Source organism: Terrabacter sp. P2_E3, assembly GCF_056403915.1.
Genome location: NZ_JBFUEN010000005.1, coordinates 1 through 225426, shown reverse-complemented (window position 1 = coordinate 225426; position 225426 = coordinate 1). Strand labels below are relative to the sequence as shown.

The 225426-nt window shown below is 71.2% G+C and carries 214 protein-coding genes and 1 riboswitch (1 of these 215 only partly in view); of the genes, 112 read left to right on the top strand and 102 right to left on the bottom strand.

What is annotated here, in order from left to right; translation table 11 throughout:
- Positions 1-325: the 5' end (the start) of an SDR family NAD(P)-dependent oxidoreductase gene (locus AC1DW8_RS08835; RefSeq protein ID WP_478093361.1), read on the bottom strand. It extends 428 nt beyond the left edge of the window; only the first 325 of its 753 coding nucleotides appear in the window; the start codon lies at positions 323-325; its stop codon lies off the left edge, out of view.
- A gap of 300 nt (positions 326-625) precedes the next feature.
- On the opposite strand from AC1DW8_RS08835, the gene AC1DW8_RS08830 reads away from it, so the two are divergent.
- Positions 626-991: an antitoxin gene (locus AC1DW8_RS08830; protein ID WP_478093359.1), complete on the top strand. Its 366-nt coding sequence runs from the start codon at positions 626-628 to the stop codon at positions 989-991.
- An 84-nt stretch (positions 992-1075) separates the two neighbouring features.
- On the opposite strand, the gene AC1DW8_RS08825 is transcribed toward AC1DW8_RS08830, so the two are convergent.
- Genes AC1DW8_RS08825 through AC1DW8_RS08815 form a run of 3 tightly spaced genes read right to left on the bottom strand, consistent with a single transcriptional unit; the run spans position 1076 to position 3895 of the window.
- Entirely contained in the window at positions 1076-2008 is a 933-nt protein-coding gene (locus AC1DW8_RS08825; RefSeq protein ID WP_478093357.1) for a DUF4097 family beta strand repeat-containing protein, read from the bottom strand.
- 10 nt (positions 2009-2018) lie between these two features.
- On the bottom strand, positions 2019-2660 hold the full coding sequence (locus AC1DW8_RS08820) for a response regulator transcription factor (RefSeq protein ID WP_056779137.1): 642 nt from the start codon (positions 2658-2660) through the stop codon (positions 2019-2021).
- On the bottom strand, positions 2648-3895 hold the full coding sequence (locus tag AC1DW8_RS08815) for a sensor histidine kinase (protein ID WP_478093354.1): 1248 nt from the start codon (positions 3893-3895) through the stop codon (positions 2648-2650). The genes AC1DW8_RS08820 and AC1DW8_RS08815 overlap by 13 nt, the downstream gene beginning before the upstream one ends.
- A 174-nt stretch (positions 3896-4069) precedes the next feature.
- Here AC1DW8_RS08815 and AC1DW8_RS08810 point away from each other — a divergent pair, with 174 nt between their 5' ends.
- The 6 genes from AC1DW8_RS08810 to AC1DW8_RS08785 all read left to right on the top strand — a co-directional run bounded on the left by AC1DW8_RS08810 (position 4070) and on the right by AC1DW8_RS08785 (position 7631).
- Positions 4070-4504, top strand: a complete 435-nt coding sequence (locus AC1DW8_RS08810; RefSeq protein WP_082619963.1) for an NINE protein — start codon at positions 4070-4072, stop codon at positions 4502-4504.
- A gap of 185 nt (positions 4505-4689) precedes the next feature.
- On the top strand, positions 4690-5241 hold the full coding sequence (locus AC1DW8_RS08805) for a DoxX family membrane protein (RefSeq protein ID WP_442276684.1): 552 nt from the start codon (positions 4690-4692) through the stop codon (positions 5239-5241).
- Between the two features lie 84 nt (positions 5242-5325).
- Entirely contained in the window at positions 5326-5781 is a 456-nt protein-coding gene (locus tag AC1DW8_RS08800; protein WP_478093351.1) for a hypothetical protein, read from the top strand.
- 32 nt (positions 5782-5813) lie between these two features.
- A complete protein-coding gene (locus tag AC1DW8_RS08795; RefSeq protein ID WP_056779149.1) occupies positions 5814-6524 on the top strand; it encodes a dienelactone hydrolase family protein in 711 nt (236 codons plus the stop codon).
- Between the two features lie 125 nt (positions 6525-6649).
- The gene (locus AC1DW8_RS08790; protein ID WP_478093349.1) at positions 6650-6997 is read left to right on the top strand and encodes a YciI family protein; all 348 of its coding nucleotides are present in this window, start codon (positions 6650-6652) and stop codon (positions 6995-6997) included.
- 187 nt (positions 6998-7184) lie between these two features.
- On the top strand, positions 7185-7631 hold the full coding sequence (locus AC1DW8_RS08785; protein ID WP_478093347.1) for a hypothetical protein: 447 nt from the start codon (positions 7185-7187) through the stop codon (positions 7629-7631).
- 77 nt (positions 7632-7708) lie between these two features.
- Here the strand turns inward: AC1DW8_RS08785 and AC1DW8_RS08780 are convergent, their stop codons facing one another.
- The 5 genes from AC1DW8_RS08780 to AC1DW8_RS08760 all read right to left on the bottom strand — a co-directional run bounded on the left by AC1DW8_RS08780 (position 7709) and on the right by AC1DW8_RS08760 (position 11854).
- Positions 7709-8404, bottom strand: a complete 696-nt coding sequence (locus tag AC1DW8_RS08780) for a phosphodiesterase (RefSeq protein WP_478093345.1) — start codon at positions 8402-8404, stop codon at positions 7709-7711.
- 74 nt (positions 8405-8478) lie between these two features.
- Positions 8479-9111: an isopentenyl-diphosphate Delta-isomerase gene (idi, locus tag AC1DW8_RS08775; protein WP_478093343.1), complete on the bottom strand. Its 633-nt coding sequence runs from the start codon at positions 9109-9111 to the stop codon at positions 8479-8481.
- The gene (locus AC1DW8_RS08770) at positions 9108-10223 is read right to left on the bottom strand and encodes an NAD(P)/FAD-dependent oxidoreductase (RefSeq protein WP_478093341.1); all 1116 of its coding nucleotides are present in this window, start codon (positions 10221-10223) and stop codon (positions 9108-9110) included. Before AC1DW8_RS08770 ends, idi begins: the two co-directional genes overlap by 4 nt.
- Positions 10220-10771, bottom strand: a complete 552-nt coding sequence (locus tag AC1DW8_RS08765) for an isoprenylcysteine carboxyl methyltransferase family protein (protein ID WP_478093339.1) — start codon at positions 10769-10771, stop codon at positions 10220-10222. Before AC1DW8_RS08765 ends, AC1DW8_RS08770 begins: the two co-directional genes overlap by 4 nt.
- Before the next feature lie 12 nt (positions 10772-10783).
- Entirely contained in the window at positions 10784-11854 is a 1071-nt protein-coding gene (locus tag AC1DW8_RS08760) for a type III polyketide synthase (protein WP_478093337.1), read from the bottom strand.
- A 93-nt stretch (positions 11855-11947) separates the two neighbouring features.
- Between AC1DW8_RS08760 and AC1DW8_RS08755 the strand changes: the two genes are divergently transcribed.
- Complete coding sequence (locus tag AC1DW8_RS08755) at positions 11948-12754, top strand: UbiA family prenyltransferase (protein ID WP_478093335.1); 807 nt, start codon at positions 11948-11950, stop codon at positions 12752-12754.
- A 12-nt stretch (positions 12755-12766) separates the two neighbouring features.
- Here the strand turns inward: AC1DW8_RS08755 and AC1DW8_RS08750 are convergent, their stop codons facing one another.
- Both AC1DW8_RS08750 and AC1DW8_RS08745 read right to left on the bottom strand, forming a co-directional pair.
- Positions 12767-13168 carry a PPOX class F420-dependent oxidoreductase gene (locus tag AC1DW8_RS08750; protein WP_478093333.1) on the bottom strand — a complete coding sequence of 134 codons (402 nt, stop codon included), beginning with the start codon at positions 13166-13168 and terminating at the stop codon, positions 12767-12769.
- A gap of 169 nt (positions 13169-13337) precedes the next feature.
- Positions 13338-14006, bottom strand: coding sequence for a hypothetical protein (locus AC1DW8_RS08745; RefSeq protein WP_157623308.1), 669 nt, complete (start codon positions 14004-14006; stop codon positions 13338-13340).
- A 130-nt stretch (positions 14007-14136) separates the two neighbouring features.
- Here AC1DW8_RS08745 and AC1DW8_RS08740 point away from each other — a divergent pair, with 130 nt between their 5' ends.
- Positions 14137-16338: an ATP-dependent DNA ligase gene (locus tag AC1DW8_RS08740; RefSeq protein WP_478093331.1), complete on the top strand. Its 2202-nt coding sequence runs from the start codon at positions 14137-14139 to the stop codon at positions 16336-16338.
- A 56-nt stretch (positions 16339-16394) separates the two neighbouring features.
- Here the strand turns inward: AC1DW8_RS08740 and AC1DW8_RS08735 are convergent, their stop codons facing one another.
- On the bottom strand, positions 16395-16736 hold the full coding sequence (locus tag AC1DW8_RS08735; protein WP_478093329.1) for a hypothetical protein: 342 nt from the start codon (positions 16734-16736) through the stop codon (positions 16395-16397).
- A gap of 210 nt (positions 16737-16946) precedes the next feature.
- Here AC1DW8_RS08735 and AC1DW8_RS08730 point away from each other — a divergent pair, with 210 nt between their 5' ends.
- The 3 genes from AC1DW8_RS08730 (at position 16947) to AC1DW8_RS08720 (ending at position 20161) form a co-directional block, all read left to right on the top strand.
- Entirely contained in the window at positions 16947-17948 is a 1002-nt protein-coding gene (locus tag AC1DW8_RS08730) for a methyltransferase (RefSeq protein WP_478093327.1), read from the top strand.
- A 290-nt stretch (positions 17949-18238) separates the two neighbouring features.
- Entirely contained in the window at positions 18239-19678 is a 1440-nt protein-coding gene (locus tag AC1DW8_RS08725; RefSeq protein WP_478093325.1) for a hypothetical protein, read from the top strand.
- Positions 19679-19750: 72 nt separating this feature from the next.
- The gene (locus AC1DW8_RS08720) at positions 19751-20161 is read left to right on the top strand and encodes an SRPBCC family protein (RefSeq protein WP_478093323.1); all 411 of its coding nucleotides are present in this window, start codon (positions 19751-19753) and stop codon (positions 20159-20161) included.
- Between the two features lie 39 nt (positions 20162-20200).
- Here AC1DW8_RS08720 and ptsP read toward each other — a convergent pair whose 3' ends face one another.
- The 5 genes from ptsP to AC1DW8_RS08695 all read right to left on the bottom strand — a co-directional run bounded on the left by ptsP (position 20201) and on the right by AC1DW8_RS08695 (position 26120).
- Positions 20201-21907, bottom strand: a complete 1707-nt coding sequence (gene ptsP / locus AC1DW8_RS08715; protein WP_056823025.1) for a phosphoenolpyruvate--protein phosphotransferase — start codon at positions 21905-21907, stop codon at positions 20201-20203.
- A 5-nt stretch (positions 21908-21912) separates the two neighbouring features.
- Positions 21913-22182, bottom strand: coding sequence for an HPr family phosphocarrier protein (locus AC1DW8_RS08710; RefSeq protein WP_020141825.1), 270 nt, complete (start codon positions 22180-22182; stop codon positions 21913-21915).
- 75 nt (positions 22183-22257) lie between these two features.
- Positions 22258-24348: a PTS fructose transporter subunit IIABC gene (locus AC1DW8_RS08705; RefSeq protein ID WP_478093319.1), complete on the bottom strand. Its 2091-nt coding sequence runs from the start codon at positions 24346-24348 to the stop codon at positions 22258-22260.
- Between the two features lie 69 nt (positions 24349-24417).
- Positions 24418-25362, bottom strand: a complete 945-nt coding sequence (gene pfkB / locus AC1DW8_RS08700; RefSeq protein ID WP_478093317.1) for a 1-phosphofructokinase — start codon at positions 25360-25362, stop codon at positions 24418-24420.
- Entirely contained in the window at positions 25359-26120 is a 762-nt protein-coding gene (locus AC1DW8_RS08695) for a DeoR/GlpR family DNA-binding transcription regulator (protein WP_056779207.1), read from the bottom strand. The genes pfkB and AC1DW8_RS08695 overlap by 4 nt, the downstream gene beginning before the upstream one ends.
- Positions 26121-26388: 268 nt before the next feature.
- Here AC1DW8_RS08695 and AC1DW8_RS08690 point away from each other — a divergent pair, with 268 nt between their 5' ends.
- A complete protein-coding gene (locus AC1DW8_RS08690; RefSeq protein ID WP_478093315.1) occupies positions 26389-27315 on the top strand; it encodes a lysophospholipase in 927 nt (308 codons plus the stop codon).
- Positions 27316-27384: 69 nt separating this feature from the next.
- Here AC1DW8_RS08690 and AC1DW8_RS08685 read toward each other — a convergent pair whose 3' ends face one another.
- A complete protein-coding gene (locus AC1DW8_RS08685) occupies positions 27385-29169 on the bottom strand; it encodes an alkaline phosphatase D family protein (protein ID WP_478093313.1) in 1785 nt (594 codons plus the stop codon).
- A 182-nt stretch (positions 29170-29351) separates the two neighbouring features.
- On the opposite strand from AC1DW8_RS08685, the gene AC1DW8_RS08680 reads away from it, so the two are divergent.
- Entirely contained in the window at positions 29352-29540 is a 189-nt protein-coding gene (locus AC1DW8_RS08680) for a hypothetical protein (protein ID WP_020141819.1), read from the top strand.
- Positions 29541-29576: 36 nt separating this feature from the next.
- On the opposite strand, the gene AC1DW8_RS08675 is transcribed toward AC1DW8_RS08680, so the two are convergent.
- The 3 genes from AC1DW8_RS08675 to AC1DW8_RS08665 are packed head-to-tail and all read right to left on the bottom strand — an operon-like array spanning position 29577 to position 33105.
- A complete protein-coding gene (locus AC1DW8_RS08675; RefSeq protein ID WP_478093311.1) occupies positions 29577-31193 on the bottom strand; it encodes a DUF4389 domain-containing protein in 1617 nt (538 codons plus the stop codon).
- Between the two features lie 5 nt (positions 31194-31198).
- Entirely contained in the window at positions 31199-31684 is a 486-nt protein-coding gene (locus AC1DW8_RS08670; protein WP_478093309.1) for a hypothetical protein, read from the bottom strand.
- Positions 31681-33105 carry a cyclic 2,3-diphosphoglycerate synthase gene (locus AC1DW8_RS08665; protein ID WP_478093307.1) on the bottom strand — a complete coding sequence of 475 codons (1425 nt, stop codon included), beginning with the start codon at positions 33103-33105 and terminating at the stop codon, positions 31681-31683. The genes AC1DW8_RS08670 and AC1DW8_RS08665 overlap by 4 nt, the downstream gene beginning before the upstream one ends.
- Before the next feature lie 186 nt (positions 33106-33291).
- Here AC1DW8_RS08665 and rocD point away from each other — a divergent pair, with 186 nt between their 5' ends.
- A complete protein-coding gene (gene rocD, locus AC1DW8_RS08660; RefSeq protein ID WP_478093305.1) occupies positions 33292-34512 on the top strand; it encodes an ornithine--oxo-acid transaminase in 1221 nt (406 codons plus the stop codon).
- A 71-nt stretch (positions 34513-34583) separates the two neighbouring features.
- Entirely contained in the window at positions 34584-34823 is a 240-nt protein-coding gene (locus AC1DW8_RS08655) for a PLDc N-terminal domain-containing protein (RefSeq protein WP_478093303.1), read from the top strand.
- A gap of 31 nt (positions 34824-34854) precedes the next feature.
- On the opposite strand, the gene AC1DW8_RS08650 is transcribed toward AC1DW8_RS08655, so the two are convergent.
- The 3 genes from AC1DW8_RS08650 to AC1DW8_RS08640 form a co-directional block, all read right to left on the bottom strand.
- Entirely contained in the window at positions 34855-35487 is a 633-nt protein-coding gene (locus AC1DW8_RS08650) for an SRPBCC family protein (protein WP_478093301.1), read from the bottom strand.
- Positions 35488-35808: 321 nt separating this feature from the next.
- On the bottom strand, positions 35809-36957 hold the full coding sequence (locus tag AC1DW8_RS08645) for a hypothetical protein (protein WP_478093299.1): 1149 nt from the start codon (positions 36955-36957) through the stop codon (positions 35809-35811).
- 92 nt (positions 36958-37049) lie between these two features.
- Positions 37050-37574 (bottom strand): 2'-5' RNA ligase family protein, encoded by a 525-nt coding sequence (locus AC1DW8_RS08640; RefSeq protein WP_478093297.1) that lies wholly within the window; start codon positions 37572-37574, stop codon positions 37050-37052.
- 120 nt (positions 37575-37694) lie between these two features.
- Between AC1DW8_RS08640 and AC1DW8_RS08635 the strand changes: the two genes are divergently transcribed.
- The 5 genes from AC1DW8_RS08635 to AC1DW8_RS08615 all read left to right on the top strand — a co-directional run bounded on the left by AC1DW8_RS08635 (position 37695) and on the right by AC1DW8_RS08615 (position 41876).
- Positions 37695-38339 (top strand): hypothetical protein, encoded by a 645-nt coding sequence (locus tag AC1DW8_RS08635; RefSeq protein ID WP_478093295.1) that lies wholly within the window; start codon positions 37695-37697, stop codon positions 38337-38339.
- On the top strand, positions 38336-39688 hold the full coding sequence (locus tag AC1DW8_RS08630) for a hypothetical protein (RefSeq protein ID WP_478093293.1): 1353 nt from the start codon (positions 38336-38338) through the stop codon (positions 39686-39688). Before AC1DW8_RS08635 ends, AC1DW8_RS08630 begins: the two co-directional genes overlap by 4 nt.
- 72 nt (positions 39689-39760) lie before the next feature.
- Positions 39761-40156: a PPOX class F420-dependent oxidoreductase gene (locus AC1DW8_RS08625; RefSeq protein WP_478093428.1), complete on the top strand. Its 396-nt coding sequence runs from the start codon at positions 39761-39763 to the stop codon at positions 40154-40156.
- A gap of 62 nt (positions 40157-40218) precedes the next feature.
- A complete protein-coding gene (locus AC1DW8_RS08620; RefSeq protein WP_478093291.1) occupies positions 40219-41175 on the top strand; it encodes an oxygenase MpaB family protein in 957 nt (318 codons plus the stop codon).
- Between the two features lie 182 nt (positions 41176-41357).
- Positions 41358-41876, top strand: coding sequence for a glycine cleavage system transcriptional repressor (locus AC1DW8_RS08615; protein ID WP_056823052.1), 519 nt, complete (start codon positions 41358-41360; stop codon positions 41874-41876).
- A 298-nt stretch (positions 41877-42174) separates the two neighbouring features.
- Here the strand turns inward: AC1DW8_RS08615 and AC1DW8_RS08610 are convergent, their stop codons facing one another.
- From AC1DW8_RS08610 to AC1DW8_RS08600, 3 genes are read right to left on the bottom strand one after another with little or no spacing between them, the layout of a single operon-like run.
- On the bottom strand, positions 42175-42603 hold the full coding sequence (locus AC1DW8_RS08610; protein ID WP_056823054.1) for a type II toxin-antitoxin system VapC family toxin: 429 nt from the start codon (positions 42601-42603) through the stop codon (positions 42175-42177).
- Positions 42600-42881, bottom strand: a complete 282-nt coding sequence (locus AC1DW8_RS08605) for a type II toxin-antitoxin system Phd/YefM family antitoxin (RefSeq protein WP_200958966.1) — start codon at positions 42879-42881, stop codon at positions 42600-42602. The genes AC1DW8_RS08610 and AC1DW8_RS08605 overlap by 4 nt, the downstream gene beginning before the upstream one ends.
- 14 nt (positions 42882-42895) lie before the next feature.
- Positions 42896-43402, bottom strand: coding sequence for a hypothetical protein (locus AC1DW8_RS08600; protein ID WP_056779247.1), 507 nt, complete (start codon positions 43400-43402; stop codon positions 42896-42898).
- A gap of 166 nt (positions 43403-43568) precedes the next feature.
- On the opposite strand from AC1DW8_RS08600, the gene AC1DW8_RS08595 reads away from it, so the two are divergent.
- Positions 43569-44057, top strand: coding sequence for a hypothetical protein (locus tag AC1DW8_RS08595; protein WP_056779249.1), 489 nt, complete (start codon positions 43569-43571; stop codon positions 44055-44057).
- 30 nt (positions 44058-44087) lie between these two features.
- Here the strand turns inward: AC1DW8_RS08595 and AC1DW8_RS08590 are convergent, their stop codons facing one another.
- Positions 44088-45410 (bottom strand): hypothetical protein, encoded by a 1323-nt coding sequence (locus AC1DW8_RS08590; protein ID WP_478093287.1) that lies wholly within the window; start codon positions 45408-45410, stop codon positions 44088-44090.
- Between the two features lie 76 nt (positions 45411-45486).
- Between AC1DW8_RS08590 and AC1DW8_RS08585 the strand changes: the two genes are divergently transcribed.
- From AC1DW8_RS08585 to AC1DW8_RS08550, 8 genes are all read left to right on the top strand, one after another.
- On the top strand, positions 45487-47415 hold the full coding sequence (locus AC1DW8_RS08585; protein ID WP_478093285.1) for a glycoside hydrolase family 15 protein: 1929 nt from the start codon (positions 45487-45489) through the stop codon (positions 47413-47415).
- A gap of 66 nt (positions 47416-47481) precedes the next feature.
- The gene (locus AC1DW8_RS08580) at positions 47482-48036 is read left to right on the top strand and encodes an RNA polymerase sigma factor (protein ID WP_478093283.1); all 555 of its coding nucleotides are present in this window, start codon (positions 47482-47484) and stop codon (positions 48034-48036) included.
- Positions 48033-48962 (top strand): hypothetical protein, encoded by a 930-nt coding sequence (locus tag AC1DW8_RS08575; protein WP_478093281.1) that lies wholly within the window; start codon positions 48033-48035, stop codon positions 48960-48962. The genes AC1DW8_RS08580 and AC1DW8_RS08575 overlap by 4 nt, the downstream gene beginning before the upstream one ends.
- Entirely contained in the window at positions 48959-49858 is a 900-nt protein-coding gene (locus tag AC1DW8_RS08570; protein ID WP_478093279.1) for an ATP-binding cassette domain-containing protein, read from the top strand. The genes AC1DW8_RS08575 and AC1DW8_RS08570 overlap by 4 nt, the downstream gene beginning before the upstream one ends.
- The gene (locus AC1DW8_RS08565) at positions 49858-50808 is read left to right on the top strand and encodes a hypothetical protein (protein ID WP_478093277.1); all 951 of its coding nucleotides are present in this window, start codon (positions 49858-49860) and stop codon (positions 50806-50808) included. The genes AC1DW8_RS08570 and AC1DW8_RS08565 overlap by 1 nt, the downstream gene beginning before the upstream one ends.
- On the top strand, positions 50805-51407 hold the full coding sequence (locus AC1DW8_RS08560; protein WP_478093275.1) for a hypothetical protein: 603 nt from the start codon (positions 50805-50807) through the stop codon (positions 51405-51407). Before AC1DW8_RS08565 ends, AC1DW8_RS08560 begins: the two co-directional genes overlap by 4 nt.
- Before the next feature lie 99 nt (positions 51408-51506).
- Positions 51507-52118, top strand: a complete 612-nt coding sequence (locus AC1DW8_RS08555) for an isochorismatase family protein (RefSeq protein ID WP_478093273.1) — start codon at positions 51507-51509, stop codon at positions 52116-52118.
- A 97-nt stretch (positions 52119-52215) separates the two neighbouring features.
- Positions 52216-52770, top strand: coding sequence for a hypothetical protein (locus AC1DW8_RS08550; protein WP_056823075.1), 555 nt, complete (start codon positions 52216-52218; stop codon positions 52768-52770).
- A gap of 69 nt (positions 52771-52839) precedes the next feature.
- Here the strand turns inward: AC1DW8_RS08550 and AC1DW8_RS08545 are convergent, their stop codons facing one another.
- From AC1DW8_RS08545 to AC1DW8_RS08535, 3 genes are all read right to left on the bottom strand, one after another.
- Positions 52840-53550: a DUF6308 family protein gene (locus tag AC1DW8_RS08545; RefSeq protein ID WP_478093270.1), complete on the bottom strand. Its 711-nt coding sequence runs from the start codon at positions 53548-53550 to the stop codon at positions 52840-52842.
- A 107-nt stretch (positions 53551-53657) separates the two neighbouring features.
- Positions 53658-54329: a DUF4352 domain-containing protein gene (locus tag AC1DW8_RS08540; RefSeq protein WP_478093268.1), complete on the bottom strand. Its 672-nt coding sequence runs from the start codon at positions 54327-54329 to the stop codon at positions 53658-53660.
- Between the two features lie 159 nt (positions 54330-54488).
- A complete protein-coding gene (locus AC1DW8_RS08535) occupies positions 54489-55124 on the bottom strand; it encodes a DUF4352 domain-containing protein (RefSeq protein WP_478093266.1) in 636 nt (211 codons plus the stop codon).
- A gap of 173 nt (positions 55125-55297) precedes the next feature.
- Between AC1DW8_RS08535 and AC1DW8_RS08530 the strand changes: the two genes are divergently transcribed.
- Together AC1DW8_RS08530 and AC1DW8_RS08525 are read left to right on the top strand one after the other, a co-directional pair.
- Complete coding sequence (locus tag AC1DW8_RS08530) at positions 55298-56647, top strand: sensor histidine kinase (protein WP_478093264.1); 1350 nt, start codon at positions 55298-55300, stop codon at positions 56645-56647.
- Positions 56638-57324, top strand: a complete 687-nt coding sequence (locus AC1DW8_RS08525; RefSeq protein WP_478093262.1) for a response regulator — start codon at positions 56638-56640, stop codon at positions 57322-57324. The genes AC1DW8_RS08530 and AC1DW8_RS08525 overlap by 10 nt, the downstream gene beginning before the upstream one ends.
- A gap of 105 nt (positions 57325-57429) precedes the next feature.
- On the opposite strand, the gene AC1DW8_RS08520 is transcribed toward AC1DW8_RS08525, so the two are convergent.
- Genes AC1DW8_RS08520 through AC1DW8_RS08505 form a run of 4 tightly spaced genes read right to left on the bottom strand, consistent with a single transcriptional unit; the run spans position 57430 to position 66208 of the window.
- Complete coding sequence (locus AC1DW8_RS08520) at positions 57430-59934, bottom strand: N-6 DNA methylase (RefSeq protein ID WP_478093260.1); 2505 nt, start codon at positions 59932-59934, stop codon at positions 57430-57432.
- A 19-nt stretch (positions 59935-59953) separates the two neighbouring features.
- Entirely contained in the window at positions 59954-62968 is a 3015-nt protein-coding gene (locus tag AC1DW8_RS08515; RefSeq protein ID WP_478093258.1) for a type I restriction endonuclease subunit R, read from the bottom strand.
- Positions 62969-62975: 7 nt separating this feature from the next.
- The gene (locus tag AC1DW8_RS08510; protein WP_478093256.1) at positions 62976-64235 is read right to left on the bottom strand and encodes a restriction endonuclease subunit S; all 1260 of its coding nucleotides are present in this window, start codon (positions 64233-64235) and stop codon (positions 62976-62978) included.
- A gap of 20 nt (positions 64236-64255) precedes the next feature.
- Positions 64256-66208, bottom strand: coding sequence for a type I restriction-modification system subunit M (locus tag AC1DW8_RS08505; protein ID WP_478093254.1), 1953 nt, complete (start codon positions 66206-66208; stop codon positions 64256-64258).
- A gap of 212 nt (positions 66209-66420) precedes the next feature.
- Here AC1DW8_RS08505 and AC1DW8_RS08500 point away from each other — a divergent pair, with 212 nt between their 5' ends.
- The 3 genes from AC1DW8_RS08500 (at position 66421) to AC1DW8_RS08490 (ending at position 74153) form a co-directional block, all read left to right on the top strand.
- The gene (locus AC1DW8_RS08500; protein WP_478093252.1) at positions 66421-67629 is read left to right on the top strand and encodes a hypothetical protein; all 1209 of its coding nucleotides are present in this window, start codon (positions 66421-66423) and stop codon (positions 67627-67629) included.
- A gap of 196 nt (positions 67630-67825) precedes the next feature.
- A complete protein-coding gene (locus tag AC1DW8_RS08495) occupies positions 67826-73273 on the top strand; it encodes a DUF3320 domain-containing protein (protein ID WP_478093250.1) in 5448 nt (1815 codons plus the stop codon).
- Positions 73266-74153: a protein NO VEIN domain-containing protein gene (locus AC1DW8_RS08490; RefSeq protein ID WP_478093248.1), complete on the top strand. Its 888-nt coding sequence runs from the start codon at positions 73266-73268 to the stop codon at positions 74151-74153. The genes AC1DW8_RS08495 and AC1DW8_RS08490 overlap by 8 nt, the downstream gene beginning before the upstream one ends.
- A 45-nt stretch (positions 74154-74198) precedes the next feature.
- On the opposite strand, the gene AC1DW8_RS08485 is transcribed toward AC1DW8_RS08490, so the two are convergent.
- The 5 genes from AC1DW8_RS08485 to AC1DW8_RS08465 all read right to left on the bottom strand — a co-directional run bounded on the left by AC1DW8_RS08485 (position 74199) and on the right by AC1DW8_RS08465 (position 79663).
- Entirely contained in the window at positions 74199-75305 is a 1107-nt protein-coding gene (locus AC1DW8_RS08485) for an endonuclease NucS domain-containing protein (protein ID WP_478093246.1), read from the bottom strand.
- Between the two features lie 135 nt (positions 75306-75440).
- Positions 75441-76475 (bottom strand): glycosyl hydrolase family 32, encoded by a 1035-nt coding sequence (locus tag AC1DW8_RS08480; protein ID WP_478093244.1) that lies wholly within the window; start codon positions 76473-76475, stop codon positions 75441-75443.
- A 3-nt stretch (positions 76476-76478) separates the two neighbouring features.
- Positions 76479-77423: a carbohydrate ABC transporter permease gene (locus AC1DW8_RS08475; protein ID WP_442276635.1), complete on the bottom strand. Its 945-nt coding sequence runs from the start codon at positions 77421-77423 to the stop codon at positions 76479-76481.
- Positions 77420-78358, bottom strand: a complete 939-nt coding sequence (locus tag AC1DW8_RS08470; RefSeq protein WP_028785260.1) for a carbohydrate ABC transporter permease — start codon at positions 78356-78358, stop codon at positions 77420-77422. Before AC1DW8_RS08470 ends, AC1DW8_RS08475 begins: the two co-directional genes overlap by 4 nt.
- A 9-nt stretch (positions 78359-78367) precedes the next feature.
- Positions 78368-79663, bottom strand: coding sequence for an ABC transporter substrate-binding protein (locus AC1DW8_RS08465; protein ID WP_478093241.1), 1296 nt, complete (start codon positions 79661-79663; stop codon positions 78368-78370).
- Positions 79664-79878: 215 nt separating this feature from the next.
- Here AC1DW8_RS08465 and AC1DW8_RS08460 point away from each other — a divergent pair, with 215 nt between their 5' ends.
- Positions 79879-80922 (top strand): LacI family DNA-binding transcriptional regulator, encoded by a 1044-nt coding sequence (locus tag AC1DW8_RS08460; protein ID WP_478093239.1) that lies wholly within the window; start codon positions 79879-79881, stop codon positions 80920-80922.
- Positions 80923-81079: 157 nt separating this feature from the next.
- Positions 81080-82642, top strand: a complete 1563-nt coding sequence (locus tag AC1DW8_RS08455) for an HNH endonuclease signature motif containing protein (RefSeq protein ID WP_478093237.1) — start codon at positions 81080-81082, stop codon at positions 82640-82642.
- 124 nt (positions 82643-82766) lie between these two features.
- Here the strand turns inward: AC1DW8_RS08455 and AC1DW8_RS08450 are convergent, their stop codons facing one another.
- The 5 genes from AC1DW8_RS08450 to AC1DW8_RS08430 form a co-directional block, all read right to left on the bottom strand.
- The gene (locus AC1DW8_RS08450) at positions 82767-83141 is read right to left on the bottom strand and encodes a hypothetical protein (protein ID WP_235508536.1); all 375 of its coding nucleotides are present in this window, start codon (positions 83139-83141) and stop codon (positions 82767-82769) included.
- On the bottom strand, positions 83138-83446 hold the full coding sequence (locus AC1DW8_RS08445) for a PadR family transcriptional regulator (RefSeq protein ID WP_056779310.1): 309 nt from the start codon (positions 83444-83446) through the stop codon (positions 83138-83140). Before AC1DW8_RS08445 ends, AC1DW8_RS08450 begins: the two co-directional genes overlap by 4 nt.
- 108 nt (positions 83447-83554) lie before the next feature.
- Complete coding sequence (locus AC1DW8_RS08440) at positions 83555-84523, bottom strand: cation diffusion facilitator family transporter (protein ID WP_056779313.1); 969 nt, start codon at positions 84521-84523, stop codon at positions 83555-83557.
- A 139-nt stretch (positions 84524-84662) separates the two neighbouring features.
- Positions 84663-86999: a glycoside hydrolase family 31 protein gene (locus tag AC1DW8_RS08435; RefSeq protein ID WP_478093233.1), complete on the bottom strand. Its 2337-nt coding sequence runs from the start codon at positions 86997-86999 to the stop codon at positions 84663-84665.
- Between the two features lie 63 nt (positions 87000-87062).
- Complete coding sequence (locus tag AC1DW8_RS08430) at positions 87063-88427, bottom strand: NAD(P)/FAD-dependent oxidoreductase (protein ID WP_478093231.1); 1365 nt, start codon at positions 88425-88427, stop codon at positions 87063-87065.
- 85 nt (positions 88428-88512) lie between these two features.
- Between AC1DW8_RS08430 and AC1DW8_RS08425 the strand changes: the two genes are divergently transcribed.
- Positions 88513-88989, top strand: coding sequence for a cupin domain-containing protein (locus AC1DW8_RS08425; protein WP_478093229.1), 477 nt, complete (start codon positions 88513-88515; stop codon positions 88987-88989).
- Between the two features lie 3 nt (positions 88990-88992).
- The gene (locus AC1DW8_RS08420) at positions 88993-89382 is read left to right on the top strand and encodes an SRPBCC family protein (protein ID WP_478093227.1); all 390 of its coding nucleotides are present in this window, start codon (positions 88993-88995) and stop codon (positions 89380-89382) included.
- Between the two features lie 107 nt (positions 89383-89489).
- Here AC1DW8_RS08420 and AC1DW8_RS08415 read toward each other — a convergent pair whose 3' ends face one another.
- The 3 genes from AC1DW8_RS08415 to AC1DW8_RS08405 form a co-directional block, all read right to left on the bottom strand.
- On the bottom strand, positions 89490-91325 hold the full coding sequence (locus AC1DW8_RS08415; protein ID WP_478093225.1) for a hypothetical protein: 1836 nt from the start codon (positions 91323-91325) through the stop codon (positions 89490-89492).
- A gap of 246 nt (positions 91326-91571) precedes the next feature.
- Entirely contained in the window at positions 91572-92672 is a 1101-nt protein-coding gene (locus tag AC1DW8_RS08410) for a hypothetical protein (RefSeq protein ID WP_478093223.1), read from the bottom strand.
- Position 92673: 1 nt separating this feature from the next.
- Positions 92674-92991 carry a hypothetical protein gene (locus AC1DW8_RS08405; RefSeq protein ID WP_478093221.1) on the bottom strand — a complete coding sequence of 106 codons (318 nt, stop codon included), beginning with the start codon at positions 92989-92991 and terminating at the stop codon, positions 92674-92676.
- 274 nt (positions 92992-93265) lie between these two features.
- On the opposite strand from AC1DW8_RS08405, the gene AC1DW8_RS08400 reads away from it, so the two are divergent.
- Positions 93266-94021: a hypothetical protein gene (locus tag AC1DW8_RS08400; RefSeq protein ID WP_478093219.1), complete on the top strand. Its 756-nt coding sequence runs from the start codon at positions 93266-93268 to the stop codon at positions 94019-94021.
- A 161-nt stretch (positions 94022-94182) separates the two neighbouring features.
- The gene (locus AC1DW8_RS08395; protein WP_478093217.1) at positions 94183-95727 is read left to right on the top strand and encodes a S8 family peptidase; all 1545 of its coding nucleotides are present in this window, start codon (positions 94183-94185) and stop codon (positions 95725-95727) included.
- A 197-nt stretch (positions 95728-95924) separates the two neighbouring features.
- Here the strand turns inward: AC1DW8_RS08395 and AC1DW8_RS08390 are convergent, their stop codons facing one another.
- Positions 95925-97253 carry an MFS transporter gene (locus tag AC1DW8_RS08390; RefSeq protein WP_478093215.1) on the bottom strand — a complete coding sequence of 443 codons (1329 nt, stop codon included), beginning with the start codon at positions 97251-97253 and terminating at the stop codon, positions 95925-95927.
- Between the two features lie 60 nt (positions 97254-97313).
- Between AC1DW8_RS08390 and AC1DW8_RS08385 the strand changes: the two genes are divergently transcribed.
- From AC1DW8_RS08385 to AC1DW8_RS08370, 4 genes are all read left to right on the top strand, one after another.
- Entirely contained in the window at positions 97314-98312 is a 999-nt protein-coding gene (locus tag AC1DW8_RS08385) for a pirin family protein (protein WP_056823125.1), read from the top strand.
- Positions 98313-98423: 111 nt separating this feature from the next.
- Positions 98424-99440: a zinc-dependent alcohol dehydrogenase family protein gene (locus tag AC1DW8_RS08380; RefSeq protein WP_478093212.1), complete on the top strand. Its 1017-nt coding sequence runs from the start codon at positions 98424-98426 to the stop codon at positions 99438-99440.
- A gap of 99 nt (positions 99441-99539) precedes the next feature.
- Entirely contained in the window at positions 99540-100268 is a 729-nt protein-coding gene (locus tag AC1DW8_RS08375) for an alpha/beta hydrolase (protein WP_478093210.1), read from the top strand.
- Positions 100269-100552: 284 nt separating this feature from the next.
- On the top strand, positions 100553-100927 hold the full coding sequence (locus AC1DW8_RS08370; RefSeq protein ID WP_056823129.1) for an iron chaperone: 375 nt from the start codon (positions 100553-100555) through the stop codon (positions 100925-100927).
- An 18-nt stretch (positions 100928-100945) separates the two neighbouring features.
- Here the strand turns inward: AC1DW8_RS08370 and AC1DW8_RS08365 are convergent, their stop codons facing one another.
- Positions 100946-101341 (bottom strand): VOC family protein, encoded by a 396-nt coding sequence (locus tag AC1DW8_RS08365; protein WP_056823130.1) that lies wholly within the window; start codon positions 101339-101341, stop codon positions 100946-100948.
- A 228-nt stretch (positions 101342-101569) separates the two neighbouring features.
- Between AC1DW8_RS08365 and AC1DW8_RS08360 the strand changes: the two genes are divergently transcribed.
- The 4 genes from AC1DW8_RS08360 to AC1DW8_RS08345 all read left to right on the top strand — a co-directional run bounded on the left by AC1DW8_RS08360 (position 101570) and on the right by AC1DW8_RS08345 (position 106021).
- Positions 101570-102349, top strand: a complete 780-nt coding sequence (locus AC1DW8_RS08360; protein WP_478093208.1) for a hypothetical protein — start codon at positions 101570-101572, stop codon at positions 102347-102349.
- A 111-nt stretch (positions 102350-102460) separates the two neighbouring features.
- On the top strand, positions 102461-103252 hold the full coding sequence (locus AC1DW8_RS08355; protein WP_478093206.1) for a sortase domain-containing protein: 792 nt from the start codon (positions 102461-102463) through the stop codon (positions 103250-103252).
- Between the two features lie 339 nt (positions 103253-103591).
- Positions 103592-103779, top strand: a riboswitch (cyclic di-AMP (ydaO/yuaA leader).
- Positions 103780-103783: 4 nt separating this feature from the next.
- Positions 103784-104671 carry a CHAP domain-containing protein gene (locus AC1DW8_RS08350; protein WP_056823138.1) on the top strand — a complete coding sequence of 296 codons (888 nt, stop codon included), beginning with the start codon at positions 103784-103786 and terminating at the stop codon, positions 104669-104671.
- Positions 104672-104950: 279 nt separating this feature from the next.
- The gene (locus AC1DW8_RS08345; RefSeq protein WP_442295787.1) at positions 104951-106021 is read left to right on the top strand and encodes an alkene reductase; all 1071 of its coding nucleotides are present in this window, start codon (positions 104951-104953) and stop codon (positions 106019-106021) included.
- A 163-nt stretch (positions 106022-106184) separates the two neighbouring features.
- Here AC1DW8_RS08345 and AC1DW8_RS08340 read toward each other — a convergent pair whose 3' ends face one another.
- Both AC1DW8_RS08340 and AC1DW8_RS08335 read right to left on the bottom strand, forming a co-directional pair.
- Positions 106185-106823, bottom strand: coding sequence for an N-acetyltransferase family protein (locus AC1DW8_RS08340; protein WP_478093203.1), 639 nt, complete (start codon positions 106821-106823; stop codon positions 106185-106187).
- 9 nt (positions 106824-106832) lie between these two features.
- Complete coding sequence (locus AC1DW8_RS08335) at positions 106833-107843, bottom strand: potassium channel family protein (protein WP_056823141.1); 1011 nt, start codon at positions 107841-107843, stop codon at positions 106833-106835.
- A gap of 380 nt (positions 107844-108223) precedes the next feature.
- Here AC1DW8_RS08335 and AC1DW8_RS08330 point away from each other — a divergent pair, with 380 nt between their 5' ends.
- The 4 genes from AC1DW8_RS08330 (at position 108224) to AC1DW8_RS08315 (ending at position 111786) form a co-directional block, all read left to right on the top strand.
- Positions 108224-108550: a hypothetical protein gene (locus AC1DW8_RS08330; RefSeq protein ID WP_156415660.1), complete on the top strand. Its 327-nt coding sequence runs from the start codon at positions 108224-108226 to the stop codon at positions 108548-108550.
- Between the two features lie 81 nt (positions 108551-108631).
- Positions 108632-109459 carry a membrane protein insertase YidC gene (yidC, locus tag AC1DW8_RS08325; protein ID WP_478093200.1) on the top strand — a complete coding sequence of 276 codons (828 nt, stop codon included), beginning with the start codon at positions 108632-108634 and terminating at the stop codon, positions 109457-109459.
- 81 nt (positions 109460-109540) lie between these two features.
- Complete coding sequence (locus AC1DW8_RS08320) at positions 109541-110263, top strand: DinB family protein (RefSeq protein WP_478093198.1); 723 nt, start codon at positions 109541-109543, stop codon at positions 110261-110263.
- A complete protein-coding gene (locus tag AC1DW8_RS08315; RefSeq protein ID WP_478093196.1) occupies positions 110260-111786 on the top strand; it encodes a sulfatase family protein in 1527 nt (508 codons plus the stop codon). Before AC1DW8_RS08320 ends, AC1DW8_RS08315 begins: the two co-directional genes overlap by 4 nt.
- Positions 111787-111806: 20 nt before the next feature.
- Here AC1DW8_RS08315 and AC1DW8_RS08310 read toward each other — a convergent pair whose 3' ends face one another.
- Positions 111807-112703 (bottom strand): CHAD domain-containing protein, encoded by an 897-nt coding sequence (locus tag AC1DW8_RS08310; RefSeq protein WP_478093194.1) that lies wholly within the window; start codon positions 112701-112703, stop codon positions 111807-111809.
- Between the two features lie 106 nt (positions 112704-112809).
- Between AC1DW8_RS08310 and AC1DW8_RS08305 the strand changes: the two genes are divergently transcribed.
- The 9 genes from AC1DW8_RS08305 (at position 112810) to AC1DW8_RS08265 (ending at position 123741) form a co-directional block, all read left to right on the top strand.
- Entirely contained in the window at positions 112810-113739 is a 930-nt protein-coding gene (locus tag AC1DW8_RS08305) for a S1C family serine protease (protein WP_478093192.1), read from the top strand.
- Positions 113740-113919: 180 nt separating this feature from the next.
- Positions 113920-115035, top strand: a complete 1116-nt coding sequence (locus AC1DW8_RS08300; protein WP_478093190.1) for an AAA family ATPase — start codon at positions 113920-113922, stop codon at positions 115033-115035.
- A complete protein-coding gene (locus AC1DW8_RS08295) occupies positions 115014-116024 on the top strand; it encodes a DUF58 domain-containing protein (protein ID WP_478093188.1) in 1011 nt (336 codons plus the stop codon). Before AC1DW8_RS08300 ends, AC1DW8_RS08295 begins: the two co-directional genes overlap by 22 nt.
- A 10-nt stretch (positions 116025-116034) precedes the next feature.
- Positions 116035-117027, top strand: coding sequence for a VWA domain-containing protein (locus AC1DW8_RS08290; protein ID WP_478093187.1), 993 nt, complete (start codon positions 116035-116037; stop codon positions 117025-117027).
- Position 117028: 1 nt separating this feature from the next.
- A complete protein-coding gene (locus AC1DW8_RS08285; protein WP_478093186.1) occupies positions 117029-118147 on the top strand; it encodes a VWA domain-containing protein in 1119 nt (372 codons plus the stop codon).
- A gap of 168 nt (positions 118148-118315) precedes the next feature.
- A complete protein-coding gene (locus AC1DW8_RS08280; RefSeq protein WP_478093183.1) occupies positions 118316-119953 on the top strand; it encodes an MFS transporter in 1638 nt (545 codons plus the stop codon).
- Entirely contained in the window at positions 119950-121683 is a 1734-nt protein-coding gene (locus tag AC1DW8_RS08275; RefSeq protein WP_478093181.1) for a SulP family inorganic anion transporter, read from the top strand. Before AC1DW8_RS08280 ends, AC1DW8_RS08275 begins: the two co-directional genes overlap by 4 nt.
- Positions 121684-121691: 8 nt before the next feature.
- Positions 121692-123158, top strand: coding sequence for a DUF2252 domain-containing protein (locus tag AC1DW8_RS08270; RefSeq protein ID WP_478093179.1), 1467 nt, complete (start codon positions 121692-121694; stop codon positions 123156-123158).
- Positions 123159-123207: 49 nt separating this feature from the next.
- Entirely contained in the window at positions 123208-123741 is a 534-nt protein-coding gene (locus AC1DW8_RS08265) for a potassium channel family protein (protein WP_056779403.1), read from the top strand.
- A 126-nt stretch (positions 123742-123867) separates the two neighbouring features.
- Here the strand turns inward: AC1DW8_RS08265 and AC1DW8_RS08260 are convergent, their stop codons facing one another.
- The 4 genes from AC1DW8_RS08260 to AC1DW8_RS08245 all read right to left on the bottom strand — a co-directional run bounded on the left by AC1DW8_RS08260 (position 123868) and on the right by AC1DW8_RS08245 (position 127535).
- A complete protein-coding gene (locus tag AC1DW8_RS08260) occupies positions 123868-125700 on the bottom strand; it encodes a GMC family oxidoreductase (RefSeq protein WP_478093177.1) in 1833 nt (610 codons plus the stop codon).
- A 116-nt stretch (positions 125701-125816) separates the two neighbouring features.
- The gene (locus AC1DW8_RS08255) at positions 125817-126410 is read right to left on the bottom strand and encodes a YdeI/OmpD-associated family protein (protein ID WP_478093175.1); all 594 of its coding nucleotides are present in this window, start codon (positions 126408-126410) and stop codon (positions 125817-125819) included.
- A gap of 12 nt (positions 126411-126422) precedes the next feature.
- Positions 126423-127106 (bottom strand): MBL fold metallo-hydrolase, encoded by a 684-nt coding sequence (locus AC1DW8_RS08250; protein ID WP_478093174.1) that lies wholly within the window; start codon positions 127104-127106, stop codon positions 126423-126425.
- A gap of 81 nt (positions 127107-127187) precedes the next feature.
- Positions 127188-127535, bottom strand: coding sequence for a YciI family protein (locus AC1DW8_RS08245; RefSeq protein ID WP_478093426.1), 348 nt, complete (start codon positions 127533-127535; stop codon positions 127188-127190).
- 248 nt (positions 127536-127783) lie between these two features.
- Between AC1DW8_RS08245 and AC1DW8_RS08240 the strand changes: the two genes are divergently transcribed.
- The 5 genes from AC1DW8_RS08240 to AC1DW8_RS08220 all read left to right on the top strand — a co-directional run bounded on the left by AC1DW8_RS08240 (position 127784) and on the right by AC1DW8_RS08220 (position 131479).
- On the top strand, positions 127784-128416 hold the full coding sequence (locus tag AC1DW8_RS08240) for a dihydrofolate reductase family protein (protein WP_056823174.1): 633 nt from the start codon (positions 127784-127786) through the stop codon (positions 128414-128416).
- Positions 128417-128501: 85 nt separating this feature from the next.
- A complete protein-coding gene (locus AC1DW8_RS08235) occupies positions 128502-129011 on the top strand; it encodes a putative immunity protein (RefSeq protein WP_056779418.1) in 510 nt (169 codons plus the stop codon).
- A gap of 93 nt (positions 129012-129104) precedes the next feature.
- The gene (locus AC1DW8_RS08230) at positions 129105-129566 is read left to right on the top strand and encodes a DUF4440 domain-containing protein (RefSeq protein ID WP_478093171.1); all 462 of its coding nucleotides are present in this window, start codon (positions 129105-129107) and stop codon (positions 129564-129566) included.
- A gap of 45 nt (positions 129567-129611) precedes the next feature.
- Positions 129612-130631 (top strand): alpha/beta fold hydrolase, encoded by a 1020-nt coding sequence (locus tag AC1DW8_RS08225; RefSeq protein ID WP_478093169.1) that lies wholly within the window; start codon positions 129612-129614, stop codon positions 130629-130631.
- Positions 130632-130699: 68 nt separating this feature from the next.
- A complete protein-coding gene (locus AC1DW8_RS08220; protein WP_478093167.1) occupies positions 130700-131479 on the top strand; it encodes a methyltransferase family protein in 780 nt (259 codons plus the stop codon).
- A 23-nt stretch (positions 131480-131502) separates the two neighbouring features.
- Here AC1DW8_RS08220 and AC1DW8_RS08215 read toward each other — a convergent pair whose 3' ends face one another.
- A complete protein-coding gene (locus AC1DW8_RS08215; RefSeq protein WP_056779426.1) occupies positions 131503-131706 on the bottom strand; it encodes a hypothetical protein in 204 nt (67 codons plus the stop codon).
- 86 nt (positions 131707-131792) lie between these two features.
- On the opposite strand from AC1DW8_RS08215, the gene AC1DW8_RS08210 reads away from it, so the two are divergent.
- Both AC1DW8_RS08210 and AC1DW8_RS08205 read left to right on the top strand, forming a co-directional pair.
- Positions 131793-132893, top strand: coding sequence for a DNA glycosylase AlkZ-like family protein (locus AC1DW8_RS08210; RefSeq protein ID WP_478093165.1), 1101 nt, complete (start codon positions 131793-131795; stop codon positions 132891-132893).
- 33 nt (positions 132894-132926) lie between these two features.
- Positions 132927-133508, top strand: a complete 582-nt coding sequence (locus AC1DW8_RS08205; RefSeq protein WP_056823183.1) for a dihydrofolate reductase family protein — start codon at positions 132927-132929, stop codon at positions 133506-133508.
- On the opposite strand, the gene AC1DW8_RS08200 is transcribed toward AC1DW8_RS08205, so the two are convergent.
- Positions 133481-133807 (bottom strand): hypothetical protein, encoded by a 327-nt coding sequence (locus AC1DW8_RS08200; protein WP_478093163.1) that lies wholly within the window; start codon positions 133805-133807, stop codon positions 133481-133483. The genes AC1DW8_RS08205 and AC1DW8_RS08200 overlap by 28 nt on opposite strands.
- Before the next feature lie 149 nt (positions 133808-133956).
- On the opposite strand from AC1DW8_RS08200, the gene AC1DW8_RS08195 reads away from it, so the two are divergent.
- From AC1DW8_RS08195 to AC1DW8_RS08175, 5 genes are all read left to right on the top strand, one after another.
- A complete protein-coding gene (locus AC1DW8_RS08195; RefSeq protein WP_478093161.1) occupies positions 133957-135033 on the top strand; it encodes a saccharopine dehydrogenase NADP-binding domain-containing protein in 1077 nt (358 codons plus the stop codon).
- Positions 135030-136397, top strand: a complete 1368-nt coding sequence (locus tag AC1DW8_RS08190) for an NAD(P)/FAD-dependent oxidoreductase (RefSeq protein ID WP_478093159.1) — start codon at positions 135030-135032, stop codon at positions 136395-136397. Before AC1DW8_RS08195 ends, AC1DW8_RS08190 begins: the two co-directional genes overlap by 4 nt.
- Before the next feature lie 103 nt (positions 136398-136500).
- A complete protein-coding gene (locus tag AC1DW8_RS08185) occupies positions 136501-136755 on the top strand; it encodes a DUF4287 domain-containing protein (RefSeq protein WP_056823190.1) in 255 nt (84 codons plus the stop codon).
- Positions 136752-137447, top strand: coding sequence for a class I SAM-dependent DNA methyltransferase (locus AC1DW8_RS08180; RefSeq protein ID WP_478093156.1), 696 nt, complete (start codon positions 136752-136754; stop codon positions 137445-137447). The genes AC1DW8_RS08185 and AC1DW8_RS08180 overlap by 4 nt, the downstream gene beginning before the upstream one ends.
- A 104-nt stretch (positions 137448-137551) precedes the next feature.
- Positions 137552-137833 (top strand): DUF427 domain-containing protein, encoded by a 282-nt coding sequence (locus AC1DW8_RS08175; protein WP_442274575.1) that lies wholly within the window; start codon positions 137552-137554, stop codon positions 137831-137833.
- Between the two features lie 15 nt (positions 137834-137848).
- Here AC1DW8_RS08175 and AC1DW8_RS08170 read toward each other — a convergent pair whose 3' ends face one another.
- The gene (locus tag AC1DW8_RS08170) at positions 137849-138271 is read right to left on the bottom strand and encodes an iron chaperone (RefSeq protein ID WP_478093154.1); all 423 of its coding nucleotides are present in this window, start codon (positions 138269-138271) and stop codon (positions 137849-137851) included.
- A gap of 144 nt (positions 138272-138415) precedes the next feature.
- Here AC1DW8_RS08170 and AC1DW8_RS08165 point away from each other — a divergent pair, with 144 nt between their 5' ends.
- Positions 138416-139396: a thermonuclease family protein gene (locus AC1DW8_RS08165; RefSeq protein WP_478093152.1), complete on the top strand. Its 981-nt coding sequence runs from the start codon at positions 138416-138418 to the stop codon at positions 139394-139396.
- Between the two features lie 115 nt (positions 139397-139511).
- Here AC1DW8_RS08165 and AC1DW8_RS08160 read toward each other — a convergent pair whose 3' ends face one another.
- The 5 genes from AC1DW8_RS08160 to AC1DW8_RS08140 all read right to left on the bottom strand — a co-directional run bounded on the left by AC1DW8_RS08160 (position 139512) and on the right by AC1DW8_RS08140 (position 144417).
- Positions 139512-140276: a GNAT family N-acetyltransferase gene (locus tag AC1DW8_RS08160; protein WP_478093150.1), complete on the bottom strand. Its 765-nt coding sequence runs from the start codon at positions 140274-140276 to the stop codon at positions 139512-139514.
- Positions 140277-140325: 49 nt separating this feature from the next.
- On the bottom strand, positions 140326-140916 hold the full coding sequence (locus tag AC1DW8_RS08155; protein WP_478093148.1) for a dihydrofolate reductase family protein: 591 nt from the start codon (positions 140914-140916) through the stop codon (positions 140326-140328).
- 49 nt (positions 140917-140965) lie between these two features.
- A complete protein-coding gene (locus AC1DW8_RS08150) occupies positions 140966-142957 on the bottom strand; it encodes a vWA domain-containing protein (RefSeq protein ID WP_478093146.1) in 1992 nt (663 codons plus the stop codon).
- Positions 142958-143035: 78 nt separating this feature from the next.
- Positions 143036-143908, bottom strand: coding sequence for a CopD family protein (locus AC1DW8_RS08145; protein ID WP_478093144.1), 873 nt, complete (start codon positions 143906-143908; stop codon positions 143036-143038).
- Positions 143908-144417: a hypothetical protein gene (locus AC1DW8_RS08140; protein WP_478093142.1), complete on the bottom strand. Its 510-nt coding sequence runs from the start codon at positions 144415-144417 to the stop codon at positions 143908-143910. The genes AC1DW8_RS08145 and AC1DW8_RS08140 overlap by 1 nt, the downstream gene beginning before the upstream one ends.
- A 497-nt stretch (positions 144418-144914) precedes the next feature.
- On the opposite strand from AC1DW8_RS08140, the gene AC1DW8_RS08135 reads away from it, so the two are divergent.
- On the top strand, positions 144915-145679 hold the full coding sequence (locus AC1DW8_RS08135) for a DUF4397 domain-containing protein (protein ID WP_478093140.1): 765 nt from the start codon (positions 144915-144917) through the stop codon (positions 145677-145679).
- A gap of 95 nt (positions 145680-145774) precedes the next feature.
- Positions 145775-146344, top strand: coding sequence for a class F sortase (locus AC1DW8_RS08130; protein ID WP_478093138.1), 570 nt, complete (start codon positions 145775-145777; stop codon positions 146342-146344).
- Between the two features lie 39 nt (positions 146345-146383).
- Here AC1DW8_RS08130 and AC1DW8_RS08125 read toward each other — a convergent pair whose 3' ends face one another.
- Positions 146384-147781, bottom strand: a complete 1398-nt coding sequence (locus tag AC1DW8_RS08125; protein ID WP_478093136.1) for a sigma 54-interacting transcriptional regulator — start codon at positions 147779-147781, stop codon at positions 146384-146386.
- Positions 147782-148005: 224 nt separating this feature from the next.
- Entirely contained in the window at positions 148006-149457 is a 1452-nt protein-coding gene (gene gndA, locus AC1DW8_RS08120) for an NADP-dependent phosphogluconate dehydrogenase (RefSeq protein ID WP_478093134.1), read from the bottom strand.
- A gap of 91 nt (positions 149458-149548) precedes the next feature.
- On the opposite strand from gndA, the gene AC1DW8_RS08115 reads away from it, so the two are divergent.
- Positions 149549-150433 carry a DUF429 domain-containing protein gene (locus AC1DW8_RS08115; RefSeq protein WP_478093132.1) on the top strand — a complete coding sequence of 295 codons (885 nt, stop codon included), beginning with the start codon at positions 149549-149551 and terminating at the stop codon, positions 150431-150433.
- Positions 150434-150692: 259 nt separating this feature from the next.
- Here the strand turns inward: AC1DW8_RS08115 and AC1DW8_RS08110 are convergent, their stop codons facing one another.
- Entirely contained in the window at positions 150693-152150 is a 1458-nt protein-coding gene (locus tag AC1DW8_RS08110; RefSeq protein ID WP_478093130.1) for an MFS transporter, read from the bottom strand.
- A gap of 102 nt (positions 152151-152252) precedes the next feature.
- On the opposite strand from AC1DW8_RS08110, the gene AC1DW8_RS08105 reads away from it, so the two are divergent.
- Positions 152253-152852, top strand: coding sequence for a TetR family transcriptional regulator (locus tag AC1DW8_RS08105; protein ID WP_056779476.1), 600 nt, complete (start codon positions 152253-152255; stop codon positions 152850-152852).
- Between the two features lie 114 nt (positions 152853-152966).
- Here AC1DW8_RS08105 and AC1DW8_RS08100 read toward each other — a convergent pair whose 3' ends face one another.
- The 5 genes from AC1DW8_RS08100 to AC1DW8_RS08080 all read right to left on the bottom strand — a co-directional run bounded on the left by AC1DW8_RS08100 (position 152967) and on the right by AC1DW8_RS08080 (position 157790).
- Positions 152967-154133 (bottom strand): SGNH/GDSL hydrolase family protein, encoded by a 1167-nt coding sequence (locus tag AC1DW8_RS08100; protein ID WP_478093128.1) that lies wholly within the window; start codon positions 154131-154133, stop codon positions 152967-152969.
- A 150-nt stretch (positions 154134-154283) separates the two neighbouring features.
- Entirely contained in the window at positions 154284-155108 is an 825-nt protein-coding gene (locus AC1DW8_RS08095) for an SDR family oxidoreductase (RefSeq protein ID WP_056779480.1), read from the bottom strand.
- A gap of 129 nt (positions 155109-155237) precedes the next feature.
- Complete coding sequence (locus AC1DW8_RS08090) at positions 155238-156146, bottom strand: alpha/beta fold hydrolase (protein WP_056779483.1); 909 nt, start codon at positions 156144-156146, stop codon at positions 155238-155240.
- On the bottom strand, positions 156143-157381 hold the full coding sequence (locus AC1DW8_RS08085) for an RNA polymerase sigma factor (RefSeq protein WP_478093126.1): 1239 nt from the start codon (positions 157379-157381) through the stop codon (positions 156143-156145). The genes AC1DW8_RS08090 and AC1DW8_RS08085 overlap by 4 nt, the downstream gene beginning before the upstream one ends.
- Positions 157382-157394: 13 nt before the next feature.
- Positions 157395-157790: a YciI family protein gene (locus AC1DW8_RS08080; RefSeq protein WP_056779489.1), complete on the bottom strand. Its 396-nt coding sequence runs from the start codon at positions 157788-157790 to the stop codon at positions 157395-157397.
- 138 nt (positions 157791-157928) lie between these two features.
- On the opposite strand from AC1DW8_RS08080, the gene AC1DW8_RS08075 reads away from it, so the two are divergent.
- Positions 157929-159062: a glycoside hydrolase family 76 protein gene (locus AC1DW8_RS08075; protein ID WP_478093124.1), complete on the top strand. Its 1134-nt coding sequence runs from the start codon at positions 157929-157931 to the stop codon at positions 159060-159062.
- Between the two features lie 81 nt (positions 159063-159143).
- Complete coding sequence (locus AC1DW8_RS08070) at positions 159144-160232, top strand: alpha/beta hydrolase family protein (protein WP_478093122.1); 1089 nt, start codon at positions 159144-159146, stop codon at positions 160230-160232.
- Between the two features lie 22 nt (positions 160233-160254).
- Here the strand turns inward: AC1DW8_RS08070 and AC1DW8_RS08065 are convergent, their stop codons facing one another.
- The 4 genes from AC1DW8_RS08065 to AC1DW8_RS08050 all read right to left on the bottom strand — a co-directional run bounded on the left by AC1DW8_RS08065 (position 160255) and on the right by AC1DW8_RS08050 (position 164311).
- Positions 160255-161172, bottom strand: coding sequence for an amidohydrolase family protein (locus AC1DW8_RS08065; RefSeq protein ID WP_478093120.1), 918 nt, complete (start codon positions 161170-161172; stop codon positions 160255-160257).
- 129 nt (positions 161173-161301) lie between these two features.
- On the bottom strand, positions 161302-162636 hold the full coding sequence (locus AC1DW8_RS08060) for a C1 family peptidase (protein ID WP_478093118.1): 1335 nt from the start codon (positions 162634-162636) through the stop codon (positions 161302-161304).
- Positions 162637-162771: 135 nt separating this feature from the next.
- The gene (locus AC1DW8_RS08055) at positions 162772-163371 is read right to left on the bottom strand and encodes an ATP-binding protein (protein ID WP_478093116.1); all 600 of its coding nucleotides are present in this window, start codon (positions 163369-163371) and stop codon (positions 162772-162774) included.
- 19 nt (positions 163372-163390) lie between these two features.
- Positions 163391-164311: an NAD(P)/FAD-dependent oxidoreductase gene (locus tag AC1DW8_RS08050; RefSeq protein ID WP_478093114.1), complete on the bottom strand. Its 921-nt coding sequence runs from the start codon at positions 164309-164311 to the stop codon at positions 163391-163393.
- An 81-nt stretch (positions 164312-164392) separates the two neighbouring features.
- Between AC1DW8_RS08050 and AC1DW8_RS08045 the strand changes: the two genes are divergently transcribed.
- A complete protein-coding gene (locus tag AC1DW8_RS08045) occupies positions 164393-164830 on the top strand; it encodes a MerR family transcriptional regulator (RefSeq protein WP_056823231.1) in 438 nt (145 codons plus the stop codon).
- An 88-nt stretch (positions 164831-164918) separates the two neighbouring features.
- Positions 164919-165917, top strand: coding sequence for an NAD-dependent epimerase/dehydratase family protein (locus AC1DW8_RS08040; protein ID WP_056779511.1), 999 nt, complete (start codon positions 164919-164921; stop codon positions 165915-165917).
- A gap of 41 nt (positions 165918-165958) precedes the next feature.
- Here AC1DW8_RS08040 and AC1DW8_RS08035 read toward each other — a convergent pair whose 3' ends face one another.
- Positions 165959-166525, bottom strand: a complete 567-nt coding sequence (locus AC1DW8_RS08035; protein WP_056779515.1) for a CGNR zinc finger domain-containing protein — start codon at positions 166523-166525, stop codon at positions 165959-165961.
- Positions 166526-166593: 68 nt separating this feature from the next.
- Here AC1DW8_RS08035 and AC1DW8_RS08030 point away from each other — a divergent pair, with 68 nt between their 5' ends.
- Together AC1DW8_RS08030 and AC1DW8_RS08025 are read left to right on the top strand one after the other, a co-directional pair.
- Entirely contained in the window at positions 166594-167856 is a 1263-nt protein-coding gene (locus tag AC1DW8_RS08030; protein WP_056823233.1) for an MFS transporter, read from the top strand.
- 185 nt (positions 167857-168041) lie between these two features.
- Positions 168042-168242, top strand: coding sequence for a hypothetical protein (locus AC1DW8_RS08025; RefSeq protein WP_056823236.1), 201 nt, complete (start codon positions 168042-168044; stop codon positions 168240-168242).
- A 49-nt stretch (positions 168243-168291) separates the two neighbouring features.
- Here the strand turns inward: AC1DW8_RS08025 and AC1DW8_RS08020 are convergent, their stop codons facing one another.
- The gene (locus AC1DW8_RS08020) at positions 168292-168768 is read right to left on the bottom strand and encodes an ATP-dependent zinc protease family protein (RefSeq protein ID WP_082619985.1); all 477 of its coding nucleotides are present in this window, start codon (positions 168766-168768) and stop codon (positions 168292-168294) included.
- 24 nt (positions 168769-168792) lie between these two features.
- Here AC1DW8_RS08020 and AC1DW8_RS08015 point away from each other — a divergent pair, with 24 nt between their 5' ends.
- The gene (locus tag AC1DW8_RS08015; protein WP_056779527.1) at positions 168793-169986 is read left to right on the top strand and encodes a RimK family alpha-L-glutamate ligase; all 1194 of its coding nucleotides are present in this window, start codon (positions 168793-168795) and stop codon (positions 169984-169986) included.
- Positions 169987-170026: 40 nt separating this feature from the next.
- Here the strand turns inward: AC1DW8_RS08015 and AC1DW8_RS08010 are convergent, their stop codons facing one another.
- The 6 genes from AC1DW8_RS08010 to AC1DW8_RS07985 form a co-directional block, all read right to left on the bottom strand.
- Positions 170027-170449: a cupin domain-containing protein gene (locus AC1DW8_RS08010; RefSeq protein ID WP_478093110.1), complete on the bottom strand. Its 423-nt coding sequence runs from the start codon at positions 170447-170449 to the stop codon at positions 170027-170029.
- Positions 170450-170458: 9 nt separating this feature from the next.
- Positions 170459-170761, bottom strand: coding sequence for a Sec-independent protein translocase subunit TatA (locus AC1DW8_RS08005; protein WP_478093108.1), 303 nt, complete (start codon positions 170759-170761; stop codon positions 170459-170461).
- A 143-nt stretch (positions 170762-170904) separates the two neighbouring features.
- A complete protein-coding gene (locus tag AC1DW8_RS08000) occupies positions 170905-171777 on the bottom strand; it encodes a DinB family protein (protein WP_235508543.1) in 873 nt (290 codons plus the stop codon).
- 82 nt (positions 171778-171859) lie between these two features.
- On the bottom strand, positions 171860-172426 hold the full coding sequence (locus AC1DW8_RS07995) for a TMEM165/GDT1 family protein (protein ID WP_056823239.1): 567 nt from the start codon (positions 172424-172426) through the stop codon (positions 171860-171862).
- A 247-nt stretch (positions 172427-172673) separates the two neighbouring features.
- A complete protein-coding gene (locus AC1DW8_RS07990) occupies positions 172674-173456 on the bottom strand; it encodes a metal-dependent transcriptional regulator (protein ID WP_478093106.1) in 783 nt (260 codons plus the stop codon).
- Positions 173457-173618: 162 nt separating this feature from the next.
- Positions 173619-174263 carry a DUF4396 domain-containing protein gene (locus AC1DW8_RS07985; RefSeq protein ID WP_200958974.1) on the bottom strand — a complete coding sequence of 215 codons (645 nt, stop codon included), beginning with the start codon at positions 174261-174263 and terminating at the stop codon, positions 173619-173621.
- 173 nt (positions 174264-174436) lie between these two features.
- On the opposite strand from AC1DW8_RS07985, the gene AC1DW8_RS07980 reads away from it, so the two are divergent.
- From AC1DW8_RS07980 to AC1DW8_RS07955, 6 genes are all read left to right on the top strand, one after another.
- A complete protein-coding gene (locus AC1DW8_RS07980; protein WP_478093105.1) occupies positions 174437-175333 on the top strand; it encodes a hypothetical protein in 897 nt (298 codons plus the stop codon).
- Positions 175334-175411: 78 nt separating this feature from the next.
- Positions 175412-176194: an ABC transporter ATP-binding protein gene (locus AC1DW8_RS07975; RefSeq protein ID WP_478093103.1), complete on the top strand. Its 783-nt coding sequence runs from the start codon at positions 175412-175414 to the stop codon at positions 176192-176194.
- The gene (locus AC1DW8_RS07970; RefSeq protein ID WP_056779544.1) at positions 176191-176952 is read left to right on the top strand and encodes an ABC transporter permease; all 762 of its coding nucleotides are present in this window, start codon (positions 176191-176193) and stop codon (positions 176950-176952) included. Before AC1DW8_RS07975 ends, AC1DW8_RS07970 begins: the two co-directional genes overlap by 4 nt.
- Before the next feature lie 37 nt (positions 176953-176989).
- Positions 176990-177340: a DUF1048 domain-containing protein gene (locus AC1DW8_RS07965; protein WP_478093101.1), complete on the top strand. Its 351-nt coding sequence runs from the start codon at positions 176990-176992 to the stop codon at positions 177338-177340.
- 4 nt (positions 177341-177344) lie between these two features.
- On the top strand, positions 177345-178118 hold the full coding sequence (locus AC1DW8_RS07960; RefSeq protein WP_056779550.1) for a MerR family transcriptional regulator: 774 nt from the start codon (positions 177345-177347) through the stop codon (positions 178116-178118).
- Positions 178119-178193: 75 nt separating this feature from the next.
- Positions 178194-178430 (top strand): DUF1059 domain-containing protein, encoded by a 237-nt coding sequence (locus AC1DW8_RS07955; protein WP_056779553.1) that lies wholly within the window; start codon positions 178194-178196, stop codon positions 178428-178430.
- A 61-nt stretch (positions 178431-178491) separates the two neighbouring features.
- On the opposite strand, the gene AC1DW8_RS07950 is transcribed toward AC1DW8_RS07955, so the two are convergent.
- Positions 178492-178926, bottom strand: a complete 435-nt coding sequence (locus tag AC1DW8_RS07950; RefSeq protein WP_056779556.1) for a VOC family protein — start codon at positions 178924-178926, stop codon at positions 178492-178494.
- A gap of 145 nt (positions 178927-179071) precedes the next feature.
- Here AC1DW8_RS07950 and AC1DW8_RS07945 point away from each other — a divergent pair, with 145 nt between their 5' ends.
- Complete coding sequence (locus AC1DW8_RS07945; RefSeq protein WP_156415664.1) at positions 179072-179473, top strand: hypothetical protein; 402 nt, start codon at positions 179072-179074, stop codon at positions 179471-179473.
- A 100-nt stretch (positions 179474-179573) separates the two neighbouring features.
- On the opposite strand, the gene dnaB is transcribed toward AC1DW8_RS07945, so the two are convergent.
- From dnaB to AC1DW8_RS07905, 8 genes are all read right to left on the bottom strand, one after another.
- The gene (gene dnaB / locus AC1DW8_RS07940; protein ID WP_478093099.1) at positions 179574-182159 is read right to left on the bottom strand and encodes a replicative DNA helicase; all 2586 of its coding nucleotides are present in this window, start codon (positions 182157-182159) and stop codon (positions 179574-179576) included.
- A 437-nt stretch (positions 182160-182596) separates the two neighbouring features.
- Positions 182597-183376, bottom strand: a complete 780-nt coding sequence (locus tag AC1DW8_RS07935; RefSeq protein WP_056823248.1) for a glucosamine-6-phosphate deaminase — start codon at positions 183374-183376, stop codon at positions 182597-182599.
- Positions 183376-184470 carry an ROK family protein gene (locus AC1DW8_RS07930; protein WP_056823249.1) on the bottom strand — a complete coding sequence of 365 codons (1095 nt, stop codon included), beginning with the start codon at positions 184468-184470 and terminating at the stop codon, positions 183376-183378. The genes AC1DW8_RS07935 and AC1DW8_RS07930 overlap by 1 nt, the downstream gene beginning before the upstream one ends.
- The gene (gene nagZ / locus AC1DW8_RS07925) at positions 184467-185897 is read right to left on the bottom strand and encodes a beta-N-acetylhexosaminidase (protein WP_478093098.1); all 1431 of its coding nucleotides are present in this window, start codon (positions 185895-185897) and stop codon (positions 184467-184469) included. Before nagZ ends, AC1DW8_RS07930 begins: the two co-directional genes overlap by 4 nt.
- Position 185898: 1 nt before the next feature.
- Complete coding sequence (locus tag AC1DW8_RS07920) at positions 185899-186774, bottom strand: carbohydrate ABC transporter permease (RefSeq protein ID WP_056823256.1); 876 nt, start codon at positions 186772-186774, stop codon at positions 185899-185901.
- A complete protein-coding gene (locus AC1DW8_RS07915; RefSeq protein WP_478093096.1) occupies positions 186771-187718 on the bottom strand; it encodes a carbohydrate ABC transporter permease in 948 nt (315 codons plus the stop codon). The genes AC1DW8_RS07920 and AC1DW8_RS07915 overlap by 4 nt, the downstream gene beginning before the upstream one ends.
- Positions 187719-187802: 84 nt before the next feature.
- Positions 187803-189161 (bottom strand): extracellular solute-binding protein, encoded by a 1359-nt coding sequence (locus AC1DW8_RS07910; protein ID WP_056779579.1) that lies wholly within the window; start codon positions 189159-189161, stop codon positions 187803-187805.
- A gap of 165 nt (positions 189162-189326) precedes the next feature.
- Positions 189327-190463, bottom strand: coding sequence for an ROK family transcriptional regulator (locus tag AC1DW8_RS07905; RefSeq protein ID WP_478093093.1), 1137 nt, complete (start codon positions 190461-190463; stop codon positions 189327-189329).
- Positions 190464-190634: 171 nt separating this feature from the next.
- Between AC1DW8_RS07905 and AC1DW8_RS07900 the strand changes: the two genes are divergently transcribed.
- The 6 genes from AC1DW8_RS07900 (at position 190635) to AC1DW8_RS07875 (ending at position 194997) form a co-directional block, all read left to right on the top strand.
- Complete coding sequence (locus AC1DW8_RS07900; protein ID WP_056823265.1) at positions 190635-190910, top strand: DUF2277 domain-containing protein; 276 nt, start codon at positions 190635-190637, stop codon at positions 190908-190910.
- A gap of 18 nt (positions 190911-190928) precedes the next feature.
- On the top strand, positions 190929-191336 hold the full coding sequence (locus tag AC1DW8_RS07895) for a hypothetical protein (RefSeq protein WP_478093091.1): 408 nt from the start codon (positions 190929-190931) through the stop codon (positions 191334-191336).
- A gap of 6 nt (positions 191337-191342) precedes the next feature.
- Entirely contained in the window at positions 191343-192107 is a 765-nt protein-coding gene (locus tag AC1DW8_RS07890) for a metallophosphoesterase (RefSeq protein WP_478093424.1), read from the top strand.
- 21 nt (positions 192108-192128) lie between these two features.
- Positions 192129-192755, top strand: coding sequence for a class I SAM-dependent methyltransferase (locus AC1DW8_RS07885; RefSeq protein ID WP_478093089.1), 627 nt, complete (start codon positions 192129-192131; stop codon positions 192753-192755).
- A 183-nt stretch (positions 192756-192938) separates the two neighbouring features.
- Positions 192939-193649 carry a DNA alkylation repair protein gene (locus tag AC1DW8_RS07880; protein WP_478093088.1) on the top strand — a complete coding sequence of 237 codons (711 nt, stop codon included), beginning with the start codon at positions 192939-192941 and terminating at the stop codon, positions 193647-193649.
- A gap of 7 nt (positions 193650-193656) precedes the next feature.
- Complete coding sequence (locus tag AC1DW8_RS07875; RefSeq protein ID WP_478093086.1) at positions 193657-194997, top strand: MATE family efflux transporter; 1341 nt, start codon at positions 193657-193659, stop codon at positions 194995-194997.
- Between the two features lie 3 nt (positions 194998-195000).
- On the opposite strand, the gene AC1DW8_RS07870 is transcribed toward AC1DW8_RS07875, so the two are convergent.
- Positions 195001-195483 carry an anthrone oxygenase family protein gene (locus AC1DW8_RS07870; protein ID WP_478093084.1) on the bottom strand — a complete coding sequence of 161 codons (483 nt, stop codon included), beginning with the start codon at positions 195481-195483 and terminating at the stop codon, positions 195001-195003.
- Positions 195484-195572: 89 nt separating this feature from the next.
- Here AC1DW8_RS07870 and AC1DW8_RS07865 point away from each other — a divergent pair, with 89 nt between their 5' ends.
- A complete protein-coding gene (locus tag AC1DW8_RS07865) occupies positions 195573-196544 on the top strand; it encodes an AraC family transcriptional regulator (RefSeq protein ID WP_478093082.1) in 972 nt (323 codons plus the stop codon).
- 313 nt (positions 196545-196857) lie between these two features.
- On the opposite strand, the gene iolC is transcribed toward AC1DW8_RS07865, so the two are convergent.
- On the bottom strand, positions 196858-197823 hold the full coding sequence (iolC, locus tag AC1DW8_RS07860) for a 5-dehydro-2-deoxygluconokinase (protein WP_478093080.1): 966 nt from the start codon (positions 197821-197823) through the stop codon (positions 196858-196860).
- 200 nt (positions 197824-198023) lie between these two features.
- On the opposite strand from iolC, the gene AC1DW8_RS07855 reads away from it, so the two are divergent.
- The 6 genes from AC1DW8_RS07855 (at position 198024) to AC1DW8_RS07830 (ending at position 204474) form a co-directional block, all read left to right on the top strand.
- Positions 198024-199349 (top strand): ABC transporter substrate-binding protein, encoded by a 1326-nt coding sequence (locus AC1DW8_RS07855; RefSeq protein ID WP_478093078.1) that lies wholly within the window; start codon positions 198024-198026, stop codon positions 199347-199349.
- Positions 199350-199471: 122 nt separating this feature from the next.
- Positions 199472-200467 (top strand): carbohydrate ABC transporter permease, encoded by a 996-nt coding sequence (locus AC1DW8_RS07850; RefSeq protein WP_478093076.1) that lies wholly within the window; start codon positions 199472-199474, stop codon positions 200465-200467.
- Positions 200464-201345, top strand: a complete 882-nt coding sequence (locus AC1DW8_RS07845) for a carbohydrate ABC transporter permease (protein WP_056779603.1) — start codon at positions 200464-200466, stop codon at positions 201343-201345. Before AC1DW8_RS07850 ends, AC1DW8_RS07845 begins: the two co-directional genes overlap by 4 nt.
- Positions 201342-202883 carry a GH1 family beta-glucosidase gene (locus AC1DW8_RS07840; RefSeq protein ID WP_478093074.1) on the top strand — a complete coding sequence of 514 codons (1542 nt, stop codon included), beginning with the start codon at positions 201342-201344 and terminating at the stop codon, positions 202881-202883. Before AC1DW8_RS07845 ends, AC1DW8_RS07840 begins: the two co-directional genes overlap by 4 nt.
- Positions 202880-203908 (top strand): LacI family DNA-binding transcriptional regulator, encoded by a 1029-nt coding sequence (locus AC1DW8_RS07835; protein WP_056779605.1) that lies wholly within the window; start codon positions 202880-202882, stop codon positions 203906-203908. Before AC1DW8_RS07840 ends, AC1DW8_RS07835 begins: the two co-directional genes overlap by 4 nt.
- Positions 203909-204024: 116 nt before the next feature.
- Complete coding sequence (locus tag AC1DW8_RS07830; RefSeq protein WP_478093072.1) at positions 204025-204474, top strand: DUF6299 family protein; 450 nt, start codon at positions 204025-204027, stop codon at positions 204472-204474.
- Between the two features lie 183 nt (positions 204475-204657).
- On the opposite strand, the gene rplI is transcribed toward AC1DW8_RS07830, so the two are convergent.
- The 6 genes from rplI to AC1DW8_RS07800 form a co-directional block, all read right to left on the bottom strand.
- Positions 204658-205104, bottom strand: a complete 447-nt coding sequence (gene rplI / locus AC1DW8_RS07825) for a 50S ribosomal protein L9 (protein WP_056750292.1) — start codon at positions 205102-205104, stop codon at positions 204658-204660.
- Between the two features lie 27 nt (positions 205105-205131).
- On the bottom strand, positions 205132-205368 hold the full coding sequence (rpsR, locus tag AC1DW8_RS07820; protein ID WP_056779614.1) for a 30S ribosomal protein S18: 237 nt from the start codon (positions 205366-205368) through the stop codon (positions 205132-205134).
- Positions 205369-205483: 115 nt separating this feature from the next.
- On the bottom strand, positions 205484-206107 hold the full coding sequence (locus AC1DW8_RS07815; protein ID WP_056779617.1) for a single-stranded DNA-binding protein: 624 nt from the start codon (positions 206105-206107) through the stop codon (positions 205484-205486).
- 48 nt (positions 206108-206155) lie between these two features.
- Positions 206156-206443, bottom strand: coding sequence for a 30S ribosomal protein S6 (rpsF, locus tag AC1DW8_RS07810; protein WP_028785248.1), 288 nt, complete (start codon positions 206441-206443; stop codon positions 206156-206158).
- A gap of 238 nt (positions 206444-206681) precedes the next feature.
- Complete coding sequence (locus AC1DW8_RS07805) at positions 206682-208025, bottom strand: glycosyltransferase 87 family protein (protein ID WP_056779620.1); 1344 nt, start codon at positions 208023-208025, stop codon at positions 206682-206684.
- Between the two features lie 48 nt (positions 208026-208073).
- Positions 208074-210320 carry a transglycosylase domain-containing protein gene (locus tag AC1DW8_RS07800; protein WP_478093068.1) on the bottom strand — a complete coding sequence of 749 codons (2247 nt, stop codon included), beginning with the start codon at positions 210318-210320 and terminating at the stop codon, positions 208074-208076.
- A gap of 491 nt (positions 210321-210811) precedes the next feature.
- On the opposite strand from AC1DW8_RS07800, the gene AC1DW8_RS07795 reads away from it, so the two are divergent.
- From AC1DW8_RS07795 to AC1DW8_RS07770, 6 genes are all read left to right on the top strand, one after another.
- Positions 210812-216886, top strand: a complete 6075-nt coding sequence (locus AC1DW8_RS07795; RefSeq protein WP_478093067.1) for a hypothetical protein — start codon at positions 210812-210814, stop codon at positions 216884-216886.
- A gap of 62 nt (positions 216887-216948) precedes the next feature.
- Positions 216949-218379: a multicopper oxidase domain-containing protein gene (locus AC1DW8_RS07790; RefSeq protein ID WP_478093065.1), complete on the top strand. Its 1431-nt coding sequence runs from the start codon at positions 216949-216951 to the stop codon at positions 218377-218379.
- 3 nt (positions 218380-218382) lie between these two features.
- Positions 218383-219735, top strand: a complete 1353-nt coding sequence (locus AC1DW8_RS07785) for a multicopper oxidase domain-containing protein (protein ID WP_478093063.1) — start codon at positions 218383-218385, stop codon at positions 219733-219735.
- A gap of 15 nt (positions 219736-219750) precedes the next feature.
- Positions 219751-222693, top strand: a complete 2943-nt coding sequence (locus AC1DW8_RS07780) for a multicopper oxidase domain-containing protein (RefSeq protein WP_478093061.1) — start codon at positions 219751-219753, stop codon at positions 222691-222693.
- Between the two features lie 54 nt (positions 222694-222747).
- Complete coding sequence (locus tag AC1DW8_RS07775) at positions 222748-223257, top strand: hypothetical protein (RefSeq protein WP_478093059.1); 510 nt, start codon at positions 222748-222750, stop codon at positions 223255-223257.
- Entirely contained in the window at positions 223254-225323 is a 2070-nt protein-coding gene (locus AC1DW8_RS07770) for a copper resistance CopC/CopD family protein (RefSeq protein ID WP_478093057.1), read from the top strand. The genes AC1DW8_RS07775 and AC1DW8_RS07770 overlap by 4 nt, the downstream gene beginning before the upstream one ends.
- Positions 225324-225426: the final 103 nt, after the last annotated feature.

Below are 225426 nucleotides of genomic sequence, written 5' to 3'. Positions count from 1 at the left end.
GCTCCCAGTCGGGGAGGCTCGTCTCCTCGATGGGGGCGAGGTCACCCATCCCGGCGTTGTTGACGAGGATGTCGAGCGACCCGAACGCCTCGACCGCCCGGGCGACGGCGGCCTCCCAGTCCGCCTCGCTCGTGACGTCGTGCCGGAGGAACTCGGCCCTGGCACCGGAGGTCGTGAGCTCCTCGGTCGTCGTGGCCCCGAGCGCCTCGTTGACGTCGGTCAGCAGGACCGCTGCGCCCTCGTCGGCGAGCCGCCGCGCCGTGGCCTTGCCGATGCCGCTCGCCGCGCCCGTCACCAGTGCCACGCGTCCGTCGAGTCGCTTCATGGTGATCACTCCAGTTCAGTTGTGGGGCAGGCTCTCCGCCTGCCCCTCCAGTCTCTGCCGGTGGCGCGGGGGACGCAGTTCCCCACGTCACAGATCGGCCCACGTGACCGACGAGACACGGGCCTGGGGACGATCCCGACCAATGCCGACATGTCGGTCAGAGGGATCGGGAGGCCGCCGAATCAGGGTCGATCGGGGTCGATTTCGGGGTCGACCCCGGTTGCGGGAGACGGGCGCCGGGTATGACTGTGGATGCAGTGAGCCGACGAGGGTCGGACCAGTGCGAGATGAGGAGACACCGTGTCATTCGGTGAGCAGCTGAAGAGCAAGGCGGACGAGGTCCACCTGCAGGAGAAGGCCAAGGACTTCGGCGACGCAGTCGTCGAGATGGCCAAGGCCGCGATGTCGGTTGCCGCGAGCTACGCGCACGACAACCGGGGCAAGGTCGACGGGGCCCTCGACAAGGCCGAGGCCAAGATCGACGAGAAGACCGGCGGCAAGCACGCCGACACCGTGACCAAGGTCCGTGCCTCGGTCGACAAGGGCATCGACAAGATCGTCGAGCATCACGACCAGGCGGCTCCTCCCTCCCCCGCCGCCTCCGCCGTGCCCGACGACAAGCACAGCGCCTTCGACGAGGACACCCCCGCCGGCAACCCCACCTGAGCCGGCACCTCCCAGGGCCGTATGCCGCCGAAACCCCCTCGGCGGCATACGGCTTCGTCGTGTGCGGGTGCCGTGCCGGCCGCGTCAGCGTTGGTCGACGGCGATGTCGCCGGACCCGGTCCTGATTCGCAGCGTCGAGGTGCTGCCCGGGTTGGTCGGGACGCTCACCTCCGCGTCGCCGGACCCCGTCTCGGTGTCCACGGCATAGACGGTGTCCTGCGGCAGGCGCACCGAGACCTCGCCCGAGCCCGTCCTGACCGACACCGGCGAGGCCGCGGTCGCGAGCTCGACGTCGATGTCGCCGCTGCCCGCCTCGGCCGTGACCTGGTCGGCGCTCAGGTTTGCCGTCGCGATGTCCCCGGAGCCCGCCTTGAGCGTGACGTCGCCGAGGGAACCGGTCAGCGTGATGTCGCCGGACCCGGTGTCGACCGTGACGTCGGCCGCGTCAGGGACGATGACGACGTAGTCCACCGAGCACCAGGCGACGAAGCCGTGGCACTCCGCGTCGACGGTGAGCGTCGACCCGGTCCACTCCTCTCGCGGCGTCGGTTCGCTCGATCCCGGACCCCACGACACGTGCCGGCTGACCTGCACCGTGCCCGCCCTGCCGCCGCCCTGGACCTCGATGTCGCCCGCCTCACCCTTGATCGTCAGGGCGCCGGCGGGTCGCTCGTAGGTCTGGTGCTGGTCTGCGCTGCGCCAGAGACCGCCGGTGGCCGCGCCCCACGTCGTGGCACCGGCGGCACTCGCGAGGACGAGGGTCGCCCCGAGCCCGGCGAGCAGCCACCAGGGGCGTGCCGTCGGGGTGGCGGGTCCGTCACCGCTGCCGTGCGACCCGGCGGGCGGACCGACGGACGGCTCGGTCGTCAGGGTCGGGCGCAGCCAGGAGTCGCCGTAGGGCTCGGCGCCGCGCAGCGAGTCGCCGTGCACACGGTCGTCGGGGACGGACGTCGGCTGGCTCGTCGGCCGGTTCGGCGGCGGGTTCGTCGGCGGGTTCGTCGGTTCGTGCATGGACATGGTGGATCCCCTATTCCGAGAGGTACTGGAGCACGGCCAGGACGCGGCGGTGGTCGCCCGCCGTCGTCGGCATGTCGAGCTTGGTGAAGATGGCGTTGACGTGCTTGGCGATCGCGCTCTCGCTGACCTGCAGGGCGCGGGCGATGCCGGTGTTGGAGCGGCCCTCGGCCATGAGCGAGAGCGTCTCGCGCTCCCGGTCGGTGAGTCGCTGCAAGGGACTCTTGTCGCGTCGCAGCAGCAGCTGGGCGACGACCTCGGGGTCGAGCGCGGTGCCGCCGTCCGCGACGCGGCGCAGCGAGTCGACGAACTCGTCGACGTCGGCGACGCGGTCCTTGAGGAGGTAGCCGACGGCGGAGGTGGTGCTGGCGAGGAGGTCGGCGGCATACCGCTCCTCGACGTACTGGCTGAGGATGAGCAGCGCGACCTCCGGCCACTGCGCGCGGATGACGAGCGCTGCGCGCAGCCCCTCGTCGGTGTGGCTCGGCGGCATCCGCACGTCGAGCAGGGCGAGGTCGGGCCGGTGCCGCTCCACGGCGGCGAGGGCCGCCTCGGCGTCACCGACGGCCTCGACGACCTCGATGCCGTTGGCGGCGAGCAGCCGGATCAGCCCGTCCCGCAGCAGGATCGAATCCTCGGCGATCACGACCCGCATGGCATCTCCGCCCTGAGCACGGTGGGACCGCCCGCCGGGCTGGTCACGGTGAGGGTGCCGTCGACTGACGCGACCCGGTGGGACAGCCCCGTCAGCCCGGAGCCCGCGCCGGTGGCGGCGCCACCCTGGCCGTCATCGCCGACCTCGACGACGAGACGGTGGGCGTCCGAGGTGACCCGGACCGTGGCCCGCGTGGCACCGGAGTGCTTCGCGACGTTGGTCAGGGCCTCCGACACGACGAAGTAGGCGACGGCCTCGAGGGTGCGCGGCGGACGCTGGGCCAGGAGCACGTGCAGGCTCGTCGGCACCGGCGCGCGGGCGACGATCCCCGACAGGGCCGCGTCGAGCCCTCGCTCGTCGAGCACCGCGGGGTGCAGGCCGCGGACGAAGCCGCGCAGCTCGGCCAGCGCCTGCTTCGCCTCGTCGTGCGCCTCCTCGATGGCCCGTCGCGTCTCGGGCGGCGCGTCGGGCCCCAGCGCCGAACGGGCCATCCCGAGGTTGAGGGCGAGCGAGGTGAGGCGCTGCTGGGCGCCGTCGTGGAGGTCGCGCTCGATCCGGCGGCGCTCGGCATCGGCGGCGTCGATGACCCCGGCACGCGTCTGCTCGAGCGCGGTGACCCGCGGCGAGAGCTGCTCGCCCCGCGTCTCGCCGAGCATCGGCCGGAGGATCGCGAGGTCGAGCGCGCAGAGCCTGCGGGCCGCGTGCGGGGCGAGGACGATGAGACCGAAGCCGACGGCGGTCGAGACCCAGATGCGGCCGACCCCCTGGAGGAGGCCACCGGAGAGGGCGAGCACCTCGGGGCTGATCCGGGCCCAGAGCGGCGACGTCACGAGGACGAGGCCGCCGCCCCAGCAGGACGCGACGACCGCGGCCGAGGCCGCGAGCAGCGTGGGACCGACGAACGCGTGGTACGCCAGCTGCCGCCACGTCGACGCACGCCCCAGCCGGGCCAGCCAGCCGCGCCATCCCGGTTCGACGGGGTCGGCCGGCGCGTGGACGACGACACCGAGCAGCGCCGCGGCCCGCGCGCGGTGCCAGCGGCTCAGCCCCTCCGACACGAGCAGGAGGAGGGCGACGAACGCGACGCCGACGACGACGACGAGCAGTCCCGTCGCGAGGCCCGCGAGCGTCCACACCACCGGAGCCGCCAGGGCACCGACGACCCCGCCGAGCACGACGTATGCCGTGTGGCGGGGTGCGAGGCGCCGCTCGACGCGGGCACGGATCGTGGTCACGCGACCACGGTAGGGGTCGGCGGGCGCGCCGGACCATGACGTTGATGACCGACCTGGGGTGGAGAAAAGTACAGGGCGGTCCGGTGTCGTAGGGGCTGCCACGGGGAAGCGGTGTCCACCATGCTGGGAGTGAGGCCGGGTCCGCCCGACGTCCACCCACCCTCGGAGGCCACCATGACGCAGCAACCCGACCAGCCGATCCCGCCGGCACCGCGCGAGATCCCGGCCGGCTGGTATCCCGACCCGGAGGGCAAGCCCCAGTCGCGCTACTGGGACGGCGATTCGTGGACCGACCAGCTCGGCCCGCTGCTGCCGCCCGCCCCGGCTCAGCCCGTCCAGGCCGCACCGTCCCTCGCGGCGGCCTTCGCGCCCGTGGCTCTCGACGCGGAGGGCCTGCCCGTCAGCGACCGGTCGCGGCTCGCGGCGGCGCTGCTCTGCTTCTTCGTCGGCGTCCTCGGCGTGCACCGCTTCTACGTCGGCAAGGTCGGCACCGGCATCCTCCAGCTCGTCACCTTCGGTGGGCTCGGCATCTGGGCGCTCATCGACCTCATCCTCATCCTCGTGGGAACCTTCCGCGACAAGCAGGAGCGGCTGCTCGTCAACTGGTGACCGCGCGACATTCCACCAATGTGCCTCTGCGTCAATCGAATTGAAGGCCCCGCTCAACGTCCGTTTTGCCCGCGTCAGCCCGGGTTTGGTCTAGGTAGATCGACTCAACCCGGCCATCCGGCGTATCTTCCGGCGGTCCTGCTCCTTCTGAGGTCTCGACAGTTCGACCTCAAGGAGCAACCACCATGTCGCAGTTCGTCCTCGACCGTCCCGGAGAGCCCGGGGCCCACCGATCCATCTCGTCCGGCCGCCTCGGATCCCTCCGAGGGACCGTCACCGGCGCAGCCACCACGGCCGTGGACCGCCTCCAGGCGTTCCTCGTGGCCTACAGCCTCCAGGCCCTGCGGATCAGCCTCGGGCTGGTCTTCCTCGGCTTCGGTGTCATCAAGTTCGTCCCGGGCCTCAGCCCGGCCGAGGCCATCGCCTCGGCGACGATCGACCGTCTGACGTTCGGCCTCGTCTCCGGCCACACCGCGGTGCTGCTCACCGCCGTGACCGAGACCGTCATCGGGCTGACGCTCGTCACCGGCAAGTTCCTGCGCGTCGGCATCGTCGTCCTCGGCGGAGCGCTCATCGGGATCATGTCGCCGCTCGCCCTCTTCACGGCCGAGCTCTTCCCGCACGGCCCGACGCTCATGGGCCAGTACGTCCTCAAGGACATCGTCCTGGCCGCCTCGGCCCTCGTCGTCGCCGCCTACGCCCTCGGGGCCCGGCTGCACGCCGGCACGGACGACTGACCGGAACCGCGATCACGCAGCCGCCGCTGGGTGCACCCCGATGGTGATGGGGTGCACCCAGCGGCCGAGTGAAGGAGCCCACCGATGACCGCACTGACCACGAACCCCGCGCCGGCCCTCGGCGCACCCCGACCCCACCTCGTCGACGTCCCCACGGACCACCGGCTGCAGGCGCGCGGTCGCCGCCGCGACACGCACCGTTTCCCGGCCGCGACCTACCTGTGCCGCAGCGTCGCCCGCGAGGAGCGTGCCGTCGCCCAGCAGGCACTCGAGACGACGGACCGGTCCGCGTCGCGCCGGATCGGCGGCCTCGGGGGCGTCGTCGCCCTGCTCTTCACCGCCGCCCTCGTGGTGCTCGCGACCGGTCGTGCCGACACGCGGCCCGGCGTCCTGGCGCTCGTCGCCCTCGGCGGACTCCTCGTCGCCGCCATCGTGGCCCTCGTCGCGGTGCTGCGCAGCCACGAGCGCGAGCACGACGTCCTCGCCGAGCGGGTGCGGATGTACGACGCCCGCCTGCTGGAGCTGCGACCCCGACGCTGACCGTGGGGACGGACGGTCGACATACTGACGGCATGACCGAACACGTGACCATCACGACCGACGCCGGCGAGATGCCCGCGCACCTCTGGCTCCCGCCGACCGGGCAGGGCCCGGGCATCGTCGTGCTGCAGGAGATCTTCGGCGTCAGCGACTACATCCAGCGCCGGGCCGCCCAGCTCGCCGAGCAGGGCTACGTCGTCGTGGCACCCGAGATCTTCTGGCGCCTCGGCGTCACCTCGCCCGTCGAGGGCGAGGACGCGCTGCAGCAGGGCATGGGTCTCGTGCAGCGCCTCGACTGGCCGGCGGCCGTCTCCGACGCCGCCGCGACGGTCGAGTGGCTGCGCGACCGTGACGAGGTCACGGCCGGTGTCGGCGCGGTCGGCTTCTGCTTCGGCGGCGGGCTCGGCTTCAACGTCGCCGGCCACCTCGAGTCCGACGGCTCGGCTCCGCTCGACGCGCTCGTCAGCTACTACGGCTCGGCCCTGCCGGGACTGCACGACGTCGTGACCGTGACCGCGCCGAGCCTGCACCACTTCGGCCTCGCCGACTCGTTCATCGACACCGAGACGGTGCGCCGGATCGAGGCGTCCGTGACCGAGCAGCCCGCCACCGTCTTCGAGACGTATGCCGGCGCCGACCACGCGTTCGACAACGACGACATGCCGTGGCACGACCCGGCGTCCTCGGCCCTCGCCTGGGCGACGACGAGCGAGTTCCTCCGCGAACGGCTGCCCGTCGACTGAGCATCTCCCTCCCTCCCGGAACGTCCTCGTCGAGCCGTGTCGAGGCCGCGCCGCGCCGATCGACGTGGGGGTGAGCCGGCAGCGAGCCGGGACCAGCCCCACCATCGACCCCAGGAGCACCTCCCGTGACGCAGTTCCTTCTCTCCGTCCACCACCGCGAGGGCGACGCCATGCCGTCCGAGGACGAGATCCAGCACATGTACGCCTCCGTCGACGCCTTCAACCGGAGGCTCCAGGAGACCGGGGCGTGGGTCCACGCCGGCGGTCTCACCGACGTGAGCCAGGCCAAGGTCGTCGACGCGTCGGCCGGGGCGGGGTCGATCACCGACGGGCCGTTCAGCGAGGCCCGCGAGTGGCTCGGTGGCTTCTGGATCGTCGAGGCCGTCGACCTCGACACCGCACTGGCCCTGGCCCAGGAGGGCTCGGCCGCGTGTCATGGTCCGGTGGAGGTCCGGGCCCTCCAGGGCGAGTGACCTCGCACCGCCCCGATGCGGACGACCCCGGGCACTGGGTGCCGCCGGGGCCGTTTGCGTGTGTTCGTGGTGGTCCGGCACGTGATCTCCCGGGCGGACGTCCGCACACCGGGTGGGCGGGTGCCGGAGCGGGTATGGCCCCGTGGGCTGTTGCTGCAGCCCTGCCCGTGACCGTCGAGGAGTACCCGTGAAGCTGCACCCGGTCGAGGCGGTGGCTCCCGGCCTCGCCGCGCGCATCGCGGGCGCCGAGCGCGGGGACGCCCGACGGTTCGCCTTCCGCGTCGCTCGCCTCGCGTGCGCGGTCGCGGGGGTGCACGACCGCAACGCGCTCGAGGTCGCCCGCGGGGGTCTCGAGCACTACCCGGAGGTCGAGGACCTCGTGGCGCTCTGGAACCTGGAGCGCGACCTCGACTCCGCCTGCGAGGCCCATCTCGGCACGCACCCCGACACGTGCAACCTCGACCAGCTCCGGCTGCACGACGAGTGCGTCGAGGCCCGTGCCGTCGCTGCCGTCATCGCCGCCCTCAAGCCCGACGCGCTCGTCGCCGCCCGGCAGGCCACCCACGAGGCATTCGCCGCCGGGTGCGAGGCCGCTGCCCTCGAAGCCCTCGCCGACCAGCTTCTCGTCAACTGACCCGACTCTCACTCGAGTGAGCGCCCCGCCCCACTCGAGTGAGCGCCCCGCCCCACGGGGGCACCACGGGGGCAGTGTCAGGCGTGCCGCCGACCCAGCCGTCGCGCCCACCGGTAGGCGGGCTCGCGCACGGCGACGACCCAGGCCGGCGGGGAGGTGCCGGCGAGCTCGTTGACGATCGGGTCGAACCGCGTGGCGGCGTCAGCCTGCTCGAGGCCCAGCTGCAGGAGCCCCACCGCGCGCCAGGGGCCACCGTCGAGCGATGCCGCCAGCTCGTACTCCCGCGGCACGACCTCGTCGCCACTGGGCCTCGCGAGCAGGGCGAGCGAGTGCTCCCCGGCCCTCGTGGGCAGCAGCGTCGTCAGCGACCGGCTTGCGGCCCACCGGACAGGGCGCAGGACGTAGCGGCTGACCCGGCCCGTCCCCGTCGTGGCGAGGAGGAGGTCGGCGGGCCCACCGGACGTGCCGGCCGCCGGCAGACGCACGGCGAGGCCACCGACGTCCCACCAACCGGGCTCGGTGCTCATGGCGCGCGAGACGCGGACCGTGCACGGGTGCACACCACGGTCGACGAGCAGCGGGACCTCCAGGTGCGCGGCCGGCGCGTCGATGCGCAGCTCGGCGTCCCAGGTCCTCCCGACGGCATGGAGCGGCTTGCGTCCGGAGGCCCATGCGACGAGCCCGAGTCCCGCGGCGAGCACGACGCCGGCAGCGCGCTCGGGAGGGGTGGGCACACGAGGCGAAGCGGGTCTCGCGATGGAGGTGGTGGTCACGAGGTCCACCTACCCAGCCGGAGGCGACTGCGCCGCCCCTGGGGCGGAGCGCTCACTCGAGTGGGACGGGGTGCTCACTCGAGTGGGGGTTGCGTCGTGTGGGAGGACATCGCGGGTGGGAGGTCGGCGGCGTCGGCGGTCGGCCAGGCCGCCGGATCGGGGCCGAGCGCGGCGAGCTCGGTCACCTGCTCGCGGCACCACGTCGAGACCTCACGTCGCCCGGACAGGACGTCGGCGGCGAACTCGCGCCACGGCACCCACTCGGCCGCCTCGACCTCGGCGGGGTCGGGGCCTGGCTGGGGTGCGACCCCGCTGACCCGGCCGACGAGGACCGGGCACAGCTCCCACTCGACGACTCCGTCCATCTCGGCGCGGTAGGCGAAGCGGGGCAGCACGAGGCGCAGGTCGTCCACGTCGAGGCCGAGCTCGTCGCGCGCACGCCGGCCGACGGCGTCCTCGACCGGCTCACCGGGTGCCGGGTGACCGCACGCAGAGTTGGTCCAGACGCCCGGGAAGGTCGCCTTGGCGAGGGCGCGCTGGGTCACGAGGAGCGAGCCGGCGTCGTCGAGGAGGTAGACGGAGAAGGCGAGGTGGAGCGGGGTGTCGGCGTGGTGGACCGTCGCCTTGGGCGCTGTGCCGATCGCCTCACCGTCCGGGGAGACGAGGACGACGAGCTCTTCGTCGGCGTCCGGCGTCACGACGGTCACCGGCCGGGCCTCGCGAGCTCGTTGACCGCGCCGCGGAAGACCGGGGGCAGCGTCGCGGCGGCGGGGACGAGCAGCCGCCGGGTCCAGGCCGGTCGCGTGACCTGGACGAGCGCGTGGGTGAGCAGCGTGTAGCGCCGGGTGGCCGCACGCCACGACCGCTCGTAGGACTGCGGGTCATCGGCGACGACCGCCGCGACCGCCGCCCGCGCGTGGGCGAGGCCGAGCGAGATGCCTTCTCCCGTCAGGGCGTCGACGTAGCCGCTCGCGTCTCCGGCGAGCAGGACGCGGCCCTCGACGCGGTGTGTCGTGCGCTGGCGCAGCGGCCCCGCGCCGCGCACCGACGTCACGACCGGCGCCCCGTCGAGGCGGTCGCGCAGCTCCGGGAACTCGGCGAGGCTCTCGGACAGGGGGTTTCGCTGCTTGCTGAGCACAGCCACCCCGACGAGGTCGTCGGCGACGGGCGTCACGTACGCCTCCCCGTGCGCGCCCCAGTGCACCTCGACGTGGTCTCCCCAAGGGCGTATGCCGTAGTGCTGGCGCAGCCCGTAGCGGCGGAGCGGGCGCGTGTCGGCGGTCCGAGCGACGCCTCCGCTCCCGCTCGACAGGCGGCGGACGGTGGTGTGGTCGCGGTCGAGCCCGAGGGAGCGGCGGGTCGGCGAGTGCAGCCCGTCGGCGGCGATGACCCACGGCGCGGTGAGTGTCGGCCCCTCACCACCCGAGTCGTCGGTGCGCACGGTCACGGCGGTGTCGTCCTGCGTCACCTCGGTCGCGCCGAACGGGAGCACCTCGACGCTGGCGGTGGCGACGGCCTCGCTCAGGGCGGCGTGCAGGGTGGTGCGCCGGATGCCACGGCCGGGGCCGGCCGTGAAGTCCGCCTCGGCGACCCGGCCCCGGGCGACGTAGCGGATGCCGCGGAGGTCGTGTCCGTCCGGGTCGACCCCCAGGCCGGCGAGCGCCTGGAGACCGCCCGGCATCAGACCCTCGCCGCAGGCCTTGTCGATGGAGCCGGCCCGCGGCTCGAGGACGACGGGAGACAGACCGGAGCGGACGGCATACAACGCCGTGGCGAGACCGACGGGTCCGCCGCCGATGACGATGACGTCGATACTCACGTTGCCGCCCCGCTGGGGGCGTCTGCGGGAGAGGCGATCTCGCGGAGGGCGGCGTTCTCGACACGGATGCGGACGGTGAGCAGGGCCGCATTCGCGACGGTGAAGACGAGCGCCGTCACCCAGGCGGTGTGCACGAGCGGTAGGGCGAAGCCCTCGACGACGACGGCGACGTAGTTCGGGTGCGGGATGACGCCGTAGGGGCCGCGGCGGACGAGAGGGAGGCCGGGCACGACGATGACCCGGGTGTTCCACTGGTTGCCGAGGGTCGTGATGCACCACCAGCGCAGGGCCTGGCTGGCCACGACGAGCGCGAGCATGACCCAGGCGAGGGCCGGGACGAACGGGCGGTCGGCGAGCCACACCTCCGCGACGGCACCGACGAGCAGCCCGGTGTGGAGCACGACCATGACGGGGTAGTGCGACTGGCCCCGCTCGACGCCGCCACGCGAGAACGCCCACGCCGCATGGCGTTTCGACACGACGAGCTCGGCGAGACGCTCGAGCCCGACGAGCAGGACGAGGCCGGTGAAGAGCCACTGGGAGGTCATCGGCGCCTCCTGTCAGTCGGCCGCGCGGAGCAGGACGAGCTCGAGGCAGAAGCCGGGGCCCATCGCCATGAGCACGCCCCACGAGCCGGGCTCGGGGGTGTGGTCGGCGAGGGTGTCGGCGAGCACGTGGAGCACGGATGCGGAGCTGAGGTTGCCGATGCGGTCGAGCGAGCTCCACGTGACGCCGAGCGCCTCGCGGTCCACCTCGAGGGCCTCCTGCATCGCCTCGAGGACCTTGGGGCCGCCGGGGTGGGCGACCCACCAGCCGATGTCGGCGCGGGTCAGGCCCTCGCCCGCGAGGAAGCGGTCGACGTCGTCGCGGACGTTCTCGCGCACGAGGTCGGGGACCTCGGCGCCGAGGACGATGCGCAGCCCTGTCGCGCCGACGTCCCAGCCCATGGCGCGCTCGGTCCCGGGGTAGAGGCGGCTGCGGGTGGCGACGACGCGCGGCTGGCCGGGCGCGAGCGCGGCGGCGCGGTCGGCCCCCACCATGACGACCGCGGCGGCCCCGTCGCCGAAGAGGCCGCTGGCGACGAGGTTCGCGGTCGACCGGTCGTCGCGCTGGACCGTCAGGCTGCACAGCTCGACCGAGAGGAGCACCGCGACGTCGGCGGGGTGGCCGAGGAGGTAGTCGTGGACGCGGGCAACACCGGCGGCACCGGCGACGCACCCGAGACCGACGAGCGGGACGCGCTTCACGTCGTCGCGCAGCCCGATCTCGGCGGCGACCCGGGCCTCGATCGACGGGACGGCGAGGCCGGTGATCGTCGTCGACACGATGAGATCGACGTCCCGCGGGGTGAGACCGCACGCCGCGAGCGCCTTGGTGACGGCATGCGAGCCGAGCTCGGTGGCGACCCGGATGAACTCGTCGTTGGCCGCGCCGAAGTCCGCGAGCTGCCAGTAGCGCTCGAGCGGCAGGGCGAGGTGGCGCTGGGTCACCCCGGCGTTGGCGTGGAATCGCTCGAGGAGCGCTCGGTCGGACCCCGTCGATCCGAGCACGTCGGCAAAGGCCGCCGTGACCTCGGCCTGCGCGTAGCTGTGCTCGGGCAGGACGCCGCGGACGGCCGCTAGGTGGCTCACCCGGCCAGCCTAGGCGTCGCCGACGCACCCGGGGGGCGACGTTGGACAGCGGCCGTCGGGGCGCTCGGCCTCGGGGACACCTAGGCTCGGCGCGTGGCGGTGCGGCGGACGGTGCGAGGACTGGCGCTCGCCTGCCATCCGGGCCCGACCGTGGCCGTCACCGTGCTCACGGCGCTGCTCGCCTGGTCGGCCGGACACACGCTGGGTCGCGGCGCCCTCGTGACCACGGCCGTGCTCACCGGACAGCTGTCGATCGGGTGGTCCAACGACCTCGTCGACGCGCGCCGGGACCGCGCCGTGGGGCGCACCGACAAGCCCCTGGCCGCCGGCGCCGTGACCGAGCGGGTCGTCCGGGCCGCCTGCGCGGCCGCCCTGGCCGCGTGCGTCGTGCTGTCGCTCGCGTGCGGCTGGGCCTCGGGCCTCGTCCACCTGCTCCTCGGCGTCGCGTCCGGCTGGGCCTACAACCTGTGGTTCAAGCGCACCGCGCTCTCCCCGCTGCCGTATGCCGTCGCGTTCGCCGCGCTGCCGGCCGTCGTCACGCTCGCCCTCCCCCACCCCGTCTGGCCGCCGGCGTGGGTGCTCGTGACCGGGGCCCTGCTCGGGGTGGGCGCCCACCTGCTCAACGCCCTGCCCGACCTCGCCGACGACGAGGCGACCGGGGTGCGCGGGCTGCCGCACCGGCTCGGGGAGCCGGTCGTGCGGTGGCTGGCACCCGCGGTGCTGCTCGCGGGGTCGGTCGTGGCGGCATTCGGCCCCGGTCTCGACGCCACGGGGCTGGGACTGCTCGCGGCGTGCGTGGCCCTCGCGGTCGTGGCCGTCGTGGGGCGCGGGCGGCTGCCGTTCGCCGCGGCGGTGCTCATCGCCCTCGCGAACGTCGTCAGCCTCGTCGCGCGCAGCTGACCCTCGTCGCGCTCAGTCGGTCGGGGTGATCCGGACGACGACGCGGGTGCTGTTGCCGCGACGCACGACCCACTCGATGGCCATGAAGATCCGGAACTCGACGCCGTACTTGCGGCTGAGCCTGCGGTTCACGGCCTCGGAGGCGGCGGAGTCGCGGATGATCTCGGCGCGGCCCTCGACGACGGGCGCGTCGGGCTTAGCGTTGCCCCGGCGGTCGCACGGTTGCAGCGTGACGCGCGGGTCGTGGCGCAGGCGCTTGAGCTTGCCGGCGCCCTCGGGGGTGCTGACGATCGCGGCGCCGGCGTCGGGCAGCACCCACACGGGGGTCGGGACCGGCTCGCCGTTGCGGCGGTAGGTCGTCAGCAGCACGAAGCGTTCGCCACCGAGGTTGTGGAGCGTGGGCGCCTGGGTCATGGGCAGGACGTACCCGCTCCGGGCGTGCCGCGAGCAGGGTGCCCGGTCGGCACCCTGTGCATTGGGTCACCCCGTGACTCACGGCCGGTTCGTCCGGCTCCCGCAGACCTGAGTCACCCCCTGACCCAATGCACAGCGCAGCCGACGGCATGAGGCGCCGCGGGGGCCTCTACCCGGCGAGCTCCACGTCCGCCACGTAGGCGTCATGGTCGGAGAGGTGGCGACCGCCCGACTGCATCGACAGGCGCCGTGCCTCGCGCGTCAGGAGCCTGCCGCTGGGGACTGCGATGTGGTCGATCGAGAACAGGCCCTGGAGCCGGTGCGGCTGGGACGCGGTCAACAGCTCGGCTCCGAGCAGGGTCAGCCCGGCACGGATCTCCTCTCGACCGGCCAGGCTGCCAGCCGCCTCCGTGCCGTCGAAGGCGTGGTTCCAGTCACCACCCCAGACCGTCGAGGCGGCTGGCAGGGCAGCGACCAACCGGCCCACTGCATGCTTCGTGCGGCTCGCCGTGTCGTCGCCCTGCCACGGGTCCCCACCGCCGCAGGAGCGCCACGGCAGGACCGAGCTGCAGAACGTCAGTCCTCCGACGTCGGCACAGGCGCTGGCCGGGTGCGGGTCCTTCTTCCATGGCTTCGCACTGAGGGCCGTTCGCACGGCGACCGCTGCCCAGGCGCGCTCAGGAGCCATTCGGGCTCTCGTCGCGTGGATAGTGAAGCCCGGAAGGGTGGTCCTGGTCGGCATCTCCGTGAGAAGCCAGATGTCGCAGGCGGCGTCGGTCATCAGGGGCGCGTGCGCGTCGGACCACTTGCCCTCGAGATTCCACGTTCCCAGCCTCATGTGGCCGACGCTAACCATGATCACCAGGGACGGTGGCCGTTCGTCGTGAAGCAGCACGCTGAAGGAGGCCGACACGAACTCGCCGCGGCGGAGCCCGGGCGCTGTCGTGGTGCGTGGCTACGATCGGCGGGTGAGCGCCAAGCCCGTCGTCGTCGAAGCGCCCAGTCCGTCGAGCCCGTCGGGCGTGCGGGAGGTCCGCGTCTCGAGCCCCGACCGGGTGCTGTGGCCGGCGTCCGGGATGGCCGACGGCCAGCCGGTGACGAAGCTCGACATGGCGCACTACCTCGTCGCCGTCGCCGACCCGATGCTCCGGGCGCTCGGCGACCGGCCGGTGACGCTCCAGCGCTTCCCGGAGGGCATCGAGGGCGAGGAGTTCTTCTCCAAGAACCCGCCCAAGGGCGTGCCCGACGGCACGCGCACCGTCATGTGCACCTATCCGTCGGGCCGCAAGCACCCGCAGCTCGTCATCGACGAGATCGCCGACGCCGTGTGGGCCGCGCAGATGAACACCATCACCTTCCACCCGTGGCCGGTCCGCACGGCCGACGTCGACAAGCCCGACGAGCTGCGCATCGACCTCGACCCGCAGCCGGGGCGCGGCTTCAAGGACGCCGTCGAAGCCGCGGTCGCGCTGCGCGAGGTGATGGCCGAGATCGGGCTGACCGCGTGGGCCAAGACGTCCGGCAACCGCGGCGTGCACGTCTACGCGCGGGTCGCGCCGACGCACGAGTTCCTCGACGTGCGCCACGGCGTCATCGGCATCGCGCGCGAGCTCGAGCGGCGGCTCCCCGACCTCGTGACGACCTCGTGGTGGAAGGAGGAGCGCGGCGAGAAGATCTTCGTCGACTTCAACCAGGCCTGCCGCGACCGCACCATCGCCTCCGCCTACTCGCCCCGACCGCTCCCGGGCGCGCCGGTCTCGACGCCGGTGACGTGGGACGAGCTCGGGTCCGTCGACCCCAAGGAGCTGACGGTGCGCACCGTGCCGCAGCTCGTCGCCGACCGCGGCGACGCGTGGGCCGGCATCGACGACGAGCTGGGCGACGTCGCGGCCGCGATCGCCTTGTGGGACAAGGACGTCAGTGAGCGCGGGCTCGGCGAGCTGAACTTCCCGCCCGACTACCCGAAGATGCCCGGCGAGCCGCCGCGCGTCCAGCCGAGCAAGCGCCGCCAGGACAAGGCGGATACGGAGTACATGGCTCCCAAGGCGGAGCGTGACGCCGACCTGCGCACGACGTGGGGCATGCCGGTCGTCCCTCCCGTGTCCCCGATGCTCGCCAAGCCGGTCAAGGACTTCACGGCGGTCAAGGTCGACGTGCTCTACGAGCCGAAGTGGGACGGCTTCCGGTCGATCATCTTCCGCTCCGGCGACCTCGTCGAGATCGGGTCGCGCAACGAGAAGCCGATGACGCGCTACTTCCCCGACGTCGTCGAGGCGGTGCTCGCCAACTTCCCCGACAAGTGCGTCATCGACGGCGAGATCGTCCTCGTCTCGCCCGAGTCCGGCGACCGGCTCGACTTCGACCTGCTCCAGCAGCGCATCCACCCGGCGGCCTCACGCGTCAAGAAGCTCGCCGCCGAGACACCGGCGTCCTTCATCGCCTTCGACCTGCTCGCACTCGGTGAGGAGTCCTACCTCGACAAGCCCTTCGCCGAGCGCCGGGCCGCGCTCGAGGAAGCCCTCGCCACGGCCGAGGCCCCGGTCCACCTGACCGCCGCAACCGCCGACCGCGACGTCGCCCAGGGCTGGTTCACCCAGTTCGAGGGCGCCGGGCTCGACGGGGTCATCGCCAAGCCGGTCGACATCGCCTACGAGCCCGACAAGCGCCTCATGTTCAAGATCAAGCACGAGCGCACCGCCGACTGCGTCGTCGCCGGCTACCGGGTCCACAAGAGCGGACCCGACGCCATCGGCTCGCTCCTGCTCGGGCTCTACGGCGAGGACGGGCAGCTCGCCTCGGTCGGTGTCATCGGCGCCTTCCCCATGGCGCGCCGCAAGGAGCTCTTCGAGGAGCTCCAGCCGCTCGTCGCCGAGTGGGACGAGCACCCGTGGAACTGGGCTGCTCCCGCGGAGGACACCGGTGGCGTACGCACTCCGCGGTCGTCGGAGTACTCCCGCTGGAACAACCAGAAGGACCTCTCCTTCGTGCCGCTGCGGCCCGAGCGGGTCGTCGAGGTGCGCTACGACCACATGGAGGGCACGCGCTTCCGGCACACGGCGCAGTTCGTCCGGTGGCGTGAGGACCGCACCCCCGAGTCGTGCACCTTCGACCAGCTCGACGAGCCCGTCAGCTACGACCTCGCCGACGTCCTCTCCGCCGGATCCGACTGAGCGACAGCGCGTCTCGGCCGAGTCAGGTGCCGCGTCAGTGCCGCTTCGGTGCCGCGTCAGTGGCGCGGCTGGCGAGGGCGGCGGTCGTGGTGTCGGTCGGCGGCCTCGCGCAGCTGGGCCACGACCTTCGTCTCGGCGTCGTTGAGGGCGGCCTTGGTGTCGGTGAGGTGGGAGACGCCGATCACCGTCGGCAGACCGCTGATGCAGACCTCGACGGAGGTGTGCATGCCCGGTTGGCCGCGGTCCTTGACCCGCAGCCCGATGTGGACCATCGACGGGTCGAAGCGCTCCAGCTGGCTGAACAGCTGGCTCAGCGCGTGCTCGATGAAGGGAAGGTCGTCCTCGTGGTACCCGTCCTCGAGACGGACCCGATCCATGAAGAGGCTGGACGTGCTCATGCCGAGCTCCTTTGCCGCGTGGGCGCCGGTGTCGACGTCCACCTCGATTCTATCGAGCCGCCTTGGCGTCCAACTGTCCCGGACCTATGAGGGTGGTCACCACGAAGATGCGACACCGCCTCTCCGTGCCCCCAGCGCCTGACACGGCAGCGGACGTATCGGGCCATGCCGACTCCGTCCGCCGCCCCCTTTCCGGAGGACGATGGCGAGATGGACGCGACCCCTGACCTCAGATCGATGATCATCGGCTTCCGGACGTCGGCGGCCGTCAGCACGGCCGCCGAGCTCGGGCTCAGCGACGAGCTGGCGTCCGGGTCGATGTCCCTGGCACAGCTCGCCGCACGCGTGGGGGCGGACGAGGACACTCTCAGCCGGCTCATGCGGGTGCTCGTCGCACTGGGTTTGTATGCCGTGTCGACCAAGGGCACCTACACCGCAACGTCGCTCGGGGCCGGGTTGCGCACCGATGCCCCCGGCTCGCTGCGCCCCCTGGCCCGCACGCTCCAGGACCCGGCGACGTGGGCGGCCTGGGGTCACCTCACCCACAGCGTCCGGACGGGCGACACCGCCTTCTCGGCCCTGCACGGTGAGGACGTCTGGACCTACCGGGCCTCCCACGCGCGGGCCAACGCGGTCTTCAACGACAACATGGCGGCTCTGACGTCGAGGGTGGCCACGGCGGTGGCGAGCTCATACGACTTCACGGGGCTGACCTCGGTCGTCGACGTCGGCGGCGGGCTCGGGGCGCTGCTCGAGGCCGTCCTGGCCGGCCACGAGCACCTCGACGGCACGGTGTTCGACCTTCCCCAGGCGCTACCAGCCGGGCCGCCCTCGACGGCGAGCGAGTCGGTCGCGTCCCGGTGGTCGGTCGCGGCAGGCAGCTTCTTCGACGCGGTCCCGCCTGCCGATGCATACCTGCTCAAGAAGGTGCTGCACGACTGGTCCGACACGAAGTGTGTCGAGATCCTGCGCACCTGCCGCCGCTCGCTCGCACCGGGCGGGGTGGTGCTCGTCGTTGAGCTCGTGCTCGACCGACCGGGCCACAAGCTCGAGTCGGCCCTGTCCGACCTCAACATGCTCGTGCTGCCGGGTGGGCGCGAGCGCACGGCGGCGGAGTTCGACGCGTTGTTCGTCGCCGCCGGCTTCGAGCCCGCGCGACTGGTGGAGACCGACGCCGACGTCGTGATCCTCGAGGCACGCACTGACCGCTGAGCGCACTGGCCGGGAGCGGATCCCAGCCAATGTCCTGCGGACGCGTGGCGTGAGCGGTTCCATGGGGTGATGACGCAGGTGGGACTTCGCACCCGGCTGGGAGACGGCTTCCGGGCGAGAGCGCTCCGGGTGGGCACGTCCAACCTCGAGCGCGCCGTCAGGGTCGTGGTGCTCCTGGGTCATGCCTGGGCAGCACTGCTGTGCCTCATGATCGCCACCGGTTGGCGCGGACGCGCCGTGCTCAACGAGATCAGGGGGACACGTACTGGCCGTGGCAGTCGATCGTCACCGTGGTTGCCCTGGGCGTGGTCATGGTGACGATCAGCATCGGTGCCGTACGCTCTGCCCCACGTCAGCGCGTCGTGCTGAGTGGCGCCGCACTGATCATCGCCCTCTTCACCATGGACGCCCTGTCCCTGGGGTCGGCGCGGCTGTGGCTCGTCGCACTCGGACTCGCTTGCACTGCAGCGGCGCTCACGCTGCCAGCGGGGGGGCGCAACCACGAGGCCGCGCGCTGCTCCCTGGCGTCCGCGCCTGCGGTCATGGCACTCGTCGCCACGGTCCGGAGCTCGGACGTCGACCAGGCGCTCGCCGCGATCCGAGGCCGCAGCCTCGCTCCGGCGGCGTCAATCCTCCTGTCGCTGCTGACGATCTTCGCCCTGGCTACCTCGGTCGAGGGGCAGCGGGAGCGCACCGGCCGTTTGCTGCGCTGGCGCGTCACCCGGCAGGCGGTGATCGCGGCGGTGGTCCTCAAGCTCCTGCTCCTCGCAGGGCTCTACCTCCACGTGACGGGTGGATTCCTCGGCGGAGAGGTCTTCTGGCGACCTCGCGTCGACCAGCCCCTGTCCTGGTTGCATGCCGCGCTCGTTGCCGGGTTGATGGTGTCCGTCGCCGCATGGAGTGCGCGTCGCCCCTTGGCTGCGGGCGGTTTCCCGCCGCGGCTCGCCGCTGTCTCGCTCGGCGTCGGCATCATGGAGGTGGCGGCCCTCGCGACGCTCGTCGCGATCACCGTGGTGGGGACCGTCGTGCCCTCGGCCGACACCAGCTCCTTCTTCGGCCTGCCCAACTGGGTGATCGACCACGTCGAGCGGGTGCAGGTCGTCATCGCGGGCGTCGTCCTTCTCGCGGCCCTGGCCGAGCTGCTCGTTCGACGCGCTCTGAGCGCAGGCCTCTACCTCTGGCTCGCGGCGGGGCTCTGGCTGGTCCCCGCCCTGATCGGGATCGCCTTCGCGTCCGACACCTCTCCCACGGCCTGGGCGGCTCCGGGCCAGGTGGAGGCCGTCGTGACCGTCGCCGTGCTCGCGATGGTCGTGACCGGCCGGACGGCGGGTCTCCAGCCTCGAGCCCTGATGGTGCTCGTCGTGGTCCCCTTCGTCGTGCTGCACCTGGACAGCTTCTGGCCGGACGCGTGGATGGACCACGTGACCCAGATCGCGGTCGTTGCGGCGGTCGTCATCGCCCTGTGGCTCAACCCGCCGCCCGCCTACGCCGACCAGCGCCGCAACGAACGCAGTCGCTCGTTGCTCGTGGCCGGGCAGGTCGGGCTGCTCACGCTCTACCTCTACCTCTTCAACGATGCTCAGCTGAGCGGCGTCCTGGGGTCATCGACGACGATCGCCTGGCTCTGGCTCGGCATCCCGATCACGGCCGTCCTCACGGCACGCGTCGCCGGCCGGATGGGGGCCGGCCCCGAACCGACAGCCACGGCCTCCGAGCCGGGTCACGCGTGACGCTTCGACCCGCGTGACGGGCCGCGGCAGTACGGTTCGCGCATGGAGTTCACCTAGGAGGTCGTCGTCCAGGTGCCGCGGGCGCGGTTCATCGAGCTCTTCGACGACCCGGACAACCTGCCGAAGTGGCAGGAGGGCCTCGTCTCGTTCGAGCCGATCCACGGCGAGCCGGGCCACCCGGGGGCCCAGTCGCGGCTGACCTTCCGGCGTGGGCGCGGCACCCTCGAGATGGTCGAGACCGTGACGCGCCGGGACCTGCCGTATGCGTTCGAGGGCACCTACGACGCCAAGGGCGTCCACTCGACGACGCGCAACGAGTTCCACGAGGCCGGTCCCGACGCCACGCGCTGGGTGACCCACAACGACTTCGAGTTCCACGGCATCATGAAGGTCGTCGGCCTCGTGCTCGCCAAGAGCTTCCCGAAGCAGAGCCTGTCGATGATGGAGGCGTTCAAGACCTTCGCCGAGTCGCAGCCGCGCTAGCGGCCACGACCCGGCCCAGGTCGTCTCAGGGCAACGGGCTCAGAGCAGGTCGGTGAGCTCCGTCCGCGCGGCCTCGCGCACGGCCGTGAGGGCGTCGATGGCGGTGCGCGCCCCGCGAGCCGCGGCCGCGAGGTCCTGACACTCGGCCACGGAGTGGAGCGACAGGGCCAGGCGCACGACCGGCACCTTGCTCGGCGCCATCGACAGCGACGAGACCCCGAGGCCGACGAGGACGAGGGCGAGCAGGGGGTCACCGGCTGACTCGCCGCAGACCCCGATGGGGCGGCCGGCTCGGGCGGCCCCCTCGCACGCGAGCCCGACGACGTCGAGGACGCCCGGCTGCCACGGGTCGAGCAGGTCGGACAGCGCGCCCTGCATGCGGTCGGCGGCCATCGTGTACTGAGCGAGGTCGTTGGTGCCGAGCGAGCCGAAGTCGACCTCGCCGAGCACGTCGTGGGCCCGCAGCGCTGCGCCGGGCACCTCGATCATGACGCCGGCCTTGGGCAGCCCGTTCTCGCGGACGCGGCGCGCGAACCACGCCGCCTCCTCCGCCGTCGCGACCATCGGGGCCATGACGCGCACGTCGGCCCCGGTCTCGCGGGCGGCGATGGCGAGCGCCTCGAGCTGGGCGTCGAGCAGGTCGGGCCGCTCGGCCGAGAGCCGCAGGCCGCGACGCCCGAGCGCGGGGTTCTCCTCCGGCCCGAGGTCGGCGAACTTGAGCGGCTTGTCGGCGCCGGCGTCGAGGGTGCGCACGACGACGCGCCGGCCCTCGAAGGGCGCGAAGACCCCGCGGTAGATCTCGGTCTGCTCCTCGACCGTCGGGGCCTTCGTCGCCGAGAGGTAGACGAACTCGGTGCGGAAGAGCCCGACGCCCTCGAGGTCCTGCGCGCCGGCAGCGACGGCGTCCTCCACGCCACCGATGTTGGCGAGCAGCGCGATCTCGGCGCCGTCGGAGGTCCGCCCGGCCCCGGAGAGGTGCGAGAGCGCCTCGGCGCGACGCGCCGCCCGCTCCCGCTGGGCGGTGACGAGCTCCATGTCGGGGTCGATCGTCACTTCACCGGTGTCGCCGTCGAGCGCGACGGGCGTGCCCGGGGCGATCTCGGTGGCCCCGGCGAGCTGGACGACGGCGGGGATGCCCATCTGCGCGGCGAGGATCGCCGTGTGGCTCGTCCGGCCGCCGGCCTCGGTGATGATCCCGACGACGAGCCGCCGGTCGAGCGTCGCCGTCTCGGCGGGCGCGAGGTCCTCGGCGACGATGACGCTGGGCTCGGTGAAGGAGGGTACGCCGGGGGCCGGGACCCCGAGCACCGCGGCGACCGCGCGTGACCCGACGTCACGCAGGTCGGCGACCCGCTCGGCGAAGTAGCCGCCGAGTGCCTCGAACTGGGCGGCATACGTCTCGACGGCGTTCTCGATGGAGTGCGCCCGACCGTGCCCGGCGGCGAGCTCCTTGGCCGCGGCCTTGACGAGGCCCTTGTCGCGGGCGATGAGGGCGGTCGCCTTGAGGATCTGCTGGGCCGTGTCGTCGACCCGGGTCGCCCGCTCCTCGAGCGAGACGGCGACCGACTCGAAGGCCGCGCGCACGTCGGCGAGCGCCGCCTCCTGGTCGTCGACCGCCGTCTCGTCGGCCGGCGGCCGGACCGGAGGTGCGACCTGCACCACCGGTCCGTACGCCGTGCCCGGACTGACACCGATGCCGTGCCTGGTCTCCGAAGGAGTCTCCGAACGGGTCTCCGACTCGGCCATGCTCGTTACTCCGCGTCGAGGTCGCGCGAGAGGAGCTCGACGAGCGAGTCGAGCGTCTCGTCGGCGCCGTCGCCCTCGGCCGTCAGGACGACCTCCTCGCCGTGCCTGGCCCCGAGGGCCATGACGCCGAGGATGCTCGTCGCGTCGACGGGGTCCTCGCCGGGCTTGGCGATCTCGACGTCGAGCCCGGAGGCGCTCGCGGCCTCGACGAAGAGGGCGGCCGGGCGGGCGTGGAGGCCCACCGAGGAGGCGATGGTGACGGTGCGGGTAGCCATGGACGTGCTCCTTCTATGGATTCAGGTGGTCGTGCTGTCGATGTGGATCAGACGGCGATCGAGCTCACGCCCTGGTCAGACCGTAGCGCTCGCGTCGACCTCTGCAAGGTGCGTGTCGCGGGACTTCAGTGCGACGACGATCGCGGTCATGACGAGGACGCCGATGACCAGGGCGAGCAGGAAGAGGAGGAAGTTGCCGATGAGCGGCAGCACCCAGATGCCTCCGTGCGGGGCCCGGAGCGTCGCGCCGAACATCATCACGAGGCCACCGGTGACGGCGGAGCCGATCACGGAGGAGGTGATGATGCGCACCGGGTCGGCCGCCGCGAACGGGATGGCTCCCTCGGAGATGAACGAGGCGCCGAGCAGCCAGGCGGCCTTGCCGTTCTCACGCTCCGGCTCGGAGAAGAGGTGCGGGCGGACCGTCGTGGCGAGGGCCATGGCGAGCGGCGCGACCATGCCGGCCGCCATGACGGCGGCCATGATCTTCAGCTGGGGAGCGTCGGACACCGTGCCGGCCGTGGCGAGGCCCGCGGTGGCGAAGAAGTAGGCCGCCTTGTTGACCGGGCCACCGAGGTCGAAGCCCATCATGGCGCCGAGCACGATGCCGAGCAGCAGCGCGCTCGAGCCGCTCATGTTGTTGAGGCCGCTCGTCAACGCGTCGCTCAGGGCCTTGATCGGACGGCCGAGGACGGTGATGAAGAGCCCGGCGGTGATGAGGGTCGACAGGAGCGGGATGACGACGACCGGCATGACGCCCCGGACCCCCTTGGCCACCTTCCAGTGGGCGATCCAGCGGGCGACGAAGCCGGCGAGGAAGCCGGTGGCGAGGCCGCCGAGGAAGCCGGCGCCCATCGTGGCGGCGATGGAGCCGCCGACGATGCCGGGCACGAGGCCGGGACGGTCGGCGATCGCGAAGGCGATGAAGCCGGAGAGGATCGGCACGAGGAAGCCGAACGAGGCGCCGCCGATGACGAAGAGCAGGCCGGCCCACGACTCGAGGCTGAAGGCGCTGAAGCTCTGCGTGATGTTGTACTTCCCCTCGGCCGTCAGGCCGTACTTGACGATCTCGATCGGCCCCTGCTCACCGAGGGCGACCTGGGCGAGCATGAACGACAGGGCGATGAGGATGCCGCCGGCTGCGACGAACGGGATCATGTAGGAGACACCGGTCATGAGCCACTGGCGGATCTTCGTACCGGTGCTCGCGCCGCTCTCGACCTTCGAGGTCAGACCGCCCGAGGGACCGCCGGCAGCGGCGGCCGCGACGGCGGCTGCGCGCTTGCTCGGGTCGGCGTCCCACTCGGTGACGAGCTGCTCGGCCTGGGAGACGAGCGCCGGGCCGTCGGAGATGCCCTTCTTGACGCCGACGTCGACGAGGGGCTTGCCGGCGAAGCGGCCGGCGTCCTTGACGGGCAGGTCGTGGGCGAAGATGACGGCGTCGGCCGCCGCGATCTCGGTCGCGCTGAGCGGCGTCGAGCCGGCGGAGCCCTGGGTCTCGACCTTGATCGTGTGACCCGCGGCCTTCGCGGCGTTCTCGAGGCCCTCGGCCGCCATGTAGGTGTGGGCGATGCCGGTCGGGCACGAGGTGACCCCGACGAGGTTGAGCACGCGCTTGGCGGCCGGTGCTGCTGCAGCGCCCGTGGTGTCCGTGCCTGCGGCACCAGCACCGGCACCGGCGGTTCCCGCGGCCCCGGCGGCCGCGGCGGCCATGACCGGCTGGTCGAGCTCGACCTCGGCGCTGACGATGCGGACGACCTCGGCCTCGGTCGTCGCGGCGGCGAGCGCCGCCTTGAAGTCCTTCTTCATGAGGGCGCGGGCGAGCTTGGGCAGCATCTGCATGTGCGCGTCGCCGCCGCCCTCGGGGGCCGCGATGAGGAAGACGAGCGTCGCGGGACCGTCCTTGGCGCCCCAGTCGATGCCGTCCGTGCGGCCGAACACGAGCGACGGCTCGGTGATGGCGGCGCTGCGGGCGTGCGGGATGCCGATGCCGCCGGGCAGCCCGGTCGCCATGGTCTCCTCGCGCTTGCGCACGTCGCCCAGGAAGGCGTCGAGGTCGGTGCACCGGCCGGAGGCGACGAGGCGCTCGCCGAGCGTCCGGGTCGCCTCGTGGCGATCGGCACCGGTGAGGTCGAGGACGACCTGGTCTTCGGTGATCAGGGACATGGTGTTTCCTTTCGGACGATCAGGACGATCGGTGCTTGTCGTTCCGGGTGTTCGGCGTCTCGTGGCGCGTCAGGAGAGGACGCGGTCGAAGTCGGGCTCGCGGGTCAGCTCGGCGCGTATGCCGTCGAGGTCGTCAGGTGAGGGCACGCGGCTTCCGGGGAGGGTGACCGCCGCGGCGCCCCACGTCACCCCCGTCATGAGGGCGTCCGCCGGGGTGAGCCCGGTGGACAGGCCGTGGAGCAGGCCGGCGAGCATGCAGTCGCCGGCGCCCACGGTGGACAGGGGGGCCGTGATCGTCGCGCGTGCGTGGGCGCACTCGTCGGCGGTCACGAGCAGGGCGCCGTCGCCGCCGAGGCTGACGGCCACGACGTCGATGCCACCGGCGACGAGCTCACGGGCGGCGTCGCGGACGTGGCCCAGGGTGGGCAGGTCGTGGCCGACGAGCTCGGCGAGCTCCTCGTGGTTGGGCTTGATGAGGTGCGGCTTCGCGGCGACGGCGGCGGCGAACGGCGCGCCGGACGAGTCGATGGCGACCCGCAGCCCGCGCTCGCGCACCCGGCCGACGAGGCCGGCATACAGGTCGGTGGGCGCTCCGGGAGGGAGGCTGCCGCAGCCGACGACCCACTGGGCGCCGTCGGCGTGCTCGAGCGTCGTCGCGAGGAGGGACTCGACCTCGTCGGCCGAGAGGTCGGGGCCGGGCTCGTTGAGCTTGGTCGTCGTGCCGTCGGGCTCGAGGACGCTGATGTTCATCCGGACCGACCCGCACACCGGCACGGAGACGTGGCCGACCCCGGCCGCGTCGAGCAGCTCCTCGAGGAGGTGCCCCTCGGGTCCTCCGCTCGGCAGGACGGCGACGGTCGAGCCGCCCTGGGCCGCGAGGGCGCGAGAGACGTTGACGCCCTTGCCCCCCGGGTCGATGCGGCTGCTCGTGGCGCGGTGCACCTCGCCCCGGCGGAGCGCGTCGATGAGGACGGCCCGGTCGATGCTCGGGTTGGGCGTGAGCGTGACGATCATGCGGTCACCACTTCCGGTCCGGCCGCGCGGATCTCGGCGGCGACGTCGTCGTCGAGGTCGGTGTCGGTGATGACGACGTCGACGTCGGCGAGCTGGGCGAATCGGTGGAGGTGGTCGTCGCCGGCCTTGCTCGAGTCGGTGAGGACCACGCACTTGCGGGCGGCGCCGACCATGGCGCGCTTGACGAGCGACTCGGACTGGTCGGGCGTCGTCAGGCCGCGGGCGACGGACAGCCCGTTGGTGCCGATGACGGCGACGTCGACGACGACGTCGGCGAGAGCGCCGGTGGCCCAGTCGCCGACGGCGGCGCCGGTCGTGCCGCGGACGCGTCCACCGAGGAGGTAGAGCTTGATGCCGGGGTGGGTCGACAGGACGGTCGCCGCGGCGAGGCTGTTGGTGAGGACGGTGAGGTCGAGGTCGGGCGGGAGCATCTCGGCGACGGCCAGGGTCGTCGACCCACCGTCGAGGATGATGCTGCCGCCGCTGGGCAGCTCGTCGAGGGCGCGGGCCGCGATGCGGCGCTTGACGTCGGCGAGGCGGCCGGAGCGGGTGGCGAGGGTCGGCTCGACCTCGAGGCGCTCGACGGGGATCGCACCGCCGTGGACCCGGCGCAGGGAGCCACGACGCTCGAGGGCGGTGAGGTCGCGGCGCACGGTCTCGGCGGCGACACCCAGGGAGTCGGCGAGGGCGGTGACCTCGACCCGGCCGGCACGACGTGCCTCAGCGATGATCCGCTGCTGCCGCTCCGCTGCGTACATCGGACTCCCTCGTCCTGTGTGGTTCCCATCGTGCCCTCTGGGGCCCGTGACACAAGGAAACCACCGGCTCGGCGTGAAGTAAATAGATTCGGGCACCCGTTTCTGTTGGTTTCTTCGAGAGGAGCGGGCTAAACGGGCATACCGGGCGGGCCGCGCCCGTGCCCGAGCCACGACCGAGCCACCTCGTGAGCAGACGCTCCCCCGAGACGCGGCGGACGGCATACGCTGCCGCTCGACGGCCAGTCACCGAGCAGATCGAGGACGATCCATGCAGAGCAGCACGTTCACGCTGACCACGCCCGACGGCACCGACGTCTTCGTCAACCGGTGGCTCCCCGACGGCGACGCGAGGGCGGTCGTCCAGATCGCGCACGGCCTCGCCGAGCACTCGACCCGCTACGCCCGGTTCGCGCAGCGCCTCACCGACCACGGGTATGCCGTCTACGGCTCCGACCACCGCGGGCACGGCAAGACGTCGAGCCCACGCGGCTCCTTCGCCGAGCGGGACGGCTGGCAGACGGTCATCGAGGACCTGCACGCCGTCACCGACAAGGCCCGCGAGGAGCAGCCGGGGCTGCCCGTCGTCCTCGTCGGCCACAGCATGGGCTCGTTCATCTCGAGGGGGTATGCCGCCCAGTACGGTCCCGAGCTCGCCGGCCTCGTGCTCACGGGCACCGCCGGCGGAGCCGGCGCCATCGGCAAGGTCGGCGTCTTCCTCGCCTCGACCCAGGCCCGGCTCCGCGGGCACGAGCACGCGAGCGGCCTGATGAACACGCTGAGCTTCGGGCAGTACAACTCGGCGTTCAAGCCGACCCGCACCGACTTCGACTGGCTCTCGAGGGACCCGGCCGAGGTCGACAAGTACATCAACGACCCCGACTGCGGATTCGTCTTCAGCGCAGGCGGATTCGCCGACCTGCTGCGCGGGCTCGAGTCGGTCAACACCGACCGCGTGGCCTCGCGCATCCCCAAGGACCTGCCGGTCCACCTCGCCTCGGGCGACCAGGACCCGGTCGGCGCCAACGGCAAGGGCGTGCAGCAGGTCGCCGACCAGCTGCGACGGCTCGGCGTGCAGGACGTCACGGTGAAGCTGTGGCCGCAGGCCCGCCACGAGATCCTCAACGAGACGAACCGCGACGAGGTCGAGGTCGAGATCGTCGACTGGATCGACGCGCACCTCGCCGCTCAGGGCTGACCCACATCGCGAGCGCACGGCAGCGCCCACTCGACCACGAACGTCGAGCGGGCGCTGCCGTTCTGGTGGTCAGCCGCCGCGCGGCAGGTCCGAGCGCGGGCCGACCGGCCCGGTCGCGGGCGAGAGGCGGCGTGTGCCCGCGAGCGTCTGGAGGCTGCGCGTGTAGGTGGGCACGATCGTCGGGACGACGCGCGGGTCGGGCTGGGCGCTCGTCGGCACCGGGGTGTGGTGGTAGTCGGCCTGCACGCGCTCGGGCGTCACGTCGATGACGACGTAGCCGTGGCTGACCCCGTCGATGTAGCGCAGCCACGGGTTGAGCTGCTGCGCCGCGCCGATGGCCTGCCGGGTCACGGCCACGACGACCTCGGGCGGCTGTCCGGCGAGCTGCGGCGTGCGCCCGAGCACCTCGAAGAAGCCGTCGCTCGTCACCGACGGGCAGACGAACTCGACCCCCGCGGAGGCGTAGGCCGTCTGGCCGGGTGACGACCTGACGGGAAGGTCGCACGAGAACGACGCGTGGATGTCGCCGGTCAGCACGACCGCGTCACCGGCGGCCGGCGGCTGCGCGGCGAGGTGGTCGAGCAGGCTCGTGCGATCGGCGGTGTAGCCGTCCCACTGGTCGGCGTTGACGAAGGTCATCCCGGCGGCGCCGAGCGCGGCACCCGGGTAGAGGACCGGCGCGACCATGACCTGGTTGCCGAGCAGGTGCCACTGGCGACCCTGCTCGGCGAGGCCCTCCTTGAGCCAGGCCAGCTGCTCCGGCTCGGGCAGGTGCCGGGCCGTCGAGGCGATGGCCCCGTCGATCGCCGGGCTGACCCCGATCGGTACGAACCCGTCGAACGGCACGTCGGGCACGGTCACCTGGGCGCTGCGGTTCTGCCTCGTCTCGAGGATCGAGAGGTCGCCGAGGGCGCCGAACGTGAACCGCTTGAAGAAGCGCGTGCCCCGGTGCGGCACGGACTGGTCGGGCATCCGGAACGGCATCCACTCGAGGTAGGCCTGCATGGCCTGGGCCCGGCGCGCGAGGTAGTCGCCCTCGCCCGCCTGGTGGTTCTGGGCGCCACCGGCCCACGCGTTGTTGGCGACCTCGTGGTCGTCGAAGATCGTGATCCACGGCAGCTTCTGGTGCGCGGCCTGCGCGTCGGGGTCGGCCTTGTGCAGCGCGTGGCGCAGCCGGTAGCCGGTCAGGTCGATGGTCTCGGTCGCGGGCTGGCCGTCGCGGACGCCGACGAGCGCGGCGGGGCCGTAGCGGTCGGCGCCGTTGCCGTACTCGTAGATGTAGTCGCCGACGTGGAGCACGAAGTCGAGGTCGTCGCGGGCGGCGATGGCGCGGTAGGCCGTGAAGAAGCCGCCCGTGTAGTTGCTGCAGCTGACGAGGGCCATCCGCAGCGCGTGGGTCTCGCCCGCGATGTCGCCTGCGGTCTGGGTGCGCCCGACGTCGCTGAACTCACCGAGCGACTGGAAGCGGTAGAAGTAGCGCGTGTAGGGGTCGAGCCCGGTGACGTCGACCTTGACCGTGTGGTCGCGGTCGGGCGTGGTCATGACGGTGCCGTGGGCGGCGATCCGCGTGAAGCGCTGGTCGCGGGCGACCTGCCAGCGCACCGGGATCGACCGACCCAGGCCGCTGCCCGGAGTGGCGACGGGCTCTCCGGGTCGAGCCGGTGGCGTGGCGCGGGTCCAGATGATGACGGAGTCGGCGGTGGGGTCGCCGCTGGCGACCCCGTAGCCGAAGATGCCCCGACTCGCCGGCGCCGCAGCGGCGGCCGGGTCGAAGACGCGAGGGACGGCGAGGGCTGCGGTGGCCGCGGCCACACCCTTGAGGAGGGTGCGCCGGTCGAGGGACGGCGTTGTCATGCTCCGGAGGCTATGCCCGCCCGGTGACCGACAGGGGCGTACGCGTCGACCGGCATCGGGCGACCGCGTGACCGACCGTGGTCGGCGACGGCATACGGCCTCGGGGGCGCCGGCGCGTGGGGTGACGTGGCGGGTCCGGCGACGTAGCGTCGGCACATGAGCACCTACCTGCGGGTCCGGTCATGACCCGCCCGGTCCGCGTCATCGTCGGCGTCCTCGTGCTGCTCGTCGGAGCGCTGTGGACGCTGCAGGGTCTCGGCTACGTCGGCGGCAGCGCGATGTCGGGCAACACGCTGTGGGCCGTCATCGGGCCGATCGTCGCCGTCGCGGGTCTCGGGCTCGCGCTGTCGCGACCTCGCCGCCGCCCCTGACCGAGGCGGCAGGAGCCCTGCGGCGAGGTCAGCCGGTCAGCCGACGCGGGTCGGGCCGGTCGGGCGGACGGCGTCGTCGGCCACCGGCGGCGGGAGCGTCGGGGGTGGCGGCGGTCCCGGCAGTCCCGGGGGCACCTCGGCACCACCCTCGTCGAGCTGGAACGGCGGGTAGACGTCCGTCATGAGCGCGGCGTAGGCGATGACGCGGTAGACCCACCGGTTGAGGCCGGCGACGAGGTCGAAGAGCGCTCGCGGGTAGTGGCCGGCGAAGAGGAGCGACAGCCCCGCGACGAGGACGAGCAGTCCGAGCAGGCCTCCGCTCAGGATGTTGAGGCGACCGTTCCCGTCGGTGTCCCTCGCCCAGGTCCATGCCCACGAGCCGCCACCGACGAGCAGGCCGACGATGAGGTAGTGCGGGATCGCGAGCAGCCACCACTTGACGAGGACGAGCCCCCGGGAGAGCCGCCCCGGGTAGGCGATGTCGAGCCGCGCCGGATAGTCGGGCTCGTCGTCCAGGCTGAACGGCGGGTAGCGGTCGGTGCCGAGGCCGCCGCTGCTCGCGTAGTAGGACACGCGCCAGGTCCACCGGAGCACCCCGAGGTTGAAGTCGAAGAGCCCGCGGGGGTAGCGACCGGTGAAGAGGATCGCGAAGAACGCGAAGACACTGACGACCGAGAACGCGATCCACAGGAAGCCGAGCACGATGACGTGCGGGATCGCGAGGAACCACTTGACGAGCCACAGCCACCGCGAGAGCGGCTCGTCGAGGCGCGCATCGAGCGCGACCGGACTCACGGCTCGGGGGTGCGTCGACAGCGACGTCGGTGCGGCGACGGGGGACGCCTCGACGGTCGAGGCGGGCCGGACGCCGTCCGGCGGCGCGATGCCGCCGGGCTGGGGCGGCCTGGTGCCGTTCGCGCCGCGGACGATCAGGGCCACGGCGACCCCAGTCAGCACGAGACCGATTCCGAGCATGACGAGAGCGAGGGGCAGGAGGAAGCCGGCCCGCACCCCGACGGTGGCGGCGACGGCGACTCCCGCGCTCCCGTCGGCGTTCATGATGACGGCGGCCCACTGGCCCCCGGTGACGCGCCAGGACAGCTGCTGCTGGCCGGCACCCGTGGCCGAGGTGGTCCAGAAGGTCTGCGTCGTCGGGGCGGCCACGGTCGAGGCGCCCGGAGTCGCCCGCAGCACCGCGGCGCTCGCGCTCCCGTCGCGGGCCCGCGCGATGCCGACGACCTGCTCGTGGGCGACGCCCTGGAGGTATGCCGTGAGGTCGCCCGCCGGTGCCACGCCGAGGAACACGTCCGTCCCGGACGCGAGCGGACGTGCCGTGAGCCGGAGGTCGAGGTCGAGCCGGTCGAGCACCCAGGCGGGCACGTCGGGACCCGTCTCGACGACGATGTCCTCGGCGGTGATGGCCGGCGACTGGCTCGTGAGAGCAGGGAGCGTCAGGGAGAGGTAGCCGGCGTCGTCCCGACCCACGGCATACGTGATGGCGAGGCCGGCGCCGCCGAGGAGCAGACCGAGCCCGGGCAGGATGAGCAGGCAGCCGATGACGAGGGCCGCGATGTGGCGCCCAGCGGGATGGAACCCACCCGTCGGGCCCGGAGGGGCGATGGGGCCAACGGGGTTGGGACTGGTGGTGGTCACGACGATCACATCCTCGGGAAGCGGCCCGTGACGAGCCGCACGATGGCCTCGACGATCCCGACGACGCTGCCGACGACGCCGATCGCGAGCAGCACGCGCGCGACGACCTCCCAGCCGGTGCCGATGACGTCGAGCGGGAAGACCTGCCACATCTGCACCAGGGCGATGAGGCCGAAGCCGATGGAGATGATGTCGCCGAAGGCCCGCGGACGGGGCTGGTCGACGACGACGTTGACGAGGTCGGCGATGGCTCTCGCGATGATCGAGGCGTTGATCGCGCCGATGACGAGGACCGTGCGCGGGGTGAGGAACGGCACGACCTGCCAGCCGGGCCAGACGTTGATGAGCAGGAGCATGACGAGGCTGGTGAGGAGCGACCCGGCGTAGCCCGCACGCCGGCCTCGCTGGGGTACGGGCGCACGGGGGTCGAGCTCGTGGCCGGTCCGGTGGTCTCGCGAGTCGGAGGGCAGGTGTCCGGTCGGCGTGGTCATGACGCGCTCCCGGCGAACGTGGAACCCGCATGGGTGCCGAGGACGTCCTGGACGTCGAGGGGTAGCGCGGTCCGGAGCGCGGCCGCGAGGCCACCGGGCACGATCTCGCGCAGCTCGTAGCGAGCCCGCACGAGGGGTGCGGGCACCGTCAGCACCCGGGTGAGGTCGATGGGCGTGCCGCTGACGACGGCTTCGCACTCACCCGCGACGACGGCCGACCGGATCGTCGCCTCGAGGTCGCGCACCTGGCCGCCGCCGTAGCCCATGGCCGGCAGGACGCCTCGCGCGTTCGGGTACTTCGCGTAGGTCGCGGCGATGGACCCCACGGCATACGGGGTCGGGTCGACGATCAGGGCGGCACCGGCCGCGCGCGCGCCGACGACGCCGGCGCCGTAGGTCATCGAGCCGTGCGTCAGGGTCGGTCCGTCCTCGACGACGATGACTCGGCGGCCGTGGACGGCGGCGGGATCGTCGACGGTGACCGGGCTGTCGGCGCGCAGCACCGTGGCACGGGGGTTGAGGGCGCGCACCGATGCCTCGACGGCCTCGACGTCGGCGGTGCGGGCCGAGTCGCACTTGGCGATGACGACGACGTCAGCCATCCGGACGTTGGCCTCGCCCGGGTGGTAGGCCGCCTCGTCGCCGGGTCGCAGCGGGTCGGCGAGGACGACGTGGAGGTCGGGGACGTAGAAGGGGAGGTCGTTGTTGCCGCCGTCCCAGAGGATCACGTCGGCCTCCTGCTCGGCCTCGCGGAGGATCCGCTCGTAGTCGACGCCGGCGTAGACGACGACGCCCGCGTCGAGGTGCGGCTCGTACTCCTCGCGCTCCTCGATCGTGCAGTCGTGGCGGTCGAGGTCGGCGTAGGTCGCGAAGCGCTGGCACGCCTGGGCGGCGAGGTCGCCGTAGGGCATCGGGTGCCGGACCGCGACGACGCGCTGGCCGAGATCGAGGAGCAGCCGGGCGAGGTAGCGCGTCGTCTGGCTCTTGCCGACGCCCGTGCGCACGGCGGTCACGGCCACCACGGGCTTCGTGCTGCGCAGCATCGTGCGCCGGGCGCTGTGGAGACGGAAGTCGGCTCCGGCAGCGATGCAGCGTGATGCGAGGTGCATGACCTGTTCGTGCCGCACGTCGGAGTAGGCGAAGACGACGACGTCGACGTGCTCCCGCTCGACGAGGTCGGACAGCTCGGACTCCGCGACGATCGGAATGCCTTGCGGATAGAGCGATCCCGCGAGCTCGGGCGGATAACGGCGGCCGTCGATGTCGGGGATCTGCGTCGCGGTGAAGGCGACGACCTCGGAGGCAGGGTCGTCGCGGAAGACGACGTTGAAGTCGTGGAAGTCCCGGCCGGCCGCGCCGAGGATGACGACGCGAGTCCGGGCTGCACGGTGAGTGTCGGTGCTGGGGCTGGTGGTGCTCATGGCCATCTCCACGGCTGGGTCACCGACGTGACCGACACACCTCACCACGGGTAGTCCTGGCTGCGGGACCCGCCTCTTCGAGTGTGCCACCGGGGCGTCGGGGCGGCGATGGTCCGAGAGCGGGATCACCCCGGTTTCGAGTCACATTCGGCGGCCGCCGGAGCGGGCCGGTGCCACGATCGAGGGGTGAGCGACACGGCGGCACGAACCGGGACCACGCACGAGCACATCTCCTTGGCGCAGAGCTGGATCGCCAACAACTACAGCCCGTTGCCCGTCGTCATCGCGTCCGCCGAGGGCGCCTGGGTGACCGACGTCGACGGTCGCCGCTACCTCGACGCGCTGGCCGGCTACTCGGCCCTCAACTTCGGTCACCTCCACCCGACGCTCGTCGCCGCGGCCCGGTCGCAGCTCGACCGGCTGACGCTGACGAGCCGCGCCTTCCACAGCGACCGGCTCGGACCCTTCTGCCGGGACCTCGCGACCCTCGCCGGCAAGGAGCTCGTGCTGCCGATGAACACCGGCGCCGAGGCCGTCGAGACGGCGATCAAGACGGCGCGACGGTGGGGCTACGAGGTCAAGGGCGTGCCGGACGGACGGGCCCGCATCGTCGTCATGGCCGGCAACTTCCACGGCCGCACGACGACGATCGTCAGCTTCTCCGACGACCCGCTCGCGCACGACCACTACGGCCCCTACACACCCGGCTTCGACATGGTGCCCTTCGGCGACCTCGAGGCGCTCGAGGCCGCGATCACCGACGAGACCGTCGCCGTGCTCCTCGAGCCGATCCAGGGCGAGGGCGGCGTCATCCTCCCGCCCGACGGGTGGCTGCGCGACGTGCGCCGGCTGACCCGGGACCGGAACGTGCTCATGGTCGCCGACGAGATCCAGTCGGGGCTCGGCCGCACCGGCACGACCTTCGCCTGCGACGTCGAGGGCGTCGTGCCCGACATCTACGTCCTCGGCAAGGCACTCGGCGGCGGCATCGTCCCGGTGTCGGCGGTCGTCGCGGACCGTGACGTGCTCGGCGTCTTCACGCCCGGCAGCCACGGGTCGACCTTCGGCGGCAACCCGCTCGGGGCGGCGGTCGGGCAGGCGGTCGTCGGGCTGCTCTCGACCGGCGAGTTCCAGCAGCGGGCGCGGCACCTCGGCGCGCTGCTCGACGACGGGCTGCGCGACCTGATCGGGCACGGCGTCGACGCGGTGCGCTGTCGCGGCCTCTGGGCCGGTGTCGACCTCGACCCGGGCCTCATGACCGGGCGCGAGGCGTCGCACCGACTTCTCGAGCACGGCGTCCTCGTCAAGGACACGCACGGCTCGACGGTGCGCATCGCTCCCCCGCTCGTCGTCGGCGAGATGGAGCTCGAGATCCTCCTCGACGCCTTCCGGGCGATCCTGCGCTGAGGGTCGGTCCTGCATCCGTCTTGCGACCCGCGTTCCAGCACCGAGAGCTCCACCGTCCCTGAGGAGGGGTCATGGCACAGAAGAAGTGGTCGGACCTGACGAGCGGCCAGCAGCGGGCGATCCTCGTCGCGGGCTGCGTGCAGCTGTCGCTGGCGGCGACGGCATGGGCCGACCTGGCCCGACGGCCGGCGAGCGAGATCGTGGGGAGCAAGGGGAAGTGGGCCGCGATCATCGCGATCAACTTCGTCGGACCGCTCGCCTACTTCGCGAGGGGACGGCGGGTGGTCGCCCCGGAGGCGTCAGCCGCCTGAGTCGCGATGTCACGCGTACGGAGTGCGCGGCCTACGCCATGGCCGCGCGCTCGGCGCGGTCGCGGATGCCGCGGAGCATCTTCTGGCTCATGAGGGAGCTCGCGGCCGAGACCGGCTCGACGAGGAGCGGCGACCAGCGGTGGGTGTAGGCGAAGCGCTCGCGGGTGATGAGCCGTGTCGCGCGGTGCGGGTGGCGGCGCAGGACGAACGACCACGTGAAGTCGTACGGCGCGGCCTCCGGGTCGCCGGGCACGGCCGGCGCGGCGTGCAGCACGAGTGAGCGCGCGGGTGCGACCGAGGCGACGGCCAGAGCGACCTGAGGGTGAAGGCGCACGAGGTCACCGACGGTGAGCTGCTGCCATTCGGGGGCGATGGCGTCGGCGCTGTGCAGTCGGCAGCCGGCGAGGTTCTCGAGCCGGTCGTAGCTGTAGAAGCCGCCCCGATCGGCACCGAGCTGCACGACCCACGGCCAGACGTCCTCGGGCGGCGCCTCGATGGTGATGGCGCGCGTCGCGACGAGGCCGGCGACCGGGAGGATCTCGTCGCCCGGGAGGTGCTCGCGCGTCTCCTCGGTCGTCGCGCCCCAGTGCAGCGCAGACCAGCGCAAGGTCACCACGGACAGGACCGCGGCGCCGGCGACCAACGGTGCGACGAGGCGCCTCATGATCTTCACGGTAGTCCGGAAACCGTTGGCGGTCGGCGAGATCCGCGTCACCGTCGGGTCGGGCGCCGGGGCGGTGTCGAGGCGGCGTCGACACGAAGCACCCCGGAAAGTGTTGGAGCCCGGCTCGCGTTCGCGAGTCCGGGCTACCAGTGACGGTTCACGTACCACAACGGGCCAACCGTCGAAGTCTTGGTCTTCCTGGGAACGAGTGTCCCGCTCCAGGGCGACCGCGACAGAGTGACACGCCGGTGTCGGCGCAGTTCGTGGAAATGGCGCAAGATGGCACAAACGGACCAGAAGTGACTAGTCCCCTATGCCTTCTCAGCTGATCGGCGACCCCGTTGCGAGACCGGTGAGAGCGCCGTCGGGGACGACGCGGACGCAGCCCCACTCGAGGCCGAGGCGGTCCATGACGGCCTGGCTCGTGACGTGACGCAGGCGGCCGCCGTCGACGAGCCACACCGGGTCGGCGGACCGCTCGCGCAGCAGGGTTCGGTCGAGCGGCATCTGGCGCAGGCCACTGAGGGACCCATGCGGGATCTCGCGGACCTTGCCCCAGTCGAGGCCGAGACCCTCGAAGACCTCGGGCGACGGGATCCAGAAGGCCTTGGCGCCGTAGACGACGTGGATCGGGTCGGTGCCGCGCTCGCGGACGAGCGTGCCGTTGCCGGGGTGGGTCGCAACGTGGGCCATCGACCCGGGCTTGGCCGACACGACGGCGTCCCAGCGCAGCCCGCACGCGTCGAACTCCGCGGGTGACGGCACCCAGAACTGGCCCCCACCGCGGATCACCATGATGCGCGGGTCGGTCGAGTCGTGGATGACGCGGCCGTCGGCGAGGTAGCCCGGCACCTTGCGGGTGTAGCTCTCGACGAAGAGCCCTCGCCACGTCTTGCCGTTGCTGCCGGTGATGGCGCGCTCGGCCGGGTCGTCGACGGTGGTGAGCTTGAGCCGGACCTCCTGGCCCGGGTTGTTGTTGTCGTAGACGAGGACGTAGGTGTAGCGGCTGTCCTGCTCCCAGCCGTACGCGACGACCTGGTGGTCGTTGCCGAGCTCGGTGACCGAGCGGGCCTGGGTGAGGCCGAGCAGGACCGGCTGGCCGGAGTTGAGCCTCGCCTTGAGCTTGGGTAGCTCGTCCTCGCGGGTCATCCGGGCGACGCCCTTGCCGCGCAGCCAGGTCGGGTGGTCGAGGCTCGTCGCATACTGGACGAACGTCAGGCCGTTGTCGACGAACGTGTCCATGAGCCGGGAGTAGACGTAGTCGCCGACGAGCGAGCCGTCCTGCGGCAGAGTGCCGTTCGTCGACATGGCGAGGCCGGCGTACCAGTAGTCCATGGCGGCGGCCGCCATGCCGCCGCAGCGGCCGCGGGTCGTGATGTCGACCCCGACGGCCGGGATCCGCAGGACGTGGTTGGTGAAGCCGTTGCTGAAGGCGAAGCCGTTCTCGGCGGGCGTGAAGCTGATGCGCATGGTCGTGTGTCTCTCCCCGAAGGTTGTTGGTCGGGGAGAAGAGACACGGGCGCCCCCGTCGATACTGGGCACCGGTACTCATACCGGTCTCGTCAGGGCACTCCGGACAGGTCCCACGTCGTGCCGTCGGTCGTGTCGATGAGAGCGGCCCGGTCGCACCGGAGCGTCAGGGGCAGCCGGTCGGACACCGCGTCGACGACGACCTGCAGGCGCGCCCCGGGCACCCCGGTCGTGGCCGACACGTGCGGCATCCAGTGTCCGGGCTCGTAGTGCCGGTGGATCGTGGCGCCGGTCCGACGCAGCGCCTCGACTGCCCGGGCCTGCCGCGTGGCGAGAGCGACCGAGGCCGAGCCTGCGAGCGCCACGCGTCCGCGCGGGAAGACGACCGTGCCCTGCACCGAGACCTCGACGGGGCCGCCGTCGCCCAGCCCGGCCACGGCGGCGCCGGCCGCCTCCTGGTCCCAGGCCAGCAGGACGGCATACGACAGGTGGGGCACGTGGTGGCCGTGGGTGTGGGAGAGCAGCGTCGGGACGCCGTCCTCCTCGAGCCGCTCCCAGAGTGCGCGGACGGCGCGGTCGGACCTGCGGTCGAGCAGCAGGCAGAGCGCGAGCGCCATGGCCCATTGTGCGCACGCCGCCCGGCGACGGGGCGCCGTCGGCACGTATCACCGGCCCGGCTCGACCGTCAGATCAGAAGGGGCACCGTCGAGGCGCCCGGTACGAGGAGGGCGAGCCCGATGCCCGAGCAGATGGACCACCACATGACCTCGCAACCACCGGACCGGACCCGGTGGCGCCGGACCGCGATGCTCACGCTCGCCACGGTGACGGTGGTTCCGTGGTCGATCACCGCGTGTTCGACGGCACAGCCGGGTGCGACGCCGACCCTGACGACCGTGACGGTCACGCGCACCCCTGGGCCGCTCCCCACGTCGCTCCCCACGTCGGCTCCCGTCCCGACGCCCACCCCGACCTCCAGCCCGGCGCCCGTCCCGGACGCGTCGTCCGTCCCGGGCGAGCTCGAGGGCACGTGGCGCAGTCTCGACCAGGGCTCGGCCGAGGTGCTCTACACCTTCCGGCCCGACGGCCGGTTCGAGCGGGCGGAGGTCATGATGCAGTCGCGGTCGAGCGGCACCTTCGAGTTCGACATCGGCACCAAGGGCAAGGTCGACGTGACCGACTCGACGCTGACGCTGACCCCGCAGGGCGGCGTGCAGACCCTCCACGACCCCGACTCGCCGTCCGGCAGCTATGACGGGCGCCCGCTCGACGACCTGTCGAAGGAGACGTACAGGTGGTCGAGAGAGGGAGAGAACCTCGTCCTCGTCGGCAGGTTCGGAGCGGTGACCTACGAGCCGATGACGCAGGAGGCACCCCGGTGAGCGTCCCCGACTCACCGGCCGAACGCGCCGCCGGCCGTCTGGACGGGTGGGCGGCGCGGATCCGCTCGAACCCGGCGCAGGTGGCCGTCTCGGTCCTCGTCGCGGCGCTGCTCGCCGGTGGCACGTGGCTGGCTGCCCAGGCGGGCGGCGACTGGCTGCAGTCGACCCGCCTCGAGACCCGCTCGATGGCGCTCACCGTCGAGGAGGTGCGTCACCTCTACCAGGACCAGGCTCCGGTCGCGCTCGACCTCGCGCTGCTCGAGGTGCGCGCCGACGCCTTCCAGGACGCGTCCGACGCGGTCACGTCGCGGGGCTTCGCCACGCCCGCCAGCCGGCTCGCGGCCGCGGAGGCGGCGACGCTGCGCAAGACCGCGGGCGAGCTCCGGGCCGGGCTGCAGCAGGCGGGCAGCTCCCTGCTGTCCGCGGACTACGAGCGAGGCGACCACGGGTATGCCGTGAGCTCGCGCCTCGCGGACGCGCTCACTTTGACGGGGGCCGACCCCCAAGGCGTCCAGGACGCCGTCGCCGACGGTGACGCCCGAGCGGCGTGGGCGTTGCGGCTCGCTGCCATGTCGGTCGTCGCCGCGGCCGCGTTCGTCGTCGTACGCACGGCGGGCCACCGTCACCGGGCGCAGGCGGCGACGGGCCCGCACGCCCAGGGCACGCCTGAGGGTGCCGACGACGTCGGGCTGGTGCCCCAGCCGTGGCAGGAGCGGACCCGGGCCCAGCGCCTGGCCGCCGGCGTCGCTCTCGTCGCGTGGCTGCTGCTGCCGGTCCTCACCGCGGCCCAGCTCGTGCTCTCGAGCGGGTCCGCGCGCGACGACGCCGAGTCGTCACGACGGGCGACGACGATCACAGGCTCGCTGCTCGCGAGCCAGCTCTACAGCTCGTTCGCGCTCCGGAGCCAGCAAGAGCAGGTGCAGCTCGGGATGCTCTCTCTCGCACGGCAGTTCGTTGCCGTCGGAGACGACGTGCCGGGCCAGCCCGAGCTCGCGAAAGCCGACGCCGCCGCGGCGTCGACGTGGGCGCAGGTCGCGGGCGCGATGACGGCGCCGCCCACCGAGTCCGACGGGGTCCCGGCCGAGGTCGTCGCGATGGTGACGTCCGAGCCGGCGGACTACGACCGGCTCCTCGCCGCCCAGCACGAGGCGGTCGACTCCTCGCAGCGACGCGGCGACGCGGCGAACCTGATGACGCTCGGCCTCCTCCTCGCCGCGTTCACGGCGACGGCCGCAGCGTTGGCGCGACGCCCCGGACGGGCCGGCACGACTGCGACGACGACCGCGGCGCTCATGGCGGCGACGGCCCTCGCCATCGGCGTCGTCGCGGTGGTCCGCTCGCTCGCCTGAGGACGTCGCCGGGCACGTCCTCGACACGGGCTGGGAGCCGGCGACACGGCATACGCTGACGGCGTGAGCCCCATGCCGAGCGACCTCGACGTCGTCAACGCCAACCGCTACGTGTCGCTGACGACGTTCCGCCGGACGGGCGCTCCGGTGAGCTCGCCCGTGTGGGTCGCCCGCGACGCCGGTGAGCTCGTCGTCATCACCGTCGACCCGAGCGGCAAGCTCAAGCGGCTCGCGCACACCGCCCGGGTCGAGCTGCGCCCCTGCGACATCCGCGGGCGCGTGCCCGAGGGGGCGCCGACGTATGCCGGCACGGCCGTCGTCGACCGCAGCCCGGAGGGCGTCGCCGCGGTCAAACGCGCCATGGGCCGCAAATACGTCATGGCGCGGCTCGGTGACGCCCTGGCCGCGGTCACCGACCGGGTGCGGCCGCGTGGCCCGCGCGCCGGCATCCGCATCACCTTGGGCTGACGCGGACAAAGGTTGGACACGCCGTTTCCGCGCGCCGCTGACCTGCAGTTATGTTGTCGAGCATGAGTCCCACCGCAGGAGCCCGGCTGGTCCAGCGCCAGCTCGGCGTCATGCTGCGCAGCAAGGTCGCGGGCGATGATGCGCCCGACCGCGCGCAGCGGATCTGGGGGGCCCAGGGCGAGCGGTGGTTCACGCCCGCGGACCCGGTGTGGCGGGTGCACGCGGAGGCCTCGATGTTCCCGGCGGGTGTGACGTCCCTGCTGCTCCAGATGCTCCACCCGATGGCGATGGCCGGGGTGGCCGGCCACAGCGGCTACAAGAGCGACCCGTGGGGGCGCCTCCAGCGCACGAGCCACTACCTCGCGACGACGACCTTCGGCACGATCGAGCACGCCGAGGAGGCCATCGCGATGGTCCGCTCGATCCACGAGCGGGTGCGCGGCAAGGACCACCTCGGGCGGCCCTACCGCGCTGACGACCCGCACCTGCTCATGTGGGTGCACGCCGCCGAGATCGACTCGTTCCTCCGCGGCTACCAGACCTTCGGCGACACGCCCCTGACCGATGCCGAGGCCGACGTCTACGTCGCGCAGGCCGGCATCCCGGCCGGACGTCTCGGCGTCATCGACCCGCCCGCCTCGGTCGCCGAGCTGCGGGCCGTCCTCGCGTCCTACCGTCCCGAGCTCGAGACGTCGCCGGCCGCCCGCGAGGCCGCACGCTTCCTCCTGCTCGACCCGCCACTGCCCTTCTACGCTCGTCCGGGCTACGGGACCCTCGCCTCCGGAGGCGTGTCCCTGCTGCCCGGATGGGCGCGCGAGATGCTCGGCATCCCCCTGCCCGGCGTCGTCTCGACGCTCGTGGCGCGGCCGCTCGGGCACCTCGGCACGGCGGCGGTGCGCTGGGGCATGGCCGGGCTCGCCGAGCGTCGCCCGTCCGACACCCCTCCCGACACCCCGTCGGGCTCCCCCAGACCCCCCGACGAGCCGGATGAACTCGTCGGGGCCCAGGCCGCCAGTTGAGCGGCCACCTTTTGACCGGGCCGGGTTGCACTCAAGAAGCGGGTGCACCCGGCCCGGCGCCTACCTCCTGACGGCGAGCCGCCGTCGTCGCCCCGATGGCGTATGCCGTGGGCCGCCTCATCGGGTGGCCTGACGTCGCGCGGCCTGCCGCGCGAGCGGGCCCCGATCAGTAGGCTGCGGATGTGCCCAGACTCGTGCTCACCGTCATCGGCGACGACCGCGCCGGCCTCGTCAGTGCCCTCGCGGACGTCGTCACCGCGCACGACGGCAACTGGGAGGACAGCCAGCTCGCCGAGCTGGCCGGCAAGTTCGCCGGCATCGTCGTCGTGGGTGTGCCCGGTGACCGAGTGGATGCACTGACGGCCGCGCTGGGCGAGCTCGACGGGCTGCTCGAGGTGGCCGCCCATCCGGGCGCCGACGCCTCGGGCGTTGCTGACGACGCCGACGCGCAACGGCTCACGATCGACCTGCTCGGCAACGACAGCCCGGGCATCGTCCGCGAGGTGTCGTCGGTGCTGAGCCGGCACGAGCTGTCGATCGAGACGATGACGACCGGGACGCGGGAGGCGCCGATGGCGGGCGGGCTGCTCTTCGAGGCGCACGTTGTCGTGCGGGTGCCGGGCGGTTCGGACTCGGCGGCCCTGCGGGCCGACCTCGAGCGCCTCGCAACGGAGCTGCTCGTCGACATCGCCGTCGCCTGACGGGGGCTTGCCTGAGGCCCTGGCCGCGGCGACTGTGCATTGGGTCATCAGGTGACTCAGTGCGGCGTGGCGGCTGCCCGGGGATGACGATGGGGCCCGCCTCGCGATGCGAGCTCGGGCCCCGTGACGGTTCACGTACCACAACGGGCCAACCGCCGAAGTCTGCGTCGTCGGTGGACGACTCCCTCCAGTGGAGACCCGCGCACGCGCCCGAATGTCCGAATTCGTGAGACCTTGCGGGACTCTTGTCGGGCTCTTGCGGAAGCGGACGGCATACGCCCTCTGTGCGTCTGGCGTCCTACGTCGCGGCGCCGATGTCGCAGGTCGCGAGGTGCGCCTGCCAGGTCGCGAGCAGCGAGCGGTCGCCCGAGGCGGCCAGCCCCTCCTGCCCGACGACCATGAGGGCGGTGGCGGCATGGACGGCGTCGTAGCCCCGGAGGCCGTGGGCCGAGGCCAGGTCGGCTGCACGCCTGGACAGTCGGTCGTCGACGACCACGAGGTGCATCTGCCCGGTCAGCTCGGCCAGGTGGTCGAGCAGCTCGGTGTGCTGAACGGCGCTGATGCGACCGGAGTGTCGGGCTCGCCACAGGGCGGAGGCGGCCTCCGGTCGCAGGGCCACGGAGGAGACGACGTCGTCGGCGTCGTCCCAGAGCCGCCGGCACCGGGCCGAGGTGGGTTCGGCGACGAGCAGGGGCACGAGGGCCGACGTGTCGAGGTAAAGGATCACCGGCTCTGGTCGCCGACGAGGTCGCCGATCCCACCGTCGACCGCGAGGGGTTCGGGTGACGGACGCTTGGGGTGTGCGCGCGTCGCGAGTCCCTCATCGAGGAGGGTCTCGAGGGCCGTGCGGCCGGACAGCGGGCGGATCTCGGCGACGGGTCGACCGCGGTCGGTGATGACCAGCGTCTCGCCCGCTCGGGCACGGTCGACGTACTCGCTCAGCCGGCTCTTCAGCTCACGGATCCCGACCTGTTGACCGCCCATGGTGACCACCTCATGGGTCATTGTAGTCACTTTGATCACCAGCCTGACGGATCACCGGCGACGAGAGTCTCGGTGGTGATGACGTTGTCGACGGCACGGATCAGGTAGAGCTCGCGCGTGTCCCCACGCTCGGCCGCGATGACTCCGTTGACGACGTGGTCGAAGGTGAAGTCCTCGAAGTCAGCCCGTGCGCCGCGGGCCAGGCCGTCGGGGCCGAGGAAGTGGCCGACGAGGTGCTCGAGCCACGGCACGGCGTGGTTGGACTTCTCGACCTCACGCCAGTGCAGGCAGCACCCTTCGACACAGGGGACCCAGTCGCACATCCCCCACGGGGTCAGGATCTCCGGATCGCTCAGCGGCGCAACGCCCCTGCCCGAGCCGCGCGCTCGTTCCGCTCTCTCGGCTCGCGGGTTCAGAGGGACGTCGTAGCCGTGCTCTCGCGGGTCGATGAGCTCGGCGTAGGCACGGAGCCACTCGATCTCCGGCTCGCGCAGGCGCGGCCTGATGTCGAGTCGCCCGAGATAGTGCGTGCTGTAGCCCATCGGTCCTCCGTGCCGGTCGCAGAAGCAGTAGTGGTGGCGCCGAGCCAACCAGAGCGAGCTGCTGGTGGGCGGGTGTCATCCACAGGCGCGGGGCGACCACTGTGCGGTGGCGCGCTGCTGGGGACAACCTCGACGGGAACACCCGGGTCGCTGGCACGGTCGAGCCATGACCAGATCTCGTGAGCGTTGGGAGCTCGAGGACCCAGAGCTCGTGCTGCAATCCATCGACGACGTGTGTCCACTCATCTGCGGGCGCATCGTGGTGGCGGCCTTGGAGCTCGAGACCCAGGAGGTGGTTGGCGCCTCCGTGGTGCCGGATCCGACCGAACCACAACCGTGCTGGGACCCGTATGACGCAAGTGCGCGGCTGCGCGGTGTCGCGGTCGACCTCGTCCCGGAGCCGAGAGGCACGCCGCGGGGCTGGAGCCCGATCACGCACCTGCTGGTGACGGTCGTGTGTCGCGAGGGCCGGGTCATCGACACCATCGCCGAGCACCGATGGTTTCAGGCGTGGCGCTACAGCAACCACCTCACCAGTGCGATCGATGGTGACGTCTATGTCGTGACCCCGCACGGCTGGACGGGCGTCATGGACCAGCGCGGAGGCCACCTGCCTCGACTCCGCCCGCGCCTCGCCCTCGCACCGGCTCGCTAGATGCCCGAACTGCCCGGGCCTCGCCTTGGCTCAGTCGATCCCCTCCTCGAGGTAGGTGAAGAGGAGGGTCGCGAACTCGCGGCCGAGGTCGGTGAGCCGGTAGGTGTCGCCGTCGACCTCCCAGATGCCCGTGTCGGTGAAGAAGTGCAGGGAGAGGGTGAGCTCCTCGTCGGAGTAGCGCTGGGACTCGGCCTCGAACCCGCTCGGCCGGTAGTCCGGTCCCCACGAGTTGCCCGGATGCGTCTGCCACTGCTCCCGGACCTGCGCACTGGTGATGGAGCCCATGAGCGCGCAGCCGCCGAGCACCGTGAGGACGGGCACCGGTGACCGGTCGTAGGCCGACTCGACGATCAGCCACAGCGCGAGGGTCAGCGCAACACTGACGCCCACCCATTCGTCGTCGCTCACGGGGCGTTCGTCCGTGTTGCGCGCGACGGTGCTGAGGGTCTCGACGAGGCCGGCGGACTGTGCGGCGAACCACAGTCGCTCGAGAGGTAGCGCATCGCCGGCGCGCTTCCACCTGAAGTCGCGGGAGGCGGCGGCATCGGGGCGACGGTGGGTGATTCCATCGACCTCCTCCTGCCATCGCCACAGCTCGAGCTCGGCATAGGCATCACGTGCCTCGGCCAGGCGCAGGACGCCGGTCGCCGTCACCTTCCTGCGGACACCCACCCAGTCAGCCAGCTGGAGACACGCCTGCACGAAGGGGGCCCGCCGGGCCTGGGCTGCGGCTCGGGCGGGATCGCCACGCTCCAGCACCCCGGCGGGTTCGAAGTCGCCGTCGAGGCTCTGGTCGACATCGAAGCCCGCGCCCGTGCCGTGCACGGCCCCTCGATCGCCGGCGAGCGGCATACGGGCCTTGCGATCGTGCTCCGGGAGGGCGTTCCACGCCGCCACGACCTGCTGCATCGTCTCGTCGAGCTCTTCGACCGTGTCGGCATTGTCGACGGGGAAGCCGGCCTCGCGACCGAAGGCCATGAGTGACTTGGTGGGTCCGAAGTTCGCCGGGTCCGCACAGGCGGCTGCCATCCGGGGAGCAGCGCGATGGGCCTCTCGGGCCAGGGCTCGCGGGTCGCCAGAACCGGAGGCCATCCGTCCCGTCACCCGGAGGAAGCGGACGAACGTGTCGATCGACTCGGCCAGGACGTCGACGTCCGGGATGACCTGGCCGTGGCTCGGCCAGCGGTGCAGCATGAGGTCCTCCACACTGCCGGCGGGCCACAGGTTGGGCGGGAGGGCGTCATGGACCGATCGCAGCTCCAGCGCCGTCTCGAGGAGTTCGGTGTCACACACCCGCTGACGCTGCAGCGCCCAGTTGGAGGCATGCCGGAGGAGAAGCTCGTGCTCGGACACGCGCCGATCCTGCCACGTCGACGTCCGCTGCAGGGCGTCTCTTGTGCGCGCGGAGGACCGCGAGGATTCTGAGGACATGGACGCATCCGCTGACGTCGCGACCTCGCACGCCCCGACGCGCACTACGGGCTCGCCGGGGCCGACGGGCCACGTGAAGGCGGTTCCGATCGCGGACTACGGGTTCCTGTCCGACGGTGAGGTGACGGCGCTCGTGGCGCCGGGCGGCGACGTCGACTGGATGTGCCTGCCGCGCCTGGACTCGCCGAGCGTCTTCGGGGCGGTGCTCGGGCGGCACTCGGGGCGCTTCCGGCTCGGGCCGTCCGACGTCAGCGTGCCGACGGCGCGGCGCTACCTGCCGGGCACGATGGTGCTCGAGACGAGCTGGGGCACCCCGACGGGCTGGATCATCGTCCGCGACGTGCTGCTCATCGGGCCGTGGCGCCACGACGAGGACGTGTCACCGAAGCACCGGCGCACGCCGATGGACTACGACGCCGAGCACACGCTGCTGCGGACGATCCGTTGCGTGTCGGGCGAGGTGCAGACGGTGATGGAGTGCGAGCCGGTGCTCGACTACGGGCGCCAGCCGGTGACGTGGGACTACACCGACCTGGGCTACCACCAGGGCCGAGCGTCCGGCGCGGGGTCGGACGTGGTGCTCACGCTGACGACGGACCTGCGGCTCGGCTTCGAGGGTGGGCAGGCTGCTGCGAGAACGCTGCTCAGGGAGGGCGACGTCCGCTACATCGCGCTCTCGTGGGGTGAGAAGGCGCCTCCGACCGACTTCGGCCAGGCGTACCAGCGGCTCGTGTGGACGGCCCACCACTGGCAGCACTGGCTCGCGCGCGGCCGTTTCCCCGACCACCCGTGGCGCGGCTACCTCCAGCGGAGTGCCTTGACGCTCAAGGGACTGACGTATGCGCCGACAGGTGCGATCGCTGCCGCGTCGACGACGTCGCTGCCGGAAACCATTGGTGGGGAACGGAACTACGACTACCGCTACACGTGGATCCGCGACGCGACGTTCGCCCTGTGGGGGATGTACTCGCTGGGGTTCGACTGGGAGGCCGTGGACTTCTTCTCGTTCATCGCCGACATGGCCGAGCGCGACGAGGACTTGCAGATCATGTACGGCATCGGCGGGGAGCGTGAGCTGCCGGAGTTCGAGCTCGACCACCTGCCGGGGTATGCCGGGTCGCGCCCCGTGCGCATCGGCAACGCCGCGCACTCGCAGGTGCAGCACGACGTCTGGGGCGCGCTGCTCGACTCGGTCTACCTCCACTCGAAGGTCGCCGACCACCTCGACGGGCGCATCTGGCCGATCCTCGGCAAGCAGGTGCGGACGGCGCTCAAGCACTGGCGCGAGCCCGACGCCGGCATCTGGGAGGTGCGCGGGGAGCTCAAGCACTTCACGTCGTCGAAGATCATGTGCTGGGTCGCGGTCGACCGCGGCGCGAAGCTCGCGTCGATGATCGGGGAGGACTCGCAGGCCGCGGAGTGGGAGCTGGCGGCCGAGGAGATCATGGCCGACATCCTCGAGCACGGGGTCGACGAGCGTGGGGTGCTGACGCAGTACTACGGGGCGTCGGCGCTGGACGCCTCGCTGCTGCTGGCGCCGCTCGTGCGCTTCCTGCCGCCGGACCACCCGGTGATCCGAGCGACGGTGCTGGCCATCGCGGACGAGCTGACGGTCGACGGGCTGGTGCTGCGCTATCGCGTCGACGAGACGGACGACGGCTTCTCCGGCGAGGAGGGGACCTTCACGATCTGCTCGTTCTGGCTCGTGTCGGCGCTGTCGGAGATCGGCGAGCACAAGCGGGCGCACGAGCTGTGCGCCAAGCTCCTGTCGTTCGCCGGGCCGCTGGAACTGTATGCCGAGGAGATCGACACCCACACGGGGCGCCACCTCGGCAACTTCCCCCAGGCGTTCACCCATCTGGCCCTCATCAACGCGGTCATGCACGTCATCGCCACCGAGACGGGCGGCGAGCTGCCTCCCCGCTGACGCCCCGCACCGCGCTTCGTCGCCATACCGAGAACCGATCGGGCCCTCCGGGTCGACAGTAGAGATGTGTCACCGTTCGTCGCTCCCGACGACCAGAGCCTCCTCGAGGCGCTGGCCTCCGGGGACGTCGGCGCCCTCGAGAGGCTCTACGAGCGTCACGCACCGTGGCTCTCGGTCCGGCTGATGCGGCGCTGCAACGACCGTGAGGTCGTGGCCGACGTGCTCCAGGACACCTTCGTCGCCGTGTGGCAGGGGGCCCGGCGCTACCAAGGGACGGGCGAGGTCGGCGCCTGGATGTGGGGGATCGCGATCCGACGGCTCGTCAGTCGTCTCCGGTCGCGCCGGGACGTCGTGCTCCTGCGCGACCCGGGGGCATCCGGCACTGCCTCGCCCACCGCCGAGGACGAGCTGCTCCTCGGCGTGGAGTACGGCGATCTCGGTCGGGCGATGGCCGCCCTGTCCCCCGAGCTGCGCGCCGTCATGCAGGCGACCGTGCTCGACGGCCTCACCACCCGGGAGGCCGCGCGACTGCTGGGCATCCCCCAAAACACCGTCAAGACGCGGGCCCACCGCGCGAGGGCGCGCCTGCGGGCGAGCCTGCTGGAAGGAGCCTCGTCATGAGTACGAGCCACGTGCGGCCGGACGACCTGCGTGCGTGGGTCCACGGCCACGCTGACGCCGTCACGTCGATGTCGCTCGAGCAGCATCTCGTGCGGTGCCCGCAGTGCCAGGCGAGCGTCGCCGCCGCGCTGCCCCCGATGGCGTATGCCGTCAGCTCCCTTCCCGACGTGACGCCCCTCTCGGACGCGGCAGGTCACGGGCAGCCTGAGCCACCAGCCCTGTCCGGCGTTCCGGACGCGCCCGACCTGCCGGACCTGGCGGCCGTCTGGGGCGCCGTACGCGACGAGATCGAGGTGCCACGCGTGTCGCTGCTGGAGCGGCTCCTCGTGCGGATCGGCCTGCCGCCCGGCGACGCGATGCTCGTGGCCGCGGCGCCGGCGCTGCGCGGATCGTGGATCTGCGCGGTCGCCCTCGCCGTCGCCTTCGCGGTCGGTGGCGCCGTGGCCGCGCGCAACGGCAGCGTCATGATCTTCCTCGTCGTGGCGCCGCTCGTGCCGGTGCTGGCCGTGGCGGCGGCCTTCGGCCCGGAGGGCGGGCCGGCGCTCGAGCAGGAGAGCTCGGCGCCGTACCCGCTCGCGCGTCTGCTGCTGCTCCGGACCGGCGCCGTGCTCCTCGCGGCCCTGCCCGTCGTCCTCGTCGGGCAGTTCGTCTTCCCGGAATCGGCAGCGTGGGTGTGGCTCCTCCCGGCGCTGGGCTTCACCGCGGCGGTGCTCGCCCTGTCGACGTGGTTCGGGCCGTGGCGCCCGGCGAGCGCCATCACCGTCGTCTGGGTCATCGCCACCGGCGCGGCCTCACGCCTCGACACGATCTGGGCCGTCTTCGCGCCGCAGTACCTCGTCCTCTACGTCCTCATGCTCCTCATCGGGCCGCCCGTCCTCGTCCTTCGAGCCCGGCGACTCGGCACGATCGGAAGGATCGCGTCATGACCACAACCGGCTCGACCCCGGTCTCCCTGCGCGGTGTCACCAAGCGCTACCGCTCCCTCGCGGCTCTGGACGACGTCGACCTCGACCTCGGGCCCGGCATCACCGGACTGCTCGGTCCGAACGGCGCCGGCAAGACGACGATGCTCCGCGTCATGGCGACGGTGCTGCGCCCCGACGCCGGCGAGGTGCGGCTCCTCGGCCGCGACCCGAGCCAGCCGGATGCCCGCACCGAGGTCAGGCGGCGTCTCGGCTACCAACCGCAGGAGCTCGGCTTCCCGCGCGGGTTCTCCACCTTCGCCTTCGTCAACTACATGGCAGTCCTCAAGGAGTGGGCCGACCGTGGGACTCGCACCACCGAGGTGAGACGAGTGCTGGACCTCGTCGGCCTCGGCGACGTCGGGACGAAACGCATCAGTCGGCTCTCGGGTGGGCAGCGACGCCGGGTCGCTCTGGCCCAGGCCCTGCTCGGCACACCGGAGCTGCTGGTCCTGGACGAGCCGACGACCGGGCTCGACCCCGAGCAGCGCGCGTCCTTGCGTGGCGTGCTCGCCGACATCGCCGCGACGTCGACGATGGTCATCTCGACGCACCAGACAGAGGACGTCGCCGCGCTGTGCCGGCGGGTCGTCGTGCTCGACGCCGGGCGCGTGCACTTCGACGGCACGGTGCCCGAGCTCGTGTCGCTCGCGGCCGGACGTGTCTGGATGGCCGCGGCCCCGGATGCCGCGGCGCAGGCGTCGTGGCGCACCGCGTCCGGGCGCTATCGCAACGTCGGGGAGTCGGTGCCGAGGGGCGCCGAGCTCGTCGAGCCCAGCCTCGAGGACGCCTACCTGCTGCTGCGGGGCGCCACCGCCCCCACGTCCGCTGACGCCACGACCTCGGCGGAGGTGGCGTGATGACCACCACCCCGCAGGACGCCCTTGCCGTGACGACCGCCCTCGCCCCGCGTGGCGGCTACCGCAGCCCGTTCGCCGCGCTCGCCCGCATCGAGGCGTGGCGCTTCGCCCGACACCCGATGTTCCTCGTGGGCACGGCACTGGGCGTCGTCTTCACGGCCATGGCCCTCAACGAGCAGGCACACCAGGTCACCAGCGACTCGCTCAGCCTGCCCGTCGTCGCCCTGACGGTGGGCGTGGCCTCGATGATCACCGCCTACCACCTGACGCGGTCGTTCCACGGGGCCGGTGAGCTGCTCGAGGCGTCGCCCACCTCCGTCACCACCCGGACGGCCGCGCTCTGCCTGATTGCTGGTGTCCCCGCGCTCGTCGCCTCGGCGTGGCTCGTCCTCTACTACGCCATCGGCCCGTCGGCGTTGAGCGCGCCGGATTGGATGTACGGCCCCTTGTCTCACGCGGCTATCGCGGCGGTCCTCGTCGAGAACTCGGTCGCGACGGCCGTCGGCGGCACCCTGCTCGGCATCGCGGCCGGCCGGTGGTGGAGGTTCCGCGGTGCGTCGGCGGTCCTCGTGCTGGCGGTGGTCGTCTGGACGATCGGCGTCCTCGGCGCCTTCAGCACCACCGAGGGGGCACCGCCTGCGTGGTTCCGCTGGGTCCGCCTCTTCGCGCCGGTCGGCTACTTCTCGTCGGCATCGGCGGACTACGTCACGGTCACCAGCCTGACCGGGTCGCCGGCGTGGTACCTCGTCTGGGTCATCACTCTCTGCGCCCTCGCGGCCCTCGCCGCACTGCTGTGGCGGTCCGAGGGTCAGACCCGGCGGCGGCTCGTCCGGATCGGCGCGGTGACCCTCGTGCTGTCGGTGATCGCCTATGGTCTCGCCTCGGCCACCGGCCTCAGCCAGCCGGTGCGCTCCTACCCCGACGGCCACAGCGTGGTCGTGACGCGATGATCCACGCGCGCCTCCTCGGGCCCGCCGCGGGCATCCCGTGGCGGCCCGTGGCGGCCCTGACCTCAGTGGGACTGCTGCTTGTAGGGGTTGCGGCGACGTGGACCACCAGCGCCGTAGCTGGCACGGCGCTGGTGGTGGGCGTGGCCGCCCTCGCCGCGGCGACGGCATACGTCCTCGACGAGGCGGCAGCGGAGGCCGTCGCCGCCACGCCCACGTCGCTGCGGGGGCGCACTCGGGCCCGACTCCTCGTCGCCGGTGCGGTGCTCGTCGTGGGGTCGATCGGGGTCGCGGCTCTGGCGGTCCGGAGCGGGTTGAGCGCTCGGCTCGGGGTCCTGCTCTGGTTGACGGGCTGCGTGCTCGTCGCCGCCGCCGCGGCCGCTGCCCTGCGTCGGCACGTGCCCGAGCCCGGGGACGCGGTCGGCGGCGCCCTCCTGACGGTGGTCATCGCGCTGGCCGTCGTGAACCCGCTCTCGCGCTGGGTCGACGTCTTCCCGAGTGAGCCGGACGCACGGTGGGCAAGCTCGTTCGTGCTGTGGGGTGGCGTGGGCGCCGTCTGCCTGGCGGCGCTGACGCGCGCGACCCGGGACCCGCTCGCCTGACGAGTGGCGGTGCTGCTGTTCGATTCGCCGGTCAGGATGGGCCGGCGAGCCGTAGCGTGCCCCCATGGGGGGGCCGAGGCGACCGGAAGGCGCACCATCATGCAGTTCGAGGTCGACCCGAGCCGGATGGCCCTGCTCAACATCGACGTCCAGAACGTCTTCGTCGAGATGGCGCGGGATGCGCCTGCCGTGGTCGAGCGCATCAACCGCCTGGCGGAGGTATGCCGTGGGGCCGGCATCCCGGTCATCCACGTCCGGCACGCGGTGCCCGCGGACGCCGATCTCGGGATCCTCGGGGAGATGTTCCCGCCGGTGCGGGAGGGGATGCTCGACCGCACGTCCCACACCGCGGCCTTCCACGAGTCGCTGGTCATGGACCCGTCCGACCACGTGCTCGAGAAGCCGCACTTCGGGGCCTTCCACGACACCGACCTGCTGGTGCGGCTCGAGCTGCTCGGCGTCGACACCATCATCATCACCGGGATCGAGACGAACGTCTGCTGCGAGACGACGGCGCGCGAGGCGATGGTCCGCGACGTGCGCGCGTTCTTCATGAGCGACGCCACGACCACCGGCGGGGTGCCGGGGATGGAGGTCGCCGAGGTGCAGCGCGCCTCGCTGGCCACGGTCGGCACCTTCTTCGCCCAGGTCGCCACGACCGACGAGATGATCGACTGGATCGGTGCTGCGCCTGAGTCCACCGAGCGATAAGCGGTCGACTCGTCAGTGGGTGGGTGACGGCCGCCGAGGCGAAGGGTGGAGACTGGGGGTTCGGCGACTGCACCACGAAGGAAGCGGATGACTGCACATGTCTGACCAGGAGACGTTCGTGACTCCGAAGTTCGCCCAGCCCTACTGGGCGAAGCACGCCTACGAGGTACTCGTGGAGACCGCGGGTCGCTACAACGCCGTCATCACATACTCCGAGCTCGCCGAGGAGGTCCAGCGCCGCTCGTCACTGCGGACCAAGTCGCAGATGCGCAACTGGATCGGCGCCCTGCTCGCCGATCTGGTCAAGGTCAACCACGTGCGCAACGAGCCGCCGCTCGCATCCCTGGTCGTCCGCAAGGACGACGGGCAGGTCGGCGCCGGCTACGACGAGGCGCTGCGGGTTGCCGGTGAGGCCCCGATCACCGACCCGCTCGAGCGCGAGAACAGCGCGGCCGCCGCACGGCTCGAGTGCTACCGGCATTGGGGAGCCGACGTGCCCGCTGACGCGGTGCCGACGCTGACGGCCAAGGCCCGGGTCGTCCGGGCGAGCACGCCGCGTGCGACGGCGGCGACCGAGGCCCGGCGCGGTGCGGTCTGCCCGACCTGCTTCATGGAAATGCCGGTCTCCGGGCCCTGCCCCAACTGCGACTAGAGAGTACTGGCCGGTCCCCTCCGGAAACAGAACCTGATCGATACCGACACGGCTCTCAACCGGCCAGAATCAGGCAGAGGCCTCGGCGCGCTCGCTCATCATGACGCTTGACCACAGAGCTGCATCGAGGATCCGAAGCGGCTCTTGGTCAAGGGTCAGCTCCACGCCATCTGCCGCCTGAGTCGCCGCGTCACCAGCAAAGGCGATTGCGTCAAGCACATCGGAGTCCCGCATCAGATGACGGAAGACTTGCCAGTCGACCTGGTAGTCGCCCTTGGGTAGAAGACCAAGCAGCTCGCACACGACGTTGTCACGCACAGGGAAGAGGTCGGGACGCTTGCGCGCACACAGCTTGCTGGCCGTGACCCACGGGTTGGAGTTCTCGGCGCCAGCCTTAGCAAGCGCCTTCTTGACGTGGCGATAGAACACTTCCATGTCATACAGCCCGTCCTCGTCGACGTCCTGCAGTGAAGCAGTCGGTAGCGCCGCCAGTCCTTCGTTGACTGCTTGCCCGGTCTCCCCGATCTCCGTCAGGAGGCGAGCCGCGCCAGCCGGGACACTGACGCTGAGTAAGGTCACTGCAAAGAGGTCATCGGCGCCGATGACCGCCGGGTCGTTCGGGCCGATCGTGGCGAAACTGGCACCGGCGTAGTCGCCCTCAGCGCTGTAGTAACGACACAGCCGCCACCCGGAGCGCTCCGGGTGCAGAGCAGCCAGCGCCTGACTCTTGGCGAAAGCCAGCCGCTCCGGCGTCGGTCGCGTCCAGTCGTGCTTGGGCATGTGCATCTCCCCTGTCTCGATGCGTCGCAACGTAACAACCGTCGACGACAGTGGGTGGACGCCGCGTGCGGGAGGCTCGCGACGCCCGCCCACCGGCGAGCGAGGGCTCAGCTGAGCTTGACCGTGACGCCGTCCGAGAAGGGGGAGTCGTGCAGCTCCAGACTGGCGGGCTCGGTGCCCTTGGGCATGTCAAAGACGAGGGTGCCCTTGACGGAGTTGCCGGGGTTGATCTCGTTGAGGAACACCTGGTTGTTCTTCATGTAGATCGCGGCCGCTGTGTCTGTCGAGAACTCGCGGCCCTTGGCGTCGCGCGCCTTCTGCGACGAGTCGGAGAGCATCTGGGCCTTGTCGCCGATGTTGCTGACCGTGACGCTGACGAGGACGTACTGACCCTGCGCCTTCTGGTTGACGTACTGATCGCCGACGGACTTGACGCCCTTCTGCACCTTCGTGACAGTGAATTCGAACTGACCGTCGCGAACCTTCTGCCCGACCTTCGCCGTCGTGTCGCCAGCTGGGGCGGGCGCGTCAGCCTGGTCGCTCGAGGCCGCGGGCGCGTCGGCGACAGACGAGTTGGCACTCGTGTCAGCCGCCGTCGTGGCGAGGGTCGAGCCACCCTTGCCCAGCTGAGCGATCATGATGATGACGACGAGCAGGAGCGGGATGATGAACCGCTTCTTCTTGTACCAAGGCCGCATGGCCTTCGCGTATGCCTTGTCGGCCTTGGCGCGCGCCTTGGGGTCTTCTTGGGTGGCGGGCGGAAGTACCTGTTCGCTCATTTCCAGCTCTCTGTTCTTGGTCTATCGGTGAGTTGCCCGGAGGCCTGAGGAGTCTTGCAGGGGCCCCCGCATTTCGTGGCGTTTCACGCCAATCGGTGTGAAACGGACGGCCGCCGCGCCCCCTGGCTGCGGGGCGCCCACCACACGGCATACGCCGTCTCAGCCGAGCTGGACGGTGACGCCCTCGGAGAAGGGCGAGTCGTGCAGCTCGATGCTGGCCGGCTCGGTGCCCTTCGGCATGTCGAAGACGAGGGTCCCCTTGACCGCGTTCCCCGGGTTGATCTCCTCGAGGAAGACCTTGTTGTCCTTTACGTAGATCGCGGCCCCGGTGTCGGAGGAGAACTCGCGGCCCTTGGCGTCGCGCACCTTCTGCGAGGAGTCGGAGAGCAGCTGCGCCTTCTCGCCGATGTTACTGACCGTGACGCTGACGAGGACGAACTGGCCCTGCGCCTTCTCGTTGAGGTACTGGTCGCCGACGCTCTTGACGCCCTTCTGCACGTTGGTGACCGTGAACTCGAACTGCCCGTCGCGCACCTTCTGGCCGATCTTGGCGGTGGTCGGAGCGTCGCTCTGCTCGTCGGCGACGCCGGTTGAGTTGGTCGTGGGAGTGGTACTGCCACCTCCGTTGACGGCGGACGCGACGACGCCGATGAGCACCAGCGCGAGCAGGCCGGTGATGATCTTGTGGCGGGCGAACCAGCTCTTGCGCGGCGGCTGGGGCGCCGGCGGTGCCGGGATCTGCGGCGGCTGCCACGTCGTCGGGTGGGTCGGGTCGTGCGGCTGGTTGGTGCTCATGGTGTCTCCCTGGGGGTCGGGCTGGTGGTTGCTGGGGAGACTGTCCCGGTTCGCGGCGCTCGGGCACCTCGGCCGAAGGGGCCGACCGGCCTGACCGAAAGGATGAGGTGCCGACGCGCACGCCGACCGGAAGGTGGAGGGCGCGGTCGGTGCCGTGCCCTACCTTTCCGGGTATGCCGTCCAGCCCGCCCTTCTGGTTGCGTGACCTCACGCGCCGCGACCGCATACCCCGCAAGGGGCGGACGCTCGGGCTGGCCTTCCTCGTCATGGCCGACATGGCGTTCACGGTGACAGCCTTTGACATGCGACAGGCGCTCGCGGACGGCACGTCGACAGTGCCCGGTCGCCAGATGGGCAATGCCGCCGGACTGCTGTCCATCGTTGCGATCGTGCTCGTGGTGTCGGTGCGGTGGCGGCACCGCTACCCGGTCGCGTTGACCGTCATCGGATGTATCACGGCTTTCGTGGTGCTCGGCCCGACGCTCGCCCTGATCGGCCTCATGTCCGTCATCACGTGGCGACCTCGGATCGAGGCGCTGCGCCTGGCCCCAGTCGTCCTCCTCGCGACGGGTGTCGCGATGTGGCGCGATGTCAACACCGAGCCACGCTCGATGTCCTTCTGGGGCAACCTCTTCAAGCCTGGCGTCGAGCCGATCGAGTGGTACGTCCCGCTCGTGCTGACCGTCGTCATCTTCGGCGGGTTCGTCGGCGTCGGCGTGTGGATGCGCACGCGGGCAGACCTGCGGAGTGCGCGCGTGGTCGTGTCCAAGGAGCGGTCGGTGGTCTCGTCGCTGACCGACCAGGTCTCTCGCCAGGCCGAGCGCGAGCGCTTGGCCCGCGAGATCCACGACGGGCTCGGGCACAACCTGTCGATCCTCTCGGTGCACGCCGGCGCGCTGCAGGCGATGGCGGACGCGTCGGCGGTCGAGGCGTCCGGAGGAGCCGCGACTTCACAGATGAAGGAGTCGGCGAAGGTCGTCCGCGAAACGGCTTCGAAGTCGGTCGCCGAGCTGCACAGCCTGCTGGACCTGCTGCGGAACGCCGATGACCCGGACGTCGCGGCGCCGACGAAGACGTTGCGCGACGTGCGCGCGCTTGTCGACGACTCGGTGACCGCAGGAATGCCCCTCGTGGCGACGGTCTTCGTCGACGACGGCGAGGCGCTCGACCCGCACATCGCGCAGGCGGCGTACCGGATCGTGCAGGAGCTGCTGACGAACGCCCGGAAGCACGCGTCGACGGTGAGCGTGCGGCTGTCGGTCACCGGCGGCCCGGCGGAAGGGCAGCTCGTCATCGCGACGGCGAACCACCTCCCGCCGCCGACCGGCGCCCACGGGGCATCGGCTGGTGGCGAAGGGGCCGCTCGGACCGGCATGGGGCTGACAGGGATCCGCGAGCGGGTCGAGCACTACGGCGGCGAGATGCAGTCAGGGGTCGGGTCGGACGGCGCGTTCCGCGTGTCGATCCGGCTGCCATGGCAGGCACCGGACTCAGGATCGGACAAGGGGAATCGATGGACGTGATCAGCTTTGGCGACGGCGACGAGGCCGGACGCCCCATCCGGGTGATGCTCGTCGACGACGACCCGATGGTGCGGATGGGGCTGCGGCACATGCTCGGCGCCGCGCCGGACCTCGAGGTCGTGGCCGAAGTGAGTGACGGTGACGAGGTGATCGGCGGCGTCCAGGCGCACCGCCCCGACGTCGTCGTGCTCGACGTACGCATGGCCCGGGTCGGCGGCATCGAGACGATCGCAGCGGTCAAGGCTCGACCCGAGGCGCCGAAGGTACTGATGTTCACCGTCTTCGACCACGACGACGTGGCCCAGCGAGCGATCCGGGCCGGCGCTGATGGCTTCTTGCTCAAGACCGCATCACCGGAGGAGATCTGCGGCGGCATCCGGAACGTGGCCGGCGGGCTCGGCGCGGTGTCACCGTTGACCGCGGCTCAGCTGTTCACCCAGGTGCGTGAGGATCCCGCTGCGGCGCAACGGGCGAACGCGGCTCGACTGATGTCGACCCTGACGGCTCGGGAGCGCGACGTCGTGAACGGGCTGGCGCGGGGGCTCTCGAACGCCGACCTGGCGCGGGAGCTCTACGTCAGCGAGACGACGGTGAAGACGCACCTGCAGAGCGCCTTCACCAAACTGGGCGTCGACAACCGAGTCCAGGCAGGGGTCATCGCAGACAGGGCCCAATGACCCCACCCCAACCCAGTGGAGAACGATGATCTGGCGGGCTGAACATCCTCTTGCAGGGATTTCAGAGCGATTCAGGCAGTCTGCTCGGAGAGGCAGCCAAGCCGGCTATCCGCGGCCTGACTGCGGGGACCAGAGCCAGCCCAGATCCTCAGCGAACTCCGCACGCGGCTCGTTGATCTCCCCCGTATCCGTGGTCTGAAAACTCACCATGCGCACGCGGTCGGCATCCGCTCGGTTGAAGAAGTAGCAAGCAAAGCGGTCACTCGCTGGGCCAGACCGCAGAACGATCAGGTGGCTGAGCGGCACTGGCTGGGCGCACCCATCTGCTGCGAGGTACAGCTCTCCCTCATCCATGATCGAGCCGACCACGAACGAAGCTGGGCGAAACGGCACGTTCGTTCCCATGACCAGCTCGACCTCTTGCCGAATCTCGCCCCTACGACTGCTGGCTTTGCCAGCGCGCACCAGCGGCAGCCGGGTCCATGCCTCGCCGATCAGCGATCGAAGCTCCTCCAGCGCGGACGTCAGGTAGTCAATCTGCGACTGGAGCACGGAATCACTTGTCGCCCCGCCGTGCCCGTGCCACGTGTTACGTCTCGCATTCACATCGGTCAGCAGTTGTACACACGCGGGCTGGATGATGGCTTCGATCACAGATGGAGGCGCGCCGCCGAACAACTGAGTCACTCGGGCACGATCATCCGCGTCGTCGTTGAGAAGTTTGCGGAATCGAGCCGACAGCCGCTGGATCACAACCGCCCAGGCGCCAAATGAGGGGCGTTCCAAACTGAGCCCGTGTCTATCGAGTGTCCTTCGCAGACTGGTGCCCTCGACGTCGGCGAGATCCGAGTCCTGTCGCAACGCGGACAGGAGCACGGTGGCCAAAAACGCGGCATATGACTCCCACGTGTGGAAGATTTGCCGATGGCGTGCATCGATCGAGTTGCGGCTGGTCAGCGTCCAGAGGGCCGTCGCGAACGGGTAGGGAAGGCTGGCGGTCCAACGCTCCAAGGAATCATCCAGCAGCGGCTCGAAAGGGCTCACGACGAGGTCGGGGGTCCTGTGCCCCGACCACAGGTCGGCGCGAGCGGCTTGGACGAGCGTTTCCACGCGGCGCAGGGTGAGAAGGGACTCCGCGAGCTGCAACTGCTCCAGGCTGGAGCACACGGGGATTGGCAACTCATCCATGAGTTTCCATAGGGATGCCTGGTCCGATCGCACCGCACTGATGACCTGACCGCTGGCTCCGCGGGAAAGAGCGTTCTGGGTGGCGAGCATCCCTTCGTCGCTGTTGAGCCATCCAGCGAGGTAATCCGGATGCACGATGTCGGGGTTCACATGCAGTCGGAGGACTCTGCCAATGGCCCCAGTTGGCGTTGTGGTCGTCACGGGACCGCGGCCGGTGGGGAACCAAATGACATCCCCTGAGGCAGGGTCAGCATCTTGACCAGATGCGTGAACCACTGGCGGGGCCGTCAGGAGCGCCGCCAGCCGCGTGCGCGCGACACCACGTTGAGGCTTTGAGACGGTCGAGTCGAAGAAGCGGTCAACGGTGAACGACACGAACGGTGGCCCTGCTTCAGCCCAGTTGACTGGCACCGGCCCATATCGGCCCTGGACATCCCGTTCTGGATCCTCAGACGAGACCTCGGTCCGAAAGGTCAACGATGAGTCGCCGTTCGCTGCGACCGTGATCGGACGCCGCCTGAACGATTCCAGCGAGGCGACGCGATTGCTCGGACCCTGCCGCCTTGATTCCAACGCAGACCAGAGGAGCCTCAACCCATCACTGCTGATGCGGCGTCGAGCTCCGTTGTCGCGGGTGGTCATGTAGCCGCGCAGATCGATTACGTGCGCCCGGCCCTTCAGGCTTTCGGGCTTGTCCGTACGGAGAATCACGACGTGAAGGGGGATGTCCGTGTTCTCGGCCATGCCAATCGGGAGACGAACGAGGGCCTCGAGAAGGTCTTCCTCAACCAGCCAGTTGCGGCAAGTCCGGCCCGGCGTGTCACGGAGCATGGCGGGGTTCACGAACGTGACGAAACGCGAGCCCCCCTGTTCCCGAGACTTCATGGCCGCTATGCCGCGCTGTAGGAAGAGCCATCCAGCGTCGTTCACACTCCCGACACCTTGGGGGAACCAGCCTTGTGCTGCACGCTCATGCACGGAAACCTCTGAAGCTCTCCAATCGATACCCCAGGGCGGCTCCGACACGACAAGGTCCTCACCCGCGGTCGGCACCAAGTCATCCGTGAGTACGTTCCCGGACCTAAGAGCCCACGTCTCACCGTGAGCCATCGAGGATCGCTGCGTCTCTTCGAGGACCGCCGTGTTGATGTCGACCCCAGTCGCGCGCACCTCCGAGCCCGATACCTGCAGAGCACGCGAGACGGTTTCTAGCATGACGCCGCGACCGACCGTTGGATCAAGGACTTCACAAACGAGTGAAGCGGGCCTTCCGCTGAGTGCCGCAACGCAACCGATCTCGGCAATTGCAGGGGAACCTCGGTGGACATCCCCGTGGCTTTGGCCCGGCAGAACCGGCACGTCCGGCGTCAGGTCACCCTGAAGTAGGGTCTTGAGCCACTCCGGCTCGGGGCGGGGGATCATGGCTGAGTCCTCGTCTTCACTAGACCGACTCCCGGCGGAACTCGTCGTAGGTGCCAGCGAGGTATCGAACAAGCGAGATCTGGAAGTCGGGGTTGGCGAAGAACATGTCGAACAGCACGCCGTTCTTGTCGTGTCGGTCGATAAGCAAGTCCTTGATCCTCTGCTCGAGCACCATTTCGAACTGTCCCCGGTCGTTGTTCAGGGCGACCTCGCGCATCTCGTCGTCGTCCTTGACCACGACCCATTGCTGGTCCACCCAGACCTTGTCGGCCTCCCCGAGCTCGGCGCCGTACTTGTCATTCATCGCAGCGATTAGCGCCGACAGTTTGTCCAGCATCGGCTCCGCCTTCGACCCCTTGCCCTCGCCAGGAAGAGCGGATCCCGGCTCGTCTGCGCCGGACAGGGTGATGGCCTCGTCGGACGTGACGGCGATGCGCAGGTGGGTCAGCTGCACGGACTTGCTGAGCTGGGGCATCGGGTCGTTGTCCCCGGTAGGCAGCTCGAGCAGCAGCAGCCGCCCATAGAGGAATAACCGCTCCAAATCAGGGTCGGCCCACGGCATCACTTGGGCAACGAAGGCGTACGCACGGCAGAAGTGCTCCAGCGTCCCTCGGAAGCTGGCCTGCGTATCCTCGTCGAGAGTCGCGAAGCGCCCCGCCGCGGGTAAAATGTTGCTGTAGATCACGGATTGCTGTGCGGGGTCCTCGGACAACAGCGCCGCAACGGCGGCATCCATCTCCACGCGGGACAGGACCTGGGCGGCCATCAGGTCGTGCTCCATCGTGTAGAGCACGTTGGGTTCGGTCGGCGTCGCGAACGACTCCTCGAAGAAGGGCTCGAACGCCGCCTTGATCTCCTCGACGCTGTTCGCAAAGTCGAGGACGAACGTGTCCGACTTCCCTGGATGGGTCCGGTTGAGTCGTGACAGCGTCTGAACCGCCGCCACCCCGGACAGCTTCTTGTCGACGTACATCGTGTGCAGCAGCGGCTCGTCGAATCCGGTCTGGTACTTCTCTGCGACGACAAGCACCTGGTAGTCGTCGCTCTTGAACTGCTTCGCCAGCTGCGCCTCCGAGAACCCGTTGATCTGAGCTTCCGTCGCCCCGGGCACGTCGGGCATCTCCGGGTCGACGACCGCACCGGAGAATGCGACGAGCGTGCGCAGCGGTCGGTTGCCCTTGTCGTAGCCCTTCTTCGCGATGTACGCCGCAAGGGCAGCGTGAGTGCGCACAGCGTGCAAGCGCGAACGGGTGACGACCATGGCCTTGGCGCGGCCGTCGATCTTTCCCGCGGTCTTCTGCCGGAAATGCTCGATGATCACCTCCGCCTTGGCCTCCAAGGCGTACGGGTGCAGCGAGGCAAAGCGCGCCAGCACGGTGCGCCCCTTGCGCGACTCCATCTCCGGGTCATTGCGCGGGTGCGAGTTCGCGAGCTTGTAGTAGACGCCGTACGTCGTATAGCCGGAGAGAACATCGAGGATGAACCCCTCCGCGATCGCCTGACGCATCGAGTAGGTGTGGAATGGCCGCTTCGTTCCATCGGGGCCGAGCTGCCCGAACGTGTCGAGCGTTTTGGGCTTCGGCGTCGCCGTGAACGCGAAGAACGACAGGTTCTTCTGCTTACCTCGGTTCCGCGCACTGGCGAGCAGGGGCTCGTCGGCGGAGTCCACGGCTTCCTCGTATGCCGCTGACTCCGCTTTCGCGGTCGCCTCCAGCGCCGCTTCGCCCCCGTCACCAGCTCCAAGGACCTTCTTCAGCTTGGCGACCGAGTCACCACTGGATGACGAGTGCGCCTCATCGACGATGACGGCGAACCGTCGACCCACCACGCCCTTCGCGTCACCGGCAGCGGCGTCCTTGGCGGCGAGCTCGGCCACGACCGGGAACTTCTGCAACGTCGTGATGATGACCCGCGCGGCGTGCCCCTCGAGCGCGGCCTTGAGCTGGTCAGATTTCTCGTCGATCCGCACGATCGTCCCCGGCGTATGTTCCAGCCCCGACACGGTGTCCTGCAGCTGCCGGTCCAGCACCTTGCGATCGGTGATGACGACGACCTTGTCGAAGATCGGCGCATCGTCGGCGCCGTGCAGCCGCGACAGCGCATGCGCCGTCCATGCGATCGTGTTCGACTTCCCCGAGCCAGCCGAATGCTGGATGAGCCGATCCACGCCGGCCCCGTCGCGTCGGGTCGCCTCGAGGATCGACCGAACCGCGTGCCACTGGTGGAACCGCGGGAACAAGACCCGTCCACCCTCGGAGTGCACGAACGACCCGAGCAGGTCCAACCACGCATCGCGCTGCCACACCTGCTCCCACAGGTACGCCGTCTGGTAACCGTCCGAGGCCGGCGGGTTCCCGGCCGTGCCCGTGTTTCCCGCGCCGCCGCTGCCCTGGTCAAACGGCAGGAATACCGTGTCCTGCCCGGCGAGCCGGGTCGTCATCGCCACCCGGTGCGGGTCGACGGCGAAGTGGACCAACGTGCGGGCCCGGAAGACCAGGTCGTGCGGGTTCCGGTCTGAGCGGTACTGCGTCATCGCATGCTCGATGTTCTGGTGCGTCAACGGGTTCTTCAGCTCAGCCGTCGCCACCGGGATCCCGTTGACGACGAGGGCCACGTCGACGGAGTCAGCCGGGTTGGACTCCGAGTGGTGCAGCTGGCGCACGACACCAAGCCGGTTCGCGGCGTACCGCTCGGCCTGCTCGACGTTGAGCCCACTTGCCGGCCTGAAGTAGCACAGCCGCACGCTCACCCCGGAGTCCTTCACCGGAGACCGCAGCACGCTGATCGCGCCTCGATGGTCGAGCGCGTCGACGACGACCCTGAGGAACTTCTCCCGCGCCGTCGACTCACCCCCATGCCGCGTCACAAGCTGCTGCCACGCCTTCGGCTGCGACGCCTGCACGAACGCGATGACCTCATCGCCGAAGGCCCCGGCCTTCCGGTCGTATGCCGCCGGGCTCAGCTGCTGCCAGCCGTGCCCGAGCAGGTGGGCCTCGATGTTCGACTCGAACGCCGACTCCTTCGTGATGCTCATCCCCGACTCACCCCTGTATGCCGCTACCTGCGGTCGTCACGTCGATCTCACCAGTGACAGCCGCCGTGATCAACGACTGCTTGTACACCTGCAGCATCTCAATCTGGCGCTCCATTGCCGTTGAGAGTGAAGCGCGCTCGTCTGCGGCGACTCGAACATGCCCAATCACTTGGTCCTGTTGGGCGAGGGATGGCAGTGGCACTTGGATGTCCATCAGGTCCGGGAAGTAGATGGTCTTGTGCGTGGAACCCATCGCCAAATAGCCAAGCAGGTAGGGCCTCATGACGCGAAGCGTGTGCAGCAGGAAATCAGGACGAAGTTCTGGGCGGCAGGACCATGTCACGAAGTCCTGACTCGTTGCCATGTCCCTGTTCATGACGATCGAGAACCCAGCGGAAGCCGTGCGGCTCAGGGCCACGGTTCCCGCGGGGTGGAGAACGGCAGCGCTGTTCGATAGGCCAGCATGGCTGATCTGGATCTCCGTGTCGTCAATACGGTCGATCTCGTCCCGCCTAAAACGGTGGACGTCTGAAGTTGTGATCCACGGTATTTCGCAATCGATCCAGTAGCCCGGCTCACTGCGGCTAGGTGTGTGGCCAGTCCCCATCCGAGCTACATGGCTTAGCCTGCGCACGTGCCACCCCACCCCCACGTGGGCAGCCCAGGGAAGGTCTGTGGCATGTGTCTCCGCGGACAGGCCCAGCACGGCATTCCGACGCCAGGCTTCAAAGCGTCCTTCAGTTGCAGTGATCTGCGTCTTTCGGGCCGTGATGATCTGGTCGATTCGGGCGACGCGGTCGTCGAGGAAGTCTGCGATCCGCCGCTGCTGCTCCAGCTCCTGCCAGGGAACAGGGGCGGCTCGCAGTCCCGCCGTTGTGAGGCCATACCTCGAGATGCCGGACGAGTGATTCGTGAAGTGATCTAAAACGGGTCGAGAGCGGAGTGCCCACGTGAGGTAGCGCGGGTGTGTCCCATCCAACGGGCGAGCGATTGCCAGGTGATAGCCACACACGAAGTCGTCCGCGGTGGCATCCACGTACGCCGAGATCCCGATGTCCTTTGGATCCTCAGAGTCCTTCGTCAGGACGGAGTCGCCGAGCTCCAAGTGGAAGCGGGAAACTTCGTCGGAGGTCGCGGTCGCCCGCATCAGGTGAGGACCCGGCCCGACTTTGTCGTTCTTGTACACGTCGACGTAGTTGCACAGCTGAACTGGTGCTTCACCCTCGTGCGCGTGTTTGTCGACACTGCTGGTTCGCACTTCAGCCACGTGTCGCAGAGGTACGGCGGTCACAATCCCAGTCCGCTCATCCACTGCTGGATCTGGGACTCAAGATCCTTGATCTCTGTTGCGATCTCTTCGACCGGACGCGGCGGCTCGTAAACGTAGAAATGCCTTGTGAAAGGAATCTCGAAGCCGACCTTGGCCTTGGTGTGGTCAATCCACGCGTCCGGGACGTAGGGGCGTATCTCGTTCTCGAGGTGGGCTTCTGCGGTCTCGACGAGGGCCTTCGCGCGTTCTTCGTCGCCGAGGGCGAGCCATCCTTCGGGCAGCGGGACATTCTCCTGGTCGCGCAGGTTAGGATCGGGTTCGACCTTCGCTCCGCGTCCCTTCAGGACGGGCGCCTCGGGGTCGGCGATGGCGCAGGCCTTCGCGAATGCCTTCTTCTGGAGCGTTGTCAGTCCGGTGACCTCGGAAAGCAGCGCACGCTCGGTCTCGAAGCGCTGACCGAGCAGGACGGCATACGCGTCGAAGGGCGGCTCGGCGACGGCCTCTGGGGTGATCTCCCAGCGGCGGCGCATGGGGCGCTCGACGGTGATCCGCTGGAAGCCGAACGTCTCGTTGGCGAGCGCCTTCACACGTCGGTCGTTGGCAAACTCGCCGCGTGCCCCGCCGTAGAGCTGCGCGATCTGGTCGATCGCGGGGGCGGTAAGCTCTTTGCGCTTGTCGCCGAGGGACTTGCGCATCTTCGTCCCGAGGCCGCGGGCGTCGATGAGCTTGATGGTGCCGCGGTCCTCGTCGGCCTTATCGTTGGTCAGGATCCACACGTACGTGGAGATGCCGGTGTTGTAGAACATCTGGTCCGGCAGGGCGACGATACCTTCGAGCCAGTCGTTCTCGAGGATCCAGCGGCGGATCTCCGACTCGCCAGATCCGGCCTGCCCGGAGAAGAGCGGAGATCCGGACAGGACGATCCCGACCCGAGAGCCGGTCGGTTTCATGTGCGCGAGCATGTGTTGTAGGAACAGGAACGACCCGTCCGAGACGCGGGGCAGGCCGGCGCCGAAGCGGCCGTGGAAACCTTGCTTGGCGTGCTCGTCCTTGATCAGCGCAGCGTATGCCTTCCAATCCACGCCGTAGGGCGGGTTGGCGAGGATGTAGTCGAAGTTCTCCATCGGGAACGCGTCAGCGGTGAGGCTGTTGCCGTTGCGCATTCGTTCTGGCGCGGTGTCCTGCATCATCAGGTCCGACTGCGCGATGGCCCACGTCTCGTCGTTGAGCTCCTGGCCGTAGACGTTGACGATGGCCGCCGGGTTGAGGTCCTTGATGTGGTGCACCGCGGTCATCAGCATGCCGCCGGTTCCGGCCGCCGGGTCGTAAACAGTACGCACCGGCTTTGGATTCTCGGTGAGCTCTTGGGCGGTCTTGCCAGAGACCAGCAGGTTGACCATGAGGCTGATGACCTCTCGGGGTGTGTAGTGCTCCCCGGCGGTCTCGTTGCTCATTTCGGAGAACTTCCGCAGGAGCTCTTCGAAGATGTAGCCCATCGCCTCGTTGCTGACGACGGACGGGCGCAGGTCGAGGTCTGCGAAGTCGGCCAGCACGGCGTACAGGAGCCCGGCGCGGTCGAGACGCTCGAGCTTGGGGTCGAAGTCGTAGGCCTCCATGACCGCATACGCCTCGGGCGAGAGCTTGCGGATATAGGAGCGCAGGTTGTCGGCCAAGTCCTTGTCGTCGCTGAGGAGCGTCGGGAACGTGAGCGGCGAAGTGTTGTAGAAGCGGTGTCCGGCCTTCTTCTTGAGCAGCGCAGCCTGCCCCTCGCCGATGGACGTCATGCCCGCGGCGGCGTCAAGGACGTCCTGCTTCGTCGGGGCTAGGACGGCGTCCATGCGGCGCAGGACGAGCAGCGGCAGGATCACCGAGCCGTACTCGTGCTGCTTGAAGGTCCCACGCAGCTTGTCCGCGACCTTCCAGACGAACGCGACCTTGTCCTCGAACCCCACTGGTGACATGGGGGCCATTCAACACTCCTCACGACGGAGTAGATACAACGACCCGACAACGTCTGCCAACACGCCGCGTGCCGGCCCAGTTCTTGTCCCCGCCGCCATGTAGACATACCTCTCCAGGCGAGGCGCATCCCTCCCAGACCTCCAACGCGGGCGGCATAGCCCCAACGAAGAGTAGGCAGGCCGTGAGCTTCCCAACGTCCGACGTCATCCAGTCCGAGCTCATGTTCTATCGACTCATCGGCATCGCGGACGACATCACGACGGCCCTCGCAGCTCAGGGCTTCAAGGCAGAGGTCGGACACACGGACAGCCTCAATCAGTACGTCAAGGTGCCCATAGCAAATCGTGGTGCTGTCGTTCTGATGCCCGTCGACCGCTCACCAGGAGCATGGAGAGTGGCGTGGCCAACGAGCGGTGGAGTGGTTTCACGGATGTGGCCACTGCAAACCGATACTGAAATTCTCGTGGGAATCATCGTTGCGGCCGTCGCGTCCACTGTTGAGAGCCGCCCTCTGCCCTCTCCCTTCGTATGGGGCCGCGTCGAAAGCGACCCGATCACGTCCCTCGCTGATGAGCTAATTCGCCTTGGAGTGGATTCAGCGAATTTGGAGCTTGCGCCGCTCAGACCCGCCGATCCCGACGGGTGGCCGCGCTACCAAGACGACAGTCTCCGCGAGCTTCGACTTCATGACTGCGCTGATCAAGAGCGGACGTTGGTGGTTGCCTACGACGGGCAGCATGGCTGGTCGGTTGATCAGGTCATGCCCATGTGTGGCGCATCGGGACGGCTCAATCTCGCGGATGCGCTGGGCCTCGCCCCGGAATGGCCTTGCGTTGGCCCGGACGACGTAGAAGTCGAGCTTCTCGCGTCGCTCCTCGCGTCAGACACTTCCTGGAGCACCGACCACGACGAGAACGTCCGCTTGCTGAGGTACGGACCCACACCAGCCGAGACCCAGATCAGCACCAAGGAGGACGCGCAGCGGGCTGCGACGACGTGGCTACGCTGGATCGGACTCTGCGAGGACAGCGAACGCATGGTTGCCGAGCCCCGACTTCCGTCAAACCTTGAGCTGATCGTTCACTTCGCGATTTCTACGGTGGGACTGCCGACCGTGCAGCGTTACACGGGTATCGCCGCCGTGAATGGCCGTGTACCAGTCGTGGTGTCGCGCTCATGGTTCTCACGCTCAGCACAAGAATGGGCCGACTCCACCGGCATGCTCTTGTTCTCGATTGACGACTCCGGGCTCATGCGCCCGGCCAGCGACCGCGCCAGCACCTTCAGTCCCATACATATCGGCGACCGTCCCAGAGCCTGCACCGACCCGACATGCATCACGATCGGCTGTCTCTTCGAGACCGAGTTCTGCCCGGTCGAGAAGCGCCGTCGTTCACAAGCAGACGTCCTTCGGTGGCGCCTCCGGTGAGAAGTGCTCCGCTGGGTCGTGTGCCCCTTTGTGCATTAGACCCCCGAAACTGATCTGGCTGGGTATCGTGCGTGCGAATGCGCTCAGAACCACTCAAGGGGGATCGCCAGGTCATGGTGATCGTGAAGGCCAGCACGGCTGACAAGCGTCCAACGTCGCCGGCGTGTGCCGCGGCGCGGTCGAACGGAACGTCGCGATGACCGACATCGTCGAGGCCTTGCTCTCGGGCGACACAAGTGCTGCGCTCAGAACGTGGCGTGACGGGCTGGTCAACCTCACTCGGTCGAACCGGGCATTGAACTTCCGCCCCTCTAAGACGGGCTCCGTGCCCATCGAAGAACCGTCGCTCCACGACATCTTCGAGGGCCTGCGTTCGGGCCGCATGTGGTCGATCGAGGGCGCTCCTGAACCTGAAGATGGCATCGCGCCGCCGCGTTCATCTGCCGTGTTGCGCAGCGGGAGGCCCGACAAGGACCTCGCCCCCGTCGTGCGCGGCCTCATGCGGCGAGCCCGGCAGGAGTTCCTCGACCGAGGCCTCTCGGTCATGTACTTGGCCCTCGGCATGCTGCATTGGACCGACGAGGACGGAAGCAGCTATGTCAGCCCTCTCCTCCTGGTGCCGGTGGAGCTGATCGACATGGGCCCGAAAGCGATGCCTCGGCTGCGCGTCAGCGATGACGGCGACCCGACCATGAACCCCGCGCTGGCACTTCGCCTCACCGAGTTCAGCGTGACCCTGCCTTCGATCGACGAGCTCGAGGAGATCTCCATCGAGAGCGTCATGGACCGCGTGCGTGAGTCTGTGTCGCGTAAGAAGGCTTGGCAGGTCTCGGAGGCGGCCGTCCTCGCGCCTTTCTCCTTCCTGAAGGAGGCGATGTATCGGGACCTCAAGGCCAACGAGGCGGCGATCCTCGAGCACCCCGTCGTGCAGGCGCTCGCCAACCAGGACCCGGACAACCAGAACGACTCGCACCTGTTCGAGAGCATCCCCCTCGATGCGATCGATGAACAGGCGCCCCCCGAGAAGACGCCATTGGTGCTGGACGCCGACTCGTCACAGCGGATCTGTGTGGCAGCAGCCGTCGCCGGCCACAGCTTCGTGATGGACGGCCCGCCTGGCACGGGCAAGTCCCAGACGATCGCCAACATGATCGGCGCCCTTCTGCACGCCGGGAAGACCGTGCTGTTCGTCTCCGAGAAGGCCGCCGCGCTCGAGGTCGTGCGCAATCGTCTGGCGCACGCCGGCCTCGGGAATTACCTCCTCGAGCTGCACAGCCACAAGGCGAGCCGGAAGGAGGTCGCAGACCAGCTCGCGCACGCCTTGGACAACGTGCCCATGCCACCTCCTGGGATGGATGCCGGCGAGCGCAGCTTGGCTGCCGACCGCAGGCGCGCCCTGAATGCCTACGCGCGCGCCATGAACGTAGTCCGCCAACCGCTCGGTTCCACCCTTCATGACGTCCTGGGTCGCCTCTCCCAGTTGGACCACGTACCGGCGGCGCCACGCCCCGGCACGCCACCGGTGGCGTTGGAGCCCGTGCTGATGAACCGCATCGCCGATGCGACCAGCCGGCTTTCGCGGGCGTGGCGGCCGGCGTCGCAGGGCTTCAGCTTCCTCTGGCGTGACGTGGTGGACCGCAACTCCTTGGATTCCCGGCTCTACCAGGCGGAGTCGGCTCTGGAGGAGCTGGATGGAGTTGCCCGTCATAACGAGCGCGTCAGCGATGCCTTCGGGCTGCGCTCGCTCAGCTCGCTGAGAACTCTGGATCGCCTCCTGATCCTGGCGGTGGCCCGCCCGACGCAGGTGCCGGACCCGTGGTTGACCTTGGCCGACTTGTCACCGGTGCGCCAGCACATCGCGACGCTGCACTCGCAGCTCGCGGCCATCCGGGACGCATCTGCAGCGGTTCGCGACGCGTCCGGCATGGAATGGCACCACCTGCCCTCGTCCGCAGACGTTCCCGGGCCGCGGATCGACGACCGCCTGCAGCCTCCGCTGGTGTGCGACGACGGCATGACCCAGGAGTCGGCAACGGCCGTAGCGCGGCAGTTCGCCGCGGACGCCGCGATGCTCGAGGGCCACATGTCCGCGCTGCAAGGGCTGGCCGCCCGACTGGGAGTCCCGAGAGGCAGCAGCCTCCAGGATGTCTACCGCCTCCTCGATCTGGCCGAGGCCGCCTACAGCCCCTTCCAACCACAGGCCTCGTGGCTCACGCCAAGCGGCCTCGCGGCGGCCCAGACGGCCCAGGCACAGCTGAAGGCGCTTGTCACGGAGCTGGACACCGCCGAGTCGAGCGCCCGGCGACTCTTCACCGACTCCGCGCTAAACGAACCCCTGAGCGACCTGCACGAACGCTTCACGAACGTACACAAGGGCCTCCGCAAGCTCTTCGGTGACTATCGCCGTGACAAGAAGAGCGTCGCCGCCTTCACCAACGAGATGGTCAGCCTCGAAGAGGCCATCTCGGACCTCGGCCTTGCGGTCAAGTGGTCCGACGCCGCCGCCGCTTTGTCACGCGATGAAGGAGAGATGGCCGGCGCGCTAGGCACCTACTGGAAGGGCCGGGACACCGACTTCACCGCCATCCAGCAGGCGCTCGACGTGGCACAGCGCCTGCTCAACACACTGACCGGTGCCGTGCCACAACCGCTCATCGAGCACGTCTCCAGCCCCGCCCCCGATACGGCGATCAAGGCGATCATCGACCACGCACGTCGCGACCTGGACCAGTGGCGCTCAAGGCTCGCCCCAGCACCCGCCCACGCCGCGCGACCGGAACTCGTGCTCAAACCGCTCGCCGAATCGGTGACGTGGCTGCGGGCGCACGCCGAGCCACTGTCTGCCGTCGCGGCCCGGACGGCGGCGGTCGACGCCGCCACGAGCCGCTCGACGACATTGACGCAGGCCACCCACTGGCTCTCTTTCCGCGACGCTGCCGCCGCCTCAGAGACTGCACTGACGGCATTGGCCCACACCTACGCGGAGCTGCTGGGCGACCTCTTCGCCGGCACCGCCACAGATGAGGAGGCGCTCGACGCAGCCCTGCGATGGGTCGAGGACGTGCGAGCATGTTCGGTCCCCGAAGGCGGCCCGCTCACCGATGACCAAGCGCAGGCACTCGCCCTCGCCCGGCCGACCGAGAACCTGTCATCGAGCCTGGACCGCTGGGACCGAGCGCAGGATGCAATCGTCGGCGCGTTCGCGCCGTCCCGCGAGGGCGAACTGGGCGCGGAGCTGAACTCCGGCCCTTCGGCCACGGAACTGCTGGCCGAACTCCGCGCGGACAGCAGCGGCCAGGAGGAGTGGTTCCAGTACCAACAAGCACGCGCTGACCTGGCCGAGCAGAACCTCGACGAGACGATCGAGTTCTGCATCGCCGAGGGCGTGGACCCGTCCGGCATCGGCGAGGTCGTCGAACGCGCGGTCCTTCGCGCCTGGGCTGACCACCTGCTCGAGAGCGAGAGCGACCTCCGGCCGATCCGGGCCGAGGACCGGGCAGCTCTTATCGCTCAGTACCGCGATCTCGACGAGCGGCTCATTCCCGCAGCTACCGGCGACATCATTCGTGCGGTCAACTCACGACGACCTGCGTCCGTCGACGTCGGGCAACCGGCAATCATCCGCCGGGAGGGAATGAAGAAGAAGCGTCATATTGCCGTCCGCGACCTGATCCGTAGAACAGCCGAGACGACGCTCGCCATTAAGCCGTGCTTCATGATGTCCCCGTTGGCGGTCAGCCAGTACCTTCCGTCGGAGATGCGCTTCGATGTCGTCGTCTTCGACGAGGCATCCCAGGTGACGCCCGGCGACGCCATCAACTGCGTCTATCGGGGGCATGCTCTCGTCACAGCTGGGGACGACAAGCAGCTTCCGCCGACGTCCTTCTTCGACCGTATGGCCGATGACGAGAGTGAGGACACCGATGTCTCCGACTTCCAGTCGGTGCTCGAGTTGGCCAAGGCTTCAGGAGCGTTCCGGAACCTCGGCCTGAACTGGCACTACCGATCCCGCCACGAAGACCTCATCGCCTTCTCCAACCACAAGTTCTACGAGGGCAAGCTCATCACCTTTCCGGGCGCTCGCAGCGAGGGCGAGGACGTTGGAGTGCAGCTCGTCCACGTCGACGGCGTCTACCGACGCGGCACAGGACGGGACAACCCCCTCGAGGCTGAGAAAGTCGTAGACCGAGTCGTCCATCACTTCGACACTCGACCGGACACCTCCCTTGGCGTCGTCACGTTCTCCCTCACCCAGGCCGACGCCATCCAGAGCGCCCTCGACCGGCGCCTCGCGCAGCGTCCCGATCTCAGTGAGCATCTTGAGGACGACCGTCTCAGCGGCTTCTTCATTAAGAGCCTGGAGTCGGTGCAGGGCGACGAGCGCGACGTCATGATCTTCTCGATCGGATACGGAGCGGACGAGCACGGCAAGGTCACCACGAACTTCGGCGCCCTCAATAAGGCCAAGGGCTGGCGCCGGCTCAATGTCGCCATCACCCGTGCACGCCAGCGCGTGGAGATTGTGTCCTCGATCCGTAGCGGCGACATCCCGGACAGCACCAACGAGAACGTCCGGCACCTAGCGGCATACCTCGACTACGCGGAGCGCGGTACCAAAGCACTCGCACTTGAGCTCGGACCGAGCGGCCTCGGCACAGACAGCCCATTCGAGGATTCCGTCATCGACGCCGTCCGGTCGTTCGGCTACGCCGTCGAGCCGCAAGTGGGTGCCGCGGGGTACCGGATCGACATCGGCGTCCGGCACCCCACCCACCCCGGTGTCTACGCAATCGGTATCGAGTGCGACGGCGCCATATACCACTCCTCTCCCGCTGCGCGGGATCGTGACCGGTTGCGCGAGCAGGTCTTAGTGGGCCTGGGATGGCGCCTGCACCGGATCTGGGGAACCGCGTGGTACCGCAACCGCGCTCAGGAGGTCGAGAGCCTTCGCGCCGCCATCGAGGACGCCATCAAGGCACCTGTGTCGGGCAGGCTCAGCGGCGGGCTGCCCAAATTCGACCGCCCGGTGGTCACGACACAAGAGATCGAGGTGCCGAGCGTCCCCGCCTGGGCGGTTCCGTACAACACCGCGACGCTCGGGCGCCTACCGTCCTGGGCGAACGCTTCGGACCCCAGCTCACGGTGGGAGATGATTCCGGGAATCGAGGCGCTCGCCCACTCCGAGGGACCCGTTCACATTGACGTTGCGCTGCAACGCATGCGAGAAGCCTGGAACATCGGCCGTGTAGGACTGCGCATCCGCGTCAATATTGAGTCCGCTATCAGCCAAGCCCAGGTCGCTTTTGACGGCAGGTTCATCGACGTCCCAGATCGGACCGCGTACGTGGTTCGGGTCCCCGCGGAAGACGGGCCCATTCGATCGGTCGAGCACATCTCGGACCAGGAGCTGAGCTTGGCCGTGGAGCTGCTCCTCAAAGACGCGGGCGCCAGCACGATCGACGAACTGATGACCGGGGTCGCTCGGATCTTCGGGTGGAACCGTCGCGGTCCCGACATCACGTCCCGTCTCAGCGACGTCCTCGAAACGCTCCTGGACTCCGGGGTGCTCTCGAGAACGGGCGAGACCCTGCGGCTACGCACCCGGCCAACGGCGTCACCGACAGGTGGCGAGAGCCTTGACTGACACCTTTCTGCTGACCTGGAACCCAGCACTCTGGCCGCTCGAGAACGAGACCTGGGACGAGTACATCGACGCCACGAGCGCCGGCGAATGGCCGGAGACCCGCTGGTCCACCGGCTCACGCGCCACTGGCATGGGCCAGGGCTCGCGAGTCTTTCTCCTCCGGCAAGGCGACGAGCCACGCGGCATCGTCGCCAGCGGATGGGTGCACCACGACGAGGACATCTTCCAGAACACGCACTGGGACGGGATTCCTGGCCGCCTCGCGAACTACATCGAATTCGTCTACGACCACGTCATCGACCCCGATGACCCTTTACCGCTCGACGTGCTCAAGCGCGAGGTTCCTGGCGTGGGCTGGGAGCCACGCGGCGGCGGCGTGCGAGTCCCGGCCGAGGCTGCAGCAGGCATCGAAGAGTTGTGGGAGCAGCACGTCGGACTCCACGCTCGACCTCCAGCTTCGCTAGATCAGGCTGCTACCCGTCAGGCTAAGGGCCAAGCCTGGCAACAGGATTCAGCGAAGCGAAGACTGGTTGAAGACTACGCACAAGCCTGGCTGGAGGACGAGTACCGCTCGTCGGGCTGGACCGTCACCGACGTTCGCCACAAGAGCCCCTTCGATGCCCTTGCAGTCAAGGGCCGAGAGGTTCGCTACCTAGAGGCCAAGGGAACCCAAGGAGCCGGCGAGTCGGTCCTCATCACCTCGGGCGAGCTTGCGCATGCACGCACGCATCCGGGCCAGTGCGTGCTCGGCATCGTCTCCGGCATCACCTTCACCAGTGATGGCGAGATCGATGAGTCCCGGACCGAGCTCACGATCTACGAGTCGTGGGATCCAGAGGCCGGGACGTTACGTGCGCTGCAGTACCAGTGGGCGCCGTAGGACGGCGCGCAATGTATCGCGGCCGCCCTCATGGGCTGCCGCGACTTAAGTAGCGTCCTTCTCGTCAAGGCCGAAGTGCTGCGCAAGCCGTTCGAGCGTGAACTCCTGGCGAAGCTTGCAGGCGCTGTTCTGGTTAGCAAACATGCCCTTCTCCCAGAAGGCCGCGGACCGCGGCTTCGCGTCGATCCACGCGACTGGGATCACCCACTCAGCCTGCTCGTCCGACTCGGGAGTCCCACCGTCGCTGTGGCGATACCACCCGCCGAGTTGCTGATCGGCAAGAGCAACTTCCTGACCGTCCACGGTGACTCGTGCCGTGTCGAAGCGTTCTGCAGAACCGAGCGTCAGTCCCACGGCCACATAGCCCTCCTGCGGAATGCACACGTTGATCCGTGCCCCTGCGGGAACATTGCGTAGGGTCCGCGAGTACCACGCGTCGCCACCCGCTGAAACGAAGCCGAACTTCCGCCCGTCCTCCCACTGCCGGCCACCGGTGTAGGCACCGAAGGAGACGAACCAGTCGCGCCCGTTCCACTCAGCGCGCTTGCCCTTCTTCGACTTTCCGTATGTTGCTCCACCCGTCCCGCTCTCATCCTCCCGGGCGAGCCAGGACCGGGCGAGGTAGCGACGGTCGCCGTCCTCTAGGTACGAGAAGAAGACTGCATTAACCGGGACCCCAAAGGTGCGCAGGTACGTGACGATGCGCTCGGAGCCTTGGTCGAGGTCGGTAGCCACGATGGTCATTCGAAGCGCACCGTTCAGCTCATCCGGAGCGGAGATTCCGAAAACTTCCTCGAAGGCGCTCTCAAAGGGTCCATCGAGATGCGCGTTCGCAAGGTCGATGATCGTGTCACGGTCGAGCGTGCTGACCCAGGAGCCGTAGTCGAGAACCTGAGCCACGACGTCTCTTGGGGTCTTGTCGCGCTTGAGCTCGAGGACGTGAAGGTTGCCCTCGACGTCCATCGTGAGCAGGTCAATGAACTTGCCGTGGGGGGTGTGCACTTGGCGCCCGATGACAAGCAGACGCTCCCCGAGTAGTGAGGGGTCCTTCTCGAGGTACTGCTCTAAGGTCGCTTCCGACGGCAGGGTGGCGGTAGACAGCCGCTTTGGTGTGTCCCCGTCGATCCGCCACATCCCCATTTCCACTGGCATGCCGCACAGACTGCCTGAAAGTTCTCACGATCGCAGGGTAGAAACGCGCCCGGCTCGACGTGTGTAAGTATCGCGCTCAACTAAATTGAGAAGGTTGCCGTCCGGGTGTCGACCCTTTGTGCGGTCGCGGGCGGCTCAAAGCAGAGGATGCGATCGCGCCGAAGGCCAGCCGCCTTCCGAGCTCACCAGCGTCAGCCCCGGCGTGAGGGCCAGGCGGTCGCCGTCCCAGGTGACGGCATACGGGTCGGTGATCTCGCCGATGAACTGGCCGCCGGTCTCGTTGCGGAAGGCGAGGAACTTGGTCTCGCCCGTCTCGCGGTCGTCGATGAACTTGCCGACGTAGAGGGTCGGGTCGTCGATCTCCTGAGCGCCGGCGAGGTCATACGGCCCCAGCACCGACTCGGCCGAAGCGATCCACACCCCACCCGTGATGCCGGCCGCCCGCGCCGCCTCGGGCATGTCCCCGACCGCGCAGTTGAAGAGCAACACCTGACGACCTTCCACCACGTGCGTCTGAAACACTTCGAGCTGCCCGAAGCCGGCCCCAGGCGACGACAGCGGCTCCCGCAGCTCCCAGTTCTCCAGGTCAGCCGACCACGCGTGCCCCACGACCCCGCGGTCCACCCGATCCGACGGATCGTGGGCAGGCCCGACCGCCGACCGAGCCGTGATCAGCATGTGCCACCCGTCCCCGTCAGGGTCGGCCACCACCCACGGGTCGCGGAAGGCCTCGTCGTGCCAGTTCCCCTCGGGCGGCGGCGCGTACTTCTCGTACCAGCGACCGTCCGCCTCGAGCACCGGCCCCGGCGCCTTGTCCCACGTGTAGAGGTCGGACGACACGGCATACCCAATCGACTGGACGTTCGCCCCGAACGAATTGAGCCGCGCCCCGGTGTAGAACATGAACCACCGCCCGTCCGGGTGTCGCACGACCGACCCGGTCCACGTCGCGAGCTCGTCGAAGGCCGGCGCGTCCGACCGCACGAGCGCGTCGACCACCCGCTCCCAGTGCACGAGGTCAGAAGACACCGCGTGCCCGATCGAGGCCCGGTAGTGCCGGGCGTGCGGGTCGCGCAGAGCCCGCGACGCGTAGAGGAAGAACAGGTGGTAGTCCGAGCCGTCGTCGACGAGCCAGAAGTCCCACACCCACGCCTCGGGGAGACGAAACACGATTCAGCCTTTCACGCCGGAGCTGGCGATGGAGTTGATGAACGAACGCTGGAAGGCCACGAACAGCACGAGCACCGGCGCGGTGATCATCGTGGCGTACGCCATGATCTGACCCCACGAGGTGTTGAGCTGCTTGAAGTAGTCGATGCCGACCATGACCGGCCGCAGCTCCTCGGTCTGCACGGCCATGAGGGGCCAGAGGTACTGGTTCCACATCGGCAGGAACGTGAGGATCGCGACCGTCGCGATGGCCGGACCCGACAGCGGCATGACGATGCTCCGGTAGATGCGGAACCACCCCGCGCCGTCGACCTTCGCCGCCTCGTCCAGCTCCTTCGGGATGCTGTCGAAGTACTGGTAGAAGAGGAAGATCGAGAACGCGTTGGCGATGAACGGGATGATCTGCACCTGGTACGTGTCGAGCCAGCCCTGCGAGATGCCGTCTGGCCCGAGGAAGGGCAGCTGGTTCGACCACCACAGCAACGGCAGCGCGAGCGTCTCGAAGGGCACGATGAGCGTCGCGAGGATGATACCGAGCACCGCTCCCGCTCCACGGAAGCCGATGCGCGACAGGGCGAAGGCCGCCATCGAGTTGACGACGATCCCGAGCACCACGGTGACGACCGTGATGACGACCGAGTTCATCATGAACTGCGCGAAGGGCACTCGCCCGAAGACGCCGGTGTAGTTCGCCGTCGAGATGTCCCCGGTCGGCAGGAAGGCCTTGAAGCTGCCGAGGTCGTCGAAGATCTGCAGGTCGGGCTTGAAGCTCGACACGACCATGAAGACCAGCGGCAGACCGAAGACGAGGCACAGCACGATCCGCAGCAGGAGCCCGAGGGCGTGCCGGGCCGGGTGGGGCCGGTCGCCACCGTGGTGCTGCTCGGGGACGGCGGTCTCGGCGACGTGGGCCAGGCCCTCGGTGCCGGTGGTGACGGTGGCGCTCATCGGACGACGTCCTTGTCTCGGGTGACGTAGCGGTTGAGCAGCGTGACGGCGAGCACGAGCACGAAGAAGGCGAGCGAGATCGCCGAGGCGTAGCCGGTCTGCTGCTGCTGGAAGCCGGTGCGCACCGCCATGAGCACCAGCGTGGACGTCGAGTCGAGCGGTCCGCCCTGGGTCATGATGTTGACCTGGGTGAAGAGCGCGAACGCCGAGATGGTGATCGTGATGAGGATGAACGTGCGGGTCGCGCGCAGCCCCGGCCACGTGACATAGCGGAACTTCTGCCACGTGTCGGCCCCGTCGAGGTCGGCCGCCTCGTAGAGGTCGGCGGGGATGGTCTGCAGCCCGGAGAGCCAGATGACCATGTGGAAGCCCATCGCCTGCCACGCCGACATGAGGATGATCGCGAGCAGCGCCGTCTTCGGGTCGCCGAGCCAGTCCGGCCCGACGATCCCGAACTTGAGCAGCACCTCGTTGATGAGGCCGTTCTTCTGGTACATGAACAGCCACAGCATCGACACGACGACCATCGAGGTGACGACCGGCAGGAAGTAGACGGTCCGGAAGAAGTTGACCCCGCGCATCTTGACGTTGACGAGCAGGGCCAGCCCGAGCGCGCACGCCGACTGCAGCGGCACGATGACCACGGCGAAGACGATCGTGTTGCGCAGCGACTTCCAGAACGTCTCGTCCTGGAAGAGGCGGACGAAGTTGTCGGTGCCGATGAACTCGGCCGGCCGGGGCGAGATGAGCCGGGCGTTGGTGAACGCCAGCCCGAACGTCAGCCCGATCGGGATGAGCAGGAAGGTGATGAGCAGGACCGCCGCCGGCAGCAGCATGAGCAGTGCCGTCGTGGTCGATGAGCGAGAGCCCTTGGCCGGCTTGCGCTCCCGAAGCGTGGTCGCCGATGCGTTCTCGGCTGCGGTGATGGTGGACATGTCAGTCACTCACTGGAAGTAGCCGTTGGACTTCTGGTTGGCGTCGATGTTCTTGACGGCCTGGTCGAGCGCCTGCTTGGGGTCGGCGCCGTTGAGGATGTCCTGCGCGGTCTTCGTGAACTCCGTCGCGATGAACGGGTAGCCGGGGGTCACGGGGCGCAGCACGGCGAACTTCTTCGCGTAGTCGAGGAAGATCTCGTTCTCCCCGCCCTTCTCGTAGCCCTTGACCTGCGCGGCGGCCGCGTCCGTCGCCGGGATGTTGTTCGTGTCCCGGGCGACGCTCGCGACGTACTTGTCCTGCGCCGCGAACTTCATGTAGTCGAGCGCGCCGGCCTGGTCGGAGCAGTTCTGCGAGATGCCCCACTGCCACGAGCCGCCACCGATCTTCGGGCCGGTGCCGAGGTCCGGCGGCGGGAGGAAGAGGGTGTCCTTGCCGAAGGCCTTGCGGGTGTCGACGGCTGTCCACGTGCCGTTGTAGAGGAGCGCGGACTTGCCGTTGATGAAGTCCTTGGCCGGGTCGGCGCCGGACTTGAGCGGCACGAGCCCGTCGGTGACGAGGCTGCGGAACCACGTCGCCCACTCGACGGCCTTGGGCCCGTTGAGCGAGCCCTCCGCGGTCTTGTAGCCGTCGCGGTTGATGAGGTCACCGCCGAAGCTCTGCAGCATCGGGGAGTATGCGTAAGGCCACCACTCGCCGGTGAAGCTCGTCGCGATGTCGAGCGGGTTCTGGAAGTCGCCGGACGCCTTGATCTTCTTCAGCGCCGCATTGAACTCGTCCTTCGTCCACGGGGAGTCGGCCGTCGGGACGCGGATGCCGTACTTGTCGAGGATCGTCTTGCGCGTGACCATGACGAGCGCGACGTCGTAGTAGCCGTAGGAGTACGTCTTGTTGTCGTACTTGCCGAGCACCGTCGGGAGGTACTTCGAGAGCGTGTCGTCGAGGCCCTCGAGCGGGGCGAGGTAGCCGGCCCAGGCCCAGTTCGGCACGTTGGGGCCGTCGATGTCGAGGATGCAGGGCAGCTTCTTCGAAGCCGCCGCCGCGACGACGGACTGGTTGTAGCTGTCCTGCGGGAAGGCCTGGATCTTGACCTTGTACTTGCTCTGGCTCTTGTTGTAGTCGTTGACGATCGCCGTGATCGCCGCGAGCTCGGCCTTGTTGCCGGCGTTGTGCGTCCACATCGTCAGCTCGCCCCCGGCGCCGCCGGAGCTGGAGCTGCCGCCCTTGGTGCAGGAGGCCATGGAGAGGGGCAGCGCTGCGGCGAGGAGGCCGACGGCGACGCGCTTGGTGGTGGGGGTGAGCTTCATCGGTTCCTCCGTGGTGGGAAGGTCAGCGCCAGTGCTAAAACCTTTCAGCGCCGAAGGTAGCGGCTGGCCGACACCTCGCACAAGAGGTTGCTAAAACCTTTTCACCAGCAGGTATGCCGTCTAGCGGCGTTCTACCGTGGGGTACGCTTTCCGCGGGCACCCTCGAGAGGGGCCACACGGCATACGCGATCGGGCGACGACCAACGGGGGTGGCGGTGAACAAGCGACCGACGCTCGCCGACGTCGCCGCGCTGGCCGGGATGTCCAAGACGGCCGTCAGCCTCGTGCTCAACGACCGGCCCGGGTCGCGCCTGTCCGCCGACGCCGTCGCGCGCATCCACGAGGCCGCCCGCGAGCTCAACTACCGCCCCAACGCGCAGGCCCGCTCGCTGCGCCTCGGCACGACCGGCACCATCGGCTTCATCTCCGACGACGTCACCGTGACCCGCTTCGCGTCCGCGATGATCCGCGGCCTCGTCGACGTCGCCGACGAGCGCGACCAGGGCGTCCTCATCGCCGAGACCGGCAACCACCCCAAGCAGCTCGCCAAGGCCCTCGAGTTCATGATCGACCGCCAGGTCGACGGCCTCGTCTTCGGCTCGATGGCCGCCCGCCTCCTCGACCTGCCGCCGCTGCCCGAGTCGATGCGCGTCGTCACCGCCAACAGCGCGAGCAACGCCGGCGACGACACCTACGCGTCCGTGCTGCCCGCCGAGCACGAGGCCGGTCGGGCCATGATGCGCCTGCTCCTCGAGCAGGGCCACGGCGAGGGCATCGGCATCATCGGCAGCGCCCCGAGCGCCCCTGCCGACAAACGCTCCTCGGTGACGATCGGCGCGCGCTTCGCCGGCATCGACGAGGCCCTGACCGAGGCCGGCGCGACGCCGGTCGCCGTCGTCGACGTCGGCTCGTGGGAGCCGTGGAACGGCTACGCCGGGACCAAGCAGGTGCTCGAGTCGGGCGCCCCGGTCACCGCGCTGCTCTGCCTCAACGACCGCGTGGCGTTCGGCGCCTACCAGGCGCTGGGCGAGCGCGGGCTCCGCGTGCCCGACGACGTGTCGATCGCCTCCTTCGACGACGACGAGATCGCGTCGTACCTGCGGCCCGCGCTGACGACCGCGAAGCTGCCCTACGAGGAGATGGGCCGCAAGGCGATGGAGCTCGTCCTCGGCCCCGACGAGCCGCGTGGGGAGCACCTCGTCGAGATGCCCGTCCAGGTGCGCGGCTCGATCCGCCCGCTCGACCGCTCGTCATCCTGAGCGCACGCGAACCGGGCGCGGGTCGCCTCGTGGCTCGGCGAGCACTTGAGGCACCGTTTCCGGCCTGGTCCGGGCTACCTCCGGGCTGGCTCCGGGCTGGCCCCGGACCGGCTCCGCGGGTCAGAGCACTGTCAGTGGTCGCGTCTAGAATCTTTACATGGCAGGGGAACCCACGATGCTCGAGCTCCTGAGGAGGCGGCTCACCGACCTCGAGGCGCGACAGCGCGCCACGGGTGGCGCAGCCGAGGGCGGGTTCTGGGAGCGCTTCGCAGGCCGGGTTGCATCCCGGCAGCCCGAGCCCGACGGGCGGCCGAATCGGGTGGGCAGGCGGGCGCACGGAGTGGCACCTGGAGCTCGTCCGCAGCCCCGTGTCGCGGGTCCTTGGACGGGCCTTGCGCCCCTCCAGGCGGACTCGCTCGATCAGCTCGACCTGCGCCACCCGACGTGGCTCGACGCCGCCGGCTACGAGCAGATGGTCGACGACCCGGCGTGGGTCGAGTCGACCTCCGCTCGCGCCGAAGCCTCGGCGAGCATCGACGAGGCCATCGTCGCCGAGGCGAGCGCCGGGCTGGGCCTGACCCGCCATGCCGAGGCTGAGCTGACCGCGGCCGCCGAGCGCGTGGCCCGGCAGCGGCGCACCCACGAAGTCACGCTCGTCACCATCGTCTCCGAGCTCGTGTCACGCGGCATAGAAGCACCGGACGGCCTGTCGCGCACCGACTGGCTGCGCAGCCACGACCCGTCACTGACCGCCGGTCAGGCCAAGGCGTTCGTCACCGTCGGCACCGCGCTGGCCGACGCCCGGTGGGCGAGGTTGCGGCTGCTCGTCGCCACCCAGCAGGTCACGGTCGGCAACGCCGCGCAGATCGTCGACTTCGATGCGCGCACGACCCCGGTCGCCGACCCCGACGACCTCGTGACTGCACTGGCCGACCTCACCGAGCAGGCGCCGCGGCTCCGACCCGAGGAGCTCGCCCGTCTGGTCCGGCACCACTCCGAGCAGGTCCGGCCGCCCCGCGACCAGGACCGGCTCGACCGCGGCCGCCGCGAGGCCCGCGGCCTGTGGTTCACGCAGCCCAACGCCACCGGCATGGTGGGTCTGCGCGGCGTGCTCGACCCTGAGGGCGCAGCCGTGCTCAAGGCCGCGATCGACCCGCTCTCGATCCCCTGCCCCGAGAAGGACGAGCACGGCCGCACGGTCACGCCCGACGACCGCACTCCCGCGCGACGCCGGATGGACGCCCTGCTGACGATGGTGCAGCGCGGGGTCGCCTCGGCCGACGGCGTCCCGACCACCGACAAGGCCAAGGTCGTCGTCCTCATCGACCTCGAGACCCTCGTCGACGACGTCCGCGGCACGGGCACGACGCTCACCGGCGACGTTCTCTCGCCCGGAGTCGTGCGCCGGATGGCCTGCGACGCCGAGATCATCCCCATGGTGCTCGGCCGCGACAGCGAGCCGCTCGACGTGGGGCGCAGCCAGCGCCTCTTCACCCGCGGCCAGCGCCTCGCGCTCATCGCCCGCGACCAGGGCTGCAGCTTCGACGGGTGCACGGTGCCCGCCACCTGGTGCGACGCCCACCACGTCGTGCACTGGCGACACGGAGGCTGCACCTCCGTCGACAACGGGGCCCTGCTCTGCCCGAAGCACCACACGGAGGTCCACGACCGCGACCTCACGGCGACGGTCACCGCCACCGGCGTCACCTGGCACACCTGAGGACCACGCCCCGCACCCCGCCGACCCCGGCGGGGTCGCTGGCGCGTGCTCCACGAGCCCTATCGCTCCCGCGACCCGCCCGCCGGGGCGGAGTTACCGGCGCGTGCCCCACGAGCCTTGTCGCTCAGGCGCTGCCGATGAACCAGGAGGTGCCCGTGCTCACGTACTCCTTGCCGCACCGGGCGCAGGCGCGGTACAGCTGGCCGTCGGTGGTGTGGGTGGTCCTCCACACGTGGTGCGTGTTGGTGCGACACCCGAGCACGCGGTGGGGCGCCGGCTCAGGCTGCGGGCCGCCGTCGGTCAGGGCCGCGTGCATCGACGATGCCGAGGCGGCGACCCCGACTGCGTAACGCCAGGCGGCGACGCGTCCGAGCTCGTGCATCTCGGCGACCAGCTCGTCGTGGTAGCGGTTGCGCTCCTCGGAGGGCAGGCCATTGGTCGCCCGCTCCATGGCCGCCACGGCAAACCGGATCGATCCCCGCTGCTGCTTCCTTCTCATGACAACCCCTCCTTGGGCATCACGGCAAAACCGGACTGCGGTCGACGCGCAGATGTCAGGGCCTGCTGCGCCTGCCTGCCACCGGACTCCGTCAGGCGGTAGTACCTGCGTGCCGGCCGTCCCTCCCTGCTGGGGTCGATGTCCTCCCAGGAGGACTCCAGCCAACCCACGCGCTCGAGGCGCGCCAGGATCGGGTGGACCGTCCCGCTCGGCAAACCCGCGACCTTGCCGATCTGCGAGCCGTACCACTCCGCCCCGAAGTCGCTCATCAGGACGCCGAGGACCAACCGAGTGGCGATGGTCATGCGCGGAGCCATAGTCGTACTCTACCTAGGGGTTGATGAGACGACAAGGCCTCTGCGGCGGCCATACCGACATCGGTCGGCCCGACCGCGTCGGCTCCGCGGTCGAGGTCAGGAGACCGTCGGGCGCTCGAGGCTCGGCGCGTCCGTCCGCGACAGCGTGATCATCGCGAGCTCGACGAGCTCGTGCTTCTCGACCTCGTGACCGAGCGCCGCGAGACGGTCGGCCACCTGGGACTCGGTGTCGTCACCCGTGAGGTCCACGGCCGCGACGAGGAAGACGCGACCCGGCCCGACGAACTCGAGGTGCAGAAAGGTGATCCGCTCGACTTCCGGGCTGTCGTGCAGGGCGTCGAACGCCCGCGCCCACAGCTCCGGCCGCACGGCCTGCCCGACGAGGTAGTCACGGTTGCGGCTGATGAGGAAGATCGCGACGACGCCGAGCAGCAGGCCGACGAGGATCGACCCGAGCGCGTCCCAGACGGCGTTGCCCGTGACCTGGTGCAGGAAGATCCCGAGCCCCGCGATGAGCAGGCCGATGAGCGCCGCGGCGTCCTCGGCGAAGACCGCCCGCAGCGTCGGGTTCGACGTGTTGGCGATGAACTTCAGCGGCCGGAGGCCGAGGGCCCGCGCCTCGGACCGCGTCTGCCGCGTCGCCTGGACGAACGAGACGCTCTCGAGCACGAAGGCGATGGCGAGCACGGCGTAGGCCCAGGTGTACGACGTCTCCGGCTCCTCGTGTCCGAGCACCGAGATGCCGTGCCAGACCGACACGACCGCACCGGCGCCGAAGAGCCCGAAGGCCGCGAACATCGACCACACGTACGCCTCGCGCCCGTAGCCGAAGGGGTGCGTCGTGTCGCGCTTCTGCCCGGCGCGACGCTCCGCGATGAGCAGGAAGATCTCGTTGCCCGCGTCGGCCCACGAGTGGGCGGCCTCGGCGACCATCGACGCCGACCCGGTGATGATCGCGACGACCGACTTCGCCACGGCGATCAGGGCGTTCATCGCCAGCGCGATGATGACGGTGAGCAGACTCTCGCTCTTCTGGCCCTGCTCGCGCTCCGCCGTGTCAGCCATGCTCGTCAGTCTTCCGTTCGGGGGTCACCCGCTCAAGGGGCGCTCAGATGGGCGCTCGAGCGGACTGCCCCGACGGCATACCCGATGGGGGCGTATGCCGTTCGCTGCAGTCCCAGCCAACGGCACCGCCCCGCTCGGCTCAGCTGTGGTGCACGACGTCGAAGCGGGTGCGCGCGTGACCGGCATACCCCGGTCCGGCGGTCTCGTGGGCGACGGTCACCTCGCCCGCAGCCCGCTCGACGACGACGGTCGTCGTCAGGCGCTCTGCGTCCCCCGCATCGTCAACGCCTGCGACGGTCAGCCCGTCGTCCTCGACGAGCACCGACTCCCAGCGGCCGTCGACGACCGGGTCGAAGACGTGCAGCTCGACCGAATCGGGGCGGTAGCCGTCGGTCGACATCGGCGCCTCGGCCCACATCGGGATCGCGGCGCCGGCCCGGGCGAAGAGCGGGATGCGCTCGAACGGCGTCTCGACGGTGATCCGCTGACCGCCGGGGTGCAGCTCGCCGGTGTGCCAGTCGTACCAGTCACCCTCGGGGAGGTAGACAGTGCGCGAGGTCTGCCCCTGCTCCGTCACCGGCGCGACGAGCAGGTCGCGGCCGAAGAGGTATTCGTCGTCGAGGTCGACGACGTTCGGGTCGTACTGGTGGTCGAGGACGAGCGGGCGCTGTACTGGCTCCCCCGTCTCCGTCGCCCGGACGAACGCCGAGTAGATGTACGGCAGGAGCCGGTAGCGCAGCCGGACGGCCTCGCGGGCGAGGTCGTGGATCTCGGGGCCGAACGACCACGGGTACTGGTCGATGTTGTTCGTCTCGGAGTGGTTGCGGCAGAAGGGAGTCAGCACGCCCATCTGCATCCAGCGCAGGAAGAGCTCCGGGTTCGTGTCACCCTGGAAGCCGCCGATGTCGGCGCCGACGAAGGGCTGGCCCGAGAGGCCGAAGCCGCACGCCATCGGCATGCTGACCCATAGGTGGTCCCAACGGGCCTGGTTGTCGCCCATCCAGTTCGCGGCGTAGCGCTGGATGCCGGCGAACCCGGCCCGCGACAGGATGAAGGTCCGCGCCTCCGGTCGGGCGGCACGCAGTCCCTCGATGGTGCCCATGGCCATGAGGAGGGCGTACTGGTTGTGGAAGCGCTCGTGCTTGGCGCGCCCCTTGTCGAAGAGCATCGCCTGCGGGGCGATCCCGCCGGTCGCGGGCTCGTTCATGTCGTTCCAGATGCCCGCCAGGCCCGACTCGACGTGCGTGGCGTTGAGCGCGCCCCACCACGACCGCGCCTCAGGCGTCGCGAAGTCCGGGAAGACGGTGTTGCCCGGCCAGACCTGGCCGACGTAGGTGTCACCGCCCTCGGTGCGGCAGAAGACGTCCTGCTCGAGCCCGTCGTCGTAGACCGCGTAGCCGGGGTCGTGCTTGACCCCCGGGTCGACGATCGAGATGACCCGAAAGCCCTGGTTGGCCAGGCCCTTGAGCATGCCGGCGGGGTCGGGGTAGCGCTCCGAGTCCCACGTGAAGACGCGGTAGCCGTCCATGTAGTCGATGTCGAGCCAGATGGCGTCGCAAGGGAACTCGTCGTCGCGGTAGCGCTTGGCGATGACCTCGACGTCCTTCTGCTTGTAGGCGTGCCAGCGGCAGTGGTGGTAGCCGAGGGCCCAGATCGGAGGCAGCGACGCACGGCCGGTGAGCCACGTGTAGCGCTCGAGGATGCTCGCCATCGACGGGCCGGCGAAGACGTACTCGGTCCACTGGCCGCCGTGGAAGGTGACGCGGTACTCGTCGTCGTGGCTGAACTCGTACTCGCCGCGGTAGCCGTTGTCGACGAACGAGCCGACGGCGGCACCGGTGGCGGCGTCGCGCTGGTAGAAGAAGGGGATCGTCACGTAGTAGGGGTCGAACTCGATGCTCGACATGTCCGCGCGAGGGTCGGCCGGGTCGAGCCCCGCCCGGAACTCCGCGGTCGCGTGCTCGTTGAGGACGTCGGTGTTCCACATCGTGAAGTCGCGGCCACGTCGGTTGTGGCGGCCACCCTTCTCGCCGAGTCCGTAGATCGCGTCGTCGCGCCCGATCCGGCGGCGCGTCGTCCAGGCATCGTTGAGCGTCGCGTAGGTCCAGTAGCGGCCCTCCGAGTCCGGCGTCGACTGGAGGACGACCGACCCGTCGGTGCGGTGCACGTCGACCCGGAACGGGTCGAGCCACAGGGTCACGACGAGGTCGTCGGTGACAAGCCGCCACGCGCCCTCCGCCTGCTCGGCCCGCCACGAGGCGTCACCCTCGCCATCCGGAGCAGCGAGCGGGTCGACGCACACGGCATACGTCGGCTTCTCGTCGAAGACGCCGCCGCGGCTCAGCTGGACGCGCACGACGTCGCGACGCACCGCGTCGATGCGCAGCGCCTCCCCGTGTAGTCGGGCGAGCAGCCCGCGGGGCGTCGCCTCGACGGAGTCGACGCGCTCGAATCGGATGAAGTGGTCGGTCCTCATGCGTCCACCCTGTCAAAGAAGAGGCGACTGCGTGGCGTGCGCCCGGAGTCAGGCGACCTGCACTCAACTGACCTGGGCCGGCCCGATGCGGGGGTGGCGGATCGCCGCGCCGGTCGCGACGGGCGAGCGGCGGGACTCGCGCAGCACTCTCAGGACGAGCGCCGGGTGGACGAGCGAGGTCGGCGGGTCGGCGAGCTGGAGCACCCGGTTGAAGGCTCGCGCGACGGGCACCGAGGCGTGCGAGGCGCGGATGACGCGCTGGAGGTAGCCGTTGACCTCAGCGGTCCCGAGCGGCCGCGGCCCTTCGGTCGCGGGGTGGCCGAAGTCGCCACCGACCGCGATCCGCCACGGAGCCTCGATGATGCGAGCGGCCTTGCGGTGGAAGCGTTTCGGCAGATCGTCCGAACCGACGCCCACCCGCGACGCGACCTCGCCCAGCGCCGCTGCCTGGAGCGCCGATGACGTCATGCCCTGCCCGTAGATCGGGTCGAAGCTGCTCGACGCGTCGCCGAGCATGACGAGCCCAGGGAGCAGGTCGCGGACCTTCTCGTAGTGCCGTCGCTGGCTCGACGGGAAGCGGTAGGTCGACACCTCCGAGAGTCGCTCGCACCGGGCGATGAGCTGGCCGACCACCGGGGTCGGGAGGCTCGCCGCGAACGCCGCGATGCCGTCGTCGTCCGCCGGCGGAGCGTCACCGTGGACGCCGGCGAGCGTCACCTGCCACCGGTCCCCCTCGACAGGCAGCACGGCGCCGGCGCGGAACGAGCCCGGGTTCTCGATGCACACGACGAAGTGGCCCTCGAAGTCGTCCGGCGACCGGCGCATCGTGAAGGACGCGTAGCCGATGTCGATCCCGACATGGGTCACGGGTGGGTCGAGCACGTGCGACGCCGCGAGGTCGTGCGCGAGGCGCGAGCTGCGCCCGGAGCAGTCGACGACGAGGTCAGCCGGCCGTTCCTGCCCGTCCACGACGACACCCGTGACGCGACGTCCGGACCGGACGACGCCCTCGACGGTCACTCCGTCCTCGACGGTGACGCCGGGCAGAGCCGCGACCCGGGCGCGCACGACGTGCTCGAGCAGGGGGCGGGTCTGCGAGATGGCGGGTCGGCCCCAGTCACCGCGGGCACGGTAAGCGCCACCCTGGTGCACCCACGCGCCGGTGCCGTCGACGCGTACGGCTCCGTGGCCCTCGAGCTCGTCCTCGATGCCGGGGAACCAGTCGCGAAGCAGGTCGAGGCCCGCAGACAGGAGCAGGTGCAGGTGCCGGCCCTGCGGCACGCGGCCGCGCGGGCCGACGGCCTGGGGCAGGTGCTCGCGCTCGAGCACGACGACCGACTCGGCGTGGTCGGCGAGCGCCCGCGCCGCGAGCAGCCCTGCCATGCTGCCGCCCACGACGACGACCCGACCCGTGCGACCGGTTGCCATGCGTCACCTCACCTCGCCGACGGACCCGAACAAGGACATATACAAGGACACGACAAGGCTAGAGCCGTGGGGGTTTGATGGGGGCATGACCGAGCACACCGACCTGCCGACCGCCGCCGCCGAGCCGTGCAGCCACGTCGCGGGTGACGCCCTCAGCCCGGCCGACCCGACGCCGGGGATGAGCCGGCAGGTCGCCCTGCACACCGAGTCGATGTGGTCGGGCACCGTCGACACCGAGGCCGGCGCCGTCTCCGGGTGGCACCACCACGGCGACCACGACACGACCCTGTACGTCGTCTCGGGTCGGATGCGGCTTGAGTCCGGTCCGGGCGGCGAGGTCGTCGTCGAGGCCGGCCCCGGCGACTTCCTCCGCGTGCCGGCCGGCGCCGTGCACCGCGAGTCCAACCCGGGCGACGGCACGTCACGGGCCGTCATCGTGCGCTGCGGTTCGGGCACGCCGACGGTCAACGTCGACGGACCAGCGCCGGGTCCAGCGCCCGCCACGGGCCCGACAGCGCCTGACGGCACCGGAGCGACCATGCCTGACCGACGAGAGAGCTGAGCGATGCGCGCGACGATCACGGCCAGCGGCGGGGCCGACCCCGCCGTCGCCTGGGCCCGCTACGAGCACCTCGACCTCTGGTCGACGTGGTCGCCGCAGATTCAGGAGGTCATCGCCGCGACACCGCGCATCTCCCCCGGGCTCAACGGTCTCGTCGTCGGCCCGCTCGGGGTCCGTGTCCCGTTCGAGGTGCTGACCGTCGACGCCGAGGCGATGGAGTGGACCTGGCACGTGCGCCTCGGCCCCGTGCACGCCACCCTCGACCACGTCGTCCGGCCGTCGCCGGGTGGCTGCACGACGGAGCTCGTCATCGACGGGCCGGCCTTCGCCGTCGTCGGCTACCGGCCGGTCGCGGCCCTCGCGCTGCGGCGTCTCGTCCGCCGCGACCTCTAGCCCGCGCGACCTCTAGCCCGCGCGACCTCTATTCCGCGCGACCTCTAGCCCGCGCGACCTCCAGCCCGCGACATTTCTGGCCGCGCGATCTCCGCCCCGCGGGACCCCTAGCCGGCAGGAGGCACGGCGCCGCCGGCCTGCGCCCGGGCCGCCTCGCGGAGCGACGCGGCCTGCGCGTCCGCGGCGCGGCACGCGTCGACGATCTCGCGCAGCGCCCCGTCGACGTCGACGGCGTGCTCGAGCGCGGTGACCTCGCGCTCCGGACCGTGGACGCGTATGCCGTGTGGCACCGCCGAGCCGATGACGAGCGGCAGCGGGTCGGCCTCCGGATGGCGCAGCGACACGTCCTCCCGGTCGAGCCGCCCGACATAGACCGGCTCGACGCCGCGGCCGTTGCGGGTGGGGCGCACGACGACGACGTTCACGTCGTCGGTCGCCGGCGCGATGCTGTCGACCTGCTTGGCGGCGGCGAGGACGACGGCGGCCAGCCCGGCGGCATACACCCCGTTGCGCTCCCAGGCCGTGCGCGCCCGCCACGACGTGCGCCCCGACGGGGCGACCTCGCGGCCCTCCTCGGCGACGATGCCGATGGTCGCGAAGCGCACGAGGACGGTGACGTAGGCGCGTTCCGTCACGGGGTCGGTCCCGGCGTCGAGGCAGGTGACGTCGCTGCCCGACAGGCGCAACGCCTCGTCGACGACGGCCACGACCGCCGCCGGGTCGTGGGACTCGAGGAGCTGCCACGCGCCCGACGCGAGCGCCTCCCGTCGGTCGGCGAGGACCCGGCGCGCGACGTTGCTCGCGTCGACGAAGACGGACGCCCGCTCCGCAGCGAGCGCCTTGAGCTCCGTGCTCTCCGAGCGCGAGAGCCCCTTGGCCGTCGCCCCGGTCGCGGCGAGAACCTGCTGCCGGACGGCTGCCACCTCAGAGGCGGTCAGGGGCGCGAGTGGCGTCACGAGCGGCGGCCGGATCGCGCTGAACGGCTGACGGTGGAAGGAGCACAGGTCGCGGTCGACCGCGAGCGCCTCCTCGCGGTCGGACTCCCGACGGGCCGTGAGGGCCCGGCCCGCGAGCTCGCGGACGGAGAGCACCGCCGAACGTCCGCCGACACGTCGACCCACAGACGTGTCCGTCGGCAGATCGCTCGCCTCGTGCCGGCCGCGCCTGAGCAGACGCAGCCGGCCCTGCCGCCCTCCGCGTCCCCCGCGGTCGGGGCCGCCGGGGGCCGCGCGGCCCGACGAGGCTCCCTGGGTCGGGGCAAGACCGGGCGTGGCCGCCTCGATGGCGGGCGTCATGACCTCGGCGAGCGCCGCGGCCACCGGACCACCGACCCGGAACTGCACGCGCAGCCCGGAGGGGTGCGCGACGAGCCGCAGGATCGGTGAGAGCCGGATGCCCGGCGTCACCCCGGCCTCCTCGGCCTCCTCGGCCTCCTCGGCCTCCTCGGCCTCCTCGGCGTGGACCGTCTCGGCGTCGGCGACGGCCGGCTCCGCCTGCACGAGAAGGTGCCCGGGCGCGGTGGGTGCGGAGCCGTTGAGGACCGACCCGCCGACGGGGGACGAGCCCGCGCCGCCGCTCGCGCCGCCACTCGCGCTGCCGCCCCAGCCGCGCGGTTCGTAGTACTCGCGGCCCGCCTTGGTCGCCGCTCCGGCTGCACCCGTCGAGCTGCCGTATGCCGACACCGCACTCTGGCGCCCCCGCTCGGGAAAGAGCGCGGCGAGCGACACCGTTGACTGGGCGGCGACGGTCGCGAGGGGGAAGGACACCCCGCTCAGGCGGCCGCGCCCGGCACGCCGGGACCCGGCCCGCGGCTGCCGCGCCGTCACCGACCAGAAGGTCCAGTCGGCCGGCGGCTCGGGCCACTCCGGGTCGGGCAGCCACTCGTCAGGCGGCAGCCACGTCGCGGGCGGCGTCGGCCACCCCGGCGGCGGGTTGAAACACACGGTCACAGCACGGCCCCCCTCGGCCACCCCTCGTGGCCCTCCCCGCCGGGCATCATCGCGCATCGACGGGCCCGCGGTGGAGGGATGGTCCAGAAGTCCGCGCACCCGTCGTCGCAGCGTAGCGCCGGAGCCCCCGCCGTGGTCGGCTCGCGCAGCCCCCGTCTTCCGCCCCAGTCCACCACCCCCCAACCGTCGAGAGGCCAGAGTTCGCGGGTCCTCACCTGTCGAGAGGCCAGAGTTCGCGGGTCAGGCGTGCCCGGTCTCGAGCAGACCGTCGAGCGCCTCGTTGCCGAGCGCGTCGACGCACACCCGCACGATCTCCATGACGTCGGCGTCGGGGGCCACGGCCATGAGGTCGTGCGCCGGCCCGTCGAACTGCATCGGTCGCTCCGCCGACCCGAGCAGCAGCGGCAGCGGGTCCGCGAGCGCCGGGCGCAGGGTGACCGCCTCCCGGCTCAAGCTGCCGACGTAGATCGGCTCGAGCCCCTCGCCCGTCTCGGTCGGTCGCACGATGACGAGGTGGATGTCGTCGGCCGCGACGGCGATGCTGATCGCCCGCCGTGCAGCGGCGAGGGCAAACGAGGCCAGCCCGCCGAGGTAGAGCGCGTTGCGCTCGGAGCGGGTGCGGCGCCGCAGCATCCGACGTCCGCTCGACGAGACGCCGGGGCCGCGCTCGGCGACGATGTCGAGCGAGGGGTAGCGGGCCACGATCGTGACGTAGCCGCGCGAGGTCTCGGCGTCCCACCCGGCGTCGACGCACGTGCAGCCGCACGTCGCTGCGGCGAAAGCTGCGTCGAGCTCGGCGATGACGGCGCAGCGCTCGTGCCCGGCGAGGTCGTTCCACTGGTCGTCGAGCGCGGCGGCGCGGTGCTGGGCGACGACGGCGTGCGCGACGTCGAGGGTGCGGCTGAAGCCGTCCGCCTCGGTCTCGGCGATCGCCTTGGCCTTGGAGCGGGCGGCGCGCTTGAAGACCGACACCTGGGGCAGCGCAGCGTTGAAGGCCTTGCGCTCGAGCAGGCTTCGCTCCTTGGCCGACAGCGCCGCCGTCTCGGGCGGCTCGGGCCGACGACGCGGTGGGTGGTTCTCGTGGTGCAGGCCCACGAGCGCCTCCTCGATCGAGCGCAGCGCGTTGAGGTCGCCGGACTCCTGGGCCTGCCGCGACCGCACCTCGAGCTCGGCGAGGCTCAGCGTCTCGTCGGAGCCGCGATCGGACACGGCCGAGACGTCGGTGCGGGCGCCGACGCCGGTGCCGACGCGCGTACCGGCCGTGTCGTCGAGCAGGGCGCGGAGTCCGGACGTCGAGGAACTGAGCCGCACCTCCGGTGCGACCCTGAGCAGCAGGTCCACCTCAGATGTCCAGCCGGCCTGCAGAGGTCAGCAGGCCGTCGAGCTCCCACGAGCTCTCGGCCACGGCGCGGGTCGCGACCGGCTCGACCGTCTGGCCGGGCGAGGTCGCCACCTCGAGGGCGTCGGACGAGGCGCGGGCGCGCAGCCCGGCGAGCCAGCTCCCGCGGTCGGTGCCATAGACGCCGGAGGTGGCGGCGGTCGTGCGCGGCGGCGAGCCGAAGCGCGGCGTGCCGGCCTCGCCCATGGTGCCGGCGGCGCGCTGCTCGACGACCCAGAAGGTCCAGCCGCGCGGCGGCGTCGGCCAGCTGGGGTCCGGCATCCAGTCGTCACCCGGAGCCCACGACGACGACGGAACCGGCCATCCCGGAGGAGCATTGAAGCGCACCGACATGTCTACCCCTTTGACCAGAGCCTCGACGGGGTCGACCCTGACCTCGACCCCACAAACGCACGGTACGACCCAAAGAGGGTCAAAGTCTCCGAAATGGACAAAAAGGCGCGCGCGTCTACCCGACCGCTCTCAGGGACCGCTCGGGGACGGCTCGGGGTCGACCCCGATGGGCAGCGTCACCACCGACCGCCACGCTGGAGGCATGACGACGAGCACGCTCTCCCCGGCCCGCGCCGCCGGCTCCCCGAGAGCCCACATCGCACCGGCCGCGTATGCCGTCACGCCACCGAGGACGCACCGCACCCCTCCCTCGTCCGCCACCTCCACCACCCCCGTGACCGCGCCGGCACCCGAGAGGCTGCCCACGCGTACGACCACCCTCCCGGGCTCGCGGGAGGCGACGGACCGCGTGCCGCTCCTGGCGCTGCTCGCACCGCTCCTGCTCTTCACCCACGGCATCGTCGACTGGGTCGACGGGATCGACTCCCTCGACGGGCTCCGCGGTCTCGGTGGGCTCGGCGGGGTCGCCGCCGCCCGCGACCAGGGCGCCCTGTCGGTGGCCGCGGGCGTGCTCCTCGTCCTGTCGGTGTCGAGCTTCGCGTGGCTGACCGTGGGCCTCGGCGCCCGGCTGCGCCATTTCCCGCTCGCGGTGCCGACGGCGCTGCTCGCGGCGTTCGGGGCCGGCGCGACGGCCGCCGTCTGGATCGGTCAGGTCACGGGTCTCATCGGCCACGAGGCGCCGGCCGCGCTCTCCTCGGGCGGCGGCGTCCTGACGGCCGTGGCCCTCGCGATGGTGCTCGTGGCCCTCACCGTCGAGGGGCGCCTGCCCGTCGGCTCTCTCGCCCTCGCGGCCGTCTCGGTCGGGATCATGCTGCTGCCCTGGGGCCTGGGCCCGCTCGCCTCGCTCGTGCTCCTCATCGCCCTCGCCCCGCTCACCCGGCCGGTCGAGGCGGACTGATGGCCTGACCCGACCGGGGCCTCCCGGTGCGAGCGTCAGCCGGGGAGTCAGGAGCCCGTGACGTCTCTCGACGAGCGGACTCACCGAAAGCCGCCAATGATGTGGGGACGCGCCCGACCCAGGGCGCTGCCTTTTGTTCCTCACACCACAGGAGCTCACACATGCGTCATCCCAGCCTGACCAGACGCGGCATCGTTGCCGTCGCGTCGCTCGCCCTCGCCTCCACCGCCGCGATCGGTGGCGTCGCCGTCGCCTCGACCGACGCGACCACCGCCGAGCCGGTCTCGACGCCGGTCACCATCAACACCCCCGACGGCCAGCTCATGAGCTACGTCGTCAACGCGCGCATCGCCAACCCCGGCCAGACGCGTCTCGTCGAGACCGCGGTCAGGGCCGCGGGCGGCGTCGTCGTCCAGTCGTGGCCGCAGATCGGCGTCGTCATCGCGCACTCCAAGGTCTCGACCTTCCGCGCCGACGTCGTCGCGCAGGGTGGCAACGCCGTCGACTCCGTCGGCGCGACCCGCACCGTCGCCGTCTCCGAGGGCACGCCCGAGGTCGCGGGGGCGTCCTGGGGCCGCGGCGCGTCCGGCTACAAGCAGGGCGCGACGAAGGCCGACAACGGCGACCTCGAGTCCGACGCGTCGCCGGCAGCCGCCGGCGACCCGCGCGAGGCCGACCAGTGGGACCTGCGGATGATCAAGGCCGACCAGGCCCACGCCATCACCGACGGCTCCCGCAACGTGCTCGTCGGCGTCCTCGACAGCGGCATCGACCCCGACCACCCCGACCTCGCCGCCAACATCGACGTCGCCGACTCGGTCAGCTGCACCGACGCCGGTCGGCCCGACCTCTCGGCCACCGGCTGGTACCCGACGACGAGCGACCACGGCACCCACGTGGCCGGCACGATCGCCGCGGCCCGCAACGGCGTCGGCATCGTCGGCGTCGCCCCGAACGTGCGGATGGCCGCGGTCAAGGTCGTCAACGACGCAGGCTTCATCTACCCGGAGTACGCCGTGTGCGGCTTCATCTGGGCCGGACTCAAGCACATGGACGTGACGAACAACAGCTACTACGTCGACCCGTTCGAGTTCTACTGCGAGGACCAGCCCGACCAGTTCGCCGCCAAGGAGGCCGTCCGTCGCGCGGTGACGTGGTCGACGAAGCAGGGTGTCGTGCACGCGGCCGCGGCCGGCAACTCGGCACACGACTTGTCGGACAAGTCCTCGTTCCGCGACACGACGAGCCCCGACGACCAGCCGAAGGCAGGTCAGGTCGACCGCACGCTCAACAGCGGCTGTGAGGACATCCCGACCGAGCTCGACGGCGTCGTGACCGTGTCGTCGATGCAGAGCGTGCCCACGGGCAGCCAGACGAGCCGCCTGTCGAGCTTCAGCAACCGCGGCCTCGGCAAGATCGACGTCGCGGCACCCGGCTCGACGATCCTCTCGACGATCGTCACGAACAACGGCTACGGCACGAAGAGCGGCACCTCCATGGCCTCCCCGCACGTCGCCGGTGTGCTCGCGCTCATGAAGTCGGTCCACCCGACGTGGACGCCCGCGCAGATGATCGACAAGCTGCGCGAGCAGGCCGACGACAAGGCGTGCGGCGCCGCGACCGGTGGCCCGGTCTGCGTCGGCCCGGTCGAGGACAACAGCTTCTTCGGTGAGGGCGTCGTCGACGCCCTCGACGCCGTCAGCTGACCGACCCCGCACCCGCGGATCACACTCGAGTGGCCCCGTCGTCCCGTGACGACGGGGCCACTCGAGTGTGAGGGTGGGCGTCTGGGTGGGACGACGGGGCCACTCGAGTGAGCGCACAGTCCCACTCGAGTGAGCGCGCGGTCCCAGTGGCCCCGCGACGGCTGGGGCGGCGCGCTCACTCGAGTGTTACGGAGCGCTCACTCGACGGGGTGGTGGCGGAGGGAGCGGACGGTGCGGTTGAGGAGGACCAGCGCTACGAGCTGGCTCACGGCCACGACGGCGACCAGCGACGGGAGCGACCGGTCGTAGAGCCAGCCGGCCACGAGCCCGCCGACGATCGCGAACGCCCCCTGCACCCCCGCGAAGACGCCGTATGCCGTCGCGCGCCGCGGTGCCTCCACGACCTCCGCGACGAGCGCCTTCACCGTCGAGTCCTGCACGCCGTAGGCCAGGCCCCAGACGGCGACCCCGACGAGGGAGAGCACGACCGAGCCCGACAGCGCGAGCGGGGGGACGAGCGCGACGAGCACCGGCACGGCATACAGCACGGCGCCGCCGCGGCGGTCGTAGACGAGGCCCACCCCGAGGGCTGCGAGCGCCTCGACTCCCATCGCGCCGGCATAGACGACCGGGACCGTGGCGACGGGGACGAGCCCCTCCACGGTGAGGTGGTAGCCGATGATCCCGAAGGTGACGAGGCCACCGGTCATGAGACCGGCGGCGAGCGCATAGCCGAAGAACTCGCGCGGCAGACCCGACCCGACGGCATCGGCGACCCACCCCCGCAGCCCACCACGAACCGCGCCACCACCCGGGACCGACTGCGTTGCAAGGCTGTTCGGCGCGGTCGTGGTCTCGACGTCGTAGACCGACGGATCGGGCACGCGGGAGCGGATGACGGCGAGGAGCAGCATCGCCGCCGTGCCGGGGATCGCGAGGACGGCCATGCTCGGCCAGATCGAGCCGGTGGCCGCGATGACGCCGGCGACGACGAGCGGTCCGGCGAAGGCCCCCACCTGGTCGAGCGCCTTGTGGACGCCGAAGCCGCGGCCACGTCCCACCGCCGACGCGACGTGCGCGAGCAGCGCCGACTTCGACGGGCTGCGCACGGCCTTGCCGGAGCGCTCGAGGAGGATGAGGACGGCCGCGAGCGCGAGGCCCGCCCCGCCGACGAAGGGCGTCACGGCGAGCAACGGCACGCAGACGGCGGTGAGGCCGTAGCCGAGGATCGTCAGCCCCCAGTAGCGCCCGGTCCGGTCGGCGAGCGGCCCGAAGACGAGACGCAGCACGAGCGCCATCGCCTCCCCCGCACCGGTGACGAGCCCGACGACGAGGGCCGTCGCGCCGAGCGAGGCGAGGAGCGGGCCGTACATCGAGCGCGCGCCCTCGTAGACCATGTCCGCGGCCAGGCTGACGAAGCCGAACCACCACACGACCCGCCACGCCGACCACCGGCCCCGGCCGGGTCCGAGATCGGCCGCGGTGGCGGGAACGCCGCCGGGAGTGGTGGCAGCCGGGTCGGTCATGCGGGGCAACCTAGCAACCGGACCTGCAACCAGAGCGCCCTCCGGGCCTAGCCTGAACGGGTGAGCAACCCGGACCGCCACCCCGCCGAGGTCGTCTGCGGCGACGACCCGACCCCCTCGACCGCCATCGTCCTGCCCTACCGCGAGGTGCCGCTCGGCGGCCCGCGAGCGATGCCAGTCCGTCGCAGCCTCCCGCAGCGCGAGCGATCGCTCATCGGGGCGTGGTGCTTCGTCGACCACTACGGCCCCGACGACGTCTCGCAGACCGGCGGCATGGTCGTGCCCGGCCACCCGCACACCGGCCTGCAGACGGTGTCGTGGCTCTTCACCGGCGAGGTCGAGCACCGCGACACCACCGGCGCGCACGCCTTCGTCCGACCCGGCGAGCTCAACATCATGACCGCAGGCTCGGGCATCGCGCACTCGGAGTACTCCACCCCCGAGACGACGGTGCTCCACGGCGCACAGCTGTGGGTCGCGCTCCCGGAGTCCGACCGCAGCACGCAGCCGGGCTTCGAGCACTACGCGCCGCCGGTCACGGAGGTCGACGGCGCGCGGGTCCTCGTCTTCCTCGGCACCCTCCTCGGCCAGACCTCACCGGTCACGATGTTCTCCGACCTCGTCGGCGCCGAGGTGACGCTCGCCGCTGGCACCTCTCTCGACATCGACGTCGACCCCGAGCACGAACACGGACTGCTCTGCGACACAGGCATGCTCACGGTCGGCGACGTCACCGCCAAGCCCGGCGAGATCGCCTTCATGGGCACCGGCACCAGCCGCATCACCGTCGAGGCCGGCCCCGACGGGCCCGCGCGCCTCCTCGTCCTCGGCGGCGCACCCTTCGGCGAGCAGATCGTCATGTGGTGGAACTTCATCGGCCGCAGCCACGACGACGTCGTCGGCTTCCGCGAGGACTGGCAGCGCGAGCGGTCGCCGCGCGAGGAGGGGTCGTATGCCGCCGCGGCACCCGGCGCGCGCTACGGCACCTTCCCCGACGCCTGGGACCACACCCTCCCCGCCCCCGGCCTGCCCAACCTGCGCCTGCGCTCCCGCGGCTGAGCGCGAGTGAACGTCAGCTTTGACGTCAAGGCATTGACGTCCAGCCTTTGACGTCCAGGCTTCGACGTCCAGGGTTTGGGGTCGGGCCACCGGCAGGACAAGGATGGGCCCATGCGCGCGACGACGATCCATGCCCCCGGTGACATCCGCCTGACCGACGTCCCCGACCCGACGATCGAGGCGCCGACCGACGCCATCGTCCGGGTCGTGGCCGGGTGCATCTGCGGCTCGGACCTCTGGCCCTACCGCGGCGCCAACCCGATCACGGCCGGCTCCACGATCGGCCACGAGGCCGTCGGCATCGTCGAGGAGATCGGCGCCGACGTCCGGCAGATCAGGAAGGGCGACTTCGTCGTCATCCCCTTCGTCCACTGCGACAACACGTGCCCGCACTGCCTCGCCGGCATGACGTCGGTGTGCGACCACCAGGGCTGGACCGAGAGCGGCCAGGCAGAGCTCGTCCGCGTCAACCAGGCGGACGGCAGCCTCGTCGCCACCGATGGGATGCCCGACGACGCGATGCTCCCCTCGCTGCTCACGCTCTCCGACGTCATGGCCACCGGCTGGCACGCCGCCGTGTCCTCGCGCGTGCAGCCCGGCGGCACCGCCGTCGTCATCGGTGACGGGGCCGTCGGCCTCTGCGGCGTCATCGCCGCCAAGGAGCTCGGCGCCGAGCGCATCGTCGCGATGTCGCGCCACGAGCCGCGCCAGGCGCTGGCCCGCGAGTTCGGCGCCACCCACGTCATCGCCGAGCGCGACGACGCCGGTGTCGAGGCCGTCATGGAGCTGACCGGCGGCATCGGCGCAGACTCGGTGCTCGAGTGCGTCGGCACCGACCAGTCGATGAAGACGGCCTTCCGCATCGGCCGCCCCGGCTCGACCGTCGGCTTCGTCGGCGCCCCGCACGGCGTCGAGCTGCCCGTCCGGCAGATGTTCGTCCGCAACGTCGGTCTCGCCGGTGGCATGGCTCCCGTGCGCACCTACCTGCCCGACCTGCTGGGGCGCATCCTCGACGGCCGCATCGACCCGGGCCGGGTCTTCGACCTGACGCTCCCCCTCGACGAGGTCGCCGAGGGCTACCGCGCCATGGACGAGCGGCGTGCGATCAAGGTCCTGCTGCGCCCCTGAACCAGCCTCACCAGCCCTGGACGGTGGCCGACCGGCGACACCGAACGGGTATGCCGTGAGGGCACCAAGCCGTTGACGCTCGCGCTCCGAAGACCGCACGTGACCCGCGAACCCGAGCACACGGCATACCCAGCTGCGGACCAGGAGCGAGACGTGACGCACGCCCGGCTCATCGACACCGCGGCCCCGAGCGCGCCCCGCGGCATCGTCCTCGTGCTCCACGGCGGCGCGGCGCGGCGCACACCGATGCGCGTCAGCCCGACCCAGCTGTCGGTGCTGCGGATGGTGCCGATCGCGGGCCGCATCGCGCGCGCCGCGAAGGGCGAGCTCGCCGTGCTGCGCCTGCTCAACTCGACTCGCGGCTGGGACGCCCACCACACCCCGGTCGACGACGTGCGCTGGGCCCTGGGGGAGGTCGCCGATCGCTTTGGTCCCGACCTGCCCGTCTGCCTCGTCGGTCACTCGCTCGGCGGTCGCGCCGCGCTGCTCGCGGCCGGCGAAGACCCCGTCGTCAGCGCCGTCGCACTCAACCCGTGGATCTACCCGACCGAGGGGCACCTCGACCTGACCGGGCGACGCGTCCTCGTCGTCCACGGAGACGACGACCGCATCGCCCGACCGACGAGCTCCGCGGCGGTGGCCCGCGACCTCGCCCGCACCGCCGAGGTCGGCTACGTCACCGTCGAGGGGGGCAAGCACGCGATGCTCCGGCGCCACGGCGTCTTCGACGGCCTGGCCGCCGACTTCGCGGTCGCGACCCTTCTCGGCCGCCGACCCGAGGGCGTCGTCGGCCGGGTCCTCGCCGGTGAGGCCTGGGTCGACGTCTGAGCCGAGGTCTGACCCGACGTCGGCTCGAACGCCAGGGCCTTCGAAGGTCAGGCCTTCGAACGCCAGGGCCTTCGAACGCCAGGGCCTTCGAACGTCAGGGCCCCAGACACCCTGGATTCGGCGTCAGCACGTCTTGCGGCGAGATCGTCGGTCCGATTCAGCTTTTGTAGTTTTGTGACCGTTTGGTCACTAAACATGTACTTACTTTGCAGTCGTCCGTTTCGCCCAATACAGTCGAGTCACCCCCTCCAACGACCGGTCCGGAACTGAAGTGAGGACCAGGATTGGCCCCGAGATTTGCGTCAGTCGATGACTACATCGCCTCCTACCCCGAGGAGACGCGAACTCAGCTTGCGGGGGTCCGCCGCACGATCCGCGAGGTAGCCCCTCACGCGGGCGAGAAGATCAGCTACGGCATGGCGACCTTCACCGTCGACGGCAAGCCCCTCATCTACTACGCCGGCTGGAAGAACCACGTCGGCCTCTACCCCGTCCCGACGGGTGACGCGCAGTTCGAGGAGGCGATCAGCCCCTACCGGCGCGCCAAGGACACCGTGCGTTTCCCGATCAGCCGACCGGTCCCGCTCGAGCTCGTCTCCGAGATCACCGAGCTCTGCCTCAAGCGCCGCGCGGCCGTCTCCGAGGGCCACGACGCCTGACACGCTGCCCGCCGCGGATCAGCCGGGGCCGGGTGCCTCGATGACCGCGAGGACGTTGCGGGCCGGGTCGGTGAACCACGCGATGAGCGGTCCTCCCTTGCGGAAGACCCCCTTGGCATCGGTCTCCATCGGCGTCCCCGCATACGTCTCGAAGACGACGCCCTTCGCGCTCAGCTCGTCGACCGCGGCCTCGATGTCGTCGACCGGGAAGTTGAGGATCGTGAACGACGCCGGCTCGTGGTTCGGCTTCGGGTAGACGAGCGTGGGACGCTCGCCACCCTCGCCGGCGAGGTGGAGCGTCAGCATGCCGTTCTCCTCGGTGACGCGCAGGCCGAGGGTGTCGGCGTAGAACGCCCGGGCGGCGGCGACGTCGTCGACGGAGAAGCCGCTGAAGGCGTGGGAGTCCTGGAGCACGGTGTGTCCTTCCGTGAGGGGGTTAGTGGTCGGGCGGCGCGCGCCCGGTCCCTCCAGTGAAGACCCGTGGGGCGCGCCACGGCGCGCCTCCATCGAAGAAATTTCGGTGGAACCCCAATCCAGTGGTCCTGCCTGCGGCGAACCCCCGCCCGGAGACGGTCGACGACGACCCCCCGTCTGAAGCAGAGCAGGATGGACGGTTTGTCTCCTCGTCAAGGAGGAACACAGATGCGCACCACCACCACTCGGATCGCCGGCGCCAGCCTCGCTGCTGCCGCCGCCATGGCCCTCAGCGTCGGCCCGGCCTTCGCCGCGGACGCCTGGGTCAGCGCCAACCTCAAGCCCGTCGCCGGCAACGGTGTCGACGGCAGCGGTACCGCCATGGTCGAGGTCACGGGCAACACGATCACCGTGACGATGGCCGCCAACGGCCTGCTCCCCGACAACCCGCACGCCGCGCACATCCACTTCGGCGCCGAGGCCCGCCACGAGTGCCCGGTCCTGTCCGACGACAAGAACGGCGACGGTCACCTCAACACGACCGAGGGCGGACCGGCCTACGGCGACATCGTCGTGTCGCTGACCAAGACCGGTGACACGAGCCCGAAGTCGGGCCTCGCGATCGACCGCTTCAGCACGGCGCCCGGCGGCAAGATCGCCTACCAGCGCGGCAGCATCAAGGTCTCGAGCGGCGTCGCGAAGGTGATCTCGGCCGGCCAGTCCGTCGTCGTCATCCACGGTGTCGACTACAACAAGGATGGCAAGTACTCCGGTGCCACGAAGAGCGACCTCATGCCGTCGCTCCCGACCGAGGCCACCGACCCGGCCCTGTGTGGCGCGCTGCGCGTCGCCCCGGCCGGCGGCATGCACACCGGCGGCGGCCAGGCCGCTGACGGCCTCAAGAGCGGTGGCCAGAACGAGGCCCTCATGCTCGTCGGTGCTGGCTCCCTGCTCGCCGCGGCCGGGACCGGCGCCTTCGCCGCCCGTCGCGCTCGGTCGCGCGCCTGAGCGACCGACACCGAGCGGCCGACACCGAGCGGCCGACACTGAGCGGCCGAGTTCGAGCGGCCGACACCGACACGACCGACACCGACACGACCGACCGGGAGTGACCCGACCATGAGCGCACCGACCGGCTCCACGCCCGAGCCGACGTCGCCCACCTGCGACCGCAGCACCCGCCGCATCAGCGCGGGCGTGACGGCGGCGCTGGCGGTCATGGCCGTGCTCGTCGTCATCGGGATCGTCGCGCTCGTGGTCGGCCTCAGAGGGAGCCCGGGGACCCCCGGCCCGCCGCAGCCCGCGGCGGGCGGGGTCGCCACGGCCAGCGCCCCCGCGACGCCCGGCCCGTCCTCGTCCAGCCCGTCGGCGTCCCCCGGTCAGGGTGGGACACCGGCGGCGGGCAGGACGGCCGGCGCCGCGCCGGGCACCGTCGGCATTGGTGACTTCCTCGAGGCGTCCGAGCCGACGTCGATCGAGATCCCGTCGATCGGGGTGCGCTCCTCGCACTTCGTCCGGCTCGGCATCCAGGCCGATGGCACGATCTCCGTGCCGGGCACGGCCCAAGAGGTCGGGATCTACGACGCCGGCCCCACGCCCGGCCAGCTCGGCCCGTCGGTCCTCGCCGCACACGTCGACACCCCCTCGGGCGTCCCGGGCATCTTCTACGAGCTGGGCAAGGTCAGGGCCGGGGACGTCGTCAAGGTGTCGCGCCGGGACGGGTCGCACCTGACCTTCACCGTCGACAAGGTCGCGGCCTACAAGAAGTCCCAGTTCCCGACCGAGCTCGTCTACAAGGGCGACTTCACCCAGGCCGAGATCCGCCTCGTGACGTGTGGCGGGCCGACCGACAGCCGCAACGAGTACCGCGACAACGTCGTGGTTTTCGGTCACCTCTCGCGCGCCGCCTGACGACCGCTCCGGGACCGCGCCCGGCCCGACCCGCACTCGAGCCTCGCTCGAGGCACACTCGAGTCACACCAGCCCGGCGTATGCCGCGGGGTCCCCACCGAGGGACCCCGCGGCATACCCGTGGGGGGCTTGTCGAGGACCCCCTCCGGATGTGATCCACGTCTCACCCAGCTGAAGGTAAAGCGTTGGTATAGACGGGCACTTCGGACATTCAGGGGCGATCGGCGCGCGTCGTCGTTACCGTGGCGTGACATTTGCCAGTCGCCTCGTCTAGTCTTCCGGGAGTTCGGCCACCTGGCCGGGCTCTCGTGAGGTGGACCGCCTAGTCCTGTCACCGCCTGACGAGAGAGATCGAACCTTGTGACAGGAGCGGAGGAACCACACGTTTCTCCGGACGTCCTACGCAACGACTTCGGACGTCCTTGGGGTGAAGACCCACCCGCCACGCGAGCTTCGCGGGGCGGGGGTGGCCCGGGCACCTTTCCGCCCGAACCCGACAGCTAACTTCGTAGGCGCGGAGAGGTAACACGCGTGAACACTGAGAACATCCGCGGTCGCCATCGTGCGCCAGGCCGCCACAACCCCCTCAACGAACTCAAGCTCCTCGCCCGTGAGTCGGCTCAGCCGGCCATGAAGGCGGGCGCCGTCGTCGCCGCCACCGGTGGCCTGGTCGCCACCTTCGCCAACCCGGCGAGCGCCGACACCCTGTCGCCCAACTCGGGCGACGTCGCGGCTGCTGCCGGTGTCGACGCCGCGGCTCCCGCCGCTGTCGGTCCGGCCACGGCTGCCACCCCGGCCGCGTCGACCGCGCTGTCGAAGATCGGCTTCGCCCCGGCCGCGCAGAAGGCCGTCGCCCACCGCGTCGCGCCGGCCAAGCCGCAGGTCATCGAGGACGTCCAGGTCAAGTCCGAGCGCGCTGCCGCCAAGGCCGCAGCCCAGGCCGCCGCCCAGCGCAAGACCGCCTCCCAGCGCGCCTCCCGCGACCTGACCCGCGCCACGCTGACGACGAGCACGTCGTCGGCGAAGGCGAGCGTCAACTCCACGACACCGAGCGCCTCGTCCGGCGTGCGCGCCTCCTCCAACTGGGCCACCGCGGGCCAGTGCACCTGGGGCGCCCTCAACAAGTGGTACCAGTCCGAGGGCTACTACCCCGGCGGCTGGACCGGCAACGCCATGGCGTGGGCCTCGGGCGCAGCATCCGCGGGCTACACCGTGACGGGCACGCCGCGCACGCGGTCGATCCTCGTCATGCAGCCCGGCGTCCACGGCTCCTCGAGCGTCGGCCACGTCGCCTGGGTGACCGCGGTCAACGGCAACGAGGTGACGATCATCGAGATGAACGCCCTCGCCGGTGCGTACAACTACAACACGCGCACGCTGACCGACGGTCCCGGCATGAAGTACATCTACGCGCCGTGACCCACCGGGTCGTCATCTCGACGACCTCCGCGACGACCACCGCGGAGTTCTCCACGAGCTGAGCGCGTACGAAGGGGAGGATGCCTGCGCATCCTCCCCTTCGGCATACCCACCCGAACCCTCCGGCCCGCGTGGGATCCCCCACACGCGCAACCCTGGACACACGGGAATGATCGACCGCCTGCCCTCCTTGTCGCCTAGGTAGTTGAAGGCTCCACCGATAGACGGTGGGGGCCGCCAACCACCACCGACAGTCCCCTAGACGTGAGGAGCAGGCCTGTGTCCACGGCCTTCGAGAGCATCCGCATCGGCCGCTGGGACCTTCCCCAGCGCTTCGTCATGGCCCCGCTGACCCGCAACCGCGCGGGCGAGGGCCAGGCACCGACCGAGCTCAACGCCGAGTACTACGGCCAGCGCGCGAGCGCCGGCCTCATCATCACCGAGGGCACCCAGCCGAGCGCCGTCGGGCAGGGCTACCTCGACACCCCCGGCATGCACTCCGACGAGCAGGTCGCCGGCTGGCGCCTCGTCGCCGATGCCGTGCACGAGGGCGACGGCCGCGTGGTCGTCCAGCTCATGCACGCCGGCCGCATCGCCCACCCCGACAACAAGGGCGGCCTCGAGAGCGTGGCGCCGAGCGCCATCGCCGCGCCCGGCGAGATCGTGACCCCGAAGGGCCAGCAGGCGTATGCCGTCCCGCGGGCCCTGGAGACCGACGAGATCCCCGCGCTCGTGGCGGAGTTCGTCCACGCAGCGCGTCAGGCCGTCGCGGCCGGGCTCGACGGCGTCGAGGTGCACGCCGCGAACGGCTACCTGCCGCACCAGTTCCTCGCGCCGTCGAGCAACGAGCGCACCGACTCCTACGGCGGGTCGCCCGAGAACCGCGCCCGCCTGACCGTCGAGATCACGAAGGCCGTGGCCGAGGCGATCGGCGCCGACCGCGTCGGCATCCGCATCTCGCCCGCGCACAACATCCAGGGCGTCCTCGAGGAGGACGAGGCCGAGACGGCCGCGACCTACGAGTCGCTCGTGGAGGGCATCGCCCCGCTCGGGCTCGCCTACCTCAGCATCCTCGGCGACCCGGAGTCCGACCTCGTCCGCGATCTGCGCAAGCGTTTCGACGGCCCGGTCATCCTCAACACCGGCTTCGGCAAGGTCACCGAGCTGGCCGACGTCGAGGACATCCTCGAGCGCGACCTCGGTGACCTCGTCGCCGTGGGGCGCGAGTTCCTCGCCAACCCGGACCTCGTCCGTCGCTGGCGCGAGGGCGCCCCGCTCAACGAGCCGAACTCCGCCACCTTCTACGGCGGCGGCGCCGAGGGCTACACGGACTACCCCGCCCTCCCCTGACACCCCACCGTCGAGTGAGCGCCCGGTAACAGTCGAGTGAGCGCCCCGTCACAGACCACCTGTGGCGGGGCGCTCACTCGACTGGGACGAAGCGCTCACTCGACTGGACCAGGTCGGATGGGCATCGGCGTAGGCCGGTCAGGTGGGCGCCGGCGCTGGCCCGTCAGGTGGGCTCGGGCGGGTTCTCGCCGGCACCCCCGGACGGGAGCGGGTCGCCGAGGGGTCGCTGGACCCACGCGACGTCGTGCGAGGCGCCGAACTTCCAGCCGATGTCGCGGTAGGTGCCGACCGGCTCGAAGCCCATCGCCGCGTGCAGCCGCCCGCTCGCCTCGTTGGGCTGGGTCATCCCGGCCGCCGCCATCCGGTAGCCGCGGGCCGTGAGCCGCTCGAGCAGCGCCTCGTAGAGCCGCCGCCCACCGCCACGACCCCGCCGATCGCCCGCGAGGTAGACCGACACCTCGCACGACCACCGGTACGCCGCCCGCTCCTTGAACGGTCCGGCATACGCGTAGCCGACGACCTCGCCCGCGTCCTCGAGCACGAGGAAGGCGTGCTGCGTCTGCGCCTTGGCGATCCGGCGCTCCATCTCGGCGACGTCCGGCGGCTCCGTCTCGAAGGTGACCGTCGTGCCGGTGACGTAGTGGGCGTAGATCGCAGCGCACGCGGCGGCGTCGCCGGGCGTGGCATCACGCACCGCCGGCGCATCGGTCGCATCGGTCGCATCGGTCGTACCGGTCGTACCGGTCGCCGCGATCCGGTCGAGAACGTCGGGCACGTCGGGCACGTCGGGAACGTCGGACATGCGCAGATGCTAGGCCGAGCCCTCGGCACCGGGCCTGCCCGGTGGGTCGTCCTCCGGCTCCTCCGGCTCGCCCTCGGGAGGCGGCTGCTGCGTCCTCGACGAGTCCAACGCCTCGAAGAGGGTGCGAGGGGCGCGGGCCCCGCCCGGCACCCCGCCGGCGCCGACAGCGGCCGAGGCGCGCGGCATACCCGCCGCGAAGCGAGCGACGATGAGCGCGACGAAGGTGACGAGGTAGACCTGGCCGATGACGGCCTCACTCGCCGCGGCCATCCGGCCGAGATCCGTCACTGCTGCGACGTCACCGAAGCCGACCGTCGAGATCGTCACGAGGCTGAAGTACATGTACGTCGTCGTCGGCACGTCCTCACCGAAGAAGGGGGTCGAGGTGAACGCGTCGAGGGTCTGGAAGAGGAAGGCATAGGTCACGGCGATCTGGAGGTAGGCAGCGACCGAGCCCATGATGGTCTGGACGGTGACCACGGTGTGCTGCAGCACCCGTCGGGCGATGAGCACCGGCGTCAGCGCGGCGGCGAGCAGCCACACCGTCTCGGGGGGCACCGTCTGCGTGCCGTCGGCGCGACGGTAGGTCAACGTCGCGACGCTGAGGATGAGGACCGCGGCGACGAGGACGTTGACGGCGCGACGCCAGCGACGTCGCAAACCTGACGCACGGGCGGCCGCGACGAGCGCCAGGCCACTGATCGCGTGCGCGAAGAGCTGGGCGACGACCGAGCCACGGGTGTCGACGAGTCCTTGGACGGCGATCGTGGCCAGCACGAGCACGAGGACGAGTCCGTACCGATCGAGGAGGGGGCGGCGGACGAGGACTTTTCGGCGCTCCGCGCGGCTCGTCGGGCCGGAAAGGTTGGGCCGGTCTGGCCGGTCTGGACGGTCGGGACGGTCGGGCGCACTCGTCGGGGCGGTCCTCGGCGCCTTCGCGTCGTCGTCCGCCCCGCGTTCGGGCCCGCGCTTCTGCCCACGCTCCTGCCCGTGATCGGGCCCGCTGCTGGACTCGGCCATGCCGCCCTCCTCGAGGGTCGCGGGGGGATGGGCTCCCGAGTCCGAGGATAGGGCGGTGGGGCCACCCGCGCCCGTAGGTCGTCAGAGACCGCGCCGACCGAGGGCGTACGCCATGGTCGAGCACCTGCTCGGCGGTCTCCTCCGGCGTCAGCGCGGACGTGTCGAACCCACCAGCCGATCTCACCGACATCCCGCCGCATCAGGGCCACGAGCGCCTCCCGCCCGTCGGAGTCGAACTGGTCCTCGGGGTCGCGCAGCCCGTTGCGCCGGCACGGGTCGTATGCCGCCGCGAGCGTGGTCGGGCAGACACGGTGACGTACGCTCGAGGTGGGTCGACGAACCCGGGCTGCCGAGCAGCCAGGCCACGAGAGGAGACGGACATGAGCGTCCTGCGCCATCGAGCGTCCGCCGACGTGGCCGCGCTCCCCGCCCTCGCCGCGCATCTCGCCGCGGCGGTCGTCGTCCTCCTCGGCACCGTTCTCGGCACCGTCTCGGGTGCGGGAGCCGGTCAGGTGCTCCTCACCGCGGCGACTGTCGGCGTCCTGACGGTCGTGCTAGCCACGACCGCGGTGCGCACGGTGCGTCCTCTGCCGGTGCGCGTCCACGCGTCGGGGGTCCCCGGCGCCGTGCCCGCGTCGACGGCGTACTGGTGCGCCCTCGACGCGCCGCGCTGCCCCCAGCGTCCTCGGGCCCCGGGTCGGCACTGACCCCGTTCGTCGCACCTACGACGTCCGGGCCGATGCCCACCCATCCCGGCCCCGCGCGGGCCCGAGCCGAGGAGCTCACCCATGCCTGACCTGCTGTCCCCCTTCACCCATGCCGTCGCCGCGGTGCTCGCGGCCACCCACGACGTCGCCGGCGCGCTCGGCCTGAGCCCCGGCTCCGCGGGCGCCTGGCTGCTCGCCGTCGCGCTGCTCGTCGTCGCCGTCCGCACGGTGCTGCTGCCCGTGACCATCCACGGGGTGCGCAGCTCGCACGCCCGCGCCCACGCCGCGCCCCAGCTGCGTGAGCTCCGCCAGAGGTATGCCGGCAGCCGCGACCTCGAGCAGCTGACCGCGATGCGCGCCGAGCAGAAGGCGATCCACGCCGAGCACGGCGTCTCGGGGTGGAGCCTGGCGCCGGCGCTGCTCCAGCTGCCGCTCTTCTACGCGCTCTACCGCGTCGTCTCCGACCTCACGGCCGGCCACTCGGTCGGTGCGCTCGACGCCGGGCTCGTCGCCTCGGCGTCGGCCGCTTCCCTCGCCGGGCTGCACCTGACGAGCCACCTCGGCACGACGTTGGGGTCGAACCCCGTGGCCGGGCTCGTCCTCGTCGCGGTCGCGCTCGGGGCAGCCGCGCTCAGCCTGCTCGCGCAGCGCTGGTTCGTGCTGCCGATGACCGACGTCACCGACCTGCCCGAGGGGATGGCGACGGTCCAGCGGCTCATGCCGTGGCTCGGCGCGGTCGGCGTCCTCGCAGCGGCGCTCGTCGTGCCGGCGGGCCTCATCGCCTACTGGTTCGTCAACAACGCCTGGACCTTCGCGCAGCAGGGCATCATCTGGCGCTTCGCCCCGACGCCGGGCTCACCGGCCGCGAGGCGACGTGACGCCAGGGTGCTGGAAGGCGCCGCCACCTGACGACCCGGTGACGGCGTACCCCGTCTGCGGTGAGGGCGCGATCCCTCGCCGTGGTCGGGGGTGGCGTCTAGCGTGGTCGGCGTGAGCGCGACGCCGAGCGGGACCAGCCACGCGAGTGGGACGAGCGAGTCGACCCGGGTGGGCGGGCCCCACCTCGTCGACGACCTCCTGCGCTACCTGCAGGAGGGGCGTGACGGGCTGCTCAAGGCGCTCGACGGGCTGGGCGACTACGACGTGCGGCGCCCGATCACGCCGAGCGGCACCAACCTGCTCGGGCTCGTCAAGCACGTCGCCGGCGTCCAGCTCGCCTACCTCGGCGACTCGGTCGGGCGGCCGTCGGGCGAGCGGCTGCCGTGGGTCGAGGACGGCTCGATCTGGGACTCGGCCGACATGTGGGCGACGGCCGAGGAGTCGCGTGCCGACCTCGTCAGGCTCTACGGGCGGGCCGCGGTGCACTGCGACGCCACCGTGCGCGAGCTCGGGCTCGACGCCCCGGCGAGCGTCGCGTGGTGGCCGGAGGAGGGCCGGTCGACGACGCTCGGGTCGCTGCTCGTGCGCTGCGTCGCCGAGGTGTCGCAGCACGCCGGGCACGCCGACATCCTCCGGGAGACGATCGACGGGCGGGGCGGACGCGACCACGACGACCTGGGCGGCGAGGCGTGGTGGACCGACCACCTGGCGCGCATCCAGGCCGCCGCCGACGCGCACCGCACACCCTCGTCCCGTGACGGGGCAGGTGTCGGGGCCGGTGACGCAGCCACTGACGCAGCCGCTGACGCAGCCGACGGCGGGGCCGGCTCATGAGCGACCGCCGGCCCAACATCGTCTTCATGCTGAGCGACGACCACGCCGCGCACGCCATCGGCACCTACGGCTCGGTCGTCAACCGCACGCCGCACATCGATGCGGTCGCGGCGGCCGGCGTGCGTCTCGACAACCTCTTCGCGACGAACTCGCTGTGCGCGCCGAGCCGGGCCTCGATCCTCACCGGCACCTACAGCCACGTCAACGGCGTGACGACCCTCGACACGTTCATCGACGCGTCGCAGCCGACCTTCGTCACGGCGCTGCGCGAGGCCGGCTACCGCACGGCGTTCGTCGGCAAGTGGCACATGGGGCAGGGCTCGAGCGGTGGCGTCGACCACGACCCGCAGGGCTTCGACCGGTGGGACGCCCTCATCGACCAGGGCGAGTACCACGACCCGCGCTTCCTCTCCGCCGACGGGCTGCGCGTCGAGCCGGGCTACGCGACCGACCTCATCACCGACCTCGCCATCGACTGGGTCGAGTCCCTGGACGAGGGCGACCACGACGGGGACGGGGACGGCGACGGGGAGAGGCCGCCGTGGTGCGTGCTCGTGTGGCACAAGGCGCCGCACCGACCGTGGGAGCCCGACGCCGCACACGCGGGGATGTATGCCGAGGGCGGGCCCGCCGGGGGCACACCCATCCCGGTGCCGGCGACGTTCACCGACGACCTGGCGGGACGGTCCGACACGGCCCGTCGGGCGGCCATGCGGATCGCCGACCACCTCACGGAGGAGGACCTCAAGCAGCCGGTGCCGCCCGGGCTGTCGGCGGACGAGGAGGCGCTGTGGAAGTACCAGCGCTACATGGAGGACTACCTCGCGTGCGTCGCGTCCGTCGACGACAACGTCGGTCGTCTGACCGCGTGGCTCACCGACCGGGGCGAGCTCGACGACACGATCGTCGTCTACTCCTCCGACCAGGGCTTCTTCCTCGGCGACCACGGGTGGTTCGACAAGCGCTTCATGTACGAGGAGTCGATCCGGATGCCGTTCGTCCTGTCCTACCCGCGCGCCGTCGCGGCCGGGCAGGCGCTCGACCGGATCGTCACGAACGTCGACATCGCGGCGACCCTGCTCGACGCGGCCGGCGTCGACGTGCCTGAGCGGATGCAGGGGCGCTCGTTCTGGGGCGACCTGACGGATCCGGCTGGGGCGCAGCGCGATCGGGAGAGGGAGCCCGAGGGCTTCTACTACCGCTACTGGATGCACGACGACCGGAGCCACCAGGTCGGGGCGCACTACGGCTACCGCACGCACCGCTACACCCTGATCTTCTTCTACAACGACGGGCTCGGGCTGCCGGGCTGCTCGGACCGGCGCTTCGCCCAGGAGTGGGAGCTCTACGACCTCCAGGCAGACCCCGAGGAGCTCGTCAACGTCGCAGACGACCCCTCCTATGCCGAGGTGCGCGACGAGCTCGAGGCGCGGATGTGGCTCGCGCAGCAGGAGGTCGGCGACGATCCCCACCCGGACCAGACCGTCCCCCGCCTGATCACCGAGGGAGGCTCGGTCTCCTAGGCGATGTCCTGGCCGATGTCCTAGGCGATGGCCTGCTCGATGGCGCGGTCGAGGCGACGCAGGGCCTTGCCGCCGCGGCGCTCGATATGGTCCGCGGCGCGCTGCTCGTCGGCGTCGAGGTGGCCGAGGAGGAAGGCCGCCGCGACGCCCGCGTCCTCGTCGATGGCCAGGTGCCGCAGCGTCGCCCGGGTGACGACGGCGTCGTGGTGGTCGCCGAGGAGGCCCTGCACGTCGGCGGCGCGCTCGGCCACCAGGCCGACCGTGGACCCGGTCACCGGCGCCACGGCCTCGGCGGCGTAGCGCAGCCGCTTGGCGGCCTTGCGCACGTCGTGGAGGCAGGCGGACCGCAGCTCGGGGTCACCCGTGGCGAGGGCGGCCTCGGCGAGGTCCGCCCGTTCGCGCACTCGCCTGCCCTCCTTGCGCAGCACGGTGCGCACGACCTTCTTCGCGCCGCGCTCGCCGTCGTCCGTGAAGGGCGGGTGCCTGACGACGCTGTCGAGCAGGGCGATCGCGGCGGCATACCGACGCGACCCGAGGGTCTCGTCGATGACCTCGGTGGCGGCGGTGGCGTCGAGGTGCAGCCGGGCCCGGAGACCGGTCACGGCCTCATCGAGGCCGGTGAGGCCGGCGGGGCCGATGTCGTCGAGGAGCGTGTCGACGAGGTCCTGGACGACCTCGGCGTCGCGCGCCTCACCGAGGCGACCGGCCGCCCAGCGCAGCTCGTCGCGGAGCGGCTCGGTGACGGCCGGGTCGACGAGCGCGTGGAAGCTGGCGAGGGCGCTGCGGATCCGACGCATCGCGACCCGGAGGTCGTGGACCCCCTCGGGCTCCCCTGCGCGCACGGCGGCCTCGGCGGTCGCGAGGGCCTCCCGCTGCTCGCGGAGGTGCTCGCTCAGCAGGGACGCGGCGGACGGCATACGCATTGTCTACCCCTCAGCACCGTGGACGTCCCCGCTTCGCCGGATCCTGTGAAGACTCGACAGCCCCTGCCGCTCGGGTCCCAGGAAACGTACAGTCGAAAAGGTGGCACGGGTCACCGCTCCTCCCGCGATCGACACCGCCGTCGCCCCAGGCGTCAGGCTCCTCCTCGGTGTGCCCGGTCGTGCGCCCGACCCGGAGCCCGAGCCTCCCCCGCCGAGCCGGTGGACGCGCCTTCGCACCCGGCTGGCCCGGGTGCCGCGCCGCGTGTGGTGGGGCCTCGTCGCGCTCGTCGTCATCGTCGCGCTCGTCAGCACGTATGCCGTGACGCGACCTCCGGGACCGCCCGTCCTCACGCAGCGCGACGTCGACACGAGCGTCCAGCGCGGCATCGAGAAGCAGGCCGAGGCAGACGCTGCCGCGCCCGCCGACGGGTCGGTCGCGCACGCGGCGATCGCACCGTCGCTCGTGCTCATCCAGACCCGCGACACCGTGGCCGGCGAGCAGCAGGAGGGCAGTGGCGCGGGGGTCGTCGTCAACGAGGACGGCACGGTGCTCACCGCGCTGCACGTCGTCGACGGGTCGACGAACATCACCGTCACCTTCGCCGACGGCACGACCTCGCCGGCGAAGGTCGCGACCGAGAAGCCGGAGAGCGACATCGCGACGCTCACGCCCTCGAAGCTCCCCGAGACCGTCGTGCCCGCCGTGCTCGGCGGCGGGGTGGCGGTCGGGGCGCCGGTCTTCGCCGTCGGCCACCCGCTCGGCCTCACCGACTCGCTGTCGGCGGGCGTCGTGTCGGCACTCGACCGGACGGTGCGCGTCGAGGGCGACCGCAAGCTCGAGCACCTCATCCAGATCGACGCGGCGGTCAACCCGGGCAACTCGGGCGGACCGCTGCTCAACAAGGCCGGGCAGGTCGTCGGGATCGTCACGGGGCTGGCGAACCCGACCGACCAGAGCCTCTTCGTCGGCATCGGCTTCGCGGTGCCGATCGCGACGGCTGGGGGTGCCGCGGGCAGCCCGCCCCGCTGAGACCGAGCCTCCGCGGGGAGGCGAGCACCCGGCATACGCCATCGACGAGCGTGACCCAGCAGCGTGACCCAGCAGCGTGACCCAGCAGCGTGACCCAGCAGCGTGACCCAGCAGCGTGACCCAGCAGCGTGACCCAGCAGCGTGACCCAGCAGCGTGACCCAGCAGCGTGACCCAGCAGCGTGAACGAGCAGGAGGACGGCATGGACGGACAGGCACCCACTGGTCAACACGCTCGACACGCGCTCGAGCAGGCGCTCTACGAGGTGAAACGGACGATCGTCGGGCAGGACGTGCTCGTCGAGCGGATGCTCGTCGCCCTGCTCGCGCGGGGGCACCTGCTCGTCGAGGGCGTGCCGGGGCTGGCCAAGACGATGGCGATCAAGACGCTCGCGCAGGCCATCGGCGGGGAGTTCCAGCGCATCCAGTTCACTCCCGACCTCGTGCCGGCCGACCTCGTCGGGACGCGGATCTACAACCAGAAGGACGGCGAGTTCCAGGTCTCGCTCGGGCCCGTCTTCGCCAACCTCGTGCTGGCCGACGAGATCAACCGCGCGCCGGCGAAGGTGCAGAGCGCGCTGCTCGAGGTCATGCAGGAGCGGCAGGTGACGATCGGGCGCGAGACCTTCCCGGCGCCGGACCCGTTCCTCGTGATGGCGACGCAGAACCCCATCGAGTCCGAGGGGACGTATGCGCTGCCTGAGGCTCAGGTCGACCGCTTCATGCTCAAGGTGCTCATCGGATATCCCTCTGCCGCCGAGGAGTTCGTCGTCGTCGAGCGGCAGATCTCGGCGGCGGTCGCGACCGTCACGGTGCTCGACCCGGAGATGCTGCGCGGCTTCCAGCGCGAGGCGGACGCGGTCTACGTCGACCCCGCGGTCATCGAGTACGCCGTCCGGCTGGCCACCGCGACCCGTGAGCCGGCGAGCGTGGGCCGGGACGACCTGGCCCGGCTGCTGACGTACGGCGCGAGCCCGCGCGCGTCGATCAACCTCGTGCTGGCGGCGCGGGCGCTGGCCTTCCTCCGGGGACGCGACTACGCGCTGCCCGACGACGTGCGCGACCTCGCGCGGGACGTGCTGCGGCACCGGATCGTGCTGTCCTACGAGGCGCTGGCCGAGGACCTCTCACCCGACGACCTGCTGACGCCGCTCCTCGCGGCCGTCCCGGTGCCGACGGCTCCGTTGCGCGAGCGGGCGGCCGGATCGGCTTCTGTGGCAGGCGCTTTCGGGGCTCGGCCTGATGGGGGTGCCGGCGGCTCCGGTGGGGACGCGACATGGGCGCGACCACCACGCTGAGCGCCGAGAGCCTGCTGCGGCGCCTCGAGTGGAGGGTGGTGCGGCGGCTCGACGGGCGACTCCAGGGCGACTACCGGACGCTCTTCCGCGGTGCCGGTCTCGACTTCACCGACCTGCGGGAGTACGTGCCGGGCGACGACCTGCGGCACATCGAGTGGAACGTCACGGCGCGGCTCGACGAGCCCTACGTGCGCGAGTTCGTCGAGGACCGCGAGCTGACGGCGTGGCTGCTGCTCGACCACTCGGCGTCGATGGGCTTCGGGCCGGTCGACCGGCAGAAGGACCTCGTGCTCGCCGAGGTGGCGACGACCCTCGCCCACGTGCTGACCCGCGGCGGGAGCCGGGTCGGCGCCATCGTCATGGACACCGGGGTCGACCTCGTCATCCCGCCGGCGTCGGGCCGCAACCAGGTGCTGCGGATCGCGAAGACGCTGCTCGACCGCCGCGAGGCCCGCACCCCCCTCCTCAACCGTCGAGAGGCCATGAACCAGGAGGGCGGAGCGTCGAGCCTCCGTCGTGGCGTACGCCGGGTGCTGGGTCGCTCGGAGCAGGCTGGAGTCCCAGCCCCCTCGGGGACGGTCACGGACCTCGGGGTGCTGCTCGCGGCGGCATACGGCATCGCGCGGCGGCGGTCGCTCGTACTCGTCGTGTCGGACTTCATCTCGGCGGACGGGTGGGAGGGGCCGCTGTCGCGGCTGGCGCGACGGCACGAGGTGGTCGCGATCCAGGTCGTCGACCCGCGCGAGAGCGAGCTGCCCGACGCGGGCGGGGTCTACGTCGAGGACGCGGAGACGGGCGAGCAGATCTTCGTCGACACGAGCGACGTCGCTTTCCGGGCCCGGCTCGCGGCGGCCGCGGAGTCGCGGCAGGCCGACCTCGAGGCGCGGGCGCGCACGGCCGGCGTCGACCTCTACCCGGTGCGGACCGACGACGACCTCGTGCGGTCGCTGCTGCGGATCTCCGAGCTGCGGCGGAGGCGACGGCGATGAGGTGGCTGCGATGAGCGAGCTGTCGCTGACGTGGCCGTGGGCGCTGACGGGGCTGCTCGTCGTACCGGTGCTCGTCGCCGGCTACCGGCGGGTGCTGCGCGCGCAGGAGACACGGCGGGCGGCGCTGGCAGCGGACGGGCTCGTCATGCCGGCTCCGGGCCGGTCCCGGTGGCGGCACCTGGGTCCGGCGCTGCTCATCGCGGCCCTGGCCGTCATGGTGCTGTCTCTGACCCGGCCGGTGGCGTCGGTCGCGGAGCCGCACCGCGAGGGCACGGTCGTGCTCGCGTTCGACGTGTCGAACAGCATGGCGGCGACCGACGTGAAGCCGTCGCGGCTCGAGGCGGCGAAGGCGGCGGCGCGGGCGTTCGTGGAGAAGCAGCCGGCGTCCGTGCGGATCGCCGTGGTGGCGTTCGGCGGGACGGGGCTCGTGACGCAGCGACCGACGCTGGACCGGGCGGCCGTGCTGGCGGCGGTGGCGCGGCTCAAGCCGGCCGGCGACACGTCGCTGAGCGACGGGATCCTCGGCGGGCTGAGCGCGATCGTCGGCAAGCCGGTCAAGGCGCCCGGCGATGCGGAGAAGGGCACGGACGAGGAGACGCCGATCGGCTACCACGGTGGGACGGCCATCGTGCTGCTCACCGACGGCGAGGACACGACAGACGACGGGCCTTCCGGCGCGGCCGAGCTCGCCTCGGCGGCGGGGGTGCGGATCGAGCCGATCGGGTTGGGGACGCCGGCGGGGACGACGATCAAGGTCGACGGCTTCAGCATCGCGACGGCGCTCGACGAGTCGTCGCTGCAGGCGGTGGCGGAGATGACCGGCGGGACGTACCGCCGGGCGTCGGATGCTGCGTCGTTGGCTTCCGTGTATGACGCGATCGAGCTGCAGTGGACGACGCGGACGGTGCCGCACGAGGTGACGTCGTGGGTGGCGGCGTTCGCTGCGCTGCTGCTGCTCGGCGGGGCGACGGTGTCGGTGCTGCGGCGGGGGCGGGTGATCTGACGTGTCGTTCGGAGTACCGCTGCTGCTCGTGACGCTGGCCTTCGTGCCGGTGCTGCTCGGGGTCTACGTGTGGCAGCTGCGGCGTCGGCGGAGGCAGGCGGTGCGCTACTCCAACGTCGCGCTGCTGCGGGCTGCGGGGGCCGGGTCGGCGTCGTGGAAGCGACACGTGCCCATCGCCCTGGTGCTCGGGGCTCTCGGGCTGCTGGGGCTGGCGAGCGCGCGGCCGACGGTGCGGGCCGAGGTGCCGACGTCGAGCGCGACGATCATCCTGGCCCTGGATGTGTCGGGGTCGATGTGCGCGACGGACGTGTCCCCGAACCGGCTGAGCGCGGCGCAGGCGGCGGTGCGGTCGTTCGTCGAGGGGCAGGACGACGAGACGAAGGTCGGGCTCGTCGTCTTCTCGGGGTTCGCGCAGCTGGCGGTGGCGCCGACCGCGGACCGGGGCGAGCTGCTGTCGGCGATCGACGCGGTGACGACGGGGCGCGGGACGACGATCGGTGCGGCGATCCTGCGGTCGATCGACGCGATCGCCGAGCTGGACCCGAACGTGGCGCCGGCGGATGCAGTGGACGAGCCGTCGACGGACGGGCCGGGCCTGGCTGACCCGACTCCTGCGCCCACGCCTACGGGTGGCGCAGGTGGGACCGGCGGTGGAGTGCCCGTGGACGTGGCGCCGGAGATCATCGTGCTGCTGACGGACGGAGCGAACACGCGCGGCGTGACGCCGGCGCAGGCCGCGGAGCAGGCCGCGGCGCGGGGAGTGCGGGTCTATCCGATCGGCTTCGGCACGACGAACCCGACGCAGATGGCGTGCACGCGCGACCAGTACGGCGGCTTCCAGCCTCGGGCGCGCGACTTCGGCGGTCCGGGCGGCGGGACGTTGGGTGGTCGCAACTTCCTCGTGGTCGACGAAGGTGCCCTGAAGGGAGTCGCCCAGACGACGGGTGGCGAGTACTTCGCCGCGACCGACGCCGACGGCCTGACCAAGGTCCTGGCCGACCTCCCCAAGCACGTCACGGTCAGCGAGCAGGACATCGACCTCAGCGCGGCAGCCGGTCTGCTCGCGGCAGCGCTCCTCCTCGCGGGTCTGGGCATCTCGATCCGCCGCTCAACCAGCTGAGCTGCTCAAGCCGCGAGGCGAGCTGCAGACCCACCCCATCGGGGTGATGCGCGCCCGCCCCGACCAGGCCGACCATGGTGACCGGTGCTCTCGAGCGGGAGGGGTTGACGATGACAGCTGCACCGGCGCAGATGCCCGAGATGTCGCCCGTCAGGAGGGGCGAACGTCATGGCTGACGGGCCACCGACGACCGGCGCGACCGGCGCGACCGGCGAGACCGGCGCGGAGGCATCGACCCAGCCCAAGCGCGCGGCGCTCGTCCTGCTCGCCCTGATCACGGTCGCAGCGGTCGCGAATCTCAACCTGTCGGTCGCCAACGTCGCGCTGCCGTCGATCGGCCGCGCCTTCAGCTCCTCCCAGACGACGCTCGACCTCATCGCCGTCGGGTACTCCCTCGGGCTCGCCGGGTCGGTGCTCTACCTCGGAGCGATCGGCGACCGCTACGGCCGCAAGCTGCTGCTCATCCTCGGCATGGCGCTCTCCGTGCCGGCCTGCCTTCTGGCGGCCTACGCCCCCTCCGACGTCCTGCTGTTCCTGGGGCGGGTGCTCGGCGGCGTGTCCGCAGGGATGGCCTACCCGACGACCCTCGCGCTGATCGCCGCGCTGTGGGCCGGCCCCGCCCGGACCCGATCGATCGCCTTGTGGTCTGCGATCGGTGGCGGCATCGCGGCTCTGGGACCGCTGGTCGCCGGCTTCCTGCTCGAGCGCTTCTGGTGGGGGTCGGTCTTCCTCGTCACGCTTCCGTTGGCCGCGATCGCGCTCGTCATGGCCGTGATGCTCGTGCCGGCTCACGTGAACGAGACCACCGATCCGGTGGACAACCTCGGCGGCGTTCTGTCCGTCGTCCTCGTCGGCGCGCTGATCCTCGCGATCAACTTCGCTCCCGTCCCCGGCAAGGGCACGCTGGCACTCGGCCTCGCGGTCGTCGCGGCCGCCGCGCTGGTCGCGTTCGTCGTGCGACAGCGGCGGGCCTCCGTGCCGCTCTATGACCTCCACATCGCTGGGCGCCGTGTCTTCTGGGTGGCGGCGTGCGGGGGGATCATCGTCTTCGGCTCGCTGATGGCATCCGCCTTCGTCAGCCAGCAGTACCTCCAGAACGTCCTCGGCTACTCCACCTTCGAGGCCGGTGCGGCCTTCCTGCCGGCCGTGGTCTTCATGGTCCTCGTCGCGCCACGCTCCGCGAAGCTGATCGAGTCACGCGGATCCCGGTTCACGCTGCTCGCCGGCTACGTGTTCCTGTTCCTCGCGTTCGCCTGGATGCTCGGCTTCTGGTCCGAACGAAGCTCCTACTGGCAGATCGCCCTCGCCTACGCCTTCATCGGGATCGGCGTCGGGTTCGCCGGCACGCCGGCGTCGCACTCGCTCACCGGCTCCGTCCCGGTGCAGCGGGCCGGAATGGCTTCGGGCACCGCCGACCTGCAACGTGACCTCGGCGGTGCGATCATGCAGTCCGTCTTCGGGGCACTGCTCACCGCGGGGTATGCCGCCGCCGTCAGTGCCAGCATCGCCGCCGCCCCGAACGGCGACGAGATCACCAGCAGTGTGCAGAACGAGCTCACGAAGTCGTTTGCCGGCGCCGACGCCGTGGCCGGGCAGTATCCGCAGTACTCGGCGCAGATCATCGCCGGGGCCCGGGAGTCGTTCCTGTCGGGCGCCGACTGGGCCTATACGGCGGGCATCATCGCGATCCTCGGGGGTGCCGTCATCGTGTTCACCCTGTTCCCGAAGCACCAGGGAGAGCTGGAGCTGCTGGCGCGGTATCGCGCAGAGGACGCCCGGCCGACCAAGGAGGGAAGCCGCACATGAGTACGGATCGGCCCACCAGCGCGTCCCGGCTGGCTCCGGAGTCGCTGCGTGGCTACCAACGATCGTGGCTGAGGGCGGACATCATCGCGGGGCTCACCCTCGCGGCGGTGGCCATCCCCGAGACCATGGGCTACACCTCGATCGCCCAGGTGCCGGTGATCACCGGTCTCTACACGGTTCTCTTCCCGGCCCTCGTCTTCGCGCTGCTCGGCTCGTCCCGGCTCCTCGTCGTCGGGGCCGACTCCGCCACCGCAGCAATCCTGGCCGGCGGCCTCGCCGCCCTCGGGATCGCCGGGCTCACGCCGAACTCGCCGCAGTGGCTCGCCATGGCCTCGTTGACCGCGCTCATGTGCGGCGTCCTGCTCCTGCTCGCCCGACTGCTGCGGCTGGGGTTCCTCGGTGACTTCCTGTCCGCCTCGGTGCTGATCGGCTTCCTCACCGGCGTGGGCATCCAGGTCTTGACCGGCCAGCTGCCCGACATGCTCGGGATCCCCAAGGGAAAGGGCAACTGGTTCGAGCAGCAGTGGTCGATGCTGACCCGTCTGGGCGACACCAACCTGCCCACCCTGGCCTTCGCCCTGGGGACGCTCGCCATCATCCTCGGCTTCAAGCGCTTCGTGCCGAAGGTCCCGGGCGCGATCGTCGCGGTCATCCTGTCGATCATCCTGGCCTCCACCCTGCAGGTCTCGTCACACGGGGTGGCGATCGTCGGGCCGATGCAGGGCGGGTTCCCGCCGATCGGACTCCCCGGGGGAGTCGGCTGGTCCGATGTGCCGCAGCTGCTGGGCGTGGCCTTCTCCTGCTTCGTCCTCATCATCGCCCAGAGCGCCGCGACCTCGCGCAGCTTCGCCACCCGCCACGGCCAGCGGGTCGACATCAACCGGGACATCGTCGGCCTGAGCGGGGCCAACCTCGCCGCAGGCCTGAGCGGCACCTTCGTGGTCAACGGCAGCCCCACCAAGACACAGATCCTCGACGAGCAGAAGGGCAAGACCCAGGTGGCCAACGCCACCATGGCGCTGGTGGTGCTCGTCATCGTGCTGTTCTTCACCAGCGCCCTGACGAACCTGCCCAAGCCGGTGCTCGGGGCGATCGTGTTCCTCATCGGCGTCGACCTCATCGACATCGCCGGGCTGCGTCGGGTCTGGCAGGCCCGCCCCAGCGAGTTCTACATCGCGGTCCTCACGGCGGTCGTCGTGTTCGCCGTTGGCGTGGAGCAGGGCATCGTCCTGGCGGTGGTGCTCTCCATCGTGGAGATGGTGCGGCGCCAGTACCGACCGCACCGGTTCGTCATGGGCATCGACGCCGAGGGCGAGCCGACCTACGCCCGAGCGCAGCAGGGCATGCAGAGTGCGCCGGGGCTGCTCGTCTTCCGCTACGACGCCGACCTCTTCTACGCCAACGCCAACCAGTTCTCCGACGGGGTCCAGCAGCTCATCACGGCGACGCCGGACCCGGTGCGGTGGCTCGTGCTCGACTGCTCGTCGATCCCTGACATCGACTACTCGGCAGGGGCGGCGCTGCACCAGCTCGTGACGTTCGTCCACAACCGAGGAGCGACGGTGGCGCTGGCCGCCGTCGACCCGGACCTCCGCACGACCCTCGAGAAGCTCGGCGTCCTGCAGATGCTCTCCGTCGACCAGATCTACCCGACCGTCGCGGATGCCGTCGTTGCGTTCCGCTCGTCGTCGCCGAAGCCCGGCCCCGGCGCTCGACCAGCCGAGACGTAGGAGTTGTCATGACCGTTACAGGGACCCCATCGCACCTGAGCGCCGCCGAGCGACGGGCCCTCGGCAGGCAGGCGCGGCACCGCGTGCCGCTCGAGGCGCAGGCCGGCTGGCAACCACCGCCGGGACGGCTCGACCCGGTGGGCCTGCTCGAGGCCCAGAACGCGACCCGAGAGCCAGACCTCGTTCCGGTCCGGCACGGCCGGATGATGGTGTCCGCGTTCACCTTCTACCGCGGCTCGGCCGCGATCATGGCCGCCGACCTGGCCACCAGGCGGACCGCGAGGCTCGATGTGCAGCTGTGTGGCGACGCCCACCTCTCGAACTTCGGGGTCTACGCATCGCCGGAACGGCAGCTGCTCTTCGACCTCAATGACTTCGACGAGACGCTGCCCGGCCCGTTCGAGTTCGACGTCTGGCGGTTGGCCGCCAGCTTCGTCATCGCGGCGCGCCACAACCAGTTCGAGCCCTCGGACGTCCGCGAGATCTGCCTGACCGTGGGCAGGTCCTACCGGGAGGCGATGGCGGAGTTCGCACAGCAGGACACGCTGGACGTCTGGTATGCCCGCCTGTCCGAAGCCGAGCTGCGAGCAGGGATGAAGCAGGCCCGCCGGAGCCTGGTGGCCCTGGACAAGGACAGCAAGGGCCACCAGCACGCCGCGGCCAAACACGCGGGCGCGTCGATCAAGTCAGGGGAGGCCCTGCTGCGGAAGGCACACCGCCGGACCAACCTGCAGGCGCTGGCCAAGCTCACCGAGGTCGTCGACGGAAGGCAGCGCATCGTCAGCCAACCACCCGTGCTCATCCCGCGCCGCGAGCTCGAGAAGTACTACGAGCTGGACGCCGCCGACGTCGAGGACATCATCAGGCAGTTCTTCGCGCGCTACAGCGTGACGCTGAGCGACAGCCAGCGGCGCCTGCTCGACCGGTACACGATCGTCGACGTCGCCCGCAAGGTCGTCGGCGTCGGCTCCGTGGGGACCAGGGCCTTCGTGGCGCTGCTGGAGGGTCGCGACGAGAGGGACCCCCTGTTCCTCCAGGTGAAGGAGGCGACCCGGTCCGTCCTCGAGGCGCACCTGCCCACCAGCGCGTACGCCGACTCGGGCCAGCGCGTCGTCGAGGGCCAACGCCTGCTCCAGTCGGCGTCAGACATCTTCCTCGGCTGGTCCGCGGGCATCGAGACGGACCGCTTCTACTACTGGCGCCAGCTCAGAGACATGAAGGGGGCGGCGGTCGTCGAGGCGATGATCCCGGCCGGCATGACCTTCTACGCGCAGATCTGCGGCTGGACGCTGGCCCGCGCACACGCGAGGACGGGCGACCCCGTCGCCATCGCGGCCTACCTCGGCCGCAAGCGGCGGTTCGAGAAGGCAGTCGCCGAGTTCGCGGAACACTACGCCGTCCAGAACGACCACGACTACGAGGCCTTTCTGGACGCCATCAGCTCGGGCCGGATCGAAGCGCGTGAAGGGGTCTGAGGTGATGGTCGGATCCTCGCCGCAGCACGCTGAAGACCCCGCGCCACCGGTGACGGCCATCCTGATCGCGCCCCCGCGTCGAGTGGTCGTCGTGGCGCTGCTCCGGGTCACCCTGTCGCTGGTCGTGGCCGTCGTCGTCTACTTCCGCATCCCGCTCACAGGGTCGTCGGACGCGCGGTCGATCACGATCTTCGTCTCCGGGTTGGTCGTCGTCGTCGTGACGCTCGCCTTCCAGACCCGCGGAATCGTTCGTTCGCCGTTTCCCCTGCTCCGGACGGTGGAAGCCCTCGCGACGACGGGTCCGCTGTTCCTCATCGTTTTCGCCAGCTCGCACTACGTCATCGACAACGTCGATCCCGGCAGCTACACGCAGCCGATGACACGGCTCGATGCCCTCTACTACACGGTGACGACGTTCGCGACCGTCGGTTACGGGGACATCTCACCCGTGTCGCAGACCGCGCGCCTCGTGGCAACGCTGCAGATGCTGCTCGGTCTCGTCTTCCTGGGCCTCGTGGCGCGGGTCATCACCGGAGCAACGCGACTCGGGATGAAGCGGCGGCGCGAGGACCACGAGAGCTGACCGCCCGATCACGGCGGAGACCACGACCCAGTCCCCCTGCCGGGTCGATCGACCAGCGATCACCCCGTAGGAGTTGGGCTGCGATGGATCGGGATCGTCCGTGGCTCCGTCGAGCCGGCCGGGCCGTCAGCCGACCAGCTCGTGGAGGTGGACGCCGTGGTCCGTGGCGATCAGCTCGGCGGCCTTCTCGCCGATCATGATGGCCGCGGCGTTGGTGTTGCCGCTGACGACGTTCGGCATCACGCTCGCATCGGCGACACGCAGGGCCCCGATGCCGTGCACCCGCAGCCGCGGGTCGACGACCTCACCGATCCGGCAGGTCGACGTCGCGTGGTAGACGGTCAGCGCGTAGTGGCGGGCCAGGTCCTCCAGCAACGCGTCGCTCGGTTCGGATCCGACCTCGTGGCCGTGGGCCCGCGCCAGGTGCGGCGGGATGACCGGCTCACCGAGGCCGCCGCCGGGCCACGCCTTCGCGATCTCGAGGGCCCGGCGCATCACGGCGACCATGACCAACACGTCGTGCGGGTCGCCGAAGTAGTTGAACGCGATGCGCGGTGGGACCGCTGGGTCGGCGCTGGCCAGCGTCACCGAACCCTCGGAGTGGGGTTGCACCGGATTCGGCAGCACGACCACCTGGCCGTGCGTCGGGTCGAGGAAGGACTCCGGGTCCTCGAAGAACGCGGACGGCGGGAGTCGGAAGACGCCCTCCCAGATCGCCGGTGTGTACCCGGTCGCGAGGAAGCCGATCTGCGCATCATGGGTGTGCTCGTCGCCCAGCCCGGTCGAGAAGAACGCGACGGCGTCGTAGAGCGAGGATGACGCGATGCCGCGGCCGGTCGTGAACCACTCGCCGATGCGGCGCTCGGCTTCGGCCTTGGCAGCGGCCAGGGGCTCGGGGAGGTCGACATCGTCGGCCGGGTCGGCCGGGAGCGGACCAGCCGGCGCCCGGAGCGCGTCCGGGCCGAGGGACATGGCGACCTCGGTCATCGTCTCGCCGATGCCGTCGGCGGCGAACATCAAGGGCGTGTGGAGGTGGTCCTTGAGGTGACGCCCCACGTCCGGGAGGTCGACGAGGCAGTCCACCCCGACGGTGGCGAGCTCGTCGCGGGCTCCGACCCCCGAGAGGAGCAGGAGGTGCGGCGACCCGATGGCGCCCGCGCACAGCACCACCTCGGCGCCCGCGGCCACCTCCTCGAGGGTGCCGTCCCCGGTGCGGTAGGCGACCCCGGTGGCGCGGGCCCCGTCCCCGTCCGCCTCGATGAGGATCCGCTCGACGAGCGCGCCGGTGACCACGGTGAGGTTCTCGCGGTCCATCGCGGGTTCGAGGTAGGCGTGGAAGGTCGAGCTGCGCCGGCCGTCCTTCGTCGTCGTCTGGAAGAGCGAGGCCACCCCCTGGGGTTCGAGGCGGTCGCGACCGTTGTAGTCACCTTGCTTCAGGCCCGTGGCGCCCGCGGCCTCGACGAACTGGTTCGAGGCGCGGAGGATCGGCTGGCGTACCGACACACCCAGCGGTCCGTGGTGGCCGTGCACGTCGAGGTCGGAGTGCAGCTCGGGACTGTGCACGAAGCCCTCGGCCTTGCGGAAGTACGGCAGGACCTCGTCGTAGGACCAGCCCTCCGCGCCGCCCGCGGCCCACGAGTCGAAGTCGCCGGGGTGACCTCGCACGTATGCCATGTAGTTGAGGCCGGAGGAGCCGCCGAGCATCTTTCCCCGCGGCACCATCATCTGGCCCCCGACGAGGCCCCTTCCGACTCCACCGGGGTCGCCGTTGTACATCCAGTCGGTCGCGGGGTCGTTCTGCAGGCTCGCGACCGCCGCCGGCACGAGCTCAGCGGGCGGGGGCGGGCCGCCGGCCTCGAGCAGGCACACCGTGACAGCCGGGTCCTCGCTCAGCCGGGCAGCGACCACGGCGCCCGCCGATCCCGCCCCCACGATCACGTAGTCGTACGTCGAGCCCATCGTTACCACCTCGTCGTGGTGCCTCGCCGAGCGGCGGGGACGGTCTCGCCACGCAACCACACTCCGGGAGGGGAGACAAGGGAGCCGGCGTCCCAGCGGCGACGTCGGTCAGCCAGTCAGTGGAGGGTCTCGTGGTGACGGCACATCTCGACGAACGTCGCGATGCGCGCGGCCCGGGTCTCCGGCTTCTTGGCGTCGCCGATGCGGTAGAGGATCGCGTAGCGGTTGGCGCCCGTGAGTGTCTCGAAGAACGCCTTGGCCTCCGGGTCGGCAGCGAGCGCGGCGGCCAGGTCGTCGGGTACGGTCGCGCTCTTCTGACCGGCATACGCTGCCGCCCACCGGCCGTCCGCCTTCGCCGCGTCGACCTTTGCCTGCCCTGCCGGGCGCATGCGGCCGGCCGTGATCAGCGCCTCGGCCTTGTCCCGGTTGATCTGCGACCACTTGCTCCGCGGTCCTCGCGGGGTGAACCTCTGCAACCAGTAGGTCTCGTCGTAGCCCCGCTTCTGCCCGTCGATCCAGCCGTGACAGAGGGCGACGTCGAGCGCCTCGGCGTAGGTGACCGTCTCGGCCGCCCCCGCCTTGCCGATCTTGAGCCAGAAGCCGCGGCGGTCGAGGTGGTGCTCGTCAAACCAGGCCTCGCAGTCGGAGAGCGTGGCGAACGAGATCACCGGCTCACCGGCCAGCTCCTCCGGCGCCTGCTCGTCGGACATACGGCCATCCTGTCATCGGCCGCCGACGGGGTGGCCGGCTGCCGCTGGGCGCCAGGGCTCGTGCTGGTGCGAGAGCCAGCCCTCGTCGGGGGCGAGTGCCCGGATCAGCCGCTGGCCCTCGGTGCGCGGATGGTCGAGCTCGTCGAAGAAGACCGCCGTGTCACCGGCGATGACGACGGAGCGACCGCCCGTGCGGACGACCACGACCTGCGAGCCTCGCGTGTGGCCGGGGGCCGACACGAGCTGGATGCCGGGCAGCAGCTCGAGCGTGCCGTCGACGGTCTCGTAGTGCACTCCCGGCGCCTCGACCCACTCGCGGATCGTGTAGTCGTCCTGGGCCCGCGCGTCATCCAGCTCCGCCCTCTGGACATACACCGGCTTGCCGGCGAAGAGGTGGTTGCCACCGCAGTGGTCGAAGTGCAGATGGGTGTTGACCACGACGTCGATGCCGGCCACGGCGAAGCCGGACTGCTCGCTCAGTGGAGTCAGCCGAGGATCCATGTCGTCGACCGCAGGGTGCAGCTGCGTCATGCCGGTGTCGACCAGCACGCGCGCGTCGGGATGGTCGATGACGTGCACGTACACCGGCATCCGCTCGCCGTCGGCCAGCAGCTCGGCAACGAGGACGGGAGTCACCGTCACCGTCGAGAGCCCGCCTTCCGACGCCTCGCTCTTCTCGTCCAGTGGATCACCCATGGCGCAAGTCTGGGGCAGAGCGGCGGACGACGGTGGCCAAGTGCCGAAGTCGGCCACCGTCGCTCGCCGATGCGTCCTGCGTCAGTCGCCGGGCGCGTCCGGGCCGGTGGAGATCTGGCGCAGCGTCGAGATCACCGTGACCTCGGGCCAGTGCTCGGCGTGCAGCTCGGCGAACTTCCGCTGGTCGGCCACGGCCTCCTCGACGCTGTCGTACTGCAGGATCGACCATCCGCCGATGACCTCCTTGGACTCGGCGTACGGTCCGTCGTGCTGGGTGATCTCACCCTGGCTGACGACGAAGTTCACGGCGTCCTCCGTCCCGTAGAGCCCACCACCGTCGAGGAACACGCCCGCGGCGGCCCGCTCGCCGATGTGGACGTCCATCGCGTCGAAGAGCGCCTGCGGCGGCGTCCCGATCCCCTCTTCCATCCTCACGAACCCCATGAAACGCGGCATGTCGATCACTCCTCCTGGTTGCTGTGGTGTCCTTCGTACTCGTACGTCGACCGGGTGGGCAGGTCCTCGACACACGTCTCGAGAATTCTTCGGAAGCCCAGAATGATCCGCTCCGCCATGCCCCGACGGTGTCGTCACCCAGCACTAGAGTCGGCACGGTCGCCAAGCATCTGCCTCGCGGCGACCACCGGCGAGCGCCTGGACCATCACGGAGGACACCGATGTCACGCACCCGGATCCACAACTTCTCGATCTCCCTCGACGGGTTCGCCACCGGCGAGCCGCAGTCGCTCGAGACCCCCTTCGGGCACGCCGGCCAGAAGCTCCACACGTGGATGATGCGCACCCAGTACTGGGACCCGGACGGCACCGACGGGGTCGACCACGCCTACGCCGAGCGCCACGGCCCCGGCATCGGCGCGGAGATCATGGGCGCCAACAAGTTCGGCCCGCCCGGCTGGCACGACGACCCGGACTGGAAGGGGTGGTGGGGCCCCAACCCGCCGTTCCACACACCCGTCTTCGTCCTCACCCACCACGCCCGCCCCTCCCTCGAGATGGAGGGCGGCAACGTCTTCCACTTCCTCGAGGCCACCCCGGGCGAGGCGCTCGAGACGGCCCGCGCGGCCGCCGACGGCCAGGACATCCGGATCGGTGGCGGCGCCACCGTCGTCCGCGACTTCCTCGCCGCCGGGCTCGTCGACCACCTGCACCTCGTCCAGGTCCCGATCGTGCTCGGCCGCGGCGTCCGCCTCTGGGACGGTCTCGAGGGAGTCGAGGACGCCTTCGACATCGAGACCGTCGCCTCCCCGACCGGTGTCACGCACTTCACCTTCACCCGCAAGGCGTCGTGAGGTCACGTCCCACGCCGGCCCGGGCACGCGGCATACGCCATCGGTGGGGGTGACGCGTCCAAACGGGCACTGGCAGGCTGGCTGCATGATTCTGCCGAAGGTGCGCGACCCGCGCCTCGTGACGATCCGCCGTGGCGGACTGCTCACCGACGAGGATCACCGGCTGCTGTCGCTGTGGGCCGCCACGTGCGCTGAGCACGTGCTGCATCTCTTCGAGGCGGAGGCGTCGTCGGACACTCGCCCTCGGGACGCCATCGATGCGGCTCGGGCGTGGGCCCGCGGCGAGATGAGGATGATGGATGCGCGAGCCCGCGGTGGGCTTGCGATGGGAGCCGCCCGGCCGCTGCAGGGAGCCGCCCGGTTTGCGGCATACGCTGCCGGCCAGGCAGCCTGCGTGGGCCACGTGGCCGAGCACGACCTGGGCGCCTCCGCGTACGCGATCAAGGCCGCTCGCGCTGCACACCCCCACGAGGTCGACGCCGGACGGCTCGAGCGTGACTGGCAGCGAGACCAGCTCGACGCCCGGGTCTGCGCACTCGTCCTCGACGACCAGGTCCGCCGGAACGCCATCTGCTGGGGCGTCTTCGAGGACTGACGATGCCAGGCCCCCAGCACCGGCCAGGCGGCCACGGGCCCACGCCACACGGCATACGCCATCGGTCGACGTGGCGCGGCTAGCGTGTGGGCCGTGACGACAGACCTGACGGCAGACGAGACCACCGACCACGCCGCGATCCAGGGGATGGTCGACGCGTTCTTCGGGGCGTTCGTCTCGGGGCCCGGCTGCGCCGAGCGGATGGACCTGCTGCGCGGGCTGCTGCTCCCGCGGGCCGTCATCGTGCGCACGTGCGGGATGGAGCCCGCGGTCATGGGTGTCGAGGAGTTCATCGCACCGCGGGAAGCGCTGCTGACCGGCGGCTCGCTCACCGACTTCCGCGAGTGGCCCGCCACGGGGCGCGTCGAGGTCTTCGGCGACATCGCGCACTGGTTCGGCAGCTACGCCAAGGCGGGCACGCAGGAGGGCGAGCCGTTCACCGGGCGCGGGATGAAGACGATCCAGCTCGTCCGCACCGCCGACGGGTGGCGGATCAGCGCAGCCGCGTGGGACGACGAGCGCGAGGGCCTGACGCTGCCGACCGACGCCGGCTGAGACCACCCGGATCCAGCCGGCGCCCGGCTGCGGTTCACTGGGATCGTGGCTGCGCAACGCCTGGGGACCGCGCCCCTGCCGGACGGGACGCGGGTCGCGTATGCCGTCACCGGCGGCGGTCCGTTCCTCGTCGTCGCCCCGGGTTGGCTGAGCCACCTCGAGATGGGGTGGGCCATCCCGGCCGAGCGGATGTTCCACGAGGCGCTGTCGTCCGGACGCACGCTCGTGCGCTACGACCGCCCCGGCTGCGGCCTCTCCGACGCCTACGACGGTCCCCGCAACATGGACCTCGAGGTCGCGACGATCGGTGCCGTGGCCGACGCGGTCGGCGCCGAGCGGTTCGACCTGCTGGGCTGGTCGCTCGGCGCGGCGGCGGCCGTGCAGTGGGCCGCCGAGCGGCCCGAGACCGTGTCGCGGCTCGTGCTCTACGGCGGGTGGCCCACCGGCAGCTCCATCGGTGACGACGACAGCCGGCACCACGTGCTCGGCCTGCTCGCCACCCACTGGGGACTCGGGTCGGACCTGCTCACCGACGTCTTCGCCCCCGACGCGGACGCGGGCACGAGGCGCACGCTGGCTCGCTACCAACGCGCTGCCTCCTCGGCCGAGACGGCGGTCGCGCTGCTGCGTCTCGCCTACGACCTCGACGTCAGCCCGGACCTCAGGCAGGTGGCCGCGCCGACCCTCGTGCTGCACCGGCGCGGCGATCGGGCGGCACCGATCGCCGGGGGACGCACTCTCGCACAGGCGATCCCGGGCGCCGAGCTCGTCGAGCTCGAGGGCCGCTCGCACCTCCCCGCCATCGGCGACGCGCAGTCGGTCGTCGAGCAGGTGCGGCACTTCCTCGGCCTGCCGACGTTGCGCCGGGCCGTGCCGACCGGGCTGACGACGCGCCAGACGGAGGTCGCAGCACTGGTCGCGGAGGGCCTGACGAACCGCCAGATCGCCGACCGGCTCGGCATCACCGAACGGTCCGCCGAGTCGCACCTCGAGCGGATCCGCGTGCGCCTCGGGTTCAGCTCCCGCGCGCAGGTGGCCGCCTGGTACGTCGCCCGGACCCCATAGAAAGAGACCCCGAGAAGTGGGGTAGTTCCACGGCTGTGCTGCTGACTGTCCGTGGACAGCATGAGGAGATGACCCGACGCATCGTGCCCCTCGCCGTCTCCGCCGCCGCCTGGTGCGGCTTCGTCGCCATCACCGCGTGGACGATGGCCTTCCTCGCCGGCGCGCTGCTCCCCCGCACCGTCGACGGCCCGGCACGCACGAGCACCGGTTGGGCCGTCGCCGTCGACCTCGCCCTCCTGCTGCTCTTCGCCCTCCAGCACTCGGTGATGGCGCGCCGCCCGGCGAAGGCCTGGCTCCGGCGCCGGGTCCCGGCCGAGCTCGAGCGCACCACCTACGTACTCGCGACCGACGTCTGCCTCGCCCTCCTGCTGGCGCTGTGGCAACCGTGGGACCAGGTCGTCTGGCACGTCGAGGGGATGGCGGCATACGCCCTCTGGTCGCTGTGCGCGGCGGGCTGGGCCCTCGCGGTCGCGGCGACCTTCGCCGTCGACCACCTCGAGCTGATCGGGCTCAGGCAGGCCGGCTGGGGCGCCCGGACGACCCTGTCCGACGACGGACCCGCGGTGCTGCAGGTCAGCGGGCTCCACGCGATCGTGCGGCATCCGTTGATGACCGGGATGGTGCTCGCGTTCTGGGCCACCCCGCGGATGAGCGCGCCCCACCTGCTCTTCGCCGTCGCCGCGACCGGCTACATCGCCGTCGGGATCGCCTTCGAGGAGCGCGACCTCCGCCGCACGTTCGGGGCGGACTACGACGCGTATGCCGCCCGCGTCCCGGCGCTCGTGCCCGGCCTCCGGCTGGGGCGTGCGGCGCACGTGGCGGCGCCGTCAGGGCGCGACCGGGCCTGACCACCTCGCGGTCGAGGCAGCAGTCACTCGCCGCGGATGCGGTCCGGCTTGAGGAGCACGAGGGCCAGCGCGACGAGCAGACCGGCGACGATGCCGACGACGAGCCCGCGGCCGACGTCCTGGGTCAGCGCGCCGCCCATGAGCCCGGCGAGCGCCCCGATCGACGCGCACCCGGTGAACGTCGCGATCACCTTGGCCCAGAAGGGCGCCTGCACCTGACCTGCCATGCCGCCACAGTAGTCGCGCACGTGTCCCGCGGATGCCTGGCCGCAGATCCGTCGCCCTGTCCCCGCGCTCGGCTAGCGTCTCGGGCATGGTGGTCCACCGGCTCACGGTCGAGCAGGCACGTCGCATCGCGGTGCACGCGCAGCTGCTCGACCTGCCGCGCCCGACCGATCTCGTGCAGACCGTCGAGCGCCTGACCTTCCTCCAGATCGACCCCACCGCGGCCATCGCGCCGAGCGCCGACCTCGTCCTGTGGAGCCGGCTCGGCCGCACCTATGACCCCGCCGACCTGACGAAGACCGTCGAGCACGACCGCACCCTCGTCGAGACCGTCGCCTACGTGCGCAGCCCGACGGACATCCCCGCCGTCATCGCCGAGGTGCGCGAGGCCGAGCCCTACCCCTTCATGGCCACCTGGCTCGAGGCCAACGACTCCTTCCGCCGCGACATCCTCGCCACGCTCGAGGCCGACGGTCCGCTCCTCTCCCGCGACATCCCCGACACGAGCGTCGTCCCCTGGCCCTCGACCGGCTGGACGAACAACCGCAACATCACGAAGATGCTCGAGGCCCTGGCGCTGCGCGGCGAGGTCGCCATCTCCGGACGCAAGGGCCGCCAGCGCTACTTCGACCTCCCCAAGCGCGTCTACCCGCCCGACCTGCCGAGGCTCACGCTCGAGCAGGCCGTCGACCACCGCAACGAGCGCCGGCTCGCCGCCCTCGGGATCGCCCGCGCCACCGGCACCGTCATGCCCGGCGAGGGCAACTACGTCGGCGACGCCGGTGAGCCCGCCGAGGTCGACGGCGTGCCGGGCACGTGGCGCGTCGACCCGGCATACCTCGACGTCGCCGACAGCTTCACGGGCCGGACCGCGCTGCTCAGCCCGTTCGACCGGCTCATCCACGACCGGGTCCGCGCCGAGCAGCTCTGGGGGTTCGAGTACATCCTCGAGATGTACAAGCCCAAGGACCAACGGCGCTGGGGCTACTTCGCGCTGCCGATCCTCCACCACGACCGCCTCGTCGGGAAGCTCGACGCCCAGGCCGATCGCAAGGCCGGCACCCTCGTCGTCAACGCCGTCCACGAGGACGTCCGCTTCACCAAGGCCATCCGGTCCGCCGTCGACCGCGAGATCGCCGACCTCGCGACGTGGCTCGGACTCACCCTCAGCGGCCCCGCCGCGCCCTAGACCCCGCACCACACTGACCTCCAGGAGAGCACCGTGCGCAGGATCGTCGCCTACGTCATCACCTCCCTCGACGGCTCCGTCGACGACCCCACCCGCTGCTTCCCACCCGACGTCGACCCCGACAAGCCGCAGCCGCCGACCTTCGACGACGTCCTCATCGAGCGTGAGACCGCGCTCATCGGGCAGCAGGACGCCGTGCTCCTCGGCCGCCACATGTATGACGAGTGGGCGCGCTACTGGCCGACCTCCGACGAGCAGCCGTTCGCCGACTTCATCAACGGCGTCACGAAATACGTCGTCACCTCCACCCCGCTCACCACACAGTGGGGCGAGGCCGAAGCCGTCCAGGGACCGCTCGCCGACATCGTCCGCGACCTGAAAGCCTTGCCCGGCAACGACATCGGCGTCCACGGCAGCATTCAGCTCGCGCAGTCACTCCTGGCCGAGGGTCTGGTCGACGAGCTGCATCTCGCCGTCGCGCCGGTCCTCGACCCCGAGGGCCGCCGCCTCTTCGACGGCCTGCCCGAGCTGCAGCGCCTGACCCTCGTCAGCGCGACTCCCACGCCCGGCGGGGCCCTCTGGCTCGTCTACCGCCCTGCCTCCCCGGTCTCGTAGGCGCGCCGCCGACCCAGGGTCCCGCTGACGCGGTAGCCGCGCATCGCCCGCTGCGACTGCGCCGAGAGGATCGACCCGTCGCTCTGGTGCGAGAGCACCGACAGGCGCGACATGTTCGACAGCAGCGACGCCATGCTCATCGACGACCCGACCGACAGGAACGACGCGAACGACCCGACGCTGCTGATCGAGAGCACCGACCCCACGCTCCCGATCGAGAGCACCGACCCCGTCGACCCGATCGACAGGAACGAGTCCCGCGACGCGATCGACCACTTCCCCGTGCGCGATGTCGCCATGACCGCAGCCTAGGCACGCGTACCCAATTCCGATGGCGTATGCCGTCCCGCCCGCTCTCCGAGGTATCACCCCCTCCGCCCGCTCCTCCTCTCCTGCAACGGCGGCGCCCCGCGCCACACGGCATACGCAGACCCCTCAGGAGCACCTCGTGAGCAGCACGTTCGCCTTCACCGTCCACCCGCGGGCCCGCCTCGGCGAGGACCTCGCCCGCGTCTGGTCGCCGCTCGGCCGTGTGCCGGACCCCGTCTACGACACCGCCCTGCGCCGGCTCCCGCTGCGCCCGATCTCCATGGCCGGCATACACATCGGCGGCGCGCACGTCGGCCACGTCGTGCTCGTGCCCTTCGGGGCGCGCCACCTGCTCACCTCCCCCAGCGAAGGCCGGGCCCGCGTTCACCGTGCGGTCGACAAGGCCCGCGCCCTCGGCTGCGACGTCGTGGGGCTCGGCGCCCTGACCGCCACGGTGACCGCGGGCGGGGTCTCGCTCCGCGGCCGCACCGACATCGGCGTGACGAACGGCAACGCCTTCACCGCAGCGATCGTCGACGACCAGGCCCGACGCCTGCTGCGCGACGCCGTCGACCACGCCTCCGATCCGCACGTCGCCATCGTCGGGGCCACCGGCAGTGTCGGCGCCGCCGTGACCCGGCTGCTTGCCCGCGACCGCGCCGCCGCCCGGCTCACCCTCGTCGCCCGGTCGACGGGACGGCTCGACGCGCTCGCCGCCGACGTCGGCCGCCAGGTCCCGACGACGACCGCCACGACGATGGACGCCGTCGCGACGGCTGACCTCGTCATCCTGCTCACCGCCTCCGCCGACGCGCTCCTCGAGGCGCGGCACCTCGCGCCCGACGCGGTCGTGCTCGACGCGACCCAGCCGCGCAACACCTCGCCGACCCTCGTCGACGAGCGGCCCGACGTGCTCGTCGTCGACGGCGGAGTCGTCGACATCCCCAGCCTGCGCCTCGTCGGCGGCAACATCGGCCTGCCCGACGGCCGCTCCTACGCCTGCTTCGCCGAGACCGCCCTCCTCGCCCTGACCGGCCACCGGGGCCACTTCTCCATCGGGGTGCCGACGCTCGAGCTCGTCGACCGGACCCGTGGCATGGCCGCCGACCTCGCCCACCTCGGCTTCCGGGCCGCGGAGCCGACGAGCTTCGGCCGCTCCGTCACCGTCGGCCGCACCGCCACCACCACGGTCTCCACGATGGCGGTGGCGTCATGACGACGCTCGTCCGCGGCGGCCACCGCGCCCGACACCGCGTCGTCCTCCTCGGCGGCGGCTACGTCACCCTCCACGCGTATGCCGGCCTCATGCGTCACGCCGGACGTGCCGTCCGCGCCGGCGACGTCCAGGTCGTCGTCATCAGCACGGACGACGCACACAGCTTCCACGGCTTCACCGGGGAGGTGCTCGCGGGCCTGCTGCCCTTCGACCGGACGCGCACGCCGCTCGTCGACGCGATGCCGCACGCGCACGTCGTCCTCGGCCGCGCGACGGCGATCGACGCCGACCGGCGGGTCGTGCGCTACGTGCTCGCCGACGACGAGGCGGGCCGGCACGTCGACCCGCAGCACGACTCGGACTCGGACTCGGGCTCGCACTCGGACGCGAACTCCGACCCACACCACGAGCGCGTCCTCGACTACGACGCCCTCGTCGTCGGCACCGGGGGCCGCGAGCCCGCGACCGCGGTGCCCGGCCTGGCCGAGCACGGCTTCACCCTGCGAGCGCCCGGCGACATCGCCGTCCTCACCGAGCGGGTCCGAGAGGCGGCGGCGCACCGTGGCCTCCGCCGACACACGGTCGTCGTCGCCGGAGGCGGGATGGCCGGGGTCGAGATGGCGGCGGCCGTCGCCGACCTCGGCGGGGCGCGCGTTCGCGTCGAGCTCGTCCACTCCGGCGACGCGATCCTCCCCGAGCTGCGTGACGAGCAGCCCCGTCTGGCCCGCCGTGCCGAGCAGGAGCTGAGGCGTCTCGGTGTCCGGGTCCGGCTGGGAGTGCGCCTCGCGTCGGTGACGGAGGACCACGCATACCTCTCCGACGGGACGAGTCTCCCGGCGACCACCGTCATCGCGACCATCGGACAGCGCCCCGTGCACGTCCCGGGGCTCGACGCCCACCGCGACCCGCGCGGCCGGCTCGTGACGCGCCCCGACCTCGCCGTGGTCGACGGGGTCTGGGCTGCCGGCGACGCGGCGTGCGTCGTCCACCCCACGACCGGCGAACCCGTCCCGGCCAACGCGCTGTGGGCGATCAAGGGCGGCGAGCACGTCGGCCGCAACCTCGCGCGGACGCTGCGTGGTCGCCCGACCCGGCCCTTCGCCTACCGCGGTCTCGGCCAGGCGGCCTCCTTCGGGGTCGGCCGCTCGATCTCCGAGCTCTACGGCATCCCCTTCACCGGCTGGGTGGCGTGGGTGCTGCGGCTGACCTTCTTCCTGCGCTTCATGCCGTCGCGGCGCAAGGCGGCGCAGGTCGTGACCGATTTCGCCCGCCATGCCGCACACGGCCGCAACGCTCCGGCACCCGCCGGGCCAGCGGTCGCCGAGCCCGCGGTCGCCGACCTCGCCGCCGCCCGCACTGCCTAGCGCGACCCGGTCGTCCATTCGCGCGGGGGCGGATGTCGCCGGAGTGTCGAGATGCGAGGGCGCCGTTCGACGTGGTGGCATGACGACCACCTCAGGAGGAGCCATGACCACGCAGCCCATGACTGGCAACCCCGCCAGCCCCGCACCCAAGGGCCCGGCGTCCTACTTCCCGTCGATCGAGAAGACCTACGGCCAGCCGATCGAGCACTGGATCGGCCTCGTCCGCGAGCAGCACGCCGCCGGCACGGTCAGGCACGGCGAGCTCGTCGCCTGGCTCAAGACCGAGCACGGCCTCGGGCACGGCCACGCCAACGCCGTCGTCGCCCACACCCTCGGGCTCATCGAGGCCGAGGCGTGACCGAAGTCCACGTGACCGAGCCGAGCCACCACGAAGAGCCGAGCCACCCCACCGAGCCGAGCCACGTCAGCGAGACGCGAGCCGCCTACGACACGGTCGCCGTCGACTACGCGAGCCTCCTCGAGGGCGAGCTCGCACGCAGCCCGCTCGACCGGGCGCTGCTCGGGCACTTCGCGGAGCTCGTCGGCCTCGAGGGCGGCGGCCCGGTCGTCGACGTCGGCTGCGGACCGGGTCGTATCACCGGCCACCTAGCGAGCCTCGGGCTCGACGTCAGCGGCATCGACCTCTCGCCGGGCATGGTCGCCGAAGCGCAGCGGCGGCACCCCGACCTCGACTCCCGCACCGGGAGCCTCGCCGCGCTCGACCTTCCCGACGCCTCGGTCACGGGCGTCGTCGCCTGGTACTCGATCATCCACACGCCCCCTGACCTGCTCCCCGAGGTCTTCGCCGAGCTCCACCGGGTCATCCGGGCGAACGGCTTGCTGCTGCTCGCCTTTCAGGCCGGCGGCTTCTCGGTGCGGCACGAGCAGGCCTACGGCCACGCGGTCACCTTCGAGGCCCACCGCCACGACCCGGACGGCGTCGCCGCACAGCTGGCCGACGCCGGCTTCCGCGTCACCGTTCGCACCGACCGGGTCCCGCAGGACTACGAGAAGACGCCCCAGGCCTTCCTCCTCGCCCGCCGCGGCTGAGCCTCGCCGCCGCAGAGGCTGTCCAACGTTCGGAAGGAATCCGCCGATCCGGGAGTTGTCGCTGAGGACGGCCCAACCGGGGCCCGACCGATGAGGAGCTCAGCGTGCGTGCGATCTGGAACGGCAAGGTCATCGCCGAGAGCGACGACACCGTCGTCGTCGAGGGCAACCACTACTTCCCCCGCGAGTCCGTCGACGACAGCGTGCTCGTCGACAGCAGCACGCAGACGACGTGCCCGTGGAAGGGGGAGGCGTCGTACTTCTCGGTCGCCGTCGACGGAGACACCAACCGCGACGCCGCCTGGTACTACCCGACGCCCAAGAGCGCCGCAGCCGAGATCAAGGATCGCGTCGCCTTCTGGCGCGGCGTCACCGTCACCGACTGAGCGCCGCCACGACACTCACGCCCGGTGGCGCGCCGCGAGCGCCCGGGCGACCCGCTCGATGAGGTCGTAGGGCACCGGGTCCTTGTAGAAGAACTGCACCGTGTCCTTGGCCGCCCGGTGCGGCGCGATCTCGGCCTCGAGATCGGGGTCGAGCTCGCCCACCGGGTAGAGCCCGACGTGCTTCTTCCACCCCGCGAAGTGGATGCCGTAGCGGTCGGCGAACATGATGGCCGGCATGCCGTAGCGGATCTTCTCCTCGCCGCCGGGCACCGCCCGCCGGAGCGCGGCATGCACCTGCTCGAGCACCTGCCGGGGCCCGTCAGGAAACCCGTGGACGTAGGCGTCGACGCTCGTCGGTGCGCCCGGAGCCTTCGCGTCGGGCGTGGTGTCTGTCGCGGTGTCGGGCGTGGTGTCGGGCGTGGTCTCCGGCTCGCTCATCGGTCCCCCTCGTGCCCTTCATGGCTGCTGCGTCGTCCCTCGCCAGTGTGACCCACTCGGGGCCCGGCGACCATGGTCCATTCGCCGGACAGGGCGGTGCCGATCACCTACGGTGAGCCGATCACCAGGGGATCAGGGAGCACGATGCGCAGTCGCAGGACCAAGGGACTCGTCACGGTCGCGGCTCTCGTCGCGCTCGCGGCGATCGGCGGCAACGCCGCACGAGGGTCGGACGAGATCGCGCCCACGGGCGCGGGTGCGTCGCCCGTCGTGACCGTGACGAGCACGCCGGCGCCGAGCGTGACGACCGACGGGGACGCAGCACGACGCGCCGCCGAGGCCACCGCCGACCAGGCTGCTGCTGACCAGGCTGCTGCTGACCAGGCTGCTGCGGACCAGACTGCTGCGGCGAAGAAGGCGGCGGATGCCAAGGCTGCCGCCGCTCGCGCCGCCGCGGCCACGGTCGCGGCCGACCAGGCTCGGGCCGCTGCGGCGGCGAAGGCCACGGCGTCTGCCGCCACGTGGGCGGTCACGAAGGTCGTCGACGGGGACACGATCTGGGTCTCGCGCTCGGGGGTCTCCCGCAAGATCCGCTTCATCGGCATCGACACCCCCGAGACCGGCCAGTGCGGCTTCACCGAGGCCCGCAACGCGCTGCGCGGCATCATCGGGGGCCAGCGCGTCACCCTCACCGCGGGTGCCCGGGACGACGTCGACCGCTACGGCCGACTGCTGCGCTACGTCGACGTGAACGGCGTCGACGCGGGCCTACGCCTCGTCAAGCAGGGGTATGCCGTCGCCCGCTACGACTCGCGCGACGGCTACGGCTCGCACACCCGGGAGGCGGCCTACGTCCGCGCCGACGCGGCAAGCCCCAAGGCGGCCTGCGCCGACCCCGGTGCCGGCACGTCCAGCGGCAGCACGGGCGGCAGCGGGTTCACCGGGTCCTGGCCGCTGGCCGGCGACACGTATCCCTGCCCGCAGTCGCGCCCGGTCAAGGGCAACGAGAACTCGATGATCGCCCACGAGCCCGGCGACCGGTACTACACCGTGACGAAGCCCGAGCAGTGCTTCGCGACGATGGCCGACGCCGAGGCGGCCGGCTTCCGCCCCGCCAAGGTCTGACCGTGCGGCGACCGTTGTCGGGAGGACGCCGCGGTCACCCGGTCCCGCGCCCCACGTCGGAGCTCCACCAGCGGGAGCAGTGACGCAGGGCGCGCGTGATGATGCACCCGGTGCCTCAGTCGTCGAGCTCGAGGATGCAGGCGGTCCCGACGTCGACGAAGCCGACCCGGCGGTAGATGTCGGCAGCCGCATCCGATCCGGCCGACAGGAAGACGATCTCGACGCCCTGCTCGCGGCAGGCGGCGACGAGGGTGCTCGTGATCGCCGTGCCGTGACCGCGGCCTCGGTGACCCGGGGGCACGGCGATGCCCATGAGCTCGGCGACGTCACCACGCGGAGCCGCCGACCCGGCGCCGCAGAGGCGGTTGCCCTCGAACGAGGCGACGACGAGGAGGTCTCCGCGCTCCATGAGCTCGGGCCGTTTGCCCGGGTCCTTCGGCTCCACCTCGTCGCGCCCGGCGAAGCCCGCAGACACCGCGCCCATGGCCAGCGACAGGTGCGGCTCGGCCGGGTTCAGCGCCCGGGCCCGTGGGTCCGCCGCCACCGGGACGTCCGACGGCATGACGAGCAGCGGGTAGCGGTGCGGCTCGTGGCCGGCCGCACGCACCGCAGGCAGCAACGACGGCGTGACCTCGTCGACCCACTCGACGGCACGCGGCACCTCGAGCTCGCGCTGGGTCTCGAGCACACGGCATACGTCATCGGCGCTGAAGGCGCCCCGGCCACCCAGCCGGGGGCGCGCGTAGAACTGCCACCCCGTGCCCTCCTCGGCGACGAAGAGGGTGAAGGGCCCGACGTCCATGGCGCGGGCGACGGCGCGCGGGACGCAGTCGTAGTACGCCTCGATGCGGTCCAGCCGCGCCTCGTGAGCTCGCCCCATGGCGCCACCATGACAGTCCGCGGCACGCGCGAGCGACCGGATTATGGCGTCAGCGCCGCACCGGGTAGACGAGGTGCGTGACCCGCTCACCCTCGACGACCGTGGTCGGGTCGCCGAGCACGACCTGGCCGGCGGCCTCGGTGAAGTACGGACGCCCGACGCCCAGGAAGCACGGCACGAGGTCGATCGCCACCTCGTCGAGCAGACCCTCGGCGAGGCACTGGCTCGCGATCTCACCGGCCGCGACACCCACGGCGGAGTCACCCGCGACCTCGCGCGCCCGGGCCACCGCGTCGTGGACGCCGCCCGTCACGAACTCGACGGTCCCGCCGGGATAGCCCCAGCCTTCGGGCGGCTCGTGGGTGAGCACGACGACCGGGACCCCGAGCGGATGCCGGCCCTTCCATCCGTCGGTGATGTCGAAGAGGTGCCGGCCGACGACGAGCGCGCCGAGGCTGCCGGCCCACGACCGCCAGTAGTCCGCGTCGGTCCGGGTCAGGTGGAAGGTCATGTCACCGCCGGCCGACTCCCACGGCACATCGCCGGCCTCGTACCAGTCGAAGAGCGGACCGACCTCGTCGTCCGGACCGGCGACGAACCCGTCCAGCGACATCGATGCCGATGACACGACCTTGCCCATGGTGCTCTCCTGTCTGCGAGGTGCTCGTCCACCAGTGCGGCCCCAGCGCTCAGCGGCGGCCCCGGCGGGTGCGAAGGTAGTCGGCGACGACGTACTCCCCGAGCCGCGAGATGTCGGGCGTGAAGACGCGCCCACCCGCCCGCCGGGCCACGGCGTCGACGAAGCGCGCCAGCCCCGGGTCGTCGCCGAGCATGAAGATGTTGAGCTGGGCCCCCGAGCGCCGCAGCTCGTCGACCTGCGCCACCGTCGCGCGCACGGTCTCCTGCGTCGCCGGCCAGTGGAAGGTCGGGCGCCCGTCCACCTCGATGTGCGCCGTCGGCTCACCGTCGGTGACGACGAGGACGACCGGCTCCGCGTCCGGGTGCCGCCGCAGGTGCCGCGAGGCGAGCATGAGCGCGTGCTGGAGGTTGGTGCCCTGCACCCACTCCGGCTCGGCCTCAGTGAGCTCCGTCGGCGTGAGCGTACGGGCCGCGAGGTTGAAGCCGATGATCTGCAGCGCGTCGTGCCGGAAGCGGGTCTGCACGAGGTGCGAGAGCGCGAGCGCCGTCTGCTTCATCGGCCCCCACCGGCCCTCCTGCATCATCGAGAACGACATGTCGACGCACAGCGCGACCGCCGCCACCGAGCGCCGCTCCGTCTCTGCCACCTCGAAGTCCTCGACGAGCAGCTCGACCCCACCGCCCGAGGCCGTGCTCCGTCGGGCCGCGTTGCGCTGCAAGGCGTTCGACACGGTGCGCACCGTGTCGATGGGCAGCTCGTCGCCGAACTCCCACTGACGGGTGAGCCCGGTCGGCTCGTCGGCCTGACCCGCCGCGCGGTCGTCGTGGTCGCCGCGGCCGGCCGCCTCGACGCGGTCGAAGACCCGCTTGAGCGCGGTCTCGCCGAGGCGTCGCACGGCACGCGGCGTGAGTCGCAGGCCGTCGTCCCCGCGGGAGACGTAGCCCTGGCGTTCGAGCTCGCGCTCGAGCTGGCGGAGGGCCTCCATGTCACGGGCGGCGTCGGCGCCGAGGTACTGCTCGAGCCGCTCGACGTCGACGTCGTCGAGGGTCGCGCCGAAGTAGCCCTGACCGAGCTGCTCGCCGAGCTGCTCGAGATCGGCGAGCTCGGCGACCGCCCCGACAGCCTCCCCGTAGCCCATCGGCTCGCCGCCCTGACCCGGCTGCACGGGGCTGCGCCGGTCGAGACCGGGCCGCAGGGCGCGCAGGTTGTCGGAGAGCTGCGCCATCTGCGACGCGAGGTCGGGGTCGCCGAGGGCGTCGGACATGAGCTGGCCGAGCTGCTCGCGCTGCTCGGGGGTCAACGAGGCCATGAGCCGGTCTGCTGCGGCCTGTCGCCGGGCCAGGGCGTCGATGAGCTCGTCGACGTTCTCGGGGTGCTCCGGGAAGAGGTCGCCGTGCTTGTCCATGAAGTCGCGGAACTGGTCCTCGGTGTCCTCGTCACGGGCGTGGGCGGCGAGGAGCTGGTTGAGGTCGGCGAGCATGTCCTTGACCGCCTGCATCGCCTGGGGGTCGTTGCCCGACAACGCCTGCTTGAGCCCCTCGAACTGCGCCCCGACGACCTCACGCTGGAGCATCTGCTGGATCTGCTCGTACGTCTGCTGCGCCTCGGGCGAGTGCCACGCGTAGTCCCCGAGCGCGCGGACCGCGCCGGCCACGTCGTCGGGGATCGTCGCGAGGTCCATCTCGGCCAGCCGGGCGTCGTCACCGTCCTCACCGGCGAGGGTGTCGCGCTCCTCGGCGAGCGCCTGGTCGAGCATGGCGCGCACCTGGTCGAGGGTGCCGCCGAGGTCGCCGCGCCGACGCGCAGCCTCCCGCAGACGGCGTACGCGGTCAGCGAGGTCGTCGAGGCCGCGACGTCCGTCCATGCCCCGTCGCATGAGCTCGCGCAGCGCCTCCCGCAGGGAGCCACCGGCGAGGACGTCGTGCCCGACGTCGTCGAGGGCCGAGCGGACGTCGAAGGGCGGCGCGAGCGGGTCGGGCCCACCGGACCACGGCGCATAGCGGTAGCGGCCGTGCTGCTCGCCGCTGTCACGGGGACTCATCGCTCCACGCTACGTCCGGCCCCCACCGGTGTCGACGGCGCCGGCCGGGTCAGCCCGGCGCGCCCGGCTGACCCGGGCTCATCCCGGTGCACCGACCATCGCGAGCACGACGGACGCGCCGACGAGGATCCCGGCCCCGACGACCTGGCTCGCCATGAGCAGCGACCACGCCTGGATGCCCGGGAGCGTGTCGGCTCCGGTGCGCAGGCGGGTGACGAGCACGTCGTCGAGGTGGCGGCGCCCGTGGTCGGCGATGACGACCATCGCGACGAAGACGACGGCCTTGAGCAGCATGACGAGCCCGTAGGTGGACGACACGAGGGTGTAGAGGTCGGTCGACCCGGACAGCACGAGCACCCCGCTCGACACGAGGACCGTGACGACGCAGCCGATCGTCATGCGCGAGAACGACCGCACGTGCGATGACAGCAGGTTGAGGTCGCGCATCGGCAGGCCGGCCACGGCGATGACGACGGCGCCGCCGAGCCAGACGGCTGCCGCGACGACGTGGGCGAGGAGGGCTGCGAGGACGACGGGTCCTCGAGGCGCGTCCGAGCCCACCGGCGGCGCGAGGAAGGTCGCCGACAGGGCGACGACGGCCGCACCGGCCCAGACCCGGCGTCCGCCCGTGATCGGCTCGGCGACGAGGTCGGCGAACCAGGCGGCGAGCGCGGCGAGCACCGCGAGACGGACGAGCACCGAGGCCCACACCTCGCGCGGCACCTCGCCCGGCTCGAGACCGGCCGCGACGACGAGCAGGACCGGGCTGAGCACGGTGGCGACGGCCAGCACCCAGAGGCCGACGTCGACGAGGAGCAGCTGCTTGCGGTCGTACCGGCCGTTCGGGGCGACGGTCACCCAGAAGGCGAGCGGGCCGGCCACGAGCACGAAGCCGACGAGCGCCGTGGCCTCGTCGAGGAAGAGCAGGGCATCGCGCAGCGCGGCAGCCATCACGGCCTCGGCAGGTCGAGCTGGAGGACGACGACGTCACGCACGGCCGGCAGCGGGTCACGCAGCGACATCGCGCCCGCGACGCCGTCGGCGCACGCCTGAGCGTCCCCGGTCAGTTGCGGGCAGGTCAGGTTGAGCACGGCGCCCCCCGTGGTCGTCACGACGACCGGCGTGGTCCCGGTCGTCGTGAGCGGCGCGAGGGCGGCGAGCGCCCGTCCCGTCGTCGAGGGGACGCTGCGCACGGTCACCCCGGTCAGGACGTAGCGCAGCTCGAGACGCGAGGCCGGCTGCGCGAGGTCGACCGACCGCCGGGTCGAGACCGTGCCGCTGCCGATCGAGACCGGCTGCCCACCGATCGAGACCTGCACGGCGGTCGCGGCAGGGCGGGACGCCGTGAAGTCAGGGCCGGCCGGGCGCAGGTCCGGCGGGCGCAGCTCGAGACGCGTGATGACCCCGCCGAGCACCACTTGCTCGTAGACCTCGAGCGTGCCGTCGGCTGACGGGGTCACCGACAGGTGCACCCCCGTTTCCGTGAGGCCAGGGCCTGTCGAGGCCACGGGCGACGTGGCGGGAGGTGGCGTGGTCGGCACGGACGCAGTGGGGGGCGGCACTGACCCGGGCGCCTGGCCTGGGGTCTGTGTCCCGCCTCCGCCAGGTGCGCCGGAGCCCGGTGTTTGGCCCGAACCCGGGACGGTCGATCCCGTGGCCTCCACCACCTCTACGCCGAACGAGCCTGCGACGGCGGACGCCTCGGGCGCGCGCCCCCAGGCCCACACCGCTCCACCGACGAGGGCGAGCGGCAGCCCCACTCCTGCGACGTAGCGGCGCAGGACGACGATGCTCCTGTCGCGCACGACCCCCATGCGTCAGTTCCCCTCTCCGGCCCATGATTCGTCCCCACGTGAGCCGCCCCGGTCCATCGAGTGTGACCTATATTCGGTGCCTTGAGGTCGATCAGAAGGGGGTCTTCTGCGGCCGAGAGCTCTCACCAGGGGGGTGGAGTCAGATGAACGCACGTCGTGCGGTCTCGATGACCGCGGCACTCGTGACGGCAGCCGGTCTCGCCACATGGGCGGGCGCGGCGAGCGCCGCCGAGCCGGGGGCGACGGTCTTCGTCGTCCAGGGCCTGCCCGGACGTACGGTCGACGTCGCGGTCGACGGCACGTCGGCAGCCCGTGGACTCGCGGGTGCGACCCTGTCCGAGGCCATCGGCCTCACGCCCGGTCGACATTCGATCTCGTTCTCCAGCAACGGATCCCCGATCCTGTCGCGCTCCGTCGACGTCAAGGCTGGGTCGAGCACCGACGTCGTGCTGCACCTGCCCGTCGACCCGAAGGGACCGGCGACCGTCACGGTCTACGACAACTCGACGGCGGCCATCCCGGCCGGCAAGGCGTCGCTGACGGTGGCCCACACGGCCGCGGTGCCACCGGCGGACGTCCGGGTCGAGGGCAAGGTGCTCTTCGCCAACATCGCGAACGGTGAGGCGCTTAACCTCGTCGTCCCGGGTGGCACCTATTCCGTCGACATCGTGCCGGCCGGCGCGACGTCCCCGGTCGTACTCGGACCGCTCGACCTCCCGGTCAAGGCGGGCTCGCTCACCCGCGTCTTCGCCGTCGGCGACCCGTCGAGCTCGACGATGCGGGCCGTCGTGCAGGTGCTCCCGGCCGGGAGCACCGGCACGGGTGCACCGGACCTCGTCGACACCGGCAGCGGTGGGCAGGCAGGCGATCTGGGGTCCCCGCCGTTCGGCGTCCTCCTTGCTCGGTGACCGGGCGCCGTTCACCGGCAGGGCGACTCGTCGCGGCAGGCGTCGCGACCCTCGCTCTCGCAGGGTGCGCAGGGTCGGTCGGGTCCGATGAGTCGGTGGCGGCGAGGGCGGCCGCGACAGACGCGGCCACGACGGCGTCGGCCGGCGGGTCGGCGACGGCTGAGCCGGTCCCACCGGCGCGGGTCGCCCGGACGGCCGCGAGCGAGCGGGTGCGTTTCCGGCCGGAGCGCGTTGAGCTCCCCCACGGGGCGAGCGCACCCGTCGACCCGGCCGCCACCGTCGACCGGGTCCTCGCCGTGCCGGCCGACATCCGGCGGGTCGGCTGGTGGGACGGCAGCGCCTGGGCCGGCGACCCCTTCGGCTCGACCGTCGTCGCCGGCCACCTCGACGCGCCGGGTCAGGGACTCGGCTTCTTCGAGCAGCTGACCGGGCTCCGGCGCGGTGACGTCGTCACCCTGACCGGCTCTGGGCACCGCGCGGCCTATCGCGTGACCGAGGTCGAGGCGGTGCGCAAGTCCGCGATCGACGCGACGAGCCCGATCTTCGACCAGACGGGTGGGCACCGTCTCGTCCTCATGACGTGCGCGGGCCACTTCGACCGGTCGACCCGCAGCTACGACGAGAACCTCGTCGTCACCGCCGTCCCCGACGGCCCGGCCCGCTGACCAGCGTCCACCAGGGCGTCGACCAGGCCGCCGACCGACTCACGCCCCGTAGACGGTACGGCCGGCGACGGAGTCCTTGTCGATGCGTCGCGTCAGGTGCAGTCCCTCGAGCACGAACTCGACTGCGGCAGCGACCTGCCCGGGGGTCGCGTCGTCGCCGTGCCCGAGGCGGTCGAGCACCTTGGACAGGCCCGGCACCGGGCCCACCTGCGCAAGCAGGTCGGCGCCCGGCACGAGCTCCCCGGTCTCGACGACGGCGCCCTCGGCGAAGAGGTTCGTGAAGCCGGTGAGGTCGAGGCCCGCGAGGCGCGAGCGGTAGGTCTCTGCGACGGCGAGGCGCAGCAGGTGCGTCAGCACGTCGCGCTCCCGGCCCTCCTCCCCCATCTCGAACTCGACCTTGCCGAGCAGGGTCGGCACGACGGTGGGGACGTCGCAGACGCGCGCGACGGCATACGCCTCCCCGGAGCGCGCGGCGCGGCGCAGCGCGGAGCCGGCCACGCCCTCGGCCCCCGCGATGGCGAACCGCGCGGAGACACCGGAGCGCTGGTCGACGGCCGACGACTCGCGCAGCCCGCGGGTGAAGCGGGCGACGACCTCGAGGAGGTGCTCGGGCACGTCGGCGACGAGCACTGACTCCTGCGCGATGAGGGCGACCTCGTCGCTGACCTCGGTCGGGTAGTGGGTGCGGATCTCGGCGCCGAAGCGGTCCTTGAGCGGCGTGATGATGCGGCCGCGGTTCGTGTAGTCCTCGGGGTTGGCCGTCGCGACGAGGAGGATGTCGAGGGGCAGCCGCAGCGAGTAGCCGCGGATCTGGATGTCGCGCTCCTCGAGCACGTTGAAGAGGGCGACCTGGATGCGCTCGGCGAGGTCGGGCAGCTCGTTGAGGCCGAAGATGCCACGGTTGCTGCGCGGCACGAGGCCGTAGTGCACCGTCTCGGGGTCGCCGAGCGTGCGGCCCTGCGCGACCTTGACGGGATCGACGTCGCCGACGAGGTCACCGACGCTCGTGTCGGGCGTCGCGAGCTTCTCGGTGTAGCGCTCGCTGCGGTGGCGCCACGCGACGGGCAGGTCGTCGCCGAGCTCGGCGGCGAGCCGGCGGCAGCGGGCGCACGACGGCGCGTGCGGGTCGTCGCCGATCTCGCACCCCTCGACGACGGGACTCCACTCGTCGAGCAGCCCGGAGAGCGTGCGCATGAGGCGGGTCTTGCCCTGGCCGCGCTCGCCGAGCAGGACGAGGTCGTGGCCCGCGAGCAGCGCCGTCTCGAGCTCGGGCAGGACGGTCTCCTCGAAGCCCACCATCCCGGGGAAGGCGTCGTCGCCCGCGCGCAACCGGGCCAGGAGGTTCTCGCGGATCTCGCTCTTGACGCTGCGGTGGACGTGGCCGCTGTCGCGTAGCTCGCCGAGGGTGGTGGCACGACCGGTGTCGGGGTGGGTCATTGCTTCACGCTACGTCCGACTCCCGACCCTGTCGAAGGGTGCGTCGAGGGCTGGTCCGGCATCGCCCTGCACGAGCCACTGCCAGGGCCCGTGACGCCGGCTCGCGCCCCTCGTTGAACGCGTGGTGTCCGGCGCTGCCCTGCTTCCGTATGCCGTGTGCCCGGATCCGCCGGGACGCGTGACGTGCGCGAGGTGTCGTCGTGCGCGCCCGGGCGGTCCTCCGTTCAGTCGGTGGAGGACTCGGCGCGGTCTCCGGCCCAGTCGGTGTGGAAGGTGCCCCCGCGATCGACGCGCGTGTAGGTGTGCGCGCCGAAGTTGTCGCGCAGCGCCTGGATGAGCGCGGCCGGCAGACGGTCGCGGCGCAGGCCGTCGAAGTAGGCGAGCGACGACGCGAAGGCCGGCGCCGGGACGCCGCGCTCGGCCGACACGGCGACGACGCGGCGCCAGGCCTGCACCCCGTCGCCGATGGCGTCGGCGAACCACGGCGCGGTCAGCAGCGTCTCGAGGTCGGGCTCGGCGGCATACGCCTCCTTGATGCGGTCGAGGAAGCGGGCGCGGATGATGCAGCCACCGCGCCAGATCGTCGCGACCTCACCGAGGTCGAGGTCCCAACCGTGCTCCTCCGAGCCGGCGGCGAGCTGGTCGAAGCCCTGGGCGTAGGCGACGATCTTCGAGGCGTAGAGGGCGGCCCGGACGTCGTCGACGAAGGCGTCGCGCTCGACGTCGCGCTGCGTGGCGGGGTCGAGGTCGGCGAGGTCCGTGAAGGTCTCGCGCACCGCGGCGCGCTGGCTCGTGTGGCCCGACAGGCTGCGCGCGAAGGTCGCCTCAGCGATGCCCGTGACGGGGACGCCGAGGTCGAGGGCGCTCTGCACGGTCCAGCGGCCGGTGCCCTTCTGCTCGGCCGCGTCACCGACGACGTCGACGAACGGCTTGCCCGTCGAGGCGTCGGTGTGGGCGAGCACGTCGGCGGTCATCTCGATGAGGAAGGACTCGAGGTCGCCCTCGTTCCACTCTCGGAAGACGTCGGCGATCTCGGCGGGCTCGAGACCGAGGACGCTGCGGAGCAGGTCGAAGGACTCGGCGATGAGCTGCATGTCGGCGTACTCGATGCCGTTGTGGACCATCTTGACGAAGTGGCCGGCGGCGTCGGGGCCGAGGTGCGCGGCGCACGGCGTCCCGTCGACCTGCGCGGCGATCGACTCGACGACCGGAGCCAGGCGCTCGTAGGCGTGGTCGGACCCGCCGACCATGATCGAGGGACCGTTGAGCGCGCCCTCCTCGCCGCCCGAGACGCCCATGCCGACGAAGTGGATCCCCTGGTCGGAGAGAGCCTTCTCCCGTCGGAGCGTGTCGGCGAAGTGCGCGTTGCCGGCGTCGACGACGATGTCGCCCTCGTCGAGCAGCGGCACGAGCTCGTCGATGACGGCGTCGGTCGGGCCACCCGCCTTGACCATGACGATGATGGCTCGCGGCTTCTGGATCGCGGCCACGAAGTCCTCGACCGTCTCGGCGGGGACGAAGTCGCCCTCGTCGCCGAACTGCTCGACGAGGCTCGTCATCCGCGAGGTCGTGCGGTTGTGGACCGCCACCGTGTGGCCGTGGCGGGCGATGTTGCGAGCGAGGTTGCGACCCATGGTCGCGAGGCCGGTGACGCCGATCGTTGCGCGTGTGTCCATGTGGGCGGCAACCTCCCCGGCGACCGGTCCATTCCGCGGTGTCCACCCACCGGGCCGGACGGCACAGCCTCCGATGGGGTTGAGTGGTGCCATGGAGACGGACGCGCAGCGGATCCGCGGGCTCGCCGAGGGGTTGACGACAGCGCTGGCCCGGCCGGTCGGCGCCAGTGACGAGATCGCCGGCGCCCTCGAGGAGAGCGTGGCCGCGCTGCGCCGGCTCGCGGACGTCGTCGAACGGCACTCCGATGCCGCCGCGACCTCCGGGCGCCCCGCTCCGGTCGAGGTCGTCGCGCCCGTGCTCGGTGTCGACGGGTGCACCGCCGGCTGGGTGGGCGCGCTGCTCGAGCCCGGCGCCCCACGTCCGCGCATCCTCGTCGCCCCGACGATCGCCGAGCTCGTCGTCATGGTGCGCGAGTCGACCGGCATCCGAGTCGTCGGCATCGACATCCCGATCGGCCTGCCGGACAGCACGATCCGCCAGGCCGACGTCCTCGCACGCAAGGCACTGCCCGGCAAGGCGTCGTCGATCTTCTCGACACTGACCCGCACCGCCTACGGGGAGGCCACGCGTCTGGACGCCGACGCCGTCAACCGTGGCCTCGTCGGCCAGGGCGTGGGTGCCCAGGCGTTCGCCCTGCGCGACAAGATCGTCGAGGTCGACTCCTGGCTGCGCACGCGCCCCACCGTGACGGTGCTCGAGGTCCATCCGGAGGTGTCGTTCGCGACGATGACCGGCGCACCGATCCTCGCGAGCAAGAAGACCGACGACGGACGCGACCAGCGGCTCGCAGCGCTCGCGGCCGCGGGCATCGCGCGCCCGTCCGTGCTCCAGGGCCAGGGGTATGCCGCCGACGACGTCCTCGACGCCTGCGCGGTCGCGTGGTCGGCCGCGCGCCACGCGGCAGGCCTGGCCCGGTCCCTGCCCGACCCGCCGGAGGTCTTCTCCGACGGCATCCCGGCCGCCATCTGGGCCTGAGCGACGCACGCGCGCAGTCGTGTCCGACGATGGGCACATGCAGATCACGCTCGACGACCTCACCCCCTTCGGCAGCTACCGCCTCGACCCGCACAGCACCTTCATGACCCTCGAGCTCTGAGTCGCCGGTCCGACGCCGGCTCCGTGTGCACGGGGCGGCGTCAGTGCCCCGCCCGGTGCACACGGCACCACGACGCCAACGAGGTATGCCGTCACGACCGGGCGCGACGGCATACCTCGTCCGGTGGTGGGCCGGGGCTCAGGCGGCAGGTGCCACCTGCGGAGCCCGACGGATGAAGAGGACGACGACCGCGGCGAGGAGTGCCGCACCGGCGCAGAGCGCGAAGAGCTGGCGATAGGCCGTGAGCGACGGCACCGCGAAGCTGCCGAGGATCACGGTGTTGGCGGCGAGGATGCTGCCGCCGAGGGCCGAGGCGAGGGAGCTGCCGAGGCTGCGGAAGAGCGCGTTGAGCCCGTTGGCGGCGGCGATCTCGGTGCGCGGCGTGTGCTCGTTGATGAGCGAGGGGATGGCGGCGTAGCCGATGCCCGTGCCGATCCCGACGATGGTGGTGCCGATGATGACCTCGGTCAGGCTCGAGGTCCAGACGATGCGCATGAACCACCCGGCGGCGACGACGACCGCGCCGAGGGCGAGGGTCTTCGGGGCGCCCCACGAGCCGATGAGACGTGCGGCGACCGGCGAGAAGATGATCATCGCGATGCCGCTCGGGAGCAGGGCGAGTCCGCCGGCCATGAGGCTCGCGCCGAAGCCGTAGCCGCTCGCCTCGGGGGCCTCGACGAAGGCCGCCGTGCCGAGGAACGACGCGAAGAGGGCGAAGCCGAAGAGCACCGAGGCGACGTTGGTCAGCACGATGGGACGGCGGCGCAGCGCCCGGAGGTCGACGAGGGGGTCCTGGATGCGGGTCTGGCTCCAGCCGAAGACGGCGAAGAGCACGGCGGACGCGGCGAGCAGCCACCACACGCGGGGGTCGGACCAGCCCCAGGCGGCGCTCTGGGTGAGCGGGAGCAGGAGCATCAGCAGGGCGGCGCCCATGAGGGTCGCACCGACGAGATCGACGCGGCCACCGCTGCGGCCCGGAGCCTCGGGCACCATCATCCGGATGCCGGCGAAGGCGACGAGCCCGGCGACCGAGGTGATCCAGAAGAGCGCGTGGAAGGAGAAGTGCTCGGCGACGAAGCCGGCGAGGGGCAGGCCCAGCGCACCGCCGACGCCGAGCATGGCGCTGACGAGGGCGACCGACGACGCGACGCGCTCCTTGGGCATCGTCGTCATGAGCAGGCTGATGCCGAGCGGGATCGCCGCAGCGGCCATGCCCTGGATCGAGCGGCCGAGGATGAGCAGGCCGATGTTGTCGGTGAGGGCCGTGAGGAGCGAGCCGAGAGTGAGGGCGGCGAGGGCCACGAGGAGCATCCGGCGCTTGCCGAACATGTCACCGAGGCGGCCCAGGATCGGCACGGAGATGGCGGCGACGAGCAGCGTCGAGGTGAGCAGCCACGAGACGTTGCTGGCCGACGTGTTGAGGTCGGCCGGCAGTGACGAGAGGACGGGGACGAGCAGCGACTGCGAGAGCGCGACGACGAGCGCACCGAGGCCGACGAAGACGAGCTGGACGGTGGCCCGGCTCGACTGTGCCCTCGACGTCGTGCTCGGTGCGGTGGCGACGGCCGTCTCGGGCGGCTCGGTGCTGACGGACATGCGGACTCCTCCGGAGGATCTGGGTGTGGTGACACTGTACGCCCGTTGTGACACTGAGTGTCAAACGCGGCATGAGATGCCATCCGGTGCTAGGATCGGGACATGCCGCCGACGCCGACCACTCTCCGCGACCGGGCACGCGGGGCCGTGCGTGACGAGGTGTCCAAGCAGGCGTGGCGCCTCTTCGCGGCCCAGGGCTTCGAGCTGACCACCGTCGACCAGATCGCCGCCGCGGCAGGCATGTCGCGCCGCACCTTCTTCCGCTACTTCGAGAGCAAGGAGGACCTCGTCCTCGACCGTCTCCTCGAGTCGGGTGAGTCCGTCGTCGACGCGATGCACGAGCGGCCGGCGGACGAGCCGCCGTGGACGGCGCTGCGCGGCGCCTTCGAGGCCATCGTCAGCGTGATGGAGGCCCATGCCGTCAGCTCCCGGCCGCTCCAGCTCATGCTCCATCGCGAGCCCGTGCTGCGTGGCACCGTCACCGAGCTGCACCGACGCTGGCTCGAGTCGCTGACCCCCCTGGTGGCCGGGCGCATGCCCCGCCGCCGTGGCCACCGAGGTCCCGACGTGCGCGCGGCCGCGATGACGAGCAGCGCCCTCGCCTGCCTCGAGATCGCGCAGACGACGTGGGCCGCCGACCCCTCGGTCCGACTCTCGTCGCTGCTCGACGAGGTCATGGGCGCCGTCTCGCCGCTCGACTGAGCACCGCCCGCACACCACCCGGACCCGCCACGACGTGACCGAGGTATGCCGTCGCGACCGGACACGACGGCATACCTCGTCCCAGCGGGGCCTGTCTCTCTGACCCCGTGGAGCTCAGCCGGTGACAGCGACCCGGAGGGCTCCGGCGGTCGCGTCCCAGCCGGGCTGGGTCGGGTGGACGAACTCGGCGACGTCACGGCCCGGCGTGCCGACGGGCACGAGCCACGCCTTCGAGTTGTCGGCGACGACGTGCGGGTCGAGACCGTGGACGCGGCCGCCCCAGGCCGCCTTGACGGTGTCGACGAAGTGGTACTGCGTCGTGGCGTCCTCCGCGTCGAGCTCGGCGATGACGCGCGCCTGGAGGTCGTCGCCGAGGCGCTGGAGGTCGTTGAGCGCCGTGCCGGCGTCGTAGACCGGCGCGACCTCGGGGATGCCGTAGCTCTCGGTGTTGACGAGGAACGGGTAGCTGAGCAGGTAGACCTGCGCGTGCCCACCGGACCGGGCGACGACGGCACGCAGGGCCGCCTTGGTGCGGTCGACCATCTCGGGCGCCTTGGCCGTCGCCGCGTCCAGCGCCTGCTTGCAGCTCGACGGGTCGCGGACGGTCAGGCAGTTGACGACGATGGTCGAGAAGCCGATGTCGTTGCCGCCGATGGTGACGACGACGTAGTCGGTGTCGGGCGTGACCGCGTCGATCTGCGGCCGGGCGACGAGCTGGCACGAGACGGTGCCGGTGTAGAGGCCGCCCACGCCGACTCCGGCGACGAAGGTGTAGGTGTAGGAGAAGTCGGGCTGGGTCGGGACGCCGCAGAGTCGCTCGTTCTGCGCCCGGCGCAGCCACTCGGTCTTCTGGTCGGGGTGGCGCGCCGGGTCGATCGAGTACGTCGCACTCTTCGTGGACGGGTCGCCGAGCTCGCGCGGCTCGAGGATGTCGGCGACGACCCCACCGCTGCACGCCACGTCGCTGTAGCTCGCGCCGATCGAGGCCGCGACCTGCGAGCCGTAGTTGTCGGGCGAGCGGTAGCAGCTGCGCTCCTCGTAGCTGCCCGTGCCGTTGCCGGCCGAGTAGGAGTCGCCGAGCTGGACGACGTGCGGCGCGGTCGTCGTGGTGGACGGAGCAACGGCGGACGGAGCAACGGCGGTCGGAGCGACGGCGGACGGGGAGGCCGCGGCTGACGGAGCGGTGGCCGCGCCGGCCGTGAGTGCTGCGGCCGTGGCGAGCGCCGCGACGAGGGCTGCGGCGGGGCGGGCAGGGCGGCCGGTGGGTGCGGAACGGGGCACGGCGGGACTCCTTCGTCCGGTGTCGGTCTCCGAGGAGAACGACACCGACACGACGGAGGTCACGCGGGCGCCGTGGCCGCCACCCCACGCGGAGGAGGTATGACGTCACGGACGTGCGTGACGGCATACCTCCTCGGGTCGTGGCGGGGGTCAGCCCTGCGCGAGCTGGGACACGTCGTCCCACTTCTCCCAGGTCTCGATCCGCGAGGCGTAGTCCGCCTTGGCGATCGAGAGCGGGGCCGCGCCGAAGAAGACGCGCAGCGGCGGCTCGTCGGCGTCGACGACCTCGAGCACGGCCGCCGCGGAGGCCTTGGGGTCGCCGGGGCCGGAGGTGTTGCGGGCTGCGCGCTCGCGGTGGGTGCGTTCGCGGATCTCGTCGTAGGTGGACGACGGCTCGGAGTGCTTGGCCGACGGGCCGGCCCAGTCGGTCGAGAAGCCGCCGGGCTCGATGAGCGTGACCGTGATGCCGAAGGGCGCGACCTCCTGGGCGAGCGACTGGCTCAGACCCTCGAGCGCCCACTTCGACGCGTGGTAGGCGCCGACGATCGGGAACGCGGAGATGCCGCCGATCGAGCTGACCTGGATGATGTGGCCCGATCCCTGCTCGCGCATGATCGGCAGCGCCGCCTGTGTCACCCAGAGCGCACCGAAGAAGTTCGTCTCGAGCTGGTCGCGCACGTCGGCCTCGCTCAGCTCCTCGACGAAGCCGAAGTGGCCGTAGCCGGCGTTGTTGATGACGACGTCGAGCCGGCCGAAGCGACCGTGCGCCTGCTGCACGGCGGCGAAGTCCGCGTCGCGGTCGGTGACGTCGAGGGCGATCGGCAGCAGCCGCTCGCCGTAGGTCTGGACGAGGTCGTCGAGGGTGGAGGTGTCGCGGGCGGTCGCGGCGACGTTGTCGCCTCGCTCGAGTGCGGCGATCGCCCACTCGCGACCGAACCCACGGGACGTTCCGGTGATGAACCACGTTTTCGTCATGCGTTCGACGCTATGACTTCGAGTGCGCTCCAACGCAAGCCGCGCCGTCGCTGCCAGACCCCGGTTCGAGGTGATGCCGACGCCCCGCGTGGACCCCGCGATCACCTCGAACCAGCCGGGGGCCGGCCCTCAGGATCGTCGGGCGGTCCGGGCCAGCCAGGTGAGCGCGTCCTCGGCGGTGCGGAGCACCGAGATGTGGCCGTCGCCGGGCTGGAGCCAGAGGTCGGCGTCGGGCACGGCGCCGGCGAGCCACTGGCCGTGCGAGGCCGGGACGATCCGGTCGGCCCCGCCGTGCACGACGAGCGTGGGGGCCGACACGGCGCCGGGCTCGAAGCCCCAGTCGGAGACGTAGGCCAGGTCGTCGTCGATGAGCGCCGCAGGTCCCGCAGCGAGGGCGGGCCCGACGACGGAGCCGAACCAGCCCCACGGTCCGGCTAACGCCGCCTCGTCGGCCGGCACGAACCCGAAGTCGATCTCACCCTCCGGCCCCTGTGCGGCGGCGGCCTCGTGCGCCTCCTTGGACTCGCGACCAACTGCCGCAGCGCGGAGGGAGGCCTCACCGCCGGGCGCCATGCCGGCGAAGAACGCCAGCCCCGAGGCGCTGAACGGGGCGACCGCGGAGACGCTGACGACGGATCGCACCCGGTCGCCGAGCAGCGCGCCCGACGCGAGGGCGTGCGTGCCGCCGCCCGAGTGCCCCATGACCGCGAAGGACCCCACGCCGAGGTGGTCGGCGACGGCAGCCACGTCCCGGGCGGCCGAGGCGACGTCCCGACCCGGCCGAGGCGTCGACCCGCCGTAGCCGGGCCGGTCGTAGGACACCCAGCGGATGCCGAGCCGGGCCGCGGCCTCGAAGAGGGGCCGTGGCGGTGCGCCGATGTTGGGCGTCCCGTGGTGCCACACGACGACGAGCGGCTCGACGTCGGTGGCTCCGCCGGCCCCGAGGTCGCCGGTGTCGTAGACGTGCAGCACGTGCCCGTCGCCGAGGTCGACGTCGCTCTCGGTGACGGCGCTCGGGGCGGCTGGGGTGTCGCTCACAGGGCTTCGGCCTTTCGTCGGAGGTGGTCCTGCTCGGGGATGCTCGTCGTGAGCCGGGACGCGAGCAGGTAGCTGTCGCGAGCCCCGGCGGCGTCTCCCGACATCTCGAGGAGGTGGGCGCGCACCGCGTGCAGCCGGTGGTGCCGGGCGAGCCGCTTGTCCTGCTCGAGGTCGTCCAGCACGGCGAGCCCGGCGACAGGTCCCTCGACCATGGCGAGCGCGACGGCGCGGTTGAGCGTCACGACCGGCCCGGGCGCGAGCTGCTCGAGCAGCCCGTAGAGGGCCAGCACCTGCTCCCAGTCCGTCTGCGCCGCCGTCGGCGCCTCGTCGTGCACGGCCGCGATCGCCGCCTGCACCTGGTAGGGCCCGAGCCGGGTCCGCGTCAGGGCGTCGGTCACGAGGGCGACGCCCTCCCGGACGTATGCCGTGTCCCACCGAGAGCGGTCCTGCTCGGCGAGCGGCACGAGCTCACCGGCCTCGCTCGTCCGGGCCGGCCGTCGCGCCTCGGTGAGCAGCATGAGGGCGAGCAGCCCGGCGACCTCGCCGTCATCGGGCAGGAGGGCGTGCGCCTGGCGCGTCAGGCGGATCGCCTCTGCCGTCAGGTCGACCCGGTGCAGCGAGTCGCCACTGCTCGCCGTGTGACCCTCGGTGAAGACGAGGTAGAGGACGTGGAGCACCTCCCGCAGCCGCTCGGGCACGTCGTCGGGCGGCGGCATCCGGAACTCGGCCCCCGACTCGCGGATCCGCTGCTTGGCGCGGCTGATCCGCTGCGCCATCGTCGCCTCGGGCACGAGGAACGCATGGGCGATCTGCGCCGTCGTCAGACCGCCGACCGCCCTGAGGGTCAGGGCGATCCGTGACTCTGGAGCCAGCGCGGGGTGGCAGCAGAGGAGGAGCAGCGTCAGGGTGTCGTCGTGGTCGGCCGGCCCGGCGGCATACGCAGGCGGAACGACGAGGTCGCCGACCGGCACGTTGGTCGCATCGGCGAGCTCGCGTCGGATCCGCGCCTCGTCGCTGCGCAGGCCGTCGATGAGGCGACGCGAGCCGACCCGGATGAGCCACGCCTTGGGGTCGTCCGGCACGCCCTCCTCGGGCCACTGCGCTGCCGCGGCGAGCAGCGCCTCCTGGGCGGCCTCCTCGGCACGGTCGAAGTCCCGGTAGCGACGCACGAGCGCCCCGATGACCTGCGGCGTCACGCTTCGCCACAGGTCGTCGGTCACCACGGATCCGCCCACGTCACAAGCCTTCTCAGAGGTCCTCGGCCGATCCACCCATGAGCGGGCGCACCTCGACGACAGCGAACCGGGCGTCGGGGAAGCGTCCCGCGATCTCCTCGGCCCGCTCGGGAGTCGCACAGTCGACGACGAAGTAGCCGGCCATCTGCTCCTTCGACTCTACGAAGGGACCGTCGGTGACGAGGCTCTCGCCGTCGCGCACCCGCACGCTCCGAGCCGTCAGCGGGTCCGCGAGCGCCTGCGCGGTCACGAGCTCACCCGACTCGCTGATCTCGCCCATGAGCTCCTCGAAGTCGCGCAGCATCCCGGCGCGCTCGTCGTCGGTCATGGCCGCGGCCTCGGGCGTGCGCAGGAAGATCGGGTGCCCCCACGTCTGCGGGTTGCTCCAGATCATGAGCAGGTACTTCACGTCGACTCCTTCGTCCTGGCGCCGTCGTGGCGGCCGGTTCACGTCTCGTCAGGGACGTCGGAGCCGTGGCCGCGATCTCGACACCGCCACCGACCCTTCCACAGACCGGTGCGCCGGGGGTCGCGGTAGCGTCGCAGCGTGTCCGCCGCCGCCCCCTCGACCGCTCCCCCGACGCCCCTCGACGAGCGCGCCGCCGAGGCCGAGCGGTCCGTCACGGCGCTCTTCGCCGGGCGGCTCGGGCGTATGCCGTTGACGCACCTCGCGCGCATCGTGCACCCCGCGCCGCCCGGGTCACGGACGTTCGGCGGCCTCCGCGGGGCGTGGCACTACTGGTGGCAGGCGCACTACCTCGACGCGGTCGTCGACGCCGGCCTCCGGTCCCTGCGCACCGGTGACCCGGCAGGCGCGGAGGCCCGTGCCCGGCAGGGTGACCGGCTGCTCTCGACGATCCGGCTGCGCAACCGGGTGCGCTGGGTCAACGACTTCTACGACGACATGGCCTGGCTCGCGCTGGCCTCCGGTCGGCTGCAGGACCTGCACGACGAGATCGGGCGCACCGCGCGTGGCCGACGCCTCCGCGCGGCCGGCAGCCACCTCACGGCGCAGCTGCGGTCGGCGCACACGGACGACCTCGGGGGCGGCCTCTTCTGGAGCCGGGACCGCGACTTCAAGAACAGTCCCGCGACGGGCCCGGCCGCGCTGCACCTCGCCCGTCTCGGCGACACGGACGAGGCCCGTCGGCTCGTCGACTGGCTCTACGCGCGCCTGTGGTCGGTGGAGAGCGGACTCGTGCTCGACGGCATCCGGCTCCTGGGTGGTGAGGAGGTGCTCGTCCCCGACGTGTGGTCGTACAACCAGGGCACGGTGCTCGGCGCGCTCGTGACGCTCGGGGACGACCAGAGCCTCGCGCGGGCGGCCGCGCTCGTCGCCGCGGTGGACGCGCGGCTGACGACCGAGGTCGGTGGCGCCCCGGTGCTACGGACGCACGGCGGCGGCGACGGCGGCCTCTTCACCGGGATCCTCGTGCGCTACCTCGCGCTCGCCGCGAACGTCCCGACCCTCGACCCGGAGGCGCGGGAGGCCGCACGGCGGCTCGTCACGGGCACGGCCGACGCGCTCTGGACGGGTCGCGGCAGCCTCCGGGTCGCGGGTCGGCGTGACCCGCCGGTCTTCGCCGTCGAGCCGGGCGGGCCCGCACCGGTGCCACCGCTCGAGCTGTCGCCGCAGCTGCAGGCCTGGACCGTCCTCGAGGCCGCCGCCGCGCTCCGCTGACCCCGTCGAGAAGGTCTCGGATCGGGCACGAAGGCTGGGAGCGCGCTGGGGATCCTGCCTCCCACGGGTGAGACTCGAGACGTGCGCACCCCACGAGCCCTCGCCGCCGGCCTCACCGCCGCGGTGCTGCTCGGCGCCTGCTCGACCGTGGGGCCCACCGATGACCGAGGGGGCGGCACGACGGGGGCCGGCCCGACGGCATACGCCAGCGCGTCGAGCGCTCCGTCCCCGGCGCCCTCCACGACGGCACCGGAGCAGACCCCCACACCCGGTCCGACCAGCACGCCGAAGCCCGCGCCCGATCCGGCGTCGATCGCGGCGCTCATCGCGATGCAGTACGACGGCGGCAACCTCAGGCTCGGGCGCGAGCGCGGCAGCACCGACGCGTACCGGCAGTACTTCGCGACCTATGAGAGCAACGGGCTGACGATCTCGGGGCGCATCAACATCCCGCGCGGCACGGGCCCGTTCCCGGCTGTCGTCCTCGCGCACGGCTACGTCGACCCCGCGGTCTACACGAACGGCGAGACCATGCTCCGCGAGCGCGACCACCTCGCGCGGCAGGGCTACGTCACGCTGCACATCGACTACCGCAACCACGCGCAGTCCGACAAGGACCCGCGCAACGACGCCAACCTCCGGGCGGGCTACGCGGTCGATGCCATCAACGCCGGGCTGGCGCTCAAGAAGGCGCAGGTCGTCGACCCCGACCGCATCGCGCTCATCGGCCGGTCCATGGGCGGCGGGGTCGTCTACACCGCCCTGGTCGTACGCCCGGGGCTCTTCCGCGCTGCCGTGGCCTACGCGCCGGTCAGCTCCGACACCGTCGACAACTTCGACAAGTGGGTGCGGCGCGACGCCTCCCGCTCGGGCGCGGCCCGCGCCGTGATCGGCCGCCTGGGCACTCCCGAGGCACAGCCGGCGGCCTGGGCGGCGACCAGCCCGCGCACCTATTTCGGCCGCATCGCCGAGCCGCTCCTCATCCACCACGGCACCGCCGACGAGGACTGCCCGCTGTCGTGGTCGCGCGAGTCCGTCGCGGCGCTGAAGGCCGAGGGCAAGGATGTCGAGCTGCGCATCTATCCCGGCGGGCGGCACACGCTGACGTCCCCGCAGTGGGACACCTCGATCCGCCGCACCGAGGCCTTCCTCGCCGAGCACCTGGGCTGACGTCCGGTGCGACTTGCCACGGCTACGAGGCGGGCAGACCCAGCAGACGGGCGCCGTTGTGCCAGAGCACGGCACGCATCCAGTCGTCGCCGAGGTCGAGACGGGCGAGCGCGTCGACCTGGTGGGCGTAGGGGTAGGGGATGCTCGGGAAGTCCGAGCCGAGCACGACCCGGTCGCGCAGCCCGCCGAGACGGTCGACGTAGCCGTCCGGGAAGGGCGCGAAACGGTTCGTGAAGTCCGTGCCGCTCATCGTCGTGTCGAGGTGGACGCCGGCGAACTCCTCTGCGAGGTCGGCGAACTCGTGGTACTCCGGCATGCCGAGGTGGGCGACGACGAGGACGAGGTCGGGGTGCCTGCGCAGCACCTCACGCACCGCTCCCGGGCCGGTGTGGGTGCCGCGGATGGGCGCCGAGCCGGCGTGGACGACGACGGGCACGCGGGCGGCCTCGAGCCGCGCCCACGCCGGGTCGAGCCGGTCGTCGTCCGGGGCGAAGTCCCCGACCTGGACGTGGATCTTGAAGAGGCGGGCCCCGTCGTCGAGGGCCGCCGCCACCTGGTCACCCACGCCCGGCTCCGGGTAGAACGTCGCGCAGTGCACGGCGTCGGGCACCCTCCGGGCGAAGTCCGCACACCACTCGTTGAGCCACGTCGTCATGCCGGGCTTGTGCGGGTAGACGAGAGCCGGGATCGCCCGGAGGCCGAGAGCGCGAAGCGTCGCCAGACGCGTCGGCTCGTCGTCTCGGTACGTGATCGGCCACGGCGCGCCGTAGTGGCTCTCGGCCTCGTCGAAGTAGGCCCACACCTTGCGTTGCATGGCGTCGGGCAGGAAGTGCACGTGGACGTCGGCGAGCCCCGGCAACCCGAGGGAGCGGACGTATGCCGGCACGTCGGCGTCCGTCGCCGGGCCCGATGTCGTGCGGGGTGCGTCAGAGGTCGTCATCGTCTGGCAGCGTAGGTCAGGCCGGTCGCCCTCGCCGGGCGGGCGATCACGTGCCCCGCACCACCCGCCGACGCAGAGCGCGCCGCCGCCTGACCGGCAGCGGCGCGCTCGACGCGGAGCGGAAGGGAGTCAGCCGGCGAGGGCGCCCATCGGGTCCCAGGCGGGGAGCACGATCGGGTCGCGGGTCAGCGCCTCCTGCAGCTCGGCGGGCAGCGCGTCGCGGCGCACGGCCACCTCGAAGACGAACTCGGCGAACCACGAGTCGTTCATCGTCATGAAGCCCTTGTCGCCCTTCTCGGTGCCCCAGCTGTTCTCGACGCGCCAGCGACGCGGGACGTCGTCGAGCAGGTCGACGCCGGTGAAGAGCATGGCGTGCGTCATGAGCGACTCGTGGTGCAGCAGCCGGTCGGCCTTGCCGAGACTCGGCTCGGTGCCGTAGATCGCGGCGCGGTCGAAGAGGCCGGCGTCCCAGAGGCCGAGGGTGGCGTTGGACATCTGGCCGGTGTCGCAGCCGAACCAGACCGGCTCGCCGCCGACGATCGCCTGTGCCGCAAGGGACTTCATGAGGTCCGGCTCGACGTTGAGGTAGGTGACCGGCGGCGCCCCGACGACGTTGCCGAGGTGCTCGACCGTGAAGGTGTGCCCGTAGGGGCTGCTCGCGCGAGGGTCGTTGACGAGGCACACGTAGTCCTCGAGCGGCACCGTGACGTAGCGCTCGGCGAACTCGAGCGGCGTCATCGTGCCGTCGCGGTGGAAGCCGCCGTCGGTGTCCTTCCACTGCCACACGAACGACTCCGGCGGCGTGCCGAGGTGGATGCAGAGCAGCCGGTGGACCGTCGCGAGCACCTGCTCCTTGGCGTCCTGGAGGTCCTCGGCGCCGGCGCCGTCGGCTGCCGCGGCCCGCAGGTCGCGCGCGGCCTGGCGCAGGATCGTGCTGAGGTCGCGGTTCATCTGACCGGTGTTGCTCGAGCTCTTCGTCTCGGGCATCGCGACCTTGGGCACGAGGCCGTGCTTGACGACGAGCGCGACGAACATGTTCCACTGCCCGCCGTCCTCGGCCGGCGTGGTGAGCAGGTGCGCCACGGTGCGGTCGTCGACGTCGCGGTCGGCCGTCGCGATGACGGACTCGAGCCAGTGGTTGGCCTTCTCGAACTTGTCCCAGAAGAGCAGGTGGTTCTGCGAGAACTCGAAGTCCTTGACCTTGAGCTTCTCGCGGGCACTCGCGCGCAGCAGGTTGGTGCCGGCGAAGAGCCAGCAACGGCCGCTCTTCTCCTGGGAGGTCGCCGTCCAGTCGTCGAGGAGGTTCGAGACCGAGTGGTCGATGCCCGTCACCACCCGGCGGTCGAGCGCGATCTCGTCGACCGACGTCGTCGTGACGGCATTCTGGAGCATTCGTGCGGTGGGGTCGGCCTCGAACGCCTTCGTGAGGCGCTCGACGAGGTCGGGGGCGAGGTCGCGCGGCATGGGCCACTCCTTCGAGCTTCTCGGGATCCCAGCATCGTATGCCGCCCCGCCGGCACCCACCCGGTCCCGCCCCACTCGAGTGAGCGCAGGCCCCACTCGAGTGAGCGCCCCGCCACACGCGTCGCGGCAGGTCGGTCACACGCTCTCGGCGACGACCTCGATCGGCACCACGCCGGTGTACGCCTGCGCGGCAGCCCGGACCTCGTCGGCGGTGAGGGAGCCCGGGACGAGCGCCGGGTCGGGCCGGAACTGGACGACCGTCCCCGTCGACGCCTGACCGGGCACGGCCTCCAGCACCCCCTGTGGCAGGCCGTGCTCGAAGCGCTGGCTCCAGCCGCCCTCGGCACGCCGGTTGGTGTGGACGACCCACTCGCTGAGGGCGGCGACGACCGAGATGCCGGCTCGCGGCGACCCGTCGGGCAGCAGCGGTGCGTCGTCGCGGCCGTAGAAGCGCAGGTCCTTCGTCGCCATGATCGGCTTGACGCGCGCGACACCGTCCTCGTCGACGCGGGTCTCGGTGCCGCGGCCGTCGTCGGCCACCGAAACCGAGCCGTCGGCGTGGAGCACGACACGGATCCGGGTCGTGCGTCCCTCGACAGCCTCGTCGACGGGGTAGGCGAGCACCTCGAGGACGAGCCGCACCGGGCCGCCGGCAGCGAACGCACCTGCGTTGGTGCGGATCTCGTCGAGATGGTCGGTGTCGACAGCCCTGCTCCAGTCGTGCGTGGTTCCCACGCCCCCACCCTGTCAGAGGTCAGCGCGCCGTCAAGGCCATGATCGCCGCCGAGGCCGCGAGCTGGCCGGACGCCGCCGCGGCGACGACCGAGGCCATCGGCATCGGGTAGGCGGGCAGGTGCGCCATGTCGCCGGCACAGAGCACCCGCTCCCGGCTCGACCGGGCGAACTCGTCGACCCGCACGGCGCCGGACGGGTTGAGCTCGAGTCCCAGCTGCTCGGCGAAGGGCGCCGACTGGCTCAGCTCCGGCTTCACGAAGAGCCCGGCGACCTGCTCGGTCGTCCCGGCGGGCACCGGCTCGCCGTCAGCACCCGCGAGCACCACGCGTACGCCCCCGTCGTGCCGCTCGGCCGAGACGACACGCTCGGTGCGCACGGTGGTCCCCACCGGGAGACCGTCGGGCACGGCGTCTCCGTCGGTGAGCACGACGATCTCGGACGCGATGCGTCCGAGCAGGCCCGACAGGTGCGGGGCGATGGTCGCCCCGAGGATGCCGACGCGCTGACCGCTGAGCTCGTGGCCGTGACAGAAGGGGCAGTGCGCGACGAGGTCGCCCCACAACGCGTCCAGCCCGGGCACGGGCGGGAGGGTGTCACGGACGCCGGTGGCGAGGACGAGGGCCCGCGCCGTCACGGCCGTGCCGTCGGTCACGTACACCCGGAACAGCCCGTCAGCCTCCTCGACCGACTCGACGCGCTGCTCCCGCACGCTCACGGTGTCGTATGCCGTGAGCTGCTTTCGCGCGTCGGCGCGGAATTCCGCCGGCGGAGTGCCGTCGTGGGCGACGACGTTGTGCATGTGGCTGACCGTGGCGTTGCGATAGGTGCCGTCGTCGAAGAGGACGGCGTCGCGGTGGACGCGACCGAGGGTGAGTGCGGCCTGGAGCCCGGCGGGGCCTCCGCCGATGACGGCGACGTCGGTGTGTGTGCTGGCGGTCATGGTGGCTCCCTGGGTGATTGATCCGGCGAGTGCTGGGCGGCTCTGTGCCTGTTGCGATCCAGCGTGTACCTTCATGTCGACATGAAGGCAAGGGCGCGCGACGAGAGCTGGACCGTCGGAGAGCTGGCGGCACGCTTCGACCTGCCGACGAACGTGCTGCGCCACTGGGAGACGCTCGGGCTGCTCACGCCCGATCGCGACGGGTCCGGCTACCGGCGCTACGGCCGGGGCGACCTCGTCCGTGTCGCGGTCATCCTCCGCAACAAGGCGGCCGGCATGACGCTCGAGCAGATCGGCGTGCTGCTCGACGGCGAGGCGGCCGGACGGCACGAGGTGCTCGAGGCCCACCTGCGCGACCTCGACGAGCGGGCACGGTCGATCGAGCGGTCACGCGAGATGACCGAGCACGCACTGCGGTGCAGGGCGCACGACATCGTCGCGTGCCCGCGCTTCTCGCAGCACGTCGCCGACCTGACCGACGGTCGCGCGGCGACGGCGCGCATCGACGACTGGGCGTAGGCACACGTCCCATCCGGACCCGCGCTGGTCTTACGTCGACAGCGAAGGGGCCTTGGCGCGGCGGCCGGCGCAGGCGAGGATCGTGCCCATGAGACTGCTCGTGCTCGGAGGCACCCACCACGTCGGCCGCGCGTTCGTCGAGGCTGCCCTCGCCCGCGGCGACGACGTCACGACGGTGACCCGGGGCCTCACCGGCACCGCCGTCGAGGGCGCCGAGGCGCGCCACGCCGACCGCCTCGACCCCGGCGCACTTCGCACGGCGCTCGGGGACGACGAGTGGGATGCCGTCGTCGACACGTGGTCGGCCGAGCCCGTCGCCGTGCAGACGTCGGCGCGGCTGCTCCGCGGTCGCGCAGGGCACTACACCTACATCTCGTCGTGCTCGGTCTACACGTGGCCCATCGCCGTGGGATCCGACGAGGGCGCGCCCGTCGTGGAGGGCGACCCGGCCTCGACGGACGCCTCCGACTACGCCGCGGCCAAGCGGGGCGGCGAGCTCGCCGCCCTGGCGGAGTTCGGCGGTGACGTGGCCATCGCCCGGGCGGGCCTGATCCTCGGGCCCTACGAGATGGTCGGCCGGATGCCGTTCTGGCTCAAGCGGATCGCGGCGGGCGGGCGCGTGCCCGCGCCGGGACCCCACGAGCGGCCGCTGCAGTACGTCGACTGCCGGGACATCGCGGACTGGGTGCTCGGGTCACGGCCGGTCGGCACCTTCAACATGGTGAGCGAGCCGGGTCACACGACGATCGGGGCGCTGCTCGACGAGGTGCGCACCGTGACGGGGAGTGACGCCGAGCTCGTCTGGCTCGACCCCGCTGCCGTCGAGGCGGCCGGGGTGCAGCCGTGGACCGAGCTGCCGATCTGGGTCCCGCCGACGGGCGAGCTCGCGGGCCTGCACGCCCTCGACACCTCTGCCGCCCGGGCGGCGGGGCTGCACTGCCGGCCGATGCCCGAGACGGTCGCCGACACGTGGGCCTGGCTGCTGCGCGAGGGCCTGCCGGAGCGGCCGACGAACCGCGGTGGTGGCCCGATGGACGCCGACGCCGAGGCCCGCCTCTGGGCCGCCCACGACGCCGCCGCCACCTGAGAGCCCCACCCCCCGTCGCGTGGGTCCGGGGGATCGTGGGGTCAGCGGGTGCGGGCGCGGTGAGCGGCGGCCTTGACGCGACTCTGGCACCGGGCAGAGCAGTAGCGGCGTGTGCCGTTCTTCGACCCGTCGACGTAGACGCGGTCGCAGACGGGCGCGTCGCACACGCCGAGCCGTCCGCCGAGGTCGCTGCCGATGGCCACGGCCAGGCCCGAGGCGATCCCGGCCTGCCAGCCCCGGACGTAGCCGTCGTCGGGGCCGTGGAAGTGCAGCTGGTGCCGGCCTTCCTCGTCGGGGTCGAGCCGCGGCCGCGCGGCCGTCGATGCGAGCAGGTCGTTGACGACGGCGGCCGCCGCCGCGAGGTCGTCACGGTCCGCGGCCTCGAAGACGACACGCGCTTGAGGCACGACCTCGAGCAGCCCCCGCGCATTCACGGCCGTCGGCCGCGAGCGCCGGTCGGGCGAGGAGGTCGCGTCGGCCACGCCGCGGACGAGGTCCGCCCCCACCGGGGGGTCGTAGGCCGCCCCGTGCGCCTCTCCGGGGCTCGCAAGGTTGACGAGGGCCACCGTCGCGTCGAGCAGTCGCTCGACATGACTGTCGAAACGCATTTGACCAGTCACCGTTCCCTTCGTAGCCTCGTGACCACCAAAGTCTAGTTCGACAGTCAGGAGCCGCCGTGGACCGACCACCGCGCACGACCTCCCTGCCGCCCCGGCTGCGGGTGCTCATCGCAGCCCGCTGCGTCAACCGACTCGGCGGCTACTCGATGGCCTTCCTCGGCGTGCTCCTCGTCCGCGAGCTGGGTGCGGGACCTGCCGAGACGGCCCTCGCGCTCACCTGCTTCGGGGTCGCGACGATCCCCTCGCGCATCCTCGGTGGTCACCTCACCGACGCGTGGGGCCACCGGCCGACGATGCTCCTCGGCCTCGTCGCCTGCGCCGCGGCACAGCTCGTCATCGCCGGCGCGCCGACCCTCGCCTGGGCGCTCCTCGGTGCCGTCCTCCTCGGGCTCGCCTACGAGGTCGTCGAGCCACCGACGCAGGCGCTCGTCTCCGACCTCGTGCCCGAGCACTCCCGCGCCTACGCCTACTCGGCGCTCAACGCCTCACTGGCCGTCGCAGGCGTCCTCGCCGGTGTCGTCGCAGCAGCCGTGTCGGGTCTCGGCCTGCGCTGGCTCTTCGTCGTCGACGCCGCCACCTGCCTCGCGTGCGCAACCCTCGTGGCACACCGCATCCCCCGCGCCACGACACCCACGACGAACCGCCCCCTCGAGCAGGACGGCCGTCGGGTGGGCACCCTGCCACGCCACGACGTCTCGGCCGACGCGCGCTCGACCCCGGCCCGCGCGCGCTGGGTCGCTGCCCTGACGGACCGCCGCCTGCGCCCCGTCGTCGCCTTCGGGACGGTCGCGGCGACGGTGACGATGGTCGTCGTCTTCGGCGTGCCGCTCCTCGTCGAGCAGCGGGGCCTGTCGCCGGCCGTCACCGGCTGGGTCCTCGCCGCGGGCGCTGCGGCCAGCGTCCCGGGCGCCTGGCTCGCGGCTGCACTCCGTCACCGGACCGACGACGCGGGGGTCCTCCTCGTCGGCGAGGTGGTCGCGTCGGCGGGGCTCGCGACGATCGCCCTCGCCGGCCACCCGGTGACCCTCGCCGCCGGCCTCGTCGCCTTCGACGTCGGCGGGCTGCTCGTCATCGCGACGACGATGGCCCGCGCCGGCACCCTCGCTCCCGACGGCGCCCGCGGCACCTACCTCGCCGTGCTGGGACTGACGTGGGGTCTCGCCACGTCCGTCGCGCCGGCGATCCTCACGACGCTCGGGACGGCATACGGCCCCGGGGCACCCTTCGGCGCAGCAGCGGCCCTACTGCTCGGGACAGCCGTCGTCCGCGCCGCGCGACGGGCACCGCGGGTTGCCGGTCACCTCTCGGCCGGTCACTGACCCGGCGAGCCCCCGGACCTGGCGCGGCGGCATACGTCATCAGTGGCAACCCGGCCTCCGGGCTGGTCGACACGGCCGGGGTCCGCAGCGCCGGAGGTCGCGTCCGCGTGTCAGGGATGCGGGCCCATCGGGCATGGGGGGAGGGCGACGTCAGACGACTCGCCCCGTCGAAAGGACCTTCCCCCATGTGGGCTCTCTTCTCCCGCCGCGCCCGGCTGTGGCTCATCACCGTGCTCGTGGCTCCTGTGGCCAGCCTCGTCCTCGGCCGGCTCGGAGTCGCGCTCGAGAAGCGCAACGGCCCGAGCACCATCAGCCGCGGCCTCCGCGGCGGCAGCCGACTGCTCGACCGGACACGGTCGAAGGCCAAGGCGAAGCGGCGCTCGTAGGTCACGACGGCCGAGCCCGCACCCTCCGGCCGGCGCTAGCCCCCGGGGCTCAGCGACCGCGGTTGCGGCGGCGGACGTCCTTGGGGGGCCTGCCGCCGGCATACGAGCGCGACGGGTCCACGACGTAGCCCTGGCGCAGGGCCTCGCGGCCGACGAGCATCCGGAAACCCATCCGGTCGCGCTTGCTCAGGGTCACCTCGGCCGGCACCGTGCGCCCGGCGAGCGAGAGGTCGAGGCGCACGACGTAGCGCTTCGTCACGTGGCCCGACGAGCTGCGCACGCTGCGGCGGTCGTGGACCGGGCACTCGATGGTGCGGCCGTCGTCGTCGGCGTCCTGCCAGGGGTGCACGGTGAAGCGCACCCAGGGCTGCCCGTCGCGGTCGAACTCCTCGATCTCCTCGGCGTGCAGCGACGACGTGCGAGCGCCCGTGTCGATCTTGGCCTTGAGCCACGGCAGGTCGATTCCGGGCATACCGACCCACTCCCTCCACCCGACGGGAGTGCTTGAATAGGCCGGCCCAGACACCCGCCCATCTTGGCAGGACCCTGCATGAAACTCGCGATCCTCTCCCGCGCGCCGCGTGCCTACTCGACGCAGCGCCTGCGCACCGCAGCGCTCGACCGCGGGCACCAGGTGCGGGTGCTCAACACGCTCCGCTTCGCCATCGACCTGTCGGGCCCGGAGCCGGACCTCCAGTTCCGCGGACGCCCGATCTCCGACTACGACGCGGTGCTGCCGCGCATCGGCAACTCGATCACGTACTTCGGCACGGCCGTCGTGCGGCAGTTCGAGCAGATGGACGTCTACACGCCCAACACGGCCAACGGCATCTCCAACGCCCGCGACAAGCTCCGTGCCGCGCAGATCCTCTCGCGCCACCAGATCGGCATGCCCGCAACGACGTTCGTGCGCAACCGCGCCGACGTCATGCCGGCCATCGAGCGGGTCGGCGGCGCTCCCGTCGTCATCAAGCTGCTCGAGGGCACCCAGGGCATCGGCGTCATCCTCGCGCCCGACATCAAGATCGCCGAGGCGATCATCGAGACGCTGCACAGCACGAAGCAGAACGTCCTCATCCAGAGCTTCGTCACCGAGAGCCGGGGCCGCGACATCCGCGCCCTCGTCGTCGGCGACCGCGTCGTGGCGGCGATGCGGCGACGGGCCAGCGGCGACGAGTTCCGCTCCAACGTCCACCGCGGTGGCACCGTCGAGGCGGTCGAGCTGACGCCGGAGTACGAGCAGGCTGCCGTGCGCTCGGCCCAGATCATGGGCCTGCGCGTCGCCGGCGTCGACATGCTCGAGGGCAACGACGGGCCGCTCGTCATGGAGGTCAACTCCTCCCCCGGCCTCGAGGGCATCGAGGCCGCGACGAAGCTCGACGTCGCCGGCGCGATCATCGACCACATCGCCGGCCAGGTCGCCTTCCCCGAGATCGACGTGCGCCAGCGCCTCACCGTGTCGACGGGCTACGGCGTCGCGGAGCTCGTCGTCCACGCCGGCGCCGACATCATCGGCAAGACGATCGGCGACTCCGGCCTCGAGGAGCGCGACCTCCAGGTGCTCACGCTGCACCGGGGCACGAGCGTCATCCCCAACCCGCGCCGCCGCGTCGTGCTCGAGGCCGAGGACCGGCTGCTGTGCTTCGGCCGCCTCGAGGAGATGCGCTCGATGATCCCGGAGCGCCGGCGCCGCCGCGCCAAGGTGCGCAAGCTGCCGAGCGACCCGATCCACACCGTCGCCTGACCGAGCGGGCGTGTGCGGTCAGGCCCGATGGCGTATGCCGTCAGCCCCGGGGCGTGACGTAGACCTTGCGGAGCGTCTCGGTGACGGTCCACGTCGTGCGAGCACCCTCGGGCAACCGCACGACGGAACCGGGTCCGAGCTCGAGCGTCGCACCGCCCTCCACCCCGAGGGTGGCGCGGCCGGAGAGCACGACGAAGACCTCGTCGGCCTCGACGTCGGTGACCGTGCCGGGGGTCATCTCCCAGATGCCGACCTCGGCACCCGCGACCTCGGCGAGAGACGTGACGGCCGCGGTCGGCACACCGGCGAGCACCTCCACCCCTGCGGGGACCTGCTCGTCCAGGGGCTCGGCACCCGCGTCGGCCACGAGGAGCGCCACCGCTGCTGGCGGTGCGGGGCGCTCGGCGGCTGACGGGTTCTCGGGCTCGGCGTCGGGTCCCGGGGTGGAGGGGTCGCTCGTCACCGTCGCAGACTAGTGCGAGCCGCTCGCGTGCCTTCGCGTCTCGAGCTCGGCGCGGAGCCGGGCCACCTCGGCGTCGGCAGCCGCCACGCGGTCGTCAGCCGCCGAGAGGGTCCCGTCGGCGGGGCCGGCGGTGGTGCTCCCGACGGGGCCGGCGGTGGCGTCGGGCTCCGACCGCATCTGGTCGACCTCGGACTTGAAGATGCGTGCTGACCGTCCGAGGCTGCGGGCCATGTCGGGCATCCGTTTCCAGCCGAAGAGGAGCACGACGGCGAGGGCGATGATGCTGAGCTCCGGCCACCCGAGATCTGCCACGGGAACCTCCTGATGTCGGCGGCACCGGCGACTTCCGGCGCCCGGGCACGCATGGTGATAGGGCACCGTAGGAGCCGCGGGTGGGAAACGGCCGGGAGCCGGCTGTGAGCCCGCCGAGCGCGGGGTCAGCACCGGTCGGCGCGTCAGCGCGCGACAGCTCCTGCGTCGACTCCGGCGTCGACTGCGGCGTCGACTCCGGCGTCGACTCCGGAGTCCTCGCGGGCAGCGAGCGTGTCGAGGTCGCGCTCGGCGTAGAGGCGGTGCTGCCACTCCTCGTTGAGGATGGTGCGCAGGATCCGGGTCACGGCGTACGGCTCCGGCTCGGGATAGCCGGCGGCCGTGACGGGCTCGGTCGTGCGGGCGAGGTCGTCGTCGGTGAGGCCGTCGACGACGCGACGCACCGTCGCCATCCGGTCGGCCCGCAGGGCGAGGACCTCGTCGAGCGTCGGGCGCGCAGCACGGTCGCGCGGCACGGGCGGACTGTCCGGCATGTCGTCGTGCGGCAGGTCGAGGGCGTCCCAGGGCTCCGGGTCGCCGAGGAGCGCTCGGCACACCCACGCGTCGGTGGCGAAGACGAGGTGGCGCTGGGTCTCGATGAACGACCACTCGCCGTCGACCCGCTCGTGCAGCTGCTCGGGCGTGAAGGTGCGCGCCCGCTCGACCGTGCCGGCCCAGAGTCGCTCGACGACGTCCCAGCCCTCGCGATAGCCGGCAGCGTCTGTCGGCCGCATCTTGGGCCGGTCGGGGTCACGGCGGTCGAGCTCGGCCTCGATGAGCGGCGCGACGTCGACCCCGTTGATGACGAGGTTCTCGACGTCGCCGGTGATGTCGACGTCCTCGAGCCAGACGTCACGCGCCCGCAGGCCACGCAGGTCCACCATCCGCAGGGAGGCACCCCGCAGGTCGACGTCGTGCAGCCGGGCTCCGTCGAGGTAGACGTCCTCGAAGGTCGCCCCGGTCAGCCGCACTCTCTCGAAGCGGGCGCCCTGCTGGTCGTCGTAGGTCACGTCGCTCATCCCGGTCTCCTTGGCTCGTGGTCGCTGGCGCCAGAGGAAGCCTAGAACCGGTCCCGGACGATCCGCGTCCCGAGACCTCCGGTCAGTGGACTCCCTCGACGATGAGCAGGACACCGAAGACGACGAAGGCCGCGGCTGCGCCCCACGTGATGACGCGCTCGGGCAGACGCTTGCCGAGGGTGGCGCCGACGACGATGGCGAGGGCGTCCGCGGCGACCATGCCCACGGTGCTGCCCAGCCAGGTGCCGAACCACCCGTGCTGGGTCGCCAGGGTGATCGTGGCGAGCATCGTCTTGTCGCCGAGCTCGGCGAGGAAGAAGGCGACGGTGACGGCGATGATCGCCGTGCGCCTCGTCGTCCGAGCGACGGCGGCCTCCTCGTCGGAGAGGGAGTCGCCGCGCAGCGTCCAGGCGGCGAAGAAGAGGAAGGCGACCCCGGCGGTGATCGAGATGGCGTCGCGCGGGAGGTTGTCGCCGATGGCGGCGCCGATGGCGACGGAGCCGAGGTGGACGACGGCCGTCGCGATCGTGATGCCGGCGAGGACGTGGAGCATCTTGAAGCGGGTGGCGAAGGTCATCGCCATGAGCTGGCTCTTGTCGCCGAGCTCGGCGACGAAGATGACTGCTGCACTCAGCAGGAACGCGGACATCGGATCGGTCTCCTCGGCGCAGCCACGAGGCACCGCAGGGAGCCTCGACCTGGCGCGCCCGTCGGTGGGTCGGCACGAGGTCGAAAGTCTCGTCCGCCGCGGGTCCGCGCCTGCCGTGCTGGCGTCGCGATCAGGGCCGACCGCACCGGGCCGGAGCCAGTATGTCGATGCGGTCGTTGGGGACTACTCCCTTTCGATGCGCCGACCGTAGGCCGAACGCCATGCGTCGTGCAACGTCTCGGTGCGCCTAGCGATTCTTCTCGGAAACCCTTGGGACGCCGATGTGCCGACAGCCGACGTAGTGACATCCCTTGTCGTTCAACGGATCCGGCGAGGCCGGTTCGAAGCTGACGAGAAGGGCGGCGACGGCCTGGTCGCCGAGCTCGACCTCGTGGGACACCTCTGCCGGCTCGCCGGGTGGGGTGACCTCGACCCGGGTCGCGCCGCCGAAGGGCTTGCGCTCCCGGACGACGACCTGGGCGTCGACGGCGATTCCGGTCTCGGCGAACCAGCGGAGCAGCGCCGGGTCGTCGTCGTCGATGCGAGCGACGAAGCGGCGCTCCCCCGCGGGGCTCGTCGCGAACGGCTCGGCGGTCGGCTGGTGCAGCACACCCTCCGGCGTGGGGATCGGGTCACCGTGCGGATCGCGCCACGGGCGGCCGAGCTGGTCGTCCATCCGGTCGACCATGAGCGTCGAGACGGCGTGCTCGAGCACTTCGGCGTCGTCGTGCACCTCGTCCCAGGAGTAGCCCAGGGACCGGACGAGGAAGGTCTCGACGAGGCGGTGACGGCGCACCATCCGCAGCGCCTGCTCGAGACCCTCGTCGGTCAGCCGCATACCGCCGTAACGCTTGTGGGCGACGAGCCCGCCGTCGGCGAGCTTGCGCGCCATCTCCGAGACCGACGACGTCGAGACCCCGAGCCGGGCGGCGACGGCCGCATTGCTCACCGTCTCGTCCTGCCACTCACCCAGGGAGAAGATGACCTTGAGGTAGTCCTCGACGGCGGTGCGGTTCTCGGTCCTGGCCACCGCCAGAGACTACGTGAGCAGCCGGGCCAGCAGCACGAAGCAACCGACGAAGAGGATCGTCGTGAGCGTCCCGGTGACGAGCCGCCGGGTCTCGAAGTTCGGCATGCCTAACTTCTATCATGGGCGCACCGAGCGACGGTCGGATCCCCAACGAGAGGCGCGTCACGCCAGGCCGTCGGCGACCGCGACGACGAGCCCGCCGAGCATGAACGCAGCGATGGCCGCTGCCAGCGCCGGAGCGGGCAGGTCGGGGATGAACCGGCGCCAACCGGTGACCGCCCCGCTCGCCCCGTGGTGCGCGTGGGTGAGGGCGTGGCCCTTCCCCCGCGAGAGGAGCTGTCGGTTGACCGGATAAGCCGCGGCGAACGCCGCGACGAGCGAGATCGACATACCGACCCAGAAGACGGCGTTGACGAGGCCGGCATCCATGGCGCCGGGGATCACGGCCATGACGAGGTTGTCGACGACCTCCATCGTGAGGATCGAGACGGTGTCGGCGGCCAGGACGAGCGCGAGCGCGGCGCGCAGCGACAGGCCGCTGCGCAGCAGGGGGAGGCTCGAGAGCGCGTAGCCGAAGAAGAAGGCGAGGGCCACGGAGAGGGCGATGGTCGCGCCGGCGGCGAGCCCGACGGCGGTGCCGATCATGAGGCCGAGGATCTCGCCGACGGCGCAGCCGGTGAGGCAGTGCAGCGTGGCGCCGGCCGCCATGGAGGCCAGCCCGCCACCCGGGCCCGCAGTCGCGTCCTGGGCACCAGGGTGCTCGTGGGCGTCGTGGTGCTCGTGCGCTGACGTCGCCGCCTCGTTCATGGTCGTCCCTCCGGTCGCGGGGGCCACGGGACCCGCTGGGCCCGCCGTCCGGCATACCCCCCATGGGTATGCCCTCCGCTGGTGTCAACGCGTGCCCGCCGTCGCTCATTCCCGTCTTCCGAAGTCGGGCGTTCGCCACTCCAACGGTGGAGCCATGCACAAGGATTGGATACGTGACACAGCACGTCGACGGTGACCACGCGCACCGGATCCTCCTCGACCATGCCGACCGGAAGGTGACCGGCCCGCTCGAGGACCCGGCGTTCCTCGCAGCGGTCGTCGGGATCGAGCGCCTCGTCGTCGCAACGGGATCCACCGACGTGCAGGTGCTGCACGCAGCGCTTGCGGGGCGGCGCGTGCCGGGCGCGGACCCCGAGCGCGTCGCCACCCTCGTCGCCGAGGCGACCCGTCACGTCGTGGCCGGACTCATCCGCCGCAGCACGGGCCAGTCCATCGACGCCGGCGTCGTCAACCCGGCCTCCGGCGGCTACGAGATCACGACGGACGCGACCCTGCTGCGTGCCGCCGTCCGGGCCGCGCAGGGCTCGATCGACGCGATGCCCTACTACGGCATCCGCTACGGCGAGCGCGGCTCCCGCTTCGCCACGACGGACTCCGCGTGGCTCATCTCGCTCGCCGCGCTGGCCGAGAGCCGCGCCGTGCACCAGGTCCAGTGGCTCTCGCGCGTGCTCGCCGCACGGGGGATGCCGACCTGGCTGCTTGAGATCCACCTCGACGCCCTCGTGTCCGAGGTGCGCTCCGTGGCCGATCCGGCCGCGGTGGGGTCGCTCCCCGCGGCGGCGGACGCGTTGGCGGTGGCCCGACGCCGACACGTCGACGACGAGCTGATCCGCTCGGCAGACGACTGGGCCGACGAGGCGCTCCGCCAGGACCTGCCGGTGCCGCGCACCGGCGCCCTCATGGCGGCAGCGATCGCCGACGAGCGGTCCGGGGTGACGCGGGACGACCGCGCCCTCATGGACTGGGTCACCGACCCGGCGCGGGTCGAGACCGACGTCGCGACGCGGCTGCTGGCCCTTCGGCGACGTCTTCTCGCCAGCGCCCGCTGACGGGTCGCGGGCGCACTCGAAAGTCAGTCGCGATCAGCGCTTGACCTTGACGCAGCGTCAGGGTTGCACGCTGTCCACATGACCACGAAAACAGCCATCGAGATCGTCGGGCTCACCAAGTCCTACGGCGACCACGCAGTGCTCAAGGGAGTCGACCTCAGCGTCCCCGCGGGCACGATCTTCGCCTTGCTCGGCTCCAACGGCGCCGGCAAGACCACCGCAGTCAAGATCCTCTCGACCCTGCTCAAGGCAGACGGCGGGACCGCCGCCGTCGATGGCCACGACGTCGCCACCGAGCCCGAACAGGTCCGCGCGGCGATCAGCCTCACGGGGCAGTTCGCCGCCGTCGACGAGATCCTCACCGGACGCGAGAACCTCGTCCTCGTCGCCCAGCTGCGACGTCTCGACGGCCCGGGAGCGATCGCCGACTCCCTGCTCGAGCGGTTCGGCCTCACCGAGGCCGGCGGGAAGCGCGTCGCGACCTACTCGGGCGGCATGCGCCGCCGACTCGACATCGCGATGAGCCTCATCGGCGACCCGCCGGTGCTCTTCCTCGACGAGCCGACGACAGGGCTCGACCCGCAGTCGCGCATCGAGGTGTGGAAGACGGTTCAGGAGCTCGCCGGCCGGGGCACCACCGTCCTGCTCACCACGCAGTACCTCGACGAGGCCGAGCACCTCGCCGACCGGATCGCGGTGCTCCACGAGGGCCGCATCATCGCCGACGGCACCCTCGCGGAGCTCAAGCAGCTCCTCCCGCCGGCGAAGGTCGAGTACGTCGAGAAGCAGCCGTCCCTCGAAGACATCTTCCTCGCGATCGTCGGCCACGACGACGCCGCCCACCAAGGAGCCCAGCGATGACCACCTACGTGTTCCACGACACCGACGTCCTGCTCAAGCGGTCCCTGCGCCACATCCTGCGCAGCCCCGACACCATCATCACCACGGCGATCACGCCGATCGCCATGCTGCTGCTCTTCGTCTACGTCTTCGGCGGTGCGATCGACGTCGGCGGCGCCTCCTACGTCAACTACCTGCTGCCCGGCATCCTGCTCATCACCGTCGCCTCCGGCATCGCCTACACGGCCTTCCGCCTGTTCACCGACGTCTCGGGCGGCATCTTCGAGCGCTTCCAGTCGATGCCGATCACCCGCTCGGCCTTCCTCTGGGGGCACGTGCTGACCTCGGTCGTGGCCAACCTGACCTCGCTCGTGCTCGTCGTCCTCGTCGCCCTGGCGATGGGCTTCCGCACCGGCGCCGGCGTGCTCGCCTGGCTCGCGGTCCTCGGGATCATGCTGCTGTTCACCCTCGCCCTCACCTGGCTCGCGGTGATCCCGGGCCTCACGGCCAAGACCGTCGACGGCGTCAGCGGGTTCTCCTACCCACTGATCTTCCTGCCCTTCGTCAGCTCGGCCTTCGTGCCGACCGAGAGCATGCCCGGCCCCGTCCAGTGGTTCGCCGAGCACCAGCCGGTCACCTCGATCGTCAACACCATCCGCAGCCTCTTCGAGCAGCAGCCCGTCGGCAGCGACGGCTGGGTCGCCCTGGCCTGGTGCGTCGGGCTCCTCCTCGTCGCCTACGCGCTCGCGATGCGCACCTACCGCAGCAAGCTCGCCTGACCCGGCATACGCCATCCACCTCGTGAAGGAGACCCTCATGAACAACCTGCTGAGCAAGATCATCGGCGACAAGAAGGAGTGGAAGGCCATGGAGGCGCGGGCGCACGCGTTGCCCCACGACTACCGGGTCGTCTACGGCGAGATGAAGGCGTACATGTGGCGCTTCACCTCGGGCGACGGCATGGACGTCGTCGCGGTCCTGCGCGACGTCCTCGAGCTCTTCGAGACCAGTGCTCGCGAGGGGCGGCGCGTCCTCGACGTCACCGGCCGCGACGTCGCCGCCTTCTGCGACGAGCGCCTGAGCGGCGTCACGACGTATGCCGACACGTGGCGGTCCGAGCTGAACCGCGCGGTCGCGTCGAAGGTCACCTCGAAGGTCGCAGAATAGGGCCATGCTGACCATCAGCCAGCTCGCGGCGTACGCCGGCGTCACCGTGCGCACCGTCCGGCACTACCACGCCAAGGGTTTGCTGCCCGAGCCCGAGCGCGACCACTCGGGCTACCGGCGCTACGACGCGGCGGCGGTGGTCCAGCTCGTCCGGATCCGCACCCTCGCCGACGCCGGGGTCCCCCTGTCCCGCGTCCACGAGCTCCTCGACGCCGGCGACGAGGAGTTCGCAGCGGCGGTCGAGCAGATCGACCGCCGCCTGCGCACCGAGATCCGCGAGCTGCAGCGGCATCGTGAGCGCATCGCCAAGCTCGCGGCCGGAGACAGCCTGGCCCTGCCGCCCGAGGTCGTCGCCTACGTCGACCGGATGCGCGAGCTCGGCTTCCCCGAGCGGCTCATCGAGGTCGAGCGCGACAGCTGGATCCTCATCGCGGCGCAGATGCCCGACGAGGTCGCGGCCTTCATGGAGATCAAGCAGAGCCAGATCGAGCACGAGGTGCTGCGCCGGCTCTACCTCGACATCGGCGACCTCGTCGACTGCGCCCCTGACGACCCCCGGCTGCCCGCGCTCGCCGACCGGGTGGCCGCCTTCATCGAGGCGGCGTCCGCCGAGGCCGAGGGCATCGAGGACGTGCACCCCGTGAGCGACGACCTCATCGCCCTGCTCGACGCGGCGTTCCTCGAGTCGTTCGCCTGCGCCGCCCGGCTGCTCGAGCTGCTCGAGGAGCGCGGGTGGACCGGGTGGACCGACATCCGGCGGATGGAGCCGGCGCGCTGAGCGATCGCGGACTGTCACATCTGCCGCGTCCCGCTCGTCAGTAGAGCGAGACACCCCCGCGAGAAGGAGACGACCATGAAGACGATGACCTGCCGAGACCTCGGCGGACCGTGCGACCTCGCCCACCAGGCCGGCACCGCCGACGAGATCATCAAGGCCCAGGACCGCCACCTCAAGGAGGCGGAGAAGTTGGGCGACGCCACCCACGATGAGGCCCGTCAGGCGATGAAGGCCCGGTGGCGGCACCCGAAGAAGTCGATGGCCTGGTACACCGGGACCAAGCAGACCTTCGCCGCCCTGGCCGACGACTGAGAGCTGGCGTCGATCCGGCCACCCGCCGTTCGTGTGGACGGGCAGGGTGGCCGTGTCGCGCTCAGTCCAGGCAGAACTCGTTGCCCTCGACGTCCTGCATCACCTGGCACGACTCGTTGAAGCCGTCGGCGCGCAGCAGCGTCCCCCGGGTGGCTCCGAGGGCGACGAGCCGTGCGCACTCGGACTCGAGGGCCGCCAGGCGCTCGTCACCGACGAGCCCCGTGCCGACCCGGACGTCGAGGTGGACCCGGTTCTTGACGACCTTGCCCTCGGGGACGCGCTGGAAGAACAGGCGCGGACCCACCCCCGTCGGGTCGGAGCAGGCGAACGCCGAACCCTGACGCTCCGACGGCAGCGACCGGTCGAACTCGTCCCACGAGGCGAAACCCTCGGGCGGTGGCGGCACCTCGTAGCCGAGCACCTCGCACCAGAAGCGAGCCACGCGCTCGGGATCCGCACAGTCGAACGTGACCTGGACCTGCCTGACCGTCGCCATGCGCTCACCCTAGAGGCGCCCCCGCGGGGCTCGCCACGCCGATTCCGTTGAGGGTGCGGGCGTCTCCGGTTGTCGGCCCCACCCACCTGTGTGAGCCTTGAGCGCGGCCGACCAAGGGCGTCGGCCCTGAACCAGGGGATGGGACATGCGAAATCGAACGCTTGCCCGCGGCGTCGCGGCCACGGCCGCGATGGCCGCGATCGTCATGGGAAGCAGTGGTGCGGCTTCCGCCAACGACAAGACGATGGTGCTCAAGAAGGCCGACGGCACCGTCGTGGTCAAGGCGACGTGGGATGACCTGACCGACAACCTCTGCGTCATCGTCTACGGCGGCTCGGGCGCGTGGGGACAGGTGGCGATCGGCTCCCACTACGGGCTGTCCGAGCCCGACCGCGCCATCCGTTCCGCGTCGAACTCGGGTGGGGCCGGGTGGTACTGCACCGGCAACCTGAGCATCCGTGAGGACGCGTTGTACGACATGCAGCTGCGTTGGGAGAGCTCCGCCGGCACCTGGCTCTACTCGCAGAAGCAGACCTTCTACACCTGAGCCGGCGACCGCCTCGGCGCCCGCCGCTGCTGCCACCACGATCGAACGCCGGTCCGACGTCAGTCGGGCCGGCGTTCGTCGTGCCACCTCGGGAGGCGTCTCAGAAGTTGTTGGCCATGTTGGTGAAGCGGCTGAAGTGGCCCTGGAACGCGACGACGATCGTGTCGGTGGGGCCGTTTCGGTGCTTGGCCACGATGAGGTCGGCCTCGCCCTCTCGCGGAGAGTCCTTCTCGTAGGCGGCCTCTCGGTGGAGCAGGATCACCATGTCGGCATCCTGCTCGATCGATCCCGACTCGCGAAGATCGCTCATCGCGGGCTTCTTGTCGGTGCGCTGCTCGGGACCACGGTTCAGCTGCGAGATCGCGATGACCGGCACCTCGAGCTCCTTGGCGAGCAGCTTGAGGGCACGGGAGAACTCCGAGACCTCCTGCTGGCGCGACTCGACGCGCTTGCCCGAGCTCATGAGCTGGAGGTAGTCGATGACGACGAGCTTGAGGTTCTCGCGCTGCTTGAGCCGGCGGCACTTGGCGCGGATCTCCATGAGCGACATGTTGGGCGAGTCGTCGATGAAGAGCGGCGCATCGGAGACACGGCCCATGGTGGAGGCGAGGCGGGTCCAGTCCTCCTCGCGCATCGTGCCCTTGCGCATGTGCTGCAGCTGGATGCCGGCCTCGGCCGAGAGCAGACGCATGGTGATCTCGGTGCGGCTCATCTCGAGCGAGAAGACGACGGCGGCCATCTTGTGCTTGATCGCGGCCGACCGGACGATGTCGAGACCGATGGTCGAGTTGTGCGTCGGGATCATCGACTCGCCGGCGAGGTACAGGTGGTCATCCGCCGCCACCTCGATGCAACGAACCGGGACCGACGCGATGCGACGCACGTCGGTGATGAACCGCGATGACCGGCGGGTGAGCGTCTTGCGTCGAAGCTCCTTGTGCAGGAGCGCCTTCCGAGGAAGCCAGAACACGTCGTCGTCACACGTGAAGTTGACGTCGTAGGCCGTGGACGACTCGACCGAGCGGCCCTTGACCGCGCGCGTCGCGATGGTGCACCGGTAGCCCAGGCTGACGACGAGCTCACGAACGCCCTCGGCCAGGACGCGGTTCGTCACGGTGAACTGCACACAGCCGGCATTGGTCACGGTGCCGTCGGTGTCGAGCAGACCGGCCAGCAGATCGCGACGCTGGGCCTCGCTGGCGCGCAGGTACGCCTGCGGGACGTGCTTGTCGCCCAGGACGCCGAGACCGCGCAGCAACGCGGTCACCGTTCCGTGCTCGTCGCGACAGACCTGGCACCTGCGGAGACCGGATGAGGGCCGGCCGCAGTCGGGGCACGAGGGGTGGGCACTGGCACCGAGACCCTTCGCGCGACCTCCACACGACCTTCCGCAGGTCTTGACCTGAGAAGTCCGCGGGACGAACTCTTCGCCGCAGACGACACACGTCCGGGCGGCGACGGGCTCGTCGGGCAGGGACAAGGAGTAGCGCATCCGGGCCCCAAGGGGCTTGACGACGAGACCCTCGGCCTCGAGTCGCATCACCAGCTCGGGGTCCGCCGTGGTGATCGAAGCCCCGGCACTCGTGCCGTCTCCGAGCCAGGCACCGAGTACATAGGGCGGGACAGGCAGCGACCGGCTCTCGAGCTGAAGGGCGCCCGCGTTCGCGATGGAGTGGTTGAGCCTCGCCTCGACCGTGGTCGTGCGCACAGAGAGCGCAATCTCTCCGGTGGTGCGCACCGACCCCACACCCTTGCCACGCCGCTCGGCGCGCGAGTGCGTCAACCACTGGTGCTGCTCGTCGGCGACCAACACCGAGCCGTCCGAGAACTCCACCTCGTAGCAGGGGCGGTCGTCCATGACCTCGGTGGCCGCCACGACGCGAGTGGGACGGCCGTCCGAACCGATGACGAAGTCACCGACGGCGACCTCGCCCATCGTCGTCCACCCGGCGGGTGTCGGGAGCGGCGTGTCGAGGGCGAGCGCCTTGCCCATCGCCGGTCGGGCGGCGATGACGATCATCTGGCCGGGGTGCAGGCCGTTGGTGAGGGCGTCGAAGTCGGTGAATCCCGTTGGCACACCGGTCATCTCACCGGAACGGCCCGACGCGACCTCGATCTCGTCGACCGTGGCCTCGATGATGTCGCCGATGGCGTGGTAGTCCTCGCCGCCGCGCTTGTCGGCCACGGCGTAGACCTCCGCCTGCGCCGCGTTGACGATGTCCTCGACGTCGCCACCACCCTGGGCGTAGCCGAGCTGGACGATGCGGGTGCCGGCCTCGACGAGGCGGCGCAGCACGGCGCGCTCGGCGACGATCTGGGCGTAGTAGCCGGCGTTGGCCGCGGTGGGCACCGAGGCGATGAGCTGGTGGAGGTAGGCCTGGCCGCCGACGCGCCCGAGGTCGCCGCGCTTGGTCAGCTCGTCGCTGACGGTGATGGCGTCGGCGGGCTCACCGCGACCGTAGAGGTCGAGGACGGCGTCGTAGATGAGCTCGTGGGCGGGACGGTAGAAGTCGGTGCCCTTGAGCTGCTCGACGCAGTCGGCGATCGCGTCCTTGGACAGGAGCATGCCGCCGAGGACGGACTGCTCGGCCCCGACGTCCTGCGGCGGGAGACGGTCGTCCGGGGGGCCTCCGTCACGGGTCGACGACGACGCGAACGCGCTCGTGCTCAGCTCAGCGAGCGACACGTGCTCCCCTTCCCCTGAGTAATGAATGACATCGGTGCAACCCGGTCCACACCAGTAGACAGCGTGGCGCTGACAGCGCCGGGCAGGACGGCGCCGACGAGACCTACCCAGCCCGTCGCGCGCCCTTCCCGAGGAGCACCCGCCCCACCGTAGGTGCGGGGATCCACGGACAACAACCTCAGCCGCCCCTCGACCTCGTCCCCCTGTGGACAACCGGTGGACGGACACCCTCGACACGCCGTCAACAGGTGTGGACAACGTGTGTGAACAACTGTGGGCATGTGGCGCCGGTCACATCACGTCGTGCTCGGTGACCTGCACAAATGGCTGTCCACGGGCTGTGGAGAACAAGTTCCTCACCCCTGTGCGTTGTCCACAGCCCGTCGCGACACGCCCGACCATGGGGTATGCCGTCCGCCGCGGTCGCGCGGGCACGCTCAGAGCCCGGCGGCCGAGGCGTCGTAGTAGTCCCGGTTGCGCAGCATCGAGGCGGCAGCCTCGTCGAGCAGCGCGGTCGCGTCGGCGTGCCACTGGAGCACCGAGGCCGGGCACGAGGCCGACAGCGGACCCTCGAGCGCGGCCGCGACGGCCGCGGCCTTGCCGGGTCCGGAGGCGACGAGCACGAGACGTCGCGCGTCGAGGACGGTGCCGAGACCCTGGGTGACGCAGTGGGTCGGCACGTCCGTGATCCCGTCGAAGAAGCGTGCGTTGTCGTGGCGCGTGCGGTCGGACAGCCGCTTGACGCGCGTTCGCGACGAGAGTGCCGAGCCGGGCTCGTTGAAGCCGAGGTGACCGTTGGCACCGATGCCGAGGATCTGCACGTCGACCCCACCCGCGTCACGGATGAGTCGCTCGTACTCCGAGGCCCCGGCGACGAGCTCGTCCTCGTCGTGGCCGGAGCCGTCGGGCACGTGGAGCCGGTCGGGCGACAGCCCCAGCGGCCCGCAGACCTCGCGGAGCAGCACCTCGCGGTACGACTGGGGGTGACCGGCGGGCAGGCCGACGTACTCGTCGAGCGCAAAGCCACGGGCGCCGCGCAGGTCGAGACGACCGGTCGCCACGGCCCGCGCGAGCTCCGCGTAGAGCCCCAGGGGCGACGACCCGGTCGCGAGCCCGAGGACTGGCTCGTCGCGGTGTGCGGCCCCGAGGCCGTCGATGACGACCTCGGCCGCCCGGCTGGCGACGTCGGCAGGCGTGGGCAGGACGAGGACCTCCATCACCCCACCCTCTCACCGGGCACGGTGACGCCGTTGAGCCCGTCCGGGGAGCCGACGGAGGCCAGCCGCGGGGCGCCGGGGAGGTCCGGTGCGGACAGCCACGCGGCGCCGAGGGCCGCCACGGGCACGTCGGCCGGCAACAGCTCGACGCGGTCGGGCAGGCCGAGGGCGTCGATCATCCGAGAGCTGCGTGCGCGCCGTTCGAGGTCAGCGCGGATCCCGTCGAGGAGCGGGGCCCCCAGCCCGGCCAGGCCGCCACCCACGACGACGCGTTCGGCCCCGGAGGCGAGGGCGAGCAGCTGGACCGCCAGCCCCACCCCCGTGCAGAGCACGTCGACGGCGGCGGCCGCGAGGGCGTCGCCGGCAGCGGCGGCCGCGAACGGGTTCGTCGCCCGACGCCCGGCCACCGGCCAGAGACGGGCGAGCGCCGAGCCCGAGGCCACGGTCTCGAGGCAGCCGACCTGGCCACACGTGCACGGGGCGTCCCCGCCGACCGGCAGGTGCCCGATCTCGCCTGCCGCCCCGTCGATCCCGCGGACCACGACGCCGTCGCGCACCACGGCCGAGGCGAGCCCCGTCCCGAGGTTGAGGTACGCGAGTGCCAGACCACCGGGGCCGGCAGGACCACCAGGACCACCAGGACCGATGTCGGCAGCCGTCGACCCCTCGGCCCATGGCGCGCGCAGCCGCCAGGCACCGAGGGCGGCGGCCTTGACGTCGTTCTCGACCGCGACCGGCACGCCGAGGCGTACGGACAGCTCACCGGCGAGGTCGAGCGACTCGACCCCGAGGTTGACGGCGTGCCGGGCGACCCCGCTCACGGGGTCGACGAGCCCGGGCATGCACGCGCCCACCGACACGACGTCCGCGGCACCCCCGGCGGCCCCGGCACCCCCGGCACCCCCGGCGGCCCCGACACCCCGAGCCTCGGCGGCGAGGACCTCCCGGGCGAGGCGCACGGCAACGTCGACGACCCCTGACGCGCCGCGTCCGGACGGTGCCGAGCGCATCGCCAGCACCGAGCCGTCGGCCACGAGGACCACAGCCGTCTTCGTCCCGCCGATGTCGATCCCGAGCCGCGGCTCGGCCGTCATCGCGCCGGCACCCCGAGGTAGCGGCCGAGGGCCTGGGCGACGACGACAGAGCCCCCGAAGGTCACGAGGTCCGCACCGCCGCGAGGCCAGCCGCAGTCGACGACGATCGTCGGATGTCCTTGCGCACGAAGGCGATCGGCGACCTCCCAGAGCGGGTGCCCCGCGGCGAGCCCACGGCCGGCCACGGCGACCCTGGCACCCTCGGGCACGTCGCCCTCGGGTGTCGTCAGCCCGGCGGCCGTCGGGCCCCAGGCGACCCGCCCGACGGCGAGGTTCGGGTCGGAGGCCACCTGCACGATGACGGCCTCGCCCGGGGCGTCGAGCCACGTGCGCACCGCGTCCCCGACCTCGAAGCCGCCGACGAGCGCGCCGTTGGCCCAGCCGGGCTCCACCACGTCGGCGGTTCTGCCGTGCGCACCCGGGCCGCCGGCTGCGAAGCCCTGGGACAGCAGGACGACCCGCGCCGCCGCCTCCTCGAGTCGCTCGAGAGGCAGCCGACCCGACTCCGCCGCCCGCACGACCGCCTCGACGACGGCGAGGTAGCAGTCCTCCGTCGTCTCGGACCCGACACAGAGCAGGTCGCACCCCGCGACGAGGGCGCGAACCGCGGCCTCGGGGATGCCCGTCTCGGCCGAGGCCCCGGCCATGTCGAGGGCGTCGGAGACGATGACCCCCTCGAAGCCGAGCCGGTCGCGGAGCACGTCGCCGAGGACGACGGGCGAGAAGGTCGCCGGACGTTCGGCGTCGATGGCGCTGACGACGACGTGCGAGGTCATGATGCACGCGACCCGCGCCTCGATCGCCGCACGGAACGGCTCGAGCTCGCGCGCGTCGAGCACGTGCGCCTCGGCATGCACCCGCGGCAGCGCGTGGTGCGAGTCCGTCACGGTGTCGCCGTGGCCCGGGAAGTGCTTGGCGCACGCGGCGACCCCGACCGACTGCACACCGTCGACGTAGGCGGCCGAGTGCCGCGCGACGTGGGCCGCCTCGGCGCCGAAGCTGCGGACCCCGATGACGGGGTTCTCGTCGGCGGAGTTGACGTCGACGACGGGCGCGAGGTCGAGGTTGATGCCGTATGCCGCGAGCTCGCGGCCGATGGCCGCGGCGGAGTCCCGGGTCAGCGCGGTGTCGTCGAGGCGACCGAGCAACGCGTTGCCGGGCTGCGTCGACCCCGTCGGGTAATGCAGCCGCGTCACGTCACCGCCCTCCTCGTCGACGGCGACGATGACGTCCGGCGCCACCGACCGCAGCGACCCACACAGCTGGGCCAGCTGGTCGGGGTCCACGACGTTCGCGCCGTACAGACAGACGGAGGCCAGCCCGGCGGCATACTCCCGCTCGATCCACGCGGGGACGGTGGTGCCGACGAATCCGGGCATGAGCGTGCCGACGGTGAGGCGCCGCAGCGCCTCTCGTGAGGTGTTCATCTCAGCCCTTCACCGCCCCGCCGACGAGGCCGTTGCTCATGCGCCCCTGGACGACGAGGAAGAAGATGATGACCGGCACGGCGACGACGGTCGACGCGGCCATGACCTGGCCCCAGTCGGTCTCGCGGGTCGCGCTCGCCTGGACGAAACCACGCAGCCACAGTGGCAGGGTGCGCGACTGCTCCTCGGTCATGACGACCAGGGCCACGGTGAACTCGTTCCACGCCTGGAGGAACGCGTAGACGCCCGACGCGACGAGCCCGGGAGCCAGCAGCGGGAACGTGATCCGCAGGAAGGCCTTGGTGCGTGAGAGCCCGTCGACCATGGCCGCCTCCTCGAGCTCGACCGGCACGCCCGCGACGAAGCCGCGGAGCATCCACACGGTGAACGGCACGACGGCAGCGGTGTAGAGCAGCGCGAGCCCGAGCACGTTGTTGAGCAGCCCGACCGAGCTCATCATCTTGTACTGCGCGATGAAGAGGCCCTCTGCCGGAAGCATCTGGATGAGCAGCAGGGCGAGGATGAACGAGCGCCGGCCCCGGAAGCGGAAGCGGCTGATCGCGAGGGCCCCGAGGAAGGCGATGACGATCGCGGCAGCCACGGTGACGAGGGTGACGGCGAGCGAGATCCCCAGGGCGCGAACGAATCCCGCGTCGCCGAAGACCGTGGCGAAGTTGTCGAACGAGCCGCCGAAGGGCAGGAAGGTCGGCGTGCTCGACTGGAGCGTCACCTTGTCGAGGAAGGCCGAGTTGATCATCCAGTAGACGGGGAACGCCCAGACGAGGGCGAGGAGGACCGCGACGACGGTGAGGACCGAGCGCCTCCTCGAGCCACGGATCGATCGACGGGAGCTGACCGGGCCGAGGATGCGGGTCACGACTCCTCCTTCATGAGCGAGCGGACGTAGTACCAGCTGACGGCGACGGTGAGCAGGAGCATGAGGATGGAGACCGCGCTGGCCATCCCGAAGTCCCCGGCGCCCGTGCCGAGCTGGTAGATGTACGTGCCGAGCAGGTGGGTCTCGTTGGCCACGCCACCGGCGTCCTGGAGCAGCTTGATCTGCGTGAAGACCCTCAGGTCCCAGATGAGCTGGAGCAGCAGGACGATCGAGATGACCGGCGCCACGAGGGGAAGGATGATGTGCCGCAGGCGTTTCCAGCCGCCGGCACCGTCGATCTCGGCCGCCTCGAGCACCTCCGGGGAGAGCTGGGTCAGGCCGGCGTAGATCGACAGGGCGACGAAGGGCACGCTCATCCAGACGACGATGACGGCTGCGACGACGAGGAACGAGAGCGGCTCGACGAGCCAGTTGTGGCCCTGGGCGTCGACGCCGACGCGCTCGAGCGCCCAGTTGAGCAGGCCGTTGCGCCAGTTGACGATCCACGTCCACACCGTCATCGAGGCGACGACGGGCATGGCCCAGGCGAGCAGCAGTGCGACCTGGAGCACGAGGCGGCCGGCGCGGCTGACCGCGCCCATGAGCAGGGCGAGGCCGAGGCCGATCGCCACCGTCGACAGGGCGCACACGAGGCAGAAGGCGATGGAGCGTCCGACGATGACCCAGAGCTCCGGGTCGGTCACGAGGGACGCGTAGTTCGCGAGGCCCACCCACTCGGGCGGCTGGCCGAACTGCTGCATCATCCCGAAGTGCTGGAAGCTCGTGACGACCTGCCACCCGACGGGGTAGCCGAGCGCGGCGACGAGCAGGACGAGCGAGGGAAGCACGAGCCACGCGGGCGTCTGCCGTCGGGCGGGGCGGGCGGGAGCCGTGGGCTCCGGCGCGGGAGCGGTCTCGGGGGGAGCGGTCGCCGTGGAGGTCATGGGCGGGCCTTTCGAACCTGACGTCCGGCGGTCGGGGTGGAGGGATCTCCCGACCGCCGGACGTGGTGTCATGCGAGGGTCAGGTCACTTGAGGTTGAGCAGCGGCGTGATCTTCGCGTCGTACTCCTGGGCCAGGGCCGTGAGGTCCGAGGCGTCCCGGATCTTGGAGAAGAACTCCTCCATGACCATCTTCGACTCGACGGTGGCCCAGCCCGGGGCCGCCGGCGTCAGCTTGGAGTTCGTCGCGGAGTCGATGAGCGCCTTGGCGAACTGGTCGTCACCGAGGGAGCTGACGTAGTCGGTGTTGGCCGGACCGAGACCGGCACCGCCGAGCTTCTTCTGGTAGTCCGCGGAGAAGATGATCTTGAGCAGCTCCTTGGACAGGGCCTGGTTCTGGCTGGCCTTGGAGATGGCGATGTTCGAGCCACCGGCGAAGACCGGGGCGGCCTTGCCGTCGTTGCCCGGGAGCACGAAGGCGCTGAACTTCGCGTCGTTCCACTCGCGGACCTTCTTGCCGTCCTTGTCCTTGAGGTCGCCGATCGACCAGTGCGCCCAGCCGGGAGCCATGATCGTCGCGGCGGCGAGCGACGTCTTGCCGGTGACGTTCCCGGACTCGTCGAGGATCTCGTCGGCGTCGTTGACGTAGAGCCACGGGGTCTGGTCCTTGGCGTCGGCCGGGGCCTTGGACGCGTTCCTGTAGAGATCCTGCAGCTGGGTCAGACCCTTGACCGTGTTGGGGTCCGCGAGCGTCGAGACCCACTGGCCGTTCTCCTGCTTCGCGAGCTCGCCGCCGTTGGCGAAGATCCACGAGATGCCGTTGCGCCAGTCCTGGCCGCCGAGGAAGAAGCCGGAGAAGTTCTTGATGGTGCGGGGGTTCTTGGCGGTGATCGTCTTGACGGCGGCGTTGAACTCGTCGAGGGTCTTCGGCGCGGCGACACCGGCCTCCTTCCAGAGGTCCTTGCGCGCGAACATGTAGCGCGAGCCGAAGTAGTAGGGCAGCGCGTACTGCTTGCCGTCGACGCTGCCGACGTCGACGAACGACTGCAGCAGCTTGCTGCCGCCGAGCTCCGGGTAGAGGTCGGAGACGTCACTGAAGGCACCGACGTTGGTGAAGGTCGGGCTCTGCGTGTTGCCGATCTCGGTGACGTCGGGGGTGTTCTTCGGGTCGGGCAGCGACGTCGTCAGCTTCGTGACGAGGTCGCCCCAGCTCTGCTCCTCGATCTTGAGGGTGGCGCCGGTCTTGCTCTTGAAGGTGTCCTGCAGGTAGGTGCGCAGCTCCTTCGGGGTGTCGGTGCCGGCGAGCCAGAGGGTGATCGTCTTGCCGGCATTGCCCGACGCGCCCGCGGTGGGGTCGGTGGTCGAGCCGGTGGCACCCCCACCGCACGCGGTGAGGACGAGCGCCGCGGTGGTCGTGGCCACGGCCAGACCCAGGGTCTTCTTCATTCCTTGTCTTCCTTTCGAAGGGCCGCGGTGCGGACCGGTTGTTCGCTGGACGCGAGTGGAGGGGTGTCCCTGTGGAGGGGAGTTCGAGGGGAGGTGCGGTGTCGGGGTGCGGTGTCGGGGACCGATGGCGTATGCCGCCGGGCCGGGTCGGGGTGGACCGCGGCGTCAGGCGACACCGAGCTGGTCCCAGAGCACGAGGACGGCGGCGCCGCGCAGGACGATGTCGTAGGAGCGGTGCGCGAGGCGCACCGTGAGGTCGGTCGTCGTGCGGGCGAGGAGGCGGGCCCGGAGGGTCTCCTCGACGGCGTCCCGCAGGACCCCGCCGAGCAGGTGCTCGGGACCGCTGAGCACGACCTCCGAAAGGTCGAGGGCCGCGACGACGGGGGCGAGGGCGATGCCGAGCCGTTCGCCGGCCTCGCGCAGCGGCTCCTGCGGGTCATCGCCCGGGGCCGCGGCCAGCGCCTTCTCGAGGTTGGGGGCCGAGATCCACGTCTCGAGGCAGCCGACCTTGCCGCAGCGGCACGTCGCGCCGCCGTCGGTGCCGACGGTGACGTGGCCGATCTCGCCGGACGCGAAGTGCGCACCGCGCACCCGCTGGCCGCCGACGATGAGCCCGCCACCGACACCGCGGCCGATCTTGACGAGGACGAGGTCGTCGCCGCCGTCGCCGAGGGTGTAGTCGGCGTGGACCGCCGCGTCGGCGTCGTTGACGACGAAGACGGGCAGGCCGGTCGCGTCGGCGACGATGTCGCGCAGCGGCACGTCGGTCCAGCCGAGGTTGGGGGCGGTGTCGACGACGCCGCCCGGGCCGACGATGCCGGGGGTGCCGACGCCGATGCCGAGCAGGGGCGCGGTGGCGGCGCCGATGACCTCGTGGACGAGGTCGAGCACCGTGTCGACGACGGCCTGGCCGGAGTCGTCGCCGATCGGGCGCTCGGCGCGGACGAGGATGTTGCCGTCGAGGTCGAGCACCGCGGCGCGAAGCACCTCATGGGCGGCGAGGTCGACGCCGATGGCCTGCAGGCCGGTGCGGTTGACGTCGACGAGCGTGCCCGGCTTGCCGGGACGCACGACCTCGGACGGGCCGAGCTCGACGGCGTGGCCGCTGTCCATGAGCTCGGAGACGAGGTCGGAGACGGTCACCTTGCTCATCCCGAGGCGACGAGCGAGGTCGGCCCGGCTCATCGCGCCGACGGAGTAGAGCATCTGCAGCACGAGCGAGAGGTTGTGCCGCCGGCCGTGCGCAGGCAGTACGGCGGTGCGGGGGGAGACGCGGCGGGCTCGCGGCAGTGCGGTGGTCACGAGAGTTAGTAAAGTTTACTAACTCTCGATGTGGCAACCCCTTCGTCGAGAAAAGTTCACCGGCCCTCCGGCCGATCGAGGTGATGCTGACACCGAGGTGGGTAGCGCCATCACCTTGAACGAGGCGGTCTGGAGGGGCCCTGCGTGGGTGCCGCGACATACAGTCGAGGCATGTGCCGCAACATCCGACAGCTCCACAACTTCGAGCCCGCCGCGACGAGCGACGAGGTCCGTGCCGCCGCGCTGCAGTACGTCCGCAAGGTCAGCGGGAGCACCAAGCCCAGCCAGGCCAACCAGGCCGCCTTCGACGAGGCGGTCGAGGCGATCGCGCACGCGACGGCCCACCTGCTCGAGCACCTGACGACGACCGCGCCGCCCAAGGACCGCGAGATCGAGCGCCAGAAGGCGCGCGAGCGCAACGCCGTCCGCTTCGGCACCCCCGCCTGACCCGCGCCGGCCGACTCGTTGTCCTTCTTCGTCGCCGTCGTCGCGGCGATCCTCGCGCTGCTCACGTTCTTCCTCCACCGTCGCCTCGCCGTCGCACCCGGCTGGCCCACGGCGGCCCGACGCGCCACCGCCGTCGTGCTGGCGCTCGGCTGGGCCGCCAACCTGGGCGCCTTCGCCGTCCAGAGCGGGCTCATCAACCCGCGCGGCACCCGGTGGCTCGCCTGGGTGGGCATGACCTGGCTCGCGTTCGCGTGGTACCTCCTGCTCGGTGTGCTCGTCCTCGGGATCCTCGCTCTCGCAACGAGACTCGCCCACCGCCCGGACGCGCGCCGGTCGATCCTGCGCGGGGGCACGCCGCTGGTCGTCGTCGCGGCACTCGGTACGACGGCCTTCCGGAGTGATGTGCCGGAACTCGCAAGCTCGTGACGCCACATCCCCGGCTCCAGCCTCCACGAGGCGTCGGAGCCCACGGTCTCGACGGTCACGGTCACCGACGCCGACCTCCCGGCCGAGCTCGACGGCCTGCGCGTCGCGCTCGTCACCGACCTGCACGTCGGCCCGATCCGTGACGCGGGCTTCACCCGCCGCGTCGTCGACCAGGTCAACGCGCAGCACCCCGACGTCGTCGTGCTGGGCGGCGACCTCATCGACGGCAAGGTGAGCCAGGTGTCCGACGCACTCGCTCCGCTCGCCGACCTCGAGGCCCCGCTCGGGGTCTTCGCCGTCAGCGGCAACCACGAGTTCATCTCGCAGGAGGCCGATGCGTGGATGGACCACTGGGAGACCCTCGGCATCGACGTCCTGCGCAACGAGAACGTCACGCTGACTCGGGGATCCGCCTCCATCCGGATGGCCGGCATCCACGACGAGACCGGCCGCGGACCCGACTCCCCCAACATCGACGACGCGCTCGCCGGCGTCCCCGCTGACACCTTCACGATGCTCGCCGCGCACCAGCCCAAGGCCGCCGAGTCGGGTCAGGGCAAGGGCGTCGACCTCCAGCTCTCCGGCCACACCCACGGCGGCCAGCTGTGGCCCTTCCGGTATGCCGTCCTGCTCCAGCAGCCGCTCGTCGACGGCCTCGGTGCGGTCGACGACGTGCCGGTCCTGACGAGCCGCGGCGCCGGCGCCTGGGGTCCCCCAGTCCGGGTCCTCGCGCCGCCGGAGATCCCGGTCATCACCCTGCGCGCCGGCTGAGTCCCGCCCTAAGGTGGCCGCATGGGCATCTGGGCGACCCAGGTCACTCCGCGGCTCGTCGCGGCCGGCGGCGAGGACGAGAAGACCCGCGCCCTCCGGGCCCGGGCTTGCGAGGGGCTCCGTGGGGAGGTCGTCGAGCTGGGCTTCGGCAGCGGTCTCAACGTCGGTCTCTACCCCGCTGCCGTGACGCGCATCGTCGCCGTCGAGCCGTCCGACGTCGCGTGGGAGCTGGGGGCCCAGCGCCGCGCACGCAGCCCGATCCCCATCGACCGCGGCGACCTCGACGGCCAGTGGCTGAGCCTGCCGGACTCGAGCGCCGACGCCGTCCTGTCGACCTTCACGCTGTGCACCATCCCCGATGTCGGCCGCGCGCTGGCCGAGGTCCGGCGGGTCCTGCGCCCGAGCGGCGCCCTCCACTTCCTCGAGCACGGCATCGCGCCGGAGGAGGGCGTGCAGCGGTGGCAGCGCCTCATCGAGCCCGTGCAGAAGAGGGTCTTCGACGGGTGCCACCTGACCCGCCCGATCGACCGTCTCGTCGAGCAGGCGGGTCTCTTCATCGAGGACATCGAGCGGGCCTACGCGCCGATGCCGAAGGTCATGAGGCCGTGGGTCTTCGGCTACCTCGGCCGGGCCGTGCGGCCGGCCTGACGGCGAGCACGACCCAAACGTCCGGCACCCCCCCTCGTCAAGGCAGAGACGGACGCTTCGGCGACGATCCACACGGACAGGGGACGGTGCAGCGGGCGGACGAGGTCCTCGCCGACCCCGCTCTCGATGTCGTGGTGCTCGACGGCTGACGGTCCCGTCCGCGGCGCCGACTACGGTTGGCACATGTCGATCGGCCCGCACCCCGACCTCGTGTCGGAGGTGCGGGCCGCTCTCGTCGCCCGGGCCGACCCGGAGCGGGCAGCCGGCCAGCAGCGCTACATGAAGTCGGCGATGCCGTACGTCGGCCTCACGCCCCCGCAGCTCAAGGCGGCCCTCGCTCCCCTGCTCCGCGACCCCGGCCTCGCCATGGAGTCACGGGAGCAGTGGGAGGCGACGATCCGGGCCCTGTGGGACGGCGCCACCCACCGGGAGCAGTGGTATGCCGCCATCGCCCTCGCGCGTCACCGCCCCTACCGCGCGTGGGTCGACAGCGACGCGATGCCCTTGTGGGAGAGCCTGATCCGGGCCGGTGCGTGGTGGGACGTCGTCGACGACATCGCGACCCACCTCGTCCGCGACACCGTGCTCGCCCACCCGACGGTCGAGGGGCTACGGATGCGCGACTGGGCCGGATCGGACTCGCTGTGGGTGCGCCGAGCGGCGATCATCTGCCAGGTCGGCGCGCGTGACCGACTCGACCAGTCGCTGCTCACCGACGTCGTCGGGCCCAACATCGACGACCCGGACTTCTTCAGCCGCAAGGCGATCGGCTGGGCGCTGCGCGACCATGCCCGCGTCGACCCGCAGTGGGTGCGCTCGTTCGTCGCCGCCCACCCCGACCTGTCCGGCCTGTCGCGACGCGAGGCGCTCAAGCACCTCGGACCGCTGTCGTGAGGCCGTCGTGAGCAACACCGCCCCCCTGCCCACGAACCACCGCCGCGAGATCGTCCGCCTGGCGGTCCCGGCCTTCCTCGCACTCATCGCCGAGCCGCTCTTCCTCCTCGCCGACTCGGCGATCATCGGCCACCTCGGCACCGCCGAGCTCGCCGGGCTCGGGGTCGCGAGCGCGTCCCTCGTGACGGCAGCCGGCATCTTCGTCTTCCTCGCCTACGGCACGACGAGCGTCGTCGCGCGCCACCTCGGCGCCGGCGACGAGCGCTCCGCGCTGAGCGCCGGCCTCGACGGCTTCTGGCTGGCCCTCGGCCTCGGCACCGTCACGGCCGCCGCGGTGGCTGTGTGGGCCAGACCGATCAGCGCTGCCTTCGGCGCCTCCCCGGCCGTCATCGAGCAGGCGACGACCTATCTGCGCATCTCCGCCCTCGGCATCCCCGCGATGCTCGTCATCCTGGCGGTCACGGGAGTGCTGCGTGGCCTCCAGGACACGACCACGCCCCTCGTCGCCTCGGTCGTGGGCTTCGGCGCCAACATCGTGCTCAACCTCGTCTTCGTCTACGGGTTGCACTGGGGCATCGCCGGATCCGCGTGGGGCACCGTCATCGCCCAGACCGGCATGGGCCTCGCGCTCGTCACCGTGCTGCTCGTCAAGGCCCGGGCCCGGCAGGCCCGGCTGCGCCCGCACCCGGCGCGCGTCCTCGCAGCCGCGCGGACCGGCATACCTCTGCTCGTGCGCACCGTCGCCCTGCGCGCGATCCTCATCGTCACGACGTGGGTCGCGGCCTCGCTCGGCGACGTGACCCTCGCGGCCCATCAGGTGGCGATGACGGTCTGGTCGTTCCTCGCCTTCGCGCTCGACGCCCTCGCGATCGCGGCGCAGGCCATCACCGGTCGCGCCCTCGGCGCCGGCGACCGGACGGCCGTTCGGGAGGCCATGGGCACGATGATCCGCTGGGGGGTGTGGGGTGGGCTGGCCCTCGGGCTCGTCATCGCCGGGCTCCACTCGGTCGTGCCGCCGCTCTTCACCCCGGACCCGGCCGTCCAGGAGGCGCTCGGTGCGGCCCTCGTCGTCGTCGGGCTCGGGCAGGCGGTGGCGGGCTACGTCTTCGTCCTCGACGGCGTGCTCATCGGTGCGGGCGACGGCCGGTGGCTCGCGTGGGGCATGGTCGTCACGTTCGTCGCCTACCTGCCGCTCATCCTCGCGGTGCGCGCCGCGGGGCCCAGCGGCTCCGCGACCCGGGACGTCGTCGTGCTCTGGCTCGCCTTCACCGGGTTCATGGTCATCCGCGGCGTCCTGCTCGGTTGGCGGGCCCGCCGTGACGACTGGATGGTCGTCGGCGCCCGCTGAGCGTCAGCCCGCCCGGACGGCGCCGGCCACGAGGAGCCCCGCGGAGGCCAGCGACAGCGCGGCCCGCACGTGGTTCATCGCGACCCAGCCCGGCGCATACCCCTGCCAGGCCGCCGCCGCGGCGGCGGAGCCGGCGTCCACCCGGCCCAGCGCGTCGTTGCGCGGCACGTGGTAGGCCGCGGTGACCCCGAGGGCGACGACGCCGGTGAGCGCCCCGGCCACGAGCAGGACCCGAGCGCTGCCGCTCGAGCGGGCGAACGCCCAGCCGCCGACGGCGAGCGACCCGAGACCCGAGACGACGAGGGGCACGGCGAGGCCGCGTGGCGCCGTGACGTTGATGGCCTGCATGGCGCGCACGGCGTCGCTCGCCGCCAACCGGTCGAGGCCCGGCATGACGAAGGTCGAGAAGCCGACGAAGACGCCCCCGAGCACGCCGGTCCCGAGGGCGGTCGCGAGGGTGACGGTGCGCATGAGAGTCGTGTCCATGTCTCCATGACACTGCGCCGGGGTGAGCAGGTGAATGTCCCTTCGGCTCATCAACCTCAGCGATCGTCTCATCGGCGTACCGTGTGGCGATGGACACCCTCAGCGCCGTCATGGACGGCCACCGGGCCCGCGGCGCCTCGCTGCTGCGGTGCGAGATGCGTGCGCCGTGGGCTCTGCGGATCGAGGACGAGGCCGCCCTCGGGCTCGTCGTCATGGTGGCGGGGACGGCTGAGCTCCTGCCCCAGCGGGGCGAGGCGATCGCCCTCGGCACCGGCGACCTCGCGCTCGTCAAGGGCACCCACCCGTGGGTCTTAGCCGACGACGTCGCGACCGAGCCCGGCGTCGTCATCGAGCCCGGCAACGTCTGCCGGTCCCTGACGGGCGAGTACCTGGCCGTGTCGCTCGGGCTCGGCACACGCACGTGGGGCAACGCGGGTGACGAGCCGGGAGACACGACCTTCCTCACGGCGTCGTGGGAGCTCGCGAGCCAGGTGACGGGCCGGTTGCTCGACGCCCTGCCCGACGTGGCAGTCGTCCGTGCCGACGAGGCCGACCCGACCCTCTCGGGGCTGCTCGCCCGTGAGGTGCAGCGCGACCTCCCCGGCCAGGACGTCGTGCTCGACCGCCTCGTCGACCTCGTGCTCATCGGGGCCGTCCGCCAGTGGTTCTCGCGCGCCGAGGACTCGGCGCCCTCCTGGTGGCGGGCCGGGTCCGACCCGCTCGTCGGCCGCGCGCTCGCGGCGCTGCACGACGAGCCGGGGCAGCCCTGGACCCTCGACGTCCTCGCCGCCCACGTCCACGTGTCGCGCGCGACCCTCTCGCGCCGGTTCACCGAGCTCGTCGGCCAGTCGCCGATGGCCTACCTCACCCACTGGCGGCTGGCCCGCGCCGCCGACCTGCTGCGCACGGGCAGCCTCAGCGTCGAGCAGGTCGCACACGCCGTGGGCTATGCCAACGCGTTCGCCTTCAGCGCCGCCTTCAAGCGTGAGCACGGGTCGGCGCCGCGCGCCTTCCGGTCGGCGCCCGTCGTCCCGGGAGCCTCGAGCCCCGTCCCCGGCTGACCTTCCGGCGCCTCGGACAGCGCACCTATGCCGTCCCGCAGCGTCCCAGCGACCCTGACCGACGCGTGGGCTCGGTCAGGGCCAACTGCTACGGGTTTCCCAGCGTTCTTTAAGGTCGGGCGCTCATAGTCGATGTCGTGAGTTGCTCCTGTGCGACTCGGTGATCTCCTCCCCCTGTCGGATCACCGGGTCAAGGGCACCCGCCCCTGCTGGTCGAGTTCGGCGACGTGACCAGCAGGGGCGGGTTTTTCTCGTTTCCGGCCTGCTCGCGCCCTCACATGGCGCCCTCACACGGCGCCCTCACACGGCGCCCTCACATGGCGCCGTCGGCGACCTCGACATCGGACAGCAGGGCCTGGACCTCGGCCGTCGTCGGCATCGCCGTCGAGCACCCGAGCCTGCCGGCGACGAGAGCACCGGCGACGTTGGCGAAGTGCAGGACGCGCTCGAGGTCCCACCCCTCGAGCAGGCCGTGCACGAGCGCCCCACCGAACGCGTCGCCCGCACCGAGGCCGTTGACGACCCTCACGGGGAAGGCGCCGACCCTCACCTGCTCGGAGGGCGTCATGGCGAGCACGCCCCCTGGTCCCTGCGTGACGACGGCGAGCTCGACGCCCGCCGCCAGGAGCGCGCGGGCCGCCCGCTCGGGGTCGGCCTCCCCCGTCGCGACCTCGCACTCCTCGACGTTGCCGACGGCGACGGTCGCGTGACCGACGGCCTCGCGCACCCGCCGACGGGCCTCGTCGGGGTCGCTCCAGAAGGCGGGCCGGTAGTCGAGGTCGAGGACGGTGAGCGGCGCCCGGCCGCGCTCCTCCCAGGCAGCGTGGTGGGCCGCTCGGCTCGGCTCCTGGCTGAGCCCGGTGACGGTCGACCAGTAGACCCGCGCCTCCCGGATCGCTTGCAGGGGAAGGGAGTCCGCCGTGATGAGAAGGTCTGGCGCGATCGGGTAGCGATAGGACCAGATCGGGAAGTGGTCAGGCGGGAACACCTCGCAGAAGGTGACCGGGGTCGGCGGCCCAGCGGTGATGGTCTGCACGTGAGCGTCGTCGACGCCGAGCTGCAGCAGCTCGCGATGGACGAAGCGTCCGAAGGCGTCGTCGGCCGTGGCGCTGACGAGCGTGGCGCGCCGACCGTGGCGGGCCGCGGCGACCGTGACGTTGGCCGCGCTGCCGCCGAGGAACTTCTCGAAGGTGCGCACCTCGTCGAGCGTGACGCCGTGCTGGAGGGGGTAGAGGTCGACGCCCACCCGACCCATCGCGACGAGGTCGTAGACGGTCATGGGAGCCTCCCACCGGTGCCGGGCCCACGCCGGCGTCTGGACCTCCACGCTAGCCGCGATCAGGTCACGGAATGGTCACGGCTCTTGACCGATGCCCTCCGGCACCCCCATTCTCCTCGTGAGAGCGCTCTCACGGCCCCGTCTCACGCACGGAGAGCGCTCCCACACCCACACTGGGGATGAGACCAAAGGAGCTCTCCATGACATCCCGTTCCACCCGGATCGGCGCGCCCTCCGTGCGCTCACGCCACGCCGTACTCGCCACCCTCACCGTCGGCCTGCTGGCCCTCTCGGCCTGCAGCTCGGGTTCGGGTGCCGACAGCCCCTCCACCCAGGCCGGCAGCACCGGTGGCGGCGGACCCGTCACCCTGACGCTCGCCACCTTCAACCAGTTCGGCTACGAGGAGCTCATCCCCGAGTTCGAGAAGTCGCACCCGAACATCAAGGTCACCCACAAGAAGGCCGCGACCTCCAACGAGGCCCGCGACAACTTCTTCACCCGCCTCTCGGCCGGCAGCGGCATGGCCGACGTCGAGGCCGTCGAGGTCGACTGGCTCCCGGAGATGCTCCAGTACTCCGACAAGTTCACCGACCTCAACTCCGCCGACGTCCAGGGCCGCTGGCTCGACTGGAAGGCCAAGGCCGCCACGGATGCCGAGGGCCACCTCATCGGCTACGGCACGGACTCCGGCCCCGAGGCCATCTGCTACCGCAGCGACCTCTTCAAGGCCGCCGGCCTGCCGAGCGACCGCGAGTCGGTCGCCAAGATGTTCGGCAACACCTGGGAGAGCTACTTCGCCGCCGGCAAGCAGTTCAAGGCCAAGTCGAAGGTCCCCTTCTTCGACAGCATCGGCGCCACCTACCAGGGCATGGTCAACCAGCTGGAGGCCGCCTACGAGAACCCGAGCGACGACGCGATCACCGCGACGGACAACGCCGCCGTCAAGAAGATCTACGACCAGGTCATCCAGGCCGGCATCACCGACGGTCTCTCGGCCAAGCTCCAGCAGTGGGGCGACGACTGGACCGCGAGCTACCAGAAGAACGGCTTCGCGACGATGCTCTGCCCCGGCTGGATGGTCGGAGTCATCGAGGGCAACGCCAAGGGCGTCAAGGGCTGGGACGTCGCCAACACCTTCCCCGGTGGCGGTGGCAACTGGGGCGGTTCGTACCTGACCGTGCCGAAGCAGAGCGCCCACCCGAAGGAGTCCCAGGAGCTCGCCGCGTGGCTGACCGCGCCCGAGCAGCAGATCAAGGCCTTCAAGAAGGTCGGTGCCTTCCCGAGCCAGAAGCAGGCCCTCGAGAGCCAGGACCTGCTCTCCTTCACGGTCGCGTCCTTCAACAACGCGCCGACCGGCCAGATCTTCGCCGACCGCGCCAAGGCCGTCACCATCACGCCGTACAAGGGCACCCACTACTTCGCGATCAACGACGCGATGCAGCAGGCCCTGACCCGCGTCGAGCAGGGCAGCTCCCCGCAGGAGTCGTGGGACAAGTGGGTCGGCGACGTCAAGGCCCTCGGCTGACCTGATCCCGCCGGTCGACGGGTCGAACGCCCGACCCGTCGACCAGCCGACCGCGGACGGCCCGGTGCACCCCTCACCGTTCACCCGGGCACCGGGCCGTCCGCCCGACCATCGGAAGCGCCATGACCGTTCAGTCCCCCACCCGCACGACGCAGCCGGACCCGCCCGGCGCCGCGGCGATCGTGCAGCGCACGCCCCTGCCGCCCCGCTCGGGATGGCGGCGCCGCCTGACGAAGCTCGACGAGAAGGGCGCGCCCTACGCATACGTCTCGCCGTTCTTCATCCTCTTCGGCATCGTCGGGCTCTTCCCGCTGCTGTACACCGCGTGGGTCTCGCTCCACAAGTGGAGCCTCATCGGGGGCCAGGGCGACTTCGTCGGGCTCAAGAACTACGCGGACGTGCTCGCGCAGCCCTACTTCTGGAACGCGCTGAAGAACACCGTCAGCATCTTCCTGCTCTCGAGCGTGCCGCAGGTCATCGCCGCGCTGCTCATCGCGGCCGCCCTCGACAGCGGGCTGCGGGCCCGCACGTTCTGGCGGATGGGGGTGCTGCTGCCCTACGTCGTGGCCCCCGTGGCCGTCGCCCTCATCTTCAGCGACCTCTTCGGCGACAAGTTCGGCCTCGTCAACCACCTGCTCGGCCTCGTCGGCATCGACCCGATCCAGTGGCACAAGGAGGTCCTGCCCAGCCACGTGGCCATCGCGACGATGGTCAACTTCCGGTGGACCGGCTACAACGCCCTGATCTTCCTCGCCGCCATGCAGGCCATCCCCCGCGACTACTACGAGGCGGCCATGATCGACGGCGCGGGCCGCATCCGCACCTTCTTCTCGATCACCATCCCGCAGCTGCGCGCGACGATCATCTTCGTCGTCATCACCTCGACGATCGGCGGCCTGCAGATCTTCGACGAGCCGCGGATGTACGACCAGTACGGCCTCGGCGGCGCCGACCGCCAGTGGCAGACGCTGACCCTCTACCTCTACCAGCTCGGCTGGACGCAGAAGAACTTCGGCCGCGCGGCCGCCGTGGCATGGATGCTCTTCCTCATCGTCATCGTCTTCGCGGTCGTCAACTTCCTCGTCACCCGCCGGATCGCCTCGAAGGGACAGCGATGACCGCCCCCACCCTGACCCCTGCGCCCGTGGTCAAGCCCCGACGGGGCACGAAGCTCGTGCGCCGCACCCAGGCCAGCCCGACGGCATACGTCTTCCTCGCGATCGTCCTCGTCGGCTCGGCGTTCCCGCTCTGGTGGTCCTACGTCATCGGCAGCAAGGACTCCGCGGCCATCGTGCAGGACCCGTTCTCGTTCGTCCCCGGCGGGCACTTCCTGCAGAACGCGAGCACCGTCGTCACGACGATCCCGTTCTGGAAGGCCCTCGGCAACAGCATCCTCGTCAGCTCCACGGTGGCCGTGCTCGTCGTGCTCTTCTCGGCGATGGCCGGCTTCGCCTTCGCCAAGCTGCGCTTCCGGGGTCGCAACGGTCTGCTCGTCTTCGTCATCGCGACGATGGCCGTGCCGACCCAGCTCGGGATCGTGCCGCTCTTCATCGTCATGAGCAAGCTCGGCTGGATCGGCAGCCTCTGGGCCGTCATCCTGCCCAGCGCCGTCAGCGCGTTCGGCGTCTTCTGGATGACGCAGTACCTCCAGGAGGCGCTGCCCGACGAGCTCATCGAGGCCTCGCGCGTCGACGGCGCGTCGACGCTGCGGACGTTCTGGTCCATCGCGCTGCCAGCCGCCCGCCCGGGTGCGGCGATGCTCGGCCTGTTCACCTTCATCGCGACGTGGACGAACTTCTTCTGGCCGTTCATCATCCTCGACCCCGGCAACCCGACGCTGCCCGTCGCCCTGCAGCAGCTGCAGGCCGCCTACTTCGTCGACTACTCCCTCGTGCTCAACGGGGTCGTGCTCATGGCGCTGCCCCTCATCGTCCTGTTCGTCTTCGCCGGGAGGCAGCTCGTCTCCGGCATCATGCAAGGAGCCGTCAAGGGATGACCGCCCAGACGCGTACCCACCAGACCCTCATCACGCCGGGCACGACGCCCGCGACGAATCTCCTCGTCGCACAAGGACGCCCGGTGCCGCAGGACTTCCTCCTCGGCGCCGCGACCGCGGCCTTCCAGATCGAGGGGGCCCGTCACGAGGACGGCCGCACCGACTCGATCTGGGACACCTTCTCGCACACCCCCGGCGCCGTCGTCGACGGTGACACCGGTGACGTCGCGTGCGAGCACTACCACCGGTATGCCGCCGACGTGGATCTCATGAGGTCGCTCGGCCTGCAGTCCTACCGCTTCTCGACGTCGTGGGGACGCATCTGCCCCGACGGCGGACCGGTCAACGCGAAGGGGCTCGACTTCTACGAGCGGCTCGTCGACTCGCTCATCGAGTCGGGCATCGCGCCGTGGCTCACGCTCTACCACTGGGACCTGCCGCAGGCCCTCGAGGACCGCGGCGGCTGGACCTCGCGCGAGACCGTCGACCGCTTCGTCGACTACGCGCTCGCCGTGCACGACCGGCTCGGCGACCGCGTGCGCACGTGGACGACCCTCAACGAGCCGTTCTGCTCGGCCTTCCTCGGCTACACCGCCGGCATGCACGCGCCGGGCCGCACCTCACCCGCCGACGGTCTCGCCGCCGCGCACCACCTCCTGCTCGGCCACGGCCGGGTCGTGCAGGAGCTGCGGGCCCGCGACGCCTCGCTCGAGCTGGGGCTGACCCTCAACTTCACCGTCGCCGACCCGCTCGATCCCTCGGACCCGCGCGACGTCGACGCCGCGCGCCGGGTCGACGCGCAGATGAACCGGATCTTCCTCGACCCGATCTTCCGCGGAGAGTATCCCGCCGACCTCCTCGAGGACGTCCGCCACCTGGGACTGACCGACCACGTCATGGACGGCGACCTCGAGGTGATCTCCACGCCCATCGACGTGCTCGGCGTCAACTACTACAACGGCGAGGCCATCGGCCACGAGCCGCCTGCCGACGCCCTCGACGACAGCGTGAACGGCGGCCGCACCACCCGATCGCCGTTCCCCGCCGCCGATGACGCCCACCGCCACCCGCGCGGGCTCCCCGTCACCGCGATGGACTGGGAGATCCAGCCCGAGGGGCTGACCCGCCTGCTCGTCCGGCTCCACGAGGAGTATGCCGGCCCGGCCGGGGTCGCCCTGCACGTGACGGAGAACGGCGCCGCCTTCGACGACGCCCCCGACGAGGACGGCTTCGTCGAGGACCGCGGCCGGACGGCATACGTCCGCTCGCACCTCGGCGCGATCCTCGACGCCGTCGACGCGGGGGTCCCCGTGCGCGGCTACTTCTACTGGTCGCTGCTCGACAACTTCGAGTGGGCCTGGGGCTACGCCAAGCGCTTCGGTATCGTCCGAGTCGACTACGACACCCAGGTGCGCACGCCCAAGGCGAGCGCGCTCGACTTCGCCCGCATCATCTCGACGCGGAGGCTGCCCAGCCCGTGGGACGCCCCGGCCACGAGCGGTGACGGCGACGACCCTGCAGGAGAATCGACACCATGAGCGACGGGACGCTGGCCACCCCCGTCGGACGACCCACCCTCGAGGAGGTCGCCCGGGTGGCCGGCGTGTCCCGGGCCACGGTCTCGCGCGTCATCAACGGCTCACCCCGGGTCAGCCCGGACGTGCTCGTCGTCGTCGAGAAGGCCATCGCCGAGCTCGACTACGTGCCCAACCGGGCCGCACGGTCACTCGTCGCCCGCGCGACGATGTCGATCGCGCTCGTCGTGCCCGAGGACACGCACCGCTTCTTCGGCGACCCGTACTTCGCCGACGTCGTCCAGGGCATCAGCGACCGGCTCGACGACAGCGACTACGTGCTCAACCTCCAGCTGACGCACCCGAGCTCGCCGTCGGAGAAGACGAAGCGCTACCTGCTCGGCGGCAACGTCGACGGCGCCATCGTCGTCTCGCACCACTCCGGCGACCACTTCCTCACCTCGCTCAGCCGGTCGCTGCCCGTGGTCTTCGGCGGGCGACCGATCGGCGAGGCCAAGGACCGCGACTACTACATCGACGTCGACAACCGGCTCGGCGGCGTCCGGGGCACCCGGCACCTCATCGACCGGGGTCGCACCGCCATCGCGACGATCACCGGACCGGCCGACATGCCGGCCTCGGTCGACCGCGAGCAGGGCTGGCGCGACGCCCTCGCCGAGGCCGGGCTGTCCGACCACCGCCTCGCGCGTGGCGACTTCACCGAGGCCGGCGGCATCCGCGCCGCGCTCGCCCTCATCGACGAGCACCCCGACCTCGACGCGCTCTTCGTCGCGAGCGACCTCATGGCGAGCGGGGCGCTGCTCGCGCTCGACGAGCGCGGGCTGCGGGTGCCTGACGACGTCGCGATCGTCGGTTTCGACAACAGCAAGTACGCCACCCGCGGCAAGGTGGGGCTGACCACCGTGGCCCAGCCCGCCCAGGAGATGGGCGTCGTCATGGCCGACACGCTGCTGCGCCTGCTCGCGGGCGAGTCCCCGCCCCGGGTCACGACGCTCGACACGGAGCTCGTCGTCCGCGACTCGAGCTGACGGGCAGCGGAAGTGCGGGGAACTCGTGTGCCCCCCGTGACAACCTCCCGCGGCACGCGAGCGTCCTGATCTGCATCGGCTCGACGAGCGAGCCCACCAGACAGGGGATCCATCACATGTCCGTCACGCGTGCCCTCACCGCCATCGCCCTCGCCACCGCGACGACCATCGGCACGACCGCCCTCGTCGTCGCTCCGGCGCACGCCGGGGGCGCACCCGATCTCGGCACCGTGGACGTCGACCGCCAGGCCCGCCTGCACGTCGGCGTCGTCACCCTTCGAGGCACCTACACGTGCACCCTGCCCGACTCGCCGGCGCTCTCCGGTCCGGGGACGCTGGGCCTCGAGCTCGTGTCTCGGTCGGGGGCAGCCGCCACGACACCGCTCACGGTCTCGGTCCCGGTCACGTGCGACGGGACCGAGCGCAGCTGGACCGTCTCCACCGCCGCGGGTTCGCTGCGCCAGGGCCGGGCCTGGGTGCACGGCCACCTCGAGGTGCCCGATGCCGCCGGCAGCACGCCCTGGGAGCTCTTCGACACGACGGTCGCGGTGGTCGGCCGCCGCTGAAGGGCCCGCCTCACCGCGAGCCGGCGGCACACCTTGGGGTCAGCGACAGCTTGGTGTCAGCGGCTCAAGGAGGACGGCGTGGGTCGACCCGAGCGTGTGCGCGCCGCCGCTCGGGGAGGTATGACGAAGGGCCGGGCTCCGCCTGTGCGGAGCCCGGCCCTTCGACGTGTCAGACCTCGACGGTCAGGCGGGGACGACCTCGAACTTGAGGGTCGCCGCGACCTCGGGGTGCAGACGGACGGTCGCCTCGTAGGAGCCGAGCGTCTTGATGGCCTGCTTGACCTCGATCTTGCGCTTGTCGAGCTCCGGGCCACCGGCAGCCTTGACGGCCGCGGCGATGTCGCCGTTGCTGACGGCACCGAAGAGGCGACCGGACTGGCCGGACTTGGCCGGGACCTTGACCGACGTGGCCTCGAGCTGGCCCTTGACACCCTTGGCGGTGTCGAGGTCCTTGATCTCGCGAACCGCACGGCCCTTGGTCAGGGCGTCGACCTGCTTCTGGCCGCCCTTGGTCCACGGGGTCGCGAGACCGCGCGGCATGAGGAAGTTCCTCCCGTAGCCGTCCTTGACCTCGACGATGTCACCAGCAGCACCGAGGCCGGTGACCTCGTGCGTGAGAATGAGCTTCATGGTGTTCTCCTCGTTCCCGAAACCGGCTCAGCGAGCCGAGCTCGAGTAGGGCAGCAGGGCCATCTCACGGGCGTTCTTGACGGCCGTGGCGATGAGACGCTGCTCCTGGGTGGACACACCGGTCACGCGACGCGCGCGGATCTTGCCGCGGTCGGAGATGAACTTGCGCAGGAGCGCAGTGTCCTTGTAGTCGATGTTCTCGACCTTCGCCGCCTTCAGCGGGTTGGCCTTCTTCTTGGGCTTGCGCACAACGGGCTTTGCCATCGTGGTGCTCTCCTTCTTGATGAGAGCCCGGGGTTTGGTGCCCCGGGATGGGTTAAAGAACTACTGGGGTATGCCGTCCGGCTGAGTCACCGGACGGCGGTGCTGACCTGCTCGATCAGAAGGGGGGCTCGTCGTAGCTGGGGGCTGCGCCCCAACCACCACCCTGCTGGCCACCGGCAGCCGGCTGACCGCCACCGGAGCCACCGCTCCAGCCGCCGCCCTGCTGACCACCTGCGGCCGGGGCACCCTGGGCACCGCCGGCAGAGCCGCCGGTCGCCCACGGGTCCTCGGCCTGGCCGCCGCCGGAGCCACCGCTCCAGCCGCCACCCTGGCCCTGGCCGCCGCCGAAGCCGCCACCACCGCCGCCGGCACCGCGCTGGGTCTTGTTGACCTTGGCGGTGGCGCTGCGCAGGGACGGGCCGATCTCGTCGACGTCCATCTCCACGACGGTGCGCTTCTCGCCTTCCTTCGTCTCGTAGGAACGAGACTTCAGCCGGCCGGACACGATCACGCGCATGCCCCGCTGGCACGACTCGGCGACGTTCTCCGCCGCGTCGCGCCACACCGAGCAGCGCATGAACAGCGTCTCGCCGTCCTTCCACTCATTGCTCTGGCGGTCGAACTGCCGCGGCGTCGAGGCCACGGTGAAGTTCGCGACCGCAGCCCCGGACGGCGTGAAACGCAGCTCGGGGTCGGCGGTCAGGTTGCCGATGATCGTGATGACGGTGTCGCCTGCCATGGACCAGTCCTTCGTCGGTTGATCGAGCGGATCAGTAACTTCGCTGAATCAGGCGCCGGGGCGCAGCAGCTTGGTGCGCATGACCGACTCGCTGAGGTTCAGCTGGCGGTCGAGCTCCTGGGCGGTGGCCGGCTCGGTCGTCATGTTGACGACGACGTAGATGCCCTCGGACTTCTTCTTGATGTCGTAGGCAAGACGGCGGCGGCCCCAGATGTCGACGTTCTCGACGGTGCCCCCGTCGTTCTTCACGACGGTGAGGAACTTGTCCATCGTCTTGTCGACGGTGCGCTCTTCGGTCTCCGGGTCGAGGATGACCATGAGTTCGTACTGACGCATGCTTCTAACCCACCTCCTCTGGTCTCGGCGGTCACGAGTCTCTCTCGTGACAGGAGGGTTGCATTCGTCCCGCCGCGAGCCTGGGGCCCGGCCTGATCTTCCAGCCGGGTTCAGCCTCGCAGACCTCACCGACATCGGTCGGTTCGATCCACAGGCCACCGGGCACACGGCGAACTGGGCAAGACTACCGGCCCGGACGGCATACTCCGAAATCGGAGGGCCCTCGCCCGACCACGGCTCAGGAGAAGCGGACGATGAGCCGGTCCTCGGCGCCGCTCATCGGGCCCGCGAGGTCGTCGGGCTCACCCTTCGACCGGCTCCACCGGTCGCGGGCCCGCAGCCACACGACGGCCACGAGCCACAGCACGGCCACGACGCGCAGCATCGAGAAGAAGGCGTACCACGACGCCGGCAGACCACGATCGGGCACGGTCGTCGCCGCGATCGTCAGCCACACCGCGACGAAGTTGAGCGTCTCGGCGCCGGCCCAGATGAGGTGGTCGCGCCACTGGAGGGCGCACCACGCGATGAGCGGCAGCAGCCACAGCGAGCTCTGCACGGTGAACGACTTGCCGGTGACGAGCACGATGCCGACCATGACGAGCGACACCTCGGCGATCGTCGGGCGTCGGGCCGACGACAGCGCGAGCACCGCCCCGACCACGAGGGCGACGAGCCAGCCGACGACGGCGAGCGCCGTGACGGCCCCCGTGGGCAGGGGGTGCCCGGCGAGCTGCGGCAGCAGCCACGGTGAGCCGTAGCCGGCTCCGGCCGACGCCCACCCCTGGTAGGGGGAGGCGGCCGCCTCGCGGTTGAGCAGCCAGAGCCCGGAGAGCAGCGCGCCGAACGTCAGCAGCGCGTAGCCGACGACGCGACCCATCTCGCGCAGCCGACCGGACCGGACGCAGAGCAGCGCGATCGCGACGAGGATGAGCACGGGATAGGTCCGCGCCCCGATGGCGAGCCCGAGCAGCACTCCGGCGAGCGTCGGGTTGCGCCGCGACCACGCCCACATGCCGGCGCTGGCCAGCGCCACCCCGAGCAGGTCGGCCGAGATGAACCCGGCCAGCACGACGACGGGGGACAGCGCGACGTGCGCCGCCGAGATGGGTCGAGCGGCCGACGACGCGACGAGCCACACGATGACGAGCAGCAGCAGGGTCAGCAGCACCGACCACAGTGCGAAGTACCACGCGGCCCGCGTCTTGAGCGATCCGTCGTCGGGGCCGAGGCTCGCGACGGCCGTGAGCACGAGCCCGGTCAGGGGCGGCTGCCCGGTGACCGGCGCGCCGTCGCCGCCCTGGAGGTATGCCGCGAGGCCGGCCTTGAGGTTCGCGTCGCGGTACGCCGTGGGCAGGTCGGCGTAGCAGGCGCTCCAGAACTGGGTGTCGCCCGTGAAGCCGGTGCGCAGGCAGGGGGCGCGCAGCAGGATCGCGAGCCCGGCGGTGACGGCCGTCAGGGCCGACAGCAGCGCGGCCGTGAGCACCCACGGGAGCTCACGGGCTGCGGCATACCGTCCGCGGGGGCCTCCGATGATCTCGGAGGCCGCCCGCACGACGGGGTCGTCGACCTTCTCGGTCACCGGACGGTCACCCCGTCACCCCGTCACGGTCCCCGGCCCGCGCGCGCGTCATGGGGCGTTGCCGGGTTTGGTCGAGGTGGGCGACGGCCCTCCTCCCCCGGGCAGGGGAATCGTGATCGTCGGCTGCGTCGTCGTCGGCTGGGGCTTCCCGGTGCCGTTCGTCTTCGTCGGCTGCTGCGTCGTCGTCGGGGGTGCCGTCGTGGTGGTCGGCGCCTGTGTCGTCGTCGTCGCGGGCGCCTGGGTCGTCGTCTGCGGCGGCGGCGTGAACGTCGTCGTCGGGGTCGGGATCTTGTCGTCGCCGACACCAGCGCGGTTCGGGAAGTCCTGGACCTCCATGTTGTCCGTCACGACCTTCATGAAGTCGTAGAAGACGTCGGCCGGGATCGTGCCACCCGTGAGGTTGGTGTCCTCGGAGCTCGTCAGCGTCTGCGGGTTCCCGTTCGCGTCGGGCTTGTACATGCCGATGGACACCGCGAGCTGCGGGATGAACCCGGAGAACCAGATCGACTTCGCCTCTGAGGAGGTGCCCGTCTTGCCCGCGACCGGGCGGTTCAGGCGCTGGAGCTTCGTCGCGGTGCCGCCGTCCTTGACGGTGTAGGTCATGGCGTCGGTGACGTCGGCGGTCACGTCCTTGTCGAAGGCGCGCTTCGTCTGCGGCTTGGCGTCGTAGGTGAAGTCACCGGTCGTCGAGGTGACCTTCTTGACGAAGTACGGCTTGGCCCGGACTCCCTGCGAGGCGATCGTCGAGTAGGCCGTGGCCATGTCGATGACGTGCGGCGAGGCCGTGCCGAGGACGTTGGTGAGGGTCTCGTCGAGACCCGGCGTCCGCGCGGGGATGCCGGCGTCGATCGCCGCCTGCCGGGTCAGGGCCGGCGTGATCGTGTTGTTGAGGTTGACGAAGGCCGTGTTGATCGAGCGACCGATCATCCGGCGCATGTCGACCATGCCGTAGGAGCGGTCGCCGAAGTTCGTGATCTTCGTGCCGTCGATCTCCTGGGGCTGGTCGCCGTCGAACTTCGTCTTCGTGGACACGCCGTCGCGGACCGCCGCGAGGACGGCGAACGGCTTGAAGTTCGAGGCGCCCTGCATGATCGCCTGGGTCGAGGTGTTGAACTGCGACTTGGCGTAGTCGGCGCCGCCGTACATCGCGACCACGGCACCGTCGCCGGGCCGGACCGCGACGAGGCCGCCCTGCACCTTCTTGGGCAGGTTGTCCTGCATCGCCGCGATCGCCGCGGTCTGGGCCTTCTTGTCGATCGTCGTGACGATGCGCAGGCCACCGTTGTCGATGTCCTGCTCCGAGAGGCCGGTCGAGACGAGCTCGCGCTTGACCTGGGCGGTGATGAAGCCGTTGGGGCCCGACGAGAATCTGTTGCCTTTGTAGGCCTGGATCTTCGGCAGCTCGGTGTACTTGGCCCGCTCGGCCGCGCTGAGCCAGCCCTCCTGCACCATCCCGTCGAGGACGTACGCGTAGCGCTTGGTGAGGTTGGCCTCGGCCGTGTCGCCGTTGGCCGGGTCGTAGAGGGAGGGCGCGTTGATGACCGACGCGAGCACGGCGCCCTCGCCGACGGTGAGCTTGGAGACGTCCTTGCCGAAGTATGCCTTGGCCGCGCTCTGGATGCCGTAGGCGCCGCGGCCGTAGTAGATGGTGTTGAGGTACTTCTCGAGGATCTCGGCCTTGGAGAGCTGGCCGTCGATCTTGACCGCGATGAGGATCTCCTTGGCCTTGCGGGAGATCGTGCGGTCCTGGGTGAGGAAGTAGTTCTTGACGTACTGCTGGGTGATCGTGGAGCCACCGACCTGGGTCTCACCGGTGACGCTCGTCTTGACGGCGCGCAGGATGCCGCCGACCGAGATGCCGTTGTTCTGGTAGAACGTGCGGTCCTCGGCGGCGATGTGGGCGTCCTGGACGAACTTGGGCACCTGCTTGAGCTTGACCGACTCGCGGTTGCCGTCCTGGACGGCGATGCGGTCGAGCTCGGTCTTGCCGTCGCTGTAGTAGACGATCGAGACCTGCTTGTTGGCCAGCTCGTTGGGCTGCGGGATGGCGGTCTGGTTGTAGGCGATGACGACGCCGACGACGCCGAGCACGAGCAGCACCGCGGCGGCGATCGAGCCCCACTTGAGCGTGCCGATGGCCCACTTCTTCCAGCCGGTGCGGCCCTCGCCCTCACCGTCGGCGAAGCCGGCGGTCCCTGCGGACCGGCCGTTGCCGTTGCCATTCCCTGCGCGCTGGGGCCGGCCCTTGTCGGCCGCCAGCTGGGCAGCGCGGATGTCGCGCCTGCTCTGCGTCACAACCTGCTCCATTCACTGATCAGGCCCGAGAAACCGTCCCGGGCCGCCACTCAGTATGACCTGACCGGCGCCGTGACGACGAAACGACGGAGGCGGCTCACACGACCCGCACACGTTCTCCACAGTCTCCTGTCACCCACGCGGGGCGCCCGGATGACGAGATCATGACCGACTCCTGTCGGCGGACTGACGGCCCGCTCTCGCGGTCGTGACCGCGCTCTGAGGGGTCCCTGAGAGGTTCCCGTGTTCCGACGTCCCGCGGGGCGCAGCAGCGGTGCCATGGCCCGTAGGCGAGCGCCCGGGGCGGGTGCTCGGAGGGACAGAGGGTGAGTGGCATGGACGGACTCGACCAGGTTCACACCAGCGGCACGACGGGGACGGGCGCGTCGACCACGCCGTCTCGGCGTACGTCGGCCCGGGCGACAGCAGGCCGCTCGGGACCGGGGCGGCGCAGGCGATCGCGAGGCGCGCACGGCACCGCCCGACGGTTCGTGTCCGCCCTGGGAGCCCTGGCGCTGCTGGCCGGCACGCTCGTGTCGGTCCCCGTGCTCACCGCTGCGCCCGCCCAGGCGGCCGAGACGAACGCCGTCACGGTGACCCTCCACGCCGCACGCTCGGAATCCCACGCGACACCGGCCGTGACCAAGGGTGACGACGTGACGAGCGGATTCCGCTACATGATCAACGTCGACAACAGCGGCAAGAGCGCCCCGGCCGGCGGACCGCAGGCGGGATCCGGCTGCTCCCCGCAGGATCCCGGCTACCCGAACGACTGCAGCTGGCCCTCCATCCTCGAGGACCCGGGCGCCGCGCCGATCTACCGGCAGGGCACCGATGCCGACTTCGGCAGCGCCGGACTGACGCTTCCCGACGGGGACTACCTCGTCACCGTGCTCGCCGACGGCTACAAGATCGACGGCGCCCACTTCACCGTCCCGATGACCGAGCCCACCGGCGGCGGCCCGGCCGTCGTCGACATCGGCGTGCAGCCGGACCCCCTGCCCGACTCGACGCTGCGCGCGCAGGTGTTCATCGACGACGCGTCGACGAACGGCGCCATTGACAACGGCGAGACGGACCGGGCCGAGCTCGTCAACACCCGCTTCCAGGGCCACATCAACGACACCCTCGGCGAGGTCACGACCGACGTCTACGGCAACCCGCTCTGCACGACGTACGTCGGCGAGGACCCGGACACGCACATGATCCCGTGGACACCTGCGTCGCGCGACGCCGACGGCCTCCCGATCGTCGACACCATCGGCGGCAAGTGCTTCAGCGACGGCACCGGCATGATCGCCATCCCGCACCTCGGGACCAACAGGTACACGACAACCGTCACGCCGCCCGACGGCAGCGGCTACCTGCAGACGACGACCCTCGAGGGCAACCACGACTTCGACACGTGGCTCATGGAGGGCGCGACCGGCTACGACACCGAGTTCGCCGTGGCGGGCGAGCCCGTGCCCACGCCGCAGTTCGGCTTCATCAGGCCGAAGAACTCGATGGCGGCCGGCACCGGCTCCATCAAGGGCGTCGTCGTCGCGGCCAAGCAGTACTACCCGCCGACCGGAGGCAGCTTCAACCTCTACAACGGCATGACGGGAAGCAAGCTCGACAAGCCGATCGAGAACCCGATCCTGTCGCTCAACGACCTCGACAACGGCGACCAGGCCGTGTGGGTCGGTCGCGGCGGCACCGACGGCTCCTTCACGATCCCGAACGTCCCCGACGGCACGTACCAGCTGACGTGGTGGGACGAGCCGCAGAACTACATCCTCCAGCTCATCAACGTCACCGTGGCCGGCGGCGAAACCGTCGACATGAAGCAGCTGCCGATGAACGGCTGGTGGACCGAGATCAGCGGGCACGTCTTCCTCGACGACAACAAGAACGGCAAGCGTGACCCCGGCGAGCAGGGCGTCGCCCAGTTCCCGCTGACCCTGCGCAAGAAGGACAACTCGCTCATGGACCGCGGCTCCAACGCCGTGGGCACCGACAGCACCGGCTTCTACGACTTCGAGGCCGGCTACCCGCTCGCCGAGTGGCTCATCCTCGAGGCCTACTCCGACAGCTTCTACACGACCGGCGTCACCTACCAGGCCGACAACCAGCCCACACCGACGACGATCAAGGGAGCGGGCGTCGACGTCAGCATCCTGCCGATCATCGGACTCTCGGGCACCGTCGACTGGGGCGTGCAGAAGTATGACGCGGCCGGCACCAAGGGCGGCCCGCGCAACGGCGGCATCGTCGGCTCCGTCTCCTACGACACGACCCGCAACGAGCTCGACCCGCAGTACGCGGCGTCCGAGGACTGGCAGCCGGGCGTCCCCAACATCCCGGTGACGCTCTACGACACCGTGGACTGCCCGCTCGACGGCGTCACGCCCTGCGACGCCTCGGAGACGTACGCGCTTGCCTCGGACGGGTCCTACAAGAAGGGCAAGCCGCTCAACACGTACGTCTCGGAGACGTGGGGCCGGCCGACCGGCTGCACTGCCCGTGACGTCGACGGCAACCCGATCCCGCACCCAGCTGGCGAGGACGTCCTCGTGCCCAACCAGGGGACCGACGGCGAGTGCCTGTCCGCGCTCGTGAACGGCGTCCAGATCGGCTCGTACGCCACCGACCAGGGCAAGCCGGAGGCCAACTTCGGCGCCGCGGTCGACGGCAACTACGGCTTCGGCGACGGCTGCTTCACCGGCACGCTCGACGCGACCGACCCGGCCAACCCGACGTGCACGGCTCCTGACGGCAGCGACGGCTTCGAGCCGCTGCCCGGCGCGCACGCCTACCTCGTCCAGGTCGACATCCCGAACGACCAGAGCGGCAACCCGATGTACACGGTGACCTCCGAGGAGGACATCAACATCGCCCGCGGTGACACCGTCGTGCCGCAGGTCCCGCCGCCCGCGTGCGCCGGCTCACTGCACCAGGTCGACGTCGCCGGCATCGACGCCGCCGGCCGCAAGCCCGGCGAGCCCGGATACGCCGGCGACGGCTACCCGGTCAAGACCGGCACCGGCAGCAACGGCGTGCCCGCCGGCGTCACGGTCGCGGCGTCCTCGCCCGTGGACAACGCACCCTTCACCGACATGGGCGGCTCGCCCTACGAGGGCATGGCCAAGGCGCGCTGTGACACCAAGCTCGTCGAGCTCAACAACGGCAAGTCGATCGTCCCGATGTTCAACGTCTTCACGGACGTGCCGATCCCGTCGCGCCTGCGCGGCCTCATCGTCGACGACCTGAACTTCTCCGTCGACAAGCGCACGACGCTCTACGGCGACAAGGCCGGGGTCCCCTACGCGCCGGTTGGCATCTACGACTTCACCAACCGGCTCGTCTACACGGCCCAGTCCGACTTCAACGGGTTCTACGACGTGCTGATGCCCTCGACCGACCACATCTCGTGCCCGACACCGTCCGGTGTCTGCACGAACCTGTACCGGTTCGTCGGCAACGACCCCGGAGTTCCGGGCGCGCTCAACGCCGACTACAACCCGCGGTTCCGCACCATCGCGACCGAGTTCGAGGCGATGCCGGGCGTCACGATCCCGACCGACCTCGCGCCGACCCAGGTGGGCGTCAGCGTCGGCACGCCGGGCACGAGCCCGTCGACGGTGTCCTGCCCGATCAACCCGGTGCAGCCACAGCTGTTCTCGGTGTCCAAGCCATTCGTCCGGAGCAACGACACCGGACCTGGGCGCACCATCACCCTCAACGGCCTCGGCTTCGGCGCCACCCGCGGCACCGGCACCGTGACCCTCGACGGCGTCGCCCTGCCCGAAACCGCCTACGGGCCCTGGAACGACACGACGATCCAGCTCGCCGTCCCGGCCGTCGGGTCGGGCGTCACTGCCGGGGCCCACAACCTCGTCATCACCGGCAGCAACGGCAAGAAGACCGTCAACGGCCTCACCTTCCACGTGCTCGGCACGGGCTACTCCCCGACGGTGTACGAGGTCGGTCCCGGTGTGGCAACGGCCAAGTACGACCCGACGAAGTCGGCGAGCAACACCGGCACCGCGGGCGTCAGCCACGCGATCCAGAACGCCATCGACGACGCGAACGCCGGCAACGCGCTCATCGTCGTCTACCCGAACACCGCTGTCGCGGTGACGAACCCGCGCGGGGCCTACTACGAGAACCTCGTCGTGACCAAGCGCGTCAAGCTCCAGGGCGTCGGCGGCGGCGGGTTCCAGGGCCCGAACGCCAACAGCCCGTACGTCCGCGGCACGATCCTCGACGGCGGCGCCTTCGGCGGTGACACCGACCTCGCGACCGACTGGTTCACCAAGGTGGACGGCCTGACGTGGGACGGCAACCAGACCGTCAGCGACGGCGCGGTCATCTACCTGCTCGCGCAGCAGAACGCCTTCCCGAGCAACGCGACGTTCAAGCCGAGCATCGACGGCTTCGACATCCGCGGCGGCGACCAGCAGGGCTTCCCGGGCAACATCAACGACCTGACCGGGCAGCTGACCAACCTGCCGCCGAACATCATCACCCAGGGTGGCGCGGTCTTCGCCAACGCCTACATCCGCCAGCTCCAGGTCACGAACAACGTGGTCGAGAACAACGGCGGCGGCTACGGCACGATCCGCATCGGCACCCCGGACCTCGCGGCGCCGGACACCAACCAGCACAACGAGGGCGTGCGTATCGCCAACAACCGCATCGTGCAGAACGCCGGCACGAACCTCTCCGGGGCGATCGGCCTCTTCGCCGGCTCGGACAACTACGCGGTGTCGGGCAACGACATCTGCGGCAACTTCTCGCTCGAGTACGGCGCAGGCGTCAGCGTCTACGGCCTGAGCCCGAACGGCTCGATCGACCACAACCGAATCACGCTCAACAACTCCAACGACGAGGGCGCGGGCATCATGATCGCCGGGCAGCTGCCGGCCAACCCGAACACGCTCTCGCCGGGTTCCGGACCGGTCAACATCGTCGCCAACGAGATCAAGGGCAACCTGGCCAACGACGACGGTGGCGGCATCCGGTTCCTCATGTCGGGCAACTTCCCGATGAACGTGCACGACAACGTCATCGCGAACAACGTCTCGACCCACGAGGGCGGCGGGATCGCCATCAACGACGCGCCGAACGTCCGGATCTACGGCAACACGATCATGGGCAACATCACGACGGCCACCGCCGTGACGTCCAACGGACTGCCCGCACCGGCCGGCGTCTCGACGTCGACGAACAGCGACCAGCTCCGGGCTGCGGGAGCCTCGTTGTACAGCAACCCGCTGATGTTCGACAACATCCTGTGGGACAACCGGGCCGGCACCCGCGCCGGCACCACGGTGACCGGCATCGGCCTCGCCGGTGACGCCTCGCCGGTGGACGAGTGGGCCGTCGGCAACGCCGACAACACCGGGCTGCTCTCACCCACGAACTCGGTCATCCAGCAGAACGTCGCGCACCAGTACGTGACGAACACCAACAACCGCCCGACCGACCCGCAGGTCGTCGAGCAGTACAACGTGTCCGTGTCGTTCGCGACCTGGCGGCAGAACCCGGCCTTCGTCGACGCCAACGTCGTCACGGTCGAGCAGCCGCCGGACCTCATGGGCGACTACCACCTGAAGTCGTGCACCACCGGCTCGGCGTCGCCCGCCTGCAACCTCGGTGCGGCTTCGGTGGGCGGGGTCAGCATGGCGACGACCGACATCGACGGCGACACCCGTCCGTCGAGCGGTGGCCACGAGGCCGGCGCCGACGAGGTGCCCGGCACCGCGACCCCACCGCCCGCGGACCCGATGTTCTGGTTCTCGACGGCCGGCGCCAGCAACCCGCCGGGAGTCGGCGGCACGGCGGACGCGTCCGACATCTACAGCTGGACCGGCACGGGCTACGCCCGCACGCTGGACCTGTCGGCGGCGCCGTATCGAGTGCCGGCCAGCGCCGGACTCGACGGGTACGCCCGGGTGGACGGGAACCGCTTCTACGCGACGTTCAGCAACGACACCACACTGCCCGGCATCGGCGCGGTGCAGGACGAGGACGTCGTCTACTGGAACGGGAGCGCCTGGTCGGTCTGGTTCAACGGCACGGCGCACGGCCTGACGAGCAGCTCGCTCGATGTCGACGCCATCACGGTCAGGTCCGGGATCCTCTACTTCTCGACCTTCGGCGACCGCAACCCGCCCGGCGTCTCCGGCACCGCCGACGACTCGGACGTGTACAGCTGGAACGGCACGACCTACGCGCGGGTCTGGGACGCCTCGGCCCACGGCGTGCCGACGACGGCACGCATCGACGGATTCGCGGTCGACACCGCAGGACACGGGTGGGCGTCGTTCAGCGCCGACACCACCCTGCCCGGCGTGGGCGCGGTCCAGGACGAGGACGTCGTGGAGTGGACCGGGACGGCGACGACGACCGGCACGTGGAAGGTCTGGTTCAACGGCACGGCCCACGGCTTGACGTCGAACAACCTCGACATCGACGCCTTCTCGATCCCGGGCAACGCGGCATCGCCGGCCACCGCGTCGGCGGCGACCGTCACCGGGACCGGAGTCTCGATCCCGCGACCGGGACGGCCGGTCCGATGACCAGGCCCACGGGCCCCGAGCCCACCCACACCTCGCTCACGACCACTCGACAAGGGGACGTCATGGACACGTACGACCCGCACACGGAGGACGCTCCGGCGCCCGGAGGGAGCCGCAGCGGCGTCAGCCGTCGCAGGTTCCTCGGCCTCGCCGGCGGCGCCGCCCTCGTCGCCGGGGTCGGCACCTGGACCGGACGCGTCCTCGCGCCCGAGCAGGTCGCCGCCGCCGCCGATGCTCCACCGAACCTGTACCTCGCCGGCACCGACGGCTGGATCCACCTGCCGGCGACGCCCTCGATCCCGCCGTACCACCCGGACAACCTCGCTCCACCGGGACTGACGACGTACATCTTCGGCTTCCGCAACGTCACCGGCATGACGACGACGCAGCGGCTCAACCAGAAGAACAAGGCACAGCACTCGGCGCCGATGTTCTGGGTCGACCAGTACGACCCGGCCGAGCACAACGAGTTCCGCGTCCAGCTGACGAACCTCGGCCTGGCCCTGCGGCCCGATCTCTTCGACGCGCACACGTTGCACTGGCACGGCTTCCGCAACGTCATCCCCTTCTTCGACGGGGAGCCGACCGGCTCGGTCTCGGTCCCGGCGGGACGTGAGTTCACGTACGTCTACCGGCCGCGGGAGGCGGGGACGTACATGTTCCACTGCCACGTCGAGGACGTCGAGCACGTGCACATGGGCATGACCGGACTCGTCTTCGTCCGGCCGTTGCAGAACCGCACCGGCAACGCTGCGGGCGCACCGGTGGCCAGGGTGAACGGAGGCGCCGCCGGCGCTCCCATGGGCTACCTCTACAACGACGGCGTGGCGACCTCGAGCCCGGCGTCGACCGCCTACGACCGCGAGTTCGCGATGTTCCTGTCGGAGGTGTGGGCCGAGGCCCACTGGGCCGACGCGCACATCCAGCTGCCGGAGTGGAGCGACTACCGCGCCGACTTCGCCCTGCTCAACGGTCGCGTCTACCCCGACACGGTTGAGGCCAATGGCCCGTCGGTCGATGCCTTCCACACCGTGTCGGGTGAGACCTTCACGGCCGACGGCGACCTCATCCCGCCCGCGGGTAGGTCGGACCTCCAGTACCAGCCGATCTCGTCGCTCGTCCGCTGCAACCAGGGGGAGCGCGTGGCGCTCCGGTTCTCCAACCTCGGCTTCCGTGAGTCGGCCATGACCATGACCGGTATCCGGATGCGGGTCGTCGGCCGTGACGCCACCCCGATGAAGGGCCGTGACGGCACCGACGCGTCGTATGAGACCGACACCCTCAACATCGGTCCGGGCGAGAGCTACGACGTGCTCTTCACCGCGCCGACGAAGACCGGGCCGGGAGCCTACGACACCTACTACCTCTACAACCGCTCGTTCGCGCGGTCGAACAACCTCGCACCCGGCGGGTTCGGTGGGCAGACCACCGAGATCCGCGTCTACGCGAGCGGCGTCGGCAGCCAGAGCTACCCGAACGACTGGGGGAACTGAGCCATGAACGCCACATCACTCCGACGTCGCGGGCAGGCCTTGCGTCGCGTCCTCTCGGTGGCCACGGTCGCCGTCCTCGGCGCGGCCGGCGCGGCGGTCGTCCAGAGCGCACCCGCGACCGCTGACCCGCCGCCGCGCAACGGCATCGTCTGCACCCCCGGGACGACGCTGACGACGACGAGCGGCACGTCCACCGTGACCCAGCGCGTCTTCGACCTGACGACGCGCACCGGCTACATCGACCTGCCGGACGGCAACACCGCCTACATGTGGGGCTACTCGAGCGGCTTCGACCCGTTCCAGCACCCGGGACCGGTGCTGTGCGCCCACGAGGGCGAGGTCGTCACCGTCGTCCTGCACAACACGTTCGCCGAGGAGACGTCGATCGTCTTCCCCGGCATGGACGACGTCCTCGCGAACGGCGTCCCGTCGCAGCCGCCCACGAGCGGTGGCTTCATGACGAGCCTCGCGCCCGGCGCGGTCGGGGTGTCCCCCGGCAACGCCCCGAGCACGATCAGCTACACCTTCACCGCGAACCGGGCCGGCACCTACCTCTACGAGTCCGGCACGAACCCGGAGAAGCAGGTGCGGATGGGACTGTTCGGCGCGCTCATCGTGCGGCCCTCCATGGGCGACGACTACGCATACGACAACGCGAACGACCGGTTCACCTCGACCGAGGAGTTCATGGTGCTCCTGTCGGAGATCGACCCCTACCAGCACCAGGCGGCCGAGGCGGGCAAGAACTTCAACCTCAACAACTACAAGCCGCGCTACTGGCTCATCAACGGGCGCGGGTACCCGGACAGCATCGCCGACAACGGTGCGTCCTGGCTGCCCAACCAGCCGTACGGATCGCTCGCGACGGTCAAGCCGTACAACGCGACGACGCACCCTCTCCCCGGGATGGCGCGGTACCTCAGCGTCGGCAGCGAGGACTACCCCTTCCACCCGCACGGGAACAACGGCCTCGTCGTCGGCCGCGACGGACACGAGCTCGCCAACGCCGGCCACGACATGTCGATGGAGAAGTTCGCCATCAACATCGGCCCGGGGCAGACGTGGGACGTGCTCTTCAAGTGGTACGACGCCGAGGGCTACAGCTCGAGCAACCCGGTGGACGTCACCGTCCCCGACCTCGTGAACCAGGTCGTCGGCACGTTCTACTCCGGTACGCCGTACCTCGGTGACACCCAGCAGCTCCCGCCCGGCGTCCAGACGCTCAACCAGTGCGGCGAGTACTACATCATCAGCCACAACCACGCGCTGTACCAGATCACCTCGTGGGGCGTGACGATGACCGGTCCCATCACGTACATGCGGATCGAACCGCCCAACGCCACGAACTGCGGCTGAGAAGAGGTGACTGAGATGACTACACGAAACCGGGGCAGCCGAGTCGCTGTCCGGTCCCTGCTGGCCGGAGGCGCCCTCACCGCAGCGTGGCTCCTCCTGGGCCCGACGTCCGCGGCGCACGCCGCGAGCCAGTCGTTCGACCTGTACGCCACGACCGGGACGACGTCGTTCAACGGCGCCTCGGTGGGCGTCTGGGGTTACTCCCCCAACGGCGCCGCCGTCACCGCCCCCGGAGGGCCGGTCCTGACGGTGGACGCCGGCGACGTCGTGACGATCCACCTGCACAACCAGCTCGCCGAGAGAACGTCGCTCTACGTCGGAGGCCAGCCGATGGTGCCCGACACCACCGGCGCCGCCGGCGGCGCGACGAAGGACTACGTCTTCACCGCGGGCCGACCGGGGACCTACCTCTACGAGGCCGGCCTCACCGCGAACAACGAGCACCAGGTGGCCATGGGCCTCTACGGCGCGCTCGTCGTCCGTGGCGCACCGGACGCGACCACGTCGCAGCCGCAGGCGTACGGCGACGCCGCCTCGGCGTACGACACGGACGCGGTCCTCGTGCTCAGTCAGTTCGACCCGGCCATGAGTGCGAGCCCGGCCACGTTCGACATGCGCAACTTCAAGCCGAGGTACTCCCTCGTCAACGGCAAGGTGCACCCGCAGACGGCCTCGATCCCGGCGACCGTCGGCCAGAAGGTGCTGCTGCGCTACGTCAACGCCGGTGTCGACTACCGTTCCATGGGCGTGCTCGGCGCCTCCCAGCACCTCGTCGGTGTCGACGGCAGCCGCCTGAAGAACGGCACCACCGACATCTCGCGCAGCTACGTGGCGGAGACCTTCGGGCCCGGCCAGACGGCTGACGCCGTCGTCACGGCACCGTCCACGAACGGGCGGCTCCCCGTCTACGACGCGAGTCTCGCACTGCACAACTCGAGCGCGGCGGGCCTGGGCGGGATGCTCACCTCCGTCGTCGTGACGGGCGCTGCGAGCGGTCCGGACACCGCCGGCCCCGTCACCTCCGCGGTGGCATGGGCCGGTGGCACCGTCACCGCGACGGTGAGCGACGCGACGACGGGCGGTGGCAACGTCATCGCCGCCGAGGCGCGGCTCGACTTCGTCGGCGCTGCGCCCGTGACGCTCACCGGTGCTTTCGGTTCCCCGACCGCAACGGTCACCGGACCGGTCGGTATCGCGTCCGGGGAGCACGTCATCTACGTGCGCGGCCGGGACGCGGCCGGCAACTGGGGTCCGTGGAGCTCGGTGCTCGTCAGCGCCGGCGACGCGACCGGCCCGACGACGAGCGGCGTCAGCATGGCGCCCGCCACGACGAACGGCGCGGTCGACGTCAGCGTCACCGCGACGGCCAACGACACAGCCTCGGGCGGGACGCCCATCGGTGGAGCCGAGTTCACCTTGGACGGTGGCAGCGCGACGACGATGTCGCTCACGACCCAGGGCACGGTAGCCAGCCTCCAGGGCACCATCACGGCCGCGAGGGTCGTGGCGCTGTCCGAGGGCACGCACACGGTCTCGGTCCGCTCGCGCGATGCGTCGAACAACTGGGGTGACCCGGCCACGGCGACGTTCGTCGTCGACAAGACAGGTCCCACCGCGTCCGACCTCTCGGTGACCCCTGACCCGAACAACGGACTCGTCCCGCTCAACCAGTCGAGCCCCTCGGTTCGCCTCTCGGCGACCCTGAAGGACACGACCGGTGTCGCACAGAGCACCGTCGTCAAGGCCGAGGCCTTCGTCGACACGCTCGGCTCGCTCGGAGCGGGCATCCCGATGGAGGCGTCGGACGGCGCCTGGACATCGACGACCGAGAACGTCTACCTCGACATCCCGCTCGCCACCGTGCGGCAGATGACGGACGGCGCGCACCACCTGTACGTCCGCGGCAAGGACGCCGCCGGCAACTGGGGTGCGGCGACGTTCGTGGACCTGCACGTCGACAAGACGGGGCCGGCGGTGGCATCGCTGACGCTCTCTCCCAACCCGACCGGCGGCGCGGCCATCGTGACCGTGACCGGCACGGCGACGGATGCCTTGTCGGCTCTCGCGAGGGTCGAGTGGTTCCGTGGCACCGACCCGGGTGTCGGTAACGGGACGGCGCTCACCGTGTCCACAGCGGGCGCGATCAGCGGGTCGATCGACGCGAGCGCCTTCAACGAGGGCGACACGACGCTGTCGTTCCGTGCCAAGGACGCAGCGGGCAACTGGGGCGCCGTCGTCACCAAGATCCTCACGGTGTCGGGCCGGCAGCTGTACTACTCCACGGCGGGCAACACCAACCCGCCCGGCGTGGGCGGCACGTCCGACGACTCGGACATCTACCTGTTCAACGGCTCGACGCATGCCAGGGTCACCGACCTCAGCACGTTGGGTGTGCCGGCGAGCGCCAACGTCGACGGCTACAGCCGTGTGGACGACACGCACTTCTACGTCTCGTTCAGCGGGACCACGAACGTGGGTGGGTTGACGGTCCAGGACGAGGACGTCATCTACCGCAACGGCAGCACGTGGCAGATGTACTTCGACGGCTCGACGCACAACCTCACGACCAACGTCGACGGCATCAGCGTCGTCGGATTGGGCGCCTCTCGGGTCCTCTACTTCTCCCTCGCGACGAACGCCACGCCGCCGGGAGCAGGTGGAGCCGGTGACGACGCCGACATCTACCGCTGGTCCGCCGGGAACACCTACACCCGGGTCGTCGACGCCTCGACCGTCGGCATCTCGGCCGTGGCCAACGTCGACGGCGTCAAGTTCGTCAGCTCGGGCGACTACTACCTGTCGTTCAGCTCGGACGCGTCCGTCACCGGCCTCGGCACCGCCGCCGACGAGGACGTCATCCATCGCACCGGCACGGCCTGGTCGACGTACTTCGACGGCTCGATGCACGGGCTCCACACGTCCAACAACCTGGATGTCGACGCGTTCGACATCCCCTGACCCGAGGCGGACGCCGGCCCTCGTGGCCGGCGTCCCCTCGAAAGGAGCGAGGCGATGACCGCCCAGCCCATCACCGCAGCGGCCCCCCGTGACGACGAGAGTCGTTCCCGCCCCCGGCGGTGGCGTGCCTGGGCGGTCATCGCCCTCGTGCTCGCCCTCGCGGTGGGGCTGGCCGTCCGCGCCGCCGTGAACTCGGCCGCCGACGTCCGCTCGGGCACCGAGCTCGTCGACACCCAGCAGTTCGCGGCCTACACCGGCGTCAACCTGACGCTCCTCGGCGTCACGGCCCAGGGCGGGATGATCGAGTTCCGCTACCAGGTCGTCGACCCCGACAAGGCGAGCCTGCTGCTGCACCAGGACGACCGTCGTCCGATCCTCGTCGCCGAGGACTCCGGCGTCACGCTGGCGATGCTCTCCCGTCCGCACAACCACAAGGCTGACCTCAAGGCCGGCGGGACCTACTTCTTCATGATGGCGAACACCCGGAACGCGATCCACGACGGCACAAAGGTCACGGTCATCGTCGGCGGCATCCGACTCGAGCACGTGGTGGCCCGCGCATGACCACCCCGGCCCGCCGTGCAACCACCCCCGCTCGCCGGCGGGCCGGGGTTTCTGCCCCCCGTGTCCCCCTCCACCGTCCAGCGCTGGCCCGAACCCTGGGTCTGCTCCTCCTCGTCCTTCTCGGACTCGTCGGTGCGGCGGGGGCCGCATCGGCGCACAGCACCCTCGAACGCTCCGACCCGCCCAACGGCGGCATGGTCGCCAGCGGCCGCACGACGCTGACGCTGTGGTTCGGCGAGCCGATCACCATGGCCAGCAGCTCGTTCTCGGTGCGGGGCGCCGACCTGTCGGCGCCACCCGTCGCGACGACCTCGACCATCGACACCGACCACACGGTCGTGCACCTCAAGACCCCGACGCTCGCGAACGGGACCTACACCATCACCTGGGCAGTCGTCGCCGAGGACGGCCACCCCACCCGAGGCACCGTCGTCTTCGGCGTGGGGTTCAGGCCTGACGGAGTCCCGTCCGCCGACGCCGGCGCACCGGACGCTGGCCAGGTGGCCCTGCGGCTCGCGGACCTTGCCGGGACGCTCGTCGCGATCGGGGCTCTGGCCGTCATCGGACAGGTGGTCGGCGCGCTCGGCCCGATCGCCGCGGGGCTGCGGCGCCGGGTCCTCACCGTCGGGGCCGTGGGGGCAGCGGTCGCCCTCGCTGCCGCCCTCGGTACACCGGTACTGACGGCCCGGACGCAGGCCGGAGGAGCCGAGGCGTCGGTGTCGCAATGGCTGGCAGCCGTACGCGACGCCCTCCTCGGCAGCACGTGGGGCCTCCTGTGGCTCGGGCGACTCGTCATGCTCGCCGTGGCCCTCGCCGGCTTCCTGCTGGCGCTCCGGTCGGTGCGGTCGATGGCGTCGGTGGCGGTAACGCGCGAGGCTCCCGGCCCGAGCCGCGCACCCCGCATCTCGTCACTGACGCAGCTGCGCCCGGCCCTCGTGGCTGCCGGAGCACTCGTCGTCGCGGCCGGACTGGACGGGTGGGCCGGGCACGCGTCGACCTTGCAGAACCGTTCGGCGGTCACGGCCCTCGCGGCGACGCTGCACGTGCTCGCGGCGGGCATCTGGGCCGGCGCCCTGCTCGTGCTGGTCCTCACCGTGGTGCCGCTCATGCGGATGGACCGCGCCACCCGACGGTCGGTGTCACCCGCCGCGTGGCGCGCGTTCAGCCCGATGGCCGCGATCTCCACCGTCGTGCTCGTCGCGACCGGCCTCTACGAGACCGGTCGACACGTCGAGGCCGTCGGTGACGTCACCCGCACCGTCTACGGCACGGCGGTCGTCGCCAAGCTGCTCCTCGTCGCGCTCGCCCTGGCACTCGCCGGCTACAACACGGTGCTCGTCAACCCGGGAATCGCCTCGCGCGTGGGCCGCGCCCTGCGCCTCGGGCCGCACTGGAGGCCACGCCGGCGTCGGCTGGCGACCACGGTGGCCGTCGAGTCGCTCGTGCTCGCCGTCGCTGTGGCCGTCGCCGCGCTCATGACCTCGGTGCCGACCGCACGCGAGGTGCGCGCCGCCCAGGCCGTCACGGCTCCGCACAGCGCCACCATCGACGGGCTCTTCGTGACCTTCGAGGCGGTGCCCCTCGGCAGCACCGTGCGACTGACCGTGCGGGCCGAGTCCGTCGTGCGCCCACAGCCAGCGCCCCCCACGGGTGTCGAGGTCGGCATCGCCGAGGGCACCTCGTCGACGCTGACGACCAGCGACGGTCAGCGCGTCGTGCTCACGCCGGTCGAGGCGGGCCGGTGGGAGGCGAGCACGGCTGAACCGGCCGCGTCCGAGTGGACCGCCGAGGTCGTCGTGCACCGCGCCGGCCGACCCGACTCGGCGGTCCTCGTGCCGTGGTCCTCGGGATCGCCCGACAGTGCCACCCCGCTCGAGCTCGCCGCGAGCGGGCTCGCCGTCGCGATGGGCTTGGGCCTCGCGACCGTCGTCGCCCTCGTGCGACGACGCCGCACCACCGGCTCCCCCACCTCCCCCTACAGAGCCGGTGGTGCGGATGGCGGCGAAGCCTCCGCCGAGGACCACGAACACCCCCGACCGACGCTTCAGGAAGTGAGCCACCGATGACGACCCGCACGCGCACCACCTCGCCACGCCGCGGCCCGGCTCTCGCCCTGCGGGCCGCCGGGACCGCCGCGCTCCTGGCCGGGCTCGCCGGCGGCGCGCTCGT

What these genes read in the sequence shown, in the direction of transcription:
- AC1DW8_RS08825 (WP_478093357.1), bottom strand. Translation starts at nt 2,008, where the DNA reads ATGTCCATGCACGAACCGACGAACCCGCCGACGAACCCGCCGCCGAAC.
- AC1DW8_RS08820 (WP_056779137.1), bottom strand. Translation starts at nt 2,660, where the DNA reads ATGCGGGTCGTGATCGCCGAGGATTCGATCCTGCTGCGGGACGGGCTG.
- AC1DW8_RS08810 (WP_082619963.1), top strand. Translation starts at nt 4,070, where the DNA reads ATGACGCAGCAACCCGACCAGCCGATCCCGCCGGCACCGCGCGAGATC.
- AC1DW8_RS08805 (WP_442276684.1), top strand. Translation starts at nt 4,690, where the DNA reads ATGTCGCAGTTCGTCCTCGACCGTCCCGGAGAGCCCGGGGCCCACCGA.
- AC1DW8_RS08800 (WP_478093351.1), top strand. Translation starts at nt 5,326, where the DNA reads ATGACCGCACTGACCACGAACCCCGCGCCGGCCCTCGGCGCACCCCGA.
- AC1DW8_RS08795 (WP_056779149.1), top strand. Translation starts at nt 5,814, where the DNA reads ATGACCGAACACGTGACCATCACGACCGACGCCGGCGAGATGCCCGCG.
- AC1DW8_RS08765 (WP_478093339.1), bottom strand. Translation starts at nt 10,771, where the DNA reads ATGACCTCCCAGTGGCTCTTCACCGGCCTCGTCCTGCTCGTCGGGCTC.
- AC1DW8_RS08750 (WP_478093333.1), bottom strand. Translation starts at nt 13,168, where the DNA reads ATGACCCAGGCGCCCACGCTCCACAACCTCGGTGGCGAACGCTTCGTG.
- AC1DW8_RS08745 (WP_157623308.1), bottom strand. Translation starts at nt 14,006, where the DNA reads ATGAGGCTGGGAACGTGGAATCTCGAGGGCAAGTGGTCCGACGCGCAC.
- AC1DW8_RS08735 (WP_478093329.1), bottom strand. Translation starts at nt 16,736, where the DNA reads ATGAGCACGTCCAGCCTCTTCATGGATCGGGTCCGTCTCGAGGACGGG.
- AC1DW8_RS08730 (WP_478093327.1), top strand. Translation starts at nt 16,947, where the DNA reads ATGGACGCGACCCCTGACCTCAGATCGATGATCATCGGCTTCCGGACG.
- ptsP (WP_056823025.1), bottom strand. Translation starts at nt 21,907, where the DNA reads ATGGCCGAGTCGGAGACCCGTTCGGAGACTCCTTCGGAGACCAGGCAC.
- AC1DW8_RS08710 (WP_020141825.1), bottom strand. Translation starts at nt 22,182, where the DNA reads ATGGCTACCCGCACCGTCACCATCGCCTCCTCGGTGGGCCTCCACGCC.
- AC1DW8_RS08705 (WP_478093319.1), bottom strand. Translation starts at nt 24,348, where the DNA reads ATGTCCCTGATCACCGAAGACCAGGTCGTCCTCGACCTCACCGGTGCC.
- pfkB (WP_478093317.1), bottom strand. Translation starts at nt 25,362, where the DNA reads ATGATCGTCACGCTCACGCCCAACCCGAGCATCGACCGGGCCGTCCTC.
- AC1DW8_RS08695 (WP_056779207.1), bottom strand. Translation starts at nt 26,120, where the DNA reads ATGTACGCAGCGGAGCGGCAGCAGCGGATCATCGCTGAGGCACGTCGT.
- AC1DW8_RS08690 (WP_478093315.1), top strand. Translation starts at nt 26,389, where the DNA reads ATGCAGAGCAGCACGTTCACGCTGACCACGCCCGACGGCACCGACGTC.
- AC1DW8_RS08685 (WP_478093313.1), bottom strand. Translation starts at nt 29,169, where the DNA reads ATGACAACGCCGTCCCTCGACCGGCGCACCCTCCTCAAGGGTGTGGCC.
- AC1DW8_RS08680 (WP_020141819.1), top strand. Translation starts at nt 29,352, where the DNA reads ATGACCCGCCCGGTCCGCGTCATCGTCGGCGTCCTCGTGCTGCTCGTC.
- AC1DW8_RS08670 (WP_478093309.1), bottom strand. Translation starts at nt 31,684, where the DNA reads ATGACCACGCCGACCGGACACCTGCCCTCCGACTCGCGAGACCACCGG.
- AC1DW8_RS08665 (WP_478093307.1), bottom strand. Translation starts at nt 33,105, where the DNA reads ATGAGCACCACCAGCCCCAGCACCGACACTCACCGTGCAGCCCGGACT.
- AC1DW8_RS08655 (WP_478093303.1), top strand. Translation starts at nt 34,584, where the DNA reads ATGGCACAGAAGAAGTGGTCGGACCTGACGAGCGGCCAGCAGCGGGCG.
- AC1DW8_RS08650 (WP_478093301.1), bottom strand. Translation starts at nt 35,487, where the DNA reads ATGAGGCGCCTCGTCGCACCGTTGGTCGCCGGCGCCGCGGTCCTGTCC.
- AC1DW8_RS08645 (WP_478093299.1), bottom strand. Translation starts at nt 36,957, where the DNA reads ATGCGCATCAGCTTCACGCCCGCCGAGAACGGCTTCGCCTTCAGCAAC.
- AC1DW8_RS08640 (WP_478093297.1), bottom strand. Translation starts at nt 37,574, where the DNA reads ATGGCGCTCGCGCTCTGCCTGCTGCTCGACCGCAGGTCCGACCGCGCC.
- AC1DW8_RS08635 (WP_478093295.1), top strand. Translation starts at nt 37,695, where the DNA reads ATGCCCGAGCAGATGGACCACCACATGACCTCGCAACCACCGGACCGG.
- AC1DW8_RS08625 (WP_478093428.1), top strand. Translation starts at nt 39,761, where the DNA reads ATGCCGAGCGACCTCGACGTCGTCAACGCCAACCGCTACGTGTCGCTG.
- AC1DW8_RS08620 (WP_478093291.1), top strand. Translation starts at nt 40,219, where the DNA reads ATGAGTCCCACCGCAGGAGCCCGGCTGGTCCAGCGCCAGCTCGGCGTC.
- AC1DW8_RS08605 (WP_200958966.1), bottom strand. Translation starts at nt 42,881, where the DNA reads ATGACCCATGAGGTGGTCACCATGGGCGGTCAACAGGTCGGGATCCGT.
- AC1DW8_RS08600 (WP_056779247.1), bottom strand. Translation starts at nt 43,402, where the DNA reads ATGGGCTACAGCACGCACTATCTCGGGCGACTCGACATCAGGCCGCGC.
- AC1DW8_RS08595 (WP_056779249.1), top strand. Translation starts at nt 43,569, where the DNA reads ATGACCAGATCTCGTGAGCGTTGGGAGCTCGAGGACCCAGAGCTCGTG.
- AC1DW8_RS08585 (WP_478093285.1), top strand. Translation starts at nt 45,487, where the DNA reads ATGGACGCATCCGCTGACGTCGCGACCTCGCACGCCCCGACGCGCACT.
- AC1DW8_RS08575 (WP_478093281.1), top strand. Translation starts at nt 48,033, where the DNA reads ATGAGTACGAGCCACGTGCGGCCGGACGACCTGCGTGCGTGGGTCCAC.
- AC1DW8_RS08570 (WP_478093279.1), top strand. Translation starts at nt 48,959, where the DNA reads ATGACCACAACCGGCTCGACCCCGGTCTCCCTGCGCGGTGTCACCAAG.
- AC1DW8_RS08565 (WP_478093277.1), top strand. Translation starts at nt 49,858, where the DNA reads ATGACCACCACCCCGCAGGACGCCCTTGCCGTGACGACCGCCCTCGCC.
- AC1DW8_RS08560 (WP_478093275.1), top strand. Translation starts at nt 50,805, where the DNA reads ATGATCCACGCGCGCCTCCTCGGGCCCGCCGCGGGCATCCCGTGGCGG.
- AC1DW8_RS08555 (WP_478093273.1), top strand. Translation starts at nt 51,507, where the DNA reads ATGCAGTTCGAGGTCGACCCGAGCCGGATGGCCCTGCTCAACATCGAC.
- AC1DW8_RS08550 (WP_056823075.1), top strand. Translation starts at nt 52,216, where the DNA reads ATGTCTGACCAGGAGACGTTCGTGACTCCGAAGTTCGCCCAGCCCTAC.
- AC1DW8_RS08545 (WP_478093270.1), bottom strand. Translation starts at nt 53,550, where the DNA reads ATGCCCAAGCACGACTGGACGCGACCGACGCCGGAGCGGCTGGCTTTC.
- AC1DW8_RS08540 (WP_478093268.1), bottom strand. Translation starts at nt 54,329, where the DNA reads ATGAGCGAACAGGTACTTCCGCCCGCCACCCAAGAAGACCCCAAGGCG.
- AC1DW8_RS08535 (WP_478093266.1), bottom strand. Translation starts at nt 55,124, where the DNA reads ATGAGCACCAACCAGCCGCACGACCCGACCCACCCGACGACGTGGCAG.
- AC1DW8_RS08530 (WP_478093264.1), top strand. Translation starts at nt 55,298, where the DNA reads ATGCCGTCCAGCCCGCCCTTCTGGTTGCGTGACCTCACGCGCCGCGAC.
- AC1DW8_RS08525 (WP_478093262.1), top strand. Translation starts at nt 56,638, where the DNA reads ATGGACGTGATCAGCTTTGGCGACGGCGACGAGGCCGGACGCCCCATC.
- AC1DW8_RS08520 (WP_478093260.1), bottom strand. Translation starts at nt 59,934, where the DNA reads ATGATCCCCCGCCCCGAGCCGGAGTGGCTCAAGACCCTACTTCAGGGT.
- AC1DW8_RS08515 (WP_478093258.1), bottom strand. Translation starts at nt 62,968, where the DNA reads ATGAGCATCACGAAGGAGTCGGCGTTCGAGTCGAACATCGAGGCCCAC.
- AC1DW8_RS08505 (WP_478093254.1), bottom strand. Translation starts at nt 66,208, where the DNA reads ATGGCCCCCATGTCACCAGTGGGGTTCGAGGACAAGGTCGCGTTCGTC.
- AC1DW8_RS08500 (WP_478093252.1), top strand. Translation starts at nt 66,421, where the DNA reads ATGTTCTATCGACTCATCGGCATCGCGGACGACATCACGACGGCCCTC.
- AC1DW8_RS08495 (WP_478093250.1), top strand. Translation starts at nt 67,826, where the DNA reads ATGACCGACATCGTCGAGGCCTTGCTCTCGGGCGACACAAGTGCTGCG.
- AC1DW8_RS08485 (WP_478093246.1), bottom strand. Translation starts at nt 75,305, where the DNA reads ATGCCAGTGGAAATGGGGATGTGGCGGATCGACGGGGACACACCAAAG.
- AC1DW8_RS08475 (WP_442276635.1), bottom strand. Translation starts at nt 77,423, where the DNA reads ATGAGCGCCACCGTCACCACCGGCACCGAGGGCCTGGCCCACGTCGCC.
- AC1DW8_RS08470 (WP_028785260.1), bottom strand. Translation starts at nt 78,358, where the DNA reads ATGTCCACCATCACCGCAGCCGAGAACGCATCGGCGACCACGCTTCGG.
- AC1DW8_RS08465 (WP_478093241.1), bottom strand. Translation starts at nt 79,663, where the DNA reads ATGAAGCTCACCCCCACCACCAAGCGCGTCGCCGTCGGCCTCCTCGCC.
- AC1DW8_RS08455 (WP_478093237.1), top strand. Translation starts at nt 81,080, where the DNA reads ATGGCAGGGGAACCCACGATGCTCGAGCTCCTGAGGAGGCGGCTCACC.
- AC1DW8_RS08450 (WP_235508536.1), bottom strand. Translation starts at nt 83,141, where the DNA reads ATGAGAAGGAAGCAGCAGCGGGGATCGATCCGGTTTGCCGTGGCGGCC.
- AC1DW8_RS08445 (WP_056779310.1), bottom strand. Translation starts at nt 83,446, where the DNA reads ATGACCATCGCCACTCGGTTGGTCCTCGGCGTCCTGATGAGCGACTTC.
- AC1DW8_RS08440 (WP_056779313.1), bottom strand. Translation starts at nt 84,523, where the DNA reads ATGGCTGACACGGCGGAGCGCGAGCAGGGCCAGAAGAGCGAGAGTCTG.
- AC1DW8_RS08435 (WP_478093233.1), bottom strand. Translation starts at nt 86,999, where the DNA reads ATGAGGACCGACCACTTCATCCGATTCGAGCGCGTCGACTCCGTCGAG.
- AC1DW8_RS08430 (WP_478093231.1), bottom strand. Translation starts at nt 88,427, where the DNA reads ATGGCAACCGGTCGCACGGGTCGGGTCGTCGTCGTGGGCGGCAGCATG.
- AC1DW8_RS08425 (WP_478093229.1), top strand. Translation starts at nt 88,513, where the DNA reads ATGACCGAGCACACCGACCTGCCGACCGCCGCCGCCGAGCCGTGCAGC.
- AC1DW8_RS08420 (WP_478093227.1), top strand. Translation starts at nt 88,993, where the DNA reads ATGCGCGCGACGATCACGGCCAGCGGCGGGGCCGACCCCGCCGTCGCC.
- AC1DW8_RS08405 (WP_478093221.1), bottom strand. Translation starts at nt 92,991, where the DNA reads ATGCCGGACCCCAGCTGGCCGACGCCGCCGCGCGGCTGGACCTTCTGG.
- AC1DW8_RS08400 (WP_478093219.1), top strand. Translation starts at nt 93,266, where the DNA reads ATGACGACGAGCACGCTCTCCCCGGCCCGCGCCGCCGGCTCCCCGAGA.
- AC1DW8_RS08395 (WP_478093217.1), top strand. Translation starts at nt 94,183, where the DNA reads ATGCGTCATCCCAGCCTGACCAGACGCGGCATCGTTGCCGTCGCGTCG.
- AC1DW8_RS08390 (WP_478093215.1), bottom strand. Translation starts at nt 97,253, where the DNA reads ATGACCGACCCGGCTGCCACCACTCCCGGCGGCGTTCCCGCCACCGCG.
- AC1DW8_RS08380 (WP_478093212.1), top strand. Translation starts at nt 98,424, where the DNA reads ATGCGCGCGACGACGATCCATGCCCCCGGTGACATCCGCCTGACCGAC.
- AC1DW8_RS08360 (WP_478093208.1), top strand. Translation starts at nt 101,570, where the DNA reads ATGCGCACCACCACCACTCGGATCGCCGGCGCCAGCCTCGCTGCTGCC.
- AC1DW8_RS08355 (WP_478093206.1), top strand. Translation starts at nt 102,461, where the DNA reads ATGAGCGCACCGACCGGCTCCACGCCCGAGCCGACGTCGCCCACCTGC.
- AC1DW8_RS08340 (WP_478093203.1), bottom strand. Translation starts at nt 106,823, where the DNA reads ATGTCCGACGTTCCCGACGTGCCCGACGTGCCCGACGTTCTCGACCGG.
- AC1DW8_RS08335 (WP_056823141.1), bottom strand. Translation starts at nt 107,843, where the DNA reads ATGGCCGAGTCCAGCAGCGGGCCCGATCACGGGCAGGAGCGTGGGCAG.
- AC1DW8_RS08330 (WP_156415660.1), top strand. Translation starts at nt 108,224, where the DNA reads ATGAGCGTCCTGCGCCATCGAGCGTCCGCCGACGTGGCCGCGCTCCCC.
- yidC (WP_478093200.1), top strand. Translation starts at nt 108,632, where the DNA reads ATGCCTGACCTGCTGTCCCCCTTCACCCATGCCGTCGCCGCGGTGCTC.
- AC1DW8_RS08315 (WP_478093196.1), top strand. Translation starts at nt 110,260, where the DNA reads ATGAGCGACCGCCGGCCCAACATCGTCTTCATGCTGAGCGACGACCAC.
- AC1DW8_RS08310 (WP_478093194.1), bottom strand. Translation starts at nt 112,703, where the DNA reads ATGCCGTCCGCCGCGTCCCTGCTGAGCGAGCACCTCCGCGAGCAGCGG.
- AC1DW8_RS08295 (WP_478093188.1), top strand. Translation starts at nt 115,014, where the DNA reads ATGGGCGCGACCACCACGCTGAGCGCCGAGAGCCTGCTGCGGCGCCTC.
- AC1DW8_RS08290 (WP_478093187.1), top strand. Translation starts at nt 116,035, where the DNA reads ATGAGCGAGCTGTCGCTGACGTGGCCGTGGGCGCTGACGGGGCTGCTC.
- AC1DW8_RS08280 (WP_478093183.1), top strand. Translation starts at nt 118,316, where the DNA reads ATGGCTGACGGGCCACCGACGACCGGCGCGACCGGCGCGACCGGCGAG.
- AC1DW8_RS08275 (WP_478093181.1), top strand. Translation starts at nt 119,950, where the DNA reads ATGAGTACGGATCGGCCCACCAGCGCGTCCCGGCTGGCTCCGGAGTCG.
- AC1DW8_RS08270 (WP_478093179.1), top strand. Translation starts at nt 121,692, where the DNA reads ATGACCGTTACAGGGACCCCATCGCACCTGAGCGCCGCCGAGCGACGG.
- AC1DW8_RS08260 (WP_478093177.1), bottom strand. Translation starts at nt 125,700, where the DNA reads ATGGGCTCGACGTACGACTACGTGATCGTGGGGGCGGGATCGGCGGGC.
- AC1DW8_RS08255 (WP_478093175.1), bottom strand. Translation starts at nt 126,410, where the DNA reads ATGTCCGACGAGCAGGCGCCGGAGGAGCTGGCCGGTGAGCCGGTGATC.
- AC1DW8_RS08250 (WP_478093174.1), bottom strand. Translation starts at nt 127,106, where the DNA reads ATGGGTGATCCACTGGACGAGAAGAGCGAGGCGTCGGAAGGCGGGCTC.
- AC1DW8_RS08245 (WP_478093426.1), bottom strand. Translation starts at nt 127,535, where the DNA reads ATGGAAGAGGGGATCGGGACGCCGCCGCAGGCGCTCTTCGACGCGATG.
- AC1DW8_RS08240 (WP_056823174.1), top strand. Translation starts at nt 127,784, where the DNA reads ATGTCACGCACCCGGATCCACAACTTCTCGATCTCCCTCGACGGGTTC.
- AC1DW8_RS08235 (WP_056779418.1), top strand. Translation starts at nt 128,502, where the DNA reads ATGATTCTGCCGAAGGTGCGCGACCCGCGCCTCGTGACGATCCGCCGT.
- AC1DW8_RS08220 (WP_478093167.1), top strand. Translation starts at nt 130,700, where the DNA reads ATGACCCGACGCATCGTGCCCCTCGCCGTCTCCGCCGCCGCCTGGTGC.
- AC1DW8_RS08215 (WP_056779426.1), bottom strand. Translation starts at nt 131,706, where the DNA reads ATGGCAGGTCAGGTGCAGGCGCCCTTCTGGGCCAAGGTGATCGCGACG.
- AC1DW8_RS08210 (WP_478093165.1), top strand. Translation starts at nt 131,793, where the DNA reads ATGGTGGTCCACCGGCTCACGGTCGAGCAGGCACGTCGCATCGCGGTG.
- AC1DW8_RS08200 (WP_478093163.1), bottom strand. Translation starts at nt 133,807, where the DNA reads ATGGCGACATCGCGCACGGGGAAGTGGTCGATCGCGTCGCGGGACTCG.
- AC1DW8_RS08190 (WP_478093159.1), top strand. Translation starts at nt 135,030, where the DNA reads ATGACGACGCTCGTCCGCGGCGGCCACCGCGCCCGACACCGCGTCGTC.
- AC1DW8_RS08185 (WP_056823190.1), top strand. Translation starts at nt 136,501, where the DNA reads ATGACCACGCAGCCCATGACTGGCAACCCCGCCAGCCCCGCACCCAAG.
- AC1DW8_RS08170 (WP_478093154.1), bottom strand. Translation starts at nt 138,271, where the DNA reads ATGAGCGAGCCGGAGACCACGCCCGACACCACGCCCGACACCGCGACA.
- AC1DW8_RS08165 (WP_478093152.1), top strand. Translation starts at nt 138,416, where the DNA reads ATGCGCAGTCGCAGGACCAAGGGACTCGTCACGGTCGCGGCTCTCGTC.
- AC1DW8_RS08160 (WP_478093150.1), bottom strand. Translation starts at nt 140,276, where the DNA reads ATGGGGCGAGCTCACGAGGCGCGGCTGGACCGCATCGAGGCGTACTAC.
- AC1DW8_RS08155 (WP_478093148.1), bottom strand. Translation starts at nt 140,916, where the DNA reads ATGGGCAAGGTCGTGTCATCGGCATCGATGTCGCTGGACGGGTTCGTC.
- AC1DW8_RS08150 (WP_478093146.1), bottom strand. Translation starts at nt 142,957, where the DNA reads ATGAGTCCCCGTGACAGCGGCGAGCAGCACGGCCGCTACCGCTATGCG.
- AC1DW8_RS08145 (WP_478093144.1), bottom strand. Translation starts at nt 143,908, where the DNA reads ATGGCTGCCGCGCTGCGCGATGCCCTGCTCTTCCTCGACGAGGCCACG.
- AC1DW8_RS08135 (WP_478093140.1), top strand. Translation starts at nt 144,915, where the DNA reads ATGAACGCACGTCGTGCGGTCTCGATGACCGCGGCACTCGTGACGGCA.
- AC1DW8_RS08125 (WP_478093136.1), bottom strand. Translation starts at nt 147,781, where the DNA reads ATGACCCACCCCGACACCGGTCGTGCCACCACCCTCGGCGAGCTACGC.
- gndA (WP_478093134.1), bottom strand. Translation starts at nt 149,457, where the DNA reads ATGGACACACGCGCAACGATCGGCGTCACCGGCCTCGCGACCATGGGT.
- AC1DW8_RS08115 (WP_478093132.1), top strand. Translation starts at nt 149,549, where the DNA reads ATGGAGACGGACGCGCAGCGGATCCGCGGGCTCGCCGAGGGGTTGACG.
- AC1DW8_RS08110 (WP_478093130.1), bottom strand. Translation starts at nt 152,150, where the DNA reads ATGTCCGTCAGCACCGAGCCGCCCGAGACGGCCGTCGCCACCGCACCG.
- AC1DW8_RS08105 (WP_056779476.1), top strand. Translation starts at nt 152,253, where the DNA reads ATGCCGCCGACGCCGACCACTCTCCGCGACCGGGCACGCGGGGCCGTG.
- AC1DW8_RS08095 (WP_056779480.1), bottom strand. Translation starts at nt 155,108, where the DNA reads ATGACGAAAACGTGGTTCATCACCGGAACGTCCCGTGGGTTCGGTCGC.
- AC1DW8_RS08065 (WP_478093120.1), bottom strand. Translation starts at nt 161,172, where the DNA reads ATGACGACCTCTGACGCACCCCGCACGACATCGGGCCCGGCGACGGAC.
- AC1DW8_RS08060 (WP_478093118.1), bottom strand. Translation starts at nt 162,636, where the DNA reads ATGCCGCGCGACCTCGCCCCCGACCTCGTCGAGCGCCTCACGAAGGCG.
- AC1DW8_RS08050 (WP_478093114.1), bottom strand. Translation starts at nt 164,311, where the DNA reads ATGACCGCCAGCACACACACCGACGTCGCCGTCATCGGCGGAGGCCCC.
- AC1DW8_RS08045 (WP_056823231.1), top strand. Translation starts at nt 164,393, where the DNA reads ATGAAGGCAAGGGCGCGCGACGAGAGCTGGACCGTCGGAGAGCTGGCG.
- AC1DW8_RS08040 (WP_056779511.1), top strand. Translation starts at nt 164,919, where the DNA reads ATGAGACTGCTCGTGCTCGGAGGCACCCACCACGTCGGCCGCGCGTTC.
- AC1DW8_RS08035 (WP_056779515.1), bottom strand. Translation starts at nt 166,525, where the DNA reads ATGCGTTTCGACAGTCATGTCGAGCGACTGCTCGACGCGACGGTGGCC.
- AC1DW8_RS08025 (WP_056823236.1), top strand. Translation starts at nt 168,042, where the DNA reads ATGTGGGCTCTCTTCTCCCGCCGCGCCCGGCTGTGGCTCATCACCGTG.
- AC1DW8_RS08015 (WP_056779527.1), top strand. Translation starts at nt 168,793, where the DNA reads ATGAAACTCGCGATCCTCTCCCGCGCGCCGCGTGCCTACTCGACGCAG.
- AC1DW8_RS08000 (WP_235508543.1), bottom strand. Translation starts at nt 171,777, where the DNA reads ATGAGCGACGTGACCTACGACGACCAGCAGGGCGCCCGCTTCGAGAGA.
- AC1DW8_RS07995 (WP_056823239.1), bottom strand. Translation starts at nt 172,426, where the DNA reads ATGTCCGCGTTCCTGCTGAGTGCAGCAGTCATCTTCGTCGCCGAGCTC.
- AC1DW8_RS07985 (WP_200958974.1), bottom strand. Translation starts at nt 174,263, where the DNA reads ATGAACGAGGCGGCGACGTCAGCGCACGAGCACCACGACGCCCACGAG.
- AC1DW8_RS07975 (WP_478093103.1), top strand. Translation starts at nt 175,412, where the DNA reads ATGACCACGAAAACAGCCATCGAGATCGTCGGGCTCACCAAGTCCTAC.
- AC1DW8_RS07970 (WP_056779544.1), top strand. Translation starts at nt 176,191, where the DNA reads ATGACCACCTACGTGTTCCACGACACCGACGTCCTGCTCAAGCGGTCC.
- AC1DW8_RS07965 (WP_478093101.1), top strand. Translation starts at nt 176,990, where the DNA reads ATGAACAACCTGCTGAGCAAGATCATCGGCGACAAGAAGGAGTGGAAG.
- AC1DW8_RS07960 (WP_056779550.1), top strand. Translation starts at nt 177,345, where the DNA reads ATGCTGACCATCAGCCAGCTCGCGGCGTACGCCGGCGTCACCGTGCGC.
- AC1DW8_RS07955 (WP_056779553.1), top strand. Translation starts at nt 178,194, where the DNA reads ATGAAGACGATGACCTGCCGAGACCTCGGCGGACCGTGCGACCTCGCC.
- AC1DW8_RS07950 (WP_056779556.1), bottom strand. Translation starts at nt 178,926, where the DNA reads ATGGCGACGGTCAGGCAGGTCCAGGTCACGTTCGACTGTGCGGATCCC.
- AC1DW8_RS07945 (WP_156415664.1), top strand. Translation starts at nt 179,072, where the DNA reads ATGCGAAATCGAACGCTTGCCCGCGGCGTCGCGGCCACGGCCGCGATG.
- AC1DW8_RS07935 (WP_056823248.1), bottom strand. Translation starts at nt 183,376, where the DNA reads ATGGAGGTCCTCGTCCTGCCCACGCCTGCCGACGTCGCCAGCCGGGCG.
- AC1DW8_RS07930 (WP_056823249.1), bottom strand. Translation starts at nt 184,470, where the DNA reads ATGACGGCCGAGCCGCGGCTCGGGATCGACATCGGCGGGACGAAGACG.
- nagZ (WP_478093098.1), bottom strand. Translation starts at nt 185,897, where the DNA reads ATGAACACCTCACGAGAGGCGCTGCGGCGCCTCACCGTCGGCACGCTC.
- AC1DW8_RS07915 (WP_478093096.1), bottom strand. Translation starts at nt 187,718, where the DNA reads ATGACCTCCACGGCGACCGCTCCCCCCGAGACCGCTCCCGCGCCGGAG.
- AC1DW8_RS07910 (WP_056779579.1), bottom strand. Translation starts at nt 189,161, where the DNA reads ATGAAGAAGACCCTGGGTCTGGCCGTGGCCACGACCACCGCGGCGCTC.
- AC1DW8_RS07900 (WP_056823265.1), top strand. Translation starts at nt 190,635, where the DNA reads ATGTGCCGCAACATCCGACAGCTCCACAACTTCGAGCCCGCCGCGACG.
- AC1DW8_RS07885 (WP_478093089.1), top strand. Translation starts at nt 192,129, where the DNA reads ATGGGCATCTGGGCGACCCAGGTCACTCCGCGGCTCGTCGCGGCCGGC.
- AC1DW8_RS07880 (WP_478093088.1), top strand. Translation starts at nt 192,939, where the DNA reads ATGTCGATCGGCCCGCACCCCGACCTCGTGTCGGAGGTGCGGGCCGCT.
- AC1DW8_RS07870 (WP_478093084.1), bottom strand. Translation starts at nt 195,483, where the DNA reads ATGGACACGACTCTCATGCGCACCGTCACCCTCGCGACCGCCCTCGGG.
- AC1DW8_RS07865 (WP_478093082.1), top strand. Translation starts at nt 195,573, where the DNA reads ATGGACACCCTCAGCGCCGTCATGGACGGCCACCGGGCCCGCGGCGCC.
- iolC (WP_478093080.1), bottom strand. Translation starts at nt 197,823, where the DNA reads ATGACCGTCTACGACCTCGTCGCGATGGGTCGGGTGGGCGTCGACCTC.
- AC1DW8_RS07855 (WP_478093078.1), top strand. Translation starts at nt 198,024, where the DNA reads ATGACATCCCGTTCCACCCGGATCGGCGCGCCCTCCGTGCGCTCACGC.
- AC1DW8_RS07850 (WP_478093076.1), top strand. Translation starts at nt 199,472, where the DNA reads ATGACCGTTCAGTCCCCCACCCGCACGACGCAGCCGGACCCGCCCGGC.
- AC1DW8_RS07845 (WP_056779603.1), top strand. Translation starts at nt 200,464, where the DNA reads ATGACCGCCCCCACCCTGACCCCTGCGCCCGTGGTCAAGCCCCGACGG.
- AC1DW8_RS07840 (WP_478093074.1), top strand. Translation starts at nt 201,342, where the DNA reads ATGACCGCCCAGACGCGTACCCACCAGACCCTCATCACGCCGGGCACG.
- AC1DW8_RS07835 (WP_056779605.1), top strand. Translation starts at nt 202,880, where the DNA reads ATGAGCGACGGGACGCTGGCCACCCCCGTCGGACGACCCACCCTCGAG.
- AC1DW8_RS07830 (WP_478093072.1), top strand. Translation starts at nt 204,025, where the DNA reads ATGTCCGTCACGCGTGCCCTCACCGCCATCGCCCTCGCCACCGCGACG.
- rplI (WP_056750292.1), bottom strand. Translation starts at nt 205,104, where the DNA reads ATGAAGCTCATTCTCACGCACGAGGTCACCGGCCTCGGTGCTGCTGGT.
- rpsR (WP_056779614.1), bottom strand. Translation starts at nt 205,368, where the DNA reads ATGGCAAAGCCCGTTGTGCGCAAGCCCAAGAAGAAGGCCAACCCGCTG.
- AC1DW8_RS07815 (WP_056779617.1), bottom strand. Translation starts at nt 206,107, where the DNA reads ATGGCAGGCGACACCGTCATCACGATCATCGGCAACCTGACCGCCGAC.
- rpsF (WP_028785248.1), bottom strand. Translation starts at nt 206,443, where the DNA reads ATGCGTCAGTACGAACTCATGGTCATCCTCGACCCGGAGACCGAAGAG.
- AC1DW8_RS07790 (WP_478093065.1), top strand. Translation starts at nt 216,949, where the DNA reads ATGGACACGTACGACCCGCACACGGAGGACGCTCCGGCGCCCGGAGGG.
- AC1DW8_RS07785 (WP_478093063.1), top strand. Translation starts at nt 218,383, where the DNA reads ATGAACGCCACATCACTCCGACGTCGCGGGCAGGCCTTGCGTCGCGTC.
- AC1DW8_RS07780 (WP_478093061.1), top strand. Translation starts at nt 219,751, where the DNA reads ATGACTACACGAAACCGGGGCAGCCGAGTCGCTGTCCGGTCCCTGCTG.
- AC1DW8_RS07775 (WP_478093059.1), top strand. Translation starts at nt 222,748, where the DNA reads ATGACCGCCCAGCCCATCACCGCAGCGGCCCCCCGTGACGACGAGAGT.
- AC1DW8_RS07770 (WP_478093057.1), top strand. Translation starts at nt 223,254, where the DNA reads ATGACCACCCCGGCCCGCCGTGCAACCACCCCCGCTCGCCGGCGGGCC.